This window comes from Stenotrophomonas sp. VV52 (assembly GCF_002893095.1).
GTDB lineage: Bacteria > Pseudomonadota > Gammaproteobacteria > Xanthomonadales > Xanthomonadaceae > Stenotrophomonas > Stenotrophomonas aracearum.
This window is the reverse complement of record NZ_KZ622864.1, coordinates 55,420-282,517: the sequence shown is the minus strand read 5'-3', so window position 1 is coordinate 282,517 and position 227,098 is coordinate 55,420. Positions and strand designations below refer to the sequence as shown.

General features: G+C 67.3%; 205 protein-coding genes, 16 tRNA genes, 1 other RNA gene and 1 pseudogene (2 of these 223 running past the window's edge). 122 read left to right on the top strand and 101 right to left on the bottom strand.

From position 1 onward, the window contains the following. The 6 genes from C2U58_RS01410 to C2U58_RS01385 form a co-directional block, all read right to left on the bottom strand. Window positions 1-1,748, bottom strand: partial view of a TonB-dependent receptor gene (locus C2U58_RS01410; protein WP_102944214.1) — the 5' portion only. Its footprint begins 1,174 nt before the window's first position; 1,748 of the gene's 2,922 nt are visible here — the first part of the coding sequence; the start codon lies at window positions 1,746-1,748; the stop codon falls past the left edge of the window. Between the two features lie 292 nt (window positions 1,749-2,040). Next, window positions 2,041-3,567: an exopolyphosphatase gene (gene ppx, locus C2U58_RS01405; protein ID WP_102944213.1), complete on the bottom strand. Its 1,527-nt coding sequence runs from the start codon at window positions 3,565-3,567 to the stop codon at window positions 2,041-2,043. A gap of 21 nt (window positions 3,568-3,588) precedes the next feature. Further along, a complete protein-coding gene (ppk1, locus tag C2U58_RS01400) occupies window positions 3,589-5,670 on the bottom strand; it encodes a polyphosphate kinase 1 (RefSeq protein WP_102944212.1) in 2,082 nt (693 codons plus the stop codon). Next, on the bottom strand, window positions 5,667-7,007 hold the full coding sequence (gene phoR, locus C2U58_RS01395) for a phosphate regulon sensor histidine kinase PhoR (protein ID WP_070209462.1): 1,341 nt from the start codon (window positions 7,005-7,007) through the stop codon (window positions 5,667-5,669). Before phoR ends, ppk1 begins: the two co-directional genes overlap by 4 nt. Window positions 7,008-7,021: 14 nt before the next feature. After that, the gene (gene phoB, locus C2U58_RS01390) at window positions 7,022-7,711 is read right to left on the bottom strand and encodes a phosphate regulon transcriptional regulator PhoB (RefSeq protein WP_068849561.1); all 690 of its coding nucleotides are present in this window, start codon (window positions 7,709-7,711) and stop codon (window positions 7,022-7,024) included. Window positions 7,712-7,846: 135 nt separating this feature from the next. Beyond that, window positions 7,847-9,487 (bottom strand): M48 family metalloprotease, encoded by a 1,641-nt coding sequence (locus C2U58_RS01385; RefSeq protein ID WP_102944211.1) that lies wholly within the window; start codon window positions 9,485-9,487, stop codon window positions 7,847-7,849. A gap of 108 nt (window positions 9,488-9,595) precedes the next feature. Here C2U58_RS01385 and grxC point away from each other — a divergent pair, with 108 nt between their 5' ends. From grxC to C2U58_RS01370, 3 genes are all read left to right on the top strand, one after another. Continuing rightward, the gene (gene grxC / locus C2U58_RS01380; RefSeq protein WP_172448038.1) at window positions 9,596-9,892 is read left to right on the top strand and encodes a glutaredoxin 3; all 297 of its coding nucleotides are present in this window, start codon (window positions 9,596-9,598) and stop codon (window positions 9,890-9,892) included. Next, complete coding sequence (locus C2U58_RS01375; protein ID WP_102944209.1) at window positions 9,889-10,284, top strand: carboxymuconolactone decarboxylase family protein; 396 nt, start codon at window positions 9,889-9,891, stop codon at window positions 10,282-10,284. The genes grxC and C2U58_RS01375 overlap by 4 nt, the downstream gene beginning before the upstream one ends. A gap of 213 nt (window positions 10,285-10,497) precedes the next feature. Next, window positions 10,498-11,505, top strand: coding sequence for an isocitrate dehydrogenase (locus C2U58_RS01370; protein ID WP_102944208.1), 1,008 nt, complete (start codon window positions 10,498-10,500; stop codon window positions 11,503-11,505). 102 nt (window positions 11,506-11,607) lie between these two features. Here the strand turns inward: C2U58_RS01370 and C2U58_RS01365 are convergent, their stop codons facing one another. Beyond that, entirely contained in the window at window positions 11,608-12,366 is a 759-nt protein-coding gene (locus C2U58_RS01365) for a Bax inhibitor-1/YccA family protein (protein WP_172448037.1), read from the bottom strand. Between the two features lie 152 nt (window positions 12,367-12,518). Here C2U58_RS01365 and C2U58_RS01360 point away from each other — a divergent pair. The 18 genes from C2U58_RS01360 (at window position 12,519) to C2U58_RS01275 (ending at window position 23,197) form a co-directional block, all read left to right on the top strand. Further along, window positions 12,519-12,595: transfer RNA gene (locus C2U58_RS01360), tRNA-Pro, on the top strand. A gap of 46 nt (window positions 12,596-12,641) precedes the next feature. Further along, a tRNA-Arg gene (locus C2U58_RS01355) sits at window positions 12,642-12,718 on the top strand. Window positions 12,719-12,794: 76 nt separating this feature from the next. After that, window positions 12,795-12,871: transfer RNA gene (locus C2U58_RS01350), tRNA-His, on the top strand. A gap of 84 nt (window positions 12,872-12,955) precedes the next feature. Beyond that, window positions 12,956-13,031: transfer RNA gene (locus C2U58_RS01345), tRNA-Lys, on the top strand. Between the two features lie 161 nt (window positions 13,032-13,192). Beyond that, a tRNA-Lys gene (locus C2U58_RS01340) sits at window positions 13,193-13,268 on the top strand. A 161-nt stretch (window positions 13,269-13,429) separates the two neighbouring features. Continuing rightward, window positions 13,430-13,505 (top strand) — tRNA-Lys (locus C2U58_RS01335). Between the two features lie 161 nt (window positions 13,506-13,666). Next, window positions 13,667-13,751, top strand: a tRNA-Leu gene (locus C2U58_RS01330). A 199-nt stretch (window positions 13,752-13,950) separates the two neighbouring features. Then, the gene (gene tig, locus C2U58_RS01325; protein WP_102944206.1) at window positions 13,951-15,246 is read left to right on the top strand and encodes a trigger factor; all 1,296 of its coding nucleotides are present in this window, start codon (window positions 13,951-13,953) and stop codon (window positions 15,244-15,246) included. Between the two features lie 66 nt (window positions 15,247-15,312). Next, entirely contained in the window at window positions 15,313-15,939 is a 627-nt protein-coding gene (gene clpP, locus C2U58_RS01320) for an ATP-dependent Clp endopeptidase proteolytic subunit ClpP (RefSeq protein WP_102944205.1), read from the top strand. A gap of 104 nt (window positions 15,940-16,043) precedes the next feature. Next, on the top strand, window positions 16,044-17,333 hold the full coding sequence (clpX, locus tag C2U58_RS01315) for an ATP-dependent Clp protease ATP-binding subunit ClpX (RefSeq protein ID WP_070209521.1): 1,290 nt from the start codon (window positions 16,044-16,046) through the stop codon (window positions 17,331-17,333). 142 nt (window positions 17,334-17,475) lie between these two features. After that, window positions 17,476-19,941, top strand: coding sequence for an endopeptidase La (lon, locus tag C2U58_RS01310; RefSeq protein ID WP_070209522.1), 2,466 nt, complete (start codon window positions 17,476-17,478; stop codon window positions 19,939-19,941). Between the two features lie 205 nt (window positions 19,942-20,146). After that, window positions 20,147-20,419 (top strand): HU family DNA-binding protein, encoded by a 273-nt coding sequence (locus tag C2U58_RS01305; RefSeq protein WP_070209523.1) that lies wholly within the window; start codon window positions 20,147-20,149, stop codon window positions 20,417-20,419. 11 nt (window positions 20,420-20,430) lie between these two features. Continuing rightward, a tRNA-Val gene (locus tag C2U58_RS01300) sits at window positions 20,431-20,505 on the top strand. A gap of 27 nt (window positions 20,506-20,532) precedes the next feature. Next, window positions 20,533-20,609 (top strand) — tRNA-Asp (locus C2U58_RS01295). Between the two features lie 86 nt (window positions 20,610-20,695). Next, window positions 20,696-20,772 (top strand) — tRNA-Asp (locus C2U58_RS01290). A gap of 88 nt (window positions 20,773-20,860) precedes the next feature. Further along, a tRNA-Asp gene (locus C2U58_RS01285) sits at window positions 20,861-20,937 on the top strand. A gap of 88 nt (window positions 20,938-21,025) precedes the next feature. Further along, window positions 21,026-21,102, top strand: a tRNA-Asp gene (locus C2U58_RS01280). Window positions 21,103-21,223: 121 nt separating this feature from the next. Continuing rightward, window positions 21,224-23,197: a peptidyl-prolyl cis-trans isomerase gene (locus tag C2U58_RS01275; RefSeq protein ID WP_102944204.1), complete on the top strand. Its 1,974-nt coding sequence runs from the start codon at window positions 21,224-21,226 to the stop codon at window positions 23,195-23,197. A 94-nt stretch (window positions 23,198-23,291) separates the two neighbouring features. Here C2U58_RS01275 and C2U58_RS01270 read toward each other — a convergent pair whose 3' ends face one another. Both C2U58_RS01270 and gloB (C2U58_RS01265) read right to left on the bottom strand, forming a co-directional pair. Further along, entirely contained in the window at window positions 23,292-24,494 is a 1,203-nt protein-coding gene (locus C2U58_RS01270; protein ID WP_102944203.1) for a lytic transglycosylase domain-containing protein, read from the bottom strand. Continuing rightward, the gene (gloB, locus tag C2U58_RS01265; RefSeq protein ID WP_102944202.1) at window positions 24,491-25,258 is read right to left on the bottom strand and encodes a hydroxyacylglutathione hydrolase; all 768 of its coding nucleotides are present in this window, start codon (window positions 25,256-25,258) and stop codon (window positions 24,491-24,493) included. The genes C2U58_RS01270 and gloB (C2U58_RS01265) overlap by 4 nt, the downstream gene beginning before the upstream one ends. 11 nt (window positions 25,259-25,269) lie before the next feature. Between gloB (C2U58_RS01265) and C2U58_RS01260 the strand changes: the two genes are divergently transcribed. The 3 genes from C2U58_RS01260 to dnaQ (C2U58_RS01250) are packed head-to-tail and all read left to right on the top strand — an operon-like array spanning window position 25,270 to window position 27,109. Beyond that, the gene (locus C2U58_RS01260; RefSeq protein WP_102944201.1) at window positions 25,270-25,914 is read left to right on the top strand and encodes a methyltransferase domain-containing protein; all 645 of its coding nucleotides are present in this window, start codon (window positions 25,270-25,272) and stop codon (window positions 25,912-25,914) included. A gap of 12 nt (window positions 25,915-25,926) precedes the next feature. Further along, window positions 25,927-26,379 carry a ribonuclease HI gene (rnhA, locus tag C2U58_RS01255; protein WP_102944200.1) on the top strand — a complete coding sequence of 151 codons (453 nt, stop codon included), beginning with the start codon at window positions 25,927-25,929 and terminating at the stop codon, window positions 26,377-26,379. A 4-nt stretch (window positions 26,380-26,383) separates the two neighbouring features. Continuing rightward, a complete protein-coding gene (gene dnaQ, locus C2U58_RS01250; protein WP_102944199.1) occupies window positions 26,384-27,109 on the top strand; it encodes a DNA polymerase III subunit epsilon in 726 nt (241 codons plus the stop codon). Window positions 27,110-27,146: 37 nt separating this feature from the next. On the opposite strand, the gene C2U58_RS01245 is transcribed toward dnaQ (C2U58_RS01250), so the two are convergent. Then, entirely contained in the window at window positions 27,147-27,851 is a 705-nt protein-coding gene (locus C2U58_RS01245; protein WP_070207962.1) for a protein phosphatase 2C domain-containing protein, read from the bottom strand. A gap of 171 nt (window positions 27,852-28,022) precedes the next feature. Between C2U58_RS01245 and C2U58_RS01235 the strand changes: the two genes are divergently transcribed. Together C2U58_RS01235 and C2U58_RS01230 are read left to right on the top strand one after the other, a co-directional pair. Next, a tRNA-Ser gene (locus C2U58_RS01235) sits at window positions 28,023-28,113 on the top strand. A 182-nt stretch (window positions 28,114-28,295) separates the two neighbouring features. Continuing rightward, the gene (locus C2U58_RS01230) at window positions 28,296-30,269 is read left to right on the top strand and encodes a peptidyl-prolyl cis-trans isomerase (RefSeq protein ID WP_102944204.1); all 1,974 of its coding nucleotides are present in this window, start codon (window positions 28,296-28,298) and stop codon (window positions 30,267-30,269) included. Window positions 30,270-30,363: 94 nt separating this feature from the next. Here C2U58_RS01230 and C2U58_RS01225 read toward each other — a convergent pair whose 3' ends face one another. Then, on the bottom strand, window positions 30,364-31,566 hold the full coding sequence (locus tag C2U58_RS01225) for a lytic transglycosylase domain-containing protein (protein ID WP_102944203.1): 1,203 nt from the start codon (window positions 31,564-31,566) through the stop codon (window positions 30,364-30,366). Further along, a complete protein-coding gene (gene gloB, locus C2U58_RS01220; RefSeq protein WP_102944202.1) occupies window positions 31,563-32,330 on the bottom strand; it encodes a hydroxyacylglutathione hydrolase in 768 nt (255 codons plus the stop codon). Before gloB (C2U58_RS01220) ends, C2U58_RS01225 begins: the two co-directional genes overlap by 4 nt. A gap of 11 nt (window positions 32,331-32,341) precedes the next feature. On the opposite strand from gloB (C2U58_RS01220), the gene C2U58_RS01215 reads away from it, so the two are divergent. Genes C2U58_RS01215 through dnaQ (C2U58_RS01205) form a run of 3 tightly spaced genes read left to right on the top strand, consistent with a single transcriptional unit; the run spans window position 32,342 to window position 34,181 of the window. Further along, the gene (locus C2U58_RS01215; protein WP_102944201.1) at window positions 32,342-32,986 is read left to right on the top strand and encodes a methyltransferase domain-containing protein; all 645 of its coding nucleotides are present in this window, start codon (window positions 32,342-32,344) and stop codon (window positions 32,984-32,986) included. 12 nt (window positions 32,987-32,998) lie between these two features. Then, window positions 32,999-33,451: a ribonuclease HI gene (gene rnhA, locus C2U58_RS01210; RefSeq protein ID WP_102944200.1), complete on the top strand. Its 453-nt coding sequence runs from the start codon at window positions 32,999-33,001 to the stop codon at window positions 33,449-33,451. Window positions 33,452-33,455: 4 nt separating this feature from the next. Continuing rightward, on the top strand, window positions 33,456-34,181 hold the full coding sequence (dnaQ, locus tag C2U58_RS01205) for a DNA polymerase III subunit epsilon (protein ID WP_102944199.1): 726 nt from the start codon (window positions 33,456-33,458) through the stop codon (window positions 34,179-34,181). 37 nt (window positions 34,182-34,218) lie between these two features. On the opposite strand, the gene C2U58_RS01200 is transcribed toward dnaQ (C2U58_RS01205), so the two are convergent. Next, window positions 34,219-34,923 carry a protein phosphatase 2C domain-containing protein gene (locus tag C2U58_RS01200; protein ID WP_070207962.1) on the bottom strand — a complete coding sequence of 235 codons (705 nt, stop codon included), beginning with the start codon at window positions 34,921-34,923 and terminating at the stop codon, window positions 34,219-34,221. A 171-nt stretch (window positions 34,924-35,094) separates the two neighbouring features. Between C2U58_RS01200 and C2U58_RS01190 the strand changes: the two genes are divergently transcribed. Beyond that, window positions 35,095-35,185 (top strand) — tRNA-Ser (locus tag C2U58_RS01190). Window positions 35,186-35,445: 260 nt separating this feature from the next. Further along, complete coding sequence (locus C2U58_RS01185; protein WP_102944198.1) at window positions 35,446-35,841, top strand: DUF6165 family protein; 396 nt, start codon at window positions 35,446-35,448, stop codon at window positions 35,839-35,841. 21 nt (window positions 35,842-35,862) lie between these two features. On the opposite strand, the gene C2U58_RS01180 is transcribed toward C2U58_RS01185, so the two are convergent. Beyond that, window positions 35,863-36,912: a glycosyltransferase family 9 protein gene (locus tag C2U58_RS01180; RefSeq protein ID WP_102944197.1), complete on the bottom strand. Its 1,050-nt coding sequence runs from the start codon at window positions 36,910-36,912 to the stop codon at window positions 35,863-35,865. A 21-nt stretch (window positions 36,913-36,933) separates the two neighbouring features. On the opposite strand from C2U58_RS01180, the gene C2U58_RS01175 reads away from it, so the two are divergent. Both C2U58_RS01175 and C2U58_RS01170 read left to right on the top strand, forming a co-directional pair. Beyond that, window positions 36,934-37,683 carry a 3-deoxy-D-manno-octulosonic acid kinase gene (locus C2U58_RS01175; protein WP_070207959.1) on the top strand — a complete coding sequence of 250 codons (750 nt, stop codon included), beginning with the start codon at window positions 36,934-36,936 and terminating at the stop codon, window positions 37,681-37,683. Beyond that, a complete protein-coding gene (locus C2U58_RS01170; RefSeq protein WP_102944196.1) occupies window positions 37,683-38,438 on the top strand; it encodes an MBL fold metallo-hydrolase in 756 nt (251 codons plus the stop codon). The genes C2U58_RS01175 and C2U58_RS01170 overlap by 1 nt, the downstream gene beginning before the upstream one ends. Before the next feature lie 22 nt (window positions 38,439-38,460). Here C2U58_RS01170 and ffs read toward each other — a convergent pair. Next, an RNA gene (gene ffs / locus C2U58_RS01165) (signal recognition particle sRNA small type) lies at window positions 38,461-38,557 on the bottom strand. 280 nt (window positions 38,558-38,837) lie between these two features. Here ffs and C2U58_RS01160 point away from each other — a divergent pair. Further along, entirely contained in the window at window positions 38,838-39,155 is a 318-nt protein-coding gene (locus tag C2U58_RS01160) for a multidrug efflux SMR transporter (protein WP_102944195.1), read from the top strand. Between the two features lie 234 nt (window positions 39,156-39,389). Here the strand turns inward: C2U58_RS01160 and C2U58_RS01155 are convergent. Next, window positions 39,390-39,482, bottom strand: a tRNA-Ser gene (locus C2U58_RS01155). A 133-nt stretch (window positions 39,483-39,615) separates the two neighbouring features. Between C2U58_RS01155 and dnaX the strand changes: the two genes are divergently transcribed. From dnaX to C2U58_RS01135, 4 genes are read left to right on the top strand one after another with little or no spacing between them, the layout of a single operon-like run. Next, window positions 39,616-41,562: a DNA polymerase III subunit gamma/tau gene (gene dnaX / locus C2U58_RS01150; protein ID WP_102944194.1), complete on the top strand. Its 1,947-nt coding sequence runs from the start codon at window positions 39,616-39,618 to the stop codon at window positions 41,560-41,562. A gap of 6 nt (window positions 41,563-41,568) precedes the next feature. Beyond that, window positions 41,569-41,889, top strand: coding sequence for a YbaB/EbfC family nucleoid-associated protein (locus tag C2U58_RS01145; RefSeq protein ID WP_102944193.1), 321 nt, complete (start codon window positions 41,569-41,571; stop codon window positions 41,887-41,889). 2 nt (window positions 41,890-41,891) lie between these two features. Continuing rightward, window positions 41,892-42,488, top strand: a complete 597-nt coding sequence (gene recR, locus C2U58_RS01140; RefSeq protein ID WP_102944192.1) for a recombination mediator RecR — start codon at window positions 41,892-41,894, stop codon at window positions 42,486-42,488. 11 nt (window positions 42,489-42,499) lie between these two features. Continuing rightward, window positions 42,500-42,850 (top strand): histidine triad nucleotide-binding protein, encoded by a 351-nt coding sequence (locus tag C2U58_RS01135; RefSeq protein WP_102944191.1) that lies wholly within the window; start codon window positions 42,500-42,502, stop codon window positions 42,848-42,850. Window positions 42,851-42,891: 41 nt separating this feature from the next. Here C2U58_RS01135 and C2U58_RS01130 read toward each other — a convergent pair whose 3' ends face one another. From C2U58_RS01130 to C2U58_RS01115, 4 genes are read right to left on the bottom strand one after another with little or no spacing between them, the layout of a single operon-like run. Beyond that, entirely contained in the window at window positions 42,892-43,416 is a 525-nt protein-coding gene (locus tag C2U58_RS01130) for a Slp family lipoprotein (RefSeq protein ID WP_102944190.1), read from the bottom strand. Then, window positions 43,413-45,359 carry a transglutaminaseTgpA domain-containing protein gene (locus tag C2U58_RS01125; protein ID WP_102944189.1) on the bottom strand — a complete coding sequence of 649 codons (1,947 nt, stop codon included), beginning with the start codon at window positions 45,357-45,359 and terminating at the stop codon, window positions 43,413-43,415. Before C2U58_RS01125 ends, C2U58_RS01130 begins: the two co-directional genes overlap by 4 nt. After that, entirely contained in the window at window positions 45,352-46,299 is a 948-nt protein-coding gene (locus tag C2U58_RS01120; protein WP_102944273.1) for a DUF58 domain-containing protein, read from the bottom strand. Before C2U58_RS01120 ends, C2U58_RS01125 begins: the two co-directional genes overlap by 8 nt. A 24-nt stretch (window positions 46,300-46,323) precedes the next feature. Further along, on the bottom strand, window positions 46,324-47,277 hold the full coding sequence (locus tag C2U58_RS01115; protein ID WP_172448036.1) for a MoxR family ATPase: 954 nt from the start codon (window positions 47,275-47,277) through the stop codon (window positions 46,324-46,326). A 40-nt stretch (window positions 47,278-47,317) separates the two neighbouring features. On the opposite strand from C2U58_RS01115, the gene C2U58_RS01110 reads away from it, so the two are divergent. Continuing rightward, window positions 47,318-49,159, top strand: coding sequence for a glycosyltransferase family 39 protein (locus C2U58_RS01110; protein WP_102944188.1), 1,842 nt, complete (start codon window positions 47,318-47,320; stop codon window positions 49,157-49,159). Between the two features lie 6 nt (window positions 49,160-49,165). On the opposite strand, the gene C2U58_RS01105 is transcribed toward C2U58_RS01110, so the two are convergent. Continuing rightward, window positions 49,166-49,738 carry a Maf family nucleotide pyrophosphatase gene (locus C2U58_RS01105; RefSeq protein ID WP_102944187.1) on the bottom strand — a complete coding sequence of 191 codons (573 nt, stop codon included), beginning with the start codon at window positions 49,736-49,738 and terminating at the stop codon, window positions 49,166-49,168. Window positions 49,739-49,820: 82 nt separating this feature from the next. Between C2U58_RS01105 and C2U58_RS01100 the strand changes: the two genes are divergently transcribed. From C2U58_RS01100 to C2U58_RS01025, 16 genes are all read left to right on the top strand, one after another. Next, window positions 49,821-50,330: a YceD family protein gene (locus tag C2U58_RS01100; protein ID WP_102944186.1), complete on the top strand. Its 510-nt coding sequence runs from the start codon at window positions 49,821-49,823 to the stop codon at window positions 50,328-50,330. Window positions 50,331-50,445: 115 nt separating this feature from the next. Continuing rightward, a complete protein-coding gene (rpmF, locus tag C2U58_RS01095) occupies window positions 50,446-50,643 on the top strand; it encodes a 50S ribosomal protein L32 (protein WP_070207941.1) in 198 nt (65 codons plus the stop codon). Between the two features lie 55 nt (window positions 50,644-50,698). After that, the gene (locus C2U58_RS01090) at window positions 50,699-51,676 is read left to right on the top strand and encodes a beta-ketoacyl-ACP synthase III (protein ID WP_102944185.1); all 978 of its coding nucleotides are present in this window, start codon (window positions 50,699-50,701) and stop codon (window positions 51,674-51,676) included. A 68-nt stretch (window positions 51,677-51,744) separates the two neighbouring features. Then, window positions 51,745-52,527 carry a serine/threonine protein phosphatase gene (locus tag C2U58_RS01085; RefSeq protein WP_102944184.1) on the top strand — a complete coding sequence of 261 codons (783 nt, stop codon included), beginning with the start codon at window positions 51,745-51,747 and terminating at the stop codon, window positions 52,525-52,527. An 82-nt stretch (window positions 52,528-52,609) separates the two neighbouring features. Next, on the top strand, window positions 52,610-53,554 hold the full coding sequence (fabD, locus tag C2U58_RS01080) for an ACP S-malonyltransferase (protein WP_102944271.1): 945 nt from the start codon (window positions 52,610-52,612) through the stop codon (window positions 53,552-53,554). A gap of 25 nt (window positions 53,555-53,579) precedes the next feature. Then, the gene (fabG, locus tag C2U58_RS01075) at window positions 53,580-54,323 is read left to right on the top strand and encodes a 3-oxoacyl-ACP reductase FabG (protein WP_102944183.1); all 744 of its coding nucleotides are present in this window, start codon (window positions 53,580-53,582) and stop codon (window positions 54,321-54,323) included. Window positions 54,324-54,476: 153 nt separating this feature from the next. Next, window positions 54,477-54,716, top strand: coding sequence for an acyl carrier protein (gene acpP, locus C2U58_RS01070; RefSeq protein ID WP_005408313.1), 240 nt, complete (start codon window positions 54,477-54,479; stop codon window positions 54,714-54,716). 103 nt (window positions 54,717-54,819) lie between these two features. Further along, the gene (gene fabF, locus C2U58_RS01065; protein ID WP_102944182.1) at window positions 54,820-56,082 is read left to right on the top strand and encodes a beta-ketoacyl-ACP synthase II; all 1,263 of its coding nucleotides are present in this window, start codon (window positions 54,820-54,822) and stop codon (window positions 56,080-56,082) included. A gap of 100 nt (window positions 56,083-56,182) precedes the next feature. Next, complete coding sequence (locus C2U58_RS01060) at window positions 56,183-57,538, top strand: aminodeoxychorismate synthase component I (RefSeq protein ID WP_102944181.1); 1,356 nt, start codon at window positions 56,183-56,185, stop codon at window positions 57,536-57,538. A 127-nt stretch (window positions 57,539-57,665) separates the two neighbouring features. Beyond that, the gene (gene mltG, locus C2U58_RS01055) at window positions 57,666-58,730 is read left to right on the top strand and encodes an endolytic transglycosylase MltG (protein ID WP_102944180.1); all 1,065 of its coding nucleotides are present in this window, start codon (window positions 57,666-57,668) and stop codon (window positions 58,728-58,730) included. After that, a complete protein-coding gene (gene tmk, locus C2U58_RS01050; RefSeq protein ID WP_102944179.1) occupies window positions 58,727-59,395 on the top strand; it encodes a dTMP kinase in 669 nt (222 codons plus the stop codon). The genes mltG and tmk overlap by 4 nt, the downstream gene beginning before the upstream one ends. Further along, a complete protein-coding gene (locus C2U58_RS01045; protein WP_102944178.1) occupies window positions 59,388-60,344 on the top strand; it encodes a DNA polymerase III subunit delta' in 957 nt (318 codons plus the stop codon). The genes tmk and C2U58_RS01045 overlap by 8 nt, the downstream gene beginning before the upstream one ends. Next, the gene (locus tag C2U58_RS01040) at window positions 60,341-60,694 is read left to right on the top strand and encodes a PilZ domain-containing protein (RefSeq protein ID WP_070208345.1); all 354 of its coding nucleotides are present in this window, start codon (window positions 60,341-60,343) and stop codon (window positions 60,692-60,694) included. The genes C2U58_RS01045 and C2U58_RS01040 overlap by 4 nt, the downstream gene beginning before the upstream one ends. Window positions 60,695-60,759: 65 nt before the next feature. Beyond that, a tRNA-Val gene (locus C2U58_RS01035) sits at window positions 60,760-60,834 on the top strand. 166 nt (window positions 60,835-61,000) lie between these two features. Further along, window positions 61,001-62,089, top strand: coding sequence for a DUF5694 domain-containing protein (locus C2U58_RS01030; RefSeq protein WP_102944177.1), 1,089 nt, complete (start codon window positions 61,001-61,003; stop codon window positions 62,087-62,089). A 71-nt stretch (window positions 62,090-62,160) separates the two neighbouring features. Then, on the top strand, window positions 62,161-62,829 hold the full coding sequence (locus C2U58_RS01025; RefSeq protein ID WP_102944176.1) for a hypothetical protein: 669 nt from the start codon (window positions 62,161-62,163) through the stop codon (window positions 62,827-62,829). 15 nt (window positions 62,830-62,844) lie between these two features. On the opposite strand, the gene C2U58_RS01020 is transcribed toward C2U58_RS01025, so the two are convergent. Together C2U58_RS01020 and C2U58_RS01015 are read right to left on the bottom strand one after the other, a co-directional pair. Beyond that, complete coding sequence (locus C2U58_RS01020; RefSeq protein WP_216362367.1) at window positions 62,845-64,059, bottom strand: VCBS repeat-containing protein; 1,215 nt, start codon at window positions 64,057-64,059, stop codon at window positions 62,845-62,847. A 66-nt stretch (window positions 64,060-64,125) separates the two neighbouring features. Then, window positions 64,126-64,488, bottom strand: coding sequence for an H-NS family nucleoid-associated regulatory protein (locus C2U58_RS01015; RefSeq protein ID WP_102944174.1), 363 nt, complete (start codon window positions 64,486-64,488; stop codon window positions 64,126-64,128). A gap of 143 nt (window positions 64,489-64,631) precedes the next feature. Here C2U58_RS01015 and C2U58_RS01010 point away from each other — a divergent pair, with 143 nt between their 5' ends. The 8 genes from C2U58_RS01010 (at window position 64,632) to C2U58_RS00975 (ending at window position 72,686) form a co-directional block, all read left to right on the top strand. Beyond that, window positions 64,632-65,024 carry a hypothetical protein gene (locus tag C2U58_RS01010; protein ID WP_216362366.1) on the top strand — a complete coding sequence of 131 codons (393 nt, stop codon included), beginning with the start codon at window positions 64,632-64,634 and terminating at the stop codon, window positions 65,022-65,024. An 81-nt stretch (window positions 65,025-65,105) separates the two neighbouring features. Beyond that, on the top strand, window positions 65,106-65,459 hold the full coding sequence (locus C2U58_RS01005; protein ID WP_102944173.1) for an AraC family transcriptional regulator: 354 nt from the start codon (window positions 65,106-65,108) through the stop codon (window positions 65,457-65,459). Window positions 65,460-65,479: 20 nt separating this feature from the next. After that, on the top strand, window positions 65,480-68,545 hold the full coding sequence (locus C2U58_RS01000) for a sensor histidine kinase (RefSeq protein ID WP_102944172.1): 3,066 nt from the start codon (window positions 65,480-65,482) through the stop codon (window positions 68,543-68,545). Between the two features lie 213 nt (window positions 68,546-68,758). Continuing rightward, window positions 68,759-69,601, top strand: coding sequence for an alpha/beta hydrolase (locus C2U58_RS00995; protein ID WP_253256613.1), 843 nt, complete (start codon window positions 68,759-68,761; stop codon window positions 69,599-69,601). A 77-nt stretch (window positions 69,602-69,678) separates the two neighbouring features. Further along, entirely contained in the window at window positions 69,679-70,128 is a 450-nt protein-coding gene (locus tag C2U58_RS00990; RefSeq protein ID WP_102944270.1) for a nuclear transport factor 2 family protein, read from the top strand. A 27-nt stretch (window positions 70,129-70,155) separates the two neighbouring features. Next, window positions 70,156-70,821, top strand: a complete 666-nt coding sequence (locus tag C2U58_RS00985) for a DUF2306 domain-containing protein (protein ID WP_253256608.1) — start codon at window positions 70,156-70,158, stop codon at window positions 70,819-70,821. Between the two features lie 86 nt (window positions 70,822-70,907). Further along, complete coding sequence (locus C2U58_RS00980; protein WP_102944169.1) at window positions 70,908-71,789, top strand: SDR family NAD(P)-dependent oxidoreductase; 882 nt, start codon at window positions 70,908-70,910, stop codon at window positions 71,787-71,789. 24 nt (window positions 71,790-71,813) lie between these two features. Further along, the gene (locus tag C2U58_RS00975; protein WP_102944168.1) at window positions 71,814-72,686 is read left to right on the top strand and encodes a LysR family transcriptional regulator; all 873 of its coding nucleotides are present in this window, start codon (window positions 71,814-71,816) and stop codon (window positions 72,684-72,686) included. A gap of 10 nt (window positions 72,687-72,696) precedes the next feature. Here the strand turns inward: C2U58_RS00975 and C2U58_RS00970 are convergent, their stop codons facing one another. The 3 genes from C2U58_RS00970 to C2U58_RS00960 form a co-directional block, all read right to left on the bottom strand. Further along, the gene (locus C2U58_RS00970) at window positions 72,697-72,879 is read right to left on the bottom strand and encodes a hypothetical protein (protein WP_070208328.1); all 183 of its coding nucleotides are present in this window, start codon (window positions 72,877-72,879) and stop codon (window positions 72,697-72,699) included. Beyond that, complete coding sequence (locus C2U58_RS00965; RefSeq protein ID WP_102944167.1) at window positions 72,876-74,012, bottom strand: PepSY-associated TM helix domain-containing protein; 1,137 nt, start codon at window positions 74,010-74,012, stop codon at window positions 72,876-72,878. The genes C2U58_RS00970 and C2U58_RS00965 overlap by 4 nt, the downstream gene beginning before the upstream one ends. Before the next feature lie 119 nt (window positions 74,013-74,131). Then, window positions 74,132-76,222, bottom strand: coding sequence for a TonB-dependent siderophore receptor (locus tag C2U58_RS00960; protein WP_102944166.1), 2,091 nt, complete (start codon window positions 76,220-76,222; stop codon window positions 74,132-74,134). Between the two features lie 177 nt (window positions 76,223-76,399). Here C2U58_RS00960 and C2U58_RS00955 point away from each other — a divergent pair, with 177 nt between their 5' ends. The 3 genes from C2U58_RS00955 (at window position 76,400) to C2U58_RS00945 (ending at window position 79,640) form a co-directional block, all read left to right on the top strand. Further along, window positions 76,400-76,621, top strand: coding sequence for a hypothetical protein (locus tag C2U58_RS00955; protein ID WP_253256606.1), 222 nt, complete (start codon window positions 76,400-76,402; stop codon window positions 76,619-76,621). A 104-nt stretch (window positions 76,622-76,725) separates the two neighbouring features. Beyond that, a complete protein-coding gene (locus C2U58_RS00950; protein ID WP_102944268.1) occupies window positions 76,726-77,703 on the top strand; it encodes a DUF4105 domain-containing protein in 978 nt (325 codons plus the stop codon). Beyond that, window positions 77,700-79,640, top strand: coding sequence for an alpha/beta fold hydrolase (locus C2U58_RS00945; protein WP_102944165.1), 1,941 nt, complete (start codon window positions 77,700-77,702; stop codon window positions 79,638-79,640). Before C2U58_RS00950 ends, C2U58_RS00945 begins: the two co-directional genes overlap by 4 nt. Before the next feature lie 69 nt (window positions 79,641-79,709). On the opposite strand, the gene C2U58_RS00940 is transcribed toward C2U58_RS00945, so the two are convergent. After that, window positions 79,710-81,071 carry an MFS transporter gene (locus C2U58_RS00940; protein ID WP_102944164.1) on the bottom strand — a complete coding sequence of 454 codons (1,362 nt, stop codon included), beginning with the start codon at window positions 81,069-81,071 and terminating at the stop codon, window positions 79,710-79,712. A gap of 89 nt (window positions 81,072-81,160) precedes the next feature. Between C2U58_RS00940 and soxR the strand changes: the two genes are divergently transcribed. Then, complete coding sequence (gene soxR / locus C2U58_RS00935) at window positions 81,161-81,595, top strand: redox-sensitive transcriptional activator SoxR (RefSeq protein ID WP_172448035.1); 435 nt, start codon at window positions 81,161-81,163, stop codon at window positions 81,593-81,595. 111 nt (window positions 81,596-81,706) lie between these two features. On the opposite strand, the gene proC is transcribed toward soxR, so the two are convergent. Together proC and C2U58_RS00925 are read right to left on the bottom strand one after the other, a co-directional pair. After that, window positions 81,707-82,528, bottom strand: a complete 822-nt coding sequence (proC, locus tag C2U58_RS00930) for a pyrroline-5-carboxylate reductase (protein WP_102944163.1) — start codon at window positions 82,526-82,528, stop codon at window positions 81,707-81,709. Then, complete coding sequence (locus tag C2U58_RS00925; protein WP_102944266.1) at window positions 82,525-83,181, bottom strand: YggS family pyridoxal phosphate-dependent enzyme; 657 nt, start codon at window positions 83,179-83,181, stop codon at window positions 82,525-82,527. Before C2U58_RS00925 ends, proC begins: the two co-directional genes overlap by 4 nt. A 139-nt stretch (window positions 83,182-83,320) precedes the next feature. Between C2U58_RS00925 and C2U58_RS00920 the strand changes: the two genes are divergently transcribed. The 5 genes from C2U58_RS00920 to C2U58_RS00900 all read left to right on the top strand — a co-directional run bounded on the left by C2U58_RS00920 (window position 83,321) and on the right by C2U58_RS00900 (window position 87,465). Beyond that, window positions 83,321-84,358, top strand: a complete 1,038-nt coding sequence (locus C2U58_RS00920) for a type IV pilus twitching motility protein PilT (RefSeq protein ID WP_070208322.1) — start codon at window positions 83,321-83,323, stop codon at window positions 84,356-84,358. Between the two features lie 99 nt (window positions 84,359-84,457). Next, complete coding sequence (locus C2U58_RS00915) at window positions 84,458-85,600, top strand: PilT/PilU family type 4a pilus ATPase (protein ID WP_102944162.1); 1,143 nt, start codon at window positions 84,458-84,460, stop codon at window positions 85,598-85,600. Between the two features lie 120 nt (window positions 85,601-85,720). Then, the gene (locus tag C2U58_RS00910) at window positions 85,721-86,317 is read left to right on the top strand and encodes a hypothetical protein (protein WP_146033380.1); all 597 of its coding nucleotides are present in this window, start codon (window positions 85,721-85,723) and stop codon (window positions 86,315-86,317) included. 110 nt (window positions 86,318-86,427) lie between these two features. Next, complete coding sequence (locus C2U58_RS00905; RefSeq protein ID WP_102944160.1) at window positions 86,428-86,643, top strand: DUF4287 domain-containing protein; 216 nt, start codon at window positions 86,428-86,430, stop codon at window positions 86,641-86,643. A gap of 114 nt (window positions 86,644-86,757) precedes the next feature. Then, window positions 86,758-87,465, top strand: coding sequence for a YitT family protein (locus C2U58_RS00900; protein ID WP_172448033.1), 708 nt, complete (start codon window positions 86,758-86,760; stop codon window positions 87,463-87,465). Here C2U58_RS00900 and C2U58_RS00895 read toward each other — a convergent pair. Beyond that, a complete protein-coding gene (locus C2U58_RS00895) occupies window positions 87,450-87,983 on the bottom strand; it encodes a DNA-3-methyladenine glycosylase I (protein WP_102944159.1) in 534 nt (177 codons plus the stop codon). The genes C2U58_RS00900 and C2U58_RS00895 overlap by 16 nt on opposite strands. A 109-nt stretch (window positions 87,984-88,092) precedes the next feature. On the opposite strand from C2U58_RS00895, the gene C2U58_RS00890 reads away from it, so the two are divergent. Genes C2U58_RS00890 through C2U58_RS00880 form a run of 3 tightly spaced genes read left to right on the top strand, consistent with a single transcriptional unit; the run spans window position 88,093 to window position 90,087 of the window. Further along, on the top strand, window positions 88,093-88,659 hold the full coding sequence (locus C2U58_RS00890; protein ID WP_102944158.1) for a YqgE/AlgH family protein: 567 nt from the start codon (window positions 88,093-88,095) through the stop codon (window positions 88,657-88,659). Further along, window positions 88,652-89,119: a Holliday junction resolvase RuvX gene (gene ruvX, locus C2U58_RS00885; protein ID WP_070206694.1), complete on the top strand. Its 468-nt coding sequence runs from the start codon at window positions 88,652-88,654 to the stop codon at window positions 89,117-89,119. The genes C2U58_RS00890 and ruvX overlap by 8 nt, the downstream gene beginning before the upstream one ends. Before the next feature lie 17 nt (window positions 89,120-89,136). After that, window positions 89,137-90,087, top strand: a complete 951-nt coding sequence (locus tag C2U58_RS00880; protein ID WP_102944157.1) for an aspartate carbamoyltransferase catalytic subunit — start codon at window positions 89,137-89,139, stop codon at window positions 90,085-90,087. A gap of 75 nt (window positions 90,088-90,162) precedes the next feature. On the opposite strand, the gene C2U58_RS00875 is transcribed toward C2U58_RS00880, so the two are convergent. From C2U58_RS00875 to C2U58_RS00790, 19 genes are all read right to left on the bottom strand, one after another. Beyond that, entirely contained in the window at window positions 90,163-90,921 is a 759-nt protein-coding gene (locus C2U58_RS00875) for a hypothetical protein (RefSeq protein WP_146033379.1), read from the bottom strand. A 148-nt stretch (window positions 90,922-91,069) separates the two neighbouring features. Beyond that, window positions 91,070-91,369 carry a hypothetical protein gene (locus C2U58_RS19760; RefSeq protein ID WP_146033378.1) on the bottom strand — a complete coding sequence of 100 codons (300 nt, stop codon included), beginning with the start codon at window positions 91,367-91,369 and terminating at the stop codon, window positions 91,070-91,072. Window positions 91,370-91,570: 201 nt separating this feature from the next. Then, window positions 91,571-92,026, bottom strand: a complete 456-nt coding sequence (locus C2U58_RS00870) for a transposase (protein WP_102944155.1) — start codon at window positions 92,024-92,026, stop codon at window positions 91,571-91,573. A 189-nt stretch (window positions 92,027-92,215) separates the two neighbouring features. Continuing rightward, the gene (locus tag C2U58_RS00865; protein WP_102944154.1) at window positions 92,216-93,016 is read right to left on the bottom strand and encodes a prolyl oligopeptidase family serine peptidase; all 801 of its coding nucleotides are present in this window, start codon (window positions 93,014-93,016) and stop codon (window positions 92,216-92,218) included. A 67-nt stretch (window positions 93,017-93,083) separates the two neighbouring features. Beyond that, window positions 93,084-93,350 (bottom strand): hypothetical protein, encoded by a 267-nt coding sequence (locus tag C2U58_RS00860; RefSeq protein ID WP_102944153.1) that lies wholly within the window; start codon window positions 93,348-93,350, stop codon window positions 93,084-93,086. A gap of 11 nt (window positions 93,351-93,361) precedes the next feature. Then, the gene (gene mgtE / locus C2U58_RS00855) at window positions 93,362-94,723 is read right to left on the bottom strand and encodes a magnesium transporter (RefSeq protein WP_070206690.1); all 1,362 of its coding nucleotides are present in this window, start codon (window positions 94,721-94,723) and stop codon (window positions 93,362-93,364) included. 173 nt (window positions 94,724-94,896) lie between these two features. Then, window positions 94,897-96,663, bottom strand: coding sequence for a phosphoenolpyruvate--protein phosphotransferase (gene ptsP, locus C2U58_RS00850; RefSeq protein ID WP_102944152.1), 1,767 nt, complete (start codon window positions 96,661-96,663; stop codon window positions 94,897-94,899). Window positions 96,664-96,665: 2 nt separating this feature from the next. After that, complete coding sequence (locus tag C2U58_RS00845; RefSeq protein WP_102944151.1) at window positions 96,666-96,935, bottom strand: HPr family phosphocarrier protein; 270 nt, start codon at window positions 96,933-96,935, stop codon at window positions 96,666-96,668. After that, complete coding sequence (locus C2U58_RS00840) at window positions 96,928-97,320, bottom strand: PTS sugar transporter subunit IIA (protein WP_102944150.1); 393 nt, start codon at window positions 97,318-97,320, stop codon at window positions 96,928-96,930. The genes C2U58_RS00845 and C2U58_RS00840 overlap by 8 nt, the downstream gene beginning before the upstream one ends. A gap of 70 nt (window positions 97,321-97,390) precedes the next feature. Beyond that, window positions 97,391-98,275: an RNase adapter RapZ gene (gene rapZ, locus C2U58_RS00835; protein ID WP_102944149.1), complete on the bottom strand. Its 885-nt coding sequence runs from the start codon at window positions 98,273-98,275 to the stop codon at window positions 97,391-97,393. Next, window positions 98,272-99,222: an HPr(Ser) kinase/phosphatase gene (gene hprK, locus C2U58_RS00830; RefSeq protein ID WP_068849794.1), complete on the bottom strand. Its 951-nt coding sequence runs from the start codon at window positions 99,220-99,222 to the stop codon at window positions 98,272-98,274. The genes rapZ and hprK overlap by 4 nt, the downstream gene beginning before the upstream one ends. After that, window positions 99,219-99,671, bottom strand: a complete 453-nt coding sequence (locus C2U58_RS00825; RefSeq protein ID WP_102944148.1) for a PTS sugar transporter subunit IIA — start codon at window positions 99,669-99,671, stop codon at window positions 99,219-99,221. Before C2U58_RS00825 ends, hprK begins: the two co-directional genes overlap by 4 nt. A gap of 21 nt (window positions 99,672-99,692) precedes the next feature. Further along, entirely contained in the window at window positions 99,693-100,016 is a 324-nt protein-coding gene (raiA, locus tag C2U58_RS00820) for a ribosome-associated translation inhibitor RaiA (protein ID WP_102944147.1), read from the bottom strand. Window positions 100,017-100,072: 56 nt separating this feature from the next. Beyond that, the gene (locus C2U58_RS00815; RefSeq protein ID WP_102944146.1) at window positions 100,073-101,512 is read right to left on the bottom strand and encodes an RNA polymerase factor sigma-54; all 1,440 of its coding nucleotides are present in this window, start codon (window positions 101,510-101,512) and stop codon (window positions 100,073-100,075) included. A 42-nt stretch (window positions 101,513-101,554) separates the two neighbouring features. Next, window positions 101,555-102,274 carry an LPS export ABC transporter ATP-binding protein gene (lptB, locus tag C2U58_RS00810; RefSeq protein WP_102944145.1) on the bottom strand — a complete coding sequence of 240 codons (720 nt, stop codon included), beginning with the start codon at window positions 102,272-102,274 and terminating at the stop codon, window positions 101,555-101,557. Then, window positions 102,274-102,834 carry a lipopolysaccharide transport periplasmic protein LptA gene (lptA, locus tag C2U58_RS00805; RefSeq protein WP_102944144.1) on the bottom strand — a complete coding sequence of 187 codons (561 nt, stop codon included), beginning with the start codon at window positions 102,832-102,834 and terminating at the stop codon, window positions 102,274-102,276. The genes lptB and lptA overlap by 1 nt, the downstream gene beginning before the upstream one ends. 65 nt (window positions 102,835-102,899) lie before the next feature. Then, complete coding sequence (gene lptC / locus C2U58_RS00800) at window positions 102,900-103,460, bottom strand: LPS export ABC transporter periplasmic protein LptC (protein WP_102944143.1); 561 nt, start codon at window positions 103,458-103,460, stop codon at window positions 102,900-102,902. After that, on the bottom strand, window positions 103,457-104,005 hold the full coding sequence (locus tag C2U58_RS00795; RefSeq protein ID WP_102944142.1) for an HAD hydrolase family protein: 549 nt from the start codon (window positions 104,003-104,005) through the stop codon (window positions 103,457-103,459). The genes lptC and C2U58_RS00795 overlap by 4 nt, the downstream gene beginning before the upstream one ends. 41 nt (window positions 104,006-104,046) lie before the next feature. Then, window positions 104,047-105,048, bottom strand: coding sequence for a KpsF/GutQ family sugar-phosphate isomerase (locus C2U58_RS00790; protein WP_102944141.1), 1,002 nt, complete (start codon window positions 105,046-105,048; stop codon window positions 104,047-104,049). Between the two features lie 53 nt (window positions 105,049-105,101). Here C2U58_RS00790 and C2U58_RS00785 point away from each other — a divergent pair, with 53 nt between their 5' ends. From C2U58_RS00785 to C2U58_RS00775, 3 genes are read left to right on the top strand one after another with little or no spacing between them, the layout of a single operon-like run. After that, complete coding sequence (locus C2U58_RS00785) at window positions 105,102-105,335, top strand: BolA/IbaG family iron-sulfur metabolism protein (RefSeq protein ID WP_070206676.1); 234 nt, start codon at window positions 105,102-105,104, stop codon at window positions 105,333-105,335. A 57-nt stretch (window positions 105,336-105,392) separates the two neighbouring features. Beyond that, the gene (murA, locus tag C2U58_RS00780; protein WP_102944140.1) at window positions 105,393-106,664 is read left to right on the top strand and encodes a UDP-N-acetylglucosamine 1-carboxyvinyltransferase; all 1,272 of its coding nucleotides are present in this window, start codon (window positions 105,393-105,395) and stop codon (window positions 106,662-106,664) included. Continuing rightward, window positions 106,661-106,972 (top strand): hypothetical protein, encoded by a 312-nt coding sequence (locus C2U58_RS00775; protein ID WP_102944139.1) that lies wholly within the window; start codon window positions 106,661-106,663, stop codon window positions 106,970-106,972. Before murA ends, C2U58_RS00775 begins: the two co-directional genes overlap by 4 nt. A 37-nt stretch (window positions 106,973-107,009) precedes the next feature. Here the strand turns inward: C2U58_RS00775 and C2U58_RS00770 are convergent, their stop codons facing one another. The 4 genes from C2U58_RS00770 to purM form a co-directional block, all read right to left on the bottom strand. Then, window positions 107,010-107,693 carry a DUF3108 domain-containing protein gene (locus C2U58_RS00770; RefSeq protein ID WP_102944138.1) on the bottom strand — a complete coding sequence of 228 codons (684 nt, stop codon included), beginning with the start codon at window positions 107,691-107,693 and terminating at the stop codon, window positions 107,010-107,012. 2 nt (window positions 107,694-107,695) lie between these two features. Then, entirely contained in the window at window positions 107,696-108,493 is a 798-nt protein-coding gene (locus C2U58_RS00765; RefSeq protein WP_102944137.1) for a DUF3108 domain-containing protein, read from the bottom strand. 67 nt (window positions 108,494-108,560) lie between these two features. Beyond that, window positions 108,561-109,229, bottom strand: a complete 669-nt coding sequence (gene purN / locus C2U58_RS00760) for a phosphoribosylglycinamide formyltransferase (protein WP_102944264.1) — start codon at window positions 109,227-109,229, stop codon at window positions 108,561-108,563. A gap of 11 nt (window positions 109,230-109,240) precedes the next feature. Beyond that, window positions 109,241-110,266, bottom strand: coding sequence for a phosphoribosylformylglycinamidine cyclo-ligase (purM, locus tag C2U58_RS00755; RefSeq protein ID WP_172448043.1), 1,026 nt, complete (start codon window positions 110,264-110,266; stop codon window positions 109,241-109,243). A 137-nt stretch (window positions 110,267-110,403) separates the two neighbouring features. Here purM and C2U58_RS00750 point away from each other — a divergent pair, with 137 nt between their 5' ends. The 3 genes from C2U58_RS00750 to hda are packed head-to-tail and all read left to right on the top strand — an operon-like array spanning window position 110,404 to window position 113,401. Beyond that, complete coding sequence (locus C2U58_RS00750) at window positions 110,404-111,528, top strand: DUF2066 domain-containing protein (RefSeq protein ID WP_172448032.1); 1,125 nt, start codon at window positions 110,404-110,406, stop codon at window positions 111,526-111,528. Further along, the gene (locus C2U58_RS00745) at window positions 111,525-112,694 is read left to right on the top strand and encodes an AI-2E family transporter (RefSeq protein ID WP_102944134.1); all 1,170 of its coding nucleotides are present in this window, start codon (window positions 111,525-111,527) and stop codon (window positions 112,692-112,694) included. The genes C2U58_RS00750 and C2U58_RS00745 overlap by 4 nt, the downstream gene beginning before the upstream one ends. Beyond that, window positions 112,691-113,401: a DnaA regulatory inactivator Hda gene (hda, locus tag C2U58_RS00740; RefSeq protein WP_102944133.1), complete on the top strand. Its 711-nt coding sequence runs from the start codon at window positions 112,691-112,693 to the stop codon at window positions 113,399-113,401. The genes C2U58_RS00745 and hda overlap by 4 nt, the downstream gene beginning before the upstream one ends. A gap of 177 nt (window positions 113,402-113,578) precedes the next feature. Here hda and murU read toward each other — a convergent pair whose 3' ends face one another. The 4 genes from murU to C2U58_RS00720 form a co-directional block, all read right to left on the bottom strand. After that, a complete protein-coding gene (gene murU / locus C2U58_RS00735) occupies window positions 113,579-114,289 on the bottom strand; it encodes an N-acetylmuramate alpha-1-phosphate uridylyltransferase MurU (protein WP_102944132.1) in 711 nt (236 codons plus the stop codon). Beyond that, window positions 114,286-115,311, bottom strand: a complete 1,026-nt coding sequence (locus C2U58_RS00730; protein ID WP_102944131.1) for a phosphotransferase — start codon at window positions 115,309-115,311, stop codon at window positions 114,286-114,288. Before C2U58_RS00730 ends, murU begins: the two co-directional genes overlap by 4 nt. A gap of 57 nt (window positions 115,312-115,368) precedes the next feature. Beyond that, complete coding sequence (locus C2U58_RS00725; RefSeq protein ID WP_102944130.1) at window positions 115,369-115,638, bottom strand: GlsB/YeaQ/YmgE family stress response membrane protein; 270 nt, start codon at window positions 115,636-115,638, stop codon at window positions 115,369-115,371. Window positions 115,639-115,702: 64 nt separating this feature from the next. Further along, window positions 115,703-117,196, bottom strand: a complete 1,494-nt coding sequence (locus C2U58_RS00720) for a M20 family metallopeptidase (protein WP_102944129.1) — start codon at window positions 117,194-117,196, stop codon at window positions 115,703-115,705. A gap of 127 nt (window positions 117,197-117,323) precedes the next feature. Here C2U58_RS00720 and C2U58_RS00715 point away from each other — a divergent pair. From C2U58_RS00715 to C2U58_RS00700, 4 genes and pseudogenes are all read left to right on the top strand, one after another. After that, window positions 117,324-117,727, top strand: a pseudogene (locus C2U58_RS00715) (ComEA family DNA-binding protein). 385 nt (window positions 117,728-118,112) lie between these two features. Then, the gene (locus tag C2U58_RS00710; protein ID WP_102944262.1) at window positions 118,113-119,144 is read left to right on the top strand and encodes a L,D-transpeptidase; all 1,032 of its coding nucleotides are present in this window, start codon (window positions 118,113-118,115) and stop codon (window positions 119,142-119,144) included. A gap of 140 nt (window positions 119,145-119,284) precedes the next feature. Beyond that, window positions 119,285-119,878 (top strand): murein L,D-transpeptidase catalytic domain family protein, encoded by a 594-nt coding sequence (locus tag C2U58_RS00705; RefSeq protein ID WP_253256611.1) that lies wholly within the window; start codon window positions 119,285-119,287, stop codon window positions 119,876-119,878. A 20-nt stretch (window positions 119,879-119,898) separates the two neighbouring features. Continuing rightward, entirely contained in the window at window positions 119,899-120,498 is a 600-nt protein-coding gene (locus tag C2U58_RS00700; protein ID WP_102944127.1) for a HutD family protein, read from the top strand. Here the strand turns inward: C2U58_RS00700 and C2U58_RS00695 are convergent. The 18 genes from C2U58_RS00695 to C2U58_RS00610 form a co-directional block, all read right to left on the bottom strand. Then, window positions 120,495-122,105, bottom strand: a complete 1,611-nt coding sequence (locus C2U58_RS00695) for a sulfite reductase subunit alpha (RefSeq protein WP_102944126.1) — start codon at window positions 122,103-122,105, stop codon at window positions 120,495-120,497. The two genes, C2U58_RS00700 and C2U58_RS00695, sit on opposite strands and share 4 nt — an antisense overlap. Continuing rightward, complete coding sequence (locus C2U58_RS00690; protein WP_102944125.1) at window positions 122,102-123,079, bottom strand: FAD:protein FMN transferase; 978 nt, start codon at window positions 123,077-123,079, stop codon at window positions 122,102-122,104. The genes C2U58_RS00695 and C2U58_RS00690 overlap by 4 nt, the downstream gene beginning before the upstream one ends. Window positions 123,080-123,128: 49 nt before the next feature. Continuing rightward, window positions 123,129-123,935, bottom strand: a complete 807-nt coding sequence (locus C2U58_RS00685; RefSeq protein WP_102944261.1) for a DUF4198 domain-containing protein — start codon at window positions 123,933-123,935, stop codon at window positions 123,129-123,131. Between the two features lie 56 nt (window positions 123,936-123,991). Beyond that, entirely contained in the window at window positions 123,992-124,510 is a 519-nt protein-coding gene (locus tag C2U58_RS00680) for a DUF2271 domain-containing protein (protein ID WP_102944124.1), read from the bottom strand. Between the two features lie 32 nt (window positions 124,511-124,542). Further along, window positions 124,543-125,184 carry a PepSY-associated TM helix domain-containing protein gene (locus C2U58_RS00675; protein ID WP_253256603.1) on the bottom strand — a complete coding sequence of 214 codons (642 nt, stop codon included), beginning with the start codon at window positions 125,182-125,184 and terminating at the stop codon, window positions 124,543-124,545. Window positions 125,185-125,267: 83 nt separating this feature from the next. Next, window positions 125,268-127,700, bottom strand: coding sequence for a TonB-dependent receptor (locus C2U58_RS00670; RefSeq protein WP_102944123.1), 2,433 nt, complete (start codon window positions 127,698-127,700; stop codon window positions 125,268-125,270). A 148-nt stretch (window positions 127,701-127,848) separates the two neighbouring features. Further along, window positions 127,849-128,277 (bottom strand): hypothetical protein, encoded by a 429-nt coding sequence (locus tag C2U58_RS00665; RefSeq protein ID WP_253256601.1) that lies wholly within the window; start codon window positions 128,275-128,277, stop codon window positions 127,849-127,851. Window positions 128,278-128,398: 121 nt separating this feature from the next. Next, entirely contained in the window at window positions 128,399-129,085 is a 687-nt protein-coding gene (locus C2U58_RS00660; protein WP_102944122.1) for a Fe2+-dependent dioxygenase, read from the bottom strand. A 19-nt stretch (window positions 129,086-129,104) separates the two neighbouring features. Further along, a complete protein-coding gene (locus C2U58_RS00655) occupies window positions 129,105-131,426 on the bottom strand; it encodes a catecholate siderophore receptor Fiu (protein WP_102944121.1) in 2,322 nt (773 codons plus the stop codon). A gap of 156 nt (window positions 131,427-131,582) precedes the next feature. After that, window positions 131,583-131,978, bottom strand: a complete 396-nt coding sequence (locus C2U58_RS00650; protein ID WP_102944120.1) for a hypothetical protein — start codon at window positions 131,976-131,978, stop codon at window positions 131,583-131,585. A gap of 134 nt (window positions 131,979-132,112) precedes the next feature. Next, entirely contained in the window at window positions 132,113-132,445 is a 333-nt protein-coding gene (locus tag C2U58_RS00645; RefSeq protein WP_102944119.1) for a non-heme iron oxygenase ferredoxin subunit, read from the bottom strand. Continuing rightward, window positions 132,442-132,978 carry a GNAT family N-acetyltransferase gene (locus C2U58_RS00640; RefSeq protein ID WP_102944118.1) on the bottom strand — a complete coding sequence of 179 codons (537 nt, stop codon included), beginning with the start codon at window positions 132,976-132,978 and terminating at the stop codon, window positions 132,442-132,444. The genes C2U58_RS00645 and C2U58_RS00640 overlap by 4 nt, the downstream gene beginning before the upstream one ends. A 51-nt stretch (window positions 132,979-133,029) precedes the next feature. Then, on the bottom strand, window positions 133,030-133,746 hold the full coding sequence (locus C2U58_RS00635; RefSeq protein ID WP_102944117.1) for an energy transducer TonB: 717 nt from the start codon (window positions 133,744-133,746) through the stop codon (window positions 133,030-133,032). Between the two features lie 167 nt (window positions 133,747-133,913). Next, entirely contained in the window at window positions 133,914-135,170 is a 1,257-nt protein-coding gene (locus tag C2U58_RS00630) for a cysteine desulfurase (protein ID WP_102944116.1), read from the bottom strand. Further along, a complete protein-coding gene (sufD, locus tag C2U58_RS00625) occupies window positions 135,167-136,429 on the bottom strand; it encodes a Fe-S cluster assembly protein SufD (protein WP_102944115.1) in 1,263 nt (420 codons plus the stop codon). The genes C2U58_RS00630 and sufD overlap by 4 nt, the downstream gene beginning before the upstream one ends. Next, window positions 136,429-137,193: a Fe-S cluster assembly ATPase SufC gene (gene sufC, locus C2U58_RS00620; protein WP_070206642.1), complete on the bottom strand. Its 765-nt coding sequence runs from the start codon at window positions 137,191-137,193 to the stop codon at window positions 136,429-136,431. The genes sufD and sufC overlap by 1 nt, the downstream gene beginning before the upstream one ends. A gap of 63 nt (window positions 137,194-137,256) precedes the next feature. Then, window positions 137,257-138,732 (bottom strand): Fe-S cluster assembly protein SufB, encoded by a 1,476-nt coding sequence (gene sufB, locus C2U58_RS00615; protein ID WP_102944114.1) that lies wholly within the window; start codon window positions 138,730-138,732, stop codon window positions 137,257-137,259. A 16-nt stretch (window positions 138,733-138,748) separates the two neighbouring features. After that, a complete protein-coding gene (locus tag C2U58_RS00610; protein WP_070206640.1) occupies window positions 138,749-139,201 on the bottom strand; it encodes an SUF system Fe-S cluster assembly regulator in 453 nt (150 codons plus the stop codon). Between the two features lie 132 nt (window positions 139,202-139,333). On the opposite strand from C2U58_RS00610, the gene C2U58_RS00605 reads away from it, so the two are divergent. Further along, entirely contained in the window at window positions 139,334-139,801 is a 468-nt protein-coding gene (locus C2U58_RS00605; protein WP_102944113.1) for an SET domain-containing protein-lysine N-methyltransferase, read from the top strand. 111 nt (window positions 139,802-139,912) lie between these two features. Here C2U58_RS00605 and C2U58_RS00600 read toward each other — a convergent pair whose 3' ends face one another. The 4 genes from C2U58_RS00600 to C2U58_RS00585 all read right to left on the bottom strand — a co-directional run bounded on the left by C2U58_RS00600 (window position 139,913) and on the right by C2U58_RS00585 (window position 142,173). Further along, the gene (locus C2U58_RS00600; protein ID WP_102944112.1) at window positions 139,913-140,509 is read right to left on the bottom strand and encodes a DUF1439 domain-containing protein; all 597 of its coding nucleotides are present in this window, start codon (window positions 140,507-140,509) and stop codon (window positions 139,913-139,915) included. Between the two features lie 111 nt (window positions 140,510-140,620). Next, window positions 140,621-141,163, bottom strand: coding sequence for a hypothetical protein (locus C2U58_RS00595; RefSeq protein WP_146033377.1), 543 nt, complete (start codon window positions 141,161-141,163; stop codon window positions 140,621-140,623). A 40-nt stretch (window positions 141,164-141,203) separates the two neighbouring features. Further along, window positions 141,204-141,512, bottom strand: a complete 309-nt coding sequence (locus C2U58_RS00590) for a DUF3861 family protein (RefSeq protein WP_102944110.1) — start codon at window positions 141,510-141,512, stop codon at window positions 141,204-141,206. Window positions 141,513-141,774: 262 nt separating this feature from the next. Then, window positions 141,775-142,173, bottom strand: a complete 399-nt coding sequence (locus C2U58_RS00585) for an HU family DNA-binding protein (protein ID WP_070206701.1) — start codon at window positions 142,171-142,173, stop codon at window positions 141,775-141,777. 282 nt (window positions 142,174-142,455) lie between these two features. Between C2U58_RS00585 and C2U58_RS00580 the strand changes: the two genes are divergently transcribed. Beyond that, a complete protein-coding gene (locus tag C2U58_RS00580) occupies window positions 142,456-142,887 on the top strand; it encodes an OsmC family protein (RefSeq protein ID WP_070206635.1) in 432 nt (143 codons plus the stop codon). A 114-nt stretch (window positions 142,888-143,001) separates the two neighbouring features. Here C2U58_RS00580 and C2U58_RS00575 read toward each other — a convergent pair whose 3' ends face one another. Then, complete coding sequence (locus C2U58_RS00575) at window positions 143,002-143,877, bottom strand: PhzF family phenazine biosynthesis protein (RefSeq protein ID WP_102944109.1); 876 nt, start codon at window positions 143,875-143,877, stop codon at window positions 143,002-143,004. A 139-nt stretch (window positions 143,878-144,016) separates the two neighbouring features. Between C2U58_RS00575 and C2U58_RS00570 the strand changes: the two genes are divergently transcribed. The 4 genes from C2U58_RS00570 to C2U58_RS00555 all read left to right on the top strand — a co-directional run bounded on the left by C2U58_RS00570 (window position 144,017) and on the right by C2U58_RS00555 (window position 150,291). Continuing rightward, the gene (locus C2U58_RS00570) at window positions 144,017-146,620 is read left to right on the top strand and encodes a bifunctional aspartate kinase/diaminopimelate decarboxylase (RefSeq protein ID WP_102944108.1); all 2,604 of its coding nucleotides are present in this window, start codon (window positions 144,017-144,019) and stop codon (window positions 146,618-146,620) included. A 41-nt stretch (window positions 146,621-146,661) separates the two neighbouring features. Next, complete coding sequence (gene murL / locus C2U58_RS00565; protein WP_102944107.1) at window positions 146,662-148,017, top strand: UDP-N-acetyl-alpha-D-muramoyl-L-alanyl-L-glutamate epimerase; 1,356 nt, start codon at window positions 146,662-146,664, stop codon at window positions 148,015-148,017. Further along, a complete protein-coding gene (gene murD, locus C2U58_RS00560; RefSeq protein WP_102944106.1) occupies window positions 147,998-149,407 on the top strand; it encodes a UDP-N-acetylmuramoyl-L-alanine--D-glutamate ligase in 1,410 nt (469 codons plus the stop codon). The genes murL and murD overlap by 20 nt, the downstream gene beginning before the upstream one ends. 89 nt (window positions 149,408-149,496) lie before the next feature. Continuing rightward, complete coding sequence (locus tag C2U58_RS00555) at window positions 149,497-150,291, top strand: dienelactone hydrolase family protein (protein ID WP_102944105.1); 795 nt, start codon at window positions 149,497-149,499, stop codon at window positions 150,289-150,291. Window positions 150,292-150,431: 140 nt separating this feature from the next. Here C2U58_RS00555 and C2U58_RS00550 read toward each other — a convergent pair whose 3' ends face one another. After that, window positions 150,432-151,430, bottom strand: coding sequence for a polyprenyl synthetase family protein (locus C2U58_RS00550; RefSeq protein WP_102944104.1), 999 nt, complete (start codon window positions 151,428-151,430; stop codon window positions 150,432-150,434). A gap of 169 nt (window positions 151,431-151,599) precedes the next feature. On the opposite strand from C2U58_RS00550, the gene C2U58_RS00545 reads away from it, so the two are divergent. After that, window positions 151,600-153,213: an alpha-glucosidase family protein gene (locus tag C2U58_RS00545; protein WP_102944103.1), complete on the top strand. Its 1,614-nt coding sequence runs from the start codon at window positions 151,600-151,602 to the stop codon at window positions 153,211-153,213. Window positions 153,214-153,433: 220 nt separating this feature from the next. Here the strand turns inward: C2U58_RS00545 and C2U58_RS00540 are convergent, their stop codons facing one another. Further along, window positions 153,434-156,193: a TonB-dependent receptor gene (locus C2U58_RS00540; protein WP_102944102.1), complete on the bottom strand. Its 2,760-nt coding sequence runs from the start codon at window positions 156,191-156,193 to the stop codon at window positions 153,434-153,436. A 168-nt stretch (window positions 156,194-156,361) separates the two neighbouring features. Further along, window positions 156,362-158,428: a glycoside hydrolase family 97 protein gene (locus tag C2U58_RS00535; RefSeq protein WP_102944101.1), complete on the bottom strand. Its 2,067-nt coding sequence runs from the start codon at window positions 158,426-158,428 to the stop codon at window positions 156,362-156,364. Window positions 158,429-158,662: 234 nt separating this feature from the next. Between C2U58_RS00535 and C2U58_RS00530 the strand changes: the two genes are divergently transcribed. The 6 genes from C2U58_RS00530 (at window position 158,663) to C2U58_RS00505 (ending at window position 168,205) form a co-directional block, all read left to right on the top strand. Beyond that, complete coding sequence (locus C2U58_RS00530; protein WP_102944100.1) at window positions 158,663-160,897, top strand: Six-hairpin glycosidase-like protein; 2,235 nt, start codon at window positions 158,663-158,665, stop codon at window positions 160,895-160,897. Continuing rightward, window positions 160,894-162,381, top strand: coding sequence for an MFS transporter (locus tag C2U58_RS00525; RefSeq protein WP_102944099.1), 1,488 nt, complete (start codon window positions 160,894-160,896; stop codon window positions 162,379-162,381). The genes C2U58_RS00530 and C2U58_RS00525 overlap by 4 nt, the downstream gene beginning before the upstream one ends. After that, window positions 162,381-164,099 carry an alpha-amylase family glycosyl hydrolase gene (locus C2U58_RS00520; RefSeq protein WP_102944098.1) on the top strand — a complete coding sequence of 573 codons (1,719 nt, stop codon included), beginning with the start codon at window positions 162,381-162,383 and terminating at the stop codon, window positions 164,097-164,099. Before C2U58_RS00525 ends, C2U58_RS00520 begins: the two co-directional genes overlap by 1 nt. 39 nt (window positions 164,100-164,138) lie before the next feature. After that, window positions 164,139-164,519 (top strand): SseB family protein, encoded by a 381-nt coding sequence (locus C2U58_RS00515; protein ID WP_102944097.1) that lies wholly within the window; start codon window positions 164,139-164,141, stop codon window positions 164,517-164,519. Window positions 164,520-164,661: 142 nt separating this feature from the next. Beyond that, window positions 164,662-166,161 carry an ATPase domain-containing protein gene (locus C2U58_RS00510; RefSeq protein ID WP_102944096.1) on the top strand — a complete coding sequence of 500 codons (1,500 nt, stop codon included), beginning with the start codon at window positions 164,662-164,664 and terminating at the stop codon, window positions 166,159-166,161. After that, window positions 166,151-168,205, top strand: a complete 2,055-nt coding sequence (locus tag C2U58_RS00505; RefSeq protein ID WP_102944095.1) for a PAS domain-containing sensor histidine kinase — start codon at window positions 166,151-166,153, stop codon at window positions 168,203-168,205. Before C2U58_RS00510 ends, C2U58_RS00505 begins: the two co-directional genes overlap by 11 nt. On the opposite strand, the gene C2U58_RS00500 is transcribed toward C2U58_RS00505, so the two are convergent. Beyond that, window positions 168,165-169,223, bottom strand: coding sequence for a LacI family DNA-binding transcriptional regulator (locus C2U58_RS00500; RefSeq protein ID WP_172448041.1), 1,059 nt, complete (start codon window positions 169,221-169,223; stop codon window positions 168,165-168,167). The two genes, C2U58_RS00505 and C2U58_RS00500, sit on opposite strands and share 41 nt — an antisense overlap. A 197-nt stretch (window positions 169,224-169,420) precedes the next feature. On the opposite strand from C2U58_RS00500, the gene C2U58_RS00495 reads away from it, so the two are divergent. From C2U58_RS00495 to C2U58_RS00470, 6 genes are all read left to right on the top strand, one after another. After that, window positions 169,421-169,972 (top strand): single-stranded DNA-binding protein, encoded by a 552-nt coding sequence (locus C2U58_RS00495; protein WP_102944094.1) that lies wholly within the window; start codon window positions 169,421-169,423, stop codon window positions 169,970-169,972. A 66-nt stretch (window positions 169,973-170,038) separates the two neighbouring features. After that, window positions 170,039-170,233 (top strand): transcriptional regulator, encoded by a 195-nt coding sequence (locus C2U58_RS00490; protein ID WP_146033376.1) that lies wholly within the window; start codon window positions 170,039-170,041, stop codon window positions 170,231-170,233. Window positions 170,234-170,468: 235 nt separating this feature from the next. After that, window positions 170,469-171,365: a TIM barrel protein gene (locus C2U58_RS00485; protein WP_102944092.1), complete on the top strand. Its 897-nt coding sequence runs from the start codon at window positions 170,469-170,471 to the stop codon at window positions 171,363-171,365. Between the two features lie 30 nt (window positions 171,366-171,395). Further along, on the top strand, window positions 171,396-173,081 hold the full coding sequence (locus C2U58_RS00480; RefSeq protein WP_102944091.1) for a GMC family oxidoreductase: 1,686 nt from the start codon (window positions 171,396-171,398) through the stop codon (window positions 173,079-173,081). Next, the gene (locus tag C2U58_RS00475) at window positions 173,081-173,653 is read left to right on the top strand and encodes a gluconate 2-dehydrogenase subunit 3 family protein (protein WP_102944090.1); all 573 of its coding nucleotides are present in this window, start codon (window positions 173,081-173,083) and stop codon (window positions 173,651-173,653) included. Before C2U58_RS00480 ends, C2U58_RS00475 begins: the two co-directional genes overlap by 1 nt. A gap of 17 nt (window positions 173,654-173,670) precedes the next feature. After that, entirely contained in the window at window positions 173,671-174,414 is a 744-nt protein-coding gene (locus C2U58_RS00470) for a DUF1080 domain-containing protein (protein WP_172448031.1), read from the top strand. Window positions 174,415-174,440: 26 nt separating this feature from the next. On the opposite strand, the gene C2U58_RS00465 is transcribed toward C2U58_RS00470, so the two are convergent. Genes C2U58_RS00465 through C2U58_RS00445 form a run of 5 tightly spaced genes read right to left on the bottom strand, consistent with a single transcriptional unit; the run spans window position 174,441 to window position 179,064 of the window. Beyond that, a complete protein-coding gene (locus tag C2U58_RS00465; protein ID WP_172448030.1) occupies window positions 174,441-174,737 on the bottom strand; it encodes a cytochrome c in 297 nt (98 codons plus the stop codon). An 18-nt stretch (window positions 174,738-174,755) separates the two neighbouring features. Beyond that, entirely contained in the window at window positions 174,756-175,610 is an 855-nt protein-coding gene (locus C2U58_RS00460; protein WP_102944087.1) for a sugar phosphate isomerase/epimerase, read from the bottom strand. 19 nt (window positions 175,611-175,629) lie between these two features. Next, window positions 175,630-176,754: a Gfo/Idh/MocA family oxidoreductase gene (locus tag C2U58_RS00455; protein ID WP_102944086.1), complete on the bottom strand. Its 1,125-nt coding sequence runs from the start codon at window positions 176,752-176,754 to the stop codon at window positions 175,630-175,632. 12 nt (window positions 176,755-176,766) lie between these two features. Further along, a complete protein-coding gene (locus tag C2U58_RS00450) occupies window positions 176,767-177,984 on the bottom strand; it encodes a nucleoside permease (RefSeq protein ID WP_102944085.1) in 1,218 nt (405 codons plus the stop codon). A 27-nt stretch (window positions 177,985-178,011) separates the two neighbouring features. Then, window positions 178,012-179,064, bottom strand: a complete 1,053-nt coding sequence (locus C2U58_RS00445) for a sugar phosphate isomerase/epimerase family protein (RefSeq protein WP_102944084.1) — start codon at window positions 179,062-179,064, stop codon at window positions 178,012-178,014. Between the two features lie 95 nt (window positions 179,065-179,159). On the opposite strand from C2U58_RS00445, the gene C2U58_RS00440 reads away from it, so the two are divergent. Further along, window positions 179,160-180,164, top strand: coding sequence for a LacI family DNA-binding transcriptional regulator (locus tag C2U58_RS00440; protein WP_102944083.1), 1,005 nt, complete (start codon window positions 179,160-179,162; stop codon window positions 180,162-180,164). 2 nt (window positions 180,165-180,166) lie between these two features. Here the strand turns inward: C2U58_RS00440 and C2U58_RS00435 are convergent, their stop codons facing one another. The 3 genes from C2U58_RS00435 to C2U58_RS00425 form a co-directional block, all read right to left on the bottom strand. After that, complete coding sequence (locus C2U58_RS00435; RefSeq protein ID WP_102944082.1) at window positions 180,167-181,549, bottom strand: aldehyde dehydrogenase family protein; 1,383 nt, start codon at window positions 181,547-181,549, stop codon at window positions 180,167-180,169. Between the two features lie 26 nt (window positions 181,550-181,575). Next, window positions 181,576-183,231 (bottom strand): acetolactate synthase large subunit, encoded by a 1,656-nt coding sequence (locus C2U58_RS00430; RefSeq protein WP_102944081.1) that lies wholly within the window; start codon window positions 183,229-183,231, stop codon window positions 181,576-181,578. Between the two features lie 102 nt (window positions 183,232-183,333). Then, a complete protein-coding gene (locus C2U58_RS00425) occupies window positions 183,334-186,759 on the bottom strand; it encodes an autotransporter outer membrane beta-barrel domain-containing protein (RefSeq protein WP_102944080.1) in 3,426 nt (1,141 codons plus the stop codon). Window positions 186,760-186,977: 218 nt separating this feature from the next. On the opposite strand from C2U58_RS00425, the gene C2U58_RS00420 reads away from it, so the two are divergent. Together C2U58_RS00420 and C2U58_RS00415 are read left to right on the top strand one after the other, a co-directional pair. Continuing rightward, window positions 186,978-193,106, top strand: coding sequence for an autotransporter outer membrane beta-barrel domain-containing protein (locus tag C2U58_RS00420; protein WP_102944079.1), 6,129 nt, complete (start codon window positions 186,978-186,980; stop codon window positions 193,104-193,106). A gap of 96 nt (window positions 193,107-193,202) precedes the next feature. Next, window positions 193,203-194,828, top strand: coding sequence for an arylsulfatase (locus C2U58_RS00415; RefSeq protein WP_102944078.1), 1,626 nt, complete (start codon window positions 193,203-193,205; stop codon window positions 194,826-194,828). A gap of 14 nt (window positions 194,829-194,842) precedes the next feature. On the opposite strand, the gene C2U58_RS00410 is transcribed toward C2U58_RS00415, so the two are convergent. The 3 genes from C2U58_RS00410 to C2U58_RS00400 form a co-directional block, all read right to left on the bottom strand. After that, entirely contained in the window at window positions 194,843-196,837 is a 1,995-nt protein-coding gene (locus tag C2U58_RS00410) for a hypothetical protein (RefSeq protein WP_146033375.1), read from the bottom strand. 53 nt (window positions 196,838-196,890) lie between these two features. Then, on the bottom strand, window positions 196,891-197,952 hold the full coding sequence (locus tag C2U58_RS00405; protein WP_253256610.1) for an MBL fold metallo-hydrolase: 1,062 nt from the start codon (window positions 197,950-197,952) through the stop codon (window positions 196,891-196,893). A gap of 115 nt (window positions 197,953-198,067) precedes the next feature. Continuing rightward, a complete protein-coding gene (locus C2U58_RS00400) occupies window positions 198,068-198,637 on the bottom strand; it encodes a TetR/AcrR family transcriptional regulator (protein ID WP_102944075.1) in 570 nt (189 codons plus the stop codon). Window positions 198,638-198,774: 137 nt separating this feature from the next. On the opposite strand from C2U58_RS00400, the gene C2U58_RS00395 reads away from it, so the two are divergent. The 11 genes from C2U58_RS00395 (at window position 198,775) to C2U58_RS00345 (ending at window position 210,430) form a co-directional block, all read left to right on the top strand. After that, window positions 198,775-199,203: a DUF1801 domain-containing protein gene (locus C2U58_RS00395; protein WP_102944074.1), complete on the top strand. Its 429-nt coding sequence runs from the start codon at window positions 198,775-198,777 to the stop codon at window positions 199,201-199,203. Between the two features lie 32 nt (window positions 199,204-199,235). Further along, window positions 199,236-199,655, top strand: a complete 420-nt coding sequence (locus C2U58_RS00390; RefSeq protein WP_102944073.1) for a DUF1801 domain-containing protein — start codon at window positions 199,236-199,238, stop codon at window positions 199,653-199,655. Window positions 199,656-199,768: 113 nt separating this feature from the next. Further along, window positions 199,769-200,905, top strand: coding sequence for a metallophosphoesterase (locus C2U58_RS00385; RefSeq protein ID WP_102944257.1), 1,137 nt, complete (start codon window positions 199,769-199,771; stop codon window positions 200,903-200,905). Window positions 200,906-200,984: 79 nt separating this feature from the next. After that, window positions 200,985-201,476 (top strand): sigma-70 family RNA polymerase sigma factor, encoded by a 492-nt coding sequence (locus C2U58_RS00380; RefSeq protein WP_070206809.1) that lies wholly within the window; start codon window positions 200,985-200,987, stop codon window positions 201,474-201,476. Beyond that, entirely contained in the window at window positions 201,473-202,534 is a 1,062-nt protein-coding gene (locus C2U58_RS00375) for a FecR domain-containing protein (RefSeq protein ID WP_102944072.1), read from the top strand. Before C2U58_RS00380 ends, C2U58_RS00375 begins: the two co-directional genes overlap by 4 nt. Window positions 202,535-202,605: 71 nt before the next feature. Next, window positions 202,606-205,662 carry a TonB-dependent receptor gene (locus C2U58_RS00370; protein WP_216362365.1) on the top strand — a complete coding sequence of 1,019 codons (3,057 nt, stop codon included), beginning with the start codon at window positions 202,606-202,608 and terminating at the stop codon, window positions 205,660-205,662. 55 nt (window positions 205,663-205,717) lie between these two features. Then, window positions 205,718-207,085 carry a hypothetical protein gene (locus C2U58_RS00365; RefSeq protein WP_102944071.1) on the top strand — a complete coding sequence of 456 codons (1,368 nt, stop codon included), beginning with the start codon at window positions 205,718-205,720 and terminating at the stop codon, window positions 207,083-207,085. Window positions 207,086-207,164: 79 nt separating this feature from the next. Then, window positions 207,165-207,599: a pyridoxamine 5'-phosphate oxidase family protein gene (locus C2U58_RS00360; RefSeq protein WP_102944070.1), complete on the top strand. Its 435-nt coding sequence runs from the start codon at window positions 207,165-207,167 to the stop codon at window positions 207,597-207,599. Between the two features lie 4 nt (window positions 207,600-207,603). Further along, complete coding sequence (locus tag C2U58_RS00355; RefSeq protein ID WP_102944069.1) at window positions 207,604-208,338, top strand: DUF72 domain-containing protein; 735 nt, start codon at window positions 207,604-207,606, stop codon at window positions 208,336-208,338. Beyond that, complete coding sequence (locus tag C2U58_RS00350; RefSeq protein ID WP_102944068.1) at window positions 208,331-209,059, top strand: DNA-formamidopyrimidine glycosylase family protein; 729 nt, start codon at window positions 208,331-208,333, stop codon at window positions 209,057-209,059. Before C2U58_RS00355 ends, C2U58_RS00350 begins: the two co-directional genes overlap by 8 nt. Before the next feature lie 144 nt (window positions 209,060-209,203). Next, entirely contained in the window at window positions 209,204-210,430 is a 1,227-nt protein-coding gene (locus C2U58_RS00345; RefSeq protein WP_102944067.1) for an MFS transporter, read from the top strand. 36 nt (window positions 210,431-210,466) lie between these two features. On the opposite strand, the gene C2U58_RS00340 is transcribed toward C2U58_RS00345, so the two are convergent. The 4 genes from C2U58_RS00340 to C2U58_RS00325 form a co-directional block, all read right to left on the bottom strand. Continuing rightward, entirely contained in the window at window positions 210,467-212,659 is a 2,193-nt protein-coding gene (locus C2U58_RS00340) for a TonB-dependent siderophore receptor (protein ID WP_102944066.1), read from the bottom strand. 168 nt (window positions 212,660-212,827) lie between these two features. Then, on the bottom strand, window positions 212,828-214,564 hold the full coding sequence (gene mqo, locus C2U58_RS00335; protein ID WP_102944065.1) for a malate dehydrogenase (quinone): 1,737 nt from the start codon (window positions 214,562-214,564) through the stop codon (window positions 212,828-212,830). Between the two features lie 154 nt (window positions 214,565-214,718). Then, complete coding sequence (locus tag C2U58_RS00330) at window positions 214,719-215,306, bottom strand: hypothetical protein (protein WP_102944064.1); 588 nt, start codon at window positions 215,304-215,306, stop codon at window positions 214,719-214,721. A gap of 52 nt (window positions 215,307-215,358) precedes the next feature. After that, entirely contained in the window at window positions 215,359-216,264 is a 906-nt protein-coding gene (locus C2U58_RS00325; RefSeq protein ID WP_102944063.1) for a LysR family transcriptional regulator ArgP, read from the bottom strand. A 130-nt stretch (window positions 216,265-216,394) separates the two neighbouring features. On the opposite strand from C2U58_RS00325, the gene C2U58_RS00320 reads away from it, so the two are divergent. The 3 genes from C2U58_RS00320 (at window position 216,395) to C2U58_RS00310 (ending at window position 221,190) form a co-directional block, all read left to right on the top strand. Next, window positions 216,395-217,030, top strand: coding sequence for a LysE family transporter (locus tag C2U58_RS00320; RefSeq protein WP_102944062.1), 636 nt, complete (start codon window positions 216,395-216,397; stop codon window positions 217,028-217,030). A gap of 166 nt (window positions 217,031-217,196) precedes the next feature. Then, window positions 217,197-219,182, top strand: coding sequence for a prolyl oligopeptidase family serine peptidase (locus tag C2U58_RS00315; protein WP_102944061.1), 1,986 nt, complete (start codon window positions 217,197-217,199; stop codon window positions 219,180-219,182). Between the two features lie 58 nt (window positions 219,183-219,240). Continuing rightward, on the top strand, window positions 219,241-221,190 hold the full coding sequence (locus C2U58_RS00310; RefSeq protein WP_102944060.1) for a prolyl oligopeptidase family serine peptidase: 1,950 nt from the start codon (window positions 219,241-219,243) through the stop codon (window positions 221,188-221,190). A 62-nt stretch (window positions 221,191-221,252) separates the two neighbouring features. Here the strand turns inward: C2U58_RS00310 and C2U58_RS00305 are convergent, their stop codons facing one another. Further along, window positions 221,253-223,907, bottom strand: coding sequence for a hypothetical protein (locus C2U58_RS00305; protein ID WP_172448029.1), 2,655 nt, complete (start codon window positions 223,905-223,907; stop codon window positions 221,253-221,255). 180 nt (window positions 223,908-224,087) lie between these two features. Further along, a complete protein-coding gene (locus C2U58_RS00295) occupies window positions 224,088-225,845 on the bottom strand; it encodes an oligopeptide:H+ symporter (protein ID WP_102944057.1) in 1,758 nt (585 codons plus the stop codon). A gap of 206 nt (window positions 225,846-226,051) precedes the next feature. Between C2U58_RS00295 and C2U58_RS00290 the strand changes: the two genes are divergently transcribed. Continuing rightward, window positions 226,052-227,098: the 5' portion of an oligopeptide transporter, OPT family gene (locus C2U58_RS00290; protein WP_102944056.1), read on the top strand. Its footprint extends 924 nt past the window's final position; the window shows 1,047 of its 1,971 coding nt (coding positions 1-1,047); its start codon is at window positions 226,052-226,054; its stop codon lies off the right edge, out of view.

Sequence of the window (227,098 nt, the reverse complement as noted above, 5' to 3'; positions counted from 1 at the left end):
AGCACCGGCACGTTCAGTTCCAGGTACGCCTCGTTGACGGTGTAGTCGCCACCGGTCGGGCCTGCGGCCAGGTTGGTGGTGGCACCGGTCTGGGCCAGCGGATCGGGCGTGTAGCGGCCGTCTTCCTTGCGGCTTTCAACGCCGAACGCGAAGCCCATGTCGCCGCCCGGCAGGGTGACGATGGAACCGGCGATGTTGGCGAAGAAGTTCTTCGAGGTGGTGCGGCCCTTGGTGACTTCTTCCGGGAACAGCCACGCCTGCAGCTCTGCATTGCCGTACAGGCCGTCCGCAGCGGTGGTGCCGTACGGAACCAGCGGGTTCCACGGCTTGCACACGTCGTAGCCGATCGGCGCGGCGGCGGTACCGCACTGGACCTTGCCGGTGGCGGTGTTCAGGAACGACGGGCCGACGCCGGCGGCGACGCGCGCCTTGTGCAGGTTGCCGGTGGCGATCGATTCCAGTTCGTTGCGGTTGTACTGGTAGCCCGCTTCCCAGTCGAAGTAGCGCTCGCCGATGTCGAACGAACCGTCGAACGAGGCCACCGCGCGGTAGGTCTTCAGTTCGCTGGTGGTCACGCGCGGCACTTCCCAGGTACGGCGGTTCCAGGCCACCGCGGTCGGGGTGGCGTAGCCGTGCTGGTTGCCGAACGGGTTGAAGTAGCTGTTGATCGACATCGAACCAACGCCGGCAGTGCTGGACTGCAGCGGGTAGCCGGCGATCTGGCGGGTCGACTCGCGCTCGTTGTAGCCCAGCTCGGTGCGGAAGTTGATGCTGTCGGTGATCGCGAAGCGACCATCGAAGTACACCGAGTCGCGCTTGAGCGGATACATCACGTGCATCTGGTCGTTGGCGTTGCTCACGTCACCGGTGAACGGGGTGGTGTCGGTGCGGTGGTAGTTGCCCGGCAGGGTCGGGTCGCTGCCACGGTTGAGCGAGTAACCGCAGCCGGCGGTGGCCGTGCAGCCGGGGCCGCGCAGGCCGGTGATCTGGCCGTACTGGCTGATCGTGGTCCAGTTGCTCGAGTCCAGCGGGTGGCGGTCGGTCATGCCGTACTGGCTGAAGCCACGGTCGCGGGCCCACACGCCGTCTTCTTCGGAGTGCTCCAGCGCCAGGGTCAGCGACAGGCGGTCGTTGCTCCAGCCGGTGACCGCGTCGATACGGTCGCGCGCGCCGTCGCCTTCGCTGTACTGGCCGTGGTAGACGTTCACGGTGGTGCCGGTGACGTTGCTGCGGGTGATGATGTTGACCACGCCGGCCATCGCGTCCGAACCGTAGATCGCCGAGGCGCCGTCCTTCAGCACTTCAATGCGCTCCACCGCCGAGACCGGCAGGGTGGACACGTCCTGGTAACCGGAGGTGCTGATGCCCAGGCGCTTGCCGTTGACCAGCACCAGCGTGCGCTGGGTGCCCAGGTTGCGCATGTCGATGTAGGTACCGCCGGCATTCTCACCAGCGGTCAGCGCGTTGGCGCGGCTGATCGTCGGGCTGCCCATGGCGGTGACGTTCTGCAGGATGTCCGCCACCGAGCTGAAGCCCTGGCGTTCGATGTCGGTGCGGCTGATCGCAAACACCGGCTGGGCGGTCTCCACGTCAACGGTGCGGATGCGCGAACCGGTGATCTCGATGCGATCCAGGTTGGTGGGGCTCGGCGCGTCCTGTGCCATGGCCGGGGCGGCCACCAGGCCGGCGGTACCGGCGACCAGGGCATAGCGGATCGCCTGCCCCAGTACGTTGATGCGTGAAGTCATTTGGCTCTCTCTCTGGTTCAGAACTGAATCAAAAGAGGTCGGCGGGGTCCCAAGTCCCCGCGTCGCTCGAAAACCGTCCCAAGTGGGCCGGTGACTCGATCTTAGTCCCAGTCGTTAAGCCGGTGTAAAGCCTTTTGCCAAAAAAAATTCACCAGCCCGTAACCAACGAGATGTATTGCCTTGTAAATCAACAGATTGTGACAAAGTGAACCCGTCAGGCGCGATGTCCTGATGTATCGGTATGTATCGCTTTGATGCGGCGCGTCACGCAGATCTGCGCAACGCGGCGCGATTACGCCACGAACGGGCGGAACAGGATGCCGAGTCCGGCCATGCCGTCGGTCTCGCCGATCAGGTCGGCGCGCAGCAGGGGGCGGGCGTCGATGTAGGCCTGCGGCAGGATCAGCGACAGGCGGTTGTCGTCCGCGCTCAGCTCCAGCGCCGGCATCGGGCTGTCTTCGTGGGCGCGGTTGAGCAGCACCGCCAGCCGGAGCAGGGCGGTCATGCGCCGGGCCGGCAGCAGCAGGCGCTCGGGCAGGGCGTCGAACGCGGACTTGGACACGTTGCGGCGGTGGCTGCGCACCAGCGCGGCCAGCAGCTGTTGTTCCTGCCGCGAGAAGCCGGCGATGTCCGAGTTCTCCAGCACGTAGCTGCCATGCACGTGGTAGCCGCTGTGCGCGATCATCAGGCCCAGCTCGTGCAGGCGTGCGGCCCAGCCGAGCATGCGCGCGTCGTCCGGGTCCAGGTTCCATGCCTTTTCCACCTGGCCGAACAGGTCCATCGCGGTGCGCTGCACCCGGTCGGCCTGGACGGTGTCGATGCCATAGCGCTGGGTCAGGGCATCGACCGACTCGTCGCGCAGGTCGTTCTCGCTGGCACGGCCGAGGATGTCGTAGAGGATGCCTTCGCGCATCGCGGCCTTGCTGACCAGCAGCTTCTGCAGCCCCAGCGCGTGGAACGCCGCTTCCAGCACCAGGATGCCGCCGGCGATGATCGGGCGGCGGTCCGGCGACAGGCCGGGCAGGTCGATGTCTTCGATCCGCTTGGCCTTGAGCAGCTCGTCGCGCAGCTGCGGCAGCGCTTCGGCGGTGATCGCGCCCTTGCTCAGCTTCATGCTGGCGCAGATCTCGCTGATCGCCTTATGGGTGCCCGATGACCCCAGGGCCTCGTCCCAGCCCAGCGAACGGTACTTGGTGGCGAACTGCTGGAACTCCGCACCGATCTCGGTCAGTGCGTCCTTCCAGCGCTTCTTGCTCAGCTTGCCGCCGGGAAAGAAGCGCCGCGTGCTGGCAATGCAGCCGGCCTGCAGGCTTTCGCGCTCCAGGGTCTGCATGCCCTGGCCGATGATGAATTCGGTGGAACCGCCGCCGATGTCGATCACCAGCCGGCGCTGGTCCGGCTTGGGCGGCTGCGCGTGGGCCACGCCCAGGTAGATCAGGCGGGCCTCTTCACGCCCGCTGACCACTTCAATGGCATGTCCCAGCGCGGTTTCGGCCGGCATCAGGAAGGCTTGCGGCGAACGCAGCTGGCGGACCGTGTTGGTGGCCAGTGCGCGCACCCGCACCGGGGGAATGCCGCGGATGCGCTGGCCGAACCGGGCCAGGCACTCGAGCGCGCGCTGGCGCGCCTCGGCCGACAGGCCGCCCTTGCCATCCAGGCCGTCGGCCATGCGCACGGTCTCGCGCAGGCGGTCGACCACCCGCAGCTGGCCGAGCGTGTAGCGCGCGATGACCATGTGGAAACTGTTGGAGCCCAGGTCGATGGCGGCGAGCAGGTCGCCATCCTGCAGGGCGGGCGGTGTCGTGGAGGTATGCGGCATGGACGAATGGTAGCCGATGGCCTACAACCCGGCCATCAATGCCATCTGCGCCGAATGCGGGGGCTCGTCGTGGCCCGGCGTGCACTTGCGGTAGGTGCCGTCGGCCTGCAGTTCCCAGGCATTGAGGTTGTCGTCCAGGTAGTTCTGCAGCACGTCGCGGTAGACCTTGCGGGCCAGCTCCGGGTCCAGGATCGGGAAGCAGGTCTCGACCCGGCGCAGCAGGTTGCGTTCGAGCCAGTCGGCGCTGGCGCAGTAGAGTTCCGCAGCGCCGTCGTTGCCGAACCAGTACACACGACTGTGTTCCAGGAAGCGGCCGACGATCGAGCGCACCCGGATGTTGTCCGACACCCCGGGCACGCCCGGGCGCAGCGTGCAGGCGCCGCGCACGATCAGGTCGATCTGCACGCCGGCCTGCGAGGCGGCGTACAGCGCCCGCACCACCTGCGGCTCGTTGAGGGCGTTCATCTTGGCGATGATGCGCCCGGGGCGGCCCTTGCGGGCCAGGTGCATCTCGCGTTCGATCCGCTGCAGCAGCCCGTCGTGCAGGGTGAACGGCGACTGCAGCAGGCGCTTCAGGCGGGTGCGCGGGGCCAGGCCGGACAGCTGCTGGAACAGCAGGTGCACGTCATTGCCGATGTCCGCATCGGCGGTGATCAGGCTCAGGTCGGTGTACGCGCGCGCGGTGCCGCTGTGGTAATTGCCGGTGCCCAGGTGCACGTAGCGGCGCAGCTTGCGGCCTTCGCGGCGCACGATCAGCAGCATCTTGGCGTGGGTCTTGTAGCCGACCACGCCGTACACCACCTGCACTCCGGCTTCCTGCAGGCGGTCGGCCAGCCCCAGGTTGGCTTCTTCGTCGAAGCGTGCGCGCAGCTCGACCACCACGGTGACGTCCTTGCCGTTGCGCGCGGCCAGGATCAGCGCATCGACGATCTGCGAATCCTTGCCGGTGCGGTACAGGGTCTGCTTGATCGCCAGCACGTTCGGGTCGACCGCCGCCTGCTTGATCAGGTCCAGTACCGCGGTGAACGCGTCGAAGGGGTGGTGCAGCAGGACGTCCTTGCGCGCCACCACCTCGAAGATGCCGTCGCTGTCGCGCAGCGTGCGCGGGCTCATCGGCGGGTACTTCAGTTCCGGGCGGGCGAGCAGGTCGTACAGCTGGATCACGCGGTTGAGGTTGACCGGACCGTCGATCTGGTACACCGCGTTTTCGGTCAGGCCGAAGTTCTGCAGCAGGGTGCGCACGATGTCGCGCGGGCAGTCCTGCGCGATCTCCAGCCGCACCGCCGGCCGGTAGCCGCGGTCGACCAGTTCGTCGCGCAGGGCCAGGGCGAGGTTTTCCACTTCCTCCTCGTCCACCACCAGTTCCGAATTGCGGGTCACCCGGAACTGGTACGCGCCCTGGACTTCCATGCCGGGGAACAGCTCGCCGACGAAGGTCGACAGCACCGAGGACAGGAACACGAAGGTCTGCGGGCCGCCCAGGGTCTGCGGCAGCTGGATGATGCGCGGCAGCGAGCGCGGTGCGCGCACGATGGCCAGGTGGCCGGCGCGGCCGAACGCGTCGGTGCCCTTGAGCACCACTACGATGTTCAGCGATTTGTTGAGGATCTTCGGGAACGGGTGCGACGGGTCCAGGCCCAGCGGCGACAGCACCGGCATGATCTCGTTGCGGAAGTACGCGCGCAGCCAGCGCTTCTGGCGGTGGTTCCACGAATGCCGACCCAGCACGTCGATGCCGGCCTCGTGCAGGGCCGGGCGCAGGGTGTCGTTCCAGCAGCGGTACTGCTGGTCCACCAGCTCGGCGGCGCGGTCATGGATGGCGCTGAGGATCGCCTGCGGGGTCATGCCGTCCGGTGCCGGCGGCAGGCCGAACTCCTGCGCGTGGCGCACTGCCGCGGCGCGGATCTCGAAGAACTCATCCAGGTTGGTGCAGGAAATGCACATGAAGCGCAGCCGCTCCAGCACCGGTACCTGCGGGTCCATGGCCTGGGCCAGCACCCGGAAGTTGAAGTCCAGCTGCGACAGCTCGCGGTTGATGTACAGCGCCGGGTCGCGCAGGTCATCGGTTTCCGCCGGCACGGCGATGGGAACGAGGCTGCTCATGCGGAAAAGTCTTCTGCGGAAGGAAGGAGGGCCGCGTCGGTGCGCTCGCGCACGTGGTCGGCATCGAAATGGCAGGAGAACGTGCTGCCCTTGCCGACTTCGCTCTGGATCTCCAGGCGGGCGTGGTGCAGGCCAAGGATGTGTTTGACGATCGACAGGCCCAGCCCGGTGCCGCCGCTTTCGCGCGAACGGCTGCTGGAGACCCGGTAGAAGCGTTCGGTCAGGCGCGGCAGGTGGGTGGCGGGAATGCCATAGCCGGTGTCGCGTACCGCCAGCACCACACCCTGGCCTTCGCGCGCCAGCTCCACCTCGACCCGGCCACCGGCCGGGGTGTAGCGGACCGCGTTGGTGACCAGGTTGGAGAACGCGCTGTGCAGTTCCTTGTTGGAACCCTGCAGGTCGACCCCGGCGTTGTCGATGACGCTGATCGTGTGGCGGCCCTGGCTGTGGGCTTCGGCTTCGCGGCGCAGCGTGGCCAGCATCGGCGCCATCGCCACGGTTTCTTCTTCGGTGTGTTCCTGCGATTCCAGCCGCGACAGGGTCAGCAGGTCTTCGACCAGCTGCGCCATGCGCTGCGACTGCTTGCGCATTTCTTCCAGCATCGGGCCGGTGCCGGGGAAATCCTCCGGCTCCATCATGTCCAGGTAACCGTGCACCACGGTGAGCGGCGTGCGCAGTTCATGCGAGACGTTGGCCACGAAGTCGCGGCGGACCTGCTCCAGCCGCAGCAGCTTGCTCACGTCGCGCGCGATCAGCAGCCAGTAGTCGGGCGAATACGGAATCAGGCGCAGGTTGAGGCGGATCGCCGGATCGACCGGCGAGGGCACGTCCAGGATCGGCTCGGCATTGCGGCCCCCGGCCAGCCAGTGGGCCAGCGGCATCGGCTGCAGCCGTTCGACCAGCGCCTCGCCGAGGTCGCCGGGATGGTGCAGGCCGAGCAGGGTGGTCGCCGATTCGTTGAACCACTGCACGCGCTGGCTGTTGCGGTCCACCACCACCACCGCGTCGGGCAGGGCCGCCGCGGCGGCGCGGTAGCTGCGCAGCATGTCCAGCAGGCGTCGCTTGCGCGTGCGCATTTCCAACTGGTTGCGGTAGAGCAGGCGGTCCAGTTCGTTCCAGACCCCGTTGCCGCCGCTCATGTCCCAGCGCTGGCGCGCGGTGAGCCGGCGCAGCACCTTGCGCAGGCGCCAGTAATGCCAGGCCAGCGCGCCGATCGAGGCCAGCGCGATGCACATCCAGACCTGCCCGGTGGCCAGGCCCACGAGCACCGCAGCCAGCAGCAGCACGGCCAGGGTCGCGAGCGTTTTCAGCCAGGCAGAACGGATGTGGCGCGGCATTGCAGTCTCGTGGTTCACGTGGACGTCGAGAAACGATACCCCGCGCCGCGTACGGTCTGCACCATGTTCTCCGCACCGAACGGTTCCAGCGTCTTGCGCAGGCGCCGGATGTGTACGTCGATGGTGCGTTCCTCCACGTACACGCTGCCGCCCCACACGTGGTCGAGCAGCTGGGCGCGGGTATACACGCGCTCGGGATGGGTCATGAAGAAGTGCAGCAGGCGGTATTCGGTCGGCCCGATCGGCACCGGCTGGTCGCCGGCGAACACGCGGTGCGCGGCGCCGTCGATGCGGATGCTGCCCACTGCCACGCTGCCGTCTTCATCGTCGTCGCGCGCGCGGCGCATCACCGCGCGGATCCGCGCCAGCAGTTCGCGCGCCGAGAACGGCTTGACCACGTAATCGTCCACGCCGGCCTCGAGCCCGCCGACGCGGTCGTTTTCTTCGCCACGCGCGGTCAGCATGATGATCGGCACCTCGCGGGTGAGGGCCTCCTTGCGCCAGCGCCGGGCCAGGTCCAGGCCACTGGTGCCCGGGAGCATCCAGTCCAGCAGGATCAGGTCCGGCACGCGGTCGGCGATGGCGGTCTGCGCCTCGCGGGCGTCACCGGCGTGAATGGGGTCGTAGTCGCCCTTGCGCAGGGCGAAGGCGACCATTTCGCGGATCGCGGGTTCGTCATCGACGATCAGGATGCGTTTCTGCACGTGCCCACCGTATTGCTCATCAGACCGGGATTGGGCCCAGTAGACTACGGTTTCATGACATGTTTGTGACCATGATGACGGGGCTGCAATCTTCACGTCATCTTTACGGAACCAACGTCCGGCCAACGGCCGGGGCTACCGTCGCTCGAGTTCGGGGTCATCTATGCCCTGGCGGCGCATTTCGAGCACGGTCGGGGTGATGCTCTCGATCCGGGCGTCGACCCGGGCGCGGCCCACGTAGTCCAGGTCCGAACGCTTCTTCAGCGCCTGCAGCTGGATCAGCGCCTGCTCCGGGCGGCCGTTCAGGAACGCCGCCTCGGCGTAGGCCTCGCTGGCGCGCAGGGTGTCGCCGGCCAGCTCACTGGCGCGGGCATAGCGCTGCTGGAACACCGGGTCGTTGCCGCTCTGGGCCAGCAGCGGGCGCAGCATCGCCTGGGCGCGCTGGCCGGCCTCGCGGCCGCCCTGTTCGTTGAGGATTTCCGCGTAGGTGAGGGCCACCGGCCGGCTGCCCGGGTGCTGGCGCAGCAGGGTGTCGAAGCGGGCGTTGGCCTCGGCCTTCTGGCCGCTGCGCGATTCGGCCTCGCCCAGCGCCAGCGCCACCCACAGGTTGTCCGGATGGTCCTGCAGCAGCGTGGCCAGGTCGCGTCGCGCCTCGGTCGGGTTGCTGTTGCGCAGCCGCGCCAGGGCCAGGCCATAGCGCTGCGGTTCGGTCAGTCCGTTCTTCTGCGCGCGCTGCAGGTTCTGGTACTCGGTGGCGAGGTCGCCGGGGGTGTCGGCGCTGAGTACGCGCAGGCGCTCGCGGGCCCAGTCGAACTGGCCGCTGGCGCCGCGGCTGAGCGCGTTCACCGAAAACTGCATGGACGCCGGCAGCAGCGGGTTGTTGCGCTGGACGACCGGCTCGGACAGCGCCGGGTCGGTCGGATTCACCCGTTCCTGGCGGACCCCGCCGGGGACCTCGGTGGTCAGCAGCACCGTGTCCTTCTTCATCTGTTCGGCGCGGGCCTTGGCTTCGCTGATGCGGGTGGTGTTGACCGGGTGGGTCTGCAGGAAGTCCGGCACCGAGTAGCCGCCGGCATTGCCGCGCATGGAGGCCGACATGCGCTCGAAGAACCCGGCCATCGCGTCCACGTCGTAGCCGCTGCGGGCCAGGGTGCGGATGCCCAGGCGGTCGGCCTCGGACTCGTTGCTGCGGGTGTAGTTGATCTGGCGCTGCTGCATCAGCCCCATGCCCGAGGTGATCGCGGCCATGGTCGCATCGCCGGAGGAATTGCCGCCGGCCTGCTGCGCGGCCACCACTGCGGCCAGCATGCCGAGCAGGATCGGAATCTGGTCGCGCTGGGCCCGTTCCACCCCGCGCAGCACGTGCTGCTGGGTGACGTGGGCGATTTCGTGGGACAGCACCGCGGCCACCTCGTCCTCGCGTTCGGCGGTCAGCACCAGCCCGGCATTGACCCCGACGTAGCCGCCGAGGGTGGCGAACGCATTGATCTGGCGGTCGCGCAGCATGAAGAAGGTGTAGGACTGGCGCGGCTGGGCGCTGTTGGAGCCGAGCCGGGCGCCCATGGTCTGCAGCCAGTCGTCCACCAGCGGGTCGTCCAGCAGGTAGCCGTAGTTGCGCAGCTCGCGCAGCATCATGCCGCCGTACTCGGCCTGGCGGGCCGGGGTCAGCAGCTCGCCAGCCGAGGAGCCGATGTCCGGCAGCTTGCTGTCCTGGGCCGACGCCCACGGTGCGGCCAGGGCCAGGGTCAGGGCGGCGGAGAGCAGCAGAGGGCGCAAACGGGTACTCCTGGAAGCGGTGGTTGAGTCACTGTGTTGCGGTGATGACATGGAATATCCGACGCAGGGCTACCATATACAGACAATCGTTCCGTTGTGGAGTTTCCCGTGAGCCAAGATGTCGCTTCCAACCCGGGTGGGACCCCCGCCATCACCATCTATTCGACCGCGGTCTGCCCCTACTGCGTGGCGGCCAAGAACTTCCTGAAGAGCAAGGGCCGCACGTGGACCGAGGTCCGCATCGACCTGGACCCGGACGAGCGCCGGAAGATGATGGACAAGACCAGTCGCACCAGCGTGCCGCAGATCTTCGTCGGCGACACCCACGTGGGCGGTTTCGACGACATGATGGCGCTGCACCAGGCCGGAAAGCTTGAGTCGTTGCTGAACGGGGAGGGCGCATGAGCGCCGCCGACGACGCCAGCAAGGACCGGATCGCCGAGTTCACCGAGTTCCGCCAGCGCATGAACCAGCGCATCCTGGGCGAGCCCAACCAGGTGGTGCGGCGCTTCTTCGCGCTCGACACCCAGACCTACCAGGCCGGCGCGCTGGATGTGAAGACCAAGGAACTGCTGGGCCTGGTCGCCTCGATGGTGCTGCGCTGCGACGACTGCATCAGCTACCACGTGGCCCAGTGCAAGGACGCCGGGGTGACCCGTGAGGAGTTCTTCGAGACCTTCTCGGTCGGCCTGGTGGTCGGCGGCTCCATCGTGATCCCGCACCTGCGCCGCGCGGTGGACTTCCTGGACCAGCTGGAAGGCGGCGCCGCCGCCCCGGACGCCCACGAGCACGCCTGAACCGCCCCTTGGCCGTAGTGCCGGCCGCTGGCCGGCTCCTCGGAGTAGCCGGCAGCAAGGGGAGCCGGCCGGCGGCCGGCACTACCCGGTTGCCACCATTGGCTAACTTGGGGTCCAACACCGGGTAAGGCATAATTGCGGGTGAAACTTCCCTTGCGCCGGTGCTCCTGCACCTGCTTGACGGCGCTCCCCCTCGGTTCGGAAACAGATCAAATGACGCAGAAAATCACGGTCATCCGCGGTGACGGCATCGGCCCGGAGATCATGGACGCCACCCTGTTCGTGCTCGGCAAGCTGGACACCGGTTTTGAGTACGAAGACGCCGACGCGGGCCTGGTCGCCCTGGAGAAGCATGGCGACCTGATGCCGGCTTCGACCCTGGAGTCGATCGCGCGCAACAAGATCGCCCTGAAGAGCCCGCTGACCACGCCGGTCGGTGGTGGTTTCACCTCGATCAACGTCAGCCTGCGTCGCCACTTCGACCTGTACGCCAACGTGCGTCCGGCGGTGTCGTTCCCGAACACCAAGTCGCGATTCGGCGACGGCGTGGACCTGATCACCGTGCGTGAGAACACCGAAGGCGCCTACCTGGCCGAAGGCCAGGAAGTGTCGGCCGACGGCGAGACCGCGTTCTCCGGCACCCGCATCACCCGCAAGGGTTCCGAGCGCATCGTGCGCTACGCCTTCGAACTGGCCCGCAGCACCGGCCGCAAGAAGGTCACCGCGGTGCACAAGGCCAACATCATCAAGTCGACCTCGGGCCTGTTCCTGGCCGTGGCACGCGAAGTGGCGGCCAAGTACCCGGACATCGAGTTCCAGGAAATGATCGTCGACAACTGCTGCATGCAGCTGGTGATGCGTCCGGAACAGTTCGACGTGATCGTCACCACCAACCTGTTCGGCGACATCATCTCCGACCTGTGCGCCGGCCTCGTCGGCGGCCTGGGCCTGGCCCCGGGCGCCAACATTGGTGAGAACGCGGCGATCTTCGAAGCCGTGCACGGCACCGCGCCGGACATCGCCGGGCAGGGCAAGGCCAATCCGTGCGCGCTGCTGCTGGCGGCTGCGCAGATGCTGGACCATGTCGGCCAGACCGATAACGCCGAGCGCCTGCGCAAGGCGATCGTGGCTACCCTGGAAGCCAAGGATTCGCTGACCGGCGACCTCGGCGGCACCGGCAACACCATGGGCTTCGCCCAAGCCATCGCGAGCCGCCTGTAAGGGGTTCGCGACGGAACGAAAAAGGGCCGCTTTCGCGGCCCTTTTTTGTTTGCGGTTCCGTGGAGCCGGCCAGCGGCCGGCACTACGCGTTGATGCTTCGCCTCAACGCTGGTTGAGCTTCGACAGCAAGCGCAGGAACTCCACATACAACCACACCAGCGTGACCATCAGGCCGAACGCGCCGTACCACTCCATGTACTTGGGCGCGCGCGCTGCCGCACCGTTTTCGATGAAGTCGAAGTCCAGCACCAGGTTCAGCGCGGCCACCACGACCACGAACAGGCTGAAGGCGATGCCCAGCCAGCTGGCTTCATGGATCACCGGCACGTTGATGTTGAAGAAGCTGAGCACGAACGAGGCAAGGTACAGCAGCGCGATGCCGCCGGTGGCCGCGACCACGCCCAGCTTGAAGTTCTCGGTGACCTTGATCAGCCCGCTGCGATACGCCACCAGCAGCGCGAACAGGGTGCCGAAGGTGAGCAGCACGGCCTGGAACACGATGCCCGGGAACCGCGCGTCGAACACGGCCGAGATCGCACCGAGGAAGAAGCCTTCCACCAATGCGTACATCGGCGCGGTCACCGGCGACCATTCCTTCTTGAACACCGTGACAAGGGCGAGGATCAGCCCGCCGATCGCGCCACCGATGGCGTAGATCATCGCGCCCGGTGCGATCTGGCCGTCGGCGCCGATGGTCTGGCTCCAGGCGAAGGCGGCGGTGATGACCGTCAGCAGCAGCAGGATGCCGGTCTTGTTGACCGTGCCGTTGATGGTCATCGCCTGGTCGGGCGAGGTTACGACCGAGCCACTGGCCAGGTCGAGGAAGGTCGACTCGGAAAGTGCGGGGTTGCCGCTGCGCATTGCCAATCTCCTTGAAGGGTAGGGGTCCGGTCCATCCGGTACTGTGCCGAGCATAGCGGATGTGAAAAAGTCCGTGAAAACCGTTGACAGATGGGTCGGCGATTCCCACAATAGCCGACTCTTTCGGGGGGAACCTCGAGGGATGAAACCACCGGGGTATAGCGCAGTCTGGTAGCGCGCCTGCTTTGGGAGCAGGATGTCGGGGGTTCGAATCCCTCTACCCCGACCACGTCCCGCTGCTCAAACCGGGATGGGAATGCGACAATCCGGTCAGGGCGCCCGTAGCTCAACTGGATAGAGCACCGGCCTTCTAAGCCGGCGGTTACAGGTTCGATTCCTGTCGGGCGCGCCACTTGGCGCATGCGGCAGGCGTTCAAAAAGCGGTAGTGACGCGCCATGCGCGTCAAACGTTTAAAAGGTTTTCAGTGGTGGCTGTAGCTCAGTTGGTTAGAGTACCGGATTGTGATTCCGGTGGTCGGGGGTTCGAATCCCCTCAGCCACCCCACTGATTTGATGTATCCGATTCGCCGAAAGTGAATCGGGGTTGCAAAAAAAGGCGAAATCGTTACAATGATCGCCTGAGTTTTCAGGGCTGTTAGCTCAGTTGGTAGAGCAGTTGACTCTTAATCAATAGGTCCAAGGTTCGAATCCTTGACAGCCCACCAAGACAGAAGCCACCCGGTCACCCGGGTGGCTTTTTTCTTGCGCGCGTTCCGGCATTGCGTGGGACACGCCATGCGTGTCCTTCTCGATCCGTGATCGTTCATTCATACAAACCCCTTGCGCATTCCTGCGGCAGTGCGTCATAATTCGCCTCCCGATTTTAGGGCTGTTAGCTCAGTTGGTAGAGCAGTTGACTCTTAATCAATAGGTCCAAGGTTCGAATCCTTGACAGCCCACCAAGACAGAAGCCACCCGGTCACCCGGGTGGCTTTTTTCTTGCGCGCGTTCCGGCATTGCGTGGGACACGCCATGCGTGTCCTTCTCGATCCGTGATCGTTCATTCATACAAACCCCTTGCGCATTCCTGCGGCAGTGCGTCATAATTCGCCTCCCGATTTTCGGGCTGTTAGCTCAGTTGGTAGAGCAGTTGACTCTTAATCAATAGGTCCAAGGTTCGAATCCTTGACAGCCCACCAAGACAGAAGCCATCCGGTCAGCCGGGTGGCTTTTTTCTTGCCTGTAATCCGAGCATCGCGCGGGACACGCATGGGGTGTCGCTACGCCCGGACTCCCCCGTAGTGACGCGCCATGCGTGTCCCTCCAATCCCGACCCTCCCGCAGCTATACTGCGCGTCCTGCGAAAGTGGCGGAATTGGTAGACGCCCTGGATTTAGGTTCCAGTGCCGCAAGGCGTGGGGGTTCGAGTCCCCCCTTTCGCACCAGGTACCGGGCATCGGCCCCGGACGGGATTGCCTGAACAGGCCTCTGATTGACGCTTCCGGCCGCATGCTGGCGGCGCTGGCCGTTATCGGCGAAACTACAGGGCTGCGGCGGGCAGGCGCGTCCACGACCCGCGTTCCCAACCCGTTTCATCCAATCACATCGTGCCGGGGGCGTGCCCACCGGTTGGCAGGAGTCAACATGCAAGCTTCGATCGAATCCACCGGCAATCTGGAACGCCGCCTGACCTTCTCGCTGCCGGAAGACCGCCTGCAGACCCACATCAGCGGCCGCCTGGGCGAAATCGCCCGTACCGCGCGCATCAAGGGCTTCCGCCCGGGCAAGGTGCCGGCCAAGGTGATCGAGCAGCGCTTCGGCCAGCAGGTCCGCAGCGAAGCCGTCGACGGCCTGCTGCGCGAAACCTTCGACGCCGCCATCCGCGAGCACGAGCTGCGCATCGCCGGTGCCCCGCGCATCGACAAGGGCGATGACGGCGAGTTCTCGTTCGTCGCCACCGTCGAGCTGGTGCCGGACTTCGGCGACGTCGACGTCAGCAAGCTGACCGTCGTGCGCCACACCGCCGAGATCAACGACGCCGACATCGACCAGATGATCACCAACCTGCGCGAACAGCGCCGCAGCTGGAGCCCGGTGACCCGTGGCGCCCAGGACGGCGACCTGGTCGCACTGGAAACCTGGTCGCAGGCCGGCGATGAGCGCCTGCCGGCCGAAGGCACCGAAAAGGGCAGCGTGGTGGTGGGCCAGGGCATGATGTTCGAGCAGATCGAACAGGGCCTGGTCGGCCTGGCCAAGGGTGAAGAGAAGACCCTGGACGTCGAATTCCCGGCCGACTGGCGCGTGCCGGCCCTGGCCGGCAAGCAGGTCAAGGTCACCGTCAAGGCGGTGGACGTGTCCGAGCCGGTACTGCCGGAAGTCGACGCCGACTTCATCAAGAGCTTCGGCGTGAAGGGCGGCGACGTGGAGCAGTTCCGCAAGGACATCCGCGCCAACCTGGAACGCGAGCTCAAGGGCGCGCTGATGAACCGCCTGCGCAAGGAAGTCGGTGAGCAGCTGATCGCCGCCTACGCCTCGGTGGAAATGCCGCCGCGCCTGGTCGACAACGAAGCCCGCGCCATGCTGGCCCAGCAGGTCGAGCAGATCCGCCGCAGCGGCCGCAACCCGGGCGAGATCCCGGCCGACGCCCACGAAGGCTTCAAGGACGCCGCCGCCAAGCGCGTGCTGGTCGGCCTGCTGGTCGGTGAAGTGGCCCGCCGCAACGACCTGCGCCTGGACCCGAAGCGCCTGAACGAAACCATGCGTCTGATTGCTTCGACCTATGAAGAGCCGGAACAGGTCATTGAGATGTACCGCAACGACCCCCAGCTGATGAGTGGGCTGCAGAACCGCGTGATGGAAGAGCAGGTGATCGACTGGATCGCCGAGCGCGCCCAGCACACCGAGCAGTCGCTGTCGTTCCAGGACGCCATCCGCCAGTAAGCGGGCGGCGTTTCATGCCCCGCGCCGCTGGCGCGGGGTGGTTTCCCCCAAATAGGTGCCTCAGAAATGGACAACCAAACCAAAGCCCTGAACATGGTTCCGATGGTGGTCGAACAGACCAGCCGCGGCGAGCGCGCCTATGACATCTATTCGCGCCTGTTGAAGGAGCGCCTGATCTTCCTCGTGGGCCCGATCGACGATCACATGGCCAACGTGGTGGTGGCGCAGCTGCTGTTCCTGGAAGCGGACAACCCGGAAAAGGACATCAGCATCTACATCAACTCGCCGGGTGGCGTGGTCACCGCCGGCATGGCGATCTACGACACCATGCAGTACATCAAGCCGGACGTGAGCACCATCTGCGTCGGCCAGGCCGCCTCCATGGGCGCGCTGCTGCTGGCATCCGGCGCGGCCGGCAAGCGTTACGCGCTGCCGAACTCGCGCGTGATGATCCACCAGCCGCTGGGCGGCTTCCAGGGCCAGGCCACGGACATCGACATCCACGCGCGTGAGATCCTCACCCTGCGTGCGCGCCTGAACGAAGTGCTGGCCAAGCACACCGGGCAGTCGCTGGAGACCATCGCGCGCGACACCGAGCGCGACAACTTCAAGAGCGCGGCCGACGCGGTGGCCTACGGCCTGGTCGACCAGGTGCTGGAGCGCCGTCCGGAAGAGTCGATCACCCCGGCCTGATGGCCTGTTTCCGCAGGGTCGGGCTGGACTGGCGTCCTCCCGGCCCTGTGTTATTCTCGAATCGAACCCCCGTTCAGCGGGTGGGGTAACTGGGTAAGCGAAGCATGAGCGAAGACCGCCAAGGTCGTTCCACGGACACCGGCAAGATCCTCTACTGTTCTTTCTGCGGAAAGAGCCAGCACGAGGTGCGCAAGCTGATTGCTGGGCCCAGCGTGTTCATCTGCGATGAATGCGTGGAGCTGTGCAACGACATCATCCGTGAAGAGCTCGAGGAAAAGGCGCAGTCGGCGCGCAGTTCGCTGCCCAAGCCGAAGGAAATCCTCGAAGTCCTCGACCAGTACGTGATTGGCCAGAACCGGGCCAAGCGCACGTTGGCCGTGGCTGTGTACAACCACTACAAGCGCATCGAGAGCCGCCAGAAGAACGACGAAGTCGAACTGGCGAAGTCGAACATCCTGCTGGTCGGTCCGACCGGTTCGGGCAAGACCCTGCTGGCCGAAACCCTGGCCCGCCTGCTCAACGTGCCGTTCACCATGGCCGACGCCACTACGCTGACCGAAGCCGGTTACGTGGGCGAAGACGTGGAGAACATCATCCAGAAGCTGCTGCAGAAGTGCGACTACGACGTCGAGAAGGCACAGCAGGGCATCGTCTACATCGATGAAATCGACAAGATCTCGCGCAAGAGCGAGAACCCGTCGATCACCCGTGACGTGTCCGGCGAAGGCGTGCAGCAGGCCCTGCTGAAGCTGATCGAAGGCACCGTGGCCAGCGTGCCGCCGCAGGGCGGTCGCAAGCACCCGCAGCAGGAATTCCTGCAGGTCGACACCAAGAACATCCTGTTCATCTGCGGCGGCGCGTTCGCCGGGCTGGACAAGGTGATCCAGGCCCGTTCCAACGACGCCGGCGGCATCGGCTTCGGGGCCAAGGTGAAGAGCTCCGAGCGCAAGCAGGAAGTGGGCAAGGTGCTGGCCGAAGTCGAGCCGGAAGACCTGATCAAGTTCGGCCTGATCCCGGAATTCGTCGGCCGCCTGCCGGTGGTGGCGACCCTGGAAGAGCTGGACGAGGCGGCCCTGGTCAGGATCCTGACCGAGCCCAAGAACGCCATCACCAAGCAGTTCAAGAAGCTGTTCGAGATGGAGCACGTGGAGCTGGAGTTCCGCCCTGACGCCCTGTCGGCCATTGCCCGCAAGGCGCTCAAGCGCAAGACCGGCGCCCGTGGCCTGCGCACCATCGTCGAATCGGTCCTGCTGGACACCATGTACGACCTGCCTTCGGCAGAAAACGTCAGCAAGGTGGTGGTGGACGAATCGGTGATCGAGCACAAGTCCGAACCGTACCTGATCTACCAGACTCCGCCGGCCCCTGAACAGAAGGCCGCAGGCGCTGAATAATCGATTCAAATACTTGAATTGATGGAGTTTTTTCAGAGCATCTTGCATCTGGACGCCGATGGCCCCATAACGGGGCCATCGGCTTTTTTGTATCCGGGCGAGGCTGCCCGGAGGCCATCCCCACCGTTCCTTTGGAGCCCTCATGGCCCGTTCCCCTACTGAGACTCTCGACCTGCCGGTACTGCCGCTGCGTGACGTGGTGGTGTTCCCGCACATGGTCATTCCGCTGTTCGTCGGCCGCGACAAGTCCATGCACGCGCTGGAGCAGGCGATGGAAGCGGACAAGCGCATCCTGCTGCTTGCGCAGAAGTCGGCCGAGACCGACGACCCGACCGCGGCCGACCTGTACCAGGTCGGTACCCTGGCCCAGGTCCTGCAGCTGCTGAAGCTGCCCGACGGCACCATCAAGGTGCTGGTCGAAGGCCTGTCGCGGGTCAACGTCACCCAGGTGACCGAGCGCAATGGCGCGCTGCAGGGCGTGGCTTCGGAAATCGAGTCGGACGAGTCGCGCGAACCGCGCGAGATCGAGGCGATCGCCCGCTCGCTGATGTCGCTGTTCGAGCAGTACGTCAAGACCAACCGCAAGCTGCCGCCGGAGCTGCTGCAGACCCTGGCCGGCATCGATGAGCCGGCGCGCCTGGCCGACACCATTGCCGCGCACATCAGCGTGCGCCTGGCCGACAAACAGCGCCTGCTGGAAACCCTGCAGATCGGCGAACGCCTGGAGATGCTGGTCGGCCTGGTCGACGGCGAGATCGACGTGCAGCAGATGGAAAAGCGCATCCGCGGCCGGGTCAAGTCGCAGATGGAAAAGAGCCAGCGCGAGTACTACCTCAACGAGCAGATGAAGGCGATCCAGAAGGAACTGGGCGACCTCGACGACGCGCCCGGCGAGCTGGAAGAACTGGCGCGCAAGATCGCCGATGCCGGCATGCCCAAGCCGGTGGAAACCAAGGCCAAGGCCGAACTCAACAAGCTCAAGCAGATGTCGCCGATGTCGGCCGAAGCCGCGGTGGTGCGCAACTACCTCGACTGGCTGCTGGGCGTGCCGTGGAAGAAGCGCACCAAGGTCCGCAAGGACCTGAAGGTCGCGCAAGACACCCTGGACGCCGACCACTTCGGCCTGGACAAGGTCAAGGACCGCATCCTCGAGTACCTGGCGGTGCAGTCGCGGGTGAAGCAGATGAAGGGCCCGATCCTGTGCCTGGTCGGGCCGCCGGGTGTGGGCAAGACCTCGCTGGGCCAGTCCATCGCCAAGGCGACGAATCGCAAGTTCGTGCGCATGAGCCTGGGCGGCGTGCGCGACGAAGCCGAGATCCGTGGCCACCGTCGTACCTACGTCGGCTCCATGCCGGGCCGCATCGTGCAGAACCTCAACAAGGTCGGCAGCAAGAATGCGCTGTTCGTGCTCGACGAGATCGACAAGATGTCGATGGACTTCCGTGGCGACCCGTCCTCGGCGCTGCTGGAAGTGCTCGACCCCGAGCAGAACAACGCGTTCAACGACCACTACCTGGAAGTGGACCTGGACCTGTCCGAAGTGATGTTCGTGGCGACCTCCAACTCGCTCAACATCCCCGGCCCGCTGCTGGACCGCATGGAAGTGATCCGGATCCCCGGTTACACCGAGGATGAGAAGCTCAACATCGCGATGCGTTACCTGGTGCCCAAGCAGCTCAAGGCCAACGGCCTGAAGCCGGAGGAACTGGAGATCGAAGCCGACGCCATCCAGGACGTGGTGCGTTACTACACGCGCGAGTCCGGCGTGCGCAACCTCGAGCGTGAAGTGGCCAAGATCTGCCGCAAGGTGGTGAAGGAAATCGCGCTGGGCGGACCGGTCGCACCGGTCAAGCAGGCCAAGGCCGGCAAGAAGGTCGCGGCGAAGAAAAAGGCGCTGGTGGTGGTCAATGCCAAGAACCTGGAGAAGTACCTGGGCGTGCGCCGCTTCGACTTCGGCCGTGCCGAGGAACAGAACGAGATCGGCCTGGTGACCGGCCTGGCCTGGACCGAGGTCGGTGGCGACCTGTTGCAGATTGAATCCACGCTGGTGCCGGGCAAGGGCGCCATGATCCTCACCGGCCAGCTCGGCAATGTGATGAAGGAATCGGCCTCGGCCGCATTGTCGGTGGTGCGTTCGCGTGCCGAACGGTTGGGTATCGACGCCGACTTCCTGCAGAAGCACGACGTGCACGTGCACGTGCCCGATGGTGCTACGCCGAAGGATGGCCCCAGTGCCGGCGCCGCGATGGTGACCTCGCTGGTGTCGATGCTGACCAAGGTGCCGATCCGTGCCGAAGTGGCGATGACCGGCGAAATCACCCTGCGTGGTCGCGTCACCGCGATCGGCGGGCTGAAGGAAAAGCTGCTGGCCGCGCTGCGCGGTGGCATCACCACCGTGATCATTCCCGAGGAGAACCGCAAGGACCTGGCCGACATTCCGGCCAACGTCACCCGCGACCTCAAGATCATTCCGGTGAAGTGGATCGAAGAGGTGCTCGACCTGGCACTGGAAACGCCGCTGACGCAGCCCAAGCCGAAGAAGGATGGGCAACGCGTCACAGTGCGGAGCAAGGGCAAGACAGCTTCCACAACGCGCGTCAAGCACTGACGCGCGCTGTGGAATTCCCCGAAACCCGCGTCGTTATTGGCTTTTCAGCTTGCGCGGGTAGGGGTGCACTGGTATAAAAGCACCACTCGCAGGTCAGCAGAACGTTGATCGGTGCGAATCGAGAACTCACTGGTGTCCGGCCACGTTGCGGGTCGGATGCTTCACTGTCGAACATGCGGAATCCCCGCCAAAGGAGCTGTACAGAATGAACAAGACCGAATTGATCGACGCCGTTGCCGAAACCGCCGACCTGACCAAGGCCGATTCGGCTCGCGCCGTCGATGCCGTCATCGCTGCCGTCACCAAGGCCCTGAAGGGCGGCGACGCAGTGACCCTGGTGGGCTTCGGTACGTTCCAGGTGCGTGACCGCGCCGCTCGTACCGGCCGCAACCCGAAGACCGGCGACACCATCAAGATCGCTGCGTCGAAGAATCCGTCGTTCAAGGCTGGCAAAGCCCTGAAGGATGCCGTAAACTAAGCGGCTTGCTGGGGTGCTTAGCTCAGCGGTAGAGCGTCTCCTTTACACGGAGAGGGTCGGGGGTTCGAAACCCTCAGCACCCACCAGGCACCGCAGTAGAAAGTTTGAAATGCGGAGCGGTAGTTCAGCTGGTTAGAATGCTGGCCTGTCACGCCGGAGGTCGCGGGTTCGAGTCCCGTCCGCTCCGCCAGTTTCAACGAGGCCCCTGAGCGATCGGGGGCCTTGTTTTCTGCGACGATCCAGATCGTGGTGGAAGGCAGCAGAAGGTTTAAGTGCGGAGCGGTAGTTCAGCTGGTTAGAATGCTGGCCTGTCACGCCGGAGGTCGCGGGTTCGAGTCCCGTCCGCTCCGCCAGTTACAAAAAATCCTCGAAAAGCAGCATATCGGGGTGGGTTTTCTGAATATCTTCGGATATAATGAGCGCCTGCAAAGTTTTAAGTGCGGAGCGGTAGTTCAGCTGGTTAGAATGCTGGCCTGTCACGCCGGAGGTCGCGGGTTCGAGTCCCGTCCGCTCCGCCAGTTACAAAAAATCCTCGAAAAGCAGCATATCGGGGTGGGTTTTCTGAATATCTTCGGATATAATGAGCGCCTGCAAAGTTTCAAGCGCGGAGCGGTAGTTCAGCTGGTTAGAATGCTGGCCTGTCACGCCGGAGGTCGCGGGTTCGAGTCCCGTCCGCTCCGCCAATTCTTGAAGGCCCCTGGTGAAAACCAGGGGCTTTTCTTTTGCCTGTCGCCCGCCCCTGTTGGGGAGCGGCGCGAAGCGGGGTACACTGCCGGATTCGCCAATCGGGCCTTGATTTCTCCCATGCTGCAGAAACTTCGCGACAAGACCTCGGGCTGGATCGTTACCGTGATCCTGGGCCTGCTGATGATCCCGTTCCTGTTCGTGATCGACTCCAGCTATCTGGGCGGTGTCGGTGCGCAGAACGTGGCCAAGGTGGCAGCGCCGCCGACCTGGTGGCGTTCGGCGCCGTCGTGGTGGCCGATGTCGTTCCTGTGGCAGCACCATGAGATCAGTGCACAGGACTTCCGTACCCGCTTCGAACAGGCACGCCAGCAGGCGCGCCAGCAGCAGGGCGAGAACTTCGACCCGCGCGAGTTCGAAAGCACCGAAAGCAAGCTGGCCGTGCTCGACCAGATGATCGACGAACAGGTCGTGCGCCTGGCCGGCGAGCAGTCCGGCATCGTCATCGGCGACGCCCTGGTGCGCGAGACCATCGCCTCCATTCCGGCGTTCATCGGCGCGGATGGCAAGTTCAGCCAGGACCAGTACCGCCTGGCGCTGAGCACCGGCAATCCGCCGCGCACGCCGGCCCAGTTCGAAGCGCTGGTGCGCGAGAACATCCAGCAGTCGGTCATTCCGACCGCACTGCAGAACTCCGGCTTCGTCACCAGTGCCGAAGCGACGCGCATGATGAACCTGCTGGGCGAAACCCGCGACGTGGAAATCGCCGCGCTGCCGGAACTGCCGGCCGACACCGCCGAAGTCACCGACGCACAGATCAAGCAGTGGTACGACAGCCACGGCAAGGATTTCCGCCAGCCGGAAACCGTGTCGCTGGAGTACGTGGAAATCAACGCCGCCAGCCTGCCGGCGGCCGCGCCGGCCGATGACGCGGCGCTGCGCAAGCGCTATGCCGACGAGAAGGCACGCTTTGCCACGCCCGAAGCGCGCCAGGCGTCGCACATCCTGATCGCCGCCGACGGCAGCGACCCGGCCAAGCTCAAGGCCGCCGAAGAGAAGGCCACCGCGCTGGCTGCACAGGCCAAGGCGCCGGGCGCCGATTTCGCGGCGCTGGCCAAGGCCAATTCGGACGACACCGGCTCCAAGGGCACCGGTGGCGACCTCGGCTGGGTGGAGCGTGGCGCCATGGTCAAGCCGTTCGAAGACGCGCTGTTCGCGATGAAGGCGGGCGAGGTCAGCGCACCGGTCAAGACCGAGTTCGGTTACCACGTGCTGCAGCTGCGCGAGATCAAGGGTGGCCAGGAGCGTCCGTTCGAAGAAGTGCGCGACCAGCTGGCTGCCGAGCAGCTCAAGGCCGACACCGAAGGCGCGTTCTCCGAACTCAGTGGCCGCCTGGTCGACGAGGTCTACAAGAACCCGACCTCGCTCAAGAGCGCGGCCGACACGGTGAAGCTGCCGGTGCAGACCATCGGTCCGTTCAGCCGTGCCACCGCCAGCGGCATTGCCGCCAATCCGGCGGTGCTGCGTGCGGCGTTCTCCGACGTGCTGGTCCAGGACGGAACCGTCAGCGACCCGATCTCGCTCGCGCCGGACCACAGCGTGCTGATCCGCGTCACCGACCACAGCCCGGAACAGGCGCTGCCGCTGGACAAAGCGCGCGACCAGGTGATCGCCGCGATCCGCGCCGACCGTACCCGCCAGGCCTCGGAGAAGGCCGCTGACGCGCTGCTGGCCAAGCTCAAGGCCGGTCAGACCCTGCAGGCGCTGGCGGCTGAAGAAAAGCTGCAGCTCAGCCCGCTGCCGGGCCTGCCGCGCACCCAGCCGGTGCCGACCCCGGAAATCAACAAGGCCGTGTTCGCCGCCCCGACGCCGACCGAAGGCAAGCCGAGCTACGGCAAGGTCGCCGTGCAGGACCGCTACGTGGTGTTCGCGGTCAACAAGGTGAGCCCGCCGAACCTGGCCGAAGTGCCGGCCGAGCAGCAGAAGCAGTTCCGCGACCAGCTCGACCAGGTCGACGGCATGGCTGCGGCCAAGGACTTCGTCCAGGCCCTGCGCAAGAGTTACAAAGTGCAGGTCGAGGAAGCAAACCTGTAAGCATCACGTCGCGCCGGGCTCTGCCCGGCCCACGGAAACAAGGAAGGCCCGGCAATGCCGGGCCTTCTGCGTTCTACGTGATCGTAATCGCGCTTCAATCCTCTACGCGCAGGACCGCCCCGGGCTTCAACACACTGCTGCCACTGAGGTTGTTCAACGACAGCAGCGCCTTCAACGGCATCCCGTACCGCTTCGCAATCGTCCACGCCGACTCGCCATTACGCACCGTATGTCGGCGCGCACGCGGGCGGTCCGCACTGGCCACCGTCCGGCTTGCCGTCAGCGCATCGGAACGCGGGCTGACCGTGTCGGCCACCGGCGCTTCCACCTGGGCCACCCTCACCGAGCTATCGGCCGGCGCATGCGTCGCCGGGGCCAGGACCGTCACCTGCCCACTGGGACGTCCCTTGCCGCTGGCCAGGGCCGGGTTGAGCCGGGCGATACGGGCAGGATCCAGGGCGCGCTGTGCGGCCCATTGCTGCACGCTGGTGCCGGCCGGCAGGGTGTGGCCCTTCAGCACCGGCACGGTGCGGTCCAGCGAGGCCATCACGCCGGGCGAGGTTTCAGCGTCTTCCAGCACGCACGCCAGCGCGTGCAGCTTCTCGACATACGCGTAGGTGATCGGCGACAGCCCCGGCAGTGCCTGCGGGCGCGCGTTCTGCGCGTTCATGCCTGCCTTGCGCAGCGACTGCAGCACGCGGTACTCGCCCGCGTTGTAGGCCATGGTGGCCAGGCGCCAGTCGCCGCCGAACATGCCGTGCAGGGTCTTGAGATAGCGCACCGCGGCCTGGGTGGAATCGGCGGCCGAGAGGCGACCGTCGTAGCCGCTGGTCATCTGCACGCGGTGGTTCTTCGCGGTGCTGGCAATGAACTGCCACAGCCCGGCCGGGCCACTGCCGTTGCGGGCATTGGGCCGGTAGCCGCTTTCCACGAACGGGATCAGTGCGAATTCGGTGGGCAGGTCGGCCTTGCGCAGTTCTTCGACCACGTAGCCGAACAGCACCAGCGCATCGTCATCCTGGTTGGCCAGGCGCGACGGCGCATGTGCGAACTGCTTCTGCCAGCGCGGGCTGGTGGCTTCGGCATCGCAGGTCGGTTCGGCCAGGCCCTCGCGGAAGCTGGCGAAGATGTCCTGGCCGTTGCGGACCGAAGCGGGGGGCAGGGCAGCCGGATCCAGTGGCAGCTGCGAAAGCCCGGCCACGTTCTGCGACATTCCTGCACTCAACGACTGGGCGCCCGCAGTGCCGGCCAGGGCGATCGCCAGGCCGGCCGCGAGCGGCAACCATCGCCGACTCATGTTCGGAATCCGTCTTTCCAGCCCCTCAGACCCGCCAGGACATCGACTTCATCGGTAACGGGGCGGCCGAGGTGCTGGCTTACCGCAGCACGGACGGCGGGGGTATCGGTACGCAGGAACGGATTGCATTCCAGCTCGCTGGCCAGTGCAACGGGCAGCGTGGGGCGTTCATCGCGGCGCATGGCCAGGGCCTCCTCTTGGCGTCGCGCGAGCGCGGCGTTGGCGGGGTCGACATGCCGCGCGAAGACGGCATTTGACACGGTGTACTCATGCCCGCAGCACATCAACAGGTGCGGCGGCAGGGACGCCAGCTTCTTCAGGGATGCCAGAAGCTGGGGCGGCGTACCTTCGAACATGCGTCCACACCCCAGGCTGAACAGCGTATCGCCACTGAAAAGATGTTCAGCAGTGTGAAACGCGACATGCGAACGGGTGTGTCCGGGCACGGATACTACGTCGATCTCCAGCCCCAGTGCCTGAACGCGTTCACCCCCGGCGACCCGCTGGGTGGCCATCGGAATGCGCGGATCGTCAGGGGCCAGCACCGCAAGCCCGGGATACCGGGCCTGCAGCTCGGCCACCCCGCCGATGTGGTCGTCGTGGTGGTGGGTCAACAGAACGGTGTGTGGGCGCCAGTTCTGCTGCGTTGCCGCAGCCAGCACCGGAGAGGCCTGGCCGGGGTCGACCACGATCGCGCGGCCGTCGTCGGCGACCAGCGCCCAGATGTAGTTGTCCGCGAATGCGGGTAGGGCAGTCAGTCGCATAGAATTGGACCATGCCCGCCGCGCCGAGCCTCCGTCAAGCTTCTGTCGCATCCTGGTTTGATACTGAACCGGCGCAGGTGCTGCGCGAGCTGGAGCGGCAGGCGCTGGAGCCGGCCTTGGCGTCGCACCCGGTGACTCCGTGGCTGTGGATCGCGCCGACCCCGTCGTGGCACAAGGGGGGGGAGCTGCCGGGGCAGGGCATGCGTCTGTACCGCACCGCGCGGGGCTACACCGGCGATGTCACCTGCGCGCTGCCGCTGCCGTTCCCCAGCGAAAGCGTCAACGCGATCGTGCTGCAGCACGTGACCGCACGCGATGCCGAGCAGCTGATCGCCGAATGCGAGCGGGTGCTGATGCCGGGCGGGCGCCTGTGGCTGTCCACGCTCAACCCGTTCAGCCCGTTCCGCCGCCAGTGGCGCCACCACGGGCTGGTGGTGCGCACCCCGCAGCGGCTGCGGCATACCCTGGAGCAGGCCGGGCTGGCCTGCGACGCGCTGGACTGGCTGGGCCCGATGTGGCGCGACCAGGCACCGGGCCGGCGCAGCGTCGCGGCGTTGCGCGCGGCGTGCCTGTTCTCTGCCGAAAAACGCACCCTGGCCCTGCCAGGACCCAAGCCACTGCCGGTACGCCGCTGGCACGGTACCGTGGCGACCTGATCTGGAGTTGTATTGAAAACCATTGAAATCCACACCGACGGTTCCTGCCTGGGCAATCCCGGTCCGGGCGGCTGGGCCGCGTTGATGCGCTACAAGGGCCACGAGCGCGAGCTCAGCGGCGGCGAAGCGCACACCACCAACAACCGGATGGAACTGATGGCGGCCATTTCCGGCCTGGAAGCGCTGACCGAGCCGTGCGAGATCGTGCTGTTCACCGACTCCCAGTATGTGCGCCAGGGCCTGACCCAGTGGCTGCCGGGCTGGCTCCGCAAGAACTGGAAGACCGCCGGCGGCGACCCGGTCAAGAACCGCGACCTGTGGGAGCGCCTGCACGCGGCCACGCAGAAGCACAGCATCGACTGGCGCTGGGTGAAGGGGCATTCCGGCGACCCGGACAACGAGCGGGTGGACACGCTGGCGCGCGACGCCGCGATCCGTATCCGCGCCGGCGGCCCGGTACACTGAGCGCATGCGTCAGATCATCCTCGACACCGAAACCACCGGCCTGGAATGGCGCAAGGGCAACCGCATCGTCGAAATCGGCTGTGTGGAACTGCTTGAGCGCCGCCCGAGCGGCAACAACTACCACCAGTACCTCAAGCCCGACTGCGAGTTCGAACAGGGCGCGCAGGAAGTCACCGGCCTGACCCTGGAGTTCCTGGCCGACAAGCCGGCGTTCGCGCAGGTGGCCGAGGAGTTCCTCGCCTACATCGACGGCGCCGAGCTCATCATCCACAACGCGGCGTTCGACCTGGGCTTCCTGGATTACGAGCTGTCGCTGCTGGGCGACCAGTACGGGAAGATCACCGACCGCTGCACGGTCATCGACACCCTTAAGATGGCGCGCGAGCGCTATCCGGGGCAGCGCAATTCGCTGGACGCCCTGTGCAAGCGGCTGGGCGTGGACAACGCGCACCGCCAGCTGCATGGCGGCCTGCTCGATGCCCAGATCCTGGGCGATGTGTACATCGCGCTGACTTCGGGCCAGGAGGAAATCGGCTTCGGTTCTGCCGACGACGTCCGTCCCGGCAGTGCACAGGCGCAGGCGTTCGACACCAGCCGCCTGCTGCCGCGCCCGCGCGTGGTCGCCACCGCCTCGGAGCTGGAAGCGCACGACGCGCGCCTGGCCAAGCTGCGCAAGAAGGCCGGCCACGCGATCTGGGACGGCCCGAAGGTGGAAGAAGCCGTAGCCTGATCCTGTAGTGCCGGCCGCTGGCCGGCAACCCCCTAATTCAATGGCAACGCACAAGAATCGCCGTGATGTTGTCCGACCCACCGCCATCCAGCGCGGCCGCCACCAGCGTGTCCACGCATTCCTGCGCACTGGCGTCGTCGTAGGCCAGGGTGCGGGCGATGTCCTTGTCCTCGACCTCTTCGGTCAGTCCGTCGCTGCACAGCAGCAGCTGCATGCCCGGGCGTAGTTCGCCGGTGGTCGTGGCGACGTTCAGGTGCGCCGGGTCGGTCACCCCCAGCGCCTGGGTCACCACGTTGCGGTGCGGGTGGGCGCGGGCCTGTTCAGCGGTCAGGTTGCCCTGGGCGACCATTTCCTGGACCACGCTGTGGTCCTGGCTGAGCTGGGCCAGGCTGCCGTCGCGCCACAGGTAGGCGCGGCTGTCGCCGACCCAGGCCACTTCGTAACGGTTGCCCTGCACGCGCGCGGCGACCACGGTGGTGCCCATCGGCAGGCTGTCGTTGCGGCGGCGCGACGTGCGGATGATTTCCTCGTCGGCCACCCGGATCGCGTGCGCCAGGGTGGCGCCCTGGCGGATCTCGCGCACGATGGTTTCGCGCGCCAGTGCGCTGGCCACCTCGCCACAGGCGTGCCCGCCCATGCCGTCGGCCACCAGCCACAGTGCCAGTTCGCCGTCCCCGTAGTAGGTGTCCTCATTGAGGTCACGGCGCAGGCCAGGGTGGGTCAGGTGTCCGAATTCGATCATGGTCGCGCGCAGGCCAGGGAGTGTATTGCTGAGGGATAACGGCATGATCGCGGCCCTGCGGACATCCGGCAAGGCATCGATACAGAAGAAATTCATCGGCAACGGCGGAATGGCTTGCCGTCGGCGCGTCCTCACCGTATTATTCGCTCCCCGGTTCGCCGGGGACCATCTGGAGAGGTGGCAGAGCGGTTGAATGTACCTGACTCGAAATCAGGCAGGCGTTTATAGCGCCTCGGGGGTTCGAATCCCCCCCTCTCCGCCAGACACGCAAAAAAGGCCGCCCTTTGGGTNGGTCGCGGGTTCGAGTCCCGTCCGCTCCGCCAATTCTTGAAGGCCCCTGGTGAAAACCAGGGGCTTTTCTTTTGCCTGTCGCCCGCCCCTGTTGGGGAGCGGCGCGAAGCGGGGTACACTGCCGGATTCGCCAATCGGGCCTTGATTTCTCCCATGCTGCAGAAACTTCGCGACAAGACCTCGGGCTGGATCGTTACCGTGATCCTGGGCCTGCTGATGATCCCGTTCCTGTTCGTGATCGACTCCAGCTATCTGGGCGGTGTCGGTGCGCAGAACGTGGCCAAGGTGGCAGCGCCGCCGACCTGGTGGCGTTCGGCGCCGTCGTGGTGGCCGATGTCGTTCCTGTGGCAGCACCATGAGATCAGTGCACAGGACTTCCGTACCCGCTTCGAACAGGCACGCCAGCAGGCGCGCCAGCAGCAGGGCGAGAACTTCGACCCGCGCGAGTTCGAAAGCACCGAAAGCAAGCTGGCCGTGCTCGACCAGATGATCGACGAACAGGTCGTGCGCCTGGCCGGCGAGCAGTCCGGCATCGTCATCGGCGACGCCCTGGTGCGCGAGACCATCGCCTCCATTCCGGCGTTCATCGGCGCGGATGGCAAGTTCAGCCAGGACCAGTACCGCCTGGCGCTGAGCACCGGCAATCCGCCGCGCACGCCGGCCCAGTTCGAAGCGCTGGTGCGCGAGAACATCCAGCAGTCGGTCATTCCGACCGCACTGCAGAACTCCGGCTTCGTCACCAGTGCCGAAGCGACGCGCATGATGAACCTGCTGGGCGAAACCCGCGACGTGGAAATCGCCGCGCTGCCGGAACTGCCGGCCGACACCGCCGAAGTCACCGACGCACAGATCAAGCAGTGGTACGACAGCCACGGCAAGGATTTCCGCCAGCCGGAAACCGTGTCGCTGGAGTACGTGGAAATCAACGCCGCCAGCCTGCCGGCGGCCGCGCCGGCCGATGACGCGGCGCTGCGCAAGCGCTATGCCGACGAGAAGGCACGCTTTGCCACGCCCGAAGCGCGCCAGGCGTCGCACATCCTGATCGCCGCCGACGGCAGCGACCCGGCCAAGCTCAAGGCCGCCGAAGAGAAGGCCACCGCGCTGGCTGCACAGGCCAAGGCGCCGGGCGCCGATTTCGCGGCGCTGGCCAAGGCCAATTCGGACGACACCGGCTCCAAGGGCACCGGTGGCGACCTCGGCTGGGTGGAGCGTGGCGCCATGGTCAAGCCGTTCGAAGACGCGCTGTTCGCGATGAAGGCGGGCGAGGTCAGCGCACCGGTCAAGACCGAGTTCGGTTACCACGTGCTGCAGCTGCGCGAGATCAAGGGTGGCCAGGAGCGTCCGTTCGAAGAAGTGCGCGACCAGCTGGCTGCCGAGCAGCTCAAGGCCGACACCGAAGGCGCGTTCTCCGAACTCAGTGGCCGCCTGGTCGACGAGGTCTACAAGAACCCGACCTCGCTCAAGAGCGCGGCCGACACGGTGAAGCTGCCGGTGCAGACCATCGGTCCGTTCAGCCGTGCCACCGCCAGCGGCATTGCCGCCAATCCGGCGGTGCTGCGTGCGGCGTTCTCCGACGTGCTGGTCCAGGACGGAACCGTCAGCGACCCGATCTCGCTCGCGCCGGACCACAGCGTGCTGATCCGCGTCACCGACCACAGCCCGGAACAGGCGCTGCCGCTGGACAAAGCGCGCGACCAGGTGATCGCCGCGATCCGCGCCGACCGTACCCGCCAGGCCTCGGAGAAGGCCGCTGACGCGCTGCTGGCCAAGCTCAAGGCCGGTCAGACCCTGCAGGCGCTGGCGGCTGAAGAAAAGCTGCAGCTCAGCCCGCTGCCGGGCCTGCCGCGCACCCAGCCGGTGCCGACCCCGGAAATCAACAAGGCCGTGTTCGCCGCCCCGACGCCGACCGAAGGCAAGCCGAGCTACGGCAAGGTCGCCGTGCAGGACCGCTACGTGGTGTTCGCGGTCAACAAGGTGAGCCCGCCGAACCTGGCCGAAGTGCCGGCCGAGCAGCAGAAGCAGTTCCGCGACCAGCTCGACCAGGTCGACGGCATGGCTGCGGCCAAGGACTTCGTCCAGGCCCTGCGCAAGAGTTACAAAGTGCAGGTCGAGGAAGCAAACCTGTAAGCATCACGTCGCGCCGGGCTCTGCCCGGCCCACGGAAACAAGGAAGGCCCGGCAATGCCGGGCCTTCTGCGTTCTACGTGATCGTAATCGCGCTTCAATCCTCTACGCGCAGGACCGCCCCGGGCTTCAACACACTGCTGCCACTGAGGTTGTTCAACGACAGCAGCGCCTTCAACGGCATCCCGTACCGCTTCGCAATCGTCCACGCCGACTCGCCATTACGCACCGTATGTCGGCGCGCACGCGGGCGGTCCGCACTGGCCACCGTCCGGCTTGCCGTCAGCGCATCGGAACGCGGGCTGACCGTGTCGGCCACCGGCGCTTCCACCTGGGCCACCCTCACCGAGCTATCGGCCGGCGCATGCGTCGCCGGGGCCAGGACCGTCACCTGCCCACTGGGACGTCCCTTGCCGCTGGCCAGGGCCGGGTTGAGCCGGGCGATACGGGCAGGATCCAGGGCGCGCTGTGCGGCCCATTGCTGCACGCTGGTGCCGGCCGGCAGGGTGTGGCCCTTCAGCACCGGCACGGTGCGGTCCAGCGAGGCCATCACGCCGGGCGAGGTTTCAGCGTCTTCCAGCACGCACGCCAGCGCGTGCAGCTTCTCGACATACGCGTAGGTGATCGGCGACAGCCCCGGCAGTGCCTGCGGGCGCGCGTTCTGCGCGTTCATGCCTGCCTTGCGCAGCGACTGCAGCACGCGGTACTCGCCCGCGTTGTAGGCCATGGTGGCCAGGCGCCAGTCGCCGCCGAACATGCCGTGCAGGGTCTTGAGATAGCGCACCGCGGCCTGGGTGGAATCGGCGGCCGAGAGGCGACCGTCGTAGCCGCTGGTCATCTGCACGCGGTGGTTCTTCGCGGTGCTGGCAATGAACTGCCACAGCCCGGCCGGGCCACTGCCGTTGCGGGCATTGGGCCGGTAGCCGCTTTCCACGAACGGGATCAGTGCGAATTCGGTGGGCAGGTCGGCCTTGCGCAGTTCTTCGACCACGTAGCCGAACAGCACCAGCGCATCGTCATCCTGGTTGGCCAGGCGCGACGGCGCATGTGCGAACTGCTTCTGCCAGCGCGGGCTGGTGGCTTCGGCATCGCAGGTCGGTTCGGCCAGGCCCTCGCGGAAGCTGGCGAAGATGTCCTGGCCGTTGCGGACCGAAGCGGGGGGCAGGGCAGCCGGATCCAGTGGCAGCTGCGAAAGCCCGGCCACGTTCTGCGACATTCCTGCACTCAACGACTGGGCGCCCGCAGTGCCGGCCAGGGCGATCGCCAGGCCGGCCGCGAGCGGCAACCATCGCCGACTCATGTTCGGAATCCGTCTTTCCAGCCCCTCAGACCCGCCAGGACATCGACTTCATCGGTAACGGGGCGGCCGAGGTGCTGGCTTACCGCAGCACGGACGGCGGGGGTATCGGTACGCAGGAACGGATTGCATTCCAGCTCGCTGGCCAGTGCAACGGGCAGCGTGGGGCGTTCATCGCGGCGCATGGCCAGGGCCTCCTCTTGGCGTCGCGCGAGCGCGGCGTTGGCGGGGTCGACATGCCGCGCGAAGACGGCATTTGACACGGTGTACTCATGCCCGCAGCACATCAACAGGTGCGGCGGCAGGGACGCCAGCTTCTTCAGGGATGCCAGAAGCTGGGGCGGCGTACCTTCGAACATGCGTCCACACCCCAGGCTGAACAGCGTATCGCCACTGAAAAGATGTTCAGCAGTGTGAAACGCGACATGCGAACGGGTGTGTCCGGGCACGGATACTACGTCGATCTCCAGCCCCAGTGCCTGAACGCGTTCACCCCCGGCGACCCGCTGGGTGGCCATCGGAATGCGCGGATCGTCAGGGGCCAGCACCGCAAGCCCGGGATACCGGGCCTGCAGCTCGGCCACCCCGCCGATGTGGTCGTCGTGGTGGTGGGTCAACAGAACGGTGTGTGGGCGCCAGTTCTGCTGCGTTGCCGCAGCCAGCACCGGAGAGGCCTGGCCGGGGTCGACCACGATCGCGCGGCCGTCGTCGGCGACCAGCGCCCAGATGTAGTTGTCCGCGAATGCGGGTAGGGCAGTCAGTCGCATAGAATTGGACCATGCCCGCCGCGCCGAGCCTCCGTCAAGCTTCTGTCGCATCCTGGTTTGATACTGAACCGGCGCAGGTGCTGCGCGAGCTGGAGCGGCAGGCGCTGGAGCCGGCCTTGGCGTCGCACCCGGTGACTCCGTGGCTGTGGATCGCGCCGACCCCGTCGTGGCACAAGGGGGGGGAGCTGCCGGGGCAGGGCATGCGTCTGTACCGCACCGCGCGGGGCTACACCGGCGATGTCACCTGCGCGCTGCCGCTGCCGTTCCCCAGCGAAAGCGTCAACGCGATCGTGCTGCAGCACGTGACCGCACGCGATGCCGAGCAGCTGATCGCCGAATGCGAGCGGGTGCTGATGCCGGGCGGGCGCCTGTGGCTGTCCACGCTCAACCCGTTCAGCCCGTTCCGCCGCCAGTGGCGCCACCACGGGCTGGTGGTGCGCACCCCGCAGCGGCTGCGGCATACCCTGGAGCAGGCCGGGCTGGCCTGCGACGCGCTGGACTGGCTGGGCCCGATGTGGCGCGACCAGGCACCGGGCCGGCGCAGCGTCGCGGCGTTGCGCGCGGCGTGCCTGTTCTCTGCCGAAAAACGCACCCTGGCCCTGCCAGGACCCAAGCCACTGCCGGTACGCCGCTGGCACGGTACCGTGGCGACCTGATCTGGAGTTGTATTGAAAACCATTGAAATCCACACCGACGGTTCCTGCCTGGGCAATCCCGGTCCGGGCGGCTGGGCCGCGTTGATGCGCTACAAGGGCCACGAGCGCGAGCTCAGCGGCGGCGAAGCGCACACCACCAACAACCGGATGGAACTGATGGCGGCCATTTCCGGCCTGGAAGCGCTGACCGAGCCGTGCGAGATCGTGCTGTTCACCGACTCCCAGTATGTGCGCCAGGGCCTGACCCAGTGGCTGCCGGGCTGGCTCCGCAAGAACTGGAAGACCGCCGGCGGCGACCCGGTCAAGAACCGCGACCTGTGGGAGCGCCTGCACGCGGCCACGCAGAAGCACAGCATCGACTGGCGCTGGGTGAAGGGGCATTCCGGCGACCCGGACAACGAGCGGGTGGACACGCTGGCGCGCGACGCCGCGATCCGTATCCGCGCCGGCGGCCCGGTACACTGAGCGCATGCGTCAGATCATCCTCGACACCGAAACCACCGGCCTGGAATGGCGCAAGGGCAACCGCATCGTCGAAATCGGCTGTGTGGAACTGCTTGAGCGCCGCCCGAGCGGCAACAACTACCACCAGTACCTCAAGCCCGACTGCGAGTTCGAACAGGGCGCGCAGGAAGTCACCGGCCTGACCCTGGAGTTCCTGGCCGACAAGCCGGCGTTCGCGCAGGTGGCCGAGGAGTTCCTCGCCTACATCGACGGCGCCGAGCTCATCATCCACAACGCGGCGTTCGACCTGGGCTTCCTGGATTACGAGCTGTCGCTGCTGGGCGACCAGTACGGGAAGATCACCGACCGCTGCACGGTCATCGACACCCTTAAGATGGCGCGCGAGCGCTATCCGGGGCAGCGCAATTCGCTGGACGCCCTGTGCAAGCGGCTGGGCGTGGACAACGCGCACCGCCAGCTGCATGGCGGCCTGCTCGATGCCCAGATCCTGGGCGATGTGTACATCGCGCTGACTTCGGGCCAGGAGGAAATCGGCTTCGGTTCTGCCGACGACGTCCGTCCCGGCAGTGCACAGGCGCAGGCGTTCGACACCAGCCGCCTGCTGCCGCGCCCGCGCGTGGTCGCCACCGCCTCGGAGCTGGAAGCGCACGACGCGCGCCTGGCCAAGCTGCGCAAGAAGGCCGGCCACGCGATCTGGGACGGCCCGAAGGTGGAAGAAGCCGTAGCCTGATCCTGTAGTGCCGGCCGCTGGCCGGCAACCCCCTAATTCAATGGCAACGCACAAGAATCGCCGTGATGTTGTCCGACCCACCGCCATCCAGCGCGGCCGCCACCAGCGTGTCCACGCATTCCTGCGCACTGGCGTCGTCGTAGGCCAGGGTGCGGGCGATGTCCTTGTCCTCGACCTCTTCGGTCAGTCCGTCGCTGCACAGCAGCAGCTGCATGCCCGGGCGTAGTTCGCCGGTGGTCGTGGCGACGTTCAGGTGCGCCGGGTCGGTCACCCCCAGCGCCTGGGTCACCACGTTGCGGTGCGGGTGGGCGCGGGCCTGTTCAGCGGTCAGGTTGCCCTGGGCGACCATTTCCTGGACCACGCTGTGGTCCTGGCTGAGCTGGGCCAGGCTGCCGTCGCGCCACAGGTAGGCGCGGCTGTCGCCGACCCAGGCCACTTCGTAACGGTTGCCCTGCACGCGCGCGGCGACCACGGTGGTGCCCATCGGCAGGCTGTCGTTGCGGCGGCGCGACGTGCGGATGATTTCCTCGTCGGCCACCCGGATCGCGTGCGCCAGGGTGGCGCCCTGGCGGATCTCGCGCACGATGGTTTCGCGCGCCAGTGCGCTGGCCACCTCGCCACAGGCGTGCCCGCCCATGCCGTCGGCCACCAGCCACAGTGCCAGTTCGCCGTCCCCGTAGTAGGTGTCCTCATTGAGGTCACGGCGCAGGCCAGGGTGGGTCAGGTGTCCGAATTCGATCATGGTCGCGCGCAGGCCAGGGAGTGTATTGCTGAGGGATAACGGCATGATCGCGGCCCTGCGGACATCCGGCAAGGCATCGATACAGAAGAAATTCATCGGCAACGGCGGAATGGCTTGCCGTCGGCGCGTCCTCACCGTATTATTCGCTCCCCGGTTCGCCGGGGACCATCTGGAGAGGTGGCAGAGCGGTTGAATGTACCTGACTCGAAATCAGGCAGGCGTTTATAGCGCCTCGGGGGTTCGAATCCCCCCCTCTCCGCCAGACACGCAAAAAAGGCCGCCCTTTGGGTGGCCTTTTTTGCGTGTCTGGCGGAGAGGGGGGGATTGCAACGGCGCTGCGCGCCGTTGCCCCCGCATGCTTCCTCTCCCCGCCCCTGTCGGGGCAGCCCCTCAACAGAGGGGCTTGTTTCTTTGGGTGGGGCGCGAATGCACATCGTTGCTGATGCGCTGCCCGGTAGAGCCACGCCCTGCGTGGCTGATTTGCCCGGTAAACTCATTGCATTCCACTCAACGGCCACCCCCATGACCGCAGAAATTTCGGTTCCCGTCTCCTTTGGTGAGCTGCTCGACAAGATCTCGATCCTGCAGATCAAGTCGGAGCGCATCAGCGATCCGGCCAAGCTGGCCAACATCCGTGCCGAGTTGAGTGCGCTGGAGAAGACCTGGATGGCGCATCCGGCCGGGGTCAAGGACATCGCCAAGCTGCGCGCTGAGCTCAAGGACATCAATGAGAAGCTCTGGGATATCGAGGACAACATCCGCCTGAAGGACCAGGCCGGGGAATTCGATGCGGACTTCGTCGCGCTGGCACGCAGTGTCTATCTGAACAACGATGAGCGGGCGCGGATCAAGAAGGATCTCAATGGCGCGCTCGGGTCGCTGTTCGTGGAAGAGAAGTCGTACAAGCACGCCAAGTGATGGCGTGAGGGGCCCGGCACGTTACCGGGTCGCCTGGTCCGCTACGTAGCGCTCGAAGGCGGCGATGCCGTCTTCCACGGTGATCAGCTGCATCACGTCGTCGAACTCGATCTTGGTGCCCCACTTGAGTTCGTCGGCCGGCTTGCCCAGGAACTTGCGCGCCGCGTCGTCGTAGCGGTCCACGCAGTAGCGGCGGTCCGAGTAGGGGCCGCTGCGGTGAGGGTTGCTGGCGGCATGCAGGCCCAGCACCTTGGCGCCCATCGCGTTGGCGATGTGCATCGGCCCCGAGTCGGGGGTCATCACCAGCGCGGCGCGGGCGAGAAGGGCGGGCAGCTGCTTCAGCGTGTCCTTGCCCACCAGGTCCAGCGCCGGGGTCGCCAGCAGGGCCTGGATGGCGTCGGCCATGCCGCGCTCCAGCTCGCTGCGGCCACCGCACAGCACCACCCGCCAGCCGCGCGCCACCGCATGGTTGGCCACTGCCGCATAGCGGTCGGCGTACCAGTTGCGGCGCACGTGGCTGGAACACGGCGAGATCATCAGCACCGGCCGGCCGTCGTCCTGCCACTGTGCCTGTGCCCACTCCACCGCCGCCGGTGGCACCGCCAGGTCCCAGCTGACGGTGGTCTGGCGGATGCCCAGCGGCTCGCCGAAGCTGCCGATCGCGTCCAGTACGTGGATGCCCGGGCGGTCGGGAATGCGTTCGTTGATGAAAAGCCCATGCAGGTCCTTCGAGCGCGCCTTGTCGTAGCCGATCCGGCGCACCGCCGGCACGAAGGCCGACAGCACGTTGGCGCGGAAGGCCACCTGCATCTGCAGCAGCGCCTCGAAGCGGCCCGGCGGCAGCTCGGCGCGCAGGGCGCGCATGCCGGCCAAACCGGTCTTCTTGTCGTAGGCATGGAATACGACGCCCGGCAGGCCGTCGAGCAGCTTGTGCCCGACCTTGTCGATGATCCAGTGCAGTTCAACGCCCGGCCGTGCCTGCTGCAGGGTCCGCACCAGCGGCACCACGTGGGTGACGTCGCCCAGCGCGGACAAACGCAAAAGACACAAGGAAGAGGACGCTGATGCCATGGTGTTGTTAGACTCGAAGGAATGGTCGCATTCGACGCCACTGAAGCACTGACGCCCTGCCGCGACGGACGCGGTATGGGGGCCATTCTGTTCGACCGCGAACGCCTGCGGCAAGCCGACATGAGCCTGTTCTCGCCTGCCCACTGGGGCGAACGGGCGCGGCCGGTGGGCGAGGGCGGCCGTGGCGGGGCCTTTTTCGTCGACGCGCCGTTCGGGCATTGCGTGCTGCGCCAGTACCTGCGCGGCGGCATGGCAGCCAAACTGAGCCACGACCAGTACCTGTGGCGCGGGGCCAACCGCACCCGCAGCTTCGCCGAGTTCCGCCTGATGCGTGCCCTGCGCGCGCTCAAGCTGCCGGTGCCGCAGCCCATCGCCGCGTTCTACATGCGCGACGGCCTGCGTTACCGCGCCGCGATCCTGATGGAACGGCTGGAAGGCGTGCGTTCGCTGGCCGACCGCGCGCTGGTGGCGGGGCGGGGCGCACCCTGGGAAGAGACCGGCCGGCTGATCGCGCGCTTCCACCGCGCCGGCCTGGACCATGCCGACCTCAACGCCCACAACATCCTGTTCGACGCCAACGGCCACGGCTGGCTGATCGACTTCGACCGCGGCGTTCAGCGCATCCCGGCCACCGCCTGGCGCGAGCGCAATCTCAAGCGCCTGCACCGTTCGCTGGTCAAGCTGCGCGGTGAGCGCAGCCACGAAGACGTCGAAAAAGACTTCGCGCGGCTGCGTCGCGCCTACGACCTGGCCTGGAACCGGGGGTACTGATGGACTGGTCGCTGCGGTTCATGGGGGTCGGCAACGCGTCGGCCGTCCAGCTTGGTTCGCCGATGGCGGTGATCGAGCGCGCGGGCCAGCCGTGGCTGACCATCGACTGTGGCGGCGAAGGCCTCACCGCATTCCTGGCGCAGTACGGGCGCATGCCCGACGCCCTGTTCGTCACCCACGTGCACCTGGACCACGTGGCCGGCTTCGAGCGGCTGTTCGTGGACGCGTATTTTTCGCCGGAACGTCGTGGCCGCATCCGCGTCTACGTGCCGGCGACGGTAGTGCCGCTGCTGCACCGGCGCGTGGCCGACTACCCGAACGTGCTGGCCGAAGGCGGCGCCAACTTCTGGGACGCGTTCCAGCTGATCGTGGTCGGCGATGCGTTCTGGCATGACGGCGTGCGCCTGGAAGTGTTCCCGGTGCGCCACCACTGGCCGGAAACCGCCTACGGCCTGCGCCTGCAGGGCGCGCTGGTGTGGAGCGGCGACACCCGCCCGATTCCGGAAATGCTGGCGCGCTTCGCGGCCGACAACGAACTGATCGCGCACGACTGCGGCCTGCACGGCAACCCGTCGCATACCGGCGTGGACGATCTGGAGCGGGAGTATTCGCCCGAACTGCAGGCGCGGATGATGCTCTACCACTATGCCAGCGAGGCCGATGGCGACGCACTGCGCGCGCGCGGACATCGCGTGGCGGTGCCGGGCGAGTGCGTCGTCCTGGCTACCCCGACCGCACCGACGCCAACGGCATAACCGCCCCCTGAAACGGGTGACGGCCCCGCCGGCTGACCTCGGCGCCCGCGTCGATCGATACCGTTGCTGCCTTCCGGCCCTGGCGGGATTTTCGACCTAGCGTCGCGAGGGGCCGACGGGGCCGCCATAGAGACGTTGCACCGAAGTGCAGTCCACTAGTGTATCAGCAAACCCACGCCGACTAGAACCCGCGTAGCGACACGCCACGCGTCTCCCACGCACCGCCTGAATCCCCCGTATCCCACACCGCCCCAAAACGCCCCCCACCCACCCCAATTGCTAGAATCGGCACCACACGTAGAGCGGGGCTCTGCCCCGCTGCACGCGTAATCCGGAGGACGGCCTCCCCCATATCGGGCAACAATCACCAGGACGACCTGGCCCCATAAGGAGGGCCCCATGGCCTGGATCTATCTACTCGTTGCCGGTGTACTGGAAGTCGTTTGGGCGTTCTCGATGAAGCAATCCGAGGGCTTCACCCGGCTCACCCCGTCCCTGATCACCTTCGCCACCATGGCCGCCAGCTTCTGGCTGCTTTCGCTGGCCATGCGCAGCCTGCCGCTCGGCACCGCCTACACCATCTGGACCGGCATCGGCGCGGTCGGCGCCTTCATCGTCGGCATCATCTTCCTCGGCGAGCAGGTCAGCGCGCTGCGGATCGGCGCCGCGGTGCTGATCGTCAGCGGGCTGGTGCTGATGAAGGTGTCGAGCAGCTGATGCAACGCTGAAAAAACCGAGCGCAATCTACGGTCGGGTTGGTTCCCAAAAGACGCGGTGCATGGATGCACGCGTGGCACCGTCGCGGAACGGTGCCCGCAGCGCAGGCAGGCCCGTTCGCTGCGGGATTCCCGTGCGGGCCACGTCGATCCCCCGTCCGGTGCTTCTCGTCCCCCGACTCTCCGCCGGGCAAACGCAAAAAGGCCGCCCGAAGGCGGCCTTTTTGCGTTTGTCTGGCGGAGAGAGGGGGATTCGAACCCCCGAAGCGCGGTTTAGACGCTTACACACTTTCCAGGCGTGCTCCTTCAACCACTCGGACACCTCTCCGGACCTGCTGCGAACCCGCTGCAGGGGCGCAGATTCTAGCCGGGGAACGTGCGATGCACAAGCACCTTCACGCAGGGGCAGGGGGGCTGGACAGGCGTGGCACAATGGACGTCCCGATGAAGACGGTGGCCTGATGTCCTATCTCGTCCTTGCCCGCAAGTGGCGTCCGAAGCGTTTTGCCGAGCTGGTGGGCCAGGAACACGTGGTCCGTGCGCTCAGCAATGCGCTGGACAGCGGCCGGGTGCACCATGCGTTCCTGTTTACCGGCACCCGCGGGGTTGGCAAGACCACCATCGCGCGTATTTTCGCCAAGTCGCTGAACTGCGAGCAGGGCACCAGCGCCGACCCGTGCGGCCAGTGCCCGGCCTGCCTGGATATCGACTCCGGGCGCTATATCGACCTGCTGGAAATCGACGCCGCGTCCAATACCGGCGTGGACGATGTCCGTGAGGTGATCGAAAACGCCCAGTACATGCCCTCGCGCGGCAAGTACAAGGTCTACCTGATCGACGAAGTGCACATGCTCTCCAAGGCGGCATTCAATGCGCTGCTGAAGACGCTGGAAGAGCCGCCGGAACACGTGAAGTTCCTGCTGGCCACCACCGACCCGCAGAAGCTGCCGGTGACGGTGCTGTCGCGCTGCCTGCAGTTCAACCTGAAGCGCCTGGACGAGGACCAGATCCAGGGCCAGATGACCCGCATCCTCACCGCGGAAGAGATCGAGTCCGATCCGACCGCGATCGTGCAGCTGGCCAAGGCCGCCGACGGCAGCCTGCGCGACGGCCTGTCGCTGCTGGACCAGGCCATCGCCTATGCCGGCGGCGCGCTGCGTGAAGACGTGGTGCGGGCCATGCTGGGCACGGTCGACCGTACCCAGGTGGCGGCGATGCTGGACGCGCTGGCCGACGGCGACGGCGTACGCCTGCTGCAGGTGGTGGCCGCGCTGGCCGAGTTCTCGCCCGACTGGAGCGGGGTGCTGGAAGCACTGGCCGAGGCCCTGCACCGGATCCAGGTGCAGCAGCTGGTGCCGGGCGCGCAGGCCGACGGCGAGGGCATCGATGCTGCCGCCTTTGCCTTGCGCCTGCGCCCGGAAGTGGTCCAGCTCTGGTACCAGATGGCCTTGGGCGGCCGCCGCGACCTGCACCTGGCGCCGAGCCCGCGCGCCGGCTTTGAAATGGCGGTGCTGCGCATGCTCGCGTTCCGCCCGGCCGCCGCCGTGCCGCCGGTGCCGCGTGATCCGGGTGCCGGTACCGACGCGGGCGCCGGCTCGCGCGGGAGCGAGCAGGGCGGCCTCGCCGCTGCGCCGGCTGCCGTGGCGGCGCCAGTCGCTGTGCCTGCACCGGTGGCCGCCGCAGCGCCCGTCGTTGCGCCTGCAATGGCGGTGGCGCCTCTCGCGCCGACCCCTGCACCGGTCGTGCCGAAACCGACACCTGCATCGATGGTCGAAGCGGCCGCCGATGACGACCTGCCGCCGTGGCACCAGGCCGGCGCCGACGAGCGCGACGAGGCCCTGGCGGTGGAGCTGGCCAGCCCCGACGCGGCCATGGCTGCGCCGTGGGAAGCGCCGCCGGTGCGGCCGGCAGCGCCGGGCCCCGCCGCAGTGCCTGCGCCGCCGCAGCGCCCGCAGGGCATTTCCCTGACGCCCGCGTCGGCGAGCGCCCCGTCTGCCCCGCAGGGCGGCACGGTCGCCCTGACCTCGGCCGAAACCTGGCTGGAGCTGGTCGCCCAGAGCCAGCTGAATGGTCCCTCCCGGCAGCTCGCCGCGCACGCGGCGTTCGTCGGATTCCAGCACGGTGTCTTGAAACTGGCGGTATCGCCCGGATTTGAGTACCTGTGTTCGGACCGATCGCTGGCGGCCCTGACCGAGGCGCTGTCTGGCCCGCTCGGAACGACCCCGAAGATCGTGATCGAACATGGCAACGCCGAGGCCGAAACGCTGCACCAGCGATCCGACCGCCAGCGTGGCGAACGACAGCAGGCGGCCGAAGCCGCCTTCATGGCCGACCCGTCGGTGCAGCTGCTGATCCAGCAGCATGGCGCGCGGGTCGTGACCGATTCCATCCGTCCTTTTGAAGAGTAAGACGACATGCGCGGCAACATCGCCCAACTGATGCAGCAGGCCCAGAAGATGCAGGAAAACCTGCAGAAGGCCCAGGAAGAACTCGCCAAGCTGGAAGTCACCGGCACCGCCGGCGGCGGCATGGTCAGCGTGACCCTGACCGGCGCCAAGGAGTGCCGCAAGGTGCGTATCGACCCGTCGATCCTGGCCGATGCGGAAATGACCGAAGACCTGGTGGCGGCCGCGTTCAACGACGCCTCCAACAAGATCGACGCCGAATCCAAGAACCGCATGGGCTCGGCCACCGCCGGCATGCAGCTGCCGCCCGGCATGAAGCTGCCGTTCTAAGCGTGAGCCTGCCCCTGCTCGAGCAGCTGATCGAGGCCTTCCGGGTCCTGCCGGGGGTCGGCCAGAAGACCGCCCAGCGCATGGCTTACCACGTGCTCGAACGCGAGCGCGCCGGTGGCCAGAAGCTGGCCGAGGTGCTGGCCAAGGCGATCGAACGCATTGGCCACTGCGCGCAGTGCCGCGACTTCAGCGAAACCGAGGTCTGCGCGGTGTGCGCCAACGGCAGCCGCGAGCGCCAGCAGCTGTGCGCGGTGGAATCGCCGGCCGACCGCCTGGCGATCGAAACCGCCACCGGCTTCCGCGGTGTCTACTTCGTCCTGCAGGGGCGGTTGTCCCCGCTCGACGGGGTAGGCCCGCGCGAACTCGGGCTGGACCAGCTGGAGGCGCGCCTGGGGCAGGGCGAGGTGCAGGAACTGATCATCGCCACCAGCGCTACCGTTGAAGGCGAAGCGACCGCGCACTACCTGGCGCAGCTGGCCCGCGCCCACAAGGTGCGGCCGAGCCGGCTGGCGCAGGGCCTGCCGCTGGGCGGCGAGTTGGAGTATGTGGATCGCGGCACGTTGTCGCATGCATTCGGTAGCCGTACCGAAGTCGAATGACGAGGGAACTCATGAGCCAGGACACCCTGTTCGGAAAGATCATCCGCCGCGAGATTCCGGCCACCATCGTCTATGAGGACGATGAGGTGCTGGGCTTCAAGGACATCGCGCCGCAGGCGCCGGTGCACGTGCTGTTCATTCCGAAGAACGACGCCATTCCCACCCTCGATGACGTGCAGCCCTCGCAGGCGCACCTGATCGGCAAGCTGGCGATGGCGGCGGCCGAATACGCCCGCCGCGAAGGTTTCGCGCAGGACGGCTACCGCATCGTGATGAACTGCCGCGAGCATGCCGGGCAGACGGTGTTCCATATCCACCTGCATCTGTTGGCAGGGGCGCAGCTGGGCCACTTCGGCACCTGAAAAAAAACGCCGCTGGAAAGCGGCGTTTTTTTCTGAATCGTTTACCACCAGCCCCAGCCGCGGTAGCCCCAGCCCGGACCCCAACCCGGGCCCCACGGGCCGTACGGGTAGACCGGCACCACATCGACCTGGCGCTGTTCCGGCCACAGGTAGATCACGTCGGCTTCCAGCTTCGGCAGGCGGTAGTCGTAATCGCCGATGCGGGTGTTTTCGTAGCCGGCGATCTTGCCGATGAAGGTCACGTCACGGCCTTCCTCGAACACGGCCGGGTCGTAGAAGCCGGCGCGGCAGGCCACGAAGCGGCCGTCGCTGGCGTCGTTGGACGAGGTGTTCGGGCGGCCGCTGCCGTTGAGCGGGCGCGACAGCAGCTGGAAGCAGGTCTGGCCCTGGCCCGGCGTGGTTTCGATGATGCGGCCGCCCCAGCGCACCGGCGTACCGACCTGCTGGGTGGCGACCGAATCGCGCGGGCTGACCACGCTGAACTGTCCCTGCAGCGGTTTGGGGGCCGTGGCACAGGCGGCCAGCGCCAGCGACGCGGCAAGGGGAAGCAGGATCTTGGCGTTCATGATGTTGCTCCAGTGGACGGGCGATGCCTGTGCAGGTCACGCACGAGAGAAGGGTCGAGCTTTGCGCCAGCGTAGCGCGCCTGAACGAAACGCTGGCTGAGCGAAATCAGCGCCGGGTCGGGGCGCTGCCGGTGGACGCGCTGCGCCCAGTCCGTGGCGGTTTCTGCAGGTTCCCTGGCCAGGTCATGCCGCGCGTAACGCCGCCCCAGCCGGTGCCAGGCCCGCAACAGCGGATCGCGCTCGCGCTCCCCGCGGGCCAGCAGCCATGCCATCCAGCCTAGCGCAGCGCCTGCGAAGGCAATGAAAATGCCGATCAGTTGCGCGGGCTCAAGTTTGTCGACGCCCAGCGGGCGAAGCAGCTGCTGCTGGCGGTTGGCGTCGAACGACAGCACCAGGTCGTTCCAGCCGCGGCGGAGGAAGTCCCCGACCTGTCCCAGTTGCAGCCAGCGGCCTTCGAGGGTCGTGCCGGCGCCGCTGCCCAGGCGGTCTTCCAGGGTGTCGTAGATGCGTTCCGGCGCCACCGCGGCGGTGGGGTCCACCCGCACCCAGCCGCGTTGCGGCAGCCACACTTCGGCCCAGGCGTGCGCGTCCATCCGGCGTACCACGAAGTACCCGCCGTACGGGTTGCGCTGGCCGCCGGCGAAGCCGGTCACCACCCGCGCCGGAATGCCGGCATTGCGCATCAGCACCACGAACGACGAACTGAAGTGCTGGCAGTAGCCGGCCTGCTGGTCGAACAGGAACTCATCCACGCTGTCCCGTCCCGGCGCCTCGGTGGAGAGGGTGTAGGCGAACGTTGAGCGCACCCACTCCAATGCGCGCGACACGATGGCGGCATCGTTGTCGCCCGCATCCTGGCGCCACTGCCGGGCCAGCGCCGCCGTGCGCGGATTGAAGCCGGGCGGCAGCTGCAACGCGACCTGTCGCTGGAAGGTGGTAAGCGGTTCGATGTAGCGGGCCGCCGGCGCCGACTGCAGGCGCCAGCGGGTCAGCGATGAAAGGCTCTGGGTGCTGCGCAGGCTGTAGTCGGCGCCGAGCATGGCGCCGGCCGGCGCGTGCAGCGGCAGGTCCAGTGCCACCAGTTGCCGACGATCGGTGGGTTCGTAGTCGATCTGGTATTCCCACTGCGGCGCCGCGCGGGTCACCGGCGCGGGCGGGCGGCGGTCGCTGTAGGGATCGCGCTCCCAGCGGCGGCCGTCGAAGTGGGTCATTACCGGGCCGCGCCAGTAGCGCTGTTCCGGGGCCGGCACGGCGCCGAAGAAGGTCACCCGCAAGGCCGGTGCATCGTCGGCCATCAGGTCCAGCCACTCCGACGGGTCCATGCGGTCGGACAGGCCGGGCTTGCCCACTGCGCGCTCGGGCAGGCCCCACAGCGGCTCGCTGAGGCGCGGGAACAACCAGAACGCGGCGAGCGCCAGCGGCAGGCCCAGCGCGAGCAGCCGACCGACGCCGCGCAGCTGGCCGCGCAACGGTGCGTTCGGTGCCCCGCCTTCGGCGCGCGCCAGTCGCTGCAGGGTCAGCAGGGTGGCCAGCGCGGCCAGCACGGCCAGGCCCATGGTCAACGGGCCCTGGTCGAGCAGGAACGCTGCGAACGGCGCGAACAGGGCAAAGCCGAGCAGGCTGCGCGCGTCGCGAAGGCTGCGCAGTTCGCTGGACTTGAGCGCCAGCATCGCCGCCAGCAACGCGCAGCCGGTGTCGCGACCGGGGCGGGCGCCCAGCTGCCAGTACACCGCCGCCAACATGCCCAGGACCAGCAGCACCCGCACCGGTACCGGCAGCACGCGCGGGCCCGAGGCCAATGCAGTGATCACCGCAACCACGGCGAACACGCCGGCCAGCAGCGGCGGCAACTGCAGCAGCAGCGGGAGCAGGGCCAATGCCCCGCTGGCCAGGGTCCAGCGCCGGGCGGCAGGCGCGAGCAGGGACGCAGGAAGGTCAGCCATGGGGCATCAGCGCGAGGGCGCGTTGGCAGAGGTGGTGGTGGCTGCTGCCCTGGCCGGGGCCCAGTTCGGGCTGGCCGGGCAGCTTCAGGGTGTAGCGGCGGCCTTCGCGTTCGGCCAGGTCGACCCAGCGCGCCAGCCGCGCGATGCGCGCTTCGCCGGGCAGCGGCGCGAGCTGTCGCCAGTCGAGCAGGATGTCCACGCCGACCGGCTTTTCATACTCGCGTACCAGCAGGGTGTCGCGGCGTGCCGAATGTTTCCAGGCGATGCTGCGCGGCGCATCGCCGGCGCGGTACGGGCGCAGCTGGTGCAGCTCATCGCCGCTTGCATGCACGCGCGTGTGCAGGGGATCGCCATCGCCTTGGGGAAGTGGCGGTGCCTGCGTTTCGGGCGCGGCATAGACCAGCAGCGGCGCGTCCGGCCACACCCACGACCACGCGCGCACCAGGCCCAGCGGCTGCGTGGTCGACAGACGGATGCGCTCCAGGTCGAGCCAGCCCCGTCGTTCGGTGGGAAGCGGCAGGTCGACTTCGATCTGGTCGGTGTCCACCAGGTGTCCGTAAGCGTCCGCATTACCCAGCGAGACCACCAGGCCACGGCGTGCACGGGTGTCGGCCCGCGACAGGTTGATGCGCAGTCGCATCGTGGCGCCGGCTACCACCGGCTCGGCCGACACCGCGTCGATCTGCAGGCCGGACAACTGCAGGTGCGCACTGAAAGTACTGGCGATGGCCACCGCCGCCAGCAGCAGGGCCAGCAGCAGGGCGGGATTGTTGTTGTAGTTCAACGCACCGAGCAGCATCGCGCCGAGCAGCACGGTGACGAACAGGCCGAAGCGGGTCGGCAGCACGTAGATGCGCCGCCGTCCCAGCCGCTGCGGCAGGCTTTCGGGCAGGCGCGGCCGCGTGAACGCGCGCGCGCTGTCCGACAGTACATGTTTCAGGCGGTCTCCCCAGCCGCTGCGCACTCAGTCCACCGCAACCGTCTGCAGGATGGCGCGGGCCAGTGCCGGTCCGCTGCTGGCCTCTGCTTCGGGCACCAGGCGGTGGCCGGCCACGGCAACGAACAGGGTCTGCACGTCTTCGGGCACCACGTGGGCGCGGCCCAGCAGCAGGGCATGCGCCTTGGCCGCGCGCAGCAGCGCCAGGCCTGCGCGTGGCGACAGACCGACCCGCACGCCGGCATGCTGGCGGCTGCGCGCCAGCAGCGACTGCACGTACTGGATGAGCGCTTCGCTGGCATGCACCTGGTTCACCGCATCGCGCAATGTACGCACCTGGTTGTCGTCCAGGCAGGCGGTGGCCTGTGCGATCAGGTGGCGGCGATCGGTGCCGCGCAGCAGTTCGCGCTCGGATTCCGGATTGGGATAGCCCAGCGCCAGCCGCAGCAGGAAGCGGTCCAGCTGCGAGTCGGGCAGCGGGAACGTGCCCGACAGGTCCACCGGATTCTGCGTGGCGATCACGAAGAACGGATCGGGCAGCGGGTGGGTCACGCCGTCCAGGGTGACCTGCTGCTCGGCCATGGCTTCGAGCAGCGCGCTCTGCGTACGGGGCGGTGCGCGGTTGATTTCGTCGGCCAGCAGCACGTGGGTGAAGACCGGGCCGGGGTGGAACTGGAACTGGCGCGTTGTGGCCTCGTAAACCGAGACGCCCAGCACATCTGCGGGCAGCAGGTCCGAGGTGAACTGCACGCGCTGGAAGCCAAGTCCCAGGCTGGAGGCCAGTGCGTGGGCGAGGGTGGTCTTGCCCAGGCCGGGCAGGTCTTCGATCAGCAGGTGGCCGCCGGAGAGCAGCGCAACGAACGCCAGCCGGACTTCATGGGCCTTGCCCAGCACCAGTCCGTTGACCTGGTCCTGTGCATTCTGCAAAGCCTGTCGCAGATCTTCGGGTAGCATGGCGGGCACGCGGGGCGAATTTTCCATGTCCGTCTCGTGTCGATGATTCTTTCGATTCTATAGAGCAATGCAGGGCGAACAACGCGCACGCACAATTTTTCTGGTGTTGTGGACGCTCATCACGGCTGTGAAGCTGGTGGTGGCTGCGCGTCTGCCCTTGTTCGTGGACGAAGCATTCTATTGGCAGGAAGGTCAGCACCTTGCGATGGCCTACTCGGACCTGCCCGGGCTGACCGCGTGGCTGGCGCGCCTGGGCGTGGAGCTCGGTGGCAATCACGTGCTGGCATTGCGCCTGCCGTTCCTGGCGATCGGGGCGATGCTGCCGTGGCTGGTATCGCGCATCGCCACGCGCTGGTTCGGTGCGGTCGCCGGCTGGCAGGCCGGCAGCCTGACCGTGCTGATGCCACTGTCGGCGACGCTGGGCATGCTGGCGGTACCGGATGTGCCGATGGCACTGGCGGCGGTGTTGTGCCTGGACGCCGGCGCGCGGTTGTTGCGCAACGTGGACGCCGCCGCTGCGGTGAAGTTGTCGCTGGGGCTGGTGATCGGTGCGCTCAGCCACTACCGCTTCATCGGCGTGATCGTGGTCGGCTTCATTGCCCTGATGCTGCTTCCGCAAGGGCGGCGCACGCTGCGTGATCCGCGCGTGTGGGTGGCGCTGGCGGTGGGCGTGATGGCGTGGCTGCCGCTGGTGGCGTGGAACGCGGACAACCAGGATGCAGGGCTCAAATTCCAGGTCGTGGACCGCCATCCCTGGGCCTTCCAGTGGAGTGGCCTGTGGTTCCTGGTGATCCAGCCGATGCTGGTCACCCCGATCCTGTGCATCGCGATGTGGAAAGTGGCGCTTGCCGGCACGCGTCCAGGCGGCGGCGCGCGTGACCAGTGGCGGTACTTCGGCCTGGTCGGGGCGGTATCGACGCTGGCAATCTTCATGCTGGGGTTCTTCACCGACGTCGAACGGATCAGCTTCCACTGGCCGCTGCCGGGTTACCTGGCCCTGCTGGTGGCGGTGCCGGTCGTACTCAATGGCTGGCCGCGCTGGCTGCGCCGCACCGGCTGGTGGCTGGCCGGTGCCGGGCTGGCGCTGGCCTTCGGTTCCTACCTGGTGGCCTCCAGTCCTGACCTGCGCGCTACGCTGGCCGGCAACAAGTTCTACCCGCGCAATTTCGCCGGCTGGGCACCGCTGGCGGACGAAGTACGCGCCGAGCTGGCCGGCATGCCCGCTGGTACCCGCGTGCTGGCCGGCAATTTCAAGGTCGGCGCGGAACTGGGCTTCCAGTTGCGCGACCCGCGCATCGAAGTGCTGCACCATCCGCTCAACGACAAGCACGGGCGCACTGCGCAGCTGGGCTTATGGGGCCTGCTGCACGATGGCCAGCGCGACGCGCCGATGCTGCTGGTGCTCTCGCCCAGCGACCAGCGTTACCGCGACCTGCTGGAGCGCTACCACCACATCTGCCGGCAGGTCGGTCCGCTGCCGCCGCCGCGCGTGGTCAGCCAGGATCACGGCTACCAGCGCTTCCTGCTGTTCCAGTTGCCGGCCAAGCGGGTCGAAGGCCCCTGCGTTACCCCGGCGATGGCCTGGGTGGATGCGCCCGTGCAGGACGAAGTGGTGGGCGACAGCCTGCAGGTGCGTGGCTGGGCCTTCAAGGATGGGGTGGGGCTCTCGCGCGTGGAACTGCTGATCGACGGCAAGCCGGTCGGCGATGCGGTGTACGGGCGGGCCTTCGACATCCGGGCGGCCTGGAAGATATCCACCGACCCGCAGCATCCCAACGTGGCATTCGACGCGACCCTGGACACGCGCCAGCTGGCGCCCGGCCGCCATTGGCTGGGCATGACGCTGTATGGCCGGGACGGCAGCGTGGAGCAGTGGCAGGAACAGTCGTTCACCGTGCCCGCGCGCTGAGCCGGGTCAGGGCAGGGTGTATCCGGCCTGCCGCAGCAGCCCGGACAGCGCGATCAGCGGGAGGCCGACCAGCGCGGTGGGATCGCGATTGTCGATCGCCTCGAACAGGGTGATGCCCAGGCCTTCGCACTTGAAGCTGCCGGCGCAGTCCAGTGGTTGTTCCGCAGCCACGTAGCGGGCGATCTCGTCCGTTGCCAGGGGCCGGAACCGCACCTCGGTCAGGTCGCAGGCCTCCAGCACCTGCCGGTCGCGGACCAGGCAGATCGCGGTGTGGAAGGCCACGGTCTGCCCGGACATGGCCGCCAGCTGTGCATGGGCACCGGCTACGTCGCCCGGCTTGCCCAGCGGGCTCCCATTCAGGTCGGCGACCTGGTCCGAGCCGACTACCCAGCGCCCCGGGTGGCGGGCCGCCACCGCCTCGGCCTTGGCCCGTGCCAGCCGCACCGCCAGGGCGCGCGGCGCTTCGCCGGGGGCCGGGGATTCGTCCACCTCCGGGCGGGCAGTGTCCAGCGGCAGGCCCAGCCGTTCCAGCAGTTCGCGGCGGTAGCGGGAGGTGGAGGCCAGCAGCAGGGGAAGCATGCGACAATACCGGGGCAGCAGGGGTGGGCGAACTCTACGGCATTTGACAACGGCCGATGGCGTCCTTAACATTCAGCGGCTTATGTCCGCGAACGTGCCCGAAACGCTGGATGCCTGGCGGATGGTCGCAGCACGAAGGTGCTTTGACGGTCAGGTAGAACTGGCAAACTTGCCCCGCCTGGAAGGCCTTGTCGCCGATTCCGAAGGAACGTGCAGTTATGCGCTGGAATTCGGCCACGACGAGATCCTCAAGGTATCCTATGTGGACCTGTCGATTGATACCGCGTTGCCGCTGACCTGTCAGCGCAGCCTGCAGCGCTTCCTGCTGCCGGTGTCGATCAAACAGCGGCTTGGCTTGATCCGCAACGAAGACGAAGAGTCGGCGCTGCCGGAAGAGTACGAAGCGCTGCTGGTGCCGGAGGATGGCCAGCTGCGTCCGCTGGACCTGGTCGAGGACGAGTTGGTCCTGGCCGTCCCCGTGGTACCGCTGTCGCCCGAGGGCGAGGCAGTCAACCGGGACTGGGCACCGACCGAAGAAGAACAGAGCAAGGCCAATCCGTTCGCGGCGTTGGCGGCGCTGAAGAAACCCTAGAAACAATTGCAGCCGGAGTGTCGTCGGCGGCTGCGGCGAAAGCGAAGTGTGCTGGGCGCTGGCGTCCTGCGCGACGATACGACGAAGCAAATCGAACCGAGTTTGGAGCAATCCCATGGCTGTGCAGAAATCCCGTGTTACCCCGTCCCGCCGCGGCCAGCGCCGTTCGCATGACGCCCTGAGCGCCAAGCAGCTGTCCACCGACCCGACCACCGGCGAAGTGCATCTGCGTCACCACATCACCGCCGACGGTTTCTACCGTGGCAAGAAGGTGATCGCGACCAAGTCGAACTCGGCCGTCGAAGAAGATTGATTCGTGAGGGCCGCTGTCCGTCGGGCAGCGGCCTTTACCTTTTACAGGAATTGCAATGAGCAAGCGGATCTACTCGAGGATCGCGGGCACCGGTAGTTATTTGCCCGAAAAAGTGTTGACCAACCAGGATCTGGAGAAAATGGTCGACACCAGCGATGAGTGGATCCAGACGCGAACCGGTATCCGTGAGCGGCACATCGCCGCCGATACGGAAACCACCAGCGACCTCGGCTACCACGCCGCGCTGCGTGCGTTGGAAGCGGCCGGCATCGACGCGTCCCAGCTCGACATGATCGTGGTGGGTACGACCACGCCCGATCTGATCTTCCCCTCCACCGCGTGCCTGATCCAGGCCAAGCTCGGTGCGAGTGGCTGCCCTGCCTTCGACGTCAACGCCGCCTGTTCGGGCTTCGTGTTCGCGCTGGGCGTGGCCGACAAATTCATTCGTTCCGGTGATGCACGTCATGTGCTGGTCATCGGTGCGGAAACCCTGACCCGTATCGTCGACTGGAACGACCGCACCACCTGCGTGCTGTTCGGCGATGGCGCGGGCGCGGTGGTGCTCAAGGCCGACGAAGACACCGGCATCCTGAGCACCCACCTGCATTCGGACGGCAGCAAGAAGGAACTGCTGTGGAACCCGGTCGGCGTCTCGGCCGGCTTCGGCGAGGGCGAAGAAGCCCGCGGCGCGATCCTGATGAAGGGCAACGACGTGTTCAAGTATGCCGTCAAGGCGCTGGACTCGGTCGTCGACGAAACCCTCGACGCCAACGGCCTGAGCAAGGCCGACCTGGACTGGCTGATCCCGCACCAGGCCAACCTGCGCATCATCGAAGCCACCGCCAAGCGGCTGGACATGTCGATGGAGCAGGTGGTGGTCACCGTCGACAAGCATGGCAACACCTCCTCGGCCTCGGTGCCGATGGCGCTGGACGTGGCGGTCCGCTCCGGGCGCGTGCAGCGCGGCCAGCTGCTGCTGCTGGAAGCCTTCGGTGGCGGCTTCACCTGGGGTTCCGCCCTGCTGCGTTATTAATGCGTTAAGCGGTTGTCCTTCTCCGAACGGCCCCGATGGGGCCGTTCTGCATTTTGCGGAGTTGCATCATGGTCGAGCAGATCGTCATCCACGGCCAGCGTGCCTGGCTCAAGCAATACGGCCAGGGCAGCCGCGCGGTCGCGCTGGCCCTGCTCAATTTCGTTGCCCATCGTTTCCAGCTCGACGCCCTGCGCCCGCCGCCGCACCGGGGTGGGGACGCCGCACGTGAAACCGAAGCGCGTCGCCTGGCCGAACTGCAGGCCCAGGGTGTGAACGTGCCTGCCGTACTGGGTGCCGGCCGCGCCTCGCTGGTGCTGGGCGACAATGGCAGCTCCTTCAATACCTGCCTGCGCCAGGCCGATGCGGCCGGCCGCGACGCCCTGGTCTCGGCGGCAATGCAGGCCATCGCCGCCGCCCATGCCAAGGGCGCGTATTTCGGCCAGCCGCTGCCGCGCAACCTGACCTGGGACGGCCAGCAGATCGGCTTCATCGATTTCGAGGAGGACCCGCTGGAAGTGATGGACCTGGCGCAGGCCCAGGCACGTGACTGGCTGATGTTCGGATATGGCGTGGCCAAGTATTACGAAGACCGCCCACAGCAGCTCCAGGCGCTGATGGCAGCGGCCATGGACGGGGAACAGGCGCCGGTGCTGGCCCATGCCCATGCGGTGTCCGGCCGCCTGCAGCGCCTGGCCCGCTACAGCATGAAGATGGGCCGTTCGGCGCGCGCATTGGCGCACGCCATCCTGATCGTGCACGGCGCCACCACGCTGGGCATGCTGATGCTGGTGGCGATCTGTTTCGACTTCTTCAGCGACGGCGACCTGGACATCCTGCAGCTGTTTGTCTGAGCCCTCAATACGCGCCAGTACAGACGAAGGGCGCTAAACCCCCTTATCATTCGCCGTTCGTTTTTTGCAGGCGGATTTCCGCGTGACCGATTCCAATCTCGCTTTCGTGTTCCCTGGGCAGGGCTCGCAGTCGCTGGGCATGCTGGCTGAACTGGCTGAACTGCACCCGCAGGTGCGTGAAGCCTTCACCGAAGCCTCCGATGGCGCCGGCGTGGACCTGTGGGCGCTCTCGCAGGGCGGCCCGGAAGAGATGCTCAACCGCACCGAATACACCCAGCCGGCCCTGCTGGCCGCCAGCATCGGCGTGTGGCGCGCATGGCAGGCCGTGCACGGCGCACAGCCGGTGGTCCTGGCCGGCCACAGCCTGGGCGAGTACACCGCGCTGGTCGCAGCCGGGGCCCTGTCCCTGCGCGACGGCGCCCACCTGGTGCGCCTGCGCGGCCAGCTGATGCAGGACGCCGCACCGACCGGCGTGGGCGCCATGGCGGCCGTGCTCGGCGCCGAGGACGCGCTGGTCAAGGAAGTCTGTGAACAGGCGTCCGGCAGCCAGGTGGTGGTTCCGGCCAACTACAACTCGCCCGGCCAGATCGTGATCGGTGGCGACGCCGAGGCGGTCGACCGCGCCCTGGCCCTGCTCGCCGAGAAGGGCGTGCGCAAGGCGGTCAAGCTGGCCGTGAGCGTGCCCTCGCACACCCCGCTGATGCGCGAAGCCGCCAACCGCCTGGCCGAAACCATGGCCGGCCTGGACTGGCGCGTGCCGGCCCTGCCGGTGGTGCAGAACGTCGACGCGCGCGTGCATGACGGCATCGACGCGATCCGCAGCGCCCTGGTCCAGCAGCTGTACCTGCCGGTGCAGTGGACCGGCTGCGTGGAAGCGCTGGCCGCCCGTGGCGTCACCCGCGTGGCCGAATGCGGCCCCGGCAAGGTGCTGACCGGCCTGATCAAGCGCATCGACAAGAGCCTGGATGCGCGCACCCTGTCCACGCCCGCCGACTTCGAGACCGCCCGCGAAACCTGGGCCGCCTGAAGCATTTCGTTCGAGGATACTGAGCATGAGCAAGCCCCTTCAGGGTGAAATCGCACTGGTCACCGGCGCCAGCCGTGGCATCGGTGCGGCGATCGCCGACGCACTGGCCGCGCAGGGCGCGACCGTCATCGGCACCGCCACCACCGACGCCGGTGCGGCTGCCATCGGCGAGCGCCTGGCGGCGGTGGGCGGCCACGGCCGCGCGCTGAACGTGACCGACCCGGCCGCGCTGGACGCGGTGCTGGACGGCATCGCCAAGGAATTCGGTGCGATCACCATCCTGGTCAACAATGCCGGCATCACCCGCGACAACCTGCTGCTGCGCATGAAGGACGAGGACTGGCAGGCCATCCTCGACACCAACCTGACCAGCGTCTACCGCACCTCCAAGGCGGTCATCCGCGGCATGATGAAGGCGCGCAAGGGTCGCATCATCAACATCGCCTCGGTGATCGGCGTGACCGGCAATGCCGGCCAGGCCAACTACGCCGCGGCCAAGGCCGGCATCATTGCCTTCTCCAAGTCGCTGGCCAAGGAAATCGGCTCGCGCGGGATCACCGTCAACGTGGTGGCCCCGGGCTTCATCGACACCGACATGACCAAGGCCCTGCCCGAAGAGCAGCGCACCGGCCTGGTCAAGTCGATCGCGCTGGAACGCCTCGGCGAACCGGCAGACATCGCCAACGCGGTGGCGTTCCTGGCCGGTCCCTCGGCCAGCTACATCACCGGCGAAACCCTCCATGTGAACGGCGGCATGTACATGCCGTAAGCATGTGGTGCAGGGATTGCACCGCAAGTGGTTGATCCAAATGGGGTTTTGCAAAAATGCAAGGCGCCTGCGGTTTCCACTACACTATCCAACGGCCATCGCCACAATGATGGCGTCACTTTTGAACCACTACTCCATCTGGAGCGATATCCAATGAGCACCATCGAAGAACGCGTCAAGAAAATCGTCGTCGAACAGCTTGGCGTCAAGGAAGAGGAAGTCACCAACAGCGCATCGTTCGTCGATGACCTGGGCGCCGACTCCCTGGACACCGTTGAACTGGTGATGGCGCTGGAAGAAGAATTCGAGTGCGAGATCCCGGACGAAGAAGCCGAAAAGATCAGCACCGTCCAGGCTGCGATCGACTACGTCAAGGCGCACGTCAAGGCGTGATGTCGGGCGGCTTGCGCGCGGTAGTGGTGCTTACCGCCACCGCGTGCAGTTATCCCATGGGGCCGCGCTTGCGGCCCTGTGTTTTTGTTCAGGAGAATCTGCAATGAAGCGTCGCGTCGTCGTTACCGGCATGGGCATGGTCTCGCCGTTGGGCAATGATATGGCCACCAGTTGGAAGGGCATCACCGAAGGCCGTTCCGGCATCGGTCCGCTGACCAACGTTTCGCAGTCCTACCTGGACCGTTTCACCACCAAGATTGCAGGTGAGGTCAGGGACTTCGACATCACCGCCGACAACGAACAGTTCGGCAAATTCCGGGTCAGCGGCAAGGATGCCAAGAAGATGGACCCGTTCATCCATTACGGCCTCGGTGCCGCCTTCATGGCCTTGAACGATTCGGGCCTGGAGATCACCGACGGCAACGCCGAGCGCGTTGGCGCCATCGTCGGCGCCGGCATCGGCGGCCTGCTCGGCATCGAAGAGCAGACCATCGAGTTCCACGAGGGCAAGAAGATTTCGCCCTTCTACGTGCCCAAGACCATCATCAACATGCTGCCGGGCCAGCTCAGCATCATCACCGGCCTGAAGGGTCCGTCGTTCTCGGCGGTGTCGGCCTGTGCCACCTCGAACCATTCCATCGGCACCGCGATGCGCATGATCCAGTACGGCGACGCGGACGTGATGGTGGTGGGCGGCGCCGAGCGCGGTTCCTCGCCGACCGCACTGGGCGGCTTCTGCGCGATGAAGGCCATGAGCACCCGCAACGATGCCCCGGCTGAAGCATCGCGGCCGTGGGACAAGGACCGCGACGGCTTCGTGCTCGGCGACGGTGCCGGCATCCTGATCCTGGAAGAGTACGAACACGCCAAGGCGCGCGGCGCGAAGATCTACTGCGAGCTCGCCGGTTTCGGCGCCAGCTCCGACGCGTACCACATGACCGCGCCGAGCGAGAACGGCGAAGGCGCCGCGCGCTGCATGACCATGGCCCTGAAGGACGCGGGCGTGAGCCCGGACCAGGTCGGTTACCTCAACGCGCACGGCACCTCCACCCCGCTGGGCGACCTGGGCGAGACCATGGCGATGAAGACCGCCTTCGGCGACCACGCCTACAAGATGATGGTCAGCTCCACCAAGTCGATGACCGGCCACCTGCTCGGCGCGGCCGGCGGCGTGGAGGCGATCTTCTCGGTGCTGGCGCTGCGCGACAACATCATTCCGCCGACCATCAACCTGCATGAGGCGGGCGAAGGCTGCGACCTGGACTACGTGCCCAACACCGCACGCGAGGCCAAGGTCGACGTGGTGATGTCCAACGGTTTTGGCTTCGGCGGCACCAACGGCACGCTGGTGTTCAAGCGCGTCTGAGCATGGCCGCGTAACCTGCTTCACCACCGGGCCGCCTTCATGGGCGGCCTCGGTGCATCTGGGGCCGGGCCCCGCACTTCAACCTGCCGAATCCCTCGCCATGTTCCAGACCCGTCCACTGCCCGCCACCACCGACCTTCCCGCGCTGCAGCGCGTGGCCCCGCAGCGCTACCCGCTGCTGATGGAGTCCACCGCCAGCAACAGCGCGCAGGGCCGCTGGGACCTGCTGCTGATGGCCAGCGGCCCGTCGCTGGCGCTGCAGGCCGACGGCGTGGTGCGCGACCACCATGGCAACGCCCACGCCGGTACCTTCCTGGAGGTGCTGGACCGGCACTGGCAGGCCGCGCGCCTGCCGCGCGAGGAGACCGGTCTGCCGTTCCGTGGGGGCTGGGCGCTGATGCTCGACTACGAACTGGCCGGCCAGATTGAAACCGTACTGGCGCTGCACGCGCGCGCCGACGGCCTGCCTTCCGCACTCGCACTGCGCTGTCCTGCTGCGGTGCTGCACGACCGCGTGCTCGGCGAGTATCACGCCGTGTGCGAAACCGGCTGCGAGGCACTGCTGGACGTCCTGCAGGCCGACCTCGACGCCGCCGCCATGCAGGCCCCGCTGCCCGCGTGGCAGCCCCCCGTGCAGATGGACGAAGACGCACCCGCGCGGTTCACCGATGGCGTGGCGCGGGTCATCGACTACCTGCGTGCCGGCGACGTGTTCCAGGTCAACCTCTCACGCCGCTGGCTGGCCAAATTCGATGCCGACCTTTCGCCGCACGCCCTGTACGCCCAGTTGCGCGTGGCCAATCCTGCGCCGTTCGCCGGCCTGTTCATCGCGCAGGGCAGGGCCGTGGTCAGCTCCTCGCCGGAGCGGCTGGTGAGCGTGCACGGCGACGACGTGCAGACGCGCCCGATCGCCGGCACCCGTCCGCGGTTTGAAGGCGACGATGATGCCGAACGCATCCGCGAACTGGTCGGCCATCCCAAGGAGCGCGCCGAACACGTGATGCTGATCGACCTGGAACGCAACGACCTGGGGCGCATCTGCACCGCCGGCAGCGTGGAAGTGGACGAACTGATGAGCGTGGAAAGCTACGCCCATGTGCACCACATCGTGAGCAACGTGCGCGGCCGCCTGCGCGCGGGCGTGACCCCGGGCCAGGTGATTGCAGCGACGTTCCCGGGCGGCACCATCACCGGCTGCCCCAAGGTGCGCTGCATGCAGATCATCGCCGAGCTGGAACAGACCGCACGCGGCGCCTACACCGGTGCGTTCGGCTGGCTGAACCGCGACGGCGACCTGGACCTGAACATCCTGATCCGCACCGCCGAGGTGGCCGGCAGCACCGCTGCGTTCCGCACCGGCGCCGGCATCGTGGTCGATTCGGACCCGGTCAAAGAGCTGGACGAGACCCGCGCCAAGGCCCGCGGCCTCATGCGCGCGCTCGGCCGCCCGGACTGACCCGGGGTATGCTGTAAGACGGCACCGTGGTCGGCCGCGTAGAGACACGCCATGCGTGTCCCGCGCGAAAATGATTCACCCGATACAGCCACGCCCTGCGTGGCCGCACCACCCACACGAGGTATGCATGGCTGGCGTAAAACGAGGTTGTCTAACCGTCCTGGCGATACTGCTGCTGGGCGCAGCGCTCCTGGCCGCCGCCGGCGCATGGTTCTGGCATTCCCAACGTGGTTTCGCCGACGCCCCGATCACCCCGGCGCAGACCAGCGTCGTCATCGCCCCGGGCGATGGCCTCGGCACGGTCGTGCGCAAGCTGCGCGAGGCCGGCGTGGATGAAGGCAACGACACCCAGTGGCAGCTGCTCGCACGCCAGCTCGACGCCGCCGGCAAGCTCAAGGTGGGCGAGTACGCCCTCGATGCGAAGCTCACCCCGCGCGAACTGCTCACCCGCATGCGCCAGGGCCGCACCCTGCAGCACCGCGTCACCATCGTCGAAGGCTGGAACATCCGCCAGCTGCGCGCCGCGCTCAAGCGCGCCGAGCCGCTGATCCACACCACCGATGACCTCGACGATGCCGCGCTGATGAAGGCGCTTGGCTTCCCGGGCCAGCATCCGGAAGGTCGCTTCCTGCCGGAAACCTACGTCTACCAGCGCGGCGACAAGGACGTGGACGTGCTCAAGCGCGCCCACGCCGCGATGGAAAAGGAACTGGCTGCCGCCTGGGAAAGCCGCGCCGACGACCTGCCGTTGAATTCCCCGCACGAACTGCTGATCCTGGCCTCGATCATCGAAAAGGAAACCGCGCTGCCCAGTGAGCGTCCGCAGATCGCCGGCGTGTTCGCCCGCCGCTTGAAGATGGGCATGCGCCTGCAGACCGACCCCACCGTCATCTACGGCATCGGCAGCAGCTACGACGGCAACATCCGCAAGCGCGACCTCACCACCGACACGCCGTACAACACCTACACCCGTGCCGGCCTTACCCCGACCCCGATCGCCATGCCCGGCCGCGACGCCCTGCAGGCCGCCGCACGCCCCGCCGCTGGCGACGCGCTGTACTTCGTAGCAGTGGGCGACGGCAGCGGGGCGCACGTGTTCTCGTCCAGCTACACCGACCACAACGCGGCGGTGGCGCGCTACCTGCAGCAGCTGCGCCAGCAGCGCGCCCAGCAGCAGGCCGCACCGCAATGAGCACCGCACTGCGTTGCCACCCGCACTTCATCAGCCTCGAAGGCGGGGAAGGGGCGGGTAAGACCACCGCGCTGAACGCCATCGTGGATGCGCTGGCCGCACACGGCCACAACGTCCTGGTGACCCGCGAACCCGGCGGTACGCCGGTGGCCGAGCGCCTGCGCTCGATGGTGCTCACCCCCGACGCCGAGATCGCCGGCGAGACACTCAGCGCCGAAGCCGAACTGCTGCTGGTCTTCGCCGGCCGCGCCCAGCATGTGCGCAGCGTGATCCAGCCAGCCCTGGACGAGGGCCATTTCGTGCTCACCGACCGCTTCACCGATTCCAGCTACGCCTACCAGGGCGGCGGACGCGGGCTCGACCCGGCGTGGATTGCCGAGCTGGAGCGCCGCGCCGTGGGCCTGCTGCCCGGCCTGACCCTGCTGCTGGACGTGGACGTCGCGGTGGGCCGCGCCCGCGCCAGCGGCCGCGAAGAAGGCCCGGACCGGATCGAGCGCGAGCAGGACGATTTCTTCCAGCGCGTGCGCGCCGTGTTCCGCCAGCGTGCAGCGGCCGATCCCAACCGCTTCCGGCTCATCGATGCCAGCCAGGACCAGGCCGGCGTGGCCGCCCAGGTCGTGACGGCCATCAATAAGTTCCTCGGCAAGGAGGGCGGCAATGGCTGAGTTCTCCCCCTGGCAGCAGCGCGCCTATGACCAGACCATCGCCGCGCTCGACGCCGGCCGGCTCGGCCACGGCCTGCTGATCTGCGGCCCTGCCGGGCTGGGCAAGCGCGAGGTGGCGCTGCGCATGGCCACCCACGTGCTGACCCGTGGCGAGCCGGCCGCGGCCCAGCGCAGCGCCCAGCTGATCGCCGCCGGCACCCACCCGGACCTGCAGCTGGTCTCGTTCATCCCGAACAAGTCCGGCGACAAGCTGCGCACCGAGATCGTGATCGAACAGGTGCGCGAGATCTCGCAGAAGCTCGCGCTCACCCCGCAGTACGGCATCGCCCAGGTGGTGGTGGTGGACCCGGCCGACGCGATCAACCGCGCCGCCTGCAACGCCCTGCTCAAGACCCTGGAAGAGCCGCAGCCCGGCCGCTACCTGTGGCTGATCAGCAGCGACCCGGCGCGCCTGCCGGCCACCGTGCGCAGCCGCTGCCAGCGCCTGGAGTTCAAGCTGCCGCCGCGCGAGGAAAGCCTGGCGTGGCTGCAGGCCCAGGGCCACAGTGAGGCCAGCGCCCGCGAAGCGCTGGACGCCGCCCGTGGCCACCCCGGGCTGGCCGACGACTGGCTGCGCAACGACGGCCTGGCGCTGCGCCGGCAGGTCGCCAGCGACCTGGAAGCGCTGGTGGCGGGGCGCTCGGGCGCGGTGGAGCTGGCCCAGCGCTGGACCGCCGACGACCATGCGGCGCTGCGGCTGCGCCATGCTGCCGATCTCGCATTGGCCCAGGCCACCGGCGGTGGCTTGACCGATCCGGAACGATTGCACAAGCTGGGCGCCTGGTTCGACGCCGCCAACCGTACCCGCGATCTGTTGCGCACCACCGTGCGCGCCGACCTGGCGGTGGTGGAATTGTTGTTGGCCTGGAACAAGGTCAACGAGCGGCACGCAAAGGGGAATAGAGCATGAGCGCCACCAACGCCCGCCAGGGCATCCTGTCGCTGGCCGTCAAGGACAAAGCGGCGCTGTACAGCGCCTACATGCCGTTCGTGAAGAACGGCGGCATCTTCGTGCCCACGCCCAAGCGTTACTTCCTGGGCGACGAGGTGTTCCTGCTGCTGACCCTGCCGGACTCCAGCGAGCGCCTGCCGGTAGCCGGCAAAGTGGTCTGGGTGACCCCCGCAGGCGCGCAGGGCAACCGCGCGGCGGGCATCGGCGTGCAGCTGGCCGACGGCCAGGAAGGGGAGAACGTGCGCAACAAGATCGAGACCGCGCTGGCCGGCACCCTGAACTCGGACAAGCCCACGCACACGATGTGAAGAAATTCACCGAAACCCGTTGACGTGAAAAAATGCTGCCCTATAATGAGCAGCTCAGCAGCATTGGGCGGTTAGCTCAGCGGTAGAGCATCGCCTTCACACGGCGAGGGTCGCAGGTTCGAAACCTGCACCGCCCACCACGATTCAAACAAGAAAGCCTCCGGAAACGGGGGCTTTTTTGCGTCTGGGCAATGTGTGATGCATGAAGTGCGTAGAAGGTTGCAATGACCAACGGGAGTTCTGTGCAGGCGCCACGCAGTGCACTATTCAGGTCAGACAAGGCACTGACTTTCGAAGGGAGGCACCGTGTTCGGACGCATTGGCAGTCTGTTGGTTCTTGGGCTCTGCAGCACCCTCGCGCTGGCCGCCACGCCGGCATACACACCCAGCTTCCATCCAGACCAGTTGAAGGGCCTGCCGGTGGGGCGTCCCAACCAGGTGCTTGTACTGGGCTCGCCTCACTTGTCTGCGCTGCCGAAGACGTTCGCGCCCGATCAGTTGGAGCCGCTGTTGTCGCGGCTGGAAGCCTGGAAGCCCGAAGCGATTGCGGTTGAGGCGGTCTCTGGCCTGCAGTGCGACTTCATGCGTCGCAATCCCGCTCGCTATGCCGAAAGCGTCGCAAGCTACTGCGTGGATACCGGTCCGGCGCAGGCCGCTACGGGGCTGGACGTGCCGGCGGCGAACGCCGAAGCCGAGCGGCTGCTGGCATCGTGGCCGACTTCGCCGAGCGCGGCGGATCGGCGACGGCTGGCCGCGGTATGGCTGGCGGCGGGGGAGCGCAACTCCGCAGTGGTGCAGTGGTTGCGCCTGCCCACGGGCGAACGGACTCCAGCCGATGGTTTGACTCCGGAACTCGTGGCGTACCTGGACAAGCGCCTGCAGGGGCGTGACGAATCCGTCCTGGTCGCCGCAACGCTGGCAGCGCGACTGGGGCTGGAGCGGGTCTGGGCGGTAGACGATCACACCGCCGACTCACCCACGCCCAAGGCGCTCGAGAAGGCCTCGGGCGAGGCGATCATGAAGGCGTGGGACAACCCCTACACCAAGGCGCGTGCCGAGGCAGACGCGGCGCTCGAGGCCAACCTTGGAAAGCCCGGCGCCATGCTGGCCCTGTACCGCAACTACAACGCCCCGGAAGCTGCGCTGCAGGCCTTCCACAGCGACTTCGGCGCTGCGCTGATGGAACCGTCTCCACAGCAGTTCGGACGCGGCTACGTAGGCTACTGGGAAACCCGCAACCTGCGCATGGTCGCCAACATCCGCGATGTGCTGGGCCAGGCGCCTGGCAAGCGCCTGCTGGCCATTGTTGGTGCCTCGCACAAGGGTTACTACGAGGCCTATCTCAACCAGATGCACGATGTGCAACTGGTGGATGCCGGAGAAATCCTTCGCTGATGAAGCAGTGTCGCTGCCCGTGGGGTGACTTGGCGTTTGACACGGGCCGGAACGATTGAGAGATTCAGCACATGGACCTGATCCGCCTGCTGCGCTCCCTCGAAGAGTTCCTGTACGAACTGGTCGGCTGGCTGGTGTTCTATCCGCGCACGTTCCTGCGGATCATCGTCCGCCCTGCGCAAATGGCGCTCTACACGCAGGAAGAGCTGCGCAAGCCGCTCGAAGCGCGTTTCCAGGCCACCATCAGTCCCGTGCTGATGCTGATCCTGACGGTGGCCCTGGCCCACGCGATGGAGCTGGCCTCGCGCGCGGCGGTGCCCACGCTGCAGTCGCCGGTGGGGCGCATCCTGTTCGGCAGCGAGGAAGGCATCATGCTGACCCGCTCAGCGATTTTCTGTGTTTACGCGCTGGGCGCCGCGCTGGGAACCTTGAGACAGCAGAAGATCCCGGTGACCCGCGAAACCCTGCGTGAGCCGTTCTCCATCCAGGCCTTCCTGGCCTGCCCGTTCGTGCTGGCACTGGCGCTGGGCGAGCTATTGCTGCGCTGGCCGGGCGACGCGTGGGTGGGGCCGGGGGTGGCCGTCCAGGCGGTAGGCATCCTCTGGTATCTGTGGGCGCGCGCGGCAGCCTATCGCGCGTTGAACACGGCGAGCTGGGCGAAGGCGTTCGGGTTGGTACTGGCCTCGTTCGTGGTCACCACGGTGGTGGTGCTGGCAGTGGCGATGCTGGTGCTGGTGTAGCCGTCTGGCGCGGTCTCACTCGCCGCTCAGCAGCAGCCGCGCCTGCGACTGCCAGCCACCGATGAACAGGTCCGGTCTGCCGTCGCCGTCCAAGTCACCGCGTGCCATGCTCCAGCTGCGGCCTACGGTTTCCGCCGGAATCACGTCCGCAGTGACATCGGAGAAGTTCCCCTTTCCGTCGTTCTGCCAGGCGCGGACCTGCAGCGGCTTGAAGCCCGGTACCTCGATGGCGCTCACCACCAGATCGGGGTGACCGTCCTGGTTGAAATCGACGACGGTGCCGCCCCAGCTGGAGAACCGGTGCTTCGGCAGGCGCGCGGCGGTTTCATCCTTGAAGCGGGCGTTACCCTGGTTGATCAACAGCCGGGTCTGTGGGTCTTTGTCCCAGTCGCGGTTGTTGCTGGTCAGGTTGAAGAACACCAGGTCCAGCCGTCCGTCGCCGTTGGCATCCAGCGCGTGGACTTCGCGGGTCTCGGTCGGAATCTGCCGGCCAAGCCGGTCGGTGGCGTCGCTGAAGCGGCCCTTGCCGTCGTTCAGCAGCAGGCGGTTGAACGGATCCTGGCTTGCAATGGCCATGTCCAGGTCGCCGTCGCCGTCCAGATCGGCCAGCACGACGCCCTGCGCCTGCACGTCGATGCGCGGCAGGTGCGTGCGCGTGGCGTCGATGAAATGACCAGGACGCGCCGGGTCGTTCAACCACAGGAATGGCTGTGCGACGCCGGTTTTCCCTTCGGTGGTGTTGCCGATGACGATATCGGGAAGGCCATCGCCATTCACGTCGCCGACCGCCACGCCGTTGGCCTGGCTGGTAGCGGGCAGGCGCTCGCTCACGCGTCTGAAGCCACCCTTGCCGTCACCGAAGTACAGCTGGTGCTGTTCGGTGTCCTCGGCGATGAACAGCACATCGGCGTGGCCGTCGCGATCAAAATCCGCGACGCGCACATGTTCATGGTCGCCGGTAATCGAGCCGAACACGTCGGGCGAATGGCGGAGCTTGCCGGTGCCGTCGTTGAGATACAGCCGGTTCGCGCCATTCTCCACTGCGACTGCCACGTCCAGGTCGCCGTCACCGTCCGCATCCAGCATCGCACCGTCCAGCGCGTGCAGCGCTGCGTCGGTGGGTACGTGGGTCGCGGTGACGTCGGTGAACGTCGTGCGGGTGGCTTCAAGCGGTGCAGCGCCGGCGGTGCGCGCCACGCTGCAGAGCGTGGCCAGGATGAGCAGGGGCATCGATGGGGACATTCGGTAACCGCTCCGTATCGGACGATCAGGTGCGCGCTGGCGCCATCGGCTGCATCAGCCCGGGAATGCCGGGAAGCGCTCGTCGGGGTGGTGCTTCTTCCATTCGGTGTGGGCCACGGTGCCTTCCCAGGCCAGGAACGACTGCGGAACGCGGCCGCGGCCCGACCACGTCTCCTGGCTGTGCGGCAGCCAGTAACGCGGCGCCCGCTCCTGCTTTGGCGCTTTGGGCGTCCTTGCGGCCCTGGGTGCCGGGGGCGCGCCCTCGCGGCCTACCAGTGCCTGGATCCTGCGCTGCTGCTCGGGGCTGAAATCCGCGTAGCTGGTGCTGAGCAGCACGGTGACGCGCTCATACGCCTCCTTGGTGGCGGCCCGCAGCAAGGCGTGCGGGGACGGGGAGGCGGATGGCGTGCGGGGCATGGGATTCCTGGAAGGGGAACAGACCGGGGCACGATAGCAAATGCAGGTGTGATCCATCTGCACGGATACCTCTTTCGGGTCATGCGCGTCAGCCGGAACAGGTCCCCAATGACGGCGGCCTGATCGAACGCTGGAGGCGACCGGTGCAGCTGCTCTACGCGACGTTCCCTGACCGCATGCCCGGGGTGGGCCTGCTCCTGCTGCGCCTGATGGTGTCGTCGATGCTGGTCTGGCCTTGGGGCCTGCGCGTCTCGCTGCCGCACGGCGATGTGCTCGGCTGGGCCTGGATGGCGGCGTTGCTGATCGTGCTGGGCAGCCTGCTTCCGCTGGGGATCCTGGCGGCGGTGTTCGTCGCCTGCCTCGATCCCGGGCTGCAGGGCTGGCCGGCCGGCGGACTGCTGGCGAGCCTGTTGCTGCTGGGCCCCGGCGCTTACTCGGTAGATGCAATCCTGTTTGGTCGGCGGGTGGTGGAGTTGCCCCCGTCGCAGCGCCGTCGCCGCAGCCGGCCAGAACGGGGCGATCACCCGAAAGAGTAGGCAGGCACCCCGCCGATCGGGGCTGTGGCCGCACGCGGTGCAGCGGCAGCATACAAGGCAACTTCGGCGAGGGTTCCCCCCGTGCACACCAACCCTGCGGCACGCGCGGTCGAGCGCGGCGTGGACTACATCGAAGCCAATCTCTGCGAGCCATTGCAGCTCAGCGCGATTGCCGAAGCCGCCTGCATGAGCCGCTTCCACTTCGCGCGCATGTTCCGCGAGCAGACCGGGCTGAGCCCCATGGAATACCTGCGCATGCGCCGGATCGAGCGTGCCCGGCAGTTGCTGCACGCCGACGGCCAGCGCATCGGGCAGATTGCCAGCGAGCTGGGCTTCTACGACCAGAGCCATTTCGTCCGCTGGTTCCGGCGCAGCCTGGGATGCACGCCATCGGCATACCTGCAGGACGCCCGCGCCGACCGCCCCTGCCAGTAGGCGTTTTTGTATGATGGTGCATGCGTTGGCGCAGCGCCGCGCGCGCGGGCAGGGGGGCGATGATGACGTACATACTTCGAAGCCTTGTCTGTGCCTTTCTACTGCTCATTGCCGGTAGTGCGGGCGCGCTGGACCCGGCGCGCGAGGTAGGGCAGTTCCACCACACCGCATGGACCGTCAACCAGGGCGCGCCGGGCCAGGTCACTGCACTGGCGCAGACGGCAGACGGGTATCTCTGGCTGGGTACCGAGATCGGTCTGTACCGGTTCGACGGCGTGCGCTTCACGCGTTTCGCGCCCACCGGCACCGAGGCGTTTCCCGCCACCAGTGTCTCCACCCTGTATGCGCCCCCCGGCGGCGGACTGTGGGTGGGCTTCCGCTATGGCGGCGTCAGCCTGATCGAGGGTGGCCACGTGCGTCATTACGGGCAGGCCGACGGGTTGCCGACCAGCACCGTGTACCGCTTCGCCGAAGACGGCAGCGGTCGCTTGTGGGCGGCTACGTTCACCGGTCCGGTCATGCTGCACGCACGCCGCTGGCAGCGCCCACCCGCAGCGATGGCCTATCCAGGGCGCCAGGGACGCACCCTGTTCACCGACCGCGACGGCACGCTGTGGGTCGCCACCGAAATCGGCATGGTGGTGCTGCGCCGTGGCGCTGCCACGTTCGAGCGCGTGCCTGCCGTGGTCGGGCGGGTCAGTCAGATCGCGCAGGCGCCGGACGGCGCGATCTGGGTCGCCGAAGCTGACGGTGGCGTGCGCGCGTTGGCGGCGCCGGGCACGGCATCGCCCAACGCTCAACCGGACGCACCGGCTGCATCGGCCGGCCTGCTGTTCGACCGCGACGGTGTGCTCTGGGCCACCACGCTCGGCACCGGGCTGGTACGTCGTTCACCGGCCCGTGCAGCCGAGGGATTTGAATCCTTCCGCCGTAGGGACGGACTCAGCTCTGACTACCTGCAGCCATTGCTTGAAGACCGCGAGGGCAACCTTTGGGTGGGCAGCAGCCGTGGCCTGGACCGCTTCCGCCACGCCAACCTGGTGCAGGTTCCGATGCCGGAAGGTGCGCAGGATTTCGCCATCGCAGCCGACGGTGATGCCCTGCTGGTGGGGACGCGCAACCACGCCCTGCAACGGGTGCAGATGGATTCGTGGCTGGCCCTGCCGTTGCGCTCGGCGATCACGGCGATGCACCGCGACGCTGAAGGCGGCACCTGGTTGGGCGGCCCTGAAGGTCTGTGGCGCCTGCATGGTGGACGCTTCGAAGAAGTATCCGGCCTGCCGGTGGCGCTGCGCTCGGGGGTGCAGGCAATCGCGACCACGCCCGACGGTGCGGTCTGGCTGTCGTTGAACACGCCGGGGCTGCACCGGTTGTACCAGGGCCGCTGGACGCATCTGCAGGACATCGCCGACCTGCCGTCGAACGGTTCGCCGCTGGCGATGCAGGTCGACGCCGGCGGGCGCCTGTGGTTGGGTTTCGCGCGCAACATCGCAGTGGTCCTGGAGCACGGCAAGGCAGTCACGCCCTGGACCGGTGAGCCGCTGGACGTAGGCAATGTCACTGCGCTGTTCGAAGACGCGCACGGCATGTGGATCGGCGGGGAGCGCGGCCTTGCGCGGGTGAGCGGGGGCCGACTGCGGAACGTGTTGGTGGATGTGCGCGAGGACCTGCGTGGGATCAGTGGCATCGTGGCCGACGCGGCGGGCGATGTGTGGTTCAACGGTGCGCGCGGCGTGGTGCGGGTGCGTGCCGGCGACGTCGCCGGCCTGTTTGGCGGGCACGGCAGCCCGCGTTATGAACGCTTCAACGCGCTCGACGCGCTGCCGGGCATTGCCGCCCAGTTCCGACCGCTGCCGACCGCGGCCCGTACCGACGACGGACGCTTGTGGTTTGCCACCACCAGCGGCCTGGTTTCCATCGACCCGCGGCAGATCGTGCGCAATCCGGTGGCGCCGCCGGTCGAAGTGCTTTCAGTCACCGTGGACGGTGCGGCGGTTCCCATCCGCGACGGCCAGGTGCAGCTGCCGGCCGGCCCGCGCAACCTGCGCATCCGCTATACGGCGTTGAGCCTGTCCATTCCCGAGCGCGTGCGCTTCCGCTACCAGCTGGACGGGCTCGATTCGCAATGGATGGAAGGCGCAGCGCGTTCGGCGCTGTACAACGCGCCGGGATCCGGACGCTACGTGTTCCGTGTTCGGGCCAGCAACAACGACGGCGTGTGGAACGAGCAGGGCGCCGAGCTGGTGGTGACGGTAGCGCCGCACTACTGGGAAACCGGCTGGTTCCGGGTGCTCTGCGTGGTGGCTGCAGCCGCTCTGCTGTGGCTGCTGTACCTGGCCAGGTTGCGCCAGCTCGCAGCGCGCATCCGCACGCGCCTGGATGAGCGCCACCGCGAACGCGAGCGCATCGCACGTGAACTGCACGATACCCTGCTGCAGAGCACGCAGGGCCTGATCCTGCGGCTGCATGCGTCCAGCCGCAAGCTGGCGCCGACCGATCCGGTCCGGCTGGAACTGGAAGCGGCGATGACCATGGCCGAGCGGGTCGGTGCCGACGGACGCGAGCGCGTGCGCGGCCTGCGTGGCGACGTGGACCACGCACGCGACCTCGGTGCTGCGCTGATGGCGGTACTGGACGAGTCGCATGGACTGGATACCCCGGTGGTGCGCCTGGTGGTGGAAGGCACGCCACGGCCGATGCAGCGCTGCGCCAGCGAGGAGGCGTACATGATCGGCCGCGAGGCGATGCTCAATGCGTTCCGGCATGCGAAGGCGGGCACCGTGCAGGTGTCGCTGGGGTATGGGCGGCACGCCTTCCGGCTGCGCGTGGATGACGACGGCATCGGGTTCAGCCAGGAGGCGGGCACTGCCGAAGGGCATTGGGGCCTGGCGGGCATGCATGAGCGTGCCGCACGCGCCGGGGGCACCGTGGCGATTCGCTCCGGTCGGCCGGGGCGCGGTACCGGCATCGACCTGCAGATTCCTGCGGCATTCGCGTGGGAATCGCCGTACCGGCCGGGCTTTGCCGGGTTGCGCGACCGCGTGCGCGCCGCGTTGAAACGCCTCCGGCCCGCGGCGCGGGGATAAAGCGCAACGTCGTACAAGCCTGGCGGTCGGCAGGTCTGGTCCCATGTGCGCTGCCATCCCTGAGAAGGACGCACCATGCCCCCACGCCAGCTGGACACGCTGACGCTCACCCGCCGCCAGGTGCTCCAGGTGGGCGCTTCGGCGCTCGCCGTGATGGCGCTGCCGGGGTTTGCAGCAGCGCGCACCCATTCGCCCACACCGGAAACCACGCACATGTCCGAAAATTTCGTCACCACCAAAGACGGCGTCCGCATCTTCTTCAAGGATTGGGGCCCGCGCGACGCGCAGCCCATCGTCTTCCACCACGGCTGGCCGCTGTCCTCCGATGACTGGGACGCGCAGATGCTGTTCTTCGTCCAGCACGGCTACCGCGTGATCGCGCATGACCGTCGCGGCCACGGCCGTTCGGAACAGGTCAGCGACGGCCACGACATGGACCATTACGCCGCAGATGCCTCGGCCGTGGCCGAGCACCTGGACCTGCGCAACGCCGTGCACATCGGCCATTCCACCGGCGGCGGTGAAGTCGCGCGCTATGTCGCGAAGTTCGGCCAGCCGCAGGGCCGCGTCGCCAAGGCCGTGCTGGTCAGCGCCGTACCGCCGCTGATGCTGAAGACCGCGTCCAACCCGGGCGGCCTGCCGATGGAAGTCTTCGACGGCATCCGTGCCGGCGTGGCCGCCAATCGCGCGCAGCTGTTCGTGGACTTCCCGACCGGCCCGTTCTACGGCTTCAACCGCCCCGGTGCCACCATTTACCCGGGCGTGATCCAGAACTGGTGGCGCCAGGGCATGATGGGCAGCGCCAAGGCCCACTACGAAGGCATCAAGGCGTTCTCGGAAACCGACCAGACCGACGACCTCAAGGCGATCACCGTGCCCACCCTGGTCCTGCATGGCGACGACGACCAGGTGGTGCCGATCGCCGACTCGGCCGAGCTCTCGGTGAAGCTGCTCAAGAACGGCACGCTCAAGGTCTACAAGGGCTACCCGCACGGCATGCTGACCACGCATGCGGACGTGATCAATCCGGACCTGCTGGCCTTCATCAAGGGCTGATGCACCCCGGGCACGCGGGGCTCCGGTCCCGCGTGCCATGCTATAAGCCCTCCATCAGACAGCTGATTGGAGTGGTCATGCCCGCACTTGCCCTGCTGATTGCCACCGCCGCCGCCGCAACTACGGGGCCTTCGATGCCCGATGCCGCGTCCATCGCCGCAATTGAAGCGACCTGTTTCGACTATGTGGATGGTCAACTGGAAGGCGACCCGGCGCGGGTTGCCCGATCGCTGCACCCTGACCTTGCAAAGCGCATGGTGCTGGGGGAGACGCCGGACGAACGGCTTGGCCTGCGCCGCATGAGCAGGGAAGAGCTGGTGGGGCTGACCCGGCAGGGCGCCCTGAAAACGCCCAAGGACCAGTGGGATCGCAGCTGCCGCGTGCTGGACGTCACCGACAACGCCGCTTCGGTCCGCTTGGAGACGCCCTGGTTCGTTGACTACTTCCATATGGGCCGCTTCGGCGAACGGTGGATCATCGTAAACGCCCTGTGGTATTCCAAGCCCAAACCTCCTGCTGCGCCGTAACCCCACCCACGGACAGGAGTGTCTGCAGTGGATGCAATCCGATCGAAGATGGGCAGCGCGCTCCGGACCACGGCCACGGTCTTGCTCTGGTCGGTGCTCCTGTTGTTTGCCGCTGAATTCCTGCTGGCCGTGCATGGCAAGTACCACGCACTGGATGGCCCGGCCTACGCGCGTTTTGTGGATCGGCATGGCTGGCTGTGGCTGCACCTTGGCGGCGGCGCGGTCACCCTTGTGGTGGGTGCGTTTCAACTCGTTTCACGCTGGTGGCGCGGACGGCGCGTGCTGCATCGCCGCCTGGGACAGGTTTACTTCGTTGGGATGCTCGCCGCCAGTGCGGCCGCTGTTGGCCTGATCGCCACGACACCGGCCCCACTCTCGATCCGGATTGGTTTCGCGGCCACTGCATTGGCCTGGTTGGTCACTGGCCTTCTCGCACTGCGGGCCATCCACGCCGGCCGCGTGCTGCAGCACCGTGCATGGATGGTGCGGAACTATGCTGTCACGCTCGCACCGGTCCTGTTCCGGCTGTTGCTGCCGCTGGCCATCGCCTCGGGCTTGCAGCCTGATGGCGCCCTCATCTCGGGACTGCTCTGGGCGAGCTGGATGGTTCCGTTGGCTGTTGTTCAAGTGGGTCTGCGAATCACCAGGTCACCTGCCAGGCCAGCAGGGACGCCATCGCCTGCCACGCGTTGAGTCCGGCAGTGCGATACCCGGCGCGTATCGCGGTCGCCTGAAACTCGTATTGGCCGTGCAAGGTGGGCCACCCTGATCCTGTCTGGATGCAAAGGCAAGACGGTGTTTCATTCGAGGGGCAGGTGGGACTGGTGACCGGCGCGGCCAGTGGGCTGGGGCTGGCGTACAGCCGCCTGCTGGCGCAGCGCGGGGCACGGGTGGTCATGCATGACGTGGGCGCCGGGCTGGATGGTCAGGGGCATGACCCGCATCGCATCGACGCCACCGTGGCGCTGCTGCGCGGCACCGGGCTGGACGTTCATGCCGCGCACGCGGTCATCGACGAGCGCGAAGGCTGCCGGGCGCTGATCGCCGGCATCCTGTCGCGGCAGGGCCGGATCGACTTCATCATCCACAACGCCGGTTGGGTGGAGTACCAGCAGATCGATGCGCTGCAGGAAGACCACTTCGATTACATGATGACCATCGCAGCCAAGGCGCCGCTGTGGCTGGCCGAAGCAGCCTGGGTGGAGATGAAGGCATGCCACTATGGCCGCATCGTGCTGACCACGTCCGATCGCGCGCTGTATCCCCAGTACGTGCAGAAGGGGCTGGCCGCCTATGCTGCGGCGAAGATGGCGGCGGTAGGCATCGTCAACGTACTGGCCGCCGAGGGCGCGCCACACAACATCGTGGTCAACGCGATCTCGCCGGTCGCCAAGACCCGCATGTGGGGTGTTGAAGGAGAGCCCGACGAGCTGCATCCGGACGCGGTAGCGCCGGGCGTGGCGTTCCTGGCATCCACGGCATGCCGCGAAGGGGGCTGGATCCTGCGCGCCAGCAACGGGCAGTTCCATGCCACCCGCAGTGTGGAAGCAGAGGATGTGGCCTATCCGCGCGACCTGCGTGCCACGACGGCGGAAAGCATCGAGGACATCGCCGCGCAATGGTCGCGCATCGCCCGACCGGCGGTGGAGCCGCGCAGCTGAGCTTTCCCGCGTCATACTGTGCCCATGGTCGATCTCCGCCTGCTCCGCCAGTTCGTCGCCGTTGCCGAGGAACTGCATTTCCATCGCGCCGCCGCGCGGCTGCACATGTCGCAGCCACCGCTGACGGCGGCGATCCGCCGGCTGGAGGAGGAGATCGGCAGCGAACTGATCCTGCGCGGCAACCGTACGCTGGGACTTACCGCGGCAGGGGCGGTGTTGCTGGAAGAAGCGCGGTTGCTGCTGCAGCAGGCCGACCGTGCGCTGCTGGCGACCCAGGACGCCGCTGCGGGTCGCACCGGGAGCATCCGCCTGGGTTACGTGGGAAGTGCGTTGTACGGTCGCCTGCCGGAAGTGATCCGCAACTTCCGCCAGGCCAATGCGGACGTACGCCTGGAACTGATTGAAGCGACCTCTGCCCGCCAGATCCAGATGCTGCGCGAAAAGCGCCTGGACGTGGGCGTGGTCATTCCACCGGTGTTCGACGCCGAGGACATGCAGCTGCAGCCCTTCGACACGGATCGGCTGGCGATTGCGCTGCCACGCGCGCACCGATTGGCGCAGGGCGACGCGGTGACCATTGCGGAACTGGCCGATGAGTCCTTCGTGCTGTGGCCCGCGCGCGAGGGCAGGGGGTTCCACTCACAGGTGGTGCGGCTGTGCGCGGCCGCCGGCTTCACCCCGCGCGTGGTGCAGGAAGCGCACGGCATGCATGCGGTGCTGTCGCTGGTGGCGGTGGAAGCCGGCATCTCGGTGGTGCCGGCCAGCATGGTCGGCTTCCGCAGCGAGGAGGTCGCGTACCGGCATCTGCAGGGAGACGAAGCCGGATTCGAGCTTCACCTCTGTGTGCGCTCGGACGAATCGCTGCCGGCGGTGAAGCTGTTCCTGGATCGCAGCTGACGACGCAGCGTCAGCGGGTCCGCTTCACCCATGCCCGCACCACCAGCCCGATCAGGGCGGCGAACACCACCCATGACACCACATCGAAGATGCCGTCGCCGATCAGCGCACTCACCAGTCCCAGCACGCTCGCTGCGGCGATCCAGGCCGGGGCGGTGAACGGGCTGCCGTTCGGGGCGGAAGGGCGGCTCATGCGGCACCTCCGGTCTTCTCGGCACGTTCGATCTCGGTCACGCGTGCTTCAGTACTGCCGCGCTTGAACCACAGGTACAGGCCGCTGACCAACACCGCGATGGTGAGCAGGTCCAGCAGCGCCCAAAGGATCTTCAGCGGCAGCTTCCCGTAGTCGCCGAAGTGCAGCGGCTGGCTGAGCAGCAGCACGCTCATATAGGTGGGCAGCTGCGGTTGCGCGGTGAGCTCGCCGCTGACCGCGTCGATCAGCACCGGACGGTACAGGCGCTCGGTGAGCGGGGTGTTGCCCTGCATGAACACGCCATAGTGGTGGTCGCCGCTGTAGCCGGTGCCGGGGAAGCTGACGAAGGCCGGGCGCATCTCCGGCTCGGCGGCGCGCGCGGTATCCACCGCGGCCTGAAGGGAGGCGAGCGTGGTCGGCCGCGGCTGGCCGGCGTAGCGGGCCGCGAACTCACCCAGCTGTTCGCTCTGCCAGGCGCTTTCCAGCGGTTTGGCAATGGTGTTGATGGCGCCGGTGATGCCTACCACCAGGGCCCAGCCGAGGGTGACCACGCCGATCACGTTGTGCAGGTCCAGCCAGGCGAGGCGGCGGCTGCGGCCGGTGCGCAGGGTGCCGAAGCGCTGGCGACGCATGAAGGGTCCGTACAGCACCAGTCCGGAAATGATCGCCACCGCGAACAGCAGCCCCATCGCCCCCATGAACAGCATGCCGGGCAGGCCCAGGAACAGGTCGGTGTGCAGGCGCAGGATGAAATACATCACCCCTTCGTTGAACTGCGCGGCCGGCACCACGGCGCCGCTGCTGCTGTCCAGCAGGGCGGTCTTCATCTGCGGCGGCGGGGTGTCGGCGCGCTCACCGGTGTTTACGTACATCGTGTTCGCTTCCGGGTCCCAACCCACGAACAACGGTACGTTGCCCGGGTACTGGGCCAGCGCGGTCTTGACCTGTTCGTCGTAATCGCGCGCCGGTCCGGGGCTGGCCGTCTGTTCCGCATGCGGCTCGAGCAGGTGGTCGATCTCCTCGCCGAAGATCAGCGGCAGGCCGGTGATGCACAACAGCAGCAGGAACAACGTGCAGATCAGGCTGGTCCACTTGTGGACCAGGAACCAGGCTTTGATGGTGGAGCGTTGCATTGAGTTCTCTGGCGGCGGCTGGAGAGGTGTAGGTTTGCGGTTGCCGGCCAGCGGCCGGCACTACGGTAATGCGTCGATGTACGGTGATGATGTAGTGCCGGCCGCTGGCCGGCATGCCGTCAGAACCGATAGCTGATCGTTCCGGTCACGGTACGCGGATTACCGGTGAAGCAGTCGCCGAAGTTGCGGCACGGCGCGAAGTACTTCTTGTCCGACAGGTTGGTGATGTTCAACGCCATGGTCCAGTCGGTCACCTGGATTTCAGCCAGCGCATCGACCAGCGTGTAGCTCGGAGTGCGGATGAAACCACCGAAGCCCAGCGACTGGGTATTGCCCACGTAACGGCCGCCGATGCCCAGGCGCAGGCGCGAAACGTCGTCGATCTGGAAGCCCTTGGCCACCCACAGCGAGGCCAGCTCCTGCGGCGTGTCGTTGAGGCGCTGGTTCACTTCCATCGCGAAGTTGCTCCTGGTCACCTTGGCGCGGTTGCGCGAATAGGCACCGGTCAGCGTGATGTCGTGCGCGAATGTGAACTGGCCCTCCAGTTCGACGCCCTTGGACTCGATCTCGCCGGTCTGGACCACGTTCAGCGGATTCTCCGGGTCATTGGTCTGGCGGTTGGTCTCGGTGATGCGGTACGCCGCGACGGTGACCAGCATGTTCGCGGCCGGCTGCCACTTCACGCCACCTTCCCACTGGTCGCCCTGCATCGGCTTGAACGCGTTGCCGTAGATATCCTGCCCGGTGACCGGCAGGAACGACTCGCTGTAACTGATGTACGGCGACACCCCGGCGCCGATCTCGCCGATCAGGCCCGCGCGCCAGGTGGTGGCGTTGTCGGTCTGGCTCGGCAGGCCTTCGGTCTTGCTGCGCGCATGGTCGCGGCGCGCGCCCAGTACCAGCGAAACACGGTCGGCCCAGCGGATCTGGTCCTGCAGGTACACGCCCAGCTGCGTGGTCTGCTGGTCGGGCAGGCGGTTCCAGCCGTTGATGGTCACGCCGGTGGAGACCGGGGCGTAGATGTCGATCGGGGTCGGGGTCGCATCCAGCTGCAGCGCGTCCTCGCGGTAGTCGCTGTAGTCCACGCCGGCCAGCAGCATGTGCTGGAAGGCACCGGTGGCGAAGTCGAACTGCACCGCGGTGTCGCTGGTCAGCGAGCGCACGTCCGGACGCACGCCGTAGGCGTTGCGGTTGACCACGCGCTTGTCGGCGTCGATGAACGGGTCCAGCGGATTGCTGTAGGCGTCCGGGTACAGCTCGCGGAACTCGGTCTTGCCATCCAGGTAGCGCACCGAGGAGCGCAGGCTCACGCTGTCGTTGAAGCGATGGTCGAACAGCGCGGTCACGCTGTACACGCGCGAATCGAGCGTGTCGAAGTCGTTGTCGCCCAGGAAGGTGGACGGGTCCAGGCGCGGCGTGCCGGCCGGCGCGTGCAGCGTGGCCACCACCGGCAGGAACTGCTGGCTCGAGGCGGTCTTGTCGTGCTGGTAGCTGGTCAGCACGGTGAGGTTGGTGCGCTCGCCGCGCCAGCTGATCGAGGGCGCGATATAGATGCGGTCGTCGTCGATCTCGTCGGTCTGCATGCCGCTGTCGCGGACCAGGCCGACCACGCGGGCGGCCACGGTGCCGGCCTCATTGAGCGTGCCGCCGATGTCGCCCTGGAACTGCTTGCGGTCGAAATTGCCGAGCTGCACGCCCACTTCGCCGCCCATGTCGGTGTAGGTGGGGCGCTTGGTCATGGCGTTGATGATGCCGCCGGTCGCGCCGGCGCCGTACAGCACCGAGGACGGGCCACGCAGCACTTCCACGCGCTCCAGGCCGTACACCTCGGTACGCGCCAGCGGGCTGAAGCCGTAGCTGCGGCGCAGGCCGTCCAGGTACTGCACCGGGTCCAGCCCGCGCACCGTGCTGCCGTCGCTGCGGGTGTCCAGGCCATAGGCGTCCGCGGTCACGCCGGCGCTGTAGCGCAGGGTCTCCTGAAGGTTCCGCGCCCCCCGGTCGGTGAACAGCTCGCTGGTGATCACACTGATCGCCTGCGGGGTCTGGGTCAGCGGGGTGTCGGTCTTGGTCGCGGTGCTGGCGCGGTCGGCGACCACGCTGACCGCATCCAGGGTACGCGCGGTGCTGGCGTCCTGGGCCTGGGCCACGGCCGACGCCAGCAGGGTGGGAACCAGCAGCAACAGGGGCGAGCGGCGCGACAGGGCAGGCATGGGCGGGATTCCGGGAGTGAGGGCCGGATTATCGGGAGGTGAGGATGCGAACGCAAATGACTCTCAGCTTCAAAAGTCCCGGAACGGGCTTCATCTGCCTGAAACATCCCCTGCACGGTCCGTAGGCGGCCACCCACCTAACGTAGATCGTCCCCACGCAGTTTGATGGAGACGCCCATGAATACCCTGCAGACCGCCGCCCGGGCGATGCGCAATGGCCTGGAAGAAATGGCGGCCCTGCTGGTCGGGGAACGCGCTGAAGACCTGCGCCGCGACGATACCGCCGCCCCCGGGGTGGGCATCCCCATGCCACGCCGCCTGCCGCTGCGCCGGACGTTGCCGCGGGCGCGCAAGGGCATGGCGCCCTGGCAGAAGGTCGGGGCGGCGCGCCGTAGCTGAACAGGCAAACAGGTTGCACACACCGGGTTGTGGCTAACTAGCGCCCCGACCAACCGACGGACCGATGTGTGAAGAGTGCAGGACGATGGGTGCTGGCCATGCTGATGCTGGCGGCAGCGCTGTGGGTGGCGGGACTGTTGGCCTACCAGTTGCCCGGACCGGGCTGGATCAAGGGCGTGGCGGTGCTGGCATGGGGTGGGTTCGCGCTGGCCACAACGGTTGCAGTGGGCCGCGCCCGGGCCGGTCGTTGGCCAGGGCCGATATTTCTCGCCGTGCTCGTCCTGTGCGGAGTCTGGTGGCTGCTGCTCAGCCCGAGGCAGGACCGGGTCTGGGCAGACGATGTCGCGCAACGCCTCAAGGTCGTCGATTTCGACGGTACCCGCGTTGTGCTGGACAACGTGCGCAACTTCACCTGGCGCAGCGAAGACGACCATGACGTGCGCTGGGAGCGCCGCGAATACGACCTGGACCAGCTGCGTTCTGCCGATCTGGTGATGTCGTACTGGATGGGGCCGCTGATCGCGCATACGCTGGTGTCATTCGGGTTCGCCGACGGCCGCCAGCTGGTGTTTTCGCTGGAGATCCGCAAGGAGCGTGGCGAATCGTTCTCCGCGCTGGGCGGGTTCTTCCGCAAATTCGAGATGACCCTGGTCGCGGCCGAGGAAACCGATATCGTGCGGGTGCGCAGCAACGTGCGCGGTGAGGACGTATACCTGTATCGCCTCAAGGGCATGACCCGGGAACAGCTCAAGGGTCTGTTCGTCTCCTACCTGGGCGAGGCGCGCAGGCTGGATGCCGCACCGGCGTTCTACAACACGTTGACCAGCAACTGCACCACCATCGTGTACGAGCTGGCGAAACAGATCGCGCCGGGCCTGCCGCTGGACTACCGGCTGCTGGTGTCGGGCTACTTCGCCGAATATGCGCGCGACCTGGGGGTACTGACGCCCGGCGTGGACTTCGCCACCTTGAAGGCACGCGGACGCATCACCGACCGCGCACGCGCTGCCGGCGACGACCCGCGCTTCTCCGCACTGATCCGCCAGGGCGTGCCCGGCATCGCCGCGGAGCCGCAGCGATGAGCCGCTGGCTGCCCCGCGGCGCCCCGCTGCTGGCCCTGGTGCTGTCGCTGCTGCTGTCCAGCGGCTGCGCGATGGTGACGATGAAGCAGGTGTCGCCGACCGATTACCTGGCCAACAAGCGCGGCGACGTGCTGACCTCCGGCCGCTTCAGCATGGCCTCGCAGGAAACGCTGAGCGTGATCGGACTGGACGTGTCGCTGTGCGAGAAGGACGTGGTGGCCTGCGAGAAGACCCTCAAGGACACCCGCGACCTGCCCGAGGAACAGCGGTTGTCGGCGCTGTCCGAGCTGTGGGTGAAGAACGCGCTCGAGCTGACCCCCAAACCCAAGGACCGGGAAAAGACCCCGATGTCCGAGGCGGCGCTGGATGCCTGGCTGGAAGCCGCGCGCTATGCCTACGCCTACCTGTTCTTCAGCGGGCGCACGCCGTCCGACCGCGCCTTCGAGGATCGCCAGACCCAGGTGCGCGACTACTACAACTATGCCGCCGAGCAGACTGCCACGCTGGTGTTCAAGCGCAGCCGCGAAAGCGCGCTGGAAGGCGAAGACTACAACGCTGCCGTGGCCGGTGAGCGCTGGACGCTGACCTCGGACTTCGACCAGCTCCGCCTGACCAGCATTCCCACCACCATGGTATCGGCCTCGTCGGTGAGCTTTGCAGGGCTGCGCAGCACCTACCGGCGCGACGGCTTCGGTGCCGAGCTGGTAGTGGTGATGGACCCGCCCAAGCTGATCGCACCGGTAGACGGCGAGAAGGTGCAGATCCCGCAGTACAGCGAAATGTCCTCGATCAACGCCACTGCGCTGCTGCGCTTCAAGGGCGACACCCTGCAACAGGTGCTGGACACCACCCAGGTGCTGTTCGACGTGTACTCGCCCGAGTCCACCGAAAGCGTGGAGCTGCATGGCGAGAAGGTGCCGCTGGCCGGCAACTTCACTGCCGCGTACGGCATGTGGCTGGCCCAGTCCGGCTTCGCCACGCAGTCGCTGCGTACGTTGTTCGGGCTCAGCGAGGGCATCGCCGAACCGCACATGTACCTGATGCAGCCGTGGGACCCGAACCGCCGCATCATCTTCATGCTGCATGGCCTGGGCAGCAGCCCGGAAGCGTGGGTCAACGTGGCCAACGAGATCCTGGGCGACCCGGAGCTGCGCCGCCATTTCCAGGTCTGGCAGGTGTACTACCCGACCAATGCGCCGATCGCGCTGAACCGTTTTGAGATCGACCAGGCGTTCAACAACACGCTGCGCCACTTCGATCCCAGCGGCAACGCGCCGGCATCGAAGGACATGGTGTTCATCGGCCACAGCATGGGCGGCGTGCTGGCGCGCCTGCTGGTCACCAGTTCCGGTGAGACGCTGTGGGACCAGCTGCTGGCCAACTACGACCTCAAGGGTGAGCGGCTCAAGCGGGTGCAGGCCAAGCTGGGCCCGCTGCTGCATTTCGACGCCGAACCGAACGTGGAGCGGGCCATCTTCATCGCCGCCCCGCACAAGGGCACCGATATTGCCGGCAATCGGGTGGGACGTTTCATCGGCCGCCTGGTGCGCCTGCCGATCACGCTGCTGGGCAAGTTCGAGGACGTTTTCCAGACCCTGCAGCAGGCCGAAGTGCAGTCGGCGCAGGCGACCAAACTGCAGATCCCCAACAGCATCGACAACCTCAAGGCCAGCGACCCTTTCGTGAAGGCGTCCTCGGCGCTGCCGATCATGCCGGGCCTGAAGTACCACTCGATCATCGCCCAGCGTAAAGCCAGCGTGCCGCTGGAACGGTCCGACGATGGGCTGGTGCCGTACTGGAGCGCGCACCTGCCGGGTGCGGTGTCGGAGAAGGTGATCATCTCCGGTCACAGCGTGCAGGAGACCCCGCAGGCGGTGTTGGAGATCCGGCGGATCCTGCGCGAGGATCTTGAGGCGATGGATGGAAAAACCCCGTAGAGCGGGGCTCTGCCCCGCTGCACGCGGCGCCGGCTCCGCAGCCACGCAGGGCGTGGCTCTACCGGGGTGTCATACGCGCCTTGCGACCACAACGCTGGCGGCAGCCAGCAACAGCATGATCGCGAACGTCTGCAGGTAACCCAGGGTTACGTCCACCGACAGCATCCACGCGAACAGCGATCCGGACACGGCCAGCGTGGTGGCCACGGCCAGCGCTTCGCTCAGCTGCAATGCCGAGGTGTTGGCGCCCTGCTGCGCAGGCGGTGACAGCGACAGCGTCAGCACCGACAGGCTCGGATAGATCAGGCCCATGCCCAGTCCGGTCAGCGTCCACCCGGCCAGCGCCAACCACAGCGGAACGCCGGGCTGGATCGCCAGCGCGGTGCCGATGATGCCGGCGCACATCAGCAGCGCACCGGCACCCAGCAGGGTTCGCCGCGACATGCCCTGGCCCTGGTGGCCCTGGAACCAGGAACCGCTGAACCAGCCCAGTGCGCCCAGGCTCAAGGCCACCCCGGCCAGCAGCGGGCTCAGGCCGCGTTCGCGCTGCAGGAGCAGCGGCAGGAACGCCTCGCAGCCGAAGAACGCCGACGCCGCGATCCCGCGCAGGGCGATCACGCTGGGCAGGCCGCGCCGCAGCCGCAGCGTGCCCTGCGGCAGCAGTTTCCAGCTGCACAACACCAGCAGCGCGATGGCCGGCAGCAGCACTGCCAGCGCCGGCCAGCCGACCTGCTGACCGCCCACGTACAGCAGCAGCGCGCCCAGTGAGGCACCGATCGCCCAGCGCACCACGCTGCGGTTGGATCCGACGCCAACGGCCAGTGGTGGCACCGCGCGCAGCGCCGGCCGCAGCAGCAGTGCGGCCGGAATGGCCAGCAGCGGCACGCCCAGGAACACCCAGCGCCAGCCCAGGTGCTGCACGATCAACCCGCTGATCGCCGGACCGATCAACGACGGCACCACCCAGCCGGCCGAGAACGCGGCGAACACGCGCGGGCGCAGCGACTCGGGGAAGGTGCGGCCCACCAGCACGTACAGCGCCACCGAAATCGCGCCCGCGCCCAGCCCTTGAAGCAGGCGGCCCAGTACCAGCACCGGCATGTGCTGTGCGAAACCGGCGACCAGCAGGCCAGCGATGAAACAGGCCAGGCCCAGCCACAGCGGGCGCGCCGGGCCCAGCCGGTCGCTCCAGCGTCCGGCCAGGGTCATGCCGATCACGCTGGTGGCCAGGGTGCCGCCGAAGGCGAGTGCATACAGGCGCAGCCCGTCCAGGTCGTGGGCGACGGTGGGCATGGCGGCGGCGACTGCGAGCGCTTCGAACGCATGCAGGGAGACCAGCGCCACCATGCCGACGGTGGTGGCGCGGTAGCGCGGCGAGAGGATCGACGGGGGTGCGTCGGTGGCGGGCAGTGAAGCGACATCGGAAGACATGTGCAATCCAGGCAACGAAGGTGCGTGGCGCTTGCAGCGCGCCACGAGGTGCCGCACGATGACACCTGAACCAAGGTTGAGGTCAAGCGGTGATCGCGCAGGAGCTGAGTGTAGGCGAGGTGGCACGGCGCAGTGGCGTGGCGGTATCGGCGCTGCACTTCTATGAACGCAAGGGATTGATCCGCAGCCTGCGTACTGCCGGCAACCAGCGGCGTTTCAGTCGTGACGTGCTGCGCCGGTTGGCGGTGATCCGCGTGGCGCAGCGGGTGGGCATGCCGCTGGAGGCGGTGGCCCATGCCTTTGCCGCGCTGCCGGAAAACAAGACGCCGACGCGTGCCGAGTGGGGGAAGATGTCGGCGCTGTGGCGCGCCGAGCTGGACCAGCGGATCGAGGAATTGCTGCTGCTGCGCGACCAGCTCACCGATTGCATCGGGTGCGGGTGCCTGTCGTTGAAGCGGTGCCGGTTGGCCAATCCCGGCGATGCGCTGGGCGAGCAGGGGGATGGGCCGCAACGTTGGGGGTAGTGGCTGCGGCCAGCACCGCTTGGGACACGCATGGCGTGTCTCTACGCGGAACGCCCGCTGCGTAGCGACACGCCATGCGTGTCCCACGCGGTGCTGGTACGTTCGACCCGCTCAATCGTTCGCCGCAGACAACGTCTTCCCCCGCTCGGTAGCGGCCTCGATCGCCCGCCCGACCATCGCTTTGAAACCGTCGGCCTGGAAACTTTCGATCGCCGCCTGCGTGGTGCCGTTCGGCGAGGTCACCCGGCGCCGCAGCTCGGCCGGGGCTTCGCCTGACTCTTCCAGCATGCGGCTGGCGCCCAGCAACGTCTGCACCACCAGCGTGCGTGCGGCCTCCGGTGCCAGCCCCTGTGCGATCCCGGCTGCTTCCATCGCCTCGGCCAGCAGGAACACATAGGCCGGGCCGCTGCCGGACACGGCGGTCACCGCGTCCATGCGCGCTTCGTCGTCGATCCACACCGTGCGCCCGGCACTGGCCAGTACGGTGTCCGCCAGCGCGCGCTGCTCCTCGCTGACGCCGTCGGTGGCGAACAGGCCGGTGACCCCCGCGCCGAGCAGCGCCGGGGTGTTGGGCATCGCGCGCACCACCGCGCCATGGCCGCCCAGCCAGCGCGCCAGCTGCGCACTGGTGATGCCGGCGGCGATGGAGACCACCAGCGGCTGCAGGCGCGCGGCAGGCTCGGCCAGCGTGGTGCAGACCTCGCGCAGGACCTGGGGCTTCACCGCCAGCACCCACACCGCGCCCTGTGCGGCAGCGTCGGCGGCATCGCTGTAGGTGGTGACCCCGAACTCGGCGCTGAGCTGCTCGCGCAGGGCGGCGACCGGTTCGGCCACATGGATCTGGCCGGGCGCCGCGCCCTGGCGGACCAGCCCGGCAATCAGGCTGCGGGCCATGTTGCCGCCGCCGATGAAGGTGATGGGAGCAGTCGTCATGAAGGGTCCTTGTTGGGGGAGGGGCGGGCGCCGAACAGTGCGGTGCCGACCCGGACCATGGTCGCGCCATGGGCAATGGCCTCGGGGTAGTCGCTGCTCATGCCCATGGAAAGGGTATCCACCTGCGGATAGCGCGCGGCCAGCCCTGCAAACAGCCCGTGCATACGCTCGAACGCCTGCTGGCGGCGCGCGGCGTCCGGCCAGGGCGCGGGAATGGCCATCAGCCCGCGCAGGCACAGCTGTGGCTCGGCCGCGATGGCGGCGGCGAGTGCCGGCACTGCGTCCGGTGTGCAGCCGTGCTTGCTGCCTTCGTCGTCGATATTGACCTGCACCAGCACGTTCAACGGCGCCAGCGTGTCCGGTCGATGCGCGGCCAGGGCCGCCACCAGCTTGGGCCGGTCCACGCTCTGCACCCAGTCGAAGCGTTGCGCGGCCAGCTCGGCCTTGTTCGACTGCAGGTGCCCGATCAGGTGCCACTCCAGTCCCAACGGCGCCAGCGCCTCGATCTTGGCCACCGCTTCCTGCACGTAATTCTCGCCAAAGGCGCGCTGGCCCTGCGCCGCCAGTGCAGCCACCGCCTCGGCCGGCTGGGTCTTGGACACCGCCAGCAGGCGCGGGGGTGGCCGCCCGGCGGCCGTGGCCGCGTTGTGCAGGTTCAGCAACAGGGTGGGCAGGGGCAGGGCGGTCACGGGCAGGTACTCAAGGGACAGTTTCCCGGCGGATCAGGGAGGCTATACTGCCGACCGGGGAAAGATCCTTCCAGTCGCAGCAGTCTATGGGGAGTAGCAGCGTATGGATATCGCCGAACTGTTGGCGTTTTCCGTTAAGAACAAGGCGTCGGACCTTCATCTGTCGGCAGGCCTGCCGCCGATGATCCGCGTCGACGGCGATGTCCGTCGCATCAATATTCCGGCACTGGACCACAAGCAGGTCCATGCGCTCGTTTACGACATCATGTCGGACAAACAGCGCCGCGATTACGAGGAATTCCTCGAAGTCGACTTCTCGTTCGAGATTCCCAGCCTGGCGCGCTTCCGCGTCAACGCGTTCAACCAGAACCGTGGCGCCGGTGCGGTGTTCCGTACCATTCCGTCCGAGGTGCTGACCCTGGAAGACCTGGCGGTGCCGCCGATCTTCCGTGAGCTGATCGACCAGCCGCAGGGCCTGATCCTGGTCACCGGCCCGACCGGTTCGGGCAAGTCGACCACGCTGGCGGCGATGATCGACCACATCAACAAGAACGAATACGGCCACATCCTCACCGTCGAGGATCCGATCGAATTCGTGCACACCTCGCAGAAGTGCCTGATCAACCAGCGCGAAGTGCACCGCGACACGCACGGCTTCAACGAAGCGCTGCGTTCGGCACTGCGTGAAGACCCGGACATCATCCTGGTAGGCGAACTCCGCGACCTGGAAACCATCCGCCTGGCGCTGACCGCGGCCGAAACCGGCCACCTGGTGTTCGGCACCCTGCATACCAGTTCGGCGGCCAAGACCATCGACCGCATCATCGACGTGTTCCCCGCCGGCGAAAAGCCGATGGTTCGCTCGATGCTGTCCGAGTCGCTGCGCGCGGTGATTTCGCAGGCGCTGCTGAAGAAGGTTGGCGGTGGCCGTACGGCCGCGTGGGAAATCATGGTCGGCACCCCGGCCATCCGCAACCTGATCCGCGAGGACAAGGTGGCGCAGATGTACTCGGCGATCCAGACGGGCCAGCAGATGGGCATGATGACCCTGGACCAGCACCTGCAGGACCTGGTCAAGCGCAGCCTGATCACGCGCAACCAGGCCAAGGAATACGCCAAGGACAAGCGCATCTTCGAATGATGGTAGCGCCGGGCCCTGCCCGGCGGGTAGCGCTGGGCTCTGCCCAGCGGGTAGTGCCGGCCGCCGGCCGGCTCCAGGCAATCTTCGGAGCACACCGCAATGAACACCACCAGCACCACCATCGACTTCACCTCGTTCCTCAAGCTGATGGCGCACCAGAAGGCGTCGGACCTGTTCATCACCGCGGGCATGCCGCCGGCGATCAAGGTCAACGGCAAGATCTCGCCGATCACCCAGACCCCGCTGACGCCGCAGCAGAGCCGCGACCTGGTGCTGAACGTGATGACGCCGGCGCAGCGCGAAGAGTTCGAAAAGACCCACGAGTGCAACTTTGCCATCGGCCTGTCCGGTGTCGGCCGCTTCCGCGTGAGCTGCTTCTACCAGCGCAACCAGGTCGGCATGGTGCTGCGTCGGATCGAAACGCGCATTCCCACCGTGGAAGAGCTGAGCCTGCCGCCGATCATCAAGACGCTGGCGATGACCAAGCGCGGCATCATCCTGTTCGTGGGTGCCACCGGTACCGGCAAGTCGACCTCGCTGGCGGCGATGATCGGCTACCGCAACCTGAACTCCACCGGGCACATCATCACCATCGAAGACCCGATCGAGTTCGTGCACAAGCATGAAGGCTGCATCATCACCCAGCGCGAGGTCGGCATCGACACCGACAGCTGGGAAGCGGCGCTGAAGAACACCCTGCGCCAGGCGCCGGACGTGATCATGATCGGCGAAGTGCGTACCCGCGAAGGCATGGACCACGCCATCGCGTTCGCCGAAACCGGCCACCTGGTGCTGTGCACCCTGCATGCCAACAACGCCAACCAGGCAATGGACCGCATCATCAACTTCTTCCCGGAAGACCGTCGCAACCAACTGCTGATGGACCTGTCGCTGAACCTCAAGGGCGTGGTCGCCCAGCAGCTGGTCCCGTCGCCCGACGGCAAGTCGCGCAAGGTGGCGATGGAAATCATGCTGGGCACGCCGCTGGTGCAGGATTACATCCGCGACGGTGAGATCCACAAGCTCAAGGAAGTGATGAAGGAGTCGGTGCAGCTGGGCATGCGCACCTTCGACCAGAGCCTGTTCGAGCTCTACCAGGCCGGCGAGATCAGCTACGAAGACGCGCTGCGTTACGCCGATTCGCAGAACGAAGTGCGCCTGCGCATCAAACTCTCCCAGGGCGGTGACGCGCGTACGCTGTCGCAGGGGCTGGACGGGGTGGAGATTTCCGAAGTCCGCTGACACAGCGGATCCCGGGAAAAGGGGCGCGCGCGGTGCAATGCCGGCGCGCCCTTGCTGTACGTGGTGCTTCAAGGGGCCGGCACCGTGCCGGTAGCACTGTCATCGTAGAGAAGAATGCACATGGAATTGCATGATCCGTACCGCGCGCCGGCCACGTTTCCGACGCCTCCTGCCTTGCCGCGCGCCGTGCCTGACGCCGGAGCGTACGCCCAGCCGATCTCCGACGCGGCAGCCTATTACTCTCCTTCGTCCATGAAGATGGTGACGCTGTCGCTGACCACGCTGGGGCTGTACCCGGTGTACTGGTTCTGGCGAAAATGGCAAACGATCAAGCGCGAGACCGGGGGAACCCAATGGCCCTGGGCGCGCGCACTGTTCTCGCCACTCTGGGCGTACCTGTGTTTCAGCCAACTGCGCGACGCCGCCAGCAATCGTCGGCGCGACCTCGCGTTCGCGCCGGGCCTGCTGGCACTGGCCTACTTCCTGCTCAACCTTGCCAGCCGCCTGCCCAACGCCGGGTGGTTGCTGGCCCTGTTCGCCTTCGTGCCGCTGCTGCCGGTCAACAGCCTGCTGCGTCGCTACCACCAGGACGAACGGGTGGACATGGCGCAGATGGACCGGTTCAGTCCGCTGCACATCCTGGTAACGGTCGTCGGCGGTCTGTTCCTGTTGCTGCTGTTGATCGCCATGGCGATGAATCCGGAGGTCAGCCGCTAGTCGGTGGTGGAGCGCACGACCCACGGTCGTGCGCTGTCCCGGCCGCTGCCTGTCGATTTCCGCCCCGCAGGTTCGTCGTACCAGATGAACCCACCTGCGAGGAAACGGTCATGAACGACATCGCCCCGGTCAAAGGCCCCGCGTCTTACTTCCCATCCATTGAGAAAACCTATGGCCAACCGGTCGGGCATTGGCTGGCTCTATTGGCTACCCAGGGCGGGCTGAAGCACATGGCGCTGGTCGGCTTCCTGAAGGAGGCGCACGGGTTGGGCCACGGTCATGCCAACGCGCTGGTGGCCCACCACCTGAAGGGGCGGCCGGACTAGGCTCGGCCGAAACCCGCCAGATCCGGCCGATTGTTGCGGAACTGAATCATTTCACCTGCAACTGTCACGTCAATCGTGTCTAATACCGCTCCCCACGAGTCTGGCCCCACCCCCATGTCCCTTGAATCCCATGGCCCTGCGCCGTGCGACGACGCTGACGGCCATCTGGTCACCGCTGGCCCGCTGACCCCACCACCGGACAGCGCGGGCACCCTGGCCGACGAGAAAGCGCTGCGCCATTCGGTTGCCGAGGACGTGCAGGGCATGATCCTGGCCACTCTGGTGGCCTCGCTGGGCCTGGCGATCTTCGCCAAGGGCGGGCTGATGATCGGCGGCATGGCCGGGCTGGCGTTCCTGGCCCACTACGCCTTCGGCTGGAACTTCGGCGTGGTGTTCGTACTGGTCAACCTGCCGTTCTACTGGGTGGCGGTACGCCGCATGGGGTGGGAGTTCACCCTCAAGACCTTCGCTGCGGTTACCGCCTGTGGCGTGCTCGTCGACCTGCTGCCGCGCTGGGCCGACTTCGCCCATATGAGCTCGCTGTACTCGGCGCTGGTCGGCGGCGCGCTGGCCGGGCTGGGCATCCTGTTCTACATCCGCCACCGGGCCAGCCTGGGCGGCATCGGCATCCTGGCGGTATACCTGCAGCGCACCCGTGGCTGGAGCGCCGGCAAGGTGCAGATGTCGTTCGACACCCTGCTGATGGGCGTGGCGTTCTTCGTGCTCTCGCCGGACAAGGTGCTGTATTCGGCGATCGGCGCGGTGGTGCTCAGCCTGGTGCTGATGTTCAACCACCGCCCCGGCCGTTACATGGGCGTCTGAGCCCGCAATTTCGCCAACCGCTTGTAAACGGGGCAATCCTTGGCGTGCGCGCCGGGCAGATACCCCAGGCTCATCAGGAACTCGCCGGTGATCTCACCGCCGGTGAAGCGGAAGGTCTTCTTGAACAGCTTCACCCACTCGGCCTTGTCGCGCGGGTGGTGCGCGTCCAGCCAGGCCGCGAAACTGCCGTGGCTGGCCCGCAGCTGCTGGATCACCTGGGCGTTGTGGATCGCCGCATGCACCTTGAGCCGGTTGCGGATGATGCCCGGGTCGTTGAGCAGGCGCTCCACCTCGCGCTCGCCGTAGGCCGCCACCGTGTCCACGTCGAACTGGTCGTAGGCCGCGCGGAAGCCTTCGCGCTTCTTCAGGATGGTTTCCCAGCTCAGCCCGGCCTGGTTGATCTCCAGCAGCAGGCGCTCGAACAGCTCGCGTTCGTCGCGCTGCGGGAAGCCATATTCATGGTCATGGTAGTGACCGTGCACCGGGTGGCCCGGGGCGATGAGGCAGTAACCGCTCATGGGGAGTCTTCTTCGGCAGGGGGCGCTTCGAAGCCAAGTTTACGACCGCCGTCCACGCAGCGGGTGGTGGCTCACGCCCGTGTCAGGGCGCACCGGGTAGAATGGCCACATGTCCACGCTGCCCACTACGCTTGCCCATCACCTGCTGGTCGCGCTGCCGTCGCTGACCGATCCCACCTTTGCACGCACGGTGGCGTTGATCTGCCAGCACGACGAAAACGGCGCCATGGGGGTGCTGGTCAACCAGCCGTCCGAATACACGCTGGGCGATGTGCTGGCACAGATGGATATCCAGACCGACGATCGGGTGCTGCGCGACCAGGTGGTGCTCAATGGCGGCCCGGTCCATCCCGAGCGCGGCTTTGTCATCCATGACGACGCCAGCGGCTGGGATTCCAGCCTGCAGGTGGGCCAGGGCGTGTACCTGACCACCTCGCGCGACATCCTCGAAGCCATGGCCCGCGGCGAAGGCCCGCGCCATGCGCTGGTCACGCTGGGCTGTGCCGGCTGGACCGAAGGCCAGCTGGAAGCGGAGATCGCCGACAACAGCTGGCTGACCGTGCCGGCCGACGCCGAGCTGCTGTTCAACACCCCGCTGGAGCAGCGCTGGCAGGGCGCGGCGTCGCGCATCGGCGTGGACCTGTTCCGCCACACCGACTACAGCGGCCATGTCTGAGCCGGCCACCATCCGCCGCGACGGCACCGTGCTCGGCTTCGACGTCGGTTCGCGCCGGATCGGCGTGGCCATCGGCAGTTCGTTCGGTACCCATGCGCGTGCCATTGCAGTGGTGGACGTGCACGGCAACGGGCCCGACTGGGCCGCGGTCGAGCGGCTGATCAAGGAATGGCGACCTGATGGTCTGGTGGTGGGCGACCCGCTCACCCTGGACGGCCAGGACCAGCCCAACCGCAAGCGCGCGCAGGGCTTCGCCCGCCAGCTGCGGGAACGATTCAAACTGCCGGTGGTGCTGGTCGACGAGCGTTCCAGCTCGGTCGAAGCCGCGCGCCGGTTCGCCGTCGAGCGCGCCGAAGGCCGCAAGCGTCGCCGCGACGCGGCCACGCTGGATGCGGTGGCCGCCGCGGTCATCATCGAACGCTGGCTGTCTTCGCCCGACGACGCCACCCCCGTTTCCTGACCCCCCAGACCCTAGCCATGACCGCCTCGCAACTCGATTCCGACGGACGCCTGCGCCACCTGCTGACCCTGGAAGGTCTGCCCCGCGAAACCCTGCTGCAGCTGCTCGACCGCGCCGGCCAGATCCGCGACGCAGCGGTGGGTCGGGTCGGCAACAAGCGCCATGTGCTGGCCGGTTCGGCGGTGTGCACGCTGTTCTTCGAGCCGTCCACCCGCACCCGCAGCTCGTTCCAGCTGGCCGCGCAGCGGCTGGGCGCGGACGTGCTGAACTTCGACGCGTCCACCTCGTCCACGCGCAAGGGTGAAACGGCCTGCGACACGCTGAAGAACCTGGAAGCCATGGGCGTGCGCGGCTTCGTGGTGCGGCACCCGGACGACGGCGCGGTGGCCGAGCTGGCCGCTGCGGCGGGCGAGGGCACGGCGCTGATCAACGCCGGCGATGGTCGCAGCGCGCATCCCACCCAGGGCCTGCTCGACATGCTGACCCTGCGCCAAGCCAAGGGCGGCGATTTTTCGAAGATGAAGGTGATGATTGTCGGCGACGTGAAGCACTCGCGCGTAGCCCGCACCGACCTGCATGCGCTGCGTACGCTGGGCGTGGGCGAAATCCGCGTGTGCGGCCCGCAGTCGCTGCTGCCGGACGACGAGACCCTGAAGGGCTGCATTGTCGGCCAGGATTTCGACCAGATGCTGGAAGGCGTCGACGCGCTGATGATGCTGCGGCTGCAGCGCGAGCGCATGGAAGAAGGCCTGGTGCCGTCGATCGAGCAGTACCACGCCGAGTATGGCCTGAACGTCGCGCGCCTCAAGCGCGCCGGCCAGGACGCCGCCGTGCTGCACCCGGGCCCGATCAACCGTGGCGTGGAAGTCACCGACGAAGTGGCCGACGGCCCGCAGTCGTGGGTGCTGCGCCAGGTCGCGAACGGCGTCGCGGTGCGGATGGCGGTGCTGGAAACCCTGCTGGCCTGACCGCAACGTAACGGGAAATCCGCTGTAGTGCCGGCCGCTGGCCGGCTCCAAGCGGTGCCTGCCAGCAAGCGAACCTCAACGCCTGCGATGTCTCTTCAACATCCTCAGCAAGTCCCCCGGCGTCGCACCGTCGCGCGACCAGCCGCGATGCGACGCGACCACCTTCCCGTCTTTCATTACATGAAAGGTAGGCAGCGCAGTCAGATCCATTCCGACCCATTGCGAGTTGCGTAGCGCGACATGCATTGGCGTCGCGGGAAATTTTGCGTTCCACTGTTCCAGTTCGTCCAGCTCCAGAGTGCGGCCCGCCGGCTGCATCCACACGACTCGCCTCCCAGCCAGCAGTCGCTGAACCTTCGGATCCTCCTTCAGCTTTTCTGCAGCCCGTTGGGCGACGTGGCATCCCGCAACGACGACCATGTCCACGGTAGCGAGATCCAGGCGTCGAGAGCGTAGGCGGCCGTTGATCAGCACCAGCGTGGTCACCACTCCAGACGGCGATACAGGCTCCTCTGACGCCTGGACTTCATCGGTCAGCTGCATGCGGCCAAGCCATTCAGACGAGCGGTTCTCTGCGTGCAGTTCCTCCAGAAGATTCGCTGCTTCGGGGTCAATCGCTGCCTCATTCATGTCGGCGACAACGGATTCCGCCAAGGCAACTACTGGAAGCGGAAGATTCTGGGAGGTTGCATTGGCGTAGAAGGAGAGCGTATCCAATGCTTTCAATTGGGCTCGACGCTGAGCAATTGTCGCGGTCTTCCGCCTTGTCGTGATCTCAGTTGAACATGCGAGTGCCTGGGGCGCGATCAGTGCATGGATATCGATTGCGTCCAAGCTTCGGGTTTCGTCACTGCCTGCGATTCGGTTTACTGCTGCACATCCTTGGACAGAAGTCCTATCCACGTCCGTCTCCGAGCTATGTGCATGGGCCATGCAGCTGAGAAGCGATGCGATCAGGCAAAGCGATGAGCTTGGTAATCCTTTAGGCACGGTTGCAGTCCTCAAAAACACGCCCCAGCGGGGCGTGCTGAACCTCGTTCGAGAAGTCAAAACGGCTCGCAGGACGAGGGGCAGACGCTGCCCCGCGTGGCACGGCAGTGTTGGCGGTGAGGAACTGGTTGAGCTCGTGCCGGGAGCGGATGACTGCTGAAGCAACATCGATGGACTGCTGTTCTTGTTCGAGGATGCGTTTCGTGGTTACTACGTCAGTTTCAGGAGCGGCGTACGCAGCGGAGGAAGCGAGGCAAAGCAACAGAACGACAGCTGTGATTGCGGTTTTCATAGGAATTTCTCGATGGGAAAGTGGATCAGCGCTGATCGCAACTAACCTATCGCTGTCCCTCTAGCGGGGAAATCGGACGATGCCGTTTTGAGGGATGGGGAAATGCCTGGCTTAAGGTAGGGCTGTACAGTGGCTGTTGAGCCGGCCAGCGGCCGGCACTACGGGGGGCGGGTATTGTGAGGAGCCGGCCGGCGGCCGGCACTACGGGTCGAAGGGCCATTTGCACCATGCGTGGGGGTATTTGCCCAGTTTCCCGGTGATGCCGGCGCGGACGGGGTTACCCAGGATGTACATGACATGGTCGCGGAGCGAACGGTCAGAGCGAAGGGCGTGGTCGTGGTAGCCGGATTGCCAGAATGCGCCGCCGCGTCGATGCATACGGTTCAGCGCCAAGCCCGTTGACGATTTGAATCTGCGGGCAACATTGCACAGGGGTTCGTTGCAGAGCTCGAACATCCAGTGGACGTGATCGGGCATGACGACCCATGCGAGCGAGCTGACGTAGCCGCGGTCGCTAAGATCATGCAGGGCGTTCATGACAATGGCGGCGGATGCAGGGTCGTCGAACCAAGGGCGGCGTCCGCAGCAAACGGTGGTCAGGACGTAGGTGTGCCCAATGAGCGATATCCGTCCGCGGCGTAGTTTTGAGGAGCTCATGCAGCATCTTGGGATGCACCAGATGCTCTGTGTCAGCGGGATTTCTGCCGAAGGGACGTAGTCCGATGGCTACATGGACCGTAGTGCCGGCCGCCGGCCGGCTCTTCCCGAGGTTGGATTGCGAGGAGCCGGCCAGCGGCCGGCACTACGGGGGGGCATGCACTTCGTGGAGCCGGCCGGCGGCCGGCACTACCGCCGCTGCGCGAACAGCCATTTCCACATCGCCGCATCCGCGTACGTCGCGTCCCACGCGTTGTGGTTGCCCTGCGGGTACTCGGTGTAGCGCACGTCGGCGGCACCGGCCTGGTCGAATGCCGCCTTCAGTCGCCTGTCGTCTTCGGGCAGCACCACGTCGTCTTTCGCGCCATGGAACATCCAGATCGGGGTCGCCTTGAGCTGTGAGGCCATGGCGGCATACGGATCGGCCTTACCGGCCACCGATTCGACCAGCAACGTCGCGCGTACCGCACGCGGCGCGAGCACTGCCCCGCAGACCGGTACGATCGCGGCGAAGCGGGTGGGGTGGTCCAAGGCGATGTTCCAGCTGCCGTAGCCGCCCATCGACATGCCGGTCAGGTACTGGCGCTGCGGATCGGCGCCGAATTCTGCGATGGTCGCGTCCAGCGCGGCAAGCGCGATGCGGTTGTTGATGCCCGACCACTCTTCGTCCCCCGGCACCTGCGGCAGTACCACCAGGGCGGGGAAGTCGCGGGCGTGGCTGCGCAGGTGCGGGCCCAGGCCGGCCTCGGTCTGCTTGACGCCGTCGCTGCCGCGTTCACCCGAACCGTGCAGGAACAGCACCACCGGCAAGGCCCCGCGCTGCGCGTCCGCGTTGGCGGGAACGAACACCTGGTAGCGCGAGCTATGCCCCTCGACTGTGACCGAGCGCTCCACGAAGTGGCCCTTGTCCACGGCCCGGGTCGACGCACAAGCGCTCAACACGAACAATGCCAGCATCGCCCACCACCACCCACTCGCCCTTCGTGCCATTGCCTGTCCTCGACTGGAATCGTTTTCAGTCTAGGCGCGCGTGGGCCGGTCGGCATCTTGCAGTGCATCAGTCGGGGCGTGGGACCGACGCCAGGATCTCGAGCTGTTCAATCGCCTCGGGGTGGCCATCGGCCGCTGCGGCCTGCACCTGGGCCAGGCTGGGATGCACCACCAGCAGGATCGGGTTCTCGCACACCGGGCAATCGAACTCCGCCTCGTCTTCGTGCAGTTCCATCGACATCTGGCGGGCAGTGCCTTTCCATTCGCAGGCAGGGCAGCTATGCAGCTGGTCGCGCCAGCCGGCGGCGAAGTAATTGTCGAGGGTCAGTGCCATGCAAACTCCGCTCAGTGCAGCAGGATCAGGGTGGCCAGGCCCAGGAAGCTGAAGAAGCCCATTACGTCGGTGACCGCAGTGACCACCACGGTGCCGGCGACGGCCGGATCCACGTTCATGCGCTTGAGCAGCAGCGGCAGCAGCACGCCGGCCAGCGCCGCAGCGCAGAAGTTGATGATCAGCGCCAGGGTGATGACCAGCGACAGCAGGAAGCTGTTGAACCACAGGAAGGCGATGATGCCGACCACGGTGCCGATCAGGGTGCCGTTGATCAACGCGACCCGCGATTCCTTCCACAGCAGGATGCGCGCGTTGCTCTGGCCGACCTGGCCGAGCGCGATGCCGCGCACCATCAGGGTCAGCACCTGCACCGCCGCGTTGCCGCCCACGCCGGCGACGATCGGCATCAGCACCGCCAGCGCTACGACTTTCTGCAGGGTCAGCTCGAACTGGCCGATCACCGTGGCCGCCAGGAACGCGGTACACAGGTTGATGCCCAGCCACACCACGCGGCCGCGCACGGCACGCTTGATCGGTGAGAACAGGTCTTCTTCTTCGTCCAGGCCGGCCGCGCCCAACGCCTGGTGCTCCGCCTGCGAACGGATGATGTCGACCACGTCATCGATGGTGATGCGGCCGAGCAGGATGTTGTTGTCGTCGACCACCGGCGCCGACACCCAGTCATGGTCGGAGAACTGCCGGGCCACTTCGTCGGCGCTTTCGCCCACGTCGATGGCCGGTTGCTCGTCGTCGATCAGGCGGTTGATCGGGGTGCTGTCTTCGTGGGTCACCAGCGACGCGAGCGACAGCCGGCCCAGGTACTGGTGACGGCGGCTGACCACGAACAGGTGGTCGGTGTGGTCGGGCAGCTCGCCGCGCAGGCGCAGGTAGCGCAGCACCACGTCGACGTTGACGTCGGCGCGCACGGTCACCACGTCCGGATTCATCAGGCGGCCGGCGCTGTCCTCGGGATAGGACAGCACCTGCTCGAGCCGTTCGCGGTTCTCGCGGTCCATCGACTTGAGCACTTCGTCGATGACCGTGTCCGGCAGGTCTTCGACCAGGTCGGCCAGGTCGTCGATGTCCAGGTCTTCGACCGCAGCGATGATCTCGTCCGGGTCCATGTCGGCCAGCAGGCTTTCGCGTACTTCCTCGCCGACGTGGACAAGCACTTCACCGTCGTCTTCCGGGTCGACCAGGCCCCACACCACCTCGCGCTTGCCGGGCGGCAGCGACTCCAGCAGGTTGCCGATCTCGGCCGGCGCCAGCGTGTTGACCAGGCGGCGCACCGGCCCAAGCCGCCCGCTGTCCAGTGCATCGGACAACAGACGCAATTGGCGCGCCGTCTTGTCGTGGCGTACGGCTTCGGCCATGCACAGCTCCCGCGGAAATCAAAAAGGCCGCTATCCCGTACAGGATGCGGCAAGAGGGGTGGTCACCGCGTCATTATCGCTTGGATGGATGACAAATCGGTAGGGACGTAGTGCCGGCCGCTGGCCGGCTCTGCACGATGCAGGCAGCACGAGGAGCCGGCCGCCGGCCGGCACTACGGGTTGCTTTCGATCCAGCGCTCTATGCTGCGTCGGTCACGGGCGGCCAACAGTTTCGGCGCGGCGGCCTGCAGTTCGCCGAGGTCGCTGTCGCGCACCGCGCGGCGCACTTCCAGCAGGGTGCCTGGGTGCAGGCTGAACTCGGTGAGGCCCAACGCCAGCAGCAGGCGGGTCATGCGCGGGTCGCCGGCGATCTCGCCGCAGACCGCCACCGGCACGTCGTGCTCGCGGCCCACCCGCAGGATGTGCGCGAGCAGGCGCAGCACCGCCGGGTGCAGCGGCGAATACAGCTCGCCGACCGCTTCGTTGTTGCGGTCGGCGGCCAGCAGGTACTGCACCAGGTCATTGGTCCCCACCGACAGGAAGTCGACCAGGTCGATGAAACTCTCCAGCGCGATTGCCGCGGCTGGCACTTCGATCATGGCGCCGAACGGAATGTGCTCGGCTACTTCGTGGCCCTCGGCACGCAGCAGCTCGGCCTGCTTGGCCAGGCGCCGGCGAACCGCCCGTATTTCCTCGCGGGTGCTGACCATCGGCAGCAGGATGCGCAGCTTGCCGTAGGCCGAGGCGCGCAGGATCGCGCGCAGCTGGGTATCGGCGACTTTGGGCCGGGCCAGCGAAAGACGGATCCCGCGCAGGCCCAGCGCCGGGTTTTCCTCATTGCTCAGGGTCAGGCCGGTGCGGTCGGCCTTGTCCGCGCCCAGGTCCAGGGTGCGGATGGTCACCGGCCGCCCGCTCATGCCGAGCGCGGCGTCGCGGTAGGTTTCGAACTGTTCCTGTTCGTCGGGCAGCTCGTCGCGCTGCAGGAACAGGAACTCGGTGCGGTACAGGCCCAGCCCGTGCGCGCCCAGCGCGTGCGCCTCGGTGACGTCCTCGCGCGACTCGGCATTGGCCAGCAGCGCGATGGTGACGTTGTCGCGGGTGCGGCTGGGCTTGCTGCGCAGGCGGCCGAGTTCGCGCTGCTCGCGGGCCTGCTCGCGCAGTCGCGCGCGGTAGTCGCGCAGGTCCAGCGGCAGCGGGTTGACCGTGATCTGTCCGGTACTGCCGTCGATGCCGAGCACGTCGCCGTCGGCGATCTTCTGCAGCGCATTGGGCACGTTGACGATCAGCGGCAGGTGCAGGCTGCGCGCGAGGATTGCGCTGTGCGACAGCGCACTGCCGGCGGCGGTGACGATGCCGACCACGCCGTGCGCCTGCAGCTGGGCCAGCTCGGACGGGGCGATGTTGTCGCAGACCAGGATTTCCCCGGCCAGGCCCTTCACGTCGGGCGGTCGCTTGTGCAGGAAGGCGTGGATGCGGCCGATCACATGGTCGAGGTCGTCCATCCGGCTTTTCAGATAGGCATCGTCCATGCCATCGAAGACCTTGGCCAGGCGATCGCGCTGCACCCGCAGCGCATAGCCGGCGCTGTACGGGCCACTTCGGATCAGCTCATCCAGGCCGAACAGCAGCTCGGGATCGTCCAGCAGCAGCGCATGCAGGTCGAGGAACTCGCCCGCCTCCTGGTTCAACGCACCATGCAGGCGCTGGCGCAGGTCGTGCATCTCGGCACGGGCGGCCTCGACGGCCTCGTGCAGCCGCTGCAGTTCGCCTGGCACCTGGGCCGGCGTGATGCGTTGCTCGGCCACCTCCAGGGCGTGCGGCAGGCGCACCCGGGCGCGGCCGAGGGCATTGCCACGCGAGGCCCCGTGGCCGGTCAGCAGCAGGGCGCCGGACGCGGTCCGTGCCGTGCTGGAACCTGATCGCGACGGTGGCCCCGGCATGCTCAGCTGTCCTCGTCGAAGCGTCGCTCGAACAGGGCCACCACGGCGTCCATGGCAGCAGTTTCGTCTTCGCCGTCGATGCGCACGGTGACGGGAGTGCCCTGGCCGGCAGCCAGCAGCATCACGCCCATGATGCTCTTGGCGTTGATCTCGCGGCCCTTGGCGGCCATGGTCACATTGCAGCGGAACGGGGCCAGCACCTGCACCAGCTTTGCAGTGGCGCGGGCGTGCAGCCCCAGGCGGTTGGATACGGTGAGTTCACGTTCAAGCATCGTCGACAATCGCTCCATTGCGAGTGCCCGCCGCCGCAGTGGCGGGCAGTTGATCCAGTCCCTGTTCCGGATAATTCATCACTCGCAACAACATCGGCAGGCTCAGCGCCGAGACCCGGCGTGCCGGGGTGCCAAGGCGGGCCAGCTGCGCTGCCAGATTGCTCGGGCTGGCGCCATACAGGTCGGTCAGGATCAGCACACCTTCTCCGCTGTCGACCCGTCGAAGGGCGGCCGAGGCGAGCGGGAGCAGGACATCCAGGTCTGCGTCGAACGGTACTTCGAAAGCTTCGGTCTTCAGCGGCAGGTGCCGCAGCAGCCGGGTCGCCACGTCCAGCAGGGACGTGCCTACACCGGGATGAGTTACAAGGAGAATGCCACAGGTCATTGTCGAACGTTAACATCCCAAGATGAATTGGGGATACACCACGGGAGCAACGGACCGTTGGTCCGTTGACTCAATCCAGCTCGCGGTGGAACGTGGCCACTTCTTCCCAGCCCTGGTCACGCGCATGCCGGGCCAGGCGCTCGGCCAGGTACACCGATCGGTGTTTGCCACCGGTGCAGCCGAACGCCACGGTGACGTAGCTGCGGGTGTCGTTGCCGAGGCGGGGCAGCCAGGTATCCAGGAAGTCGACCAGCTGGGCCACGTACCGCTGCACGTCCGCCTGCTCGTCCAGGTACTCGCGCACCCCGGCTTCGCGCCCGGACATCGGCCGCAGCTCGGGGTTCCAGTGCGGATTGGGCAGCACGCGGGCGTCGAACACGAAGTCGGCTTCGGCCGGCACGCCGCGCTTGTAGGCGAACGATTCGAACAACAGCGAGAGCTTGTTGCCGTGGCTGAGCGCGAATTCGGTCACCACCTTGCGGCGCAGCTGGTGCACGTTGAGCGCGGTGGTGTCGATCACCGCATCAGCGGCGCGGCGCAGCGGCGCGGTCAGTTCGCGTTCGCGGGCAATCGCCTCGGGCAGCGACAGGCCGAGCTGGCTCAGCGGATGCCGGCGCCGGGTGTCGGCATAGCGCTTGAGCAGGGCTTCATCGGTGGCATCGAAGAACAGCAGCTGCGCGTCCAGCCCGGCCGCCAGCGCGTCTTCGCGCCAGTGCGAGAGCTGGCTCAGGTCGCTCTGGCCACGCACGTCGATACCCACCGCGAGGCGGCGCGGGGCGTCGGCGTCATGACCGGCCAGCAGGCTGCGCACGAAGTCGGGCAGCAGGTTGATCGGCAGGTTGTCCGAACAGTAGTAGTCCAGGTCTTCGAAGGTCTTCAGCGCGACCGTCTTGCCGGAGCCGGACAGGCCGCTGACGATGATCAGGGTGGCGGCGGTGGGGGCCGGGGTGCTCATGGCGTGCGGCGCTCCAGCAGGTTGCTGTGGCGGGCGATGAACATCGCGGCCGGGTCGATGCCCTTGGTGCGCAGGATATGCAGGCGGGTGGCCGCTTCGGTCAGCACCGACAGGTTGCGCCCGGGCATCACCGGCAGGGTGATCAGCGGCACGTCCAGGTCGAGCACGTGGCGGGTGCCGGAATCGCCGGTCAGGCGTTCGTAGCCATGGGGGGTGGGTTCGGTCATGGGCTTGGTCAGGTGCACGATGAGCCGAAGGTACTTGTTCTTCTTTACCGCCGTGTCACCGAACATCTCGCGCACGTTGAGCACGCCCAGGCCGCGCACTTCGAGCAGGTCCTGCAGCAGCTCCGGGCAGGTGCCGTCGAGCACGTCGGGGGCGATCTGGGTGAATTCGGGCGCGTCGTCGGCCACCAGCCGGTGGCCGCGGCTGAGCAGTTCCAGCGCCAGCTCGCTCTTGCCCGAGCCCGCCTCGCCGGTGATCAGTACGCCGATCGAATAGATCTCCATGAACACGCCATGCAGGATCACCCGCGGCGCCAGGGTGCGGGCCAGGTGGTAGGACAGGTGGTTGAGCAGCTCGTGGCCGCGCTTGGGCGAGATCCACAGCGGCGTCTGCGACTCGTCGGCGGCCGCGCGCAGGTCTTCCGGGCAGGGCTGGTTGCGGGTGATCACCAGCGCCAGCGGGTGCGACTGCATGATCCGCTCGATGGTTTCCCAGCGCTGGCGCGAATCCAGCGAATCCAGCCAGGACAGCTCTTCGGTGCCCAGGATCTGCACCTTGTTGGGGTAGATCGCGTTGAGGTAGCCGGCCAGCGAAGGACGCCGCGAGACCGTGTTGCCGGCCTCCAGCTCGCGCCGCTCGCCCTTCTGCCCGGCTACCCAGCGCAGGCTCAGGCGGTCGCGTTGCTGTTCGAACAGTTCACGGGCGGTGATGCTGGTGTTCATGCGGCGCTCGCCGGCGGTGGGAATTCGATGACCTGGCGCAGGGTCGCCGCGTCGCGCGCTTCGCGCAGCGCCTGGCGGATGGCCGGGTCGGAAAAGAGCTCGGCCAGCTCGGACAGCAGCATCAGGTGTTGATGGGTGTAGTGGCTGGGCACGGCGATGGCGAACACCAGATCCACCGGCTCGTCGCCGCCGAAGTCGACCGGGGTCTCCAACCGCAACAGGGCGCCACGCGGGCGCTCCAGCAGCGGCGCACGGCCGTGCGGAATGGCGATGCCGTGGCCGATGGCGGTACTGCCCAGCGACTCGCGCTCGCGCAGGTTGGCATACAGCAGGTCGGCATTGGCTTCGCGGCAGGCCAGCAGCCTGGCGGCAGCTTTCAGCACACTGTCGCGATCGGCGGCCGGCAGCACCTGGGTGCGCACGGCCGCCAGTAGATCAGTCAAAGGCATGTTGGGGGGAGAGCGGGGGCGTCAGCCGCCATTGTCGCCCAAGGGAGCCGGGACCGGGGCGTGCTGGTGCTTTTTCTCCTTGTGCTTGATGACCAGCCGGTCCAGCTTGTCGGCAAGCACGTCGATGGCCGCATACATGGTCTGGCCGTTGGCCTCAGCGTGGAGGGTCTGGCCGGGGATGTTCAGGCTGGCGTCGACGTGGTGCTCGACCTTGTCCAGCTTCAGCGTGACCCGCGCGTCGCAATGTTGGTCGAAGTGCTTGCCGATCCGCGCGAGCTTTTCTTCCACGTAGCTCTGCAGGGCGGGGGTGACTTCGACGTGTTTGCCAAACGTTTCGATGCGCATCGGGTTTCTCCTTTGTTCGGATGAGCCAATGAACCTTGCCGCCAGGCGTGTGAGCGTCAGGCGATGCGGACTCGTTCGTGCGAGGCGGAAATGTTCATGGCTTCACGATACTTCGCCACGGTGCGCCGCGCCACCGGTATTCCGGAGGTCTTGAGCAGGTCAGCCAGCTTGGCGTCAGAAAGCGGCTTGCGCGGGTTTTCGTCGTCGATCAGGCGTCGGATCATGGCCTGGATGGCGGTGCTGGAGGCCTCGCCGCCGCTATCGGTGTCGATCCCGGAGGCGAAGAACGCCCGCAGGGCCAGGGTCCCGCGCGGGGTCCGCACGTACTTGCGGGCGATGGCGCGGGAAATGGTCGATTCGTGCAGGCCCAGCTCGCCGGCCACCTCGCGCAGGGTCAGCGGGCGCAGGGCCTGTTCACCGAACTCCAGGAAGGCGGCCTGCTGCTGCAGCAGGCAGCGCATCACCCGCAGCAGGGTCTCGCCACGGGCTTCCAGGCCCTTGAGCAGCCAGCGCGCCTCCTGCAGGTGGGCGCGCAGGTAGCCGGCGTCGCTTTCGCCGCAGCGGCGGATCATCTGTTCATAGCCCCGGTGGATGACCACTTTGGGTCCGGCGTGGCCGGCCAGGGCCGCCCGCCAGCTGCCGTTCTGGCGCCAGACCACGCAGTCCGGGACCACGTAGCTGTCGTGGGCCAGGTCGCCGATCTGGGTGCCGGGGCGCGGGTCCAGCGAGCGCAGCAGCTGCACGGCGGTCTCCACCGCATCCACCGGCTCGCGCAGCTCGTGGGCAATGCCGTTCACGCCGCTGCGCGGCAGGCGCTCCAGCGGGCCGTCGGCGATCCGCCGGGCCAGCGCCAGGCCGGGGGTCTGCGGGTCCAGCACGTCCAGCTGCAGCTGCAGGCATTCGCCCAGGCTGCGCGCGCCGACCCCGATCGGGTCGAAGCGCTGGATCTGGTGCAGGACGGTGAGGATCTCGGCGTCGTCGGCATGGATGGCCGGGAGCAGGGTTTCGGCGATGGTGGCCAGGGGCTCGCGCAGGTAGCCGTCCTCTTCCAGTGCGTCGATCAGGGCCGCGCCGATGCTGCGGTCGCGCCGGGACAGGTGCGAGAGGTGCAGCTGCCACAGCAGGTGGTCGGCCAGGCTCTCGGTCTCGGCCACGCGCTCGGCGGCGCTGCCGTTGTCGTCATCGTCGAAGGAACCGCCACTGCCGCCGCTGCTCCAGTCGCTTTCGCCGGGCGCCCAGTCGTCGGCGCCGTCGGTGCGGGCGTCGCGCTCGTCGGTGCGCTCGGCCGCTTCGGCCGGGCGCTCGTCGCTGCCGGGTGCGGCCTCCAGGCCCGGCTCGGAGTTCTCGGCCCAGTCCAGCAGGGGATTGGTTTCCACCGCCTCGGCCAGCTCCAGCTCCAGCTCCGTGGTCGACATCTGCAGCAACTTGATCGCCTGACGCAGCTGCGGCGTCATGACCAGTTGTTGCCCCAGCGATGTCTGCAGCCGTGCTTTCATGCCTGTGCCGAACGGAGGGAAGGCGATGCAGCGGCCGGCGGGTCAGAGCTTGAAGGTCTCTCCAAGGTAGACACGGCGGACGTCTGCGTTCTCGAGGATCGCGGCTGGTGCCCCCTGCGCCAGTACGCTGCCTTCGTTGAGGATATACGCGCGGTCGCAGATTCCCAAGGTCTCGCGCACGTTGTGGTCGGTGATCAGGACCCCGATGCCGCGCTGCTTGAGGTGGGTGACGATGCGCTGGATCTCGCCGACCGAGATCGGGTCGACGCCGGCGAACGGTTCGTCGAGCAGGATCAGGCGCGGTTTGGCGGCCAGGGCCCGGGCGATCTCGCAGCGGCGGCGCTCGCCACCGGACAGGCTGGCGCCCAGCTGGTCGGCCACGTGGCCGATCTGCAGTTCGTCCAGCAGCGAATTCAGCTCCTTCTCGCGGCCGGCCTTGTCCAGGTCCTCGCGCAGCTCCAGCACCAGGCGCAGGTTGTCGGCCACGGTCAGCTTGCGGAACACCGACGGCTCCTGCGGCAGGTAGCCCACGCCCTGCTTGGCACGGGTGTACATCGGGTCGGCGGTGATGTCCTTGCCGTCCAGCACGATGCTGCCGGCGTCGGCCTCGACCAGCCCGACGATCATGTAGAAGCACGTCGTCTTGCCGGCACCGTTGGGGCCGAGCAGGCCGACCACTTCACCGGCGTCCAGGGTCAGGCCGAATTCCTTGACCACTTCGCGCTGCTTGTAGCGCTTGCGCAGACCTTTGGCGACCAGCATTACTTCTTGCTCCCGGCGGTGGGGACGGTGGTCTTGGCCGGGGCGGCCGGCTTGGCGGCCGGGGCCGCGCCCTTGTTCCTGGGCGGAATGACCGTGCGCACGCGGCCGGCTTCACCGCCGCCGCCGCTGTTCATTTCGCCGGTACGGGTGTTGTAGACCATGCGCTGGCCGCTGTTGGTGCCCTGCGCGCTGACCACTTCGTAGTTGCCGGTCAGGGTGATGATTTCGCCCTTGATGTCGTAATCGATCTTGTCGGCACGTGCATTCATCATGCTGCCGTCGTCCAGCTGCTGCTTCATGGTGGCCTGCTTGCCGGTGAACACGGCACGCACCGCCTCGCCATCCTTCATGTGGACATCGGCCTGTGCAGCGTGGATGTCGAGCGTGCCCTGGGTGATCACGACATTGCGCGACAGGGTGATGACGCCATCGCCGAGGAACGAGCCCGACTGCGCGTCGGACTCGATGGTCATTTCCTGGTTGCGGTCGGTGCTCTTGGCCTGCACGGCAAGCGGGACGGCCAGGCACAGGGCGAGTACGGCGGCGGAGAAGATCTTCATGGCGTGGGGCTTTCCTGCCTGATTCGGGGAAACGGCCAGTGCCGTCGCTGGAACATCGGAGCGGGTCATTGGCGGGGCGTGTAACGGGTCTTGACCTGGCTCAGGAACTGATAGGTCTTGTCGCTGGAGTTCAGGGCGAAGCCTACCCCGGACTGGATCATGCCCGGCCGGGTCAGGGTGACCAGGCCGTCGGAGGTGGCCCGGTTTTCATTCGGGAACACGTCCAGCTGCTCGGTCCGGAAGGTGGTCGGCGGCACCGTCGGCACGCGCGGGCTGTCGCCACTGACGTTGCCGGTCAGGCGCAGCGTGTCGCCATTGGCGCTGACCCAGCCGGTGTCGCTGCGCAGTTCCCAGTGGTTGCCGTCGCGGTCGGGCAGCAGGAACAGGGGGGTCTGGATGGTCATCGTCTCATCGCTGCGGGTGCGCTCCAGCAGCGGCGCGCGCAGCGTGGTCGACTCGCGGCCCTGTTCGTCCAGCGCGACGATCTCGAAGTCGTGCAGCACGTAGTCGCGGCTGGCGTCGTCGCCGCTCGCCTCCGGCGCCTTGTCGCGGTCGCGCAGCAGCGCCCAGCCGCTGAGCACGGCGGCAACCAGCAGCAGGCCACCCAGTGCGGTACGCAGGTTCATGCGCCGAACCTCGCCAGCACCGCATCCACGTGGCCCTGCGCGGCCAGCAGCACGTCGCACAGCTCGCGCGCGGCACCGCGGCCGCCATCGGCACGGGTCTGCCAGTGCACGCGTTCGGCGATCCAGGGGTGGGCGTTGGCCGGGGCCACCGCCAGCCCGACCGCGCACAGCGGGGCCAGGTCGGGCAGGTCGTCGCCCATGAAGGCGACCTGGTCCAGGCCGATCCCGTGCTGTTCGCACAGCACCCGCACGCTGGCCAGCTTGTCGCCGACCGCGATCTGGGTGTCGATGCCCAGGTCGGCGCCGCGCTTGAGCGCCGACAGGCTGTTGCGCGCGGTGATCAGCACGGGGTGGATGCCGTGCTGCTGCAGCAGTTTCAGGCCCAGTCCGTCCTGCACGTAATACGCCTTGCTCTCGTTGCCGTCACGGTCGTAGTAGAGCCGACCATCGGTGAGCGTGCCGTCCACGTCGAAACAGGCCAGCCGGATACGGCCGGCGGCGGCATGCAGGTGGGACGGGAAACCGGGCAGCGGGGAATAGGGCATCAGGTACGCAGGTCAGCTGAATGGAGGAGTGCCACTGTGGTTTAAACCACCCGGGCCCGCAACAGGTCATGAATGTTGAGTGCGCCGACCGCGCGGCCGTCGCCATCGACCACGATCAGGCCGTTGATCTGCTGGGTTTCCATGACCCGGGCCGCTTCCACCGCAAGCTGGTCGGCGCCGATGGTGCGCGGGGTCCGCGTCATCACATCGACGATCCGCGCGCTGCGCACGTCCAGGTCGCTGTCCAGGGCCCGGCGCAGGTCGCCGTCGGTGAACAGCCCGACCAGGCGCTGGTCGGCATCGACCACGGCGGTCATGCCCAGTCGCTTGCGGCTCATTTCGACCAGGGCCTCGCTCAGGCTGGCGGTTTCGCCCACCTTGGGCAGTTCATCGCCGCTGTGCATGACGTCGGTGATGTGCAGCAGCAGGCGCCGGCCCAGGCTGCCGGCCGGGTGCGAGCGGGCGAAGTCGTCGGCGGTGAAGCCGCGCGCGTCGAGCAGGGCCACGGCCAGGGCGTCGCCCATCGCCAGCGAGGCGGTGGTGCTGGAGGTCGGGGCCAGCGCCAGCGGGCAGGCCTCGGCCGGCACGCTCACGTCCAGGTGGACGTCGGCGGCCAGCGCCAGCGACGACCCGGGGCGGCCGGTCATGGCGATCAGGCGGTTGCCCTGGCGCTTGAGCACCGGCAGCAGCATCAGCACCTCGTCGGATTCGCCCGAATAGGACAGCGCCAGCACCACGTCGGCCTCGGTGATCATGCCCAGGTCGCCGTGGCCGGCTTCGCCGGGGTGCACGTAGAAGGCCGGGGTGCCGGTCGAGGCCAGGGTGGCCGCGATCTTGCGGGCCACGTGGCCGGACTTGCCCATGCCGGTCGCCACCACGCGGCCGCGGCTCTCCAGCACCAGCTGGCAGGCCCGGCTGAAGTCGTCGCCGAGCCGCCCGGCTACCGCGGCAAGGGCGTCGCGCTCGATCTCGAACACGCGGCGGCCGCTGGCGACCAGCGCGGCCGGGTCGGTCGATGAGGGGGGCAGGGGCGATACAGCCATGCGGGCGCCACGCGTGAGAGTAGAATGAGCGCACATTTTATTAGGAAAGCCCGTTGGACGCCGAGACCATCCGCAATTTGATCGAAACCGGCCTGCCGGGCGCCCGCGCGGACGTGCAGGGCGACGACGGCGTGCATTTCGAGGCCACCGTGGTCTGCGACGCCTTTGCCGGCAAGCTCCCCCTGGCCCGCCACCGCATGGTCTACGCCACCTTGGGCGATCTGATGGGCGGAGCGATCCACGCGCTGGCGCTGAAGACCGTGACCGCGGCCGAAGCGGCGAAGTAATCGGCCGACCGCCCGCACCACCCCCATTTCCATTCCCCCTTCCTATCTGCAGGTTCCATGGCCAAGATCGTAGTGACCGGCGGCAAGCCGCTGCACGGTGAAGTGAACATTTCCGGCGCCAAGAACGCCGTCCTCCCCATCCTGTGCGCGACCCTGCTGGCCGATGCGCCGGTGGAGATCACCAACGTGCCGCACCTGCACGACGTGGTCACCACCGTAAAGCTGCTCGGCGAGCTCGGCGCCAACGTCACCATCGACCAGGGCACGCTGTCGCGCGGCAGCGCGATCGTGGTCGACCCGCGCACGGTCAACCAGCACGTGGCACCGTATGAGCTGGTCAAGACCATGCGCGCCTCGATCCTGGTGCTGGGCCCGCTGCTGGCCCGCTTCGGCGAGGCCGAAGTGTCGCTGCCCGGCGGCTGCGCGATCGGCTCGCGTCCGGTCGACCAGCACATCAAGGGCCTGCAGGCGCTGGGTGCGGAGATCGTGGTCGAGAACGGCTTCATCAAGGCCCACGCCAAGCGCCTGAAGGGCGCGCACTTTACCTTCGACATGGTCAGCGTGACCGGTACCGAGAACGTGCTGATGGCCGCCGTACTGGCCGAAGGCACCACCGTGCTGGACAACGCGGCGATGGAGCCGGAAGTCACTGACCTGGCGCACTGCCTGATCGCGCTGGGCGCGAAGATCGAAGGCCTGGGTACCGCACGGCTGGTGATCGAAGGCGTCGAGCGCCTGTCCGGTGGCCGCCACGAAGTGCTGCCCGACCGCATCGAAACCGGCACCTTCCTGGTCGCCGCGGCGATGACCGGCGGCAAGGTCACGGTCAACCGCGCGCGCCCGAACACCATGGACGCGGTGCTGTCCAAGCTGGTCGAAGCCGGCGCGACGATTGAAACCACCGACGACAGCATCACCCTGGACATGCACGGCAAGCGGCCGCGTGCGGTCAACCTGACCACCGCACCGTACCCGGCGTTCCCGACCGACATGCAGGCGCAGTTCATGGCGCTCAACTGCGTGGCCGACGGCGTGGGCGTGATCAATGAAACGATCTTCGAAAACCGCTTCATGCACGTCAACGAACTGCTGCGCCTCGGCGCGGACATCCAGGTCGAAGGCCACACCGCGATCGTGCGCGGGTCCGAACAGCTGAGCGGTGCGCCGGTGATGGCCACCGACCTGCGCGCGTCGGCTTCGCTGATCCTGGCCGGGCTGATGGCCGAGGGTGATACCACCATCGACCGCATCTACCACCTGGACCGCGGCTACGAGAACATTGAAGAGAAGCTGTCCTCGCTCGGTGCCACCATCCGGCGCGTCGCATGATCCTGCGCGGCCAGTTCACCCGCCGCCGCAAGGCGCTGCTGATCCTGGTGCTGGTAGTGCTGGGCTGGCTGGGCTACGCCTGGTACGCTGATATCGCGATCACCCAGGGCCTGGAACAGCAGGACATGGACTGGAACGGCGACGGCACGGTCAGCCGCACCGAGGTACTGCAGTCGTTCTACGCCGTTGGCGTGACCAAGACTGAAGAAGGCAACCGCCACTGCCGCGCGTTCTACTGGCGCAGGACCAACGAGCAGATCCGCGTGGACTGCAAAACGGTCTTCCAGGCGGACACGCCGGCGAAATGAAACAAGGCCCGCAGATGCGGGCCTTGTTTTTTTACGGCTACTTGAACGATTTGATGGTCAGGTCGAGTGCGTCCTTGCCACCTTCGCGCTGCAGCAGGCGCACCGGCACGGGCATGTCCTTTGCCACCCAGGCAATCAGTTCCTTGTTGCCGTCCACGCGCGACACCTTGGTGGCGTTGTAGGTCTTGCCGCCGACGGTGATGTTTTCAGTGCCGGCGACCTTGTAGGTCATCGGCTTGATCCGGCCCTCGTCGACCATGCGGTAGGTCAGCGGCTTGCCGGCGGCGAAATCGCGGGCGATGGCCAGGTTGATCAGCAGCGCGTCCATGTCGCCGGCCTTGAGCGCGACGGGACCGGCACGGTCCGGCTTGATGTCGCCGGTCCAGGTCGCCTGCTTCTTCGACCAGTCATAGTTGGCCTGCACGTTGCGCTTCTTCACCAGCAGCAGCGATTTGTCCTGGCTGCTGAGCGGACGCAGGACGCCGTTGGCTTCGTCGAAGGTGGTGTTCTGGCTCAGCGTGGCCAGCTGGTTGCTGACATCCAGGCTGTACTGCCATTTGTTGCCGTCGACCTGCTTCAGGGTCATCTTGCCGGGCGCCTGCATGCCCATGTAGTTGGCCTGGTACTCGGCGGTGAACGGCTGCAGCGCCAGCGCGGGCAGGCTGACAACCGCCAGCGCACCGGCAGCAACCCAGGACAGGGGGCGGGAGAGGATGGTCATGCTCAGACTCCTTGGTATTCGATCAGGCGCAGGTCGATCCGATCCTGACCGTCTTCGCGTTGCAGGATGCGCACCGGGGTGGGGACCCCGTTGGCGATCCAGAGGATGGTTTCGTCATTGCCGCCGTTGGTGCGATACACCCGCAGCGCGTTGTAGGACAGCTCGCCGACCTGGACGTTCTCGGTTTCCGGCGCGGCCTGGTAGTCGTGCTGGCGGACCCGGCCCACATCGACATAACGGTAATGCATCTGCTGGCCCGGGCGCGCGTCGCGCATGATCGCCAGGTTGATCAGCAGCGCGCTCTGGTCGCCCGGCTGCAGCGGAATGGGTTGCGTGCGTTCCTTCTTGAGGTCGCCCAGCCACTGGGCGGTGCCGGCCTTCCAGTCGTAGGTACCGGTGACCTTCTTGCCCAGGAACAGGCCCTTGCGCACGGTGGCCTGGCTGAGCGGCACATACGTCGTGCCCTGCTTCTCGAACACCGTGCTCTGTTCCAGGTTCAGGCCCAGCACGCTGGCAAAGCCCTTCCGGCCCACCACCTGCATGTCCACCCGCCACTGGTCGCCCCCGGTGTGGGTGACGCGCATGGTGGCATCACCGGCTTCCTTGCCCTTGTACAGGGCCTGGTAGGTGGCGGTGAACGGTTCCAGCGGGGGCGGTTCCCATGCGGCCGGCGGCGGCAGCACGGTCAGTTCCGGCGCGGGCGGCGTCACGGGTGCGGGCGTTTCCTGCGCCTGGGCGATGGCCACGGTGCAGAACAGGGACGCAAGCAGCAGCACGGGCTTGGACAGGGTCTTTTTCATACGCGCGCAGGTGCGGGGGAGTGGGGAGGATGCCAGCGCCCGGGTCAGCAGCGCGTGTGCGCCAGCGCTAACGGGTAAGCATTCCGGCGCAATCTAGGCGCAGCGGACTGAACAGGGGGTTGCCATCGACCTCGAGCCGTCCCTCCCGTTCAGCTACGCGGCCGGCCACCAGCCACTGCAGGCTGGCGATCAGCAGGGGGTGCTCGACGACCAGCACCCGCTGGGCCAGCGCTTCGTCGGTGTCCCCGGGCAGCACCGGCACCCGGGCCTGGGCCAAGACGGTGCCGGCATCCAGTTCGGGAACCACGAAGTGCACGCTCGCCCCGGCTTCGGCATCACCGGCCTCCAGCGCGCGCGCGTGGGTATGCAGGCCCTTGTACAGCGGCAGCAGCGACGGATGGATGTTGATCAGGCGCCCGCTGAAGCGCTGCACGAAGGCCTCGCCCAGGATGCGCATGTAACCCGCACAGACCACCCAGTCCGGCGCGAACCCGGCCAGCGCATCGCCCAGCGCGGCATCGAACGCGGCGCGGTCGGCGTACGCCTTGGGCGACTGCGCCCAGCGCCGCTCCGGCGGCACTTTGGCCAGCGCCGAGGCATCGGGCTTGTCGGACAGCACCGCCACCACCTCGGCGTGCAGTGACCCGGCGGCGATCGCGTCCACGATCGCCTGCAGGTTGCTGCCACGGCCCGAGGCCAGTACCGCGATGCGGCTGCGCGGTGGGAGGGCAGACACCACGGGGTGCCTCAGCCGATCCGCACGCGCTCGGTGCCGCTGGCGGCGGTGACCTTGCCGATGGTCCACTGCGCCAAGCCCTGGGCTTCGACGGCCGCCGCAACGCTGGCGACCTGGTCCGGGGCGACGATCAGCACGAAGCCGATGCCGCAGTTGAAGGTGCGCCACATTTCGCTGTCGGCGAGGGCGCCTTCCTTCTGCAGCCACTGGAACACCGGCGGCAGGGTCCAGGAGGCGGCGTCGATGTCCAGGCCCAGGCCGTCGGGCACCACGCGGATGATGTTCTCGGTCAGGCCGCCACCGGTGATGTGGGCCATGCCGTGGATGGCCGGGCCGTGCGCCTTGAGCAGGGCCAGGATCGGCTTGACGTACAGGCGGGTCGGGGCCATCAGCGCGTCGACCAGCTTGACCCCGCCTTCCAGCTCCAGATCGGCCGGCTGGCCGGCGCGGTCGTAGATGCGGCGGACCAGCGAGTAGCCGTTGGAGTGCGGGCCGGAGGACGCAATGCCGATCAGCACGTCGCCTTCGGCCACGCTGGCGCCGTCCTTCAGCTCGCTCTTTTCCACGCCGGCCACGGTGAAACCGGCCAGGTCGTATTCGCCCGGGGCGTACATGTCGGGCATTTCAGCGGTCTCGCCGCCGATCAGCGCGCAGCCGGCCTCGGTGCAGCCGTTGGCGATGCCGCCGACGACCGCTGCGGCGGTGTCGATGTCCAGCTTGCCGGTGGCGAAGTAGTCCAGGAAGAACAGCGGCTCGGCGCCCTGGACCAGCACGTCGTTCACGCACATGGCGACCAGGTCGATGCCGATGGTGTCGTGGCGGCCCAGCTGTTGTGCCAGCTTCAGCTTGGTGCCGACGCCGTCGGTGCCCGAGACCAGCACCGGTTCGCGGTACTTGCTGGACAGGTCGAACAGGGCGCCGAACCCGCCCAGGCCACCCATCACTTCCGGCCGGAAGCTGCGCTTCACCAGCGGCTTGATGCGCTCGACCAGTTCGTTGCCCGCGTCGATGTCGACGCCGGCGTCGCGGTAGGTCAGGGGAGAGGGGTTGGACGGGGAATTGGTCACGGGCGTCGGGCTGCGCTGGGGTGAAAGCGGGATTTTAACAGGCCACGTTGGCGCGCAGGCCCTATTCGGGCAACAATTCCCCCCGGATACGCTCAATGGAAGTCCTGATGCGCCGCAGCCTCTTTGTAATGATGTTCCTCGCGCTGTGCCTGCCGGTGGCCACGATGGCCCAGAGCGGCCTGCGTACCGAAGGCGACGTGGCCACCGCCAGTGGCGCCTACGAGGCCGAAGTGCCGGTCAACAGCCAGGGCGAGGCCGACCGAAACGGGGCCCTGGCCCGCGCATTGGGTAACGTGCTGGCCAAACTGTCCGGCGACCGCAGCGTGATGACCCGCCCGGGCGTGATGCAGTCCCTGCGTGACGCCAAGAACTACGTGGCCAGCTACGACTACCGCCAGGACCAGAGCACCTCGGCCAGCGGCGCGCCCAGCTACCGCACCATGCTGGTGGCCCGGTTCCGCCAGGACGACGTGGACGGGCTGATCTCGGCGCTGGGCCTGCCGCTGTGGCCGCAGCCGCGGCCCAAGCCGGTGGTCTGGCTGGCCATCGACGACGGCAGCGGCCCGCGCCTGGTCACCGTGCAGCAGGCCAACGCGGCCCGGCCGCTGCTGAACCGCGCCATCGAGCGGGGCTACAAGCTCGGCCTGCCGACCGGCAGCGCCGCCGAGCAGGCCCTGGTCGGTGCGATCTGGCGCCAGGACACCGCCGCGGTCGCCCGCGCCTCCTCGCGCTATTCCCCGCCGATGCAGCTGGTCGGCAAGCTGTACCGCGACAAGACCGGGGGCTGGGTGGCCGACTGGGTGTTCGTCGATGGCGGCCGGGAACTGAACAAGTGGACCACCAATGACAGCGACGCCCGCCGCGCCATGGCCGGTGGTGCCGACGGTGCCGCCGACGCGCTGGTGCGCCGTTACGCCAAGGCCGGTGCCGCCACTGGCGCGGCCGGCACCTACACCATCGTGGTGACCGGGCTGAACAGCGCCGAGGACTACCTGCGCCTGGCCGCCGGCCTGCGCGAGAGCCCGGTGGTGCGCAACATCACCCCGGTACGCGCTTCGGGCAACCGCCTGGAGCTGGCGCTGGAGCTGACGACCGGCCTGCCCGGGCTGAACCGCATGCTCGGCGAAAATGGCGTGATCGTGCCGCTGGCGCCGCTGCCGGTGCCGATCGACGAAGATGCCGCCCCCGGCACCCCGCCGCCCCCGGCCAGCAACGAGTACCGCCTGCGATGATCCTCACCCCGGAAGCCGAGATCGCGCAGTTCCTGCGCCGTATCAAGTACATCCTGTTTGCACTGGCGGTCGGTTGGGTGGTGTGGCTGCTGGCCCCGATCCTGACCCCGTTCGTGCTGGCGCTGGCGCTGGCCTGGCTCGGCGACCCACTGGTCGACCGGATCGAGGCCACCGGCCGGTCGCGCAACACCGGCGTGGTGCTGGTGTTCCTGGCCATGGTGCTGGTCATCACGGCTGCGCTGCTGATCCTGGTGCCGATGATCGAACGCCAGATCTCGACCCTGATCGCGGCCATTCCACAGGTCCAGCAGTGGCTGATGCAGAACGCCATTCCCTGGTTCGAGCAGAAGACCGGGATGGAAATCATGCCGTGGCTGGAACCGGACCGGCTGATCGACTGGGTGCGCAGCCACTGGGAACAGGCCGGCGGCGTCGCCAAGACCTTCTTCGGCTACGTGTCGCGCTCGGGCTTTGCGATGGTGACCTGGGTGGTCAACATCCTGCTGCTGCCGATCCTGGCGTTCTACTTCCTGCGCGACTGGGACAAGCTGGTCGAGCGCGTGGCCTCGACCATTCCGCGCAACCACGTGGGCACCATCACCAAGCTGGCGCGGGAGTCCAACGACGTGCTGGGGGCGTTCATCCGTGGCCAGTTCCTGGTCATGGTTGCGCTGGGTTTGATCTATGCCATCGGCCTGTCGCTGGTAGGGCTGAAGCTGGGCCTGTTGATCGGCCTGGTCGCCGGCCTGATCAGCTTCATTCCGTACCTGGGCGCCACCACCGGCATCGTCATGGCGGTGCTGGCCGCGCTGGTACAGGCGCAGGGCTTCGACCTGAAGCTGCTGATCCTGGTCGGCGTGGTGTTCACCGTGGGCCAGTTGCTGGAAAGCTACGTGCTCACCCCGCGCATCGTCGGCGACAAGATCGGCCTGCACCCGGTGGCGGTGATCTTCGCGGTGATGGCCGGTGGCCAGCTGTTCGGCTTCCTCGGCATGCTGCTGGCGCTGCCGGTGGCGGCGGTGAGCAATGTGCTGCTGCGCTATGCGCACCTGCGCTACCGCGAAAGCGAGCTGTACGCCGGTGAGCCGAACGCGATCGTGATCGAAACGCACGTCGACCGGCAGACCGTGATCATCGACACGTCCAAGGGCCAAGACCTGAAGTGAGTGTTGTTCCGCAGCTGCCGCTTGCCCTGCGCTACCCGCAGGACGAGCGACTGGAAACCTTCATCGGCGCACCCGACGGTGCGCTGGCGCAGCTGCGCGCGATCGCCGTGGGCGCAGACCAGCACTGGGTGTACCTGGAAGGCGCGGCTGGCACCGGCAAGACGCACCAGGCGCTCGCGATGTGTTCGCTGGCCGAACAGGCCGGGCGGCAGCCGACCTACCTGCCGTTGAAGGCGGTGGTGGGGCGCACCCGCGCGGCGCTGGAGTCGCTGGAAGGTCGCGACCTGGTCGCACTGGACGGACTGGATGCGGTGGCCGGCCACCGTGACGACGAAGTGGCGTTGTTCGATTTCCACAATCGTGCGCGCAGTGCGGGCATTACGTTGTTGTATACCGCGCAGCACGCGCCGGACAGGCTCGGGCTGGTACTGCCGGACCTGCGCTCGCGCCTGCAGCAGTGCGTGCGCGTGGTACTGCAGCCGCTGGACGACGAAGGTCGCGCGGCGGTGCTGCGCGAGCGCGCGGCGCGGCGTGGCTTGTCGATCGATGAGGCGGCCATCGAATGGCTGCTGACCCGCACCGGCCGCGAGCTGGGCAGCCTGGTCAGCCTGCTGGACTGGCTGGACCGCGAATCCCTGGCCGCGCAAAGGCGGATCACCGTGCCGTTCCTGCGGCAGGTGGTGGAAGAGGGTTCGCATCGGTTGTAAACGGGGAACTGCGGGATGGCTGCCTTGGTAGGGTCGCATCCCGATCGACTGCCGGTAACCTGGCAACGATCATTTGGGGCATGAACCCGAATCAAAATCGGCTTCGGGCCGGGTCATGCGTTCGTCGTGCCGATCACCGATACGTGCGGTCGTTTGGGAACCGACCCTACCGAGCCCTCACAGTGTTCGCGAGAGCTCCCTATCCAGCGCCGCCAATCGTTCCGGGGTGCCCACATCGGTCCAGCGCCCGTCGTGATGCTGACCGGTTACGCGGCCCTGTTTCATCGCATGCCGCATCATCGGCGCCAGGCCGAACTGCGGCGGGGTGGCTGCCGCACCTTCGGTGGGGCCGATGACCTCGCGCCATCCATTGAGGATGGTGGAGCGGAAGATTCCCACGCCTGCATAGGTCAGCCGCGGTGCATCGCCGGTGTCACTGACACGACCATCGGCATGCAGGATGAAATCACCGCGCGGGTGCTGCACGGGATTGTCGACCAGCACCAGGTGCGCATCACCTGAGGGTTCGCGGGGCAGGGTGGCGAAGTCCACATCGGTCCACACATCGCCGTTGACCACCAGGAACGGTGCGTCGCCCAGCAGCGGCAATGCGTTGAAGATGCCGCCACCGGTCTCCAGCGGCACCGCGCCTTCGTCGACGAAATGCAGGCGCAGTCCCCAGCGGCTGCCGTCGCCGAGCGCCGGTTCGAACTGGTCGCCCAGCCACGAGGTGTTGATCACCACCTCGTCGAACCCCGCCGCTGCCAGCCGTTCCAGATGCCACACAATCAGCGGCTTGCCGCCGGCCACCAGCAGCGGCTTGGGCGTGGTGAGCGTCAGCGGACGCATGCGTTCGCCCTTTCCGGCGCTGAAAATGATCGCCTTCATGCGCGGCTGGACACCGGCATCGCCAGTGCCGCCATCGCAGGTTTGATCCGCTCCTGCAGCAGCGTGTTCAACCCGGCCAGTTCCGGGTGGCGCGGCAGCACTTCGTCCAGGTAGCGGATGAAGCGCGGTGCGTCGGCGAAGTAATGACCCTTGCCATCGCGGTCGCGCAGGCGCACGAACAGGCCGAGGATCTTCAGGTGGCGCTGCACGCCCATCCAGTCCGCATCGCGCAGGAACTGCGGCCACGGGCGTACCGGCAACCCGGCGGCCAGCGCCTGCGCGTGGTAACGCGCCAGCCAGGCGTCCACTTTCTCCAGCGGCCAGCTCAGGAACGCGTCCTTGAACAGGCTGACCGGGTCATAGGCGATCGGCCCGCGCACCAGGTCCTGGAAATCGAGCACGGCCGGGCCGGGCTCGACCGGCATCAGATTGCGTGGCATGAAGTCGCGGTGGGTGAGCACCTGCGGCTGCTGCAGCGCGTTGTCCATCAACCGGCGGTGCACCCACTGCAGCTGTTCCACTTCGCCGCAGTCCAGTTCCAGGCCCAGGTGGCGTTGCAGGAACCATTCGTCGAACAGGCCGGCATCACGCTGCAGCAGCGCTTCGCCGAACGACCCCATGCCCTCCGGCACCGGGATCGACTGCAGGCGGATCAGCTGCGCGAACGCGGCGTCGAACCAGGCGTCGGCGTTGTCGTCATCGATATGCCGGGCCAGGGTTGGGCCGCCCAGGTCTTCCAGCAGCAGGAACCCCTGCTCCTCATCGCGGGCCAGCACCTGCGGCACGCGCACGCCATGGGGTTCGAGCAGATCGTGCATGCGCAGCCACGGACGCACGTCTTCCAGCCCGGGTGGCGAGTCCATCACGATGTGGCTGCCATGCGCGCTGGTGGCACGCCAGTAGCTGCGGAAACCGGCATCCACCGAGGCCCGGTCCAGGTGCAGCTCAGGGTCGCCCAGCGCGGTGGCGGTCCACTGCCGGCGGAGTTCGGCGCGCAGCGGGTCGGAAGCAGGATCGTTCATGGACAGGTACGTCGAAGCGGCGCCGGGTGGCGCGCGTGGAAAGAAAGGAGGGCGATGTCAGCGCTTGCTGCTGAACAGTCGAAGGATCGCCAGCACCGCGATCGCACCGAGGATGGCGCCGACGAAACCGGCGGGTTCACCGCGCGAGTACCAGCCCATGTACTGGCCGAACCAGCCGGCGACCAGTGCGCCGACGATGCCGAGCACGATGGTCAGCAGGCAGCCCATGCGGTTGTTGCCGGGCATGAAGAAGCGCCCGAACAGGCCGACGATGAAACCGACCAGGATGATGTAAAGCCAGCTGGTGCTGCCGAACAATCCGTCCATCGTGTGATTCCTGCAGGAGATGGACGCAGCCTATCAAAAGGCTGCGTCCCTCCGCGTCTACCTCTTAACAGCAACCATGCCCACCGTGGCGGGTACCGCTGTCGGCCGCCACCGGCGAACCGCTGGTCTCGCCGCGCAGGCTGGCCGCGTAATGCTCGCTGATCACCTTGGACACGCACGCGGTCACGCGCTTGCCCATCGGGATGTGCAGGAACTCGTTCGGGCCATGTGCGTTGGAATGCGGGCCCAGCACGCCGGTGATCATGAACTGCGCACCCGGGAACTTCTCGCCCAGCATGCCCATGAACGGGATCGAGCCGCCTTCGCCCATGTACATCGCCGGCTTGCCGAAGAAGGTCTGGCTGGCATCGTCGATGGCCTGGGTCAGCCACGGCGCCATCGCCGGCGCGTTCCAGCCCGACGAGGCCTTTTCCAGGTCCAGCTTCACTTCCGCGCCGTTCGGCGGGTCGCGCAGCAGCGCTTCCTTCAGCAGCTCACCGCAGGCCTTGCCGTCGGCGGTCGGCGGCAGGCGCAGCGACAGCTTCACGGCGGTATGCGGGCGCAGCACGTTGCCGGCCGAGGCCAGCGGCGGCATGCCGTCCACACCGGTCACCGACAGCGCCGGGCGCCAGGTGCGGTTGAGCACCAGCTCGGTCAGGTCTTCGTTCATCGGGCGCAGGCCGTCGACCATCGGGAACTTCTCGAAGATCTCGGTATCCACCACCTCGGCGGCGCGCTTGGCCTGGGCCTGGCGCTCTTCCGGAATCTCCACATGCATGCCGTCGATCAGGATGCGGCCGGTGTTTTCGTCCTCGATGCGCGACAGCAGCTGACGCAGCAGGCGGAAGCTGGACGGCACCACGCCGGAGGCGTCGCCGGAATGCACGCCTTCGTTGAGCACCTTCACCGAGAAGTTGCCGCCGGTCAGGCCACGCAGCGAGGTGGTGCACCACAGCTGGTCGTAGTTGGCGCAGCCCGAATCCAGGCACACCACCAGCGACGGCTTGCCGATGCGGTCGGCCAGATGGTCCACGTAGGCCGGCAGGTCGTAGCTGCCCGATTCCTCGCAGGCTTCGATCAGCACCACGCAGCGCGCGTGCGGCAGGTTCTGCGCCTGCAGTGCCAGCACGGCGGCCAGCGAGCCGAAGATGGCGTAACCGTCATCGGCGCCGCCACGTCCATACAGCTTGTCGCCGCGCAGCACCGGCAGCCACGGGCCCAGGTCGTCGTCCCAGCCGGTCATTTCCGGCTGCTTGTCCAGGTGCCCGTACAGCAGCACGGTGTCGTCGCCGGTTTCGGCGCCGGTGGCGGGAATTTCCAGAAGCAGCAGCGGCGTGCGGCCTTCCAGGCGCACCACCTCCACCTGCAGCCCCGGCAGGTTCTGGGCCTTGGCCCAGCTTTCCATCAGGGTGACGGCCTGCTCCATGTAGCCGTTTTCGACCCAATTGGCGTCGAACATCGGCGATTTGTTGGGAATGCGGATGTATTCGACCAATTGCGGGACGATCTCGCTGTCCCACTTGTCATTGACGAATTGGCCGAGCTTGGCGCTGTCCATCAGGTAACTCCGAGTGCATGTGGCTGATCCCGCCATTCTACGCCTGAGCGAGGGGTAGGGATTTCCCTACACCACGTCAGGTATTTAGCTGGCTGTGTGAAGGTGATGTCGACGATAGGCTGTGTGCATGTGGCGAGGGACACTGACTGCTCCGACGGGATGCCGGCAGCAGAGGGGTCCGAAGTCACAGGGAGCTACACGGTGGGGCCTTGGTTTTCGTGTAAGGCGCTGGTGCTGGGACTGATGTTGGCGGGAACCGCTTCGGCGGCCGACCGGATCGACATCAACACCGCCGATGCGACGTCGCTGCAGCAGGGATTGACGAACGTGGGGCCCAAAAAGGCCCAGGCGATCGTCGCGTACCGGCGACAACACGGACCTTTCGTCCGGGTCGAGGACCTGGCACGGGTGAAAGGGATAGGGACAGCAACGGTCGAACGGAATCGACGACGGATGACGGTGGGGGCCATGGCGGCGCCCACGGTGGCACCGCCCAGGAGGGCAGCGCCGACACCCGTTCCAAGGCGCTGACGTAACAGGATGGGTCGCGACCGGCACGACGCCGGTCACGGCAGCCAGGCAGGAGCCGGCAGCCACGACAGCCGCACGGAGGCGGCACGCACGGACGCAGCGCGGAAGGATTGGCGCGGATCCACCAGGACGGTGGCATCCAGACCCGGGAAGGGGAGGGATGGCGGAACAGAATTCGGCCGAGTGCAGGGAGCATGGCCGGCACCCACACTGCGCAGGATGCACAGGGGGAAGGCGGGATGCCGACAAGGACGTGACGATTGCCCGGTCCGCACAGGGATGTGTGACCGGGCAATTTCTTTTTGGCGCACACAATGTCGTGGGGCGCGGCATGATGCGTAGCGACACGCCATGCGTGTCCTCGACCCATTCGAAGGAAGGCAACATGCCCACACGCCGCACGCTGCTGAAGCACATCGCCGGTTCGCTGATCGCCGCCTTGGCACTTCCTGCCTGGGCCGCCACCGAACCCGCAGGCCCCACCGACCTCAAGCCGGGCCAGTTCCTCTGGCATCCGGAGATCTCCCCGGCCGGTCCGATCGTGCTGGTGGTCAGCCTCGATGAGCAGCGCGCCTACGTGTACCGCAACGGCATCGCCATCGGCCTGAGCACGATCAGTTCGGGCAAGCCCGGGCATGAAACGCCTACGGGCGTCTTCACCATCCTGCAGAAGGACAAGGACCACAAGTCCAACCTCTACAACAGCGCGCCCATGCCCTACATGCAGCGCCTGACCTGGGACGGGATCGCGCTGCACGGCGGCAACCTGCCCGGGCACCCGGCCTCGCACGGCTGCGTGCGGTTGCCGCAGGCGTTCGCGCAGAAGCTGTTCGGCGAAACCCAGCGCGGCGACACCGTGGTGGTGGCCGACGCCAAGAGCGCGCCGATGACGCTGGCCTACCCGGCGGTGCTGGCGCCGGTGAACAGCACCGGCAAGGCGCTGGTCGAAACCACCGACGCGCCGGACCACTATTGGAACGACAGCGCGGCGCCGTCCGGGCAGGTGGGCATCCTGGTCAGTCTGCACGACCAGCGGCTGTACGTGCTGCGCGATGGCGTGTTGATCGGCGAATCACGGCTGGAGGCCAAGGCGCTGCCGGCGTTCGAGGGCACTACCCTGTTCGTGATGCAGCAGGGCTATTCGGACGTCGCGAGCCCGCTGGATGCGACCCAGAAGCTCCACAAGTGGACCGCGTACCCGCTGCTGGGGCAGAGCGCGGGCAATGCCAGCCCCGACCTGCTGGCCACGCCCAGCCTGCCGATGGCGCTGCCGCCGTCGTTTGCCGCGCAGCTGTACAAGGAGTTGGTGCCGGGTACCACGCTGCTGGTGACCAGCCTGCCGGCGGTACGGCCGGTGGCAGATGAACAGAACCTGCAGCCGGTATTGGAATCCGATGCGGCTGGAGCCACCTTGTAGGGATGGCTTATCGGATTCCGCTTTCGCTGCTGGGTGTGTTGACGCTCGCAATTCCGCATGCGACCGCTGGTAGCGCCGGCCGTTGGCCGGCCCAGGCGGTGTCGGGAGCCGGCCAGCGGCCGGCACTACCGGCAGACCAGATGGCCGAGATGATGGCGCGTGCGGCGCCCAATGCCGACCGCAAGGTGCTGAAGCTGGCGGCGCAGGCGATGACCTGTGCGCTGCGGCGGCCGGAGCTGGGGATCGACCCGGGCCGCCTGAGCGTGATCGATTACTCACGCCCGTCCACCGAGCAGCGTCTGTGGGTGTTCGACCTTGCGCGGCAGAAGCTGCTGTTCGAGGAGTGGGTCGCGCATGGCCGCAACAGCGGCAGCAATGCCACCGAGCGCTTCTCCAACCGCGACGGCAGTTTCATGTCCAGCATTGGCGCGTTCACCGCCAAGGAAACCTACATGGGCGGCAATGGCTATTCGCTGCGGCTGGACGGCCTGGAGCCGGGTTTCAATGACAACGCCCGCAGCCGCGCCATCGTGATGCACGGCGCACCTTACGTGAATCCGACCATCGCCCGGCTGCAGGGCCGGCTCGGCCGCAGCCTGGGCTGCCCGGCGGTGCGCCTGACCGTAGCGCGGCCGCTGATCGACAGCCTGCAGGGCGGGGCGATGGTATTCGCCTACTACCCGGACAAGGACTGGCTGGCGCGTTCGAAGCTGCTCAGCCCCGACTGCGGCTGAGGCTGAGGCACAATGGCGGCATGTCGACCGCCCCTGACCTCAGCGCTGCCACGCGCGTCATTCCGAGTTTCGAGTACCGTCGCGAGCGCTGGCGTAATGGCCTGGGCTGGACGCGCGAGATCCTGCGCGTGCCCGACAGCGACGACTGGCAGGTGCGGTTGTCGATCGCCGAGATCGAACAGGATGCGGCGTTTTCATCGTTCCCCGGCATCGAGCGCGAGTTGGTGCTGCTGCGTGGCGAAGGCCTGCGGCTTCGGTTCGCCGACGGCGCCGTGCACACATTGCTGCCGCCGCATGATCGGCTGCGTTTTGCCGGCGAGGCACAGGTCAGTGGCGAGCTGGTGGATGGGCTTACCCATGACTTCAACCTGATGTGGCGGCGCGACCAGGTCGACGCCGAGCTGCTGCACCGGCCGCTGGTGGGGACCATGTTTTTCTTCACCGAGCCCGGCACGGCGTGGGCGATCCATCTGCTAGCCGGGCAGGCGAGGTTCGAAGGCGAGCCGGATCTGCCGGCGTTGGAGCAGGGCGATACGGCGTGGTTGGCGGCGGGGGCGCGCAAGCGCTACGCGCTGAACGGCGGCGGTGAAATCCTGGCGATCCGTTTGAAAAGCGCTTAATACACGTCCCGGCGATAGCGGCCTGCCACGATCAATGTTTCCTTTCCGTCGCGGCCCAATGCCTGTTCGATCACCGCATCCACCGCCGGGGCCATGCCCTGCAGGCTGCCGCAGACCAGGATCGTGGCGCCGTCGCGGACCCACTGGCGCAACGTGTCCAGTTCGGCCAGCAGGCGGTCCTGCACGTAGCGGTGCGTGCCGCCGTCGCGGCTGAAGACGGTGTCCAGCTTCGCGATCATGCCGTCGCGCTGCCAGCGCTGGATATCCTCGCCGAAATGGAAATCGTGCGCGGCAGTGCGCTCGCCGAACAGCAGCCAGTTGCGGCTGGCACCCAGGTCCACGCGTGCGCGCAGGTGCGCGCGCAGGCCAGCGATGCCGGTGCCGTTGCCGATCAGGATCAACGGAACGTCCTCCGACGGCGCATGGAAATTCGGGTTGCTGCGGAAGCGCAGGTCGATGCGCCCGCCGAGCTGCGCGTAGTCGCACAGCCACCCGCTGCCCAGTCCGGGCGTGCCGTCCGGTCGTAACAGCCGGCGCAGCAACAGCAGCACCTGGCCTTCAGCCGGCGTGCTGGCGATGGAGTACTCGCGGTGCGGCAGCGGTTTGAGCGCGGCTACCAGCGCGGCGTCATCGGCGGGAACCGAGTCCGGCAGCACCGGCAGGTGCGAGTGTGCCAGCCAGTCGTGCAGCGACCGGCCTTCGACCATCGCGGCTCCGTCCCGCGCATGTCGGGCCAGCCATGCATCGACCTCGGCCGCGCCGTGCTGCGGCCCGATCTCGACCACGTCGCCGGCCTGCCACGGCGGCAGCACGCCATCGGCGGGCACCAGCGCGACCTGCCAGGTGGCCGCGCCCGGGCTGCCCGCGTTGACCTGCGCGCGCGCGCGCAGCTGCCAGTGCTGGTACTGCGCCGGCGCCCAGTCCGGCAGGTCGGTGGCGTTGCCGCCGAGCTGGCCGAGCAGTTGCTGCCAGTGGCGCAGCGCGGCCGGGTCGGCGTTGTCCACTACGACGGTATCGAACAGCGGGTGCGCACCGTGTTGGCGCAGCCAGGCGTCGAGCTGGTGGCCGAATGCGCAGAAGTGGCCGTAGCTGCGGTCGCCCAGCGCCAATACCCCATATTGCAGGTGTGGCAGTGCCAGCGCCTGCGGCATCACCCGCCGCAGGAACGGCAGTGCATGATCGGGCGCATCGCCCTCGCCGGTAGTGCTGGCGATCAGCAGCACGCGCGTAGACTGCTGCAGCAGTGGCGCATCGACCTGATGCAGGCCGCGCACCCGCACGGACATGCCGGATGCACGCAACACCTCGGCGCTGCGTTCGCACAGCTGCTGGGCAAAGCCTGTCTGACTGGCCCAGACCAGCAGCAGCGGTGCCTGCCCATTGTCGGCAACCGCGTCATCACGCGTGCGGCCGCGCCACCACAGCAGGGCGCACAGCGCGGCATAGGCGGCGATGCTGCCGGCTGCCCAGCGCCAATGCGAGGCCAGCGGCGCGGCGCGCCACCAGTCCTCCTGAAGGTGCAGGCGCAGCAGCAGCCACGCCAGCAGCGCGAGCGCGATCATTACGGCGGCATTGCCCAGCACCGCGCGCGATGGGCTGCGCTTCATGCGGCCTCGTCCTGTTCGGCGAGCAGGTGCGCGAACGATTCGCTCAGGTGTTCTTCAACACCGTGCGCGGTTCGGGTGATGAAGCGCGCCGCCAGCCCATGTGCGTTGGCGAACGCAAGGCCTTCGTCGGCGCCCATTACGGTCAGGGCGGTTGCCCATCCGTCGGCCTGCATGGCCTCACGTGCCACTACCGTGACCGCAGCGGAGGCACGGCTGACCGGTGCGCCGACGCGCGGGTCCAGGGTGTGGCTGTACTGCGCGCCATCCGCGCTGAATTGATGCCAGCGGTCGCCGGAGGTGGCTACGGCAAGGTCATCGAGCGCGAGTACGCGTGGAGGATGGGTCAGTTGCGCCTCTTCCTCGGGACCGGCTTCGACCAGCACGCGCCACGGTTGGCCGTCCGGCTTGCGGCCGTAGCCGTGCAGTTCGCCGCCTACCTCTACCAGCGCGGCGGCGATGCCCTGTGCACGCAACCAGCGGCTGACCAGATCCACTGCGAAACCTTTGGCGATGGCTGAGAGATCCAGGTCCAGCCCGCCCGGTTGCAGCAATGCGTCCTCATCCATGTGCAGGCGTTGCCAGCCACAGCGGGCGCGGGTTGCGGCGAGAAGGTCGGCATCGGGCACGCGCTGGGCATGCGCTTGGGCACCGAAGCCCCATAGCGCGACCAGCGGGCCGACGGTGGGATCGAACGCGCCGTTGCTGCGTTCTGCGATGTCGAGTGCGCAGCGCATGACGTCAGCGAAGAGATCCGGCAGCGGCACGGTGGTACCGGCCGCTGCGCGGTTGAAACGCGAAATGTCGCTTGCCGCTTCCCACGTGCTCATCTGTGCCACCACGGTGTCCAGCTGCGCCTGGATGCCCGCGTGCAGCGGGTGCAGGTCGCGGTTGGGCGAGGTGGTCAGTTTTACCTGCCAGGTGGTGCCCATGGTGTGACCACCGAGGCTGGCGATGTCGTGGGTAGGAGCGGTCATTGAACGAGTTGGGGGTTGCGAGGGTGAAGCAGCCGGGCAGAGCCCGGCTCTACTGCGGGAGGACTTCGAGCGTCGCGACGTAATTCAAACGGCGGCTCTTGGCCTGCTTCAGCGTGGTCTTCTTGTCCTCGCTGCTGGTTTCCAGCCAGTACATGCCGGCTTCCGGCCAAGTGACGGTGATCTCGCCGTTCTTGTCGCTGGTGACCTTGATCTCGTCCTGGGCGTTGCGATAACGCGTACCGCCGCGCGTGATCTCGAATTCCAGGCCGGCGCGCGGCTTGCCGTCGACCAGCACGCGGAACTTTGCTTCCTCACCGGAGAAGAGGTCGTTGGGGTGGCCCAGCGCGACCAGCTCGATGCCGACCTTGGTCGGCGCCAGCGCGGTTGCGTTCGGGGTGCCGTTGGTGACGAAGGTTTCAATGCGGTTGACCGACTGGCTGACCTGCAGCTTCTTCGCCTTCTTCGGCACCTCAGTGGCAAAGGTCGCCACGGTGCCGCGCCAGCGCTTGGGCTTGCCGTCTTCTTCCCAGCTGGCCGACAGGCCGTTGTTGACCGAGGCCAGGCGGTAGGTGCCCTGCTGGGTCAGTTCGACGTCGAACACGCTGCGGAACTTGCCGGTGGAGGCGTTCTGCGGCTGCACGGTGGTGCCGTCCGGCGCGGTGATGACCAGGCTTTCCAGGCGCAGCGGCACGTGGTTGAAGTAGAACAGGTCGTTGGAGACCGCCGCATCGACGGTAATCCACGGGTGCTCACCGGCGATGACGGTCTGCGACGGCTGCAGCCATGCCTTGTGGGCGAGGGCGGAGAACGGAAGGGCGGCGGCCAGGGCGGCGGCTAGGACGAGCGAGCGCTTCATCAACAACTCCATGATGGGTAAAGGGCGCCCTCCCACGGGGAAGGGCGGCGGGAAGATCAGGGCTTGGCCGACAGCGTGACCAGGCCCAGCTCGGTGCTGCCCTGGGCTTTGCCGGTCTGCGGCGCGGTTGCCGGCCAAGTGAAGGGGACTTTGAGCAGTTCGCGGCCGCCGACTTCGCGCACCGCTTCCACCACCAGGGTGTAGTTGCCCGGTGCGAGCGACTTCAGGGCGGGCTGCTTGTCGGTGAACGACAGCGCATGGGTGCCGGCCGGCTTGGTCGGGCCGGTCACGCCGTCCACCGGCACCTTGAGTTCGCGACCGCTCTTGCGCCACCACTGGCGCAGGTCGGGCAGCCACTTGGTGCCATGGCCTTCGCTGTTGCCGGTCTGCTGGTACCAGACTGCCAGGTTGGCGGCGACCTTCTGGTCGGCGCCTTCCAGCCACACCGCCACGTAGGGGCGGTGGTACTCGGCCACGTTGAGCTTGGGCACCTCGACGTTGATGTCCAGGGTGGTGGCGTAGGCCGGCGAGGTGGCCAGCAGGCCGCTCAGGGCGATGGTGAGGGTGACGCGCATGGTGCGGCTCCGGAAGGGTGGGGACAGGCGGATCAGTGGATCAGGATCAGGGCGATCAGCAGCGGCACCATCAGGCCGAGCCCGACCAGCGGCCAGGTCATGCGCCGCTGGCGGGCATGCAGGTGCAGCAGGAACAGGCCGGTGATGCAGAACACCAGGCAGGCCACCGCGAAGATGTCGAGGAACCAGCCCCAGGCCGGCCCTGCGTTGCGACCCTTGTGCAGGTCGTTGAAGTAGGACACCCAGCCACGCGAAGTGGCCTCGTATTCCACCGCACCGCTTTCACGGTCGATGCTCAGCCAGGCGTCGCCGCCGGGGCTGGGCATGGAGAGGTAGATTTCCTCCGGCGACCACTCGGCCGGGCGGCGGCCGACGGAAATGCCCAGTTCGCGATCCAGCCAGCGCGCGGCGGGGCGGGGCACCGGGGCGTTGCCATCGGTGCGGTCGCCGAGCTGGCCGAGCAGGTCGGCCGGCAGCTCCATCTGGCGGTTCACCACCTGTGGCGTAGCCTCGATTTTGGCTGCGTGATTCAGGGTGATACCCGTGGCCGCGAACAGCAGCATGCCGATCAGGCACACCGCTGAGCTGATCCAATGCCATTGGTGCAGGGTGCGGAGCCAGAAGCCCCGGCTCTGCTGTTGCTGCACGGCGGTGGAAGGAGCGCTGGTGGCCACGGGCACGGAAAGGGGGGCGAATGGCGAATTACACCATTAATGAGAATGGTTCGCAATTGTTGCCGGTCCGCCCCCTCCGCGCGTCAGAACTTCGCGTTCAACGAAATCCAGTAACTCCGACGCTGGTCCTTGGTGGCGTAATCGTCCACGCAGTTGAACTCGCTGTCGCTGATCAACACGCAGGACTGCGAAACGAAGTCCTTGTCGAACAGGTTGTTGACCCGCGCGTTGACGGTCAGCCACTGGTTGATGTCCCAGCTGCCGCCCAAGTGGAAGATCGTGTAATCCTCGTAATTGCGCACCTGCGAATTGCTGACGCCACCGACGGTGGTCACCAGCGTGTCGCGGTAACGGTCATACCGCCCTTCGCCGATCAGCGACAGGCTCACCGCGTCGCTGACCTGCCAGTTCAGGCTGGCATTGGCCATGTGCTTGGCCGGCGTGGTGGTGCCACCGACCGGCTTGCCCTTGTCCACGCCGCTGGTCTGCTCGGACTTCGTATAGGTGTAGTTGCCGCGCAGCTGCAGCGAATCGAGCAGGTCCACATGCGCCGCCGCTTCCACGCCCCGCGTTTCAGCGGTGTCGATGTTCACGCTCTGGCTGAAGGTGCTGTAGCCGAGCGCTGCCCAGCCCGGGCCCACGTCCACGCAATAGCCGCTGCCTGCCGGGGCCACTTCGCAGTTCGGGAAGGTGCCGCCGCTGGCGATCTTGTCGTCGAACTTGTTGAGGAAGCCGGTCACGTTGAAGCCCCAGCGCTCGCCTTCGTAGTAGCTGGCGATCTCGTAATTGGTGCTGGTTTCCGGCTGCAGGTTGGGCGACCCCACCAGCGGCAGCACGCCCTGCCCGCCGAAGCCGGTTACGCCGGGGAACAGCTGGTCCGGGCGCGGGGTCTTGTAGCCGGTGCTGACGCCGCCCTTGAAGGTCCACGCATCGCTGGCATTCCACACCAGGTAGGCGCGCGGACTGACATGGCTGCCGAAGATGTTGTGGTCGTCGTAGCGCACGCCCAGGGTGGCGGTCAGCACGTCGGTCAACGCCCAGTTGTCCTCGGCGAACACCGACCACATGCGGTGCTTCTGCTTCACGTTGTCGCGATAGCCGGCGCCGTCCATGCCGAACACGCCGTCGATCATGCCGGTATCGGTGTACTGGCCGCCCAGGGTCAGCTTGTGCGCGTCGAAACTCATGTCCAGCATGGTGTCCAGCACGTAGCCTTCCAGCTCCATGGTGCGCATCGGGCGTGGCAGGAACGCTTCCAGCCGCGCCATCTCGGCCGGGTTCAGCGCGGTCAGCGCGTTGCTGCGGCCGGCCGCGCAGTTGTTGGCCGCGCCGGTGCGACGGCACACGTCGTTCCACAGGGTCTGCAGGTCGGCGCGTTCGTCCAGGGTCAGCGGCAGCGAGCGGCCCAGGTTGTTGCTTTTGGTCTGGGTCAGCGTGGTCTGCCAGGTGCCGAACGCGTAACGGCCCTGGTGGCTCAGTGCCAGCTGGTCGCGCTCGTAGCGCTGGTAGGCGGTGTAGCCCACGCGCGGCTGCACCACGCGGCGGGTGATCGTGCCGGTGCCGTTTGGATTCGGAATGGTGGCATTGCCGACGCGCCACAGGCTGGCCAGGCTGTCCAGGGTGCCGGTCTGGCCTTCGCTGTTGTCGTACTTCTGGCGCGAGACGTCGTAGTCCAGCGACAGGTCGTGGTCGTCGTTGATCGACCAGCTCAGGCGCAGGCCGGTGTTCCAGTTGGTGTTGGCCACCGCCTTGCCGCCACCGCCGAAGCCGATGCTGCGCTCCCACAGGGTGCCGTCGGGCAGGGTCAGCGCCTCCCATTCCGGGTTGGACGCCTTGGCGTCGTAGTAGCTGCCGCGCACGGCCATGTCCAGTCGTTCCTTGACCAGCGGGCCGGTCAGGTACACGTCGGTGGTGCGCGCGTCGCCGAACTGGTCGTCCTGCTGCACGGTGAAGCCCTGGGTGACCGAGCCGTGCCAGCTGTCCTGGTTGCGCCGGGTGATGATGTTGATCACCCCGCCCATGGCGTCGGAGCCGTACAGCGTGGACATCGGGCCGCGCACCACTTCGATGCGTTCGATGGAATCCAGTGGCGGCAGGTAGGCGAACTGGCCGCCGCCGAAGTTGTTCGGGTACAGCTGGCCGACATTGCTCTGGCGGCGGCCGTCGATCAGCACCAGGGTGTATTCGGACGGCATGCCGCGCATGGAGATGGTGGCGCGGCCGTTCTTGTCGGTGGTTTCCATGCCCACGTCGATGCCTTCCACGTCGCGCAGCGCGTCGACCAGGCTGGTGTACGGGCGCTTGCTCAGTTCTTCGCGGCTGACCACGCTGATGCTGGCCGGGGCGTCGGTGATCTTCTGTTCGAAGCCCGAGGCGGTGACCACCACCTGGTCCAGGGTCTTGGGGTCGCCGGCGGCATCGCCACTGGCGAAGGCGGGTGCGCTGAGCGCGCCCAGCAGGGCGACGCTGAGGGTGCAGCGGGACAGGGACGTGCGACGACGATGGCGCTGGGCCATGGGGTGTACCTCGAAAAGAGTGCGAACGCGGGAACACCGCGGCCGGCGGCCGCAGCGGAAGGTGGGAATCAGCAGAAGGCCCGGGGTGCGGGCAGTGCGGCACGGTCGGCCGCGGGCGTGCGCACGCAACGGCGCGCGACCGCCGGGATCAGCCCTGCGGCGGGGCCTGCCCGCGCTGCACGCGCAGGCCGGGAGCCGCAGGCAGCGGCGTGGTCGGGGCGGAATCGATCGACGGTGCGCGCTGCGGTGGCAGCTCGGCCAGGGTGGCCATCAGCGCGTCGAGCGATTCGGTGAGCGGGGTAGAAGGCAGGCGCGGCGGCAGTGCCGCCGGTGTTGCAGCGGACATGCGGCGCGGCTTGGCCGGTGTCTCTTCCTGCAGGCGGGTGTCACCGGGGCTGCGTTCTTCGGCCGGCAGCTGCAGCACCAGCGCGGCGGTGCCGGGCAGGTGCGGTTCAAGCAGGGGCAGGGCGCCGAACAGCATCGAGAGCAGGGCGAGCCAGCCCAGCACCGTGGCCAACGCCGGGCGCTGCCCGCGCACGGCGGGGGCAAAGCTGCGGTGGTGGTGCGGATGGCGCAAGACGGAGTCCCTGTCGAAAGCACCGGGGTTCCGGCGCGGCGGGAATTGTAGGTAGCGTTTGTCACAAACGCAAATAGGAATGGTTTACATCAGCCACGCAGGGCGTGGCTGATCGCGGTGCTCAGGTCTCGCTCCAGCGCCGCAGCAGGTTGTGATACACACCCGTCAACTGCAGCACCGCGCCCGGATCAGCCCCGGTGACCCGCAGCTTCTCGATCGCCCCATCCATTTCCAGCAGCATCCGCCGCGCGCCGTCATCCCGCACCATGCTCTGCACCCAGAAGAACGAGGCGACCCGCGCACCGCGGGTCACCGGGTTCACCTTGTGCAGGCTGCTGGACGGGTACAGCACCAGGTCGCCCGCCGGCAGCTTTACGTCATGCTCGCCGTAGGTGTCGCTGATGACCAGTTCGCCGCCGTCGTACTCCTCCGGCGCGTTGAGGAACAGCGTGCACGAGACGTCCGAGCGCAGGTGACTGCGCTGGCCGTCCGTACCGGTGATCATCACCGCGCCATCGACATGGAACCCGTACTCGCCGCCGCCCTGGTAGCGGTTGAAGCGGGGCGGCAGGATGCGCAGCGGCAGTGCAGCGGCGAAGAACAGCGGGTGCCGTTCCAGCGCCGCCAGCACCATCCGCCCCAGTTCGGCCTTCAGCGGCGACGCGTCGGGCAGCTGCTGGTTGCGTTTGACCTGCGCGCCCTGCACGCCCACCGTCTCGCGGCCATCGGCCCAGTCCGCCGCCGCCAGTGCGCGCTGCAGGTGGGCCAGTTCGTCGGCAGTGAGGACATCGGGGACGTGCAGCAGCATGGCAGGGTCCTGGCGGGGATCAGAAGCGGAAGTCGGCGCTGAACAGCACGCTGCGCGGCACGCCCGGGGTGTAACGGTAGCCGCTCTTGTTGATCGCGGCCACATACTGCTTGTCGAACAGGTTGTACGCGTTCAAACGCAGCACCAGGTGGTCGTTGATCGCATACGAGGCCACCGCGTCATACACCGTGTAGGACTTGGTGAAGGCCGGCGTACCCACCGCACCATCGGTGCCGCGGTGCATCTGGCCCGCGTAGCGCACGCCACCGCCCAGGGTCAGCCCGAACGGGAAGGTGTAGCTGGTCCAGCTGGTGAAGGTCGCACCCGGCGTGTAGGTCAGGTTGCGGGTGCCGTCAGCGGCCACGTTGGCGCCTTCCTCCACTTCGGTATCCAGGTGGCTGTAGCCGGCCGACACCGACCAGTTGTCGGTGATGCGGCCCACCGTGGAGACTTCGATGCCCTGCACCGACTTCTTGCCGGTCTGGGTCGGGTTGCCGGCGTCGTCAAGCACCTGGGTGTTGATCTCGTTGCTGACCTCGGTCTTGAACAGGGCCACGTTGAACGCAAGCGCGTCATCCAGGAATGCCCACTTGGTGCCCACTTCCAGGGTCTTGGCCTTCTGCGGGTCCAGGCTGGGGTTGTCGGCGCTGCTGGCCGAGCTGCTCAGCTGGAAGTTGCTGCCACCCGGGGGCTGCTGCGACAGCGCGTAATTGCCGTACAGGCTGACGATGTCGCCGACCTTGTACACCGCGCCCAGCTTCCAGTTGAGCAGGGTGTCGCTGTGCTCCAGCGACGGGTTGGCGATGACCGTGCCGACCGGATTGGCGCCGCAGGCCGGGCCACGGCCGCCGCACACCGCCGCACTCTGGTATTCGGTCTTGTAGTGGTCCGCGCGCAGGCCGGCCGTGACCAGGAAGCTCTCGGTGAAGTGCAGGGTGTCGAACAGGTACACCGACGAGGTGGTGGTCTTGCCGCGGGTGTCGGCGCCGTTGTGCGCCCAGGTCAGGCCGGTGGCATTCCAGTCCGGGTTGTACAGGTTGGCGGCCGACCAGGTGGTGCCGTTGGTGGCGGCCTGGCCGAAGGTCTTGAGCTCTTCGCGGGTGAATTCCAGCCCGGTGCTCAGGTTGTGCGCGATGGCACCGGTGTTGAAGTCCGCGCGCAGGTTGAGCTGGTCGGTGAGGATGGTGTTCTGCTGGACCTTGAAGGTCGGCAGGCTGCGCGCGATCGTGTAGGTGTCCAGGTTGTTGCGGTCGGTGTAGCGGATGTTGCCGGTCGGGGCGCCATTGGCACCGCGCGTGCCGGTGCCCATGAACGCGGTCAGCAGGTAGTCCTGGTCGGTACGGCCCCAGCGCGCGGTGTTGGTCAGCTGCAGGCCGTCGTTGAAGTCGTGTTCGATCCGGAACGTGGCCATCTTCGCGGTGACATCGTCATGGTCGGCGCGGGTGCCGTAGAAGTTTTCCGGGTTCACGGGGTGGCCGGCCAGCTGTTCCAGGGTCGGCTGCGGGGTCCAGCCCGGCAGGCCCAGCGTCGGCACGCCGCCGTCGGGCACGTTCTGCTGGTCCACGTACAGCAGGTTGAGGATGTAGCGGGTGTTGCTGTCCAAGCCGAACACCAGCGACGGCGCGATGCCCCAGCGCGAATTGTTGACGTGGTCGCGGCCCGGCTGGTCGCTGTCCTGCCACATGGCGTTGAGGCGCAGCGCGCTGCTGGCGCCCAGGGCCTGGTTCCAGTCGGCGGTACCGCGACGCTGGCTGTCGCTGCCCGCGGAGAGGGTGCCGCTGACCGCGTCATGCAGGTTGGCCTGCTTGCTCACCATGTTGATCGAGCCGGTCGGGGCCGAGCGGCCGTTGTCGGTGCCGGCCGGACCCTTGGACACTTCCACCTGCTCGGTGTTGAACACATCGCGCGAGATCGACCCGACATCGCGCACACCGTCCACGAAGATGCTGCTGGAGGTGTCGAAGCCGCGCATGAAGATGCTGTCGCCGGTGTTGGTGTTGCCGTTCTCGCCGACATAGAACGTGCCCACGCCCGGGCTGTTGCGCAGTGCATCGGTCAGGGTGGTCGCGCCCTGCTGGGTGAACAGGTCGCGGGTGATGACCTGGATGGTCTGCGGGGTGTCCTGCAGCGGCTGGGTGAACTTGGGCGAGGCGACCTTGTCGGCCTTGAAGCCGCGCGTGGCCAGCACGTGCACCTGGTCCAGCGTCTGCGCCGTGGTGTCGTTGGACTGGGCCTGCGCAGCCACGGGCAGCACGGCCAGGCTGAGGCTGGTCACCAGGCTGGCGGTGGCCAGGCTGGCGGCGCTGCGGGCGGGGGAGGAGTGCTTGCGGCTCTTGATCATGGTGGTTGAAGACCTGGAAACGGATGAAGGGAAGCCGCGTACACGCACGGGGGGATGCGCGCACGCAGGAGCATGGACGGTCGATCGGATACGGAAAGAGGTCGTGCGGACAGCAGTCAGCGGCGCGCGCGGCAGCAGGCCCGCGCGGCGGGTCGATCAGGCGCGGACGGGAGGCGCCTGGGACGGGTGCGAGCGCAGCGGGCGCGCCGGCAGGGAGAACGGTGGCGGAACAGCAGGCGTCGCGGTGTGGCCTGCACCGGACAGCAGGCGCAGTGTCCAGACCGGCGCGCCGGTTTTGCCGGGTCGACCGGTTTCCGCTTCCTTTTCGCCGGCCACGCAGGCATGCACGGCGGCGTTGAGTCGGCCGGGCATGGGGGCGCCGGATTGACTGTGGTCTTCGCCTGATGCGGCGCGGACCCCGGGCCCTGCCGATCCGGCCGCCGCATCCAGGCCCGGCCAGCCGATGAAGGCGGCAAGCAGGCAGAACATCGCCGCTGCAGTCAGCAGCAGCGGGGTCCAGCGGGCGGGGGCGGCGTCTCGGGCGGAAGCCATGAGGCGGGGATCGGTCAGGCCGGGGCGGCGAAGAACGCTAAATTAACAGAAACAATAATGATTCGCATCCGCGATCATGTCGTCATCATCCCCGTTCTGGCACTGAACAGGGGTGGATATCGAAAACTGTGGACTCAGTCGCGGTCGTCGCGGGTCCAGACCGCGTCGTGCTCCCGCTTCACCGGGAACTTCGGCACCGGGCTGTAGGCCGGTGCGCACAGGGCACGGCCGTCACGCACGTCGAAGCGGGCGCTGTGCAGCACGCACTCGATGCTGCCTTCGGTGGTGTCGAAGGTGCCCGAGGACAGCTCGAACTCTTCATGCGTGCACTGGTCTTCCAGCGCGTACAACTCGCCGTCCAGGTTGAACACCACGATCGGCGTGCCGGTAACCTCGTCGAAGGTGCTCTTCATCTCGCCCGGCAGCAGTTCGGCGGTGGCGCAGACGAAGGTCCAGGTCTCGCTCATGCGTGGGCCGCCAGCGGCTTTTCCAGCACTTCGAAACGCAGGTCGTCGCGCTTGGGAATGCCAAAGCGTTCGTCGCCGTAGGGGAATGGCTTCTTGATCCCGGTGCGCTGGTAGCCGCGGCGTTCGTAGAAGGCGATCAGCTCGTCGCGGATGTCGATGACCGTCATCTGCATCACCGGCACCGACCATTCGCGCGCCGCATGCGCTTCGGCCGCGTCCATCACCTGCTTGCCGATGCCGCCGCCCTGCTGGGCTGGGTCCACCGAGAACATGCCGAAGTAGCCCTTGCCCTGGTCGTCCGCCACGTGGGCGCAGGCCAGCAGCTGGCCGTCGCGTTCGGCCAGCAGCACGGTACTGCGCGGGCGCTCTATATCCGCCTGCAGGCCGGTGGCGTCGATGCGCGCGCCGTCCAGCATGTCCGCTTCGGTGGTCCAGCCGGCGCGGCTGGCGTCGCCGCGGTAGGCCGAGGTGACCAGGGTGATCAGGGCGGGAATGTCGGCCAGCGTGGCCGCACGGAAGGTCAGGGTGCTCATGCCGACATTCTAGTGGCGGCTGCCAGTGGCGGGTAGTTCGGCGGGGCGGGCTCAGCGGATGAAGAACTCGACCGGGAATGACAGTTCCACCGGCGCCGGCCGGTCGTCCGGGACGGCCGGCAGCGGTTCGGCGCGGCGGAAGGTATCCAGCGCGGCCTGGTCCAGCATCGCGTACCCGGAGCTCTTCTCCACCGACAGCGCCAGCAGGTGTCCGTCGCGGGACAGGCTGACCCGTACCTGCACCACGCCTTCGTGGCGGCGCGCGCGTGCGGCATGCGGGTAGCGGCGGAAGCGCTCCAGTTGGGCCATGACCCGGCCTTCCCAGCTGTCGCGACCGGGCGTGGCTTCGCTCGGGCCGGGCGGCAACGGCGGGCTGGGCGGGGAGGCGGCAACGGAGGCCTGTTGCTGCAGCGGCGCAGGCGCGTCGGTTCTGGGCTGCGGCGGAGTAGGCGGCGGGATGACCCAGTTGGCGGCGTCTCGCGGCGGCGTTTTCGGAAGATCGCGCGGCGGCTCGGGCTTCTGGTGCTGTACGGCGGCGGCCATGCTTGGCGTGGGCGCGATGATGTCTTCCAGCGGCACCTGGGGCGCGCGCGGAGGCAGCAGGAGGAGCTGGGTGCGGTCGGCGAGTGGAGGCACGAGCGGGCGCGTGCTGCTGGTGTGGGTCCAGAGCAGGAGTGCCAGGGCGGCTGCGTGGGCGAGTGCCGTGATGGTCGCAGCGAGTGCTTGGGCGTGGCGCTCGAAAAACGGGACTGCTGCGACCGACGACATTCGAGATCATTAATGAGAAGAGTTCTCATTATTGCACGAGCCATTCCCGGCATGGAACGTTGAAGCATCGGGAGGGCCGGCCAGCGGCCGGCGCTACCGGTGGTCGGTCGATTCGGTGGTGCGGTCGATTACCGGTAGCGCACGACCGTTGGTCGTGCGGCCCCGGCTCAGCCGAGCAGCTTGCGCACCTTGTTCAATGCGGCGATGAAGCGCTCGATCTCGGCGTGGGTGTTGTAGAACGCCAGCGACGCGCGGCAGGTGGCGGCTACGCCGTAGTACTGCAGCAGCGGGTGCGCGCAGTGCTGGCCGGAGCGGATCGCGACGCCTTCCAGGTCGAGCAGGGTGGCCAGGTCGTGGGCATGGGCGCCTTCGATCAGGAAGGAGACGACCGCCGCCTTGTCCGGGGTGGTGCCGAACATGCGCAGGCCTTCGATCTTGCCGAGTTCTTCGGTGAAGTGCGCAAGCAGTTCGCCTTCGCGCGCTTCCACGTGGTCCAGCCCCAGCGATTCCAGATAGTCCACCGCCACACCGAGACCAATGAAACCGGCAATGTTCGGGGTGCCGGCTTCGAACTTGTGCGGGGCGTCGCTGAAGACCGTGCCTTCGAAGCTGACTTCCTTGATCATCTCGCCGCCGCCGAGGAACGGCGGCATGGCATCCAGGTGCTCGCGTCGGGCCCACAGCGCGCCGGTACCGGTCGGGCCGCACATCTTGTGGCCGGTGATGGCGTAGAAGTCGCAGCCGATGGCGGGGATGTCGACCTTGCGGTGCGGCACGGCCTGCGAGCCGTCGACCACGGTGATGATGCCGCGCTTGCGCGCTTCACGGCAGATCTCGCGGACCGGGTTCACCGTGCCCAGCACGTTGGAGACGTGGGCCACGGCGAGCAGCTTGACCTCAGGCGTCATCGCCTTGCGCAGCGCGTCCAGGTCGAGCGCGCCTTCCGGGGTGATCTCGGCCACGCGGATCGTGGCGCCGGTGCGCTGGGCGACCAGCTGCCACGGCACGATGTTGGCGTGGTGCTCCATGCGCGAGACCAGGATCACGTCGCCGGCCTTCAGGCGCGGCAGCGCCCACGAGTAGGCCACCAGGTTGATCGCGAAGGTGGTGCCGCTGCACAGCACCAGCTCGCTGGCGCGCACGTTGAGGAAGCGCGCCAGCTTGGTGCGCGCGCCTTCGTAGGCGTCGGTGGCTTCGGTGCCCAGCGCATGCACCGCGCGGCTCACGTTGGCGTTGTAGCGCCGGTAATACTCGTCCACCGCGCCGATCACCTGCACCGGCTTCTGCCCGGTGTTGGCGTTGTCGAAGTACACCAGCGGCTTGCCGTGCACTTCCCGCATCAGCAGCGGGAAGTCCAGGCGCACGCGGTCCCAGTCGGGGGCGACCGCAGTGTCGGTCGCCGGGCGCGGGGTGGAGAGGTTCATGCCACCCCTGCCTTGGCCAGTGCGATGTCCAGCTGGCGGCGCAGCTGTTCGGTCAGCCGTGCGTCGAGCATGTTCAGCGGTTCATGGCAGAACGCGGCGCTGAGCAGCTGCTGGGCCTGTTCGGCCGGGAGGCCGCGCGAGCGCAGGTAGAACAACGCGTTGGCGTCGAGCTGGCCGACGGTGGCGCCGTGCGCGGCCTTTACTTCATCCGCGTCGATCACCAGCGTGGGCTGGGTGTCGATCTCGGCGTCGGCCGAGAGCAGCAGGTTCTTGTTGGAGAGGTTGGCGTCGGTGCCATCGGCGCCGGCCCGGATGTGGATGCCGCCGTGGAAGACCACGCGGCTGCGGTTGGCGGCGACGCCGCGCCAGACCATTTCCGAGGCGGTGTCGCGCGCGATGTGCTCGATACCCAGGCGGGTGTCCACATGGCGGCGGCCATTGCCGAGCAGTACGCCATTGGCGGTGAGCTGGGCGTTGTCGCCTTCCAGGCGCACGTTGAGCTCGTGGCGGCTGAGTGCGGCGCCCAGCTCCAGGTCCACGCGGCGGTACTGCGCGTCGCGGGCCAGCACGGCGTCGGTGCGCAGCAGGGTGATGGCGCGGGCACTGTCGGCCTGCACGCGGGCATGCGAGAGCACCGCGTCCTTGGCCAGGTGCACGTGCACCAGGGTGTTGCCGAAGTGCGCGGCATCGCCCAGGTCCAGGTGGTGTTCGACCACGCCGAGGGCGGCGCCGGCGCGCAGCTCGATCAGGTGGCGATGGTGCCAGGCCAGGTCGGCGGCACCGGCGGCGCTGATGAAGACCAGCTGCAGCGGTGCTTCCACCTGTACGCCGTCATCCACGCGCACCAGCACGCCTTCGTCGGCCAGCGCGGCGTTGAGCCGGGCGAAGATTTCTTCGCTGCGCTCGAAGCGGCGGCCAAGGAAGCGCAGGGCGTCGTCACCGGCGTGCAGCGCGGTAGACAGGGTCTGGACCTGCACGCCGTCGGGCAGTGTGGTGAGGTCGCTGTGCGCTTCGGACGTGCGGCCGTTGACGAACACCAGCCGCGGCGACGGGATGTCGGCCAGCAGGGCAGGGTCGATCTCCGGCGCGGCCAGCGGCGCCGGCTGGAAGCTGCGCCGTTCCAGCTGGCGCAGCGAGGTGTACTTCCAGGCCTCGCTGCGCGGGCCAGGCAGGCCGGCCTGCAGGGCCGCGTCGAGCTCGGCGCGGCGTGCGTCGCTGCCGCAGAAACCGGCGGCAAGGGAATCCAGCAGGGCGCTCATCAGACCGCTGCCTCCGGCACCACGCGGTCCTTCAAGAAGTGGTAGCCGTGCGCTTCCAGTTCCAGGGCCAGCTCGGGGCCGCCGCTCTGCACGATCTTGCCGTCGGCCAGCACGTGCACCACGTCCGGCTTGATGTAGTCGAGCAGGCGCTGGTAATGGGTGATGACCAGGAACGAGCGGTCCGGCGAGCGCAGCGCGTTGACGCCGTCGGCCACGCTCTTCAGCGCGTCGATGTCCAGGCCGCTGTCGGTCTCGTCCAGGATCGCCAGCTTCGGCTCGAGCACGGCCAGCTGGAAGATCTCGTTGCGCTTCTTCTCACCACCGGAGAAGCCTTCGTTGACGCCACGGTGCAGCAGTTCGTCCTTCAGGTGCAGCACGGCCAGCTTCTGGCGCACCAGCTTGAGGAACTGCATCGAGTCCAGTTCTTCCTCGCCGCGCGCCTTGCGCTGGGCGTTGAGCGCGGCGCGTAGGAAGTAGGTGTTGTTCACGCCGGGGATCTCCACCGGGTACTGGAAGGCCAGGAACAGGCCGGCGGCGGCGCGTTCTTCCGGGGCCAGCTCGAGCAGGTCGCGGCCTTCGAACTGGATGCTGCCTTCGCTGACGTCATAGCCGTCGCGGCCGGCCAGCACGTTGCCCAGGGTGGACTTGCCGGCGCCGTTGGGGCCCATGATGGCGTGCACCTGGCCGGGCTTCACGTCCAGCGAGAGGCCCTTGAGGATTTCTTTTTCGCCGATGCGGGCGTGCAGGTTGTCGATCTTCAGCATGATACGAATCCGGGTAGTGCCACGCCCTGCGTGGCAAAAAATATCAATCAAAGGCGCGGCGAATCAGCCGACGGAACCTTCCAGCGAAACTTCCAGCAGCTTTTTGGCTTCCACCGCAAACTCCATCGGCAGCTCGCGGAACACCTGCTTGCAGAAGCCGTCCACGATCATCGACACCGCGTTTTCCTGGTCGATGCCACGCGCGCGGCAATAGAACAGCTGGTCGTCGGAAATCTTCGAGGTGGTGGCTTCGTGCTCCACCGTCGCACTCGGGTTCTTGACCTCGATGTACGGGAAGGTGTGTGCGCCGGAGGTCTTGCCGATCAGCAGCGAGTCGCACTGGGTGTAGTTGCGCGCGCCGTCGGCATTCCGGTCGACCTTGACCAGGCCGCGGTAGGTGTTCTGGCCACGGCCCGCGCTGATGCCCTTGCTGACGATCTTGCTCTTGGTGCGCTTGCCGATGTGGATCATCTTGGTGCCGGTGTCGGCCTGCTGGCGATGGTGGGTCAACGCCACCGAGTGGAACTCGCCCACCGAGTCGTCGCCCAGCAGCACGCAGGACGGGTACTTCCAGGTGATCGCCGAACCGGTTTCGACCTGGGTCCAGGTGACCTTGCTGCGCGCGCCACGGCATTCGGCACGCTTGGTGACGAAGTTGTAGATGCCGCCAACGCCGTTTTCGTCGCCCGGGTACCAGTTCTGCACGGTGGAGTACTTGATCTCGGCATCTTCCAGCGCGACCAGCTCAACCACTGCGGCGTGCAGTTGGTTCTCATCGCGCATCGGCGCGGTGCAGCCTTCCAGGTAGGACACGTACGCCTTGTCCTCGCAGACGATGAGGGTGCGCTCGAACTGGCCGGTGTGGCCGGCGTTGATGCGGAAATAGGTGCTCAGTTCCATCGGGCAGCGCACGCCCTTGGGAATGAACACGAAGCTGCCGTCGGAAAACACGGCCGAGTTCAGCGCGGCGAAGTAGTTGTCGCCGACCGGCACCACGGTGCCCAGGTACTTCTGGACCAGTTCCGGGTGCTCCTTGATGGCTTCCGACATCGAGCAGAAGATCACGCCCTTTTCGGCCAGTTCCTTGCGGAAAGTGGTACCGACCGAGACCGAGTCGAACACCGCGTCCACCGCCACGCCGGCCAGCTTGGCGCGCTCGTGCAGCGGCACGCCCAGCTTGTCGTAGGTGTCGAGCAGTTCCTTCGGCACGTCGTCCAGCGAGGCGTACTTCGGGCCCTTCGGCGCGGAATAGTAGCTGAGCGCCTGCAGGTCGATCGCGGCGATCTGCAGCTTGGCCCAGTTCGGCATCGGCATGGTCAGGAAGTGGCGGTAGGCGTCCAGGCGCCACTGCGTCATCCACTCCGGCTCGTCCTTCTTGGCCGAAAGGGCACGGATGGTGTCCTCGTCCAGGCCGGGCGGCAGCGAGTCCGATTCGATCTCCGTGATGAAGCCGGCCGAATACTTGCGGCCGAGCTGCTCATGGATCTCGCGGTTGGGGGTGTCGCCGGGGGCGACGGTGTCGAGGGTATCGGTGGCCATGGGGGCTGCCTGTGGATCAGGAGACGACATCCGCCGCGATCACGCGGCGGGGGGCGTCAACAAGGGGAAGAGGGGGCAGGATCTGCGCCAGGCTGACCTTGCGCAGTGCGTCGGACACCACGTCGTTGATCAGCCGCCAGCTGCTGCGCGCGCCGCACTGCAGCTCGCGTCCGCACTGGCTGTGGTCGTGCGCGCACTCGGTCAGGCCCAGCGGGCCCTCCATGGCTTCGACGATCTCGAACAGGCTGATCTGGTCGGCGGCGCGGGTCAGCCGGTAGCCGCCGCGCACGCCGCGCAGGCCTTCGACCAGGCCGGCCTGGGCCAGCGGCTTGAGCAGCTTGCTGACGGTAGGCGGCTCAAGGCGGGCATATTCAGCCAGTTCGGTCGCACTGAGCACCTCGCCCGGGCGCGCGGCAAGGACGGTCAGGACGACGGTGGCGTAATCGGTGAGCTTGGTGACGCGGAGCATGGGGAGGGCAGAGCCATAAAGCGGACTGAAATTGTACGCTTTTATGCGCGGGCATCCAACCCGTCGTGTTCAGGTAGGCATCATCACGACTATTAAGCGAGAATCGACCATCCCAACGTAACGGCCAGCCTGATGCCCAAGAAGATCCAAGCCCGCAAATCCTCGATCCACGGCAATGGCGTGTTCGCGCTGGCGCCACTGAAGAAGGGCGAACGGGTCATCCAGTACAAGGGCCTGCTGCGCAGCCACGCCGATGTGGACGCCGATGATACCGGGGATGTGGAGAGCGGTCACACCTTCCTGTTCACCCTGAACGACGACTACGTGATCGACGCCAACTACAAGGGCAACGATGCGCGCTGGTTGAACCACAGCTGCGACCCGAACTGCGAGGCGGTGATCGAGGAAGCAGAGGGCGACAACCGCCGCGAGGACAAGGTGTTCATCGAGGCGATCAAGGACATCGAGCCCGGCGCCGAGCTGACCTACAACTACGGCATCACCCTGGCCGAGCGCCATACCGCGCGCCTGAAGAAGATATGGGAATGCCGCTGCGGCGCGAAGAAGTGCACCGGGACGATGTTGCAGCCGAAGCGGTAAACGCCAAGGGCGTTTGCCGTTTGGGCGTAGTGCCGGCCGCTGGCCGGCTCCACGCAAATCTGGCCGAAGGAGGAGCCGGCCAGCGGCCGGCACTACGTCGGTGGGTTTCGATTACTTTCCGAGAACCCCGGCCGGCACCATCGCGCCGAGGTCCTGGTTGAAGGTCACCACCAGCCTGCCGTTCTGCACCTGGGCCGACTGCACCTGCAGCGCGCCCAGCAGGGCGCCCACGGTCGGATCGATTTTGTAGATCGGCTCGCGGCGGGCGTAGTCGGTCAGGAACACGTTGAGCAGCTCGCGCGTGCGCGAGTCCAGCCGGGCGCCGTTGTTGGCCGGGGTGAAGTCGTCCACGCTCGGCTGGTCCAGGTGGAAGCCCTGGGTCTGCGCGTCATAGCGCAGGCCACTGCTCAGCTTGACCTTGCCCAGCGGCGCGGGCGCACCGCCGGCGGTGGCCACCGCCACGTCCATGCCCAGGTCCAGGCGGTTGCCCTGCGGCAGGGTCAGGGTCGGGTGGCTCATGGTCATGGCGATCAACCCGCCCAGCGCGTTCTGGGTGCGCGGGAAGCTGCCATCGAGGTACTCCTGGACGTCGGCGGCACCCACCGACAGGTTGCGGCCGGAAATGCTGGGGGCGGCCTGTGCGCCGACCGCGGCGGCGATCAGGACGGTGCAGGCGGCAAGGCGGGCGAACGCGGGGCGTAGCTTCATGGGAGCAGGCGCAGGGTTGGGATGACCACACGATAGCGGGTCTGGATGAATCGGTGCTTCATGGCTGGCGCCAGAAGCATCCACGCAGGGCGTGGATCTACCGTCGCCCGTTCAGTGCACTACGGGTTGCAGGGAAGCGCCGTGGATTTCCCAGCCGCTGCCGTCGGGGCGCGGTTGCAGGCGGTACCAGCCCTGGAAGAAGAAGGTGCCCGTACCGGTAATTGCACGGACGCGCACCGGGACTTCGCGAAGACGCGACGGTTGTTCGGTGTCGCGCGCAATCGGGCTGTCGGTGTCGATCCGCAGGTTGCGCAGGTCGGCGATGTCCCGCAGCACCGCGTCGTCGGGGCGGGAACTGGTACGACCCCCGCTCCAGTACGCATCAGCGGCTTTGCGGTCGCGGTTCAGCAGTGCGTAAATGTAGGTGCGAACCGTGGTGCCCTCATCCAACGCGCCAGGTGCGACCGCACTGAGTGTCGGCGCCACCACGCTGGACAGACCGGCGGGCGTCTGCGATGTCGCATCCGCGACGGGCGCCGCGGCGGCGATGGCAGCGCCATCCGGTGGGGGGGGCTCAGCGCCACCGGCGACCGGGTCGGGCTGGCACGAGCACCCGGCGAACAACAGCGGCAACAGGTACACGACTCGACGCATGGCGCACTCTCCCCGGTGAAGGGCAGAGTGTAGCGGTGCTTCAGGGCGCGCGCTGGATGCCGTCCAGCGCGGCAAGTACGTGGTCGAGCTGCGGCTGCAGTGCGGTCAGCGGGTGGCTGGGCTGGTCGGCGTAGCGCTGCGCCAGGTCGTGCAGCAACTGGGTGGCGACGATCGCCGCAGCGCGCTCGTCGCCGCTCAGGCCGGTCTGGCGGCGGGCCACTTCCAGCAGCCGCATCCAGTCCTGCTGGGCGCGGTGTTCCAGTTCGATGGTGCAGCGTCCGCTGCACTGCAGCCCGTCCTTTTCGATCGGGGTAACGGTGATGCGATAGCGTTGCGAGGGGCTGGCCATGGCGGTGCACTGTGGGGGGGATGGGTCCACCTTAGGCGTGGCGACGGGCCGGGGCGACAGGCGCGGCCGCACGCAGTGTTCCACCTTGTGCGTTCCGCTTTTGCGCGGATCCTGCGTGCAGCCCGTGGCGGCGGGGTCTGCACCGGCGGGCCGGGTGCCGCCGGGGTTTGGCAACGCTGTGTTTCGCTGTTTGTGCGGTGCCCCAAAACGAGGACGGGACGGCCAAGGCCGTCCCGTCCGGGTGCTGCAGGAAGCGCGCAGATTACAGCGCGGCGTCCTTGAGCTTCTTGAGCGGACGCACCTTCAGCTTGGTGGTGGCCGGCTTGGCGGCGAACCACTGCTCTTCCTTGGTGAACGGGTTGATGCCCTTGCGCTTCGGCTTGGCAGCAACGCTGACGGTGGTGATCTTCAGCAGGCCCGGCAGGGTGAAGCTGCCTGCGCCCTTCTTGTGCACCGAGGAGGCCACGGCGGTTTCCAGCGAGGCGAGCACCGCGCGGACGTCCTTGGCGACAACGCCGGAGGCTTCTGCGATGTGTGCAACCAGGCCGGACTTGGTCAGCACTTCCTTGATCGGCTTCGGAGCTGCCGGCTTTGCGGCGGCCTTCGTAGCGACTTTCTTCACTGCCTTCTTCGGGGCAGCCTTCTTAGCGGTCTTTGCCATGGTTTCCTGTTCCGTGATCGGTTGGTTGGGTGGTCGCGCCGAACCCATCGGCAAGCGAAATGTAGGGCAACAATGCGGCGCCGCCAATAGGCAAACGCATAAAAATTCGGCTTTTCTGCAAATTCGATTACCGCAGTGCATCAGGACATGCCCGGAAATGCGGTCGCTGCACCCTGTTTTGACGGGTCCAACGCCAGGGGGCGCGGCCCAGGGCGGCCAGACACGGCGCTAACGGCCGACCGTCTAGGCTGGTGTTGCCATTCACCCACAGAGGAAGAACCGATGGGCATTTCGCGTCACGCCACCGCGCACTGGGAAGGTGACCTCAAGACAGGCAAGGGACAATTGAGCACGCCGCAGAGCGGCCTGCTGGACAAGACCCGCTATGCCTTCAGCAGCCGCTTCGGCGACGAAAAGGGCACCAACCCGGAAGAACTGATCGCCGCCGCGCATGCCGGCTGCTTCACCATGGCGCTGTCGGCCAAGCTCACCGAAGCCGGTTTCGTGCCGACCTCGCTGGACACCGAGGCCAAGGTCGACCTGTCGATGGAGGGCGGCCCGCAGCTCTCGCAGATCACCCTGAAGGTCAAGGCGGTGGTTCCCAACATCGACGCGACGCAGTTTCGCGCGATCGCCGACGACGCCAAGCAGAACTGCCCGGTGTCCAAGGCATTGAGTGCGGTGCCGATCAGCCTGGAAGCCGAATTGGGCTGACGGGTGTTTTGGGGTGCCGGCCAGAGGCCGGCACTACCAACGGGGCCGCGTAGCGACACGCCATGCGTGTCCCACGTGGTGCCGGATACCCCGAAAGACACGCGTGGCGTGTCTCTACCAGGTGATTGTCCCTTCGATTACGGTCTGCACCTGGCCGCCGGACCAGACCTCGCCTTCTGCGTCCACGTGCAGCGTCAGCCGCGCATCGTGGCCCACTTCGCGACCCTGGCTGACCACGTAGCTTCCCCCGCGCCCCGGCAGCGCATCGCGGCTGTCCAGCCACGCCGCCAGCACCGCATTGGCGGCACCCGAGGCGGCGTCTTCAAAGCGGCGACCGTTGCCGACGAATGCGCGGACCGCCAGGTCGTAGTCGCCACCGGCTGCGCGCGCGTAGGCGAACACGCCCATGCTGTCGGTGCTTTCGGCCAGCGCCGCGACCGCGTCCCAGTCCGGCGACAGGGCGCGCAGCGCGGCTTCGTCGGCCAGCGCCACCACCCACCAGCTGCGGCCACCGGACATGCGCGCCGGCGGCAGGTCGCCCAGGGACCAGCCCGCCAGCGCGGCCTGCAGGCGCGGGTCGCCCGAAGTGGTGACTTCCGCCACCGCCGCGCGCGGGGTGCGGATCGCGATGCTGCGCGCGGCGCCTTCGCCCATTACCCGCAAGGGCAGGGCGCCAGCAATGCCGTCCTGTACCAGCACGCCATCCACCGGCGTGGCCAGGCCGGCGTCCAGCACCGCGTGCGCGGTGCCGACGCTGGGGTGGCCGGCGAACGGCACTTCCTTCTGCGGGCTGAACATGCGGATCCGGTAGCTGGCACCGGGCGCCTGCGGGGCGAACACGAAGGTGGTTTCCGGCAGCCGGGTCCAGCGCGCGATCGCCTGCATGCGGGCGTCGTCGAGGCCTTCGGCGTCCAGCACCACGGCCAGCGGGTTGCCCGCGCCGGGAGAGGGGGAGAACACGTCAAGCTGGAGGAAGCGGCGGGCAGTCATGGCAGGTCGGTCAGGCAGAACGGTCGGGCAGCTTAACAAGGCCGGCCGGGTCTGACGGGGGCGGCGGCTTGGCATAGAATCAGAGGTTCGGCCCGGCGTGCCGGGTCGATCCCCCCACTACCTACCCATTCCTACCTCCATGTCAGCTTCCCCCCTTGTCGATCGCTGGATCGTACTGAAGTTCGGCGGCACCTCCGTGTCGCGTCGTCACCGCTGGGACACGATCGGGAAGCTGGCGAAAAAACGTGCGGAAGAAACCGGCGCGCGCGTGCTGGTGGTGGTCTCGGCCCTGTCCGGGGTCACCAATGAGCTGACCGCGATCGCCGATGGCGCCGCCGACAGCCGCGCCCGCGTGGACGCGCTGGTGGCGCGCCACCGCGAGTTCCTGGCCGAACTGGCGCTGGAGGCCGGCACCCTGGACGCGCGCCTGGCTGCATTGCAGGGCCTGCTGGACGACCCGCGTGCGGCCACCCGCCCGCTGGACTGGCAGGCCGACGTGCTCGGCCAGGGCGAGCTGCTGTCGTCCAGCATCGGCGCCGCGTACCTGCGCGCCGGCGGCCTGGATTTCGGCTGGATGGACGCGCGCGAGTGGCTGCAGGCGCTGCCGCCGCAGCCCAACCAGAGCGACTGGTCGCAGCGCCTGTCGGTGAACTGCCAGTGGCGCTCGGACGCCGGGTGGGCCGCCGGCTTCCGCGCGCAGCCGACCCGCATGCTGATCACCCAGGGCTTCATCTCGCGACATGCCGACGGCGGCACCGCCATCCTCGGCCGTGGCGGTTCGGACACTTCGGCGGCGTACTTCGGTGCGCTGCTCGGCGCCAGCCGCGTGGAAATCTGGACCGACGTGCCGGGCATGTTCAGCGCCAACCCGAAGGACGTGCCCGACGCGCGCCTGCTGACCCGCCTGGACTATTACGAAGCGCAGGAAATCGCCACCACCGGCGCCAAGGTGCTTCACCCGCGCTCGATCAAGCCGTGCCGCGACGCCGGCGTGCCGATGGCGATCCTGGACACCGAGCGCCCGGAACTGCCGGGCACCAGCATCGACGGCAACGCCGCGCCGGTGCCGGGGGTGAAGGCGATCAGTCGCCGCAATGGCATCGTGCTGGTGTCGATGGAAGGCATTGGCATGTGGCAGCAGGTCGGCTTCCTGGCCGATGTGTTCGGCCTGTTCAAGAAGCATGGGCTGTCGGTGGACCTGATCGGCTCGGCCGAAACCAACGTGACCGTGTCGCTGGATCCGTCCGAGAATCTGGTCAATACGGATGTGCTGGCCGCGCTGTCGGCCGACCTGTCGCAGATCTGCAAGGTCAAGATCATCGTGCCGTGCGCGGCGATCACCCTGGTCGGGCGCGGCATGCGCTCGCTGCTGCACAAGCTGTCGGACGTGTGGGCGACCTTCGGGCGCGAGCGCGTGCACATGATTTCGCAGTCGTCCAACGACCTGAACCTGACCTTCGTGATCGACGAAGCCGACGCCGACGGCCTGCTGCCGATCCTGCACGCCGAGCTGATCGACAGCGGCGCGATGCCGGTGGAAGAGGGCGAGGTGTTCGGCCCGCGCTGGCGCGAGATCGCCGGCACCATCCGTCCGCGCGAAACCGCCTGGTGGCGGGGGCAGCGCGAGCACCTGCTGCACCTGGCCCAGGCTGGTACGCCGCGTTACGTGTACAACCTGGCCACGGTCCGCGCGCGTGCGCGTGCGCTGGCGGCGATCAAGCCGATCGACCAGCGTTACTACGCGATCAAGGCCAACAGCCACCCGGCCATCCTGGAACTGCTGGAGCAGGAAGGCTTCGGCCTGGAGTGCGTCTCGCACGGCGAGCTCAAGCATGTGTTCAACGTGCTGCCGACGCTGTCGCCGCGCCGCGTGCTGTTCACCCCCAGCTTTGCGCCGCGTGCGGAGTATGAAGCGGCGTTCGCGCTGGGCGTCACCGTGACCCTGGACAACGTGGAAGCGCTGCAGCGCTGGCCTGAGCTGTTCCGCAACCGCGAGCTGTGGCTGCGCGTGGACCTGGGCCGTGGCGAAGGCCACCATGCCAAGGTCCGCACCGGCGGCAAGGACTCCAAGTTCGGCCTGCCGATCGCGCGCGTGGACGAGTTCGTACGCCTGGCCACCGACCTGGGCACCCGCGTGGTCGGCCTGCACGCGCACCTGGGCAGCGGCGTGGAAACCGCGCAGCACTGGCGCCTGATGTGCGACGAACTGGCCGGCTTCGCGCGCCGCATCGGCAGCGTGGAAACCATCGACATCGGCGGCGGCCTGCCGATTCCGTACAGCGCCGATGACGAGCCGTTCGACCTGGACGCGTGGGCCGTGGGCCTGGCCGAGGTCAAGGCCGTGCACCCGGCGTTCCGGCTGGCGATCGAACCGGGCCGCTACCTGGTGGCGGAATCGGGCGTGCTGCTGACCACCGCCACCCAGGTGATCGAAAAGGACGGTGTGCGCCGGGTCGGGCTGGATGCGGGCATGAACACGCTGATGCGTCCGGCGCTGTACGACGCCTGGCACGACATCGAAAACCTCAGCCGCCTGGGCGGGTACTCGGAGGCGATGTTCGACGTGGTCGGGCCGATCTGCGAGTCCAGCGACGTGTTCGGCAAGCGCCGCCGCCTGCCGGCCACCACCGCGCCGGATGACGTGATGCTGATCGCCGATGCCGGCGCCTACGGCTACGTCATGGCCAACACCTACAACCAGCGGGAGCTGCCGCGCGAGGACGTCATCGACGATGTGCCCTGAGCGCCGCCCGCTGTTTTCCCTCATGCCCCACCGGACCCACCATGACTGCTGCATTCGATAAACACCAGGTTGCCTGCTTCCGCTTCGTCCGCTGCGACCTTGCCGCGGACACCGGCGTGGCGCAGCTGGTCTACGCCTTCGACAACGGCCCGGAGCTGGTCGAGACGGTCACCATTCCCGGCGCACCGTTCGTGCTGGAAGGGGCCCGTGCCGAGGCGGTGCAGCGCGCGCTGCGCCTGCTGCACCTGATCGCGGGCGTCAGCTATTACAAGGCCGGCGTGCCGGAGCAGGTGCGGATCGACAGCTACACGGTCGACGCCGACACCGCTGCGCTGGTGGAAATGGTGTATCTCAACGGCCTGGGCGAGTTTGCCTACCGCAACGGCCTCAACCTGCGCGGGCGGTTCCGCCTGCCGGTGGAAGGCGAAGCGGTCGCCGCACCCGCGGTGGGCCTGCGCGAACATGCGCTGGTGGCCATCGGCGGCGGCAAGGATTCGCTGGTCAGCATCGAAGCGCTGCGCACGCTGGGCATCGCCGAGACGGTGACCTGGATCGGCGGTTCGCAGCTGATCCGCGCCTGCGCCGAGCGCACCGGCCTGCCGATGCTCAACATTGGCCGCACGCTGGCGCCGGAGCTGTTCGAGCTCAATCGCCAGGGCGCCTGGAACGGGCATATTCCGGTGACCGCGGTGAACTCGGCGATCATGGTGCTGGCCGCGCTGCTGCAGGGCGTGGACCAGGTGGTGTTCTCCAACGAGCGCTCGGCCAGCTATGGCAGCCAGATCCCCGGCACCGGTGAAGTGAACCACCAGTGGTCCAAGGGCTGGGCGTTCGAGCAGGCCTTCGGCGAGCACCTGCAGCGCCACGTGGCCGCCGACCTGCAGTACTACTCGCTGCTGCGGCCGCTGTCGGAGCTGGCGGTGGCGCGGCAGTTCGCGAAAACCGATTACTACGACGCGCACTTCTCCAGCTGCAACCGCAACTTCCACATCCTGGGCGAGCGCCCGGTGAACCGCTGGTGCGGGGTGTGCCCGAAGTGCCACTTCGTGTTCCTGGCGCTGGCTCCGTTCATGCCCAAAACCCGACTCGTGCGCATTTTTGGCCGCAACCTGCTGGACGATCTGGAGCAGGCCGGCGGTTTCGACGCCCTGTTGGAGTTCCAGGACCACAAGCCGTTCGAGTGCGTGGGCGAAGGCCGCGAGTCGCGGGCGGCGATGGCGACCCTGGCCGCGCGCCCGGAATGGAACGAGGACGCGCTGGTGAAGCGCTTCATCCACGAGATCCAGCCGCAGCTGGACGGCGCCGAGCTGCAGATCGAACCGCTGCTGGTGCTGGAAGGCGAGCACCGCATTCCGGCGGCGATCTGGGAGCGCCTGCGTGCGAATTTCGCAGCTTGAGGGCAAGCGGGTTGCGCTGTGGGGCTGGGGGCGCGAAGGACGTGCGGCGTTTTCGGTTCTTCGGCAACGCCTGCCCGCGCTTGAACTGACCCTGTTCTGCCCCGAGGCCGAGGCCGCCGCTGCGCGTGCCGAAGCCGGCAGCGCGCTGCAGGTGCGTTCGGACGTGAGCGGCGATGCGCTGGCCGGGTTCGAGGTGGTGATCAAGTCGCCGGGCATCAGCCCCTATGGCGAGGCTGCGCTGGCCGCCGCCGCGCGTGGCACGCAGTTCATCGGCGGCACCTCGCTGTGGTTTGCCGAGCACGCGGATGCCGACGGCACGGTGCGCGACACCGTGTGCGTGACCGGTACCAAGGGCAAGAGCACCACCACCTCGCTGCTGGCGCACCTGCTGCGCGCCTCCGGGGCGCGCACCGGGCTGGCCGGCAACATCGGCCTGCCGCTGCTGGAAGTGCTCGATCCGCAGCCGGCACCGGCGTACTGGGCGGTGGAGCTGTCCAGCTACCAGACCGGCGAGGTGGCGCGCAGTGGCGCGCACCCGCAGGTGGCGGTGGTACTGAACCTGTTCCCCGAACACCTGGACTGGCACGGCAGCGAAGCGCGTTACATCGAGGACAAGCTGGCGCTGGTGACCGACGCGGCGCCGCGGATCGCCGTGCTCAATGCGGCGGATCCGCACCTGGCCGGGTTGTCGTTGCCGCGCAGCGAAGTGGTCTGGTTCAACCAGCCGCAGGGCTGGCACATGCGCGGCGAGATCGTGTATCGCGGCGACCAGGCGGTGTTCGACACCGCCAACACGCCGTTGCCGGGCCGCCACAACCGCGGCAACCTGTGCGCGGTGCTGGCCGCGCTGGAAGCACTGGGCCTGGACGCGGTGGCGTTGGCCCCGGCGGTGCAGGATTTCCGCCCGTTGCCCAACCGGCTGCAGACCATCGGCACGCGTGACGGCCTGCGTTTCGTCAACGATTCGATCAGCACCACCCCGCACGCCAGCCTGGCTGCGCTGGAGTGTTTCGCCGGCCAGCGCATCGCGCTGCTGGTGGGCGGGCACGACCGGGGGCTGGACTGGCAGGACTTCGTCGCGCACATGGCGCACGACGTGCCGCCGGTGGAGATCGTGACCATGGGCGCCAATGGCCCGCGCATCCACGCGATGCTGCAGCCGCTGGCCGATGCTGGCCGGTTCGGCCTGCATGCGGCAGGCGACCTGGATGAAGCGGTGCGGCTGGCCTGCGCCGCGCTGGGCGGGCAGGGCGGGGTGGTGTTGATGTCGCCGGGCGCGCCGAGTTTCGGGGTGTATAGGGATTACGTCGCCCGCGGCCGCCATTTCGCCGAACTGGCCGGGTTCGACCCGGAGCAGATCACGGCGATCCCGGGGATCGGGATCGCCTGATCGGGCACCGCGAAGCCACGCAGGGCGTGGCTCTACCGGGCGTCACATCGCATGTGGTTACATGTTCCTTTCCCCGAAGGAGCAGGCGCATGAAGCAGCAATGGCGGTGGGGTGCGGCACTGGTACTGGGCATGACGGCGTTGCCGGCGGTGGCCGCGATGCAGGCAAAGCCGGTCGAATGGCAGCATGAAGGCACCACCTTCAGTGGCGTGCTGGTCTACGACGGCGAAGACAACGACAAGCGCCCCGGACTGGTGATGGTGCCGAACTGGAAGGGCGTGAACGACTCGGCCATCGCCAAGGCCAAACAGCTGGCGGGCGACGACTACGTGGTGCTGGTCGCCGACGTCTACGGCAAGGGCGTGCGCCCGAAGACCGATGCCGAGGCCGGCCCGGTGGCGGCCAAGCTGCGCAACGACCGCCCGGTGCTGCGCGCCCGCGCGTTGAAAGCGCTGGAGGTGCTCAAGGCCCAGGCCGGCAATGCGCCGCTGGATGCCTCGAAGATCGGCGCGGTGGGCTTCTGCTTCGGCGGCACCACGGTACTGGAGCTGGCCCGTGCCGGCGCGCCGCTGGCCGGCGTGGTCAGCCTGCATGGTGGTCTGGGTTCGCCGCTGCCGGCCAAGGCCGGTGACACGCACCCGTCGGTGCTGGTGCTCAACGGCGCCGACGACAAGAGCGTCAGCGCGGAAGACATCGCCGGTTTCCAGCAGGAAATGAACGCAGCCAAGGTGGATTGGGAATTCACCAACTACAGCGGCGCGGTGCACTGCTTCGCCGAAGCCGACGCCAACAGCCCGCCGGGCTGCGTGTACAACGAGCGTGCGGCGAAGCGGGCGTGGAAGAGCCTGGATACGTTCTTCGAAGGCCTGTTCGACAAGCGGTAATCGGAATCCGGAAAACCGGAACAACGGAAACCGTAGTGCCGGCCGCCGGCCGGCTCCACGCGGTGACGGCATCGTGCAGAGCCGGCCGGCGGCCGGCACTACGCGTCAATGCGATTTCGGCCAATGCCGGCAGCGATCGATCAATGCGAGCGCTGCACCGCGTACCTGGCCAGGCCGCGCAATGCGGCCACCGCATCGTTGTCGGCCAGCCCGTCCAGCGCACGCTCGGCGGCCACGGCGTATTCCTCGGCACGCGTGCGGCTGTACTCCAGCCCGCCGGTGGCATGGATCGCAGCCAGCACTTCCGGCATCGCCCCGGCGTCGCCGTTCTGCACGATGTCCCGCAGGCGCTCGCGGGTGGCAGGGTCGGAATGGGCCATGGCGTGGATCAGCGGTAGGGTGGCCTTGCCTTCGGCGAGGTCGTCGCCCAGGTTCTTGCCCAGCTCGTCGGCATTGGCCGAATAATCCAGCACGTCGTCGGCGATCTGGAACGCGTAGCCCAGGTGCATGCCGTAGTCGTACAGGGCCTGCTGGGTGGCCGCGTCCACGCCGCTGGCCAGCGCGCCCAGCCTGGTGCCGGCGGCAAACAGCACCGCGGTCTTGCGCTCGATCACGCGCAGGTACGCAGCCTCGTCCGTATCCGGGTTATGCACGTGCAGCAGCTGCAGCACCTCGCCTTCGGCGATGCGGTTGGTGGTGTCGGCCAGGATCTGCATGACCGGCATGCGGTCCAGTTCCACCATCAGCTGGAAGCTGCGCGAGTACAGGAAGTCGCCCACCAGCACGCTGGGCGCATTGCCCCACAGTGCATTGGCGGTGCTGCGGCCACGCCGCAGGCTGGACTCGTCGACCACATCGTCGTGCAGCAGGGTCGAGGTGTGGATGAACTCGATGATCGCCGCCAGCTGGTGGTGCTCCGGGCCGGCCCGGCCGACCGCGTGGCCGGCCAGCATGACCAGCATCGGCCGCAGGCGCTTGCCCCCGGCGGAGATGATGTGGTCGGCGATCTGGTTGATCAGCACGACATCCGAAGACAGTCGGCGGCGGATCAGTGCGTCCACGGCGGCCATGTCGGGCGCGGCGAGCGACTGGATCTGGGGCAGGCCCAGCGCGGGGCGGGTGTCTTCGATGGTGGTCATGCGGTCTGACTTTCAGGCTTGGGCGGAATTATAGGCGGTGCGGACGTATTCCGCCCGCGAAGGCGTCCGGCGGCCGGGCAGGGCGTGAATACGTATGCATGTGGCGCCACCGCCAAGGGCCCCCCGCTAAGCTTGTCGGGTACGTTCTGGCCCGGAGGGGGGCCCCTCGATGTCGCAGACTCCATGGTGGCGCGGTGCCGTCATCTATCAGATTTACCCGCGCAGTTTCCTCGATGCCAACGGTGACGGCGTGGGCGACCTGCCCGGCATCATCGAGCGCCTGGACTACGTGGCTTCGCTGGGCGTGGACGCGATCTGGATCTCGCCGTTCTTCACCTCGCCGATGGCCGACTTCGGCTACGACATCGCCGACCACCGCGACGTGGACCCGCTGTTCGGCACCCTGGCCGACTTCGACCGGCTGCTGGCCAAGGCGCATGCGCTGGGCCTGAAGGTGATGATCGACCAGGTGTTCAGCCATACCTCGATCGAGCACGCCTGGTTCCGCGAGAGCCGCCAGGACCGAACCAATCCCAAGGCGGACTGGTACGTGTGGGCCGACCCGCGCGAGGACGGCACCCCGCCCAACAACTGGATGTCGATCTTCGGTGGCGTGGCCTGGCAGTGGGAGCCGCGCCGCGAGCAGTACTTCCTGCACAACTTCCTGGCCGACCAGCCGGACCTGGACTTCCACAACCCGGCCGTGCAGCAGGCGACCCTGGACTACGTGAAGTTCTGGCTGGACCGGGGCGTGGACGGCTTCCGCCTGGATTCGATCAACTTCTGCTTCCACGACAAGGACCTGCGCGACAACCCGGCCAAACCGCTGGAAAAACGCCTTGGCCGTGGCTTCAGCGCGGACAATCCGTACGCCTACCAGTACCACTATTACAACAACACCCGGCCGGAGAACCTGCCGTTCATCGAGCGCCTGCGCGGGCTGCTGGACCAGTACCCGGGCGCGGTCAGCCTCGGCGAGATCTCGGCCGAGGACTCGCTGGCGACCACCGCCGAGTACACCGCGCCGGGTCGCCTGCACATGGGCTACAGCTTCGAGCTGCTGGTGAAGGACTATAGCGCCGCCTACATCCGCGACACGGTGTCGCGGCTGGAAGCGACCATGACCGAAGGCTGGCCGTGCTGGGCGATCTCCAACCACGACGTGGAGCGCGCGGTGACCCGGTGGGGCGGCCACCCGGCGCAGCCGCGCCTGGCCCGTCTGCTGGTGGCGGTGCTCTGCTCGCTGCGCGGTTCGATCTGCCTGTACCAGGGCGAAGAGCTGGGCCTGGGCGAAGCCGACGTGCCATTCGAAGCATTGCAGGACCCGTATGGCATCACCTTCTGGCCGAACTTCAAGGGCCGCGACGGGTGCCGCACGCCGATGCCTTGGCTTGACGCGCCGCTGGCGGGGTTCACCACGGGCGAACCGTGGCTGCCGATTCCGCAGGACCACCAGGTGCGTGCGGTGGCGGTGCAGGAGCATGACCCGCATTCGGTGTTGAACGCCTTCCGCCAGTTCCTGGCCTGGCGCCGGACCATGCCGACGCTGCTGCTGGGCGACATCCGGTTCCTGGAGACGGCCGAGCCGGTGCTGATGTTCGAGCGCACGCATGGGGAGGAGACCCTGCTGCTGGCGTTCAACCTGTCGGCTGAAGCCACCACGGTGGCGTTGCCGGAAGGGCAGTGGCACGCGTTGCACGTGCCGGGTCCGGATGCGGGGCAGGCGGAAGGCGCGCAGCTGCACCTGCCGGCCCAGGCGATGTACTGCGCACGCCGCAGCTGATTCACGATTTCCGGTGGTATTGAAGGGCGGAGCCGCAGGGTTCCGCCCTTTTTTTTGGTCCGCGCAAAGGGCGGACACGCATGGCGTGTCCCTACGCGTCATGGCCGCGGATGCATCAGTCGCGTAGCGACACGCCATGCGTGTCCTCGACCAAGCCGGCCCGCAAACAAAAAACCCGCTGCTCGCGCAGCGGGTTTTCCGTATTGCTCTACCGCCTGGATCAGAACTTGTAGTTCACACCCAGCATGTAGGTCCGGCCCCACTCGATGTATTCCAGCGGACGGTCCTTGGTACCCGCGTAGGTACGGTACGGCTCGTTGGTCAGGTTGCTGCCCTGCAGGAGCAGCGTCAGCCCGTGCAGGCTGCTGCTGTCGGCAAAGGTGTAGCTGACCTGCGCGTCGGTCACGTTCTCGCCCACCACATAACGCAGGGTGCGGTTGCCGTTGAAGTTGCCGATTTCACCGATGAAGTCCGAACGACGGCGCTGGCTCACGCGTGCTTCGAAGCCATTGCGCTCGAAGTAGGCGGTGAAGTTGTACACACGCTGGGACAGGCCCGGCAGGCTGATCGGATCGCTACCCACGCTGGAGGCGCTTTCCGGGTCCAGGATCTTGATGTCGCTGTCGTTGAAGGTCGCGCTGGCCTGCACGCCGAAACCACGCAGCGGGTCGGCGATCATTTCCAGCGGGAACGAGGCGGTCAGTTCCAGGCCACGCAGGGTGCCGCCTTCGCCGTTCTGCGGCGCCGAGAACGTACCGATGGTCTGCACCGGCGCAATCATCCCCGGCGGCGGCACGTAGTTGGCCAGCAGGTTGCTGAAGTCGTAGTCGTCCACCGACTGGGTGTAGACGTAGCTCTTCAGGTCCTTGTAGAACACCGCGGCCGCCACGTACGCCTTCTCGCCGAAGTACTTCTCGTACGAGAGGTCGATGGCGTTGGCGCGCCACGGATCCAGCAGCGGGTTGCCGCCGCTGCCGCCCGGCTTGCCGGTGGCGGTGTCCACGCCGAACTCCAGGCCGGCGCGCATCTGGTCCACGCGCGGACGCGCGACCTGCTTGGCCACTGCGAAACGCAGGGTCTGCTGGTGCGGGAACATGAAGGCCAGGTTCAAGCTCGGCAGCCAGTCGGTGTAGGTCTTGCCTCCGTCGATCGGCAGCACTTCCTGGCCGGCCGGGCGCGAGCGGTCGAAGTAGTTCGACTGCGAGCTCTGGTCGGTGCGGATCATCTGCACGCCCACGTTGCCGCGCACGCCCACCTCACCGATATCGGTGTTGATGTTGGCACGCACCCACGCAGTAGTGGTCTTTTCCTGCACCACCCACGACTTCGGGATCAGGTAGTCCAGGTTGGTGACCGGGTTGAACACCATGTAGCGGTCGACTGCGGCCGGCACGTTCCAGGCCGGGATGTAGCCGATGCCGGCAAAGCCCAGGTTGACCGGACGGTACTGCAGGTCGCTGCCGACGTTGGCGTCGCCCTGCGCACCGAGCAGGATATTGCCTTCGGCCTGGTTCTTTTCCTTGCGGCGGTCGGCGTAGTTCACGCCCACGTCCACGTCCTGGAACCAGGACATCGATTCGGGCAGGTTGAACGTGCCCTGCAGGCGCGCACCCTTCAGGCGGTCTTCAACCTGCGGCACCTTGCCGTAGCCCGAGCCGTAGATGGTGTTGGTCAGGTACAGCGCTTCGGGATTGGAGTAATCCAGGCCCGGGCGGATCTGCGAGAAGCCATTCGGGTTGACGGTCAGCCCGATGGTGTCCAGCTGCGGCATCGGGGTGAGCTGCAGGTTGTTCTCCAGGTTCAGCTCGTCGCGGGTGGCCTTGGAGTAGTTCACGTCGGCGGTCAGCTTGAAGCTGTCGAAGGTCAGCTCGTTGTTCCAGCCGAACGCATCGATCTTGTCTTCGCGCTTGTTGTACATGCCGCGCACCAGCGGGTACACGCCGCTGGCGGTGCCACCGGTGAAGGTGCCGTTGCCGTTGACCTGCGGGTTGCTGATGAACAGCCCCGGGGTATAGCCGCCGTTGTAGTTGCTGAGGTTGACCTCGAACTGGTTGGCGGTGTCGATCTGCTCGGCTTCGGTGTGGAACAGGTCCAGGGTGCTGGTCCACGTGTTCGACGGGCGGAACTGCACGGTGGCCATGTAGCCGTCGCGCTTGGCGTTGCCGGTACGGCGCAGCGCCTTGATGCCGTCGGAGAACGCGGTGCCCGGCGCAACGCCCGGGCGGTTGCCCTGGTCGGTCTGCTCGGTGGTCCACGGCTCGTACAGGCCGACCTGGTTTTCCTGGATCGGGTTGTCGCTGTGCGCGTAACCGATCGCCAGGCCCCAGGTGTTGTCGGCGAACTGGTCGATGTAGCTGGCGCTGAAGCGGTTGCCGAAGGCGTCCACGTTGGCAGCCTTGCCCAGCGAGTTCTTCGAGTAGCGGCCGCTCAGTGCGATCACGCGTTCGCTGAAGGCCAGCGGGCGCACGGTCTGCATGTCGATGGTGCCGGACAGGCCCTGGCCGACCAGGGCCGCGTCGGGGGTCTTGTACACGGTCACGCCGTTGACCAGTTCGGACGGGTACTGGTCGAACTCGACGCTGCGGTTGTCGCCGGTGCTGACCACTTCACGCCCGTTGAGCAGGGTAGTGGCGAAGTCCGGGGACAGGCCGCGCACGCTGATCACCTGGGCACGGCCGGCCACGCGCTGCGCGGCCAGGCCGGGCAGGCGGGCCAGCGACTCGGCGATGCTCACATCCGGCAGCTTGCCGATGTCTTCGGCCGAGATCACTTCGACCACCGAGGTGGCGTCCTGCTTGATCTGGATGGCGTTCTCGATGCCACGGCGGATGCCGGTGACCTGCACGGTGTCCAGGTCGGTGGCGGCGGTACCGGCCGGCGGCACGGTGCCCGACGTGGTGGTGGACTGCGCCGACGCCAACAGCGGCGTCAGGGCGACGGCCAGCGCGATACTCAGCGCGCTGCGCTTGCGATTCAACATTTTCCCCTCCCAGGCAATGTTGCCAAACATGTTGTGATCAACGGCGATGCGTTGCCGCAGGTGTCATGGCGCGGTGGCCGTTGACTGCGTGGCTATGGTAGGCAGCGCGCCTCCGGCGTGAATCACCCTGCATACGTATTCAATGGATATGCAGGGGTTTGAAAGCGATTACATGGGGCTGAACCGGATGGCCTGGCCGCCACCGGGTGCCAGCACGATGGTCAGGGTGTCGGCGCTGGTCACCTCGCGGGTTTCGCGCGCGAATGCGAACGGGTTGCGCTGGTAATCGGCGCCCTCGCCATCGCGGTAGATCTCGGCGCGATAGCGCACACCGGGCTCCAGGAACGACAGCGGTACCGGCAGCGCGCGGCCGTGTTCGTCGGTGATGCTGCCCAGGAACCAGTCGCCGCTGTCGCGGTCCTTGCGGGCGATGGTCACATAGTCGCCGACCTCGCCATCCAGCACCCGGGTGTCGTCCCAGTCCACCGCCACGTCTTCAATGAACTGGAACGCCTCACGGTGCTGTTCATAGTGTTCAGGCAGGTCGGCGGCCATCTGGATCGGGCTGTAAATCACCACGTACAGCGCCAGCTGGCGGGCCAGCGTGCTCGGAATGGCCTGTCCGTGGCGGCCCTTCAGGCTGAGGATGCCCGGGGTGTAGTCCATCGGCCCGGACAGCATGCGGGTGAACACCAGGTTGACCTCGTGCTCGGGCGGATTCGGCGGCTGGCCCCAGGCGTTGTACTCCATGCCGCGCGCGCCTTCGCGCGAGATCCAGTTGGGGTAGGTGCGGCGCAGGCCGGTGTCCTTGATCGGCTCGTGTGGGTTCACCGCGATGTGCCGCTTCGCCGCTTCCTGCACCACCTTCAGGTGATGCCGGGCCATGAACTGGCCGTCGTGCCACTCGCGCCACAGCGGGCCGCCGGCCGGGTTGCGCCGGTCGACCTGGCCGTCGTCGCAGACGTAGCCGCTCTTGAACGAGTCCACGCCCAACCGTGCATACAGGTCCAGCGCCGCGCCGAGCTGGTCTTCGTAATGCTCGATCGCACAGCCGGTTTCATGGTGGCCTATCAGGTGTACGCCCTTTTTCGCCCCGTACGCCGACAGCGCGTCGATGTCGAAGTCGGGGGTGGCCCGGGTGAAGTCGAAGTCGTAGCCATTGCCGACCCAGTTGCCGTCCCAGCCCGGGTTCCAGCCTTCCACCAGCACGCCGCGGAAGCCGTGCTTCGCGGCGAAGTCGATCACTTTCTTCGTCTTCGCTGTGGTCGCGGCATGCTTCGGGCCTGTAGCCCAGCTTTCCTGGTCCAGGTGCATCGACCACCACACGCCCAGGTACTTGGAGGGCTTGAACCAGCTCACATCGCCCAGCGCGTTGGGCTCGTTGAGGTTGAGGATCAGGTTGGACTCGACCAGGCCGCCGGCCTGGTCGCTGATCTGCAGGGTGCGCCACGGCGTGCTGAAGGGCAGGGTGCGGCGCACCTTCCAGCCTTCAGCCGACGGCGACAGCTGCGCGCGCAGGCGCTGGCCGTCGGTACGGCGCAGCCACATGCCGGCGTAGTCGACCAGCGCGGCTTCATGGATCGCCACGTGCAGGCCGTCGCGGCTGCGCAGGGTCAGTGGCGTGTGTGCCAGCGGTACCTGGTCCAGCGGGGTGCGCTGGTACAGATACTCATAGTGGATCGGCTCGCCGGCGGGAATCCACCAGGCGGTCGATTCGGGTGCGATCGCGAATTCGGTCAGCTCGTCGTCGATGATCGCCTCGCGCAGGCCCGGCTGTTGCGGGAAGTGGTAGCGGAAGCCCAAGCCGTCGTCGTAGATGCGGAACACCACGTCCAGCCGGCGCTTGGCGCCACTGCGTTCGCCCAGCTGCACGGTCACTTCGTTGTAGTGGTTGCGCACGCTGCGGCGTTCGCCCCACGGCTGTTCCCAGGTGTCGTCGACACTGCGCGTGTCCTGCCCCAGCACTTCCAGGTCGCGGTCGAGGCGGCCGTCGCGCAGCTGGAAGCCCAGCTTCGACTCGGCCACCACGGTCTGGCCCAGGCGCTCGACCCGGTAGCTCGGGTTGCCACCGTCGAGCTGCAGCGACACCTTCAGCACCTTGCCGGGCGAACTGGCACTGGCCACGGTGACCGGCTCGGCCTGCGCAGCCACCGCGCAGAACAACAACGACACGGCCAGCCAGGCCAGCGGACGGGGCGCACGCAACGCGCGCGGCAACGCAACAACCAAAGGCATTTCCCCTCCCAGGGCAGCCGGAACCTGCCCCGGACTATAGCCACGCGGTCCGCCGCATCACCGCGCCAGGCCATGAATACGTATGCAAGCGGGCGGCAAGCGACGCGTCTCGCCTACCATGCAGGCAGGCACCCTGGGAGGGGGCCGCGAGGACAGCGCCCCGGCGCTGTTGAACCACACCGCGTGCAAGAAGGGAGGAAGGCAGACGGGCACACGCCGGTCGGCCGCTTTTCGATGCTGAAGACGATCTGCCTGACCGCTGCCCTTGGGGCGGCGCTGCTGTCCACCGCTGCTGCGGCGGACCTCACTTTCGATGGCCGCAGTGCGCGCGCCAGCGCCGCCGCCGATGGCAGCTTCACGCTGCTGGCCGATGGCAGGCCGGTGGCGATCGCCGCCCAGCCGATGCGCAGCCAGACCGGCAGCGTGATGTTCGACGCCTTGTTCGCGCTCGCCCAGCAGGAAATGGCGGCCAACCGCGTGGACGCGATCCGCGATCCCGCCTTCAACTTCGGCAGGCCGGTCGACTGCGCGTGCTTCGAGACCGGCGCGCGCTGGCCCTACGTGTGGACGCGCGATGTGAGCTTTGCGGCCGACCTGGCGCTGGCCCGGCTGGATCCGGTGCGTACCCGCCAGTCGCTGCAGTTCAAACTTTCCAAGGCACGCGACGGTCACACCCCCGGCCTGTTCGTGGCCCAGGACACCGGCTCGGGCGGCAGCTGGCCGATCAGCAGCGACCGCGTGGTGTGGTTCCTGGCCGCGCGCGACCTGCACGACAATGCCGTGTTCACCGAGCAGACCTGGCAGGCCCTGCAGGCCACGCTGGCGCAGGACCGCGCGATGGTGTTCGACCCGCGCACTGGCCTGTACCGGGGCGAGACCTCGTTCCTGGACTGGCGCGAACAGACCTACCCGGACTGGACCCGCCAGGACGTGCGCTTCATCGGCGACTCCTTCGCGCTGTCCACCAACGTGCTGCACTACCAGGCGCTGCGCCTGGCCGAGCGCTTCGCAGGCGAGCGCGGCGATGCGCGCGCCACCGAGTACGCCGCGTGGGCCGATGCGCTTGCCAGACAGATCGACGCGCGCTTCTGGCGCGAAGACGCCGGCATGTACATGAGTTACATCGGCGAAGCCGCGCACCCCGTGCCCTACGCCAAGTACGACCTGCTCGGCATTTCGCTGGGCGTGCTGGCCGAGGCGTTTCCGACCGACCGTGCCCGCCGTGCGCTGGCCAACTACCCGTATGTAGAGGGCGGCAGTCCGGTGGTATGGCCGCAGGAAGCGCAGCAGCCGATCTACCACAACCGCGCGGTGTGGCCGTTCGTGAGCGCCTATTCGCTGCGCGCTGCCCGCAAGGTGGGCGATGCCACCCGCATCCAGCGCGAGATCGAATCGCTGATGCGCGGCAGCGCGCTGGCCGGTTCGAACATGGAAAATTACGAGATGCGCACCCTCGCGGTGCACGTCGACGAAGGCGCGCTGAGCGGCCCGGTGGTCAACTCCCCGCGCCAGCTGTGGTCGGTCGCCGGTTATCTCTCGATGGTGCTGGAAGGCGTGTATGGCGTGGAAGCCGACGGCAGCGTAACGCCCCAACTGCCAACGGCCCTGGTCCCGCAGCTGTTCGGCACCCGCACGAGCATCGAACTCAACGACGGCATGACCACCTATGTCCTCCAGCGCCCCGAAACACTGGAAGGCACCCTGCTGGTCGCCGGGAGCGTGAAGCGCAACGCCAACACGGTCACCGTGAAACTGCAACCGCGCGCGGCCGACCTGCATCCTCATGCGGCGGCCCCGCAACCGCGTAGCACGCCACGCGTGTCCCAGGCAACCCCCACCGAAGCCTACGCCTTCGCCCCACCCACCCCAGCGGCACCCGTAGTCGTCACCCAACAGAACGCCTGGATCACCATTATCCCGGCCAACCATCAGCTCTGGCTGGACGGCAAACCCGCAGCGGGCGCCTCCACCCACACCCTTGCCATCGACGGCCACCAGCACTGCTTCTCCCTGACCCGTCGCGAAGGTGTATTGGAATCCCTGCACAGTCCCATGACCTGCGTCGGCCCGCAGCACACCTTGGCCGGCGCCACGAATTGGACATGGACCGCACCCGAACCCACCCGCGTCCGCCTGCGCCTGCGCTACGACAACCCCAACGGCCCGATCAACACCGGCGTCACCGCCGCGGTGAAGCAGCTGGCCGTGCAGTGCACTGGCCATTCCCTGCAACGCGCCACCGTGGTGATGCCGCACAGCGTCGGCCCGCAGGACTCCACCGCCGCCGAATTAGACCTGCCCAAGGGCAGCTGCACGTTCACCCTGGAACCGGGCTTCAACATGAGTGCACTGGAACACTTTGCCCAGTACAACGGCGGCAAGGGCGGGCGCGACGGCGTGCTCAATGCGGCCAACGTCCGCGCGCTGCTGCTCGCGCCCGTTGCCGGTGACGTGGAGGCCGCACGATGAGCCGTCCCGCCAAGCCCACCCTGTCGTTCTGGCAGATCTGGAACATGTGCTTCGGCTTCCTCGGCATCCAGTTCGGCTTCGCCCTGCAGAACGCCAACGCGAGCCGCATCTTCGAAACCCTGGGCGCGCCGATGGACGCGGTGCCCGGGCTGTGGATCGCCGCGCCGCTGACGGGCCTGCTGGTACAGCCGATCATCGGCTATCTGTCCGACCGCACCTGGACCCGCTGGGGCCGACGTCGTCCGTACTTCATGATCGGCGCGGTGCTCACCACGCTGGCCCTGCTGGTGATGCCGAACTCGCCCACGCTGTGGATCGCCGCCGGCACGCTGTGGGTACTGGACGCTTCCATCAACGTCTCGATGGAACCCTTCCGCGCCTTCGTCGGCGACAAACTGGCCCCGCGCCAGCGCCCCACCGGCTACGCGATGCAGAGCTTCTTCATCGGCGTGGGCGCCATCGTTGCCAGCTTCCTGCCCTTCATCCTCGCCCACTTCGGCGTGGCCAACACCGCCCCGGCGGGCGAGATGCCGCCCACCGTGCGCTATGCGTTCTACTTCGGCGCCGTGGTGCTGCTGGCCTCGATCGCCTGGACGGTGTTCAGCACCCGCGAATACTCGCCGGCCGAGCTGGCCAGCTTCGACGACGCCGAACCGCCGGCGGTGCACCAGTCCGCGCCGCTGGCCGGGCCGCCGCCGCTGCTGCAGATCGGGGCGTGGATCGCGCTCGGCCTGGCGCTGGCCGCCGCCATCGCCTGGCGCGACGGCGACAAGATGCTCTACGTACTGGCCGGGCTGTGCATGGGCTACGGCCTGCTGCTGGGCGTGGCGCGGGTGCTGCTCGGCCCGCACATGCTGGCCACCATCGTCGGCGACCTGCGCAGCATGCCGCGCACCATGCGGCGGCTGGCCTGGGTGCAGTTCTTCTCGTGGTTCGCACTGTTCGCGATGTGGATCTACACCACCGCGGCAGTGGCCGGTACCCACTTCGGTTCGACCGATCCGGCCTCGGCCGCCTACAACGAAGGTGCCAACTGGGTGGGCGTGCTTTTCGGCGCCTACAACGGCTTTGCCGCGCTCGCCGCGTTGCTGATCCCGCTGATGGTGCGCTGGATGGGCCTGCGCCTGAGCCACCTGGTCAACCTGTGGCTGGGCGGCCTGGGACTGATTTCGCTGATGCTGATCGACGACCCGAAGTGGCTGTTGCTGTCGATGGTCGGGGTCGGCTTCGCCTGGGCCTCGATCCTGTCGCTGCCGTACGCGCTGCTGTCCGACAGCGTGCCGGCGGCCAAGATGGGCGTGTACATGGGCCTGTTCAATTTCTTCATCGTCATTCCGCAGCTGGTTGCGGCCAGCGCGCTTGGATTCATGCTGCGCCTGTGGCTGGGCGGCGACCCGATGCATGTGCTGGCGCTCGGTGGCGCCAGTCTGCTGGTTGCCGGGCTGTGCGTGCTGCGTGTTCCGTCCCACCAGGAGGTTGTCTGATGCCGTGCCGTTCGCGTTTGTCGCTGGGTCTTTGCTTCGCCCTGATGGCCGGCAGTGCCGTTGCCGCGCCGCGCCCGGAGTACGTGGGTACGCTCGAGCCGTTCGCCAGCGACGCGGTCTACTTCGTGGTTACCGACCGTTTCGTCAACGGCGACCCGTCCAATGACCACCGCGACCAGGGCGGCAAGCACCGCACCTTCGACATTCCAGTGCCATGCCCGGACAAGGTGGACGGCAACATCGGCTACCTGGGCGGTGACTTCCGCGGCGTGCTCGACAACGCGGACTACATCCGCAACCTCGGCTTCGGCGCGGTCTGGATCACCCCGATCATCGACAACCCGGATGAAGCCTTCACTGGCAGCAAGCCGATCAGCTGCACCAGCACCCTGACCGACCGCGGCAAGACCGGCTACCACGGTTACTGGGGCATCAACTTCTACACGCTCGACGAACACCTGCCCAGCAAGGACCTGGATTTCGCCGGGCTGACCCGTGGCCTGCACGATGCCAAACTGAAAGTGGTGCTGGACATCGTCGGCAACCACGGCTCCCCGGCGTGGACCATGCCGGTCAGGCAGCCGCAGTTCGGCCAGATCTTCGACAAGGACGGCACGCTCATCGCCGACCATGAGAACCTGCCGCCGCAGCAGCTGGACCCCAAGCACAACCCGCTGCACGCGTTCTATAACAACATCGGCCCGGTCGATTCGGCCAAGGGCTCGATCTTCGACGGCAACCTGGCCGAGCTGGGCGACTTCAACCAGGACAATCCGGCGGTGATGGACTACCTGGTCGGCGCCTACCTGCAGTGGACGGCGCAGGGCGTGGATGCTCTGCGCATCGACACCATCGGCTGGCTGCCGCACCCGTGGTGGAACGAATTCGTCAAGCGCATCCGCGCCGAACACCCGGGCATGTTCATGTTCGGCGAAGCGTTCGACTATGACGCGGCCAAGATCGCCGAGCACACCTGGCCGGCCAATGCGAACGTGAGCGTGCTCGACTTCCCGCTGCGGGGCGCGATGTCCAGCGTGTTCGGCAAGGAGCAGAAGGGCTTCGAGGCGCTCGCCGAGCCGCTGCACCTGGTCGGCGGCCCGTATGCAAATCCGTACGAGCTGATGAGCTTCTACGACAACCACGACATGGCGCGGCTGGATGCCACCGACGACGGCTTCATCGACGCGCACAACTGGCTGTTCACCGCGCGCGGCATTCCGGTGCTCTACTACGGCTCGGAAACCGGCTTCATGCGCAGCCGCGCTGAACACGCCGGCAACCGTGCCTATTTCGGCCAGCCCCGCGTGGACGCCGCGCCGCAGAGCCCGATCTTCGGGCCGTTGCAGCGCATCGCCACGCTGCGTGAAGCCACCCCGGCGCTGCAACGCGGGCTGCAGATCAACGAGCGCCTGCAGGGCGACGAAGCGGTGTTCTTCCGCGTGCTGCAGCATGGCGACACCGCGCAGACCGCGCTGGTGCTGCTGAACAAGGGCGAGGCCGCGCGCAGCATCGAAGTGAGCCGGTACCTGCAGGCAGGTACCTGGCGCGATGCGCTGGGGCAGGGGAGCGTGACGGTGAAGAACAGCCTGAAGGCTGAAGTTCCCGCACACGGCGTGAAGGTGTATCTGTTGGACGCTCCGGTCAAGCAGAAGGCGCTCGAAGCCGAGCTGGGCCGCGCGATGGCGGACCAGGCAGCCCGAACCCAGCGCCTCCGGTAGAGCCGGCCCCTGGCCGGCTGCTCCGGGTAAAATGGCGAAATGACCGATCTCGCACCCCAGAACCCTCTCGAAACCCTGCTCAAGTCCGCGATGGACGGGCAGGTAGCGGTCCCGGCCTTCATGAAAGCCTTCATGGCCTCGGACGTGGTGCTGCTCACCGGCAGCCTGGTCACCGTCGATGGCAGCGGTTTCGATCCGCTGCTGTTTGCCATCGACAGCGTCATGCACGTGGCGGTGTTCACCGATGAGGCACGCGTCGGTGAGTACCCGCAGGAGGCACCCAACATCATCCGCATGCGCATGATCGAGGTGCTCAAGCGCGTACCGGGGGGCTACGGCGTAGTGGTCAACCCGGGCACGTCACTCGGCCTTGAACTGTCCTGGCAGGGCATCCAGGAAATCCTCAAGGATTTCGCCTGAGCAGGCACTGCAGTGTGCCCGTCCACATCGCTTTGACCTGCATGAACATGGCCGCAGCGTGACGGCTCGTAGAGCCTGCGATCACACAAATCCTACACAGAACCCGTTGCTAGACTCCCCCCGTCAAACAGGGTGGACTCATATGCAGACACAGTCTTCGCGTGTCACTACCGGAGTGCTGGGCCTCGATGCCGTCATCGGCGGTGGCCTGCCGCAGGGAAGGTTGTACCTGCTGGAAGGGCCACCGGGCTCGGGCAAGACCACGTTGTCGCTGCAGTTCCTGCTGCAGGGGCTGAAGCAGGGCGAGCGTTGCCTGTACATCACCCTCTCGGAGACCGCAGAGGAACTGCGTGAGGTTGCCACTGCGCACGGCTGGTCGCTGGACGGCCTGCACCTGTTCGAACTGGGTTCGGCCGAGGATGCGCTGGGCAATGGCCGCCTGCAGTCGGTGCTGCACTCCTGGGAAGTGGAGCTGGATGAAACGGTCAACCTGATCCAGGCCGAGGTGGACCGGATCCGGCCCAGCCGGGTGGTCTTCGATTCACTGTCCGAGCTGCGGCTGCTGGCGCAGGATTCACTGCGCTACCGACGCCAGATCCTTGCGCTCAAGCAGTATTTCGCTCCGCAGAGCGCCACCGTGATCCTTGTCGACGACCTGACGTCGGGCGCGGATGATCGCGACGGCCAGTTGCACAGCCTGTGCCACGGCGTAATCTCGCTGGAGCGGTTGACCCTGGATTTCGGTCCCGCCCGACGCCGGCTGCAGGTGCAGAAGCTGCGTGGCGTCAACTTCATCGCCGGCTACCACGACATCGCCATCCGCACCGGCGGCCTGGAAGTGTTCCCGCGCCTGATCGCATCCGATCATCATGCGGACTTTGCCGAGGCAACGCTGGCGAGCGGCATCACAGAGGTCGACAACCTGCTGGGGGGCGGCCCGCTGCGAGGCACCAGCACGCTGCTGACCGGCCCGGCCGGCAGCGGCAAGACCAACCTGGCCCTGCAGTACGTCTGGGCTGCCTGCACGCGCGGCGAAAAGTGCTGCATCTTCGAGTTCGACGAGCGCGTGGGCACGCTGCTTGCCCGCGCCAAGGCGCTGGGCATCGACCTGGAGCCGCATATCGCCAGCGGACGCCTGGAAATCATGCAGATCGACCCTGCCGAGATCTCACCCGGGGAATTTTCCTGGAACGTACAGAAGGCCGTGGAGGAACGAGACTGCAGCGTACTGGTGATCGACAGCCTCAACGGCTACGTCGCCGCCATGCCGCAGGAAAAGCAACTGATGCTGCAGCTGCATGAGATGTTGTCCTACCTCAACCAGAAGGGCGTGGCCACGTTCCTGGTCAACCCCCAGCACGGGCTGGTGGGCACCATGTCCACCGGCAACCTCAACGTGTCCTATATCGCCGATGCGGTCATCCTGTTCCGGTTCTTCGAAGCGCAGGGACGCATCCGCAAGGCCGTTTCGGTGATCAAGAACCGCGGAGGCGCCCATGAAGACACCATCCGCGAGCTCAAGATCAACCGCCAGGGCATCGCCCTGAGCGGCCCGTTGAAAGAGTTCAAGGGCATCCTGACCGGCACTCCGGAGTTCGTCGGCGACTCGGCCTCGCTGCTGAGTCACCCGTATGCGGGATGACTGTCGCGGTGGCGTGGTGCATATCGTCGCGCCGTTCGGGCGCGATGCGGCCAGCATGGCCTCGGTGCTGGATGCCGCCGGCCTGAGCACCCGCGATGCGGCCAGCCTGGAAGACCTGGCGGCGACCCTGGACGACCAGGCCGGCGTGGTCCTGATCACCGAAGAGGCATTGGCGACCGGTACCGATGCGCTGCTGGCGGCGTTGGAAGAACAGCCCAGCTGGTCCGACCTGCCGGTGATCCTGCTGCGTTCGCCGCGCGCGCATCGGCGGTCGCCGTTGCCGATCCTGCTGCCGCAGACCATCAACGTGGTCGAGCTTGACCGCCCGCTGGGCGGTATTTCGCTGCTGAGCGCCGTGCAGGGCGCGCTGCGCGCGCGCCAGAAGCAGTTCCTGGTGCGCGACCAGATGCGCGCGCTGGCCGACAGCCGCAGCGCGCTGGCGCGCAGCGAGTCGGAGCTGCGCCTGATCGCCGATGCGATGCCGGTGCTGATCGCCTTTGTCGATCGCAGCATGCACTACCGCTTCGCCAACAAGGCCTACGAGACGTGGTTCGACCTGCCCGTCGGCGAGGTGATCGGCCGGCACATCGGCGATGTCGTGGGCACGCGGGTGTGGGAAGAGCGGCAGCCGATCATGCAGCGGGTGCTGGCCGGCGAGGAACGCGTGTTTGAAGTGAGCTGGCCCACCCGGGACGGGCGCCGCCGCGACTGCGAGGTGCGCTACTCGCCGCGCCGGGCAACGGATGGAACCGTGGACGGTTTCCACGTATTCGTGACCGATATCACGGCGGCGAAACAGGCGCTCGAGGCCAGCGTTCAGCACGCGCTGGAGCTGGAAACGCTGGTGGCCGAGCGCACCCGTGAGCTGGAAGCACAGATGGCCGCGCGCGAAGCGAGCGAGGCCGCGCTGCGCCAGTCGCAGAAGATGGAAGCCATCGGGCAGCTCACCGGCGGCATCGCCCACGACTTCAACAACATGTTGACCGGCATTCTCTCGGCGCTGGACATCATCCGCATGCGGGTGGAGATGGGACGGGTGAACGACCTGGAACGCTTCCTGGACGCAGCCACCACCTCCAGCCAGCGCGCGGCCGCGCTCACCCAACGACTGCTGGCGTTTTCCCGGCGGCAGTCGCTGGACGCACGCCCGGTCGAGGTCAACGCGCTGGTCGATGCGATGCAGCCGCTGCTGCGCAGCTCGCTTGGCGAAAGCGTGCGCATCCGCACCGAAGTCGCCACCGCGCCGCTGCACGCCACGCTGGACAGCAACCAGTTCGAAAGCGCGCTGCTGAACCTGGCCATCAACGCGCGCGACGCCATGCCCAACGGCGGCGAACTGGTGCTGCGCGCGTTTCCATTGCACGTGGCCGAAGGCGAGCGTGCCACCGTGCCGGCCGGCCACTACGCCGTGGTGGCGGTGTCCGACACCGGTACCGGCATGCCACCGGAAGTGATCGAGCGCGCCTTCGAGCCGTTCTTCACCACCAAGCCGATCGGCAAGGGCACCGGCCTGGGCATGTCGATGGTGTATGGCTTCATGCAGCAGTCTGGCGGACATATCGACATTGCCTCGGAGACGGGGCAGGGCACCACTATCTCGCTGTTCATCCCACTGGTGGACGAAGCGGCCGACGAGACCGCCGCCCAGGTGTCATCCCCGGTTGCCAAGGGCGACGGCCAGTCGATCCTGGTGGTCGAGGACGACCCGCAGGTGCGCATGCTGGTGACCGTGGTGCTGGAGGACCTGGGCTACGCGGTGCAGGTGGTGGGCGATGCCGACGGCGCCCTCCCGATCCTGTCCTCGTCCCGCAGGATCGACCTGCTGGTCACCGACGTCGGACTGCCGGGCCTCAACGGGCGCCAGCTGGCCGAGATCGCCCGACAGTCCCGTCCTGAGCTGCCGGTGCTGTTCATGACCGGCTACGCCGAGAAGGCGCAGGAGCGCGCCGCGTTCCTGGACGAAGGGATGAGCATGATCGCCAAACCGTTCCCGCTGGAGGCGTTCAGCGACGCGGTTCGGGGAGCGCTGGCGACAGCCGGATAGACGACTCGCGCAGCACCAGTTTCACTGGAATGCTCTGACTTTCCACCGGGTCGCCCTGGATCAGCGTCAACAACCGCTCCACCAGCAGCTGCCCCGCCTGCTTGGTGTCCTGCTGCACGGTAGACAAGGTCGGCGAGACCGACGCCGCGAGCGGAATGTCATCGAACCCCACCAGCGCCACGTCCTGCGGAACTCGCAGGCCGTGTTCGCGCAGGGCGCGCATGGCGCCGATCGCGATCAGATCGCTCGCAGCGAACACCGCATCCATTCCGCCACCCTGCGTCAGGAGCGCCTGGCAGGCTTCATATCCCGATTGCTCGGTGGTGATCGCATCGAACTGCAATCCTGGATCCGCCACCATCCCGCGCGCGGTGAGTGCCGCCACGTGCCCCCGATAGCGCTCCTCGAACTCGGGGTAATGGCTGGAGGCGTGGCCGACAAACGCGATGCGCCGGCAACCCTGGTCCAGCAGGTGGGCGGTGATGTCGAAGCCACCCTGGAAGTTGTCGCAGCCGATCGACACCCCGGGCTGGTCCGGCAGCGCCGCGCCCCAGCGCACGAAGTGGGTGCCCTGTTCGACCAGACGCTGCAGCCGCTCGCGCGACTCGTGGTAGTCGCCATAGCCGAGCAGGATGATGCCGTCGGCCTTGTTGCTGTCCTCGTAATCGGCCTGCCAGTCGGTGGACAGCTGCTGGAACGACACCAGCAGGTCATAGCCGCGCAGCGCGCAGGCACGGGTGATCGAGCCCAGCATCGCGTGGAAGAACGGGTTGATCAGCGAATCGTCGTTGGTCGGGTCTTCGAAGAACAGCAGGGCCAGCGTGCCGGCATTGCGCAGGCGCAGGCTGGAGGCGTTCTTGTCCACCTTGTAGTTCAGCTCCCGGGCGATCCGCAGGATCCGCTCCCGGGTCTCCGGGTTGACCATCGGGCTGCCCCGCAGCGCCCGCGACACGGTCGGCTGGGACACCCCGGCCAGGTGGGCGATGTCCAGGGAGGTGGCTTTGCCGCGGATGGTCATGGAAGGCAGGGCTTGGACGACGGAAGCCATGATGCCATGGCCATGCCGGGCCCGGGCGGTGGCGCCTTGTAGGCCTTGTCCTATAAGGGTCGGGCCGAAATCGGAGGATCAGCAGGGGCATCCCCGACAGGGCCCGGGCGCACGGCGGTGATAGAATGCGTCGTTCAGTCATCCCTCGGACAACCGAAGAGCACCCTATGGCGCGCGGCATCAATAAAGTCATCCTGGTCGGCAACCTCGGCAACGACCCGGACGTGAAGTACACCCAAGGCGGCATGGCGATCACCCGCATCAGCCTGGCCACCACCAGCGTCCGCAAGGACAAGGATGGCAACCAGCAGGAGCGCACCGAATGGCACCGCGTTGTCTTCTTCGGCAAGCTCGGTGAAATCGCCGGTGAATACCTGCGCAAGGGCAGCTCGGTCTACGTCGAAGGCAGCCTGCGTTACGACAAGTACACCGGCCAGGACGGCGTGGAGAAGTACTCCACCGACATCATCGCCGACGAAATGCAGATGCTCGGCGGCCGCGGTGAAGGCGGTGGCGGCGGCGGTGGCGGTGGCGGCAACTACGGCGGCGACCGTCCGCAGCGCCAGCAGGCCCCGCGCCAGGAGTACGGCGGTGGCGGCGGTGGTCAGCGCGGCGGCGGTGGCGGCGGTGGTGGCTACGGCCAGCAGCAGCGTCCGCAGCAGCCGCAGCAGTCGGCTCCGCCGATGGACGACTTCGCAGACGACGACATTCCGTTCTGATCGAAGCGAATCAAAAGGCCCTTGCATTGCAAGGGCCTTTTTTGTGCCGTCCACGTGGAAATCATTATGAACATTCGTCCTCTTCAAACCGAGCGTGACTACCGACAGGCCAAGCAACAGCTTGCAGTCTGGTTCGATGCCCAGCCTGAGGCGGGCAGCGGGGAAGGTGATGCATTCGAGGCCATGCTGATCCAGGTGGCCAACTACGAGAACACTCATTTCCCGATTCCCGCACCGATCCCATTGAGGCCATTGGGGTGAAGGCTCCCGCCAAGCCCTGACGGCGCAGAGCCCCCGTTTGACGGCAACTACCGTCGGCCCGCGTTTGCCACCTGCAAATTAATTGCATCAACCGCAGGCTCCGATTGTTGTGCCCTGCAGCATGCATTTTTCGTGCAGTGCGACTTGCAATAAATCGATTCGCTACTTTATGGTGCAATCGATTGCATTGCCCCGAATTGTTGCGTTTGATACCGGTTGGGAGGCCGGAGTGCGAATGTCCGACCGTTCGATTGGATCGATCCAAGGTTCGCGATTTTCGCGACGGGATGCTTTGCGCATTGCCGTCGCCGGGAGCGTGGGTCTGGGCGCCTCGAGCGCGCTGCCGGTGCTGGCCGCCGCGTCGCCGCCCAAGGGCAACATCAAGCATTCGGTCGCCCGTTGGACCTTCCCGCAACAGTCGGTCGCCCAGCTCTGCCAGACCGTAAAAGGCATCGGCTTCGCGGCCATCGATCTGGTCGGTCCGGAAGATTGGCCCACGTTGAAGACGCACGGGGTGTACAGCTCCATGTGCAACGGCGCGGAACTCGGGCTGACCAAGGGTTTTGCCGGCAGCCAGTTCCACGATGAGCTGGTGACGCGCTATACGCGGCAGATCGACCTGGTTGCCGATGCCGGCTACCGCAACCTCATCTGTTTCTCCGGCAACCGCAACGGCATGGACCCGCAGGAAGGCCTGGCGCATGCCGAGGCCGGGCTCAAGCGCATCCTTGGCCATGCCGAGAAGCGCGGCGTGGTGCTGGTGATGGAGCTGCTGAACTCCCGGGTCGATCATCCCGATTATCTGTGCGACCACTCCGCATGGGGCGTGGAACTGTGCCAGCGCCTCGGATCGGACAACTTCGGCCTGCTCTACGACATCTATCACATGCAGATCATGGAGGGCGACATCATCGCCACCATCGGTCGGCATCATGCGCATTTCAAGCATTACCACACCGCGGGCGTACCTGGCCGACACGAGATCGGGGACCAGCAGGAACTCAATTATCCCGCCATCTGTCGCGCGATCCGCGACACCGGTTTCGATGGGTATCTGGCGCAGGAATTCAGCCCTGTGTCCGCCGATCCCGTCGGTTCGCTGCGCGAGGCGATCCGCCTCTGCGACGTCTGAAACGATATCCACCAAGGTGAAGTAGAACCCATGGCAGACAATCATTACGACGCCATCGTTGTTGGCTCGGGAATCAGTGGCGGTTGGGCGGCAAAGGAACTGACCGAGAAAGGCCTCAAGGTGCTGATGCTCGAACGCGGGCGCAACATCGAGCACGTCAAGGACTACGTCAATGCGATGAAGGAACCGTGGGACTTCCCGCATCGCAATCGACCGACCCAGGCGATGAAGGCGGATTTCCCGGTGCTGATGCGCGATTACGGCCTGGCGGAGAACCTTGAGGGCATGTGGGCCGACGAGAAGGAATCGCCGTACGTCGAGACCAAACGCTTCGACTGGTTCCGTGGCTATCACGTGGGCGGCCGCTCGCTGATGTGGGGGCGGCAGAGCTATCGCCTGTCCGACCTGGATTTCCAGGCCAACCTCAAGGAGGGAATCGCCACCGACTGGCCGATCCGGTATGCCGACATCGCGCCGTGGTATGACCACGTTGAGAAGTTCGCCGGCATCGCCGGCACGCGCGAAGGGCTGGACGTGCTGCCGGACGGGGAGTTCCTGCCGCCGATTCCGCTCAACATCGTCGAGAAGGACGTCGCGGCGCGGATCAAGCAGGCGTTTGGCGGCACCCGCCACATGATCCACTCGCGCACCGCGAACATCACCCAGCCCAAGCCGGAGCAGGGCCGCGTCAACTGCCAGTATCGCAACAAGTGCATCCTCGGCTGTCCGTTCGGCGCCTACTTCTCCACCCAGTCGGCGACGCTGCCGGCGGCGATGAAGACCGGCAACCTGACCCTGCGGCCGTTCTCGATCGTCAAGGAAGTGCTGTACGACAAGGACCGCAAGCGCGCACGGGGCGTGGAGGTCATCGATGCCGAGACCGGCCAGACCTATGAGTACACGGCGAAGGTGATCTTCCTCAACGCCTCCTCGTTCAACTCGACCTGGCTGCTGATGAACTCGGCCACCGACGTCTGGGAAGGCGGGCTGGGATCGTCGTCCGGCGAGCTCGGGCACAACGTAATGGACCATCACTTCGGCGCAGGTGCTTCTGGTCGCGTAGAGGGTTACGACGACAAGTATTACTTCGGGCGTCGTCCCTGCGGTTTCTACATTCCGCGCTTCCGCAACGTGGCGGCCGACAAGCGCGGCTACACGCGTGGCTTCGGATACCAGGGCGGTGCCAGTCGCAACGGCTGGTCGCGCGAGATCGCCGAGCTGAACATCGGTGCCGACCTCAAGGAAGCGCTGACCCTGCCGGGCGACTGGCGGATCGGCATGACCGGGTTCGGCGAGATGCTGCCGCACCATGACAACACCATCCGGCTGGACCCGGAACGCAAGGACAAGTGGGGGCTGCCGGTGCTGGCCATGGACGTCGCCCTGCGCGCGAACGAGAAGGCCATGCGCAAGGACATGGCCGCTGATGCCGCCGAGATGCTGGAGGCTGCCGGGGTGAAGGACGTGGAGATGCACGACAACGATTACGCCCCGGGCAAGGGCATCCACGAGATGGGCACCGCCCGCATGGGCCGTGACCGCAAAAGCTCGGTTCTGAACCAGCACAACCAGGTCTGGGACGCGCCGAATGTCTACGTGACCGATGGCGCCTGCATGACCTCCAGTGCCTGCGTGAATCCGTCGCTGACCTACATGGCGCTGACCGCGCGCGCAGCGGACCATGCGGTGCGCGAACTGAAAGCGGGGAACCTGTAATGGACCGTCGCGACCTCCTGAAGATGATCGTCGCCGCCACCGGCGCGGCGATGGTGGGCCTGCCTGCGCTGGCCACTGGGAAATCGCCGGGCGCGGGAAGCGCCTCGTTCTCTGCGGCTGACATCGCCACGCTGGATGAAATCGCCGAGACCATCCTGCCGCGCACGAAGACGCCGGGTGCCAAGGAAGCGGGGACCGGCGCATTCATGGCGACCTTCGTTGCCGACTGCTACACGGACCGCCAACAGGCTGCGTTCCATGCAGGCCTGGCGGACATCGACAAGCGCGCCGGCGGCCGCTTCGTCTCGCTCGCGCCGGACGCCCGCGCCGCGCTGCTGCGCGAGTTGGATGCAGAGGCGAAGAAGCGCAATGTCGACGTCAGCTCAACCGGTGAGGCGGACGCGTCCGAGCCGACGCCGCATTACTTCACGATGATCAAGCAACTGGCCATCTTCGGTTTCTTCACCTCGAAGGTGGGCGCGACCGAAGTGCTGCAGTACGTTGCGGTACCGGGTCGCTACGACGGCGATCTGGCCTATGCCCCCGGAACCCCCGCCTGGGCGACCGGCTGATGGAGTGCAAAGACACGATGACCCGACCCCTGTTGATGGCGGCCTGCCTGCTGGCCGCTGCCCCTGCGTTCGCGCAGTCCAGCGGCGACCCCGCACGCGATCCAACCAGGACCGAAGTGTGGACGCCCGTGCCTGCTGTCGTGGCCGCGCCGGTGGGCGGTGCGCCTTCCGATGCGATCGTGCTGTTCGATGGCAAGGACACCTCCGCATGGGAGTCGGAGCAGGGCGGTCGCGTGCCGTGGACCGTTGCCGACGGCGCGATGACCGTGGTGCCGGGCAGCAAGGGGATCCGGACAACGCAGAAGTTCTGCGACATCCAGCTGCACGTGGAGTGGCGCACGCCCACGCAGACCAAGGGCTTCGACGGCCAGCACCGCGGCAATAGCGGCATCTTCCTGCAGGAGGTGTATGAGCTGCAGGTGCTCGACAGTTACAACAACCCGACCTATCCGAACGGGCAGGCGGCATCGCTGTACAAGCAGGCCATTCCGCTGGTGAATGCCTCGCGTGCGCCGGGGCAGTGGCAGGCCTACGACATCATCTGGAAGGCGCCGCGCTTCTCGGCGGGGGGCGGACTTACCTCGCCCGCGCGCATCACCGTGCTGCACAACGGCGTGCTGGTGCAGGATGACACGGTGCTGTCGGGCAAGACCGAGTACATCGGCGCACCCTCGTACGCACCCCATGACTGCGCACCGATCTACCTGCAGGAGCACGATTCCAAGGTCAGCTACCGCAACATCTGGGTGCGCGCGCTGTAAGGCCCGCGCACCCCGGCGCCGGCGTCCTATTTGACCAGGAAGCTGGCGATGTCGTTGATCTCCTGCGGCGAGAGCTGCGCAAATGGCGGCATCAGGCCGCCGCCCTTGGTGATTCTTTCCTTGATCTGCGCAGGCTGCAGGCGCTTGCCGACGTCGGTGAGCGCGGGGAACGTAGGCGGAACGCCCGCGCGCTCCGCCCCGTGGCAGGCGACGCAGTGGGTGGCGTAAAGCTTCGCGCCAGCCGCAGGATTGTCTTCGCACCACGCGGCACTGGCCAGCGTCGACCCACAGATCAGTACAGCCACGGTCAGAATCGTTTTCAAGCAGAACTCCTTCGCGTACTAGCGCTGCGCACGCGCCGTCAGGTGGGCACGCAGGTAATCGGCCCCGGCCTGGATGGCGTTGGCCGGATCATGCGGTTGGTCGTGTTCGACGATGTACCACTGCACGCCGTCCGCCGCGGCTGCAGGCAGGATCGCGTTCCAGTCCAGCACGCCCTGCCCGACGGCGGCGAAGCCGCCTTCGTCTTCGGCCTGGCCCTTCGGTGCGTTGTCCTTGGCATGGACGGCGAACAGGCGGCCCTTGAACTTGCCCAGCATCACCACCGGGTCATGCCCTGAACGCTGCACCCACGCCAGGTCGAGCTCGGTCTGCAGGTCGGGGCCGGCGGCGGCGAACAGCAGTTCAAGGCCGGTCCTGCCGTTGAAGTCGACCAGCTCGAAGTCGTGGTTGTGGTAGGCCAGGCGCATGCCCTGTGCGCGCACCCGCTTGGAGATCTGGCCCAGTTCCTTGCCCAGGGCCGTCCAGCCCGCGGCATCGGTGGGGCGATCCTTCTGGTCCAGGTACGGCACCACCAGCACGGTGTTGCCGATCGCGCGGTTGAAGGCAATGGCAGCGTCCAGGTCATTGCGCAGGTCGGCCAGCTGCACGTGCGAAGAGATCGCCTTGATCGCGTAGCGGTCCAGCAGTTGCTTGAGCTCCGCCGCGCTGACGTTCTGGGTGCCCACCGTTTCCACCGCGTGCACGCCCGCGTCGTGGACGATCTTCAACTGCTGGTCGAGTGAGCCGGCATTGCGCAGCGTGTACATCTGCACCGCGATGGGCGGTTGCGGGCTGGCCGGGTCGCCTGCGAAGGCGGGCAGGGCGACCATCATCAGCAGCGCGAGCGTGGCGGTCCTGCGTGCAGCAATCTTCATCCGGATGTCCTCAGGGAATTCAATCGATGGCGGTCCAGGCACGGGACCTGGCCGAGGCAATGACGCGGTCGACGACCAGCGCCGAGCGCGCGCCGTCTTCAAAGGTGGGCAGGCCCTCCGGACGTTCGCCGTGGATGGCGGCATACGTGTCGGCGACGAACGCCTCGAAGCAGTGGCCGTAGCCCTGTGCATGCCCGGGCGGCAACACCGAGAGTCGCCGCTGCTCGGCACTGCCGGCGCCCGGGCCGCGCACGAAGATCTCCTCGCGCTGGTCGGGTCGGCCGATCCACAGCCGCTCGGCGTCTTCCTGGTTGAAGGCCACGCTGGCGCTGGCTGCGTCTATCTCGAACCAGAGCCGATTGTGGCGGCCCGCCGAGACCTGGCTGACCGTCAACGAGGCCAGCGTTCCGGCGCCGGTCTTGAACAGTGCCGCCGCCACGTCCTCGCTGGAGACCGCCTGCATCGCGCCGCCGGCGGCCGGCGTGGTGAAGCTCTGTCCACCGCCCGCGCCGCGCTCGCCGATCACGGTGGCAAACGCTGCGCTGACGTCGACGAAGCGCTCACCGCTCACCCATTCCACCAGGTCGCACCAGTGCGAGCCGATGTCGGCGAACACGCGCGAGGTGCCGCCCAGTGCCGGGTCCACGCGCCAGTTGTTGCTGGCCGGGTCCAGCAGCCAGTCCTGAAGGTAGCTGCCATGGATCAGGTGCAGCGGCCCCAGCTCGCCCTGCGCGACCCGTGCGCGCGCCTCGCGGACCACCGGGTGGTAGCGGTAGACGAACGGGACAGTGGCCACGCTCCCGGTGGAGGCGGCCAACGCCGCCAATACCTGGGCATCTTCCAGTGTCGTTGCCAGCGGCTTCTCGCAGATCACGTGCTTGCCGGCTTCCAGCGCCGCCTGCGCCATGGCGCGGTGCAGGTGGTTGGGGGTGCAGACGTGCACGACCTGCACCTGCGGGTCGGCGACCACCTCGTCGATATCGCGGTAGCCACGCGGCAGATTCCACGCACGCGCCACCTCGGTGGCGCGCTCCGGCGACGAAGCGGCGACGCCGCGGACCTCTGCACCCGCGAGCAGGGCCGCGCGGTGGTGCACCGCGCCGATCATGCCGGTGCCGACGATGGCGATTCCAAGCTTGGGCATCGGAGACGGTCCTCAGTTCGTGGCGGGCGAGGCCGCCACCGCCGGGCGGTCGCGGAACAGCGCCAGGAAGGCGATCAGCACCACCAGCGCAACGCCGGCGGGGAACAGCCAGATCTGCTGCCAGTCCGGACCGGCCGCCGTGGTGTAGTGCTCGACCACCGCGCCGGACAGGAACGTGCCGATCAGCATGCCCACGCCATAGGTGGCCAACGTGATGAAGCCCTGCGCGCTGCTGCGTGCGTCCGGGCCGGCATGCGCGTCGGTGTAGATCTGGCCGGTGACGAAGAAGAAGTCGTAGCAGATGCCGTGCAGCACGATGCCGATCACCAGCAGCGAGAAGCTGCCGCCGGCGTCGCCGAAGGCGAACATCACATAGCGCACCACCCACGCGGCCATCCCGACCGCCAGCATGGTCTTGACCCCCAGCCGCACGAACAGGAACGGCATGGCCAGCATCAGCAGGACTTCAGACACCTGGCCCAGCGACTGCAGGCCGGCCGCGCCGCGTACGCCGAGGTCGTTGAGGTAGGGGTTGGTGAAGTTGTAGTAGAACGCCAGCGGGATGCAGATGGCGATGGAGGCGAGGAAGAACACCAGGTACGAGCGCGACTTCAGCAGCTTCAGCGAATCCAGTCCCAGGACCTTCCCGAGGCCGGCATCACGCTGCTGTGCCAGCGGCGGCGTATGCGGCAGGGTGAAGGCGTACAGGCCGAGTGCCAGCGACGCCATCGCCGCCATCTGGAAGGTCAGCTCCAACCGATGCGCCTGTTCCCAGCCCAGCCAGCCGATCAGCACCCCCGCCACGATCCAGCCGATGCTGCCGGCCACCCGCACCGGAGGGAACTGCTTCTCAGGCGACTGCATGTGCCGCATCGCCACGCTGTTGGCCAGCGCCAGCGTGGGCATGAACAGCAGCATGTAGCCCATCACGCAGGCGAAGAACGTGTTGAAATCCGTTGCGGTGGAGGCCAGCCACATCAGCACTGCGCCGAGCAGATGCAGCACCGCGAGGATGCGCTGCGCGGCAAAGTAGCGGTCGGCGACCAGGCCGACCAGGAACGGCGCGACGATGGCGCCGATCGACTGGCTGAGGAAGGCGGTCGCGACCTGGCTGGCGCTGGCCTTGAGCGGACCCTGCACCAGGTACGTACCCAGGGTGACGAACCAGGCGCCCCAGATGAAGAACTGCAGAAACATCATCGCGCCCAAACGCGACATGGTGTGCTTCATGACGTGCCCTCCCGGGGCGGTAATGGCTCAGATTCCGAGCATGCGGCGCAGTGAGTGGGGATCGGTGCCGCCCTCGGCGAAGTCGTCGAAGGCGCGTTCGGTGACGCGGATGATGTGGTCGCGCACGAAGGCGGCACCTTCGCGGGCGCCATCTTCCGGATGCTTCAGGCAGCACTCCCACTCCACCACCGCCCAGCCGGGGAAGTCGTACTGCGCGAACTTCGAGAAGATCGCCTTGAAGTCGATCTGGCCGTCGCCGAGCGAACGGAAGCGGCCGGGGCGGTCGATCCAGTCCTGGTAGCCGCCATACACGCCGCTGCGGTCGCTCGGGCGGAACTCGGCGTCCTTGACGTGGAAGATGCCGATGCGCGGGTGGTAGCGGTCGATGAAGCCGAGGTAGTCGATCTGCTGCAGCAGCAGGTGGCTGGGGTCGTACAGCATCTTCGCGCGGGGATGGTGGTCGACCACCTCAAGGAAGCGCTCGAAGGTCGCACCGTCGTGCAGGTCCTCGCCCGGGTGGATCTCGAAGCACAGGTCCACGCCGCAGGCGTCGAACGCGTCGAGGATGGGGCGCCAGCGTCGGCCGAGTTCGGCGAACGCTTCCTCCACCAGTCCCGGTGGGCGCTGCGGCCACGGGTAGAAGTACGGCCAGGCCAGCGCGCCGGAGAACGTGGCATGCGCGGTCAACCCGAGGCGCTGGCTGGCCGTGGCCGCGAGCAGCAGCTGGTCCACCGCCCAGGCCTGGCGGGCGGCGGGATCGCCGCGCTTGTCCGCAGGCGCAAAGCCGTCGAACAGGCTGTCGTAGGCGGGATGCACGGCGACCAGCTGCCCCTGCAGGTGGGTGGACAGCTCGGTGATCTGCAGGCCGTGTCCGGCCAGCATGCCGGCGAGGTCGTCGCAGTAGTCCTGGCTGCGCGCAGCTTCGGCCAGGTCGAACAGATGCGGCGCGCCGGTCGGCACCTGTACGCCAGAATAGCCCAGGCCGGCCGCCCAGCCGGCCAGCGTGTCCAGCCGATCAAACGGAGGTGTGTCGCTGATGAACTGCGCCAGGAACAGCGCCGGACCCTTGAGCGTCTTCAATGGGATTCGCCCGCGATGCAATCGATTGCATTACCCTAGCAGGGACTTCCGCAAATCCCGTTGTGCACTGCACAGCGGCAATCACACCTGACGCCATGGCCACCATCTACGACATTGCAAAACACGTGGGCGTCTCCGCCGGCACCGTGTCGCGGGCGCTCTCGCGGCCGGACAAGGTGCTGCCGGCCACGCGCACGCGCATCGAGCAGGCGGCCCTCGCGCTGGGCTATGTGCCCAACACCGTGGCGCGCACGCTCAAGACCCAGCGCAGCGGCAAGCTGCTGGTGACCGTGCCGGACATCGCCAATCCGTTCTTCGCGCAGATCCTGCAGGGCGCCGAGGACGCGGCGCAGGCGGTGGGCTACGCCGTGCTGCTGGGCGACACCCAGCACCTTCCCGAGCGCGAGGAGCGTTACGCGCAGATGCTCCGCCGCAACGAGGCCGACGGCCTGATCGTGCTGGGCCATCGCCTGCCGCCGACCGCGCGCGAGATCGTGCAGCAGCAGGGCGTCGCTGCGCCGGTGGTCAATGGCTGCGAGTTCGACCCCGCACTGGGCATTCCCAGTGTGCACATCGACAACGCGGCTGCCGCGCGCGCGGTCATGGAGCACCTGTATCGGCTGGGGCACGAACGGATCGCGGTCGTGGGTGGGCCGCCGGACAACCCGCTGCATCAACAGCGGCTTGAGGGCGTCCGAAGCGCCGGCAAGGCGCGTGGCCGCCTGCGCAGCTTGAGCGTGGTGCCGGGCGATTTCTCGGTGGAATCCGGCCATGGCGCTGCACATGCGCTGCTTGACGGGGCAAGCGCGCCCACCGCGATCTTCTGCTTCAGCGACCAGATGGCACTGGGGGCGCTGGCGGCGTGCCGGGAGCGGAGCGTGCGCGTGCCGGAAGATCTCTCGATTGTCGGCTTCGACGATCTGGCATCATCCAGCTATCTGTCGCCGCCGTTGACGACCATCCGGCAGCCGATGCGGGAGATTGGCGTGCGCGCGGTCAAGCTGCTGCTGGCCATCATCGAAGGGGTGGACGTGCCGCTGCAGCAGACGCTGGAATTCAGTTTGATGGTGCGGGGATCTACCGGGGTGTCGAAGGGCTGACGTCAGCTCCTCCGCATCAGGATCATCTTTTCCTGGGTCATGTCGCGCATGGTGTACGGAATGCCGCCGGTGCCGTAGCCGGACTCGCGGCGGCCGGCGAACGGCATCCAGTCGGTACGGAACGCGGTGGGGTCGTTGATCATCACCGCCGAAGCATCCAGGCGGTTGGCGGCGCGCATCGCGATGTCGATGTCCTGCGCGAAGATGCTGGCCTGGAATGCAACGGGCAGGGCGTTGGCGCGCGCGATGGCATCGTCCAGGTCGGCGTAACGGTATACCGCTACTACCGGACCAAAGACTTCCAATGTGGAAATGCGTGCGTCGGCGGCGGGATCGAGAAGTACCGTGGGCTGGTACGTCGTCTCTGAAAGGCGTTCGCCGCCGGTCGCCAGCGTCGCGCCACCCTTGACCGCTTCATCTACCCACTCCGCAACCCGATCTACTTCGCGGGGCTGGATCAGCGGGCCCACTTCGGTGTCCTTCAACGTGGGATCGGCGGTGCGCAGCTTTTCCACGCGGGCGATCAGCCGCTCGGTGAAGTCATCGGCGATGGCGTTGTGCACGAAGATGCGCTGCGTGGACACGCAGACCTGCCCGGCATGGTAGTAGCCTCCCTTCACGACGGGCTCGATGATCTTGTCCAGGTCGGCGCTGCGGTCGACGATGGCCGGGGCCACGCCCCCGTGCTCCAGCGCCGAGCGTGCGCCATGGGCAAGCTTGGCATGCAACGACCAGCCGACCCGTGCCGAGCCGATGAAGCTGAGGAAGGCCACGCGCTTGTCCGTCGCCAGCGCTTCGGCCAGTTCGTTGCCGTCGGGCAGGAAGGTCTGGCACCACGGTTCGGGCAGGCCCGCCTCGTGCGCAAGTGCGACGAACTCCAGGCAGGACAGGGGCGTGGCACTGGCGGGTTTGATGATGACCGGGCAGCCCACCGCAATCGCCGGCGCCACCTGGTGCACGATCAGGTTAAGCGGATGATTGAATGCCGAGATGGCGGCGACAATGCCGATCGGCTCCCTGGTGGTGAACGCCCACCGGTTCTCCGCCGCGGCCGAGAGGCCCATGGGGATTTCGCGGCCTGCAAAGTTGCGAAGCTCGTCGGCGGCGTTGTGCACGCCGTCGATGGCGCGGGTGGTTTCCACGATGGCATCGGGCAGCGGCTTGCCGCCTTCGCGCGCGATCTGCAGGGCAAGGTGATCGCGCCTTGCGTCCATCAACGCGGCCAGGCGGCGAAGGATGGCGATGCGCTGATGGGGCGGCAACCAGCCGTCGCGGTCCTTGAAGACGCGGGCGGCGGCCTGAAGCTTGTGCTCCAGCGCTGCAGCATCGTCGGTAGCGACTTCTGCGATCTGCGCGCGGTCAAACGCCTGTACGACCTTCAACATGGTGGAGCTCCTCGAAACGGTTTGGCCTACCGGCATTCAACGTCGGGCGTGCGGTTGCGCAGCTCGTCGACCAGTACGCGGGTATTTTCGGAATAGTCGATGGGCACGTCGATCAGATGCACGCCGCCACCGGCGAAGGCGGCTTCAATGGTAGGCACAAGCTCGGCGACCGCGCTCACCCGTGAGCCCTTCGCACCATAGGCCTCGGCATAGCGCACGAAATCGGGATTGCCAAAACGCATGCCGAAATCCTCGAACCCATCGACCGCCTGCTTCCAGCGGATCATGCCGTAGGCGCTGTCATTGAGGATCACCACAACCAGGTTCAGTCCCAGTCGCACGGCGGTTTCCATTTCCTGCGAGTTCATCATGAAGCCGCCGTCCCCGCATACCGCCATGACACGGCGCTGCGGGTACAGCATCGACGCCATCATCGCAGAGGGCAGGCCGGCGCCCATGGTGGCCAGGGCGTTGTCCAGCAGCAGCGTATTGGCCACGTGGGTGCGGTAGTTGCGCGCGAACCAGATCTTGTACATGCCGTTGTCCAGGCACACGATGCCATCGTCGGGCATCACCTCACGCACGTCGTGCACCAGGCGCTGCGGGGTGACCGGAAAGCGGTCCTCCTCGGCGCGGTCGTTGAGACGGGTGAGAATCTTCTGGCGCAGCTCGGTCATCCCCTCGTCGGGCGACAGTTTGCCCTCCAACTGCGCGGCCAGCGCCTCCACTGCGCTGCCGACATCACCGATCACTTCGATGTCAGGGTGGTACACCTGTTCGACCGTCGCCGACTGGAAGCTGAGGTGGATGACCTTGGGGCCGCCGGCGTCCTTCATCAGGAATGGCGGCTTCTCGATCGTGTCGTGGCCGATCGCCAGGATCACGTCCGCGCGTGCAATGGCTTCGTGCACATAGTCGCCTTCGGAGAGCGCGGCAGTGCCCATGTACAGGTTCGAGCCACCGGTGACGGCACCCTTGCCCATCTGCGTATTGAAGAAGGGCAGGCGGGTGCGGGCCACGAAGCTGGACAGCGCGTCAGCCAGATGCGGTCGGCTGCAGGCAGCACCGATCATCACCAGTGGACGCTTTGCAGCCAGCAGCGCCGCGGCCGCCCGTTCGAGCGCGGCGGGGTGGGCGAGCGGGCGTTCCAGCGGATGCACCGGAACGACGGCGACGTCCTTTACCTCTTCGCCGGCGATGTCTTCCGGCAGCTCCAGATGGACCGGCCCGGGCCGGTCTTCCATGGCGACGCGGAACGCATCACGCACCATGCTGGGGATCGCCTCCGCATTGACGATCTGCCGCGTCATCTTGGTCAACGGCTTCATCGAAGCAACGATGTCCACGATCTGGAAGCGTGCCTGCTTGGCGCTCATCACTGCCTTCTGGCCGGTGATGAGGATCATCGGCATGGCGCCGAGATGGGCATAGGCGGCACCGGTCGAAAAGTTCAGTGCGCCGGGGCCGAGCGTGGCAAGGCAGACACCCGGCCGACCGGTGAGTCGTCCATGCGTGGCGGCCATGAACGCGGCAGCCTGCTCATGCCGGGTCAGCACCAGTTCGATCCGCGAGGTTCGCAGCGCTTCGAGGAAGTCGAGGTTTTCCTCGCCGGGGACGCCGAAGATCCGATCGACACCTTCATTCTCAAGCGCTTCAACCAACAGGGCAGCACCGTTGCGCATCGTTCGGTTCCTCATGGATGGAGTCGTACACACTGCAAGCCACTTCGATGCTAGCAGGCACGCACTACCGCATCCCTTCACGCACGCCCGGTGCAGCCGCAATCACCAGTTCCATCGCATCCCGACCTTCGCATCCCATGCGTCGAAGGTCCGGTTGAAGCTCTTCTGGTAACCCACGTTCGCATAGGTACTGGTGGACGCGCCCAGCTGCCAGGTCATTCCTGCATTCAGCTGCCACCAGGTGCCCTGCAGGTCGGCCTTGAATGGCACGTAGCCTTCCGCGGAGGAGAATTCGGTAACCGGCTGGCCGCGGAATTCATGCCAGACATTCAGCCGCAACCAGCCACTGAACAGGCGCCGGATGCCGTTGTCGGTCGGCGCCAGCGTCCATGTGTCGGCCCATCGCAGACCCAGCCGCGCGGCCAGCGAGTCCATGTCGTCGAAGCGGATCAGCGCGGCGGGGTCAGCGTTGCTGTCCTTGTCGATGCGCTGGTAGATCACCTGTGCCTGGGGTTCGAACACCCGGGTGTCATTGCTGTCCTGGCGGAACGGGTAGCCGCCCTCAAGCGAGACACCCCAGCCGAAGGTGTCGCGGTCCAGCAGCAGGCCGTTGGACGAACGCGACTTTCCCTTGCCCCAACTGCCCTGCCAGACGGCATCCAGGTACTGGCCCTCCTCCCAGTAACGCGTCCAGTACAGGCCGAGCGAGGTGGCGCGCACTTCGTTGCGCCCGGCGAGGTTGCCGTCGTAGTGGATCACGTCGCTGCGCATGCGGCCCTGGCCCAGGTAGAAGCCGGCATGGTCGCGCAGCCCATTCTCACGCTCGACCGCGTACGCGTCGGTGCCGGCCTGGATGGCCAGGATGTCGTAGTCGTAGCGGGGCGCGCCTTCATACACACCGCGGCGGCGGCCTTCGGCGTCGCCGTTCTCGCCAATTACGCGCACCCAGGCGCCATTGAAGTAATCGTCGCCGCGCAGGTCGGCGCGTGCGCGCACCTGCTCCTGCTCGCCCACGCGCTCGTGCAGGTTGCCCAGCGTCGCCCAGCCATAGCGCAGCGCGATCGCCGGCAGCGCGGTGTATAGCGAGACCTCTGCGCGATAGTCGGGCACGGGCGCCGGACCGGGCTCGGGCGGGTCCGGTGGCGTGGGCGGCGTGGGTTCCGGGGCAGGGGGTACCGGGATCGGCGGTGGTTCCGGATCCGGGATGGGATCGGGGGCCGGGTCCGGCGGTGGCGGTGCCGGCGGCTCAGGCTCGGGCGGTGGCGGCACCGGGGTGGGGGGATCGGGTGTCGGCGGTACCGGGTCAGGCGGCGTCGGCGTGGGGGCGGGGCATGGCGGGGAGGGCGCCGACGGGTCGCTGCAGTCCAGCGCGGAGCGCAGGAACCAGTCTTCGCCGGTGCCGGGCGTGTCGCCGCCCCGATAGAGCCGGTAGTTGTAGGGGCCGGCCAGCATGGCCACTGCCTGGGTGAACGCAGCCGGCGCGGTGGTGGCACCGTCCAGGGCCACCACCACGCGGATGCCGTCGCCGCGGGTCAGCGCGCCGGGGCCGCCGGTGTTGGTGAATTCCAGCAGGCTCTGGCCGCTGGCGCTGCCGCCCTCCAGTATCAGCTGGTCGGTCGGTGAATCGTCTTCGCCCAGGTAGGTGTTGAGTGCAAACACGCTGCCACTGCCACCCATGTAGCTGCCGGTGTACAGACGCTTGTAGACATCACCGGTCATCGGCGTGAACGCGATGCGCCCGTTGTTGGTGACAAGCTGCGAGACGGTGGACGTTTCCGGAATGTCCCAGCTGCTGGTGGCATCCACGCCGACGTTGGTGATGTTCCACGCGGCGCCGGTCCACTGCGACTGGTTGGCCAGCGCGATGTTGGCTTGGCTGGCTGAATCCGCTTCTGCCAGCCCTTGCAGGACGCTGCGGTCGGCATTGAGTTGCACCAGGGTGGGCAGTGCCGGCCCGCTGCTGCCCTCGGCCGACAGCAGGCCCTGCACGCCGGCGACGCGCGCGCCGTCGCTGGCGCTGAACAGCAGCGGGCCTTCGGCGATGATCGCCCAGCGGTCGCTGGCCAGGCTGCCCCCCTGCAGGCTCACTGCATGCGCGAAACCGCCCGAGGCGTTGTTTGAATACAGGCCGTAGGCGCTGCCGGTGGTGGTGACGGTGCTGTTGACCAGTGCGATGGTGTTGTCGCGGGTAACCTGGCCGGCGCCGCCGTTGTAGCTCCACTGGTAGATCGCAACCAGGCCGTTGTCGTTGCGCAGCGTACTGTTGGTCGCCGCGACCTGCGCGTTGTTGTAGGTCTGCAGGGTGGTGCCGCGCGTGCCCGTGGTGGTGACGGTGTCGCCGCTCAGGGTGATCGTGCTTGGCACGCTGCCGTTGTAACCGGCGTACAGCCCGTAGCCGTTGGCGGTGGGATTGCTCCAGGTCGTGCCGGTACTGTTGAGGGTGCCACCCTGCACCAACGCACCCGCGCGCTGCGAGGCACCCGATACGCTTCCGAAAATCGTGGTCGTGGCCATCGACGAGGTCGGGCCCGGCGAAAATGCGTAGGACTGCCCGTTGTTGTTCGAGGAGACTGTGACCTGGCTGCCGCCGGTCAGTGTCAGCGCCGACCCGCTGCGCACCCAGGCCCCAAGCCCCACACCGGGTCCACTGACCACCAGGTGGTTCAGGCTGGCCGATCCACCGTTGGTGGCAACCACGGCAGTGCCGGATGAGCTGGTGGTCGCGGTCGAAGCGAAGTTCATGCTCAGGTCCGACAACGGCGCGGCGTTGGCGCCGCCGTCCACGGTGAGCCCGACCGAACTGGTGCCCGTGAAGGTGAGCGCGATGGGCGCGCTGGCCTGCAGTTGACCGCCGCCATACAGGTAGATGCCGAGTGCGCCATTGTTCTGGAACGTGATCGGCAGCGCGCCGCTGACTGCGATGCTGGCGGCGGGACCCTGCACACCCAACCCGACCCGGTTGGTAGCGCCTCCCACGAACAGACGGTTTCCACCGGCAATCTCGGCACGACCGGTTCCTTCGACGCCTACGCCATCGCCACCGCCTGGTGCCAGCAGCGGATCGTTGTAACTGGTGTTGGCAATGCGCACGCTTCCCGCCGTGACGCCGGCCAGGCGCCCGTTGGTGGTGCCGATGTTGCCACCGTTGACGATGATGCTGCCGTCGTCAGCGAACAGGGCGGCGCCGCGGTTGGTGAACACGTTCAAGCCATTCTGCGCGGTGATCGTGCCGTTGGTAGCGTGCAGGCCACGACCGTTGCCGGTGCGCACGACAATCGCACCGGGCGATGCGCCGGCCTGCATGTCCAGCACCACATCGCCCCCGTTGGCGAGTACGCCATCGGTGGCGCCGGCGCTGGTGTCGATGGTGGTGTTGCCCACGACCGTGGTGGTGCCCGTGGTGGCAGTGAGCGTCGTGGTGCGGGCGCCGGGCCCCACAGTGGCCTGCGCGGCGCATTCTTCTACCAGGCAGGCTTGGCCGAGTGCGAGCGCGATGCTGGTGGCGAGGGCGTGTCGAATCAGGTTCATGGCGGCACTCCTTTGCAGGGTTCCATGGTCCCGCGCGCGGCTGCCACGGGCCTCCGCAAAAGCACCGTTGATCTCTCGGTACTTCTACTGCGTCAGCGGCGACGGTTTCCGGCTGAACGGCAGCCATCGCGTCTGCGCGCAGTTGCGCGGACATGATCCAGGTCAAGAGGCGCCGGCCGGCACTGCCTAGGCTCTGCTCACCCTCCTGGAGCCCTGTCATGAATTCGTACCGCATTGCCCGTCCCAACCGCCGCGCGCTGTCACTGGCGTTGATGAATGCGCTCGCCGCCACCGGCCTGGCGACCTTTGCCGCCCCCGGCGTCGCACTGGCCGACGGCTGCCAGCTGTACAGCGTCAACGGCCACATCTCGTGCTATCTCAACTCCAATGGCAGCGCAGGCTCGCCGGCGGGAAGTTCCGGCTGGGATCCGATCTTCGACGACAAGAACGGTTACACCGGCGGACCCGGTGGCCCGGCGGCGGACATCAACCTGGTGGTGGGCTTGAACCCCACGCTGTACGACTACTCCGCCTACAACAGCAAGAACCAGTTGCTGCTCGCCTCTTCGCCGATCAATTCGGTGAGCATCGGTGGCGCCGGTGCGCAGGGCTCGGATGCCACGGCAGGCGGGTTCGACAAGGTCGGCGGCAACGGCGGCCTGGGCAACAGCGGTGGCGCGCTGACCGTCTCGGTGGGGCCGCAGGTCACCTCGCTGTCGCAGGACACGGTCAACGGCATCAGCGGCATCACCCTGATCTCGCTGGGTGGCGAAGGCGGCGCGGCCGGCAAAGGCAACATGAGCGGTGAAGACGGCACCTCCGGCGTGGGCGGCGTGGGCGGCAGCATCAACGCGACGCTCGATGGCTACACGCATTCGAACTTCCGCAGCGTGCTGGTGTCGAGCCAGGGCGGCGCAGGCGGCCGTGGCCGGGATTACGGCACCGGGCTGAATTCCCAGGGCGCCGACGCGACTGACGGCATTGGTGGCAACGGTGGCACGGTCACCGCCAGCTTCACCAACACCAGCAACAACGCCAACAACGGCTTCGTGGGCACCGCCGGCGTGATGGTCCAGAGCGTGGGTGGCAATGGCGGCAACGGCGGTTCCGCCGAGGATGTGGACGGTTCGCAGGGCGGCGACGGCGGCCTGGCCGGCAACGGCGGCAACGTCGGCGTCACCGTGGCGTCGAACGTGATCATGGTGGAAACCGGCGACAACGACGCGGCGTTGCATGTGCTGTCGCAGGGCGGCGCCGGCGGCCAGGGCAACAGCTCCGGCGGCTCCGGTGGCAACGCGGGCGCTGGCGGCAATGGCGGCAATGCCAGCCTGGTCATCGATGGCAGCGCCGGCAGTGGCGGTGCCATCGCCGCCAACGGCACCTACGCGCCTGCGGTGCTGGTGCAGTCGCTGGGCGGCAATGGCGGCGACGGCGGTACGCCCTCGCAGTTCGTGATCGGGCCCAACGGCGGTTCCGGTTCCGATGGCGGTACCGCAGGCACGGTGTCGGTGACCGGCAGCGGCCTGCTGGCACGCACCGGCTCGTATGTCGACCCGACCGACTTTGAAGGGTCACCGGGCGTGCTGGCGCAGTCGATCGGCGGCGGCGGTGGCTCCGGTGGCGTTTCCAAAGGAATTTTCGCAGTGGGTGGCGAAGGCGCAAACGGCGTGAACGGCAACAGCGCCACCGTTGCGCTGCAGTCGAACGTGGAAACCTTCGGGTTCGGTTCGGACGGCCTGGCGGTGCAGTCCATCGGCGGCGGTGGCGGCAAGGGCGGCGACGCCAGCGGCGACAGTGTCGGCCTGCAGTACGTGATCGGCGGTTCGGCCGGTGGCGGTGGCGACGGCTACAGTGCGTCGCTGACCAGCCAGGCCGGCAGCACCGTGCTGACCCACGGCCTGCACGCGCCAGGGCTGCTGTCGCAGTCGATTGGTGGCGGTGGCGGCCAGGGCGGTTCGGCCTACAGCAAGTCCACGTCCGCCGGTTTCGGTGCCTCGATGGCGGTCGGCGGCAGCGGTGGCGCTGGTGGCGATGCCTGCGGCAGCGGCTGCACCGGCACCCTGGCCCAGAACGACGGGCGCATCGGCACCGACGGTTCGGACAGCTACGGCATCCTGGCGCAGTCCATTGGCGGTGGCGGGGGTGCCGGCGGTGCATCCACCGCCAAGTCGAAGGTATACGCCGCCGAAGACGTGAGCATTTCGCTGAGCGCCTCGCTCGGCGGTTCCGGTGGCCAGGCCGGCAGTGGCGGCCTGCTCACCGCCACCAACACCGGCCTGGTCACCACCGGTGGCCAGGGCGCGGTCGGCATGCTCGCGCAGTCGATCGGCGGCGGCGGCGGTGCCGGTGGCGACTCGTCGTCGGCCTCGACCGCCACCGGTGGCGAGTTCGACATCAGTGCTTCGATGGCGCTGGGTGGCAAGGGCGGCACCGCCGGTGACGGCGGCGCGGCGACGGGGACCAACAGCGGCCTGGTGCTGACCACCGGTGAATCGGCCGCGGGCCTGCTGGTGCAGTCGGTCGGAGGTGGCGGTGGTGCCGGTGGCACGGGCGATGGCCAGGCCTCGGCGACCGGCGGTGAAACCAAGATATCCACCACGCTGACCATGGGAGGTACCGGTGGCGCCGGGGGCGATGGTTATGCGGCCACCGCCAACAACATCAACGGCTCCATCATCACGCTGGGCGACGGTGCGTTCGGCATTGGCGCGCAGTCGATCGGCGGTGGCGGAGGCGCAGGCGGCGGTGCTGCCGGATCGGCCAAGGGCGAGTACGTGGCCACCGTGACCATGGGCGCAAACGGCGGCAAGGGCGGCAACACGTACCACACCGATGGCAACGGCAATGAGATCGACGGCGTGTCGGTGCACAACGACGCAACGTCCACGGTGGTGACCTTCGGTGCAGACGCCAACGGCATCGTGGCGCAGTCGATCGGCGGCGGTGGTGGCGTCGGCGGCAAGGCCGGCTCCAACATCGCCAGCAGGAAGTCCGACGGCGCCGGTGGCAACAAGGGCAGCAACGCGGGCACCGCGACCAGTACGCTCAGCGCCGCCTATGATGCCAATGGCACCGCGGCGCTCAATGACTATCTGGGCCTCAACAACGCGGTCAGCTTCACCAACAGCCTGCTGGCCGACAGCACCTCGCAGGTGGCGGCGCGCGCGGGCTTGGCAGCCGTGGGTGACGGCGACCTGGACGACGACCTCAACGACGCCGCCGAGTCGAAAGGCGAGACCAACGATGACAACGAGTCCACCAGCATCCAGCTCTCGGTCGCGCTGGGCGCCTCCGGCGGCAGTGGCGGTACGGCGGGCCTGGTCACGGTGACCAACGACGGCGGGATCGCCACGCTGGGCAACCACGCCGACGCGATCCTGGCCCAGGCCGTCGGCGGCGGTGGCGGCAAGGGCGGCGCGGCCAGCACCGCCTCGACCAACGACTACAGCGGCAACCTGTCCGTGGGTGGCTCGGGTGGCGGAGGTGGCTACGGTGGCCAGGTGATCGTCAACAACACCGGCGCGATCTACACCAAGGGCGCGCTCGCGGCAGGCATCGTGGCCGAATCGATTGCCGGCGGCGGTGGCGTCGGCGGCGTGTCGGCGTCCTCGGTGAAGGCCAGCAGCAAGAACTCCGGGGACGACGACGCCAACGATGGCGCGTTCAAGTCGATCTCGCTGTCGGTCGGCGGCAATGGCGGCGCCAGCTACGACTCCGGGCAGGCCAAGGTGACCAGCAGCGGCGCGATCTCCACGGCGGCGCACGATTCCAGCGGCATCATCGCGCAGTCCATCACCGGCGGTGGCGGTATCGCCAAGACCCTGGCCAGCGACCTGGAAGGCGCCGGCGGCAGCGCCAGCGCGAAGGGGGGCGACTACGACGTCATGTTCAAGTTCGGCGGCAGCGGCGGTGAAGCCTCCGGCGGCAGCGGCCTGGTCAATGTCACCACTGCAACGGGCGGCTCGATCACCACCAAGGGCGACAACAGCCACGGCATCCTGGCCCAGTCGATCAGCGGTGGCGGTGGCCTGCAGCTGGGTGGCACGGTCAGCGGCAGCACGGTGGCCGACTTCTTCGGCTCCGGCAAGACCACCGGTAGCGTCAACAATGACGGCGTGAACAGCCCGACCGCCGGCAACAGCGGCCTGTCGGTAACGGTGGGCGATGCGATCAGCACCGCCGGCGCCAACGCGGTGGGCGTGCTGGCACAGTCGATCGGCGGGGGCGGCGGCCTGGCCGGTGGGATTGCCGGGCAGACCAGCCTGGCGGCTGCACCGCAGTACTTCAGTGGGAGTCGCAATGCCTCGGGCAACGGCGGCGTGATCAATGCCACCGTGGACGCCGGCGCGTCGATCAGCACCACCGGCAACAATGCTCCGGCGATGCTGCTGCAGTCGCTGGGCGGCGGCGGTGGCCGCGTCATCACCGACAACGCGATCTACATGGGCAGCGCCGGCGGTACCGGCACCGGCGCGGCAATCACTGCCACGATCAATGGCACGGTATCGGCCACTGGTTCGGGCTCGGCCGGCATCGTCGCGCAGAGCATGGGCGACAGTGCCTCCAACGCGCCGATCAGCATTACCATCGCCTCCACCGGCAAGGTCACTGCCGGCCAGCAATCGGTGGCCACCTCGCCCAATGGCGGCTCAGCCGGCGTCTACATCGACCATGGTGGTACCGGCAAGAACGGCAGCAACGGCACGCCGGTGGTCAACACGGTCACCAACAACGGCACGCTGTACACCTACGGTTCGCAGGCAAATGCAGTCGCGGTGTACAGCACCGCGGGCGATACCCAGGTGATCAACAACGGCACCATGGGCGGTGACGTGCTGCTCACCAATGGCGGCGGCACCGGTTGCTTCACCAACAACGGCACCTTCAACGCCGGTGACAGCGTCACCGTGGGCAAGTGCGGGGTGACCAACAACGGCGTGATGGACATCCGCGTCACGCCGCTGGCGGTGCAGGGCAACCTGCGCAACAACGCCGGCGGTCGCATCGTCGTGGCCGCGGACTTCTCCGGCAAGGCCGCCACGCCGTTGACCGTGGACGGCGATGCGACCATTGCCGGTACGGTCGAGGTACGCCCCACGCTGATGCGCCGGAACACGGTGACGCTGGCCAGCGCCACCGGCGCCCTGCAGCTGGATCCAACCCTGGCGGCGGTGCGCAACGACCACCTGTTCGACTACCGCTTCGACACCGACGGACAGAACCTGCGGGTCACCCCGAGCGCGCTGTTCAGTGCCCAGGCGGCGGGCATGGGCGCCAACAAGCGCGCGGTCGGCAACAACCTGCAGTCGATCTTCGACAGCGGCGCGGCGATGGATACCGGCTTCACCCGGTTGAGCAGCGTGGCCGACGGCGCCGAATACGAGCGCAGCCTGGCGGCGATGTCGGGCAAGACACTGGGTGCCTTCGGCGCGTATCGGGTCAGCAGCAGCCGCGACTTCGCCGTGAACCTGTATGGCGGCTGCTCCAGCGCGCCGGTGGCCAGCAAGAGCACGGACAGCTGTGGCTGGGGCAGGGTGATCGCCAATGGCTCGGAGCAGAAGGAAACCAACGACGCGCTGGGCTACAAGGTCGACGCATCGGCGTTCCAGGCCGGCGGCCAGTTGCAGCTGTCGCCCGACCTGGCCCTGACCGGTTCGCTGGCCTATGAGAACAGCCGCCTGCGCGACGCCGACGGCAGCGCACGGGTGAATGGCGACGCGGTGCTGGGCGGGGTGGGGCTGCTGTACGACGCGGGCAGGATGGAACTTTCCGGCGGGCTGGACGCGGCATCGGGCAAATACCGCTCCACCCGCGACGTGTCGGTGGCTGGCTTCGATGATGAAGCCAAGGCCAGTCCGAAGCAGTGGCAGGCCGGCGCGCACCTGCGTGCGGCGTACAGCGTGCCGGTAGGCCATGAGGGCTTTGTGCGCCCGTTCGTGGAAGGCCATGCCATCCGCGTGGAAAACAGGGCATTCACCGAAGATGGCAATTCGCCGTTCCGCCTGGCCGTGGAGGGCAATGCAGACACCGCGCTGATCGGCGTGGTGGGTGTCGAGCTCGGCAACAGCGTGCACTTCAACAACGGCGTGACGCTGCGCCCGTTCGCCAGCGCTGCGGCCGAGTTCAGCAACAACCGCGACTGGACCACCACCGCGCGCTTTGCCGACCAGCCGCAGAGTCAGTCGTTCGATGTCACCACGGCGGGGCCGGGCACGATCGGTCGCTTCGCGGTAGGTGCCGATCTGTATGGCTCCAACCACCTCAACCTGTCGCTACAGTACGTGAAGGAAGTGGGCCAGGGCTTCGATGCCAACACCGGGCTGGCGCGCCTGACGTACAGCTTCTGACAGTAGAAATACTGGCGCGCTCTGCGTAGAAGTCAGCATTGGCCCGGTGGTGCTGCCGGGCGATGCTGTCAGGGTCGATCCGCAAGGAGCAGTTCCATGGCAACAGCACGTGCAAAGAAGGCGGCGCCCAAGGCGTCGCCTGCCGCGAAGAAGGGGCCCACTTCCGGCGGCGCCAAGCCAGGAAAGCCCGGCAAGCGCCCCAACATCCTGGTGATCTGGGGCGATGACATCGGCATCAGCAACCTGAGCTGTTACAGCCATGGATTGATGGGCTACCAGACCCCGAACATCGACCGTCTCGCGCGCGAAGGCATGATGTTCACCGATTCCTACGGCGAGCAGTCCTGCACCGCAGGGCGCTCGTCCTTCATCACCGGCCAGAGCGTGTACCGCACCGGGTTGTCCAAGGTGGGCCGCCCCGGCGGCAAGGAGGGCCTGCAGCCCGAAAGCGTGACCATCGCCGAGCTGCTCAAGGAGCAGGGCTATGCCACCGGCCAGTTCGGCAAGAACCACCTGGGCGACCTGAACAAGTACCTGCCCACGGTGCACGGCTTCGATGAATTCTTCGGCAACCTGTATCACCTCAATGCCGAGGAAGAGCCGGAAATGTACGACTATTTCCCGGAGCAGGACTTCCCCAACTTCCGCAAGCAGAACGGTCCGCGTGGCGTGCTGCACTGCTGGGCGCAGGACAAGGACGACCCGACCGACCAACCGCGCTGGGGCAAGGTAGGCAAGCAGAAGATCAAGGACACCGGCCCGCTGACCAAGAAGCGCATGGAAACCTGCGACGACGAGTTCGTGGCGGCGGCGCAGAAGTTCATCCGGCGCCAGCATGAGGACGACCAGCCGTTCTTCGTCTGGTTGAACACCACCCACATGCACATGTTCACCCACACCAAGAAGTCGAGCCTGGGCCAGGCGGGGCGGTGGCAGTCGCCGTACCACGACACCATGATCGATCACGACCGCAACGTGGGTGAGATGCTCGACCTGCTCGACGAGCTGGGCATCGCTGAAGACACCCTGGTGCTGTACTCCACCGACAACGGGCCGCACCGCAATTCCTGGCCGGACGCCGGCACCACGCCGTTCCGCAGCGAGAAGGACACCAACTGGGAGGGCGCCTTCCGCATTCCACTGCTGGCGCGCTGGCCGGGGAACATTGCCCCCGGGTCCATCGCCAACGGCATCGTGCAGCACCACGACTGGCTGCCCACCTTCCTTGAAATGGCCGGTGCGCCGCAGGTGGTGGAAGAGCTCAAGACCGGCTACACCGCCAACGGCAAGACCTTCCGCAACCACATCGACGGGACCAGCCTGCTCGGTTATCTCACTGGAAAGGAGAAGGAGAGCCCGCGCAAGCTGTTCATGTACTTCAGCGACGACGGCGACGTGCTGGCCATGCGTTACGACAACTGGAAGGTCGTGTTCATGGAACAGCGTTGCCGGGGCACGATGCAGATCTGGGCAGAGCCATTCACCACGCTGCGATTGCCCAAGTTGTTCAACCTGCGCACCGACCCGTACGAGTACGCCGACATCACCTCCAACAGCTATTACGAGTGGTTCCTGTACCACGACTACCTGCTGTTCGCGGCGTTCGGTATCGCCGACCAGTTCGCCAAGACCCTGGTCGAGTACCCGCGCGTGCAGGAGCCAGGGAGTTTCACCATCGATGACGCGCTGGCCAAGATGAGCGCGATGTCGTCGAAGGACTGAGCCGCAGGCGCGGCTCAGCCGCCCCTGTACGGTCGACCCGGTGGCGCCGCCTTGCTGCGGCGCTGTTCGGTGCGGCGCTCGTGATAGCGCTGCATGCTGAGCTGCAGCTCTTCCAGCGCATCGCCCGGCAGCCACAACTGGCGGGTGCCGCGGGTCATCGCGGTGTATGCCGCGCGCACCGGGTTGTGTGCGTACTGGCGGGTGAAGCCGGTACGGAAGCAGCAGCGCGACATCGCCACGCTGGCGAACTCGGCATTCTTCGCGTGCTCCACCAGCATCAGTTGCAACGCTGCGTCGTGGAAGGGCAGCAGGCGCCCGGTGAGTTCCACGAACCGTTCGCGGTTGTAGCCGCGCATGAACATGCGCGGGATCTGCGTCAGGTCCTGTTCCTCGCACTCGACCAGCAGGTCTTCCCACCGCTGGCTGCTGCCACCGTGTGCGGTGAGCTCGCGATAGGCTTCCGCGCCACGCGTAACCTCGCGGCCCAGCGTGGCCAACGAATCGGGGTGGATGGAGAAAGCAGCCCCCGCTGCGGCCAGTCGCTGCGCTTCTTCCAGCAGCCGCCATGGGCTGCCATAAATGCGCGCGCCAGAGACCGGTACGTCGCTCCACGCGCTGTAGGTGCTGGACAGCGTCGGCTGGTCCGCCGAGCCGACGAACGGCGCTTCGTAGCGGTTTCCGGGATCCAGCGCCAGCGTCTCGTTGACCAGCTTTTCCACCAGGCGTCCCTGGCGGACCGACTGGTCGATCTCCAGCGTCATGCCGGTGGCAAAGCGCGGCGCGTGACCGACCAGGCGCTGGTTGGGATCGCCCAGGCTGATCACCGCGCCTTCGTAGCTGGAAAGCAGGGCTTTCCACGCCGGGCTGAGGTCGTGGCCTTCGTCGATCAGCAGCGTGCCCCAGCTGGCGGGCACGCTGACCTGGTGCAACGCCAGCCATTTGCCGATGTGGTCCACGTTAACGCTGAGCAGCGCATGGCGCTGCAGCTGCGGGTCGAACATGCTGCGCCACACGTGCTCGGCGGCCGCCAGCAGCGCAGCGCTGTCGATCACCGTCCACGGCACCGCGCGCGCAAAGTGGCGCGGCGCAAGCTGCAGGGTCGTCGAACGGCACCAGGTGGCAATGCCTTCCAGCGCGATGCGCAGTACGCTGGCGGGCGCGAAAGAGCCGATGGATTGCAGCTCGATGCGCGCGGCGATGTCGCGCAGCGCGTGCTTGCTGATCTGGAACACGGGTCGCCAGGCGGTACGCAGCAGGCCCCGGCGGAACGCGTCACCGGCGACGTGGTTGGCGAATGCGATCTGCGAGACCACCTGGACCGGCAGTGCGGCGCTGAGCCGCTGTCGGAAGGCCTGTACCTGGCCGGCCCGCGGGGCGATGTAGGTGTAGCGGCGCGCGCCGCTGTCGAGCAGCTGCAGGATCAGGTGGGTCTTGCCGGCGCCGGCGTAGGCGTCCAGGTCGATGTGCTCGTCATCGTTGGCGATGATCGCGCGAAGCGCACGCGCCTGTTCCTGGGTATAGGAATGCGTCCGCTCTACGAACGCGGGTGCGCGCAGGCGGTCGTCGGCCACGTGGCCTTCTTCGGCATACGCAACTTCGGTGGCAAAGCGCAGTGTGTGCGGCTCCAAGGTGACCTGGCTGTCGGCCTGGAATGCATCCACCGGATAGGCGTCGGGCGAGGCCTGCGCGTAGCGCGCCACCACTGCGTCCGGGCCCAGCACCACGCCCTGCGCGGCCAGGGCGTGCAGCCAGGCGAGGGGGTCAAGCGGCAAGGCCGCCCGTACCGTCTGGAACTGCCCCGCGGCTGCCTCCGGCTGCGCCACGAAGAGCGCGCAGGCGTCATCGAGCAACCGGGTCAGCGCAGCCGGATGATGCGGGCGCTGTTGGCAGAGCGCGGCGGCAAACAGCCCGGCGCGCTCCAGCGCGGTCACTGGAATCGCGCCGGTGTCCAGAAACGCGCGCAGTGCGGTTTCGCTCAACGGCAGGGTATAGGCGGCGGGGGAAGGCACGGCAGGCATGCGCAATGATACCGTGCGGCCCGGATCCGCCTCTGTCCTGTCGCTTACTGCGCGCTTGCAATCGGCGTGTTCCGGCGCGCCTCTGCCTCGGCCTTCATCGCCCGCCACCACGGCGTGCCGGCATGCGGTGCGGCCAGGTCAAGGCGTTCGCCCATTTCCGGCGTGGACAGGGCGATACTACGCTGCGCCGCCAGCGCGCTGACGCGCTCGAACGGTTCTTCCCAGCGGTGCATGGCCAGGTCGAAGGTACCGTTGTGGATCGGCACCAGCCACTTGCCGCGCAGGTCCTGGTGGGCCTGCACGGTCTGCTCGGGCTGCATGTGCACGTAGGGCCACTTGGCGTCGTAGGCACCGGTCTCAACGAACGCCACGTCGAACGGCCCGTAGCGCTCACCGATCTTCCTGAAGCCGTCGAAGTAGCCGGAGTCGCCGCTGAAGAACACGCGCAGGTCGTTGTCGATGATGACCCACGAGCCCCACAGCGTCTTGTTGCCGTCGCGCAGCCCGCGGCCGGAGAAATGCTGGGTGGGGGTGAGTGCGAAGCGCACGCCGTCCACCTCGGTTTCCTGCCACCAGTCGAACTGGCGCACCTTGTCGCGCGATACGCCCCAGTCGACCAGGCGGTCGCCCACGCCCAGCGGGGTGAGGAACACGCCCACGCGGCTGGCCAGGAACTTCACCGTGGCGCGGTCCAGGTGGTCGTAGTGGTCGTGCGAGAGCAGCACGCCGCGGATCGGCGGCAGGTCTTCCAGCGCGATCGGCGGGGCATGGAAGCGCTTCGGTCCGATCCACTGGAACGGCGATGCGCGCTCCGAGAACACCGGGTCGGTAAGCCACCAGCCACCACGCAGCTTGATCAGCAGGGTCGAGTGGCCCAACCGGTACACGCTGCGGTCCGGGGCCTCGGCCAGCGCCTGCGCGGTGAGCGCACGTACCGGCGTGGCGACGTCCGGCACCGTGCCGGACGGGCGGTTGAAGAAGAATTCCCAAAACAGCTTGATCGTGGCGCCCAGCGATTCCCTGGGCTTGGCCACGACGTTGGTGAACTGGTCGTCCGCACGCTGCGGCGACGTTTGGTAGGAGGCGATAGGCACTTTAAGGGTCATCCCGATCAGAATGGCAAGGGCGAAGGCGACAGCGAGAAAGGACAGAATGCGCATGCGTCTCCAGAGGCTGGCGAGGTAGGTGAGTGCGTAAGCACTCACTTAAAAACACAAAACATCAACGTTGAATGCCCTTCCAGAACAGGTCGAAGCCCGCCTGCTGCAGGACCTCGCGTTGTTCCGGCTGGGCCGCCATGGCTTCCAGCGTGGTTTCGAGCAGGGTGATCAGCACCCGGCCCAGATAGAACGACAGCCGCTCCGGATCCACGTACCGGGCCAGGCTCGCTTCCAGGGTCTGCAGGGTGGTGCCGAACAGGCCGGCGCAATGGGTGCGGGTGCAGTCGGTGATCCGCTCGGACACCTTGAGCTGGCGCAGCGCCATGCGGTCCACCGGATGCGCCGCGCCCCAGACCAGCAACGCCTTCCACACATGCAGCAGCTGCCCGCGGACCTCGGCGTCAGCCGGGAAGGTACCGGCCACCGCCAGCGCCAGGCGCTCTTCCAACCGCACGAACAGCGCGTTGAGCAGTACGTCCTTGGTCTCGAAGTACGTGAACACCGTGCCTTCAGCCACCTTGGCCGCCTTGGCGATCTGCGCGGTCGACGCACCCACGCCCTGCGCAGCCACCAGTCGGGCGGCAGCATCCAGGATGGCGGTACGTTTTGCGTCGCTGAGCGGGCGGGCCAAGGAAGTAATTAGCTGAGTGGTCGCTCATTTATAGGTCTTATCCCCGCCCGGATCAAGTCCATTACCGGTCGACTTGGGCGTCCGTTCAGGCACTATGGACCCGTAGAGCCGGGCTCTGCCCGGCTGAGGCGATCCAGATGGCCACCTCCAACACCGCCACATCTCCGCGCCTGCTCGCCGGCGGCAATCCCCAGATCCCCAAAGGCGATGGCGACGCCCCGGTGCAGGCCTGGATATCAGCGGTGCCCGGCTGGAAGCAGGAAAGCGCCCGACAACTCGACGCCCTGGTCGTAGCTGCGGTCCCCAACCTGCGCAAGGCAGTGAAATGGAACTCGCCGCTGTACGCCGCCGAAGGCAAGGACGGTTGGTTCCTCAGCATGCACTGCTACGCGCGCTACATCAAAGTCGCGTTCTTCCGGGGCGCGTCGCTCGACCCGATGCCGCCGGAATCCTCCAAGAGCCAGGACACCCGCTACCTGCACGTGTTCGAGGACATCCCGCTGGACATGGCCCAGTTCACCCGCTGGGTGAAGCAGGCCAGCCGGCTTCCCGGCGAGCGCATGTAGCGCCTGCCATCCGCTATTGCCAGGACACCGCCATGCCCCGTGCTTCCGCCAGCAGCAAACCGATCCTCACTCCCGAACCTGTCGACGCCGCCAGCCAGATCGACGCGAAAATCGCGGCGCTGGACGACTGGCGTGGTGCCACCCTGGCGAAAATCCGCAATGTCATCCACAAGGCCGTGCCCGACGTCATGGAGACGGTGAAGTGGCGCGGTGTGCCGGTGTGGGAGCACAACGGCATCCTGTGCACCGGCGAGACCTACAAGGCAGCGGTCAAGATGACCTTCGCCCACGGTGCCGCGCTGCCCGATCCGGCCGGGCTGTTCAATGCGAGCCTGGACGGCAATACCCGCCGTGCCATCGATGTGCACGAGGGCGGCAAGATCAACGAGGCGGCGCTGAAGGCGCTCATCAAAGCGGCGGTGGCGTTCAATGCCACCAAGGCCAAGCGCTGAAACCCACCTTTCCATCCGCATGCGGTGGCAGCGGCAATCAACTTGGGCAAAGATGGTGCGCTGCATGATCGCCGCGGGCGACCGTGCGTCCCCCATTGAACCTGGAACTGCCTGTGCTGAGTGTTGTTGGAGTAGTGCTTGCGTTGTACGTGGTGTGGCGGCTGATCTGGCCGTTGCGGGTGCCGGTGTCGGTGCGGGGTCCGCTGGGCCTGCTGGTGCTGGCCTTGGCGCTGCACCACCGGATCGTGGCCCGGTTCGCCGGCACCATGGCCTCGCCGGAAATTCCGAAGGTCGCCATCGCCACCCTGGCCAGTGGCTTCACCGCGCTGCTGCTGGTCGCGGTCTTCCTTCTCGCGCTGGATATCCTGCTGTTGCTTGCGCGCCTGCTGCGCCAGCCGCGCATTGCCGACGCATTGCGTCGCAGCTGGCTGCGTCCGGCCGCAGGTGTGCTGGCCCTGGCGCTCGGCATTTACGGCGTGCAGCAGGGCATGGCGGTGCCGCAGGTGCGGCAGGTTGATGTCGCGATCGCCGGGTTGCCGGCGGCATTCGACGGCTACCGGGTACTGCAGCTCACCGACATCCACGCCAGCCGCCTGCTCACCGGTGACTGGGTCGCCCAGGTGGTGGCCGAAAGCAACGCGTTGAAGCCGGACCTCGTGGTGATCACCGGCGACCTGGTCGACGGCAGCGTGCGCGCGCGCGCCAACGACGTGCGCTCGCTGGGCCAGCTGCAGGCCCCCGACGGCGTAATCGCCATCACCGGCAACCATGAGTACTACGGCCAGTATGCGCAGTGGATGCAGGCCTTCCGCGGCCTGGGCATGACGGTACTCGAGAACAGCCATACCCAGGTCACCCGCAACGGCGCGTCGCTCACCATCGCCGGTGTCACCGATCCGGTGGCCGCGCGTTACGGCCTGCCGATGCCGGACATGAAGGCCGCCCTGAACGGTGCAGATCCCAAGGCGCCAGTGATCCTGCTTGACCATCGTCCCAGCGAAGCGGTGGCCAACGCCGCGCAGGGCGTGAAGCTGCAGCTGTCCGGACACACCCATGGCGGGCACATCGTCGGCATGGATCAGTTGGTGAAGCGCGCCAATGGCGGCTACGTCTCGGGCCGCTATGAAGTGAACGGAATGACGTTGTACGTAAGCAACGGCGCCGGATTGTGGCCGGGCTTCGCGGCACGCATCGGCGTGCCGTCGGAAATCACCGTGTTCACCCTGCGCGCCGCCGTCACGACCCCGTAACACGCAGCGCTTACCTTGCGCCGCACTTCAGGGGTGGGGCGGCACAGTGGCCGAGCAGGCAAGAGGGCGGCTGGCGCGGATGTTCGAGCAACATGCGCCGGTGCTTCGGGGCTTCTTCGTGCGCCGGGGGGCGCGACAGGACGCCGAAGACCTGGTGCAGGAGACGTATCTGCGTCTGCTGCGTGCGCATGCGGGGCCTGGTGAGTCGATCGCCAACCCCGAGGCGTATCTGTTCACCGTCGCGCTGAACCTGGCGCGTGAGCAGGCCAGCCGCAGGCGCTGGGCCACCTTGCCGATCGAGGACATCGAACAGCTGGGCCAGGGCCTGGCCAGCGGGGAATGCGTGGAAGACGCCGCCGAACGCGAACAGCGCCGCCAGCGCCTGCAGGCACTGCTGGGAACGCTGCCCGAACACACCCGCGCGGTGCTGGTGATGCAGTACCGCGACGGGCTGAGCTACAAGCAGATCGCCGAGCGCATGGGGGTCTCGCCGCACATGGTGAAAAAGCACGTGGTGCGCGGGCTCTCGGTATGTCGCCGCGCGATGGGCGATGAGGAGGCACTGCGATGAGCGGGCCCACGCTGCACCCCGCCGCGCTGACCCAGGCCGCCGCGCACTGGCACGCGCTGCAACGACAGGGCGATGTGTCGCCTGCGCAGCAGCGCGCCTTCCTGGACTGGCTGCTGGTCTCGCCCGAGCATCTGCGCGAGTACCTGGCCATCAGCGAAACCGCCGGTGCGCTGGGCGAGGCGCTGCGCGCGATGCCCGACGACCTGGACGTCCTGCTGGCCTCGCCGGTGCCGCGCAGCGCCGACGACAACGTGGTGCAGCTGCCCGTGCGTGGCGCGACTGCGACCGCGCCGCCGCAGCGTCGCAGGCGCCGTTTGCCGGGCCTTGCCGCAGCCGCTGCGCTGGTGATGGCGGTCGGCATCGGCACGCCGATGGCCTGGCCGCGCACCAGCCATTACGTTGCCGCGCACGGTCAACCGCAACAGATCCGGCTGAGCGACGACAGCCTGGTCCATCTCGATGCCGACAGTGAACTGTCAGTGCGCATGAGCCTGTTCGCGCGCCGGGTGGAACTGGAGCGCGGACAGGCCAGTTTCGTGGTTGCACCGGGCCGACGCCCCTTCGCGGTGCATGCCGGCGGGCTGAAGGTGACTGACATCGGCACCACCTTCGACGTCTCGCTGCAGCGTGAGCAGGCCCGCATCGCGGTCAGCGAAGGCCGGGTGCAGGTGCGCGGCGACAGTGGCCGTGGCCGCCTGCTGGCCGACCTCTGGGCAGGCAAGGTTGCGCAGGTCGACTACCGCGACCAGCGCGTGCAGATCCTCGACGAAGACGCGGCCAGCATGACCGCCTGGTGGCAGGGCCGCGTGGTGTTCCGCGACGAACCACTGCGCGACGTGGCCGACCGCTTCAACCGGCGCAACACGCAGCGCCTGCGGGTCAGCGACGACGCCGGCATGCTGCGCATCACCGGCAACCTGCGCGCCGACGACCTTGGCTCGCTGCGCGCCTTCCTCGACCAGCAACCGGCATTGCAGACCTCGCAGCAGGGCGGCCTCATCCATGTGCGGATGCGGACGCCTGGCTTCGACGCTGTCAAAAAAAATTCATCGAAATAACGGTGCCCGATCCGCGCACTGCGGCCTCGTAGTTGGGGAAAGCCACCGCCATTCCCTCACTGGATCCCACGATGCGCCGCACTCTGTTCCTTTCGATCGCCCTTGCCCTGCAGGTCACCGCGACCACCGCTGCTGCCGAACCCACCCGTGTTTCCGCCGAGGCCATCGCCTCGCAGCCGCTGGACCGGGCGCTCAACGCGCTGTCGCGCCAGACCGGGCTGCAGTTCGTCTACAACACGCAGACTGCCGGCAACCCGCGCACGCCGGCGGTGCCGGCCGGGCTGTCCGCCGATGCGGCACTGGGCCGCCTGCTCGCCGGTACCGGGCTGCGCTACCGCTATCTCAACGAAACCACCGTGACCATTGAGTCGGACGCGGTCGGTACCGAGCCGAGCTCGGGAATGGTCATGCCGATGGCCGTGGCAGGCACCGACGCCGCACCGCTGCAGGCCGCCGCCACTGTCGAAGGCGTCAATCCGCAGAACCTGGAAACCATCCAGGTCACCGGCAGCTACAGCCGCAGCCTGGAGCAGGCGGTTGACCTGAAGCGCACCAACATCGGCTTTTCCGATTCGATCGTCGCCACCGACGTGGCCGACTTTCCGGAGCAGAACCTCGCCGAAGCGCTGCAGCGCGTTCCCGGCGTGACCATCGAACGCAGCAAGGGGCTGGGCACCAAGGTCAATGTGCGCGGCCTGCCGTCGGAGTACACGATGGTCTCGATCAACGACCTGGCGACCGCGTCGGGCAGCGGTGGCCGCGACGTCGAGTTCGACATGTTCGCCTCCGAGATCATCCAGCAGGTCACGGTGCAGAAGTCGCCGACCGCTGCCGGCGAGGAAGGTGGCATCGCCGGTTCGGTGAAGATCAGCACCGCGCGCCCGTTCGACTACAACGAGCGCAAGCTGGTGGTGTCGGCCGAAGCCGCGCACAACAGCATCTCCCAAAAGGTGGACCCGCGTTTCGCGTTCCTGGCCGCCGACACCTGGGGCGACTGGGGCGGCCTGGTGTCGTATTCGCAGTCCAAGCGCACCAACCGCACCGATTCCACCTCGGGCATCAATTTCCGCCCGATGTCGCGCTTCCTCAGCGCCTCCGGCACCCGTGGCACCCAGGCGCAGGCGGTGCTGGCGCGCGACGCCGGGGTCAACATCGTCAACCGCAACAACACGGACGAAACCAACCTGGTGGTGTTCCAGGACAAGGTGGGCGACCGCGTGTACCTCAACGAGCAGGACAAGTGGGGCGCCACCGCCTCGCTGCAGTACAAGCCGAGCAGCAGCTTCAGCCTGACCTTCGATGCGATGCTCGGTGGCTACGACGCGACTGAAGACGAATACGACGCGGCGGCGTACTCCGCCTCCAGCCGCAGCACCCTGGACACCATCCACGAGTACGACGCCACCACCCTGTCCGAGTACGGCATGGTGGTCCTGCGCGATGTCTCCTACACCGCCACCCAGCACGAGATGCTGAGCAAGGAGCGGATCAACAAGACCGACTACAGCCAGTACAGCGTCGCCATGGACTGGAAGGGCCAGGACTGGTACGTGGACGCCATGGCCGGTTACTCGGGCGCGGAGAAGACCTCGGACTACTCCAATCTAAAGCACGTGGCCTACGCACCGTCGCGCACCCGCTGGACCGGTCGTAGCGGCGAGACCGTTCCCAGCACCCCGGGCGGTTTCGACATGTACAACGCCTCCGACAAGTACCTGTTCGAGGCCTACGAAACCACGCTGGAGAAAGTGGACGACGACAAGTACGCCGCCCAGGTCAACGTGACCCGCATGCTCGACCTGGCCTTCCTGCCGGCGTTGCGCGACGTCAAATTCGGCGCGCGCTATACCGACCGCTCCAAGCAGCGCCAGTACGGCGAGCTGAAGATCACCGGTCCCGGCCCGGGCAGCAGCGCGTGGGTGAACACCCGCACCATGGCCGACAGCCCGTTGCAGTCGATCGGCGACATCGTCCCCGGTGGCGGCTACACCATCAAGGACCTGGACTGGCAGCAGATCTCCAACGACTACGCACGCCGCGCGTTCCGCTATGACGGCTTCTACACCCCGTTCGACGCCGGCCAGTTCTACCAGGTCGACGAGAAGGTGATGAGCGTGTACGCCATGACCGACTTCGCGTTCGACATCGGCCACGTGCCGGTGACCATCAACGCCGGCGCACGTTACGTGGACACCAAGGTCAACTCGTTCGGCTACCACCCGATCCAGCGCCCGGACGGCAGTACCGGCTACACCGACACCCCGGTCTCCAAGGACGGCAGCTACGACGACCTGCTGCCGAGCTTCAACATGACTGCGGAACTGTCGCAGGGCCTGCTGCTGCGCGCGGCGGCGTCCAAGGTGATGATGCGCCCGGCACTGACCGACATCGCCTACAAGCGCACCGCCAGCTGGGGCTCGTACCGCTTCACCGACGGCAACCCGGAGCTGAAGCCGACCTATGCCAAGCAGTGGGAAGTGGGCCTGGAGAAGTACCTGGACAACGACGCGCTGTTTGCCGCGTCTTATTTCCGCAAGAACATCGATGGCGTGGTGATCAACTCGCTCACCGGCGTAGTCGAAGACGTAGCGGTGTACAACGCCAACGGCACCCTGAACGGCATCTTCGACTTCGACGTGTACCAACCGGTCAACGCCAAGGGCTCCTACCAGGTCGACGGCGTGGAGCTGGTCGCGCAGCTGCCGCTGGGGATGTTCACGCCGGTGCTGGAAGGGTTCGGCATCAATGCCAACTACACCATGCTGGACAGTTCGCTGGCCGGCGAGTCCGACCTGGGCATCCGTACCCCGATGCCGGGCTTGTCCGAGAAGACCTGGAACTTCACCGCCTACTACGAGAACGACCGCTTCGACGCACGTGTGTCCTACAACCACAAGGACGAGTACGTGGAGTCGATCGGCTATGACATGTACCCGATCTGGCGCGATGCGTATGGCCAGATGGACGTGTCGATCGGCTACCGGATCACCGACAACATCAAGGTCAGCCTGAAGGGCATCAACCTCACCAACGAGATCACCAGCGGCTACACCATGGACCCGTCGTTCCCGACCATGTACGAGGCCTCCGGCCGCCGTATCAGCCTGGGCCTGCGTGCCGACTTCTGATTGATCTCCCCCTGCCTGTCGCCGCGCGGCAGGCAGGGGCCTGCAAGGAACCTTCATGCGTACTCTTCTCCTGCTGGCGCTGCTCGCGCCGGCCTTGGCCAGTGCGGCCAACACGGACCCCGGCGCCGGCCGCGACTGGCAGCCCGGCGACCACCACGTCCACAGCGAATGGAGCGTGGACTGGGACCGCAGCACCACGCCGCCCACCCCGATCCGCGGGGGCGATTCGTCCTACACCCGTAGCCGCAACGCGCAGCAGGCGCGCCACTTCGGCCTGCGGTGGATGGTGCACACCGACCACGGTGGCCCCGGGCACTCTGCGGTGACCCGCGACCATGCGTATCCCGCATTGCTGCAGGCCCGTCGCGACGTGCCCGACCTGATCCAGTTCAACGGCATGGAGTTCGACGTGCCGGCCGGTGAGCATGCTTCGCTGATCATTGCGCCCGGTCCGAAGGAAGGCGAGCAGTTGTTTGCCATCGAGCGCGACTACAGCCGCGGTGAGCCGCTGCAGGAAGGCAGCCGCGATACCCATCAGCACATGCTGGATGCGTTGAACCACATGCGCGGCCTTCAACCGCTGCCGTTGATGCTGGTCAACCACCCCTCGCGCACTGCGACCGGGGCAGGGCAGTGGGGCGAAGTGACGCCGGCCGAGCTGATCGCGTGGCACGCCACGGCACCCCAGGTGCTGGTCGGCATGGAAGGCGCACCCGGCCACCAGGCCACCCGCACCGAGCGCGGCCTGTACCGCAACGCGGCGGCGCCGACCTTGGGTGGTTTCGACCAGATGACCACCGAGGTGGGCGGGGTGTGGGACCAGATGCTGGCCGCGGGCACCCGGTTCTGGATCACCGCCAGTTCCGATTCGCACGTGAACCAGCGCGATGGTGGCAGCGATTTCGATCCGGGTGAGTACAGCAAGACGTACGTGTGGGCGCGTCCTGAAGCGGACGACATTCTCGAGGGCGTTCGAGGCGGTCGCATGTTCGCGGTAACCGGCGATCTGATCGACGCGATGGAATTCAGCGTGCAGGCTGCCGACGGCGCCGCGACGGCCCGGATGGGCGAGACGCTGTCCGTCGCCGCAGGCACCCCGATCCGGATTCAGTTGCGGGTGCGCAGGCCGGAAGCGACCAACGCGATGGGCCAGCACCCGATGTTGCGGCAGATCCAGCTGATCGTCGGCAGTGGCGGCGCGGAATCGCCGCAGATGCAGACCCGCCGGTTCACCGCGAAGGAATGGAAGCGGGAAGGGGCGTGGTACCAGGTTTCCTGGGAGCTGCCCGCACCTGCGGGTGGTGGCTTCGTGCGCGCACGCGGCACCAATACCGACGAGCCCACGCCGCTGGCCGACATCAAGGGCGAAGACCCCTGGCAGGACCTGTGGTTCTATTCGAACCCGGTGTTCATCACGCGGTGAAGACCGCGCCAGCAGGCGTGCACGGGGTGGTCACGGCGGCTTCCTGACCCTTGGAGGCATCACCTACCGAGAGCAGCCGATGACCACCCTGACCCTGCATGACCTGGCCAAGAAAATGGCCGGCATCGACTTCACCATGCTGCAGACCTTCGCCGACAACGGCGAGATCGCAGGTCGGCCGATGAGCAACAATGGCGATGTCGATTACGACGGCGACAGCTGGTTCTTCGCCCTCGACAGCACCGACATGGTCCGCGAACTGCAGGCCGAACCCAAGGTCGCGCTCAGCTTCACCGGCAGCAAGGGCCTGCTCGGCAAGCCGCCGCTGTTCGTGTTCGTGCAGGGCAAGGCACGCCTCGTACGGGACAAGGAGGTCATGCGCGAGCATTGGCAGAAGAGCCTCGAGCGCTGGTTCGAACAGGGCATCGATACGCCCGGCCTGGTCCTGATCCACGTCCACGCGCACCGCATCCACTACTGGGACGGCGAAGACCAGGGCGAAATCCGCGTCTGAACCCATGCCTGGCATCATCCGCCCGCTGATCGGCTGTGCCGGCTGGTCCATCCCCAGCCGGTACGCCGATCTGTTCGGGCCGGGCGACAGCATGCTGGCACGCTACGCCACCCGATTCCCGGTGGTGGAGATCAACTCCTCTTTCCTTCGTCCGCACAAACCCGCGACGTACGAGCGCTGGGCGACCACCGTACCCGCCACGTTCCGCTTCTCGGTCAAGATGCCGCGCACCATTTCCCACGATTCGGGCCTGGTCGGGGTGGGCAGTTTGCTGGATCGTTTCCTCGATGAATCCCTGGGGCTCGGCGCCAAGTTGGGCGGGCTGCTGTTGCAGCTCCCGCCGTCGCTGGCACTGGATCCGCGCAGGGCCGCCAGCTTCTTCCGCGCACTGCGCCGTCGCAGTGCCGTGCCGCTGGTCTGCGAACCCCGGCACGCCAGCTGGTTCACTGCACCTGCCGATGCGCTGCTGCTGCGCCACGATGTTGCGCGCGCAGGCGTGGACCCTGCACGGGTACCGTCGGCCGCGCATCCAGGCGGCGCGTCCTGTTGGCGCTACTGGCGCTGGCACGGATCGCCGCGCATGTACTACAGCGACTACGGCGAAACTGCGCTCGTCGGCCTGGCCGATCAGATGGGGGCGGTGGCAGCGTCGCCGCCGTGGGTCATCTTCGACAACACAGCGCACGGCTTCGCCGTTGCCAACGCTGCACGTCTTCAGGAGCTCACCGCCGATGCCTGAGGGCCCTTCCATCGTCATCCTGCGCGAGGCTGCGGCGAAGTTCCGTCGGAAGACCGTACGCCGCGCCATCGGCAACAGCAGCCTGGACCTGACCCGCATGGAAGGCCGGCGTGTGTTGTCCCTGCGCAGTTGGGGTAAGCACTTCCTGATCGAGTTCAGCGGCTTCAGCCTGCGCGTGCACATGCTGATGTTCGGGAGTTACCGCATCGACGAGCGCAAGCCCGCGCCGCCTCGTGTCTCGTTGCAGTTCGACAACGGCGAGCTCAACATCTACGCCTCTTCGCTGAAGTACATCGAAGGACCGCTGGACGATACCTACGATTGGCGCACCGACGTGATGAACGACGCGTGGGACCCCCGCTTGGCGCGGCGCCGCCTCAAATTGCAGCCGGAGACGCTGGTCTGCGATGCGCTGCTCGACCAGGACCTCTTCGCCGGGGTTGGCAACATCATCAAGAACGAAGTGCTGTTCCGCCAGCGCGTGCACCCCGAGTCGCGGATTGGCGACCTTCCGCCGCGGGTGCTGGGCAGGGTCATCACTGACGCACGTGAGTACAGTTTCAGATTCCTTGAGTGGAAGCGTGCCTTCGAGCTGCGCAAACACTGGCAGATCCACACGAAACGAACGTGTCCCAACTGCGGCGGGCCGGTCTCAAAGACCTATCCAGGCAAAAGCAAGCGGCGCACGTTTTTCTGCCCGAACTGCCAGGTCCGTTACTGAGCCGCCTGCCGGTGACGCCGTGACGACACGGCGTGGAGGCCGGATGGCGTAGGCTGCGGCCCCATGACCAGCCAAGCCTCCGCCGCGCGCTCGAGCGCAACAGCGCCCCACGCAGCTGCTACCGCCGCGACACCGACCCGCTCGATGATCGTGGCCGGCCTTTCCACCGTGGTGGAATGGTACGACTTCACCCTCTACCTTTACCTGGCGACGGTGCTGTCGCGGGTGTTCTTCGGCGGGGGCGAGAATGCGCTGCTGGCGACCTTGGCCGGGTTTGCGGTGTCCTACCTGATGCGTCCGCTGGGCGCACTCTGTTTCGGCCACCTCGGCGACCGCTTCGGGCGGCGCTACATGCTGCTCGCCTCGATGGCATTGATGACCGTGGCGATGCTGGCCACCGCCCTGCTGCCCACCTTCGACAGCATCGGTACCACCGCAGGCGTGCTGTTGCTGCTGCTGCGCTGTGTCATGGCGTTCTCGGTGGGCGGCGAATACACCGGCGTGGTCGCCTACCTGCTGGAATCGGCACCGCTGCGCAGGCGCGGGCTGGTCACCTCGCTGGCCTCGGCCGCGAGTGAGGTCGGGGCGCTGCTCGCGGTGGCACTGTCAGCGCTGACCGTCGCCGTGCTCAGCACCGCGCAGCTGGATGGTTGGGGCTGGCGCATTCCCTTCTTCGTCGGTGCCGCCTTGGCCGGCGGCATCCTGCTGGCGCGCTCGACCATGCACGAGTCGCCCGAGTTCGAACGCCAGGTGGCGGCCGGCACCGTGCCGACCTCGCCGATCCGCGATACCTGGCGCTTCCACCGTGGGGCGGTTGCCCGCACCTTCGCCATTTCCGCGCTGGGCTCGATCACCTACTACGTGGGCATCACCTACGTGCCCGCGTTCCTCGGCTCGGCCAGCGACATCGGTGAATCGCAGGCGCTGTGGTTGTCGACCGGCGCGGCGGTTGCGGTGATCCTGGTGACGCCGATGGCCGGCGCGCTGTCGGACCGGGTAGGGCGCCGACCGGTGCTGATCGGCTTGGCGCTGCTGTCGGCCCTGTTGCCGTTGACCATGTTCGGTGTGATGGCCAGCGGTACGGCCGTGCAGATCGGCCTGGCCGCCGTGGTGCTGGCGTGCCTCGCCGGCGGCGTCAGCGCCGTGGCTGCACCAGCTACCGCCGAGCAGTTTCCCGGTGAAGGCCGGCTCAGCGGCCTGGCCCTCGGTGTGACCATGGCCACCGCCTTCTTCGGCGGCGCCACGCCGCTGATCGCCGAACTGCTGGTGCGCCACACCGGTTGGGCCGCAGCACCGGGCGCGATGATCGCCGCGGTGGCGTTGCTGGTGTTGCCGGTGATGTGGGGGCTGCGCGAAACCCGGCCGACCTGACGCCGGGCAGAGCCCCGCTCTACGCGTGCTGGATGGTCAGAACTTCCAGCGCAGGCTGGCCGACACAAACCGCGGCTCACCGTAGTTGTTGTAGTCCAGGTTCGCCCAGTAGGTCTTGTCCAGCGCATTGCGCACGTTGAGCGACGCGGTCCAGCTGTCATTGATCGCGTAGTTCGCGTGCAGGTTCACCAGCATGTAGGCCGGCTGCTTCACCGTGCGCGTGCCACCCAGCGGATAGGGGATGTTGTAGCCCTCCACCTCGCTCTGCCAGGAGAACCCACCGCCCACGGTCAGCTTGTCCAGCACGCCGGGCAGGCGCACGCTGGTGTTGAGCTGCAGCAGGTCTTCCGGCGGATTCGCGTACAGCATGTCGGTGGCGGCGCGGGTCACCTTGACGTGGGTGAAACCGGCATTGACCGTCCAGCCCGGCATCACTTCGCCGTTGATGTCCATTTCCCAGCCGCGCGCCTTGGTGCCGTTCACGCCGATGTAGGCCGAGCTGCCATCGCTGAGGCTGCCGTCCGGCACGCTCATGTCGCGCACCGCGTAGTTGTCCTGCTTGGCTTCGAACACCGCGGCATTGGCGGTCAGGCGGCCGTCGAACCACTGGGTCTTCAGGCCGGCTTCCAGGTTGGAACCCTGCACGGGGGCCAGCAGGTTCTCGTTGCGGTCCTTGTAGTTCTGCGGGTTGAAGATCTCGGTGTAGCTGCCGTAGACCGAGACGTTGGGGTTGATGTCGTACACCAGGCCGACGTACGGGGTGACTTCGTCGCTGACCTTGTAGGCGCCGCTGGTGGCGGTGTACGCACCGGCGGCGTTGTACGCACGGGTCAGGGTTTCCCAACGGCTCAGGCGCGCACCGGCGATCAGCGAGAGCGGATCGGCCAGGCGCAGGCGGGTGGCAAGGTAGAAGCCGCTCTGGGTGGTGTGGGCGACGCGACGGGCGCCAGTGCGGCTGTAGGTGACTTCGGAAATGTCGCCGTCCCAGGTGTACACGTTGGGAATGTAGTAGCAGCGTTCGGTGCCGCAGCGGGCCCAGTCGGTCGGGTAGCGCAGTGCGATGGTGTTGGTGGTGCCTTCGAGGTCGGACCACTGCGCGCCGACGGTGAGGTCGTGCTCGCGGCCGAACAGCGGGAAGGTGCCGCTGAGGTAGGCGTCGACGTTGCGGCGGGTGTCTTCGGAGTCGCCGGCGGCGGCGCGCAGGAAGATGCCGGCGCCGGTGTCCGGGTTCGGGTTGCCGGTGCCGTACAGGCGCACGTTCTGCACGTTGCCGCGGGTGTAGGCGGTGTTGATCTTCAGCAGCCAGTTCTCGCCGAACCGCTGTTCGAGGTTGGCGAAGGCGGTGCTGGTTTCGCGCTTCCAGTAGCTCCACTTCGGCGACAGGTTGGTTTCGCGCGGGAGGTGGGCGAAGTTGCCCTGGCTGTCGAAGAACGGCACGGTGCCCCAGGTGGAGCCGTACGGGTTGTTGTCCTGGGTCTGGTAGCCGACGGTGACGGTGGTGCTGTCGGTGAGGTCGCCTTCGAGCACGGCCATGCCGGCCATCTTGTTTTCGTCATAGCGGTCGTAATACAGCCCGCGGTCGGTGTAGGCGGCGACCACGCGGCTGCGGAAGCGGCCGTCGGCGGTCAGCGGTGCGTTGACGTCGGCTTCCATGCGGCGGAAGTCCCAGCTGCCGGCGCTGACCGCGAAGGACGCGTCGAAATCCTTGCCCGGGCGCTTGCGCAGCAGGTTGACCGTGGCCGAGGGAATGCCGGCGCCGCTGAGCAGGCCGTTGGCGCCGCGGATGACCTCGATGCGGTCATAGAAGGCGGTGTCGTATTCCTGGTTGGTCGAGCCGCTGTAGGTGGGGATGCCGTCGACCTGGAAGTCGGTGATGGCAAAGCCACGCGCGTAGTACAGCGGGCGCTGGGTGTCGTAGAAGGACACGCTGACGCCGGTGACGTTGCGCAGCACGTCGTTGATGCTGAACAACGCTTCGTCCTGGATCCGCTGCAGGCCGAGCACGGTGGAGGACTGCGGGGTCTCCTGCAGGCTGATCGGCAGGCGGGTAGTGCTGGAGGGCGCACGCTGGGTGCTGACCACGTTCACCTTGTCCAGGGTCTTGGCATCGCCAGCGGCATCAGCGGTCTCGGCCAGGGCGAGCGGCGAAGCCAGCGACAGCACGGCCAGGACAGCGAGGCCCAGCGGGGCGCGACGGACGGAACGGGAGGGGAGGGAACGGAAGGACATTTGCGGTCTCAGTGGCAGCGGGGGTGCACAACGGGACGCAAATGTAAATCGTTCTCATTCGAATTACAATAATTTAACGAAGTGGACAGGCAAAAGAAAACCGGCCACAGGGGCCGGCTCTCCAAACGTCGGTGACCGTAGAGCGGGGCTCTGCCCCGCTGCCCGGGCTCACAACGCCTGCAACTCCTCATTGGCGTTGCGCTTTTCCGTCACCGGCGCCGGCGGGGTCAGCATCACCGCCGGGCTGGTGCCCTCCGGCACGTCCAGGAACGGCAGGCGCAGGGTGTCGCTGGTCTGGCGGCGGATCTCGTTGGTCAGCGCAGCGCTGTCGTTGAGCTTGCGCCCGTAGGACGGCACGATCTCGCGCAGGCGGGCTTCCCAGCCGGCGGCCATCTGCGCGGGGAAGGCCTTCCTGAGCAGGTCGAGCATGATCGGCGGCGAGGTCGACGCGCCCGGCGAGGCGCCGAGCAGGGCGGCCAGGGTGTGGTTCTGGTCGGTGACGATCTCGGTGCCGAACTGCAGCACCGCGCCCTTTTCGGGATCGCGCTTGATGATCTGCACGCGCTGGCCGGCGGTGACCAGCTTCCAGTCTTCGCGTTTGGCATTGGGGAAGTACTTGACCAGCTCGGCCTGGCGGTCGTCGTCGTTCAGGCGCGCCTGGCCCATCAGGTACTTCACCAGGTCAAGGTTTTCCATGCCCACGTCGAGCATGCCGGCCACGTTGTTGTGGTTGACCGAGGAATACAGGTCGAACCACGAGCCGTGCTTGAGGAACTTGGTGCTGTACAGCGCGAACGGGCCGAACAGGACCACCGGCTTGCCGTCGAGCTTGCGTGCGTCCAGGTGCGGCACCGACATCGGCGGCGAACCGGTTTCGGCCATGCCGTAGGCCTTGACGCTGTGGCGGCCGGCGATCTCCGGCGACTGGAAGGCGAGGAACTGGCCACCCACCGGGAAGCCGGCATAGTTCTTCGATTCGGGAATGCCCGAGAGCTGCAGCAGCTTGAGCGCGGCACCGCCGGCGCCGATGAACACAAACCGCGACTTGAGGGTGGACTCGGTTCCGGCGTTGAGGTCCTTGACCGTCACGTTCCAGGTCTTGTCGTCGTTCTGGCGCAGCGCCCGCACTTCATGCTCCAGGTACAGGCTGAAGTTCGGATTGCGCTGCAGGCCCGCGGTGAGCTGGCGGGTGATGACGCCGAAGTTGACGTCGGTACCCAGCGGCATCCAGGTTGCGGCGACCTTCTGGTTCGGGTCGCGGCCTTCCATCAGCAGCGGGGCCCATGCCTTGATCTGCGCGGGGTCTTCGGAGTACTGCATGCCGTAGAACAGCGGGTTCTTCACCAGCGCCTGCTGGCGCTTGTGCAGGTAGGCGATGTTGTCATCGCCCCACACGAAGCTCATGTGCGGCGTGGCGTTGATGAAGTCCGAAGGCTGGCTCAGGCGGCCTTCCTTCACCTGGTGCGACCAGAACTGGCGCGAGATCTCGAACTGCTCGGCAATGCCGACCGCGCGCTTGGTCTCGATGCTGCCATCGGGCAGTTCCGGGGTGTAGTTGAGTTCGGCGAAGGCCGAGTGCCCGGTGCCGGCATTGTTCCAGCCGTCCGAACTTTCCAGGGCAACGCCATCGAGGCGCTCGAACACCTGGATGTTCCAGTCCGGCTGCAGTTCCTGCAGGAAGGTGGCCAGGGTGATGCTCATGATGCCGCCGCCGACCAGGACTACGTCCACCGGCTTGTCGTTGCCGGCGGCCGGAACCGAGCGCTGGGTCAGCGGCCAGTACAGGAAGACCGCGGCGGCGATCAGCAGCAGGGCAAACAGGGCGAGGACGAGCTTCGCGAATTTCCTGCGACCTTCGGAACGCGGCGGGGCGCCGTCCGAAGGCGTTCCAGACGATTTCGTCATGGGAATTCTCTTCATTGGGGAGAGGGGCAGGATGCCGACGCTTCCGAGTCGAAGCGTGAAGAAACAAGCACTTGAACGCATCCAGACGTCGATTTTAGCCCGTTCCGGTACGAATTTGGTGCAACGCAGCATCCGGTCGCTGTGCCAGGCCCGGTCAGTCGATTCCCATCGTGAAGTATTCAGCGAGGAAGTAGCCGGTCTGGTAGAGCAGGGCGAAGATCGCGAGACCCAGGTGCCAATGTCGTGATCGGCTTGCAATGCCCAGTCCTGCGATCAACAGCATGATCCCGGTGTGCACCGGATAGGCCTCGCCCAGCATCTGCCAGCGGCTGTGGCCCTTGATCGCGGTATCGCCCAGGTCGAGCAGGGTCACCAGCGCCAGCATGCCGAAAAAGCCGGCGCGCCGCTGCAGCAGGTACTGCTCGTAGCTGCCGTACTCGCGCAGGTCGTCCGGGAACAGCAGCACGCACAGCATGTACCAGCTGGCGCAGTAGCCGATCACGAACAGGTACAGGCCGAAGGTCCACTCGCGCACGCTGGCCAGGCGGAATTCCCACCACCAGAACGTCACCACCGACACCAGCGTCCACAGCACCCAGCACAGGTGGATGCCCGACCAGCCACCGCGCCGGGCCGGGTGCTCGATGATCGAGGCCAGGCCCTTTACCAGCGTGGTGATGCTCAGGCCGAGGATGATGCTGAGCACCACCCGGAGATGCAGGTAGACCGGATCCGATTCCATTGCCACCCCCAGCACGTTGGCCCGATCGTGCCAGATCGGAGGTCCATCCGCGTCAACGCCGCTTCCGCACCAGGGTTGCCGACGCTGACAGCACTGCCCTGGTCAGCAGCGCCATGGTCTGTACGTCGCCCTTCCAGTGCTGCCAGTACAGCGGCACGTCTTCCCAGGCGCGCGGTTTCATCAGCACCAGCCGCCCGGCTTCCAGGTGGCGCTTGACCAGCGGCAGTGGGTTCATGGTCCAGCCCAGCCCGCCCAGGTTGGCCTGCACGAAGGCGCGGGTGGAAGGAATCCACCAGGTCGGCGCGGTCATCGGCAGCTCCTCGCCGGCCAGGCGGCGGGCAAAACGCGCCTGCAGATCGTCCTTGCGGTTGAACACCAGCACCGGCGCCTGGGCCAGCGACTGGGCGTTCACCCCCTTGGCGAAGTACTCCTCATGGAACGCCGGGGTGCAGGTCGCGGCATAGCGGATGCTGCCCAACGGGTGGATCTGGCACCCCTGTACCGGTTCGTCCAGCGTGGTCACCGCGCCCAGCACGGCGCCCTGTCGCAGCAGCGCCACGGTGTGGTCCTGGTCTTCCAGGCGCAGGTCCAGGGTGGTGCCGGTCTGCTCGGCGAAGCGCAGCGCAGCGTCGGTGAACCACGTTTCCAGACTGTCGTGATTGACCGCCACGGGAATACTGGCGTGCGGCAGGTCCTCGTCGGCGATGCCCATCCGATGCAGTGCGTCGTGTTCCAGCAGTGCGGTCTGCTCGGCCAGCTGCACCAGTACCTGGCCTTCCGGGGTCGCCACCGCCGGCGAAGCGCGCTTGACCAGCAGCCGGCCGACCCGGTCCTCCAGCGCCTTGACCCGCTGCGAGACGGCAGAGGCGGTGACGTTGAGGGACTGCGCGGCACGGTCGAAGCTGCCTTCGCGGATCACCGCCGCCAGGGCGCGGAGCTGGGCATGGTCGATGCGCATCGTCTTAAGTTCCGCTAAAGATGGTTAAGTAAGTTTAGCTCTACTTTTTCATGTTGCGGCGCGACAATACGCGCCATCCGGTGCTGTACGCCTTGGCGAGGCACCGCCCCCCGCACTACAGGTGGCAACCATGTTCTCCTTCATTTCCGGCGGCCCCGGTCTGGCCGCGTGGTTCAGTGGCGCCGCCGCCGGCATCGGCCTGTTCGCCGTGGTCGGCGCGCAGAGCGCCTTCATCCTGCGCCAGGGCATCCTGCGCAAGCACATCGTTCCGGTCGTGGCGACCTGCGCGGCGATCGATGCGATCTTCATCTTCGCCAGCGTGGCCGGCCTGAGCACGCTGACCCGCGCGCTGCCGTGGCTGACCACCGTGGTGCTGTGGGGTGGCGTCACCTTCCTGGCCTGGTACGCGTGGCAGTCGGCGCGTCGCGCGCTGGCCGGCACCGGCGGCATGCAGGTGGACGACAGCGACAACAGCTCGCGCCGCGCGGTGCTGACCGCTGCGGTCGGCTTCTCGCTGATCAACCCGCATTTCTGGCTGGACATGATGGTGATCGGCTCGATCGCCGACAACTTCGGCAATGCGCGCATGGCCTTCGCCGCCGGCGTGGTCACCGCCAGCTGCCTGTGGCTGACCGCACAGGGACTGGGCGCGCGCATGCTGGCGCCGTTGTTCACCCAGCCGAAAACCTGGCGGATCCTGGACGGCACCATCGCCGTGATCCTCTCCATCCTGGCCCTGAGCCTGGCGTTCCGCGGCGTGCATTGATCTCTCTCTCTCTCTCTCCGTCAATGCACGTCTAAATGGCACCGCTCGCGGTGCCATTTTCTTTTCAGGGCCGTTCCAGAAACCGGATGACGGTACTGGTCTGGCGCGGGGCGATCTGTCTACACTCCGCCATCACGGACAAGGTGTCCGGACCGAAGGGGGAAGGATGAAGTACTCGAAGTGGGCGGCGCTGGCCGTCCTGGCTGCGTTGTGTGGTTCGGTCGGGCAGGCGGCCGCCGCCGAGGTGAACCTGGACCATTACCTCAAGCGCGATACCTTCAACGACATCAAGCTGTCGCCGAGTGGCCAGTACTACGCCGCCACCATCCCGATGGAGGACCGCACCGGCGTGGCCATCCTGGACCGGGAGGCCGGCAAGGTGGTCGGCTCCTTCATGCCGCCGAAGAACAACCACGCCAGCAGTTTCTACTGGGTGTCCGACGACCGCGTGCTGATCGGCCTGGCCGAGAAATTCGGCTCGCTCGACAAGCCGCAACCCACCGGTGAACTGTATTCCCTGAGCGCCAGGAGCGGCCGCGGCGACCTGCTGGTCGGCTACCGGGTCGAGGGCGCCGGGCCGGGCACGCGCATCCAGCCGAAGAAGGTCGAGGCAGTGGCCGCGTTCCTGATCGACTCGATGCCGCAGGAAGAACGCAACGTGCTGGTCACGGTGTGGCCGTTCTCCAGCGATCCGTACACGCGTGTCGACCGCCTGGACGTGACCAGCGGGCGCCGCCAGACCGTGGCGCGCTCGCCGGTGCGCAATGCCGATTTCGTCAGCGACCCGAGCGGGCAGATCCGCTTCGCGCACGGTGCTGGCAGCGACAACATCAACAAGCTGTACTACCGCGGCGTGACCGGCGAAGACTGGAAGCTGGTCAACGACGAAGCCGTGTCCAAGCGGATCGAAACCGCGCTTGGCTTCTCCGAAGATGGCCAGACCGCGTATCTGCAGGTCCAGCAGGCCGACGGTCCCGACGCGATCGTAAGCTGGGACCCGGCAACCGGGAAGCGCGCCACCCTGCTGCGTGACCCGGTGGTCGACCCCCAGCAGCTGCTGTACCGCCCGGGCACCCGCGTGCCGGTCGGTGCGCTGTACATGGGCGACAAGCCGCGCACCCGTTTCTTCGACGACGCGTCGGCCGACGCCCGCCTGTACCGCAGCCTGGAAGCCGCCTTTGCCGGCGAAGGGGTGTTGATCACCTCCAGCACCCGCGACGGTCGGCTGGTGCTGGTGCAGACCTGGTCGGGCGGCAATCCCGGCGATTTCTACATCTTCGACACCGTCGCCAAGTCGGCCGAGCACCTGATCAGCCGCAGCGGCTGGGTCGATGCGGCGCGCAGTGCCAAGGTCACGCCGTTCGCGTTCAAGGCCCGCGACGGCATGGAACTGCACGGCTATCTGACCGCGCCCACCGCCTCGGGCACGGCCAAGCCGCCGATGGTGGTGGTGCCGCACGGTGGCCCGTTCGGCGTGTTCGACGACGGCAGTTACAACAGCGAAGCGCAGATGCTGGCCGATGCCGGCTACGCCGTCCTGCAGGTCAACTTCCGCGGTTCGGGCAACTTTGGCCGCGCCTACCGGCAGGCGGGCGCGCAGCAGTGGGGCGGCACCATGCAGGACGACGTCACCGACGCCACCCGCTGGGCGATTGCCCAGGGCCACGCCGACGCGTCGCGCATCTGCATCTACGGCGCCAGCTACGGTGCCTATGCCGCGCTGATGGGCGCCGCGCGCGAACCGGGGCTGTACCGCTGCGCGGCCGGCTACGTCGGGGTCTACGACCTGCCGATGATGCATACCACGGGCGATATCCAGCGCAGCGGTTCGGGCAGCACCTACCTGAAGGAATGGCTGGGCAGCGCCGCCGAGGTGGCCGCGGTGTCGCCGGTGAACCTCGCCGATCGCATCAAGGTCCCGGTGTTCCTGGCCGCAGGCGGCGAAGACGAGCGTGCCCCGATCCAGCACACCAAGCGCATGGAGACGGCGCTGAAGAAGGCGGGGGTGCCGGTGGAGTCGCTCTACTACGACACCGAAGGCCACGGCTTCTACACCGACCCGCACCGTCGCGAGTACTACGGCAAGCTGCTGGCGTTCCTGTCGCACAGCCTGGGCGGCAAGACCGCCGGAGCAGCGCCGGCGTCGCCCTGAGCGGACACCACGACGATGGACAGGCGGCACCTGCGGGTGCCGCACCAGGAGGGGATGGATGCGCATGACATTCATGGCCGCGCTGCTGGGCACAGGCGCTGCACTGCTGTCGGCCAGTGCCGGTGCGGTCGACCTGGACCGGTTCCTGCGCGAGGACGCGTTCGGCACGCTCAAGATTTCCCCGGACGGCACTTACATCGCGGCGACCATACCGCTGGAGGACGCCACCGCCGTGGCGATCATGCGCAGCACTGACATGAGCCTGGTGGGCTCGTTCCGGCCGCCGCGATACAGCCACGCCGACACCTTCGACTGGGTGAGCGATCAGCGTCTGGTGATCGGCCTGGCACAGAAGGCCGGTCGGCTCGACCGGCCGCAGCCGACCGGCGAGCTGTACGGCATCAACGCCGACGGCAGGGGCAGCGACCTGCTGGTCGGCTATCGGGTGGGCGGCTTGAATGAAAGCCAGGTGGCTGCATTCCTGACCGACGAGCTGGCCGACGACGACCGCAACGTGCTGATCGCGGTGTGGCCCTTCGCCGACAATCCCTTTACCCGCATCGAGCGCATGGATGCGGTGACCGGGCGCCGGCTGGTGGTGGCGCGGTCGCCCGTCCAGCGTGCCGAGTTCACCACCGACAGCACCGGCGAGGTGCGCTTCGCACTCGGTGCCGGCGCGGACAACGTAGGCAAGCTGTACTACCGCGCCCAGCGCGGCGAGGACTGGGTGCTGGTCAACGACGTGTCGGTCAGCCACCATGCGGAGCGTGCGCTGGGGTTCAGCGCGGACGGCAGCCTGGCCTATCTGCAGGTGGAACAGCCCGAAGGGCCCGATGCCATCGTCAGCTGGAACCCGCAGAGCAACGAGCGCCGGCAGCTGCTCCGCGACGACACCGTGGACCCGGGCCTGGTGATCTACCAACCCGGCACCCGCGTGCCGGTGGGGGCGCTGTACTACGGCGACATACCGCGCGCGCGCTTCTTCGACGACACCTCCAGCACCGCGCGTCTGTACCGCACCCTGCAGGCCGCCCTGCACAACCCGGTGTATGTGACGTCCAGCACCCGCGATGGGCGCACCCTGCTGGTGTATGCCTGGTCGGGCCGCAATCCGGGCGACTTCTACCGCTACGACACGGTCAACCGCACCGCCGCGCTGCTTGCCGGCAGGAGCGGCTGGATCGATCCGTCCAGCAGTGCGGAGGTGCGCCCGGTGGCACTGACCGCGCGCGATGGGCTGAAGCTGCATGGGTTCCTGACCGTCCCCAAAGGCAGGCAGGCCAGCAGGTTGCCGATGGTGGTGGTGCCGCATGGCGGCCCTATCGACGTGTTCGATGCCGGCGACTACCAGAGCGAGAACCAGCTGCTGGCCGCGGCAGGATACGCAGTGCTGCAGATCAACTTCCGCGGCTCGTCCAACTACGGGCGTGCGCATGCCCAGGCGGGACGGCTGCAGTGGGGGCTGCGCATGCAGGACGACGTCACCGACGCCACCCGCTGGGCCATCGCCGAAGGCATTGCCGATGAGAAGCGCATCTGCATCTACGGGGGCAGCTATGGAGCGTATGCGGCGATGATGGGTACGGTGCGCGAACCGGGGCTGTACCAGTGCGCGGCAGGGTACGTGGGTGTCTACGATCTGCCGATGATGTTCGAGCGCGGCGACATCCAGAACCAGAAGTCGGGTATGAACTACCTGCGCAACTGGCTGGGACCGGTCGAGGGCTTGGCGGCACGTTCACCGGTCAACCTGGCCGACCAGGTGCGGGTGCCGGTGTTCCTGGCCGCGGGCGGTGAAGACAAACGCGCGCCGATCCAGCACACGAAGAAGATGGAAGCGGCGCTGCAGCGTGCCGGCAGCCCCGTGGAAAGCCTTTACTTCAAGACCGAAGGGCACGGCTTCTACACCATGGAGCATCGTCGCGAGTACTACACGAAACTGCTCGCGTTCCTGTCGCGCAGCCTGGGCGGGGAAACCGCGACAACGGCAACGCCCGCGCAACCGTGACCGGTGGCGCGGGCGTTATCCACGTTATGTGATGGCGATCAGAACGCCATCTGCAGCTGCATCTACGCCTGCACATCGCGGACCCCGAGCAGGCGCTCGGCCATGACCGCGCCGCCCAGGTTGGCGCGGCGGTAGCGGTAGTCGGCCCCCAGCATCATCCGGTAGTCCATGCCCGTGGGGGCCTGGCCCGGTACCACGAAGGCGTGGTCGCCGGCGCCGTGCAGGGTGGCACTGCGCGCGCTGGCGCGATGCGCCATGGAGCCAAACAGGGCAGCATCGCCACGCAGCGTCCAGCCGTTGCCCAGGCGGCCGGTCACCGAGCTGCCCAGTTCCAGCTGCATGCCGCTGCGGGTGCCGGCACCCACAGACAGGCCCAGGGCATCGGCACCCACCTCATGGAACGCGCCTTCGCGCGCATGCCAGGCCGAAGCGCCAAGCCGCGGCTGCCAATGCAGGCCGGCCGCCGCCACCTCGGTGCTGAGCGTGCTGCCCAGCCGCACGCGCGACAGGGCACGTTGGCTGTGCGCGCTCATGCGCGTGCTGCCCCAGTGCAACTGGCGCTGGCCGTCGGTCTGGTGCCATTCGTTGCCGAGCGTGTGCTGGAGGGTGAACGCACCCAGCGACTGCGCCATGCCGATACCGGCAAAGCGCGACTGCGAACGGGTCTGGCCGCCGTCGGTGGAGAAGTCCGAGCCGAGCAGGCCGGTGCTCAGCTGCAGCTGCCGGCCACCGCCCAGCGACATCGCCATCTGCATGCCGGTGCCCACGCCCTGCACGCCGGAGGCGGTGGCCGAACCCGGACCGAACGCCAGCATGCGGTAACCGCTGGACGGCGTGGCGCGGGCCAGGCTCGACCAGAACGCATCGCCGTTGGCGGTCAGGCGCATGCCGGCCATGGCCAGGCCGGCACCAGAGAGCTGGTTGAGCGCGTGGTTGAACTCGGCGCCGCTGGCCACTTCCAGGCTGTGGTACAGCGCATTGTTGGCGTAGCCTGCTTCCAGCGCGGCGGCAATGCCGTGGCCACCGGCATCGGCCAGATCGCGGTAGTCGTTGCGGGTCATCACCACGTCGACGTTGCCGGCGGCGTCGCGCTCGGCCTGGGCCTGCCAGACCACGGTGGCGCTGCTGATGTTCTGCTCGCCGCCGTCGGCGCCCACGAACACCTTTTCCAGTCGGACCTGCGAGGCGTCGGTGCCGCGGGTGAAGCCGGTATCCACGTGCACGTCGGACAGTTCGCCGCCTTCATGCAGCACCATCTGCCCAGCGCTGCCGTCGGCATTGGTGCCAACGGTGTAGCCGCTGATCCCGCGCGGCGCCTGCCAGCCCAGGTCCGGGGCAGGGCGGTCGGCGTCCTGGGTGGGCAGGTCGGCGTGGACACCGCTGCCGGCGCCGAACACGTTGACCTGGCCGTTGTTGATCAGGCGGCCGCCGCCGTTCGCGCCCATGCGGAACGCGTGCGAGTTGTCGGCGTGGATGTTGATCACCCCGCCGCGGCGGTTGTTGAGGGCGGCCGAGCCGTCGGACTGCATCGCCACCATGTTCTGGCCATTCTGGCCGCCGGCCACGCCCAGGTTGATCACGCCGTCGTTGATCAGCGTGGCGCCGCGCGCGCCGGACATCGCCACCGCGCCGTCGCCGGTGACGGTCAGGGTGCCCTGGTTGAGCAGGGTGGCGTGGCTGCCTTCGGCATGCATCGCCGACTGGTTGCGTGCGTTGCTGGTGATGCGTCCACCGACGCGGTTGACGCCGCTGCTGGCGTGGCTGTCGGCGACCAGGGTCAGCACGCGCGCGTTGCCGTCCAGCGTGATCTGGCCATGGTTGTCGAAGGCTTCGATCGGATCGCGCTCATTGCCCACCCGCGCGGTCACCGCATGTACCAGCGCGCCCTGGTTGAGCGTGCCGCGCGCGGTAACGGTGCCATGGTTGTCGAACTCGGCCATGCCGCCCAGCGCGAAGCCGCCGCCATCGACCAGCAGGCTGGCATTGCGGCGGCGTTCGCCGTTGTCGAACTCGCTTTCACCGCTCAGGGTCACCACGGTGTCGCGCAGCTCCATGCTGCCCAGGTTCTCGATATCCGAATCGCCGTCGATGCGGATGCTGGCGCCCTGCGCGACCAGGGTGCCGTGGTTTTCCAGGCTGCCGTCGCGCTGCAGGTGCAGCTGCCCCTGCAGTTCCAACCGCCCGTAATTGTCCAGCTCGCCGTCGTTCTCCAGCAGCAGGCGTGCGGCCTGGCCGATGCGCAGGGTGCCGGTGTTGCGCAGCTCGCCGTCGTTGCGCACCGCCAGGGTGCCAGCGCTGATGTGCAGGGTGCCTTCATTGCGTGCGTTGCCGACCACGCGGGTTTCCACGTTACGGTCCCAGGTGACGTCGCTGCCGGGCGCCGCCAGGTGCTGGTTGCCACCGTACTGGCCGCCTTCGCTGCCGGGCGGCAGGCCGCCACCGCCACCGCCGCTGCCACCGTCGCTACCGCTACCGCCGCCACCACCACCACCGGCTGCCGCAGCAGCGCCGCCGGCCAGGGCCACGCCACCCAGCAACCAGGCGCTCATGCCGCGCGACTCGCCGTCACTGTCGCCGCTGTCATCGCACTGCAGGTGGTCGGGCGTGCGCTCGCAGTCGACGTCGTCGTCGGCGTAGGCGGGCGCGGCAAGGGAACTGCACAGGGCAAGTGCGACAAAGACGGCCAACGGCCGACGGGCAGGAACAGCGGGTGACATTGGAAACTCCATGGACGCATCGGGGAAAACGTGCAGCTGCGTCGGGCAGGTCTGCACGTAGGAACGCCATGGTGGTCAGCCGCGGTGTGGCTGTATCTACAACTTGTTTCAACGCCCGCAAAGTGTGACTGGGTCGGATGGTGTTAAGAAGTGTTTATGTGCAGGGGTGCAACACCCGTGTCACTTCACCCCGTGCATCATCCGCTTCAACAACGGCGACCCCGCCAGTGCCACGGCGGCGCAGCCCAGTCCGATCCACATCAGCAGCCAGAACAGGTGCTCGTAGCTGGCGGCGGCGCTGGCGATGTTCATGGTTTCGCCTTCGGGCACCTCGATCGCGGCGAGCTTGCCGAACAGCGCGGCCAGCGTTTCGGAGAACGCGGTGGCCAGGAACCAGGTGCCCATCATCAGGCTCACCACGCGCGGTGCGGCCAGCTGGGTGACCGCCGACAGGCCGACCGGGGACAGGCACATCTCGCCGATCTCCAGCACCAGGTAGGCCAGCACCAGCCACCACACACTGGCCATCTGCCCGGTCGCGCCGACCTGCTGCGCGGCCAGTGCCAGCGGAATGAAGGACAGCGCACCGAACACCAAGCCCAGCGACGACTTGACCGGCTTGGAGGGATCCAGCCGACGCTTGTCCAGCCACGCCCAGAGGGCGGCGAACAGCGGTGCCAGCACCACCAGGAACAGGCCGCCCAGGTAGGTCAGCGAACCGGCGGTCTGCGGGATCACCAGGCAGTCGCGGATCAGCATCACCAGCATCAACGCGACGATGGCGATGAACAGGTTGCGCGGCGCGGTCGAGCCGGGGTTGCGCTCGGACAGGCGTGCGGCCACCACGAAGCCAAGCGGGGCCAGCAGCAGCGAGGCGATCGACCACGGCAGCGGCGTGCCGCCCTGGATCACCAGTGCGGGCACCAGGTCCTTGGTCAGCATGCGGTCGGTGAAGGTCACCCAGGAACCGTAGGTCTGTTCGTACAGGGTGAAGAACACCAGCGCCATGAAGATCAGGGCCATCAGCGCGATCATCTGCTGGCGCTGCACCGGGGTGCAGCGGGTGCCGGTGAACCAGGCGAACCAGACCAGCACCGCGCCGAGCACGACGATCATCAGCATCAGCGCCAGGCTGATTTCGCCACCGAGGGCGAAGGCGCCGTTGGCCGCCGCCCACATCAGGGCGGCCACCGGCACCACGCCGAGCACGGCGGCAACGTAGATCAGCCATTCGCGGCGCAGGCCGAACACCGGCTGGCGCAGCGCCACCGGGTCGGTGGGTTCGGCGTGGCCCTGCAGGTACTTCTGGCCCCACAGGAACATCACCAGGCCGACCACCATGCCGATGCCGGCAGCGCCGAAACCGTACTTCCAGCCATAGGCCTCGCCGAGGAAGCCGCACACCAGCGAGGCGAACAGGGCGCCCAGGTTGATGCCGGCGTAGAACAGCGAGAAGCCGGAATCGCGGCGCGGGTCGTTTTCGGGGTAGAGCTTGCCGACGATGGTGGAGATGTTCGGCTTGAGGAAGCCGACGCCCATGATGATCAGCGCCAGCGACAGGTAGGTCACGCCGAGCGCGGCGTTGTCGCGTACCACTTCGCCGTTGATGCGCGTGGCGGCGTGGCCTTCGAAGGCCATGCCCAGGTGGCCCAGCACCAGCAGCACGCCACCGAACACCACGGCCTTGCGCATGCCCAGCCAACGGTCGGCGAGCAGGCCGCCGAACACCGGAATGCAGTAGACCAGGCCGCCGTAGGCGCCGAGCAGGTCAAGCCCGGCCTTGTCGCCGAACAGGTGGTACTTGGTCAGGTACAGCAGCAGCAGCGCCTTCATGCCGTAGAAGGAGAAGCGCTCCCACATTTCGGTGAAGAAGCAGACGTAGACGCCTTTCGGGTGACCGAGGAAATCGTCGGAAGCAGGCTGGGCAGTGGTGGTCATCGGGCCGAAGGCGACAAAACAGGGCGCGATTATCACCGTTCGGACCGCGCGCAGCCACGCCAGTGATATAACATTACAAGTCGCCTTGCCCGTCCCGGCGACCGACCTTGCCGATCACGGCGGATCGGGCATGCCATTCGGCACGGGTTGCCTTGTTTTGGCTTGAACGCTAGGTTTGACAGGATTTTTTGCCAACAGGGGCATCCATGAACAACAACGACGCTGCGCCCAAACAGCTCACGCTCCGCGCGGTGGTGCTGGCCATCGTGCTGGCGGTGATCCTGTCGGCGGCCAACGCCTACCTGGGTCTGTTCGCCGGCCTGACCATCGCCACCGCGATCCCGGCGGCGGTGATTTCGATGGGGGTGCTGCGCCTGCTCGGCGGCGGCACGATCCTGGAGAACAACATCGTGCAGACCGGCGCCTCGGCCGGTTCATCGATCGCTGCCGGCGTGATCTTCACGATCCCGGCGCTGGTCATCATGGGCTACTGGCCGGACTTCAAGTACTGGTGGGTGCTCGGCATCGCCGGGCTGGGTGGCCTGCTCGGCGTGCTGTTCTCGGTGCCGCTGCGGCGTTCGATGATCGTCGAAGACCCGCTGCCGTTCCCGGAAGGCAAGGCCGCGGCCGAAGTGCTCAAGGCCGGTGAAAACCCGGGCCCGGGCCTGAAGATCCTCGGCCTGTCGGCGGTGATCGGTGCGGTGGTGAAGGTGGCGGCCGCCAGCGGCATGCGGCTGATCCCGGACGCCTGGGCGACCTCGGCCTACGTGGGCAGCTCCAAGGTGACCGCGTTCATCGGCACCAACCTGTCGCCGGCGCTGCTCGGCGTGGGCTACATCGTCGGCCTGAATGTCGGCATCGTGGTGGTGTCCGGCTCGATCCTGACCTGGCACATCGCCATTCCGCTGTACCAGGCGTTCTTCCTCGACACCGATCCCGGCCTGGCCGCATCGATCGCCACCGCCTCGTCCACCGACGCGGCGTTCGCCATCTGGAGCGCGAAGATGCGCTACCTGGGCGTGGGCGCGATGCTGATCGGCGGTATCTGGACCCTGATCTCGCTGCGCAAGTCGCTGCTCAATGGCGTCAAGAGCGGTTTCGCCGCGGCGCGCAAGAGCGGTGGCCCGGTCGTGGCGCACACCGAGCGCGACCTGCCGATGAAGTGGATGCTGGTGGCGCTGGTGGTGTTCACCCTGCCGCTGCTGGCGCTGTACCAGGCCATCGTCGGCCAGTGGCACGTCTCGATCCCGATG

Coding starts and splice junctions, on each gene's coding strand:
- fabG (WP_102944183.1), top strand. CDS start 53,580: ATGAGCAAGCCCCTTCAGGGTGAAATCGCACTGGTCACCGGCGCCAGC.
- C2U58_RS00975 (WP_102944168.1), top strand. CDS start 71,814: ATGGTCGATCTCCGCCTGCTCCGCCAGTTCGTCGCCGTTGCCGAGGAA.
- hprK (WP_068849794.1), bottom strand. CDS start 99,222: ATGAACACCAGCATCACCGCCCGTGAACTGTTCGAACAGCAACGCGAC.
- lptA (WP_102944144.1), bottom strand. CDS start 102,834: ATGAAGATCTTCTCCGCCGCCGTACTCGCCCTGTGCCTGGCCGTCCCG.
- C2U58_RS01135 (WP_102944191.1), top strand. CDS start 42,500: ATGAGCCAGGACACCCTGTTCGGAAAGATCATCCGCCGCGAGATTCCG.
- C2U58_RS00430 (WP_102944081.1), bottom strand. CDS start 183,231: ATGCGCAACGGTGCTGCCCTGTTGGTTGAAGCGCTTGAGAATGAAGGT.
- C2U58_RS00765 (WP_102944137.1), bottom strand. CDS start 108,493: ATGAAAAAGACCCTGTCCAAGCCCGTGCTGCTGCTTGCGTCCCTGTTC.
- lptB (WP_102944145.1), bottom strand. CDS start 102,274: ATGCTGGTCGCCAAAGGTCTGCGCAAGCGCTACAAGCAGCGCGAAGTG.
- C2U58_RS01215 (WP_102944201.1), top strand. CDS start 32,342: ATGCCCGCCGCGCCGAGCCTCCGTCAAGCTTCTGTCGCATCCTGGTTT.
- C2U58_RS00570 (WP_102944108.1), top strand. CDS start 144,017: ATGTCAGCTTCCCCCCTTGTCGATCGCTGGATCGTACTGAAGTTCGGC.
- rpmF (WP_070207941.1), top strand. CDS start 50,446: ATGGCTGTGCAGAAATCCCGTGTTACCCCGTCCCGCCGCGGCCAGCGC.
- C2U58_RS01040 (WP_070208345.1), top strand. CDS start 60,341: ATGAGCGCCACCAACGCCCGCCAGGGCATCCTGTCGCTGGCCGTCAAG.
- C2U58_RS00960 (WP_102944166.1), bottom strand. CDS start 76,222: ATGCCTGCCCTGTCGCGCCGCTCGCCCCTGTTGCTGCTGGTTCCCACC.
- C2U58_RS00840 (WP_102944150.1), bottom strand. CDS start 97,320: ATGACCTGTGGCATTCTCCTTGTAACTCATCCCGGTGTAGGCACGTCC.
- C2U58_RS00825 (WP_102944148.1), bottom strand. CDS start 99,671: ATGCCTTTGACTGATCTACTGGCGGCCGTGCGCACCCAGGTGCTGCCG.
- tig (WP_102944206.1), top strand. CDS start 13,951: ATGCAAGCTTCGATCGAATCCACCGGCAATCTGGAACGCCGCCTGACC.
- C2U58_RS19760 (WP_146033378.1), bottom strand. CDS start 91,369: ATGAAAACCGCAATCACAGCTGTCGTTCTGTTGCTTTGCCTCGCTTCC.
- C2U58_RS00360 (WP_102944070.1), top strand. CDS start 207,165: ATGACCACCCTGACCCTGCATGACCTGGCCAAGAAAATGGCCGGCATC.
- C2U58_RS00640 (WP_102944118.1), bottom strand. CDS start 132,978: ATGAGCACCCTGACCTTCCGTGCGGCCACGCTGGCCGACATTCCCGCC.
- C2U58_RS00525 (WP_102944099.1), top strand. CDS start 160,894: ATGAGCCGTCCCGCCAAGCCCACCCTGTCGTTCTGGCAGATCTGGAAC.
- C2U58_RS00750 (WP_172448032.1), top strand. CDS start 110,404: ATGCGCCGCAGCCTCTTTGTAATGATGTTCCTCGCGCTGTGCCTGCCG.
- C2U58_RS00405 (WP_253256610.1), bottom strand. CDS start 197,952: ATGACCCTTAAAGTGCCTATCGCCTCCTACCAAACGTCGCCGCAGCGT.
- sufB (WP_102944114.1), bottom strand. CDS start 138,732: ATGGCCACCGATACCCTCGACACCGTCGCCCCCGGCGACACCCCCAAC.
- C2U58_RS01160 (WP_102944195.1), top strand. CDS start 38,838: ATGGCCTGGATCTATCTACTCGTTGCCGGTGTACTGGAAGTCGTTTGG.
- C2U58_RS00860 (WP_102944153.1), bottom strand. CDS start 93,350: ATGGCACTGACCCTCGACAATTACTTCGCCGCCGGCTGGCGCGACCAG.
- C2U58_RS00350 (WP_102944068.1), top strand. CDS start 208,331: ATGCCTGAGGGCCCTTCCATCGTCATCCTGCGCGAGGCTGCGGCGAAG.
- sufC (WP_070206642.1), bottom strand. CDS start 137,193: ATGCTGAAGATCGACAACCTGCACGCCCGCATCGGCGAAAAAGAAATC.
- C2U58_RS00345 (WP_102944067.1), top strand. CDS start 209,204: ATGATCGTGGCCGGCCTTTCCACCGTGGTGGAATGGTACGACTTCACC.
- C2U58_RS00390 (WP_102944073.1), top strand. CDS start 199,236: ATGCCCCGTGCTTCCGCCAGCAGCAAACCGATCCTCACTCCCGAACCT.
- C2U58_RS01085 (WP_102944184.1), top strand. CDS start 51,745: ATGGTCGAGCAGATCGTCATCCACGGCCAGCGTGCCTGGCTCAAGCAA.
- ptsP (WP_102944152.1), bottom strand. CDS start 96,663: ATGCCGGGGCCACCGTCGCGATCAGGTTCCAGCACGGCACGGACCGCG.
- C2U58_RS01225 (WP_102944203.1), bottom strand. CDS start 31,566: ATGAGTCGGCGATGGTTGCCGCTCGCGGCCGGCCTGGCGATCGCCCTG.
- C2U58_RS00700 (WP_102944127.1), top strand. CDS start 119,899: ATGTCGACCGCCCCTGACCTCAGCGCTGCCACGCGCGTCATTCCGAGT.
- C2U58_RS00660 (WP_102944122.1), bottom strand. CDS start 129,085: ATGCTGCTGCACGTCCCCGATGTCCTCACTGCCGACGAACTGGCCCAC.
- C2U58_RS00475 (WP_102944090.1), top strand. CDS start 173,081: ATGGACCGTCGCGACCTCCTGAAGATGATCGTCGCCGCCACCGGCGCG.
- acpP (WP_005408313.1), top strand. CDS start 54,477: ATGAGCACCATCGAAGAACGCGTCAAGAAAATCGTCGTCGAACAGCTT.
- ppx (WP_102944213.1), bottom strand. CDS start 3,567: ATGCCGCATACCTCCACGACACCGCCCGCCCTGCAGGATGGCGACCTG.
- C2U58_RS00710 (WP_102944262.1), top strand. CDS start 118,113: ATGCCCACACGCCGCACGCTGCTGAAGCACATCGCCGGTTCGCTGATC.
- murA (WP_102944140.1), top strand. CDS start 105,393: ATGGCCAAGATCGTAGTGACCGGCGGCAAGCCGCTGCACGGTGAAGTG.
- C2U58_RS00880 (WP_102944157.1), top strand. CDS start 89,137: ATGACCGCCTCGCAACTCGATTCCGACGGACGCCTGCGCCACCTGCTG.
- C2U58_RS01060 (WP_102944181.1), top strand. CDS start 56,183: ATGTTCCAGACCCGTCCACTGCCCGCCACCACCGACCTTCCCGCGCTG.
- gloB (WP_102944202.1), bottom strand. CDS start 25,258: ATGCGACTGACTGCCCTACCCGCATTCGCGGACAACTACATCTGGGCG.
- C2U58_RS00795 (WP_102944142.1), bottom strand. CDS start 104,005: ATGCCCTATTCCCCGCTGCCCGGTTTCCCGTCCCACCTGCATGCCGCC.
- C2U58_RS00965 (WP_102944167.1), bottom strand. CDS start 74,012: ATGCAACGCTCCACCATCAAAGCCTGGTTCCTGGTCCACAAGTGGACC.
- C2U58_RS01000 (WP_102944172.1), top strand. CDS start 65,480: ATGCGTTGGCGCAGCGCCGCGCGCGCGGGCAGGGGGGCGATGATGACG.
- rapZ (WP_102944149.1), bottom strand. CDS start 98,275: ATGAGCACCCCGGCCCCCACCGCCGCCACCCTGATCATCGTCAGCGGC.
- dnaX (WP_102944194.1), top strand. CDS start 39,616: ATGTCCTATCTCGTCCTTGCCCGCAAGTGGCGTCCGAAGCGTTTTGCC.
- C2U58_RS00770 (WP_102944138.1), bottom strand. CDS start 107,693: ATGACCATCCTCTCCCGCCCCCTGTCCTGGGTTGCTGCCGGTGCGCTG.
- C2U58_RS00865 (WP_102944154.1), bottom strand. CDS start 93,016: ATGGCACGAAGGGCGAGTGGGTGGTGGTGGGCGATGCTGGCATTGTTC.
- C2U58_RS00590 (WP_102944110.1), bottom strand. CDS start 141,512: ATGGCCAGCCCCTCGCAACGCTATCGCATCACCGTTACCCCGATCGAA.
- C2U58_RS01020 (WP_216362367.1), bottom strand. CDS start 64,059: ATGCCCCTGCTCATCCTGGCCACGCTCTGCAGCGTGGCGCGCACCGCC.
- C2U58_RS00455 (WP_102944086.1), bottom strand. CDS start 176,754: ATGCCCAAGCTTGGAATCGCCATCGTCGGCACCGGCATGATCGGCGCG.
- ppk1 (WP_102944212.1), bottom strand. CDS start 5,670: ATGAGCAGCCTCGTTCCCATCGCCGTGCCGGCGGAAACCGATGACCTG.
- mltG (WP_102944180.1), top strand. CDS start 57,666: ATGGCTGGCGTAAAACGAGGTTGTCTAACCGTCCTGGCGATACTGCTG.
- C2U58_RS00505 (WP_102944095.1), top strand. CDS start 166,151: ATGCGGGATGACTGTCGCGGTGGCGTGGTGCATATCGTCGCGCCGTTC.
- C2U58_RS00485 (WP_102944092.1), top strand. CDS start 170,469: ATGTCCGACCGTTCGATTGGATCGATCCAAGGTTCGCGATTTTCGCGA.
- C2U58_RS00940 (WP_102944164.1), bottom strand. CDS start 81,071: ATGTCTTCCGATGTCGCTTCACTGCCCGCCACCGACGCACCCCCGTCG.
- C2U58_RS01260 (WP_102944201.1), top strand. CDS start 25,270: ATGCCCGCCGCGCCGAGCCTCCGTCAAGCTTCTGTCGCATCCTGGTTT.
- C2U58_RS01115 (WP_172448036.1), bottom strand. CDS start 47,277: ATGGAAAATTCGCCCCGCGTGCCCGCCATGCTACCCGAAGATCTGCGA.
- C2U58_RS01230 (WP_102944204.1), top strand. CDS start 28,296: ATGCTGCAGAAACTTCGCGACAAGACCTCGGGCTGGATCGTTACCGTG.
- C2U58_RS00370 (WP_216362365.1), top strand. CDS start 202,606: ATGCGCCGCACTCTGTTCCTTTCGATCGCCCTTGCCCTGCAGGTCACC.
- C2U58_RS00325 (WP_102944063.1), bottom strand. CDS start 216,264: ATGCGCATCGACCATGCCCAGCTCCGCGCCCTGGCGGCGGTGATCCGC.
- C2U58_RS00375 (WP_102944072.1), top strand. CDS start 201,473: ATGAGCGGGCCCACGCTGCACCCCGCCGCGCTGACCCAGGCCGCCGCG.
- C2U58_RS00535 (WP_102944101.1), bottom strand. CDS start 158,428: ATGCCTTTGGTTGTTGCGTTGCCGCGCGCGTTGCGTGCGCCCCGTCCG.
- C2U58_RS00500 (WP_172448041.1), bottom strand. CDS start 169,223: ATGACCATCCGCGGCAAAGCCACCTCCCTGGACATCGCCCACCTGGCC.
- C2U58_RS00515 (WP_102944097.1), top strand. CDS start 164,139: ATGACCGATCTCGCACCCCAGAACCCTCTCGAAACCCTGCTCAAGTCC.
- murL (WP_102944107.1), top strand. CDS start 146,662: ATGACTGCTGCATTCGATAAACACCAGGTTGCCTGCTTCCGCTTCGTC.
- C2U58_RS00605 (WP_102944113.1), top strand. CDS start 139,334: ATGCCCAAGAAGATCCAAGCCCGCAAATCCTCGATCCACGGCAATGGC.
- C2U58_RS00600 (WP_102944112.1), bottom strand. CDS start 140,509: ATGAAGCTACGCCCCGCGTTCGCCCGCCTTGCCGCCTGCACCGTCCTG.
- C2U58_RS00575 (WP_102944109.1), bottom strand. CDS start 143,877: ATGACTGCCCGCCGCTTCCTCCAGCTTGACGTGTTCTCCCCCTCTCCC.
- C2U58_RS00355 (WP_102944069.1), top strand. CDS start 207,604: ATGCCTGGCATCATCCGCCCGCTGATCGGCTGTGCCGGCTGGTCCATC.
- C2U58_RS00585 (WP_070206701.1), bottom strand. CDS start 142,173: ATGGCAAAGACCGCTAAGAAGGCTGCCCCGAAGAAGGCAGTGAAGAAA.
- C2U58_RS01270 (WP_102944203.1), bottom strand. CDS start 24,494: ATGAGTCGGCGATGGTTGCCGCTCGCGGCCGGCCTGGCGATCGCCCTG.
- dnaQ (WP_102944199.1), top strand. CDS start 26,384: ATGCGTCAGATCATCCTCGACACCGAAACCACCGGCCTGGAATGGCGC.
- C2U58_RS00420 (WP_102944079.1), top strand. CDS start 186,978: ATGAATTCGTACCGCATTGCCCGTCCCAACCGCCGCGCGCTGTCACTG.
- lon (WP_070209522.1), top strand. CDS start 17,476: ATGGCCCGTTCCCCTACTGAGACTCTCGACCTGCCGGTACTGCCGCTG.
- gloB (WP_102944202.1), bottom strand. CDS start 32,330: ATGCGACTGACTGCCCTACCCGCATTCGCGGACAACTACATCTGGGCG.
- C2U58_RS00540 (WP_102944102.1), bottom strand. CDS start 156,193: ATGTTGAATCGCAAGCGCAGCGCGCTGAGTATCGCGCTGGCCGTCGCC.
- C2U58_RS00695 (WP_102944126.1), bottom strand. CDS start 122,105: ATGAAGCGCAGCCCATCGCGCGCGGTGCTGGGCAATGCCGCCGTAATG.
- C2U58_RS00490 (WP_146033376.1), top strand. CDS start 170,039: ATGAACATTCGTCCTCTTCAAACCGAGCGTGACTACCGACAGGCCAAG.
- C2U58_RS00775 (WP_102944139.1), top strand. CDS start 106,661: ATGATCCTGCGCGGCCAGTTCACCCGCCGCCGCAAGGCGCTGCTGATC.
- dnaQ (WP_102944199.1), top strand. CDS start 33,456: ATGCGTCAGATCATCCTCGACACCGAAACCACCGGCCTGGAATGGCGC.
- C2U58_RS01200 (WP_070207962.1), bottom strand. CDS start 34,923: ATGATCGAATTCGGACACCTGACCCACCCTGGCCTGCGCCGTGACCTC.
- C2U58_RS00610 (WP_070206640.1), bottom strand. CDS start 139,201: ATGCTCCGCGTCACCAAGCTCACCGATTACGCCACCGTCGTCCTGACC.
- C2U58_RS01245 (WP_070207962.1), bottom strand. CDS start 27,851: ATGATCGAATTCGGACACCTGACCCACCCTGGCCTGCGCCGTGACCTC.
- C2U58_RS00450 (WP_102944085.1), bottom strand. CDS start 177,984: ATGAAGCACACCATGTCGCGTTTGGGCGCGATGATGTTTCTGCAGTTC.
- C2U58_RS01305 (WP_070209523.1), top strand. CDS start 20,147: ATGAACAAGACCGAATTGATCGACGCCGTTGCCGAAACCGCCGACCTG.
- C2U58_RS00305 (WP_172448029.1), bottom strand. CDS start 223,907: ATGTCACCCGCTGTTCCTGCCCGTCGGCCGTTGGCCGTCTTTGTCGCA.
- mgtE (WP_070206690.1), bottom strand. CDS start 94,723: ATGGCCGAAGCCGTACGCCACGACAAGACGGCGCGCCAATTGCGTCTG.
- C2U58_RS00435 (WP_102944082.1), bottom strand. CDS start 181,549: ATGTTGAAGGTCGTACAGGCGTTTGACCGCGCGCAGATCGCAGAAGTC.
- C2U58_RS00425 (WP_102944080.1), bottom strand. CDS start 186,759: ATGAACCTGATTCGACACGCCCTCGCCACCAGCATCGCGCTCGCACTC.
- clpP (WP_102944205.1), top strand. CDS start 15,313: ATGGACAACCAAACCAAAGCCCTGAACATGGTTCCGATGGTGGTCGAA.
- mqo (WP_102944065.1), bottom strand. CDS start 214,564: ATGACGAAATCGTCTGGAACGCCTTCGGACGGCGCCCCGCCGCGTTCC.
- C2U58_RS00510 (WP_102944096.1), top strand. CDS start 164,662: ATGCAGACACAGTCTTCGCGTGTCACTACCGGAGTGCTGGGCCTCGAT.
- C2U58_RS00950 (WP_102944268.1), top strand. CDS start 76,726: ATGCTGGCGGCAGCGCTGTGGGTGGCGGGACTGTTGGCCTACCAGTTG.
- C2U58_RS01275 (WP_102944204.1), top strand. CDS start 21,224: ATGCTGCAGAAACTTCGCGACAAGACCTCGGGCTGGATCGTTACCGTG.
- C2U58_RS00670 (WP_102944123.1), bottom strand. CDS start 127,700: ATGGCCCAGCGCCATCGTCGTCGCACGTCCCTGTCCCGCTGCACCCTC.
- C2U58_RS00995 (WP_253256613.1), top strand. CDS start 68,759: ATGTCCGAAAATTTCGTCACCACCAAAGACGGCGTCCGCATCTTCTTC.
- C2U58_RS00980 (WP_102944169.1), top strand. CDS start 70,908: ATGCAAAGGCAAGACGGTGTTTCATTCGAGGGGCAGGTGGGACTGGTG.
- C2U58_RS00895 (WP_102944159.1), bottom strand. CDS start 87,983: ATGAGCGGTTACTGCCTCATCGCCCCGGGCCACCCGGTGCACGGTCAC.
- C2U58_RS01185 (WP_102944198.1), top strand. CDS start 35,446: ATGACCGCAGAAATTTCGGTTCCCGTCTCCTTTGGTGAGCTGCTCGAC.
- C2U58_RS00870 (WP_102944155.1), bottom strand. CDS start 92,026: ATGAGCTCCTCAAAACTACGCCGCGGACGGATATCGCTCATTGGGCAC.
- C2U58_RS01105 (WP_102944187.1), bottom strand. CDS start 49,738: ATGCTTCCCCTGCTGCTGGCCTCCACCTCCCGCTACCGCCGCGAACTG.
- C2U58_RS00380 (WP_070206809.1), top strand. CDS start 200,985: ATGTTCGAGCAACATGCGCCGGTGCTTCGGGGCTTCTTCGTGCGCCGG.
- C2U58_RS00900 (WP_172448033.1), top strand. CDS start 86,758: ATGTCCCTTGAATCCCATGGCCCTGCGCCGTGCGACGACGCTGACGGC.
- C2U58_RS00550 (WP_102944104.1), bottom strand. CDS start 151,430: ATGACCACCATCGAAGACACCCGCCCCGCGCTGGGCCTGCCCCAGATC.
- C2U58_RS00630 (WP_102944116.1), bottom strand. CDS start 135,170: ATGAACCTCTCCACCCCGCGCCCGGCGACCGACACTGCGGTCGCCCCC.
- C2U58_RS00295 (WP_102944057.1), bottom strand. CDS start 225,845: ATGACCACCACTGCCCAGCCTGCTTCCGACGATTTCCTCGGTCACCCG.
- C2U58_RS01100 (WP_102944186.1), top strand. CDS start 49,821: ATGTCCGCGAACGTGCCCGAAACGCTGGATGCCTGGCGGATGGTCGCA.
- clpX (WP_070209521.1), top strand. CDS start 16,044: ATGAGCGAAGACCGCCAAGGTCGTTCCACGGACACCGGCAAGATCCTC.
- C2U58_RS00480 (WP_102944091.1), top strand. CDS start 171,396: ATGGCAGACAATCATTACGACGCCATCGTTGTTGGCTCGGGAATCAGT.
- C2U58_RS00890 (WP_102944158.1), top strand. CDS start 88,093: ATGTCCACGCTGCCCACTACGCTTGCCCATCACCTGCTGGTCGCGCTG.
- murU (WP_102944132.1), bottom strand. CDS start 114,289: ATGAAGGCGATCATTTTCAGCGCCGGAAAGGGCGAACGCATGCGTCCG.
- C2U58_RS00690 (WP_102944125.1), bottom strand. CDS start 123,079: ATGACCGCTCCTACCCACGACATCGCCAGCCTCGGTGGTCACACCATG.
- C2U58_RS01130 (WP_102944190.1), bottom strand. CDS start 43,416: ATGAACGCCAAGATCCTGCTTCCCCTTGCCGCGTCGCTGGCGCTGGCC.
- C2U58_RS00635 (WP_102944117.1), bottom strand. CDS start 133,746: ATGTCGTCGGTCGCAGCAGTCCCGTTTTTCGAGCGCCACGCCCAAGCA.
- ruvX (WP_070206694.1), top strand. CDS start 88,652: ATGTCTGAGCCGGCCACCATCCGCCGCGACGGCACCGTGCTCGGCTTC.
- sufD (WP_102944115.1), bottom strand. CDS start 136,429: ATGAGCGCCCTGCTGGATTCCCTTGCCGCCGGTTTCTGCGGCAGCGAC.
- C2U58_RS00545 (WP_102944103.1), top strand. CDS start 151,600: ATGTCGCAGACTCCATGGTGGCGCGGTGCCGTCATCTATCAGATTTAC.
- C2U58_RS01375 (WP_102944209.1), top strand. CDS start 9,889: ATGAGCGCCGCCGACGACGCCAGCAAGGACCGGATCGCCGAGTTCACC.
- C2U58_RS00530 (WP_102944100.1), top strand. CDS start 158,663: ATGCTGAAGACGATCTGCCTGACCGCTGCCCTTGGGGCGGCGCTGCTG.
- C2U58_RS00680 (WP_102944124.1), bottom strand. CDS start 124,510: ATGCGCGTCACCCTCACCATCGCCCTGAGCGGCCTGCTGGCCACCTCG.
- tmk (WP_102944179.1), top strand. CDS start 58,727: ATGAGCACCGCACTGCGTTGCCACCCGCACTTCATCAGCCTCGAAGGC.
- C2U58_RS01015 (WP_102944174.1), bottom strand. CDS start 64,488: ATGCCCCGCACGCCATCCGCCTCCCCGTCCCCGCACGCCTTGCTGCGG.
- C2U58_RS00790 (WP_102944141.1), bottom strand. CDS start 105,048: ATGGCTGTATCGCCCCTGCCCCCCTCATCGACCGACCCGGCCGCGCTG.
- C2U58_RS01045 (WP_102944178.1), top strand. CDS start 59,388: ATGGCTGAGTTCTCCCCCTGGCAGCAGCGCGCCTATGACCAGACCATC.
- C2U58_RS01180 (WP_102944197.1), bottom strand. CDS start 36,912: ATGGCATCAGCGTCCTCTTCCTTGTGTCTTTTGCGTTTGTCCGCGCTG.
- C2U58_RS00580 (WP_070206635.1), top strand. CDS start 142,456: ATGGGCATTTCGCGTCACGCCACCGCGCACTGGGAAGGTGACCTCAAG.
- C2U58_RS00970 (WP_070208328.1), bottom strand. CDS start 72,879: ATGAGCCGCCCTTCCGCCCCGAACGGCAGCCCGTTCACCGCCCCGGCC.
- C2U58_RS00440 (WP_102944083.1), top strand. CDS start 179,160: ATGGCCACCATCTACGACATTGCAAAACACGTGGGCGTCTCCGCCGGC.
- C2U58_RS00920 (WP_070208322.1), top strand. CDS start 83,321: ATGGATATCGCCGAACTGTTGGCGTTTTCCGTTAAGAACAAGGCGTCG.
- C2U58_RS00340 (WP_102944066.1), bottom strand. CDS start 212,659: ATGTCCTTCCGTTCCCTCCCCTCCCGTTCCGTCCGTCGCGCCCCGCTG.
- C2U58_RS00910 (WP_146033380.1), top strand. CDS start 85,721: ATGGAATTGCATGATCCGTACCGCGCGCCGGCCACGTTTCCGACGCCT.
- phoR (WP_070209462.1), bottom strand. CDS start 7,007: ATGCCGCGCCACATCCGTTCTGCCTGGCTGAAAACGCTCGCGACCCTG.
- C2U58_RS00730 (WP_102944131.1), bottom strand. CDS start 115,311: ATGAACGATCCTGCTTCCGACCCGCTGCGCGCCGAACTCCGCCGGCAG.
- C2U58_RS00915 (WP_102944162.1), top strand. CDS start 84,458: ATGAACACCACCAGCACCACCATCGACTTCACCTCGTTCCTCAAGCTG.
- C2U58_RS00705 (WP_253256611.1), top strand. CDS start 119,285: ATGGCCGAGATGATGGCGCGTGCGGCGCCCAATGCCGACCGCAAGGTG.
- C2U58_RS00520 (WP_102944098.1), top strand. CDS start 162,381: ATGCCGTGCCGTTCGCGTTTGTCGCTGGGTCTTTGCTTCGCCCTGATG.
- C2U58_RS01370 (WP_102944208.1), top strand. CDS start 10,498: ATGACGCAGAAAATCACGGTCATCCGCGGTGACGGCATCGGCCCGGAG.
- C2U58_RS01170 (WP_102944196.1), top strand. CDS start 37,683: ATGGACTGGTCGCTGCGGTTCATGGGGGTCGGCAACGCGTCGGCCGTC.
- fabF (WP_102944182.1), top strand. CDS start 54,820: ATGAAGCGTCGCGTCGTCGTTACCGGCATGGGCATGGTCTCGCCGTTG.
- C2U58_RS01145 (WP_102944193.1), top strand. CDS start 41,569: ATGCGCGGCAACATCGCCCAACTGATGCAGCAGGCCCAGAAGATGCAG.
- C2U58_RS01175 (WP_070207959.1), top strand. CDS start 36,934: ATGGTCGCATTCGACGCCACTGAAGCACTGACGCCCTGCCGCGACGGA.
- C2U58_RS01090 (WP_102944185.1), top strand. CDS start 50,699: ATGAGCAAGCGGATCTACTCGAGGATCGCGGGCACCGGTAGTTATTTG.
- C2U58_RS00495 (WP_102944094.1), top strand. CDS start 169,421: ATGGCGCGCGGCATCAATAAAGTCATCCTGGTCGGCAACCTCGGCAAC.
- C2U58_RS00905 (WP_102944160.1), top strand. CDS start 86,428: ATGAACGACATCGCCCCGGTCAAAGGCCCCGCGTCTTACTTCCCATCC.
- C2U58_RS00460 (WP_102944087.1), bottom strand. CDS start 175,610: ATGAAGATTGCTGCACGCAGGACCGCCACGCTCGCGCTGCTGATGATG.
- C2U58_RS00310 (WP_102944060.1), top strand. CDS start 219,241: ATGCGCATGACATTCATGGCCGCGCTGCTGGGCACAGGCGCTGCACTG.
- C2U58_RS00655 (WP_102944121.1), bottom strand. CDS start 131,426: ATGATCAAGAGCCGCAAGCACTCCTCCCCCGCCCGCAGCGCCGCCAGC.
- C2U58_RS00990 (WP_102944270.1), top strand. CDS start 69,679: ATGCCCGCACTTGCCCTGCTGATTGCCACCGCCGCCGCCGCAACTACG.
- C2U58_RS00315 (WP_102944061.1), top strand. CDS start 217,197: ATGAAGTACTCGAAGTGGGCGGCGCTGGCCGTCCTGGCTGCGTTGTGT.
- proC (WP_102944163.1), bottom strand. CDS start 82,528: ATGACGACTGCTCCCATCACCTTCATCGGCGGCGGCAACATGGCCCGC.
- C2U58_RS01125 (WP_102944189.1), bottom strand. CDS start 45,359: ATGGCTGACCTTCCTGCGTCCCTGCTCGCGCCTGCCGCCCGGCGCTGG.
- C2U58_RS00395 (WP_102944074.1), top strand. CDS start 198,775: ATGGCCACCTCCAACACCGCCACATCTCCGCGCCTGCTCGCCGGCGGC.
- C2U58_RS00725 (WP_102944130.1), bottom strand. CDS start 115,638: ATGGACGGATTGTTCGGCAGCACCAGCTGGCTTTACATCATCCTGGTC.
- C2U58_RS01365 (WP_172448037.1), bottom strand. CDS start 12,366: ATGCGCAGCGGCAACCCCGCACTTTCCGAGTCGACCTTCCTCGACCTG.
- lptC (WP_102944143.1), bottom strand. CDS start 103,460: ATGAACCTGCGTACCGCACTGGGTGGCCTGCTGCTGGTTGCCGCCGTG.
- C2U58_RS00685 (WP_102944261.1), bottom strand. CDS start 123,935: ATGAAGCGCTCGCTCGTCCTAGCCGCCGCCCTGGCCGCCGCCCTTCCG.
- C2U58_RS00720 (WP_102944129.1), bottom strand. CDS start 117,196: ATGGACAGCGCCAAGCTCGGCCAATTCGTCAATGACAAGTGGGACAGC.
- raiA (WP_102944147.1), bottom strand. CDS start 100,016: ATGCGCATCGAAACGTTTGGCAAACACGTCGAAGTCACCCCCGCCCTG.
- C2U58_RS00330 (WP_102944064.1), bottom strand. CDS start 215,306: ATGGAATCGGATCCGGTCTACCTGCATCTCCGGGTGGTGCTCAGCATC.
- C2U58_RS00555 (WP_102944105.1), top strand. CDS start 149,497: ATGAAGCAGCAATGGCGGTGGGGTGCGGCACTGGTACTGGGCATGACG.
- C2U58_RS00845 (WP_102944151.1), bottom strand. CDS start 96,935: ATGCTTGAACGTGAACTCACCGTATCCAACCGCCTGGGGCTGCACGCC.
- C2U58_RS00645 (WP_102944119.1), bottom strand. CDS start 132,445: ATGAGCGAGACCTGGACCTTCGTCTGCGCCACCGCCGAACTGCTGCCG.
- C2U58_RS00595 (WP_146033377.1), bottom strand. CDS start 141,163: ATGCGTCGAGTCGTGTACCTGTTGCCGCTGTTGTTCGCCGGGTGCTCG.
- C2U58_RS00650 (WP_102944120.1), bottom strand. CDS start 131,978: ATGGCTTCCGCCCGAGACGCCGCCCCCGCCCGCTGGACCCCGCTGCTG.
- C2U58_RS00815 (WP_102944146.1), bottom strand. CDS start 101,512: ATGAAAGCACGGCTGCAGACATCGCTGGGGCAACAACTGGTCATGACG.
- C2U58_RS00945 (WP_102944165.1), top strand. CDS start 77,700: ATGAGCCGCTGGCTGCCCCGCGGCGCCCCGCTGCTGGCCCTGGTGCTG.
- C2U58_RS00365 (WP_102944071.1), top strand. CDS start 205,718: ATGCGTACTCTTCTCCTGCTGGCGCTGCTCGCGCCGGCCTTGGCCAGT.
- C2U58_RS01110 (WP_102944188.1), top strand. CDS start 47,318: ATGCAGGGCGAACAACGCGCACGCACAATTTTTCTGGTGTTGTGGACG.
- C2U58_RS00745 (WP_102944134.1), top strand. CDS start 111,525: ATGATCCTCACCCCGGAAGCCGAGATCGCGCAGTTCCTGCGCCGTATC.
- C2U58_RS00320 (WP_102944062.1), top strand. CDS start 216,395: ATGTTCTCCTTCATTTCCGGCGGCCCCGGTCTGGCCGCGTGGTTCAGT.
- C2U58_RS00470 (WP_172448031.1), top strand. CDS start 173,671: ATGACCCGACCCCTGTTGATGGCGGCCTGCCTGCTGGCCGCTGCCCCT.
- C2U58_RS01025 (WP_102944176.1), top strand. CDS start 62,161: ATGGACCTGATCCGCCTGCTGCGCTCCCTCGAAGAGTTCCTGTACGAA.
- C2U58_RS00415 (WP_102944078.1), top strand. CDS start 193,203: ATGGCAACAGCACGTGCAAAGAAGGCGGCGCCCAAGGCGTCGCCTGCC.
- C2U58_RS00955 (WP_253256606.1), top strand. CDS start 76,400: ATGAATACCCTGCAGACCGCCGCCCGGGCGATGCGCAATGGCCTGGAA.